The organism is Salinicola aestuarinus (genome assembly GCF_003206645.1).
Classification (GTDB): Bacteria; Pseudomonadota; Gammaproteobacteria; order Pseudomonadales; family Halomonadaceae; genus Salinicola; species Salinicola aestuarinus.
Genome location: NZ_PZJP01000017.1, coordinates 57,672 through 288,357, shown reverse-complemented (window position 1 = coordinate 288,357; position 230,686 = coordinate 57,672). Strand labels below are relative to the sequence as shown.

The following is a 230,686-nucleotide window of genomic DNA, read 5'->3' as shown; positions in this document are numbered from 1 at the left end:
GGTTGGCGGACCCGGCGCTGAAAACAGCCGCCGAAGCACGAATTGACGCCGGACGCGGCGCCGGGCAGGCGTGGTTCGAAGCGCTCGAGAGCGAGATCATGCGCCTCGAGGAGTCCCAAAGCGCCGTGCTGGCGGGGCGCGCCGCCGATCTTCGCGACCTGCAGCGTCACGTCATGCAGGAGCTGGCGATCGAGGGAGAGGGAGTCGATGACGATGTCACCGGCGCGATCGTCGTCGCCCGCGAGCTCACGCCCTCCGAATTCGTTGCCATCGCCGAGCGTATCGCCGGACTCTGCCTGGCGGCTGGCGGGACGACCTCCCACGTGGCGATTCTGGCGCGCGCCCGCGGCGTGCCGTGCGTGGTGGCGCTGGGCGAGTCACTGATGACCCTCGAGGCGGACGAGGTGTGCCTCGATGCGGATCGGGCCACGCTCGAATGGGCGCCCGATGCCGAGCGCCTGGCGGCATTCCGTGCCGAGCGCGAGCGCCGCGCCGGGGCCGAGCGCGAGGCAAGGGCGAATGCCGACGCGCCGGCGGTGACTCGGGATGGTCGCCACGTGCACGTGCTCGCCAACGTCGGTTCGGCGGATGAGGCTGTCACTGCCGCCGACGCCGGCGCCGAGGGGGTCGGGCTGATGCGCAGCGAATTTCTGTTTCTCGCCGGTGACGAGGCGCCGAGCCAGCAGGCGCAGCGTGAGGTGTATGCGCGCACGCTCGAGGCGCTCGGCGGCCAGCCGGTCACGGTGCGGCTCTTGGATATCGGTGCCGACAAGCAGTTGAGTTACCTCACGCTGCCGCAGGTACCCAATCCCGCGCTCGGCGAGCGTGGCGTCCGGCTGTGGCAGACGCTGCCGACACTGTTCGACGCCCAGCTCGATGCGCTGCTCGAGGCCGCCGAGGCGGGCGCCCGGGATGCCGACGGTGTCCCGGCCCTGCGCTTGATGGTGCCCATGGTGAGTGACGTCACCGAGCTGCATTTCGTTCGCCAGCGGATGGCGTCGCGCGCCGCACGCCTGGGGATCACCCGGCTGCCGCTGCTGGGCGCGATGGTGGAGGTGCCGAGTGCCGCGCTCTGTGCCGACAGCCTGGCGCGAGAAGCGGATTTTCTCTCCATTGGCACCAATGACCTTACACAGTACGCGCTGGCGATGGACCGGGAGGCAACGGCGCTCGCGGCGCGCTGCGACGTTCTGCATCCCGGCGTTTTGAAGCTGATCGAACTCTGCGTACAGGGGGCCGCGGGACACTGTCCGGTGGGGGTCTGCGGCGCGGCGGCAGGGGATCTCACGGCCGCCGCCGTGCTGGTCGCGCTTGGCGTCGATGAGCTGTCGGTGGAGCCCGCGCGTGTCGCCAGCGTGAAGGCCGAGCTGCGCAAGCTCGATGCAGCTGGCCTGCGCGAGGCCCTGCCGTCGCTGATGGCACACGACGATGCCGCAGGAGTGCGGGCGGCGATGGCCGCGCTGGCGTCACAATCGACTGCTACTCCATAACAAGAATCAGGAGTTTTCCATGATCAAGACCTTCGGTTCCCGACTGATGGGCGGGCTGCAGAAGTTAGGGCGCTCGCTGATGTTGCCGATCGCGGTGTTACCGGTAGCCGGTTTACTACTGCGCCTGGGGCAGCCTGACCTGCTGGACATCGCCTTCATCGCCAATGCCGGCAACGCCATCTTTGCGAATCTGGCGCTGATCTTCGCCATCGGTGTGGCGGTGGGCTTCGCCGACGATGACAACGGCGCCGCCGGCATGGCCGGGGTGGTGGGCTATCTGGTGCTCAACGGCGTGCTCGAGACGCTCAACCCCGAGATCAACATGGGGGTGCTGTCGGGCATCATCATCGGTAGCGTGGCGGGGCTGCTCTACAACCGTTACAAAGCGATCAAACTGCCGGATTATCTCGCCTTCTTTGGCGGTCGACGCTTCATTCCCATCGCCACCGGCCTGGCCGCGGTCGCGCTCGGCGGGCTCTTCGGCATCATCTGGCCGCCAATCCAGCACGGCATCGACCAGCTCGGGCAGTGGCTGATCGATGCCGGCAATCTGGGGCTCTTCGTCTATGGGGTGCTCAACCGCGTGCTGATCGTCACCGGCCTGCACCATGTGCTCAACAGCTTTATCTGGTTCGTGTTTGGCACTTTCGACGGCGCCACCGGCGATCTCAACCGCTTCTTCGCCGGCGATCCCAGCGCCGGCAGCTTCATGGCGGGCTTCTTCCCGGTGATGATGTTCGGGCTGCCGGCGGCGGCGCTGGCGATGTATCACGCTGCGCCGAGGTCGCGCCGGGCGCAGGTCGGCGGCTTGCTGCTGTCGCTGGCGCTGACGGCGTTTCTGACCGGCGTGACGGAGCCGATCGAGTTCTCGTTCATGTTTCTCGCCCCCGCGCTCTATGCGCTACATGCAGTGCTCACCGGTGTGTCGATGGCGGTCATGAATGTTCTGGACGTCAAGCTCGGTTTCACCTTCTCCGCCGGGGCGTTCGACTATGCGCTCTCCTACGGTCTCTCGACCAACGGCTGGCTGATGATTCCCGTGGGGCTGGTCTACTTTGCCCTCTATTACGTCGTCTTCCGCTGGGCGATTTTGCGCTTTGACCTGCCCACACCCGGGCGCGAGCCGGAGACCGCGGCGAGCGTGGCGGCGCCGAAGGCACAAGGGGACGCTCGTGGCGGTGCCTTCGTGACGGCACTCGGCGGGGCGCGCAATCTGGTCAGCGTGGGCGCCTGCACCACGCGGCTGCGACTGGTCCTGCATGATGATCAGCAAATCGACGAGCCGGCGCTCAAGGCGCTAGGCGCCCGCGGCGTGCTGCATCTGAGTGGCGGCGGGCTGCAGGTGATCCTCGGCCCCATCGCTGACGGCGTGGCGGATGAGATCCGCGTCAGCGTGCGGGAGCACGGACAGACCCTGGGGCGCGCAGCGCCGGCGACCAGCGATGCGGCACTCGAGACGGCAAGGCTTGATGACGCCTCGGCAACAGCCTGGCTTGCGGCGCTCGGCGGCCGGGACAATCTTCGCGAGGTCTCGGCCGCTGCCACCACGCGCCTGCGTCTCTCGCTCGTAGATCCGAGTCAGCTCGACGAAAGCACGCTCGAATCCCTGGGCACCCTGGGCGTCCAGCGCTTCGATGATGGCCTGGTGCATCTGGTCGTCGGGCGACAGGCGGTGGCGATTGCGCAGTCGATTGCGACATTCTCGCCGCACTCCTGAGGGCGAGAGCGGGTCCCGCCACCATCAGGCAGGGGAAATCGAGAAGGGGAGGCCGCTTGCCGCTGGGCAAGCGGCCTTTTTCATGACGCGCTCGCCGTCTTCGGGGCCGCCGGGGTGCCCTGATGCAATAGTCCAATAGTGACCGACTGACGCGAAAAGCTCGCTACGCTGAAGCCGAAGTCGAACGAGGAAAGGTGGGATGTCTTAACCCGTTTTTTTCAGGAAAAAGGGTGATAACGATGACTACGCCAAGCGTCAATTCGGATCAGCACGACAGTCAGTACAACGTGTTCGTGGTGGGGTTGAATGATGTCAACCGAGCTCGGCTGGCACGGCTCAGAGGGGCGGAGCGTTGCAATTTTTTAGGGGTGATCGACCCTGCCGAGGTCTACGACACCGAGATATTTCCGATCGAGGACATGGTCGAGCGAGCGGGCGAGACGCTGGAGGCCTTCGGCGACCACATCGACGCCATCGTCGGTTACATGGATTTCCCCGTCTCGACGATGCTGCCGCTGCTTTGCGAGCGCTTTCATACCCGCACCACCAGTCTCGAGAGCCTGCTCAAGTGTGAGCACAAGTACTGGAGCCGGTTGGTTCAGCGCGAGGTCGTTGGCAACTACATCCCGCGCTTCACCGCCTTCGATCCTTTCGATGACGAGGCGCTGACGGCGATCGGTCAGGCCGGGCTCTACTTCCCCTTCTTCATCAAGCCGATCAAGTCCTCCGGCTCGCGACTCGGATTTCGTATCGACAGACCGGAGGATTTCACCTCTGCCATCGCCCAGCTGCGCGAGCAGATCGGGTCGATCTCCGAGCCGTTCAATTTCATTCTCGACCGTGCCCAGGTCCCCGATGAAGTGCGCGCCGTCGACGGGGGGTTCTGCATGGCCGAGGAGATCATTGGCGGGTGGCAGTGCACCGTTGAGGGCTACGTTCACGAAGGGCGGGTCGAGCCCTACGGTATCGTCGACTCGCTGCGCTATCCCCATGTGCTCAGCTTTCTCTGCTATCACTACCCCTCGAAGCTGCCAGAACGTATCCAGGCCAAGATGCGCGAGTTGACGACCGCTGTGCTCGAGCACATCGGCTATGACAACGCTGCCTTCAACGTCGAGTTCTTCTGGGACGAGGTGCAGAACCGCATCTGGCTGCTGGAGATCAATACCCGGATCTCCCAGTCCCATTGCGATATCTTCGAGAAGGTCGACGGCGTCAGCCACCAGCAGGTCACCGTCGACCTGGCGCTCGGTCGCTCCCCCGATATGCCCCACCGCGAGGGCAAGTTCCCCGTGGCGGGTAAGTTCTTCTATCGCGTGTTCTTCGGTGACGCCGTGGTCAGCCGGGTGCCGAGCGAGGAAGAGCTGGCGACGCTTTGCCACGAGTTCCCCGGCACGGTGATCGATCTGCAGGTCACGGCCGGTCAGCGTCTCTCCACCCTCACCGAACAGGACAGCTACAGCTACGCGCTCGCCTACGTCTGGATGGGCGCGGCAGACAGCGAGGCATTGGAGGCGAACTACCGGCAGCTCGCCGAGCGGCTCCAGTTTGAATTCACTCATGTGGCGGGCTGACAACGCGCCGCGGCAGTTTCAGGGAACAAGGCATGCAGATCATCGACGATTTTCCCCATCCGGTGCTCGAGGAGGAGACCTGGATCGAACTGGCTGAGGGTATTCGACTGGCGGCGCGCATTCGGCGGCCGGCGGCGGGCCCACCGGTTCCCGCCATTCTCGAATACCTGCCGTATCGCAAGCGTGACCTCACCGCCCAGCGCGATGCCGGCATGCATCACTACTGGGCCGGGCATGGCTACGCTGGCGTGCGGGTGGATATTCGGGGGACCGGCGAGTCCGATGGCGTACTCGAGGACGAGTATCTGCAGAGCGAACTCGACGATGGGGTGGCAATCATCGAGTGGCTGGCGCGCCAGAGCTGGTGCGACGGGAGCGTCGGCATGGTGGGGATCTCCTGGGGGGGCTTCAACGGATTACAGGTCGCGGCACTGCAGCCGCCGGCGCTCAAGGCGGTCATTACCCTGTGTTCGACCGATGATCGCTACGCCGACGATGTCCACCACATGGGCGGGTGTCTGCTGGTGGACAATCTGTCCTGGGCATCGACCATGCTCGACGGTAACGCCTGTCCACCGGACCCCGCTCTGGTGGGAGATCGCTGGCGGGAGATGTGGCACGAGCGGTTGGCAGGGAGCGGCCTGTGGCTCGAGAAGTGGTTGCAGCACCAGCGCCGTGACGACTACTGGAAACACGGTTCGGTGTGTGAGGACTTCAGCGCCATTCGCTGTCCGGTCTATGCGATCAGCGGATGGGCGGACGGCTACTGCAACGCGGTCTTCCGTCTACTGGCCGGTCTCTCGTCGCCCTGCAAGGGGCTGGTGGGACCGTGGTCACACAAGTATCCGCATCTGGGCGTGCCGGGGCCGGCGATCGGCTTTCTGCAGGAATCCTTGCGCTGGTGGGACTACTGGCTCAAGGGAATCGACACCGGGATCATGGATGAGCCGGCGCTGCGGGTCTGGATGCAGGAGTCCGCGCCGCCGTCGACTCGCTATGACGAGCGTCCCGGTCGTTGGGTAGCGGAACCCACCTGGCCCTCGCCGAACATCGACACGCAGCATTTCCGGCTGACCCCGGGACACGACCTGGTGCCCGACGACGACAGTGCGCCGCCGCCGGTCGATCGGGCGCTGACGTTACGCTCGCCGCTCTCGGTTGGCCTGCACTCCGGCAAGTGGTGCTCCTACAACGCACCGCCGGACCTGCCCCACGACCAGCGCGAGGAGGATGGCGGCGCGATAATCTTTCAGACAGCGGCACTGGAGACGCCGCTGGAGATCTGTGGCCAACCCTATCTGGAACTGTCGCTCTCCGCCGATCAGCCGGTGGCGATGGTCGCGGTGCGGCTGATCGACATTCACCCCGACGACAAGGCGACTCGCGTCTCCTGGGGGCTGCTGAACCTCACTCATCGCAACGGCCACGAACATCCCGAGCCGCTAAAACCCGGTGAAACGTACCAGGTTCGCGTGGCCCTCAAACATATTGCCCAGCAGTTCCCCGCCGGTCACGCCATCCGCGTATCGGTCTCGACCAGCTATTGGCCGCTGGCGTGGCCGGCGCCGGTGCCGGTTCGCCTGACCTTTCATCCGGCAGCCTGCCGGCTGCATCTGCCGGTGCGAGCCCCTCGGCCGGCGGAAGAGGCTGCACTCCCCGCGTTTGGACCGCCGCAGGCGGCGCCTCCGCTGGCCACCACGGTGCTCGAAACCTCCCGGGAGGCATGGCGCGCGATCCGCGATCTGGCGTCACATATCAACACGCTGGAGGTGATCAACGATGAGGGGCGATACCGCCTGGAGGAGATCGATCTCGAGATCGCCGCACGGGTGACCGAACGCTATAGCTATGCCTACGGCGATTACGACAGCCTCGAGGGCACGACACTCTGGGAACGAGAGTTTCGCCGCGGTGACTGGCACGTGCGCATCGTCAGTCATACCCGGCTGACGTCGACCAGCGAGGCGTTTCGTATCCAGGCGACGCTGGATGCCTGGGAAGGGGAGAGCTGGGTCTATTCGCAGAGCTGGGACGAGCATGTGCCGCGAGACCTGGTGTAAGCACAGGGGGTGACGCCGGGCGGGGCACCGGCGTGGACCGATGCCTGGCCGAACCCGGGGAGAGGCCGAGCAGCGGCGCCTCGATCCGACCGCCATCTATCGCCGTCGAGGCGAGGATGGCCTAAGGTCTAGGATCTATCGCCATCAGTGCCCGGCAAAGGGGCGCCAGTCGTGCCATCGACGTAGCGCCCCTTTTCAGCGCTGGCCTCATTACCGACCCTGGAGCGCCCATGCGCCAGCATTTGATCGTTAGCGACCTCGACAGCACGCTGCTCAACGCCGAGCACCGTATCGATGATCTCACGCGCGAGACTCTGCGTAAGCTCTCGGCGCAAGGCCATGTGATCGCGCTTGCCTCGGGGCGCCACTACCGCGATATCGCCCTGTTTCGTCGCCGCCTCGAGATCCCCGCCTGGCTCATCAGCAGCAACGGGGCATACGTTCACGACCCGGAGGATAACCTCGTCAGCGAGGCGCTGGTACCGCCCACTCAGGCCGAGGCGCTCACGGCGCTACCGCGCCCCAGGGACGTGCGGCTCAATCTCTACACGCGGGAACGCTGGCTGATCGACGCCGAGGCGCCGGCGCTGCTGAAGCTCCATGCCACGACAGGATTCACCTACGAGGTCGCAGATCTCGCGGCGGCCGCCGTCGGTGAGCCGGTGAGCAAGGTGCTCTATATCGGCGAGCCGTCAGCGCTGGCACCGATCGAGCAAACCCTGCGTGAGCGCTTCGCCGAGTCGCTGCACGTCACCTACTCTGCCGCGGACTCGCTGGAGATCATGGGGCAGGGCGTCAACAAGGCGATGGCACTGACACGGGTGCTCGCCGCACTCGACATGGAGCCAACGCAGACGCTCGCCTTCGGCGATAACTTCAATGACGTCGAGATGCTGACGCTGTCGGGCCACGCCTTCGTCGTCGACAACGCGCACCCACGGGTGATCGATCAGCTGCCCCAGGCGACACGTATCGGCGCGCACAATGAGCTGGGTGTGGCGCGCGCACTGAGAGCGTTTTTCGACCTTGACTGACATCAGTGCGAGGCCACTCCAACGGCCCGGCGGTCCTCAGGGCCGCCGAGCTTCGCTACTCCTGCTTCGAGCCGTCTTCGAGCCGGCGCAGCTGATGCCACACTTCGCGGCGTAGATCGGCCAGACGCGGACGCTCCTCCGGCTCGAAGGCGATGGGGCGGGTCATGGCGATGGCACGCAGACCCAGCCGTGCCGTCAGCAAGCCGGCCCCCAGTCCCTGTCCGGCCCGCGCCGATAGTTTGCCGGCCACGTTCATCGAGAGCAGATCCATGCCGGCATCGGTCGCCATCTCGCTGGCGCCCGCGAACGCCATGTTGCGCAGCACGTCGCGAAAGAGACGCAGCCGGCTGGCGTAGCCGAGCTGAAGTCCGTAGAGCGCGGCAATGCGGTCGAGCATCGCGATGTTCCGCCACGCCATCAGTGACATGTCGATGAGCGTGAGCGGGCTGATGGCGACCATGACCGCCGTTTCTCCTGACATTCGGGTCACCAGACGCCGCGCCGCCCGGTCGCGGGGGTGCAACAGATGGTGGGCGACAAGCTCACGAGTCTCGTGGGCGCTGTGATGCGGTTGGTGGGCCTGAACGAAAGACTGCCAGTGAGGATGCGATGTCGACAGTTCCATCTGGCTTCGCAGTGCACCGGCGAGGGCCATCGGATCATGCGCCGATGTGTCAGCCTCGGGCTGCATCCACTCCTCGTCCAGGCGTGCGCGCAGCCGTGCATGACGTCGCAGCTTGCGTAGCCGCCAGAGTTCCGCCACCAGCGCCTTGCCGCCGAGGCCGAGCAGCAGTATGCCCACCAGGCTCCAGGCGCCGGCGAGCCAGTCGCCGCCGAGCGCGGCGGCGTAGAGTGTGTCCATGGCCTGAACGAGCCCCAGCCCGAGTGTGGAGGCAAGCACCACGAAAAGCCCCCAGCGGCGCTTGCGCGGTGGCGCAAGGGCGGCATCCAGTGCTGGCGTCACGGGCGCTTCAGTGTCGCTCAGCGGCTCGGACTCCTGTGCCGGCAGATAGGTCCGGGCGCTTTCCAGGCGCTCTGCGACATCCGGGCTAGGGTCGTCCAGCCGGTAGTGGCGGCCGGGTCTAGGGTCGCTCATCGCAATTTGTCTCCCAGGAGCCACTCGAGCGCGGCGTCCATGCGAATGTGGGGCAGGGCACTGGCGCCATCGCTGGACGGCGGCCTGAAGCCGGTGAAAGTAAACCCTTGGCGTTGCCAGAAATCCGGCGAGGGAAGCGTTCGCGGAACGTCGCCGGGATAAATCAGCAGCGGCTGATCGTCGAGACCGTGGCCGCGCAGTACCGGCTGGCGTCGGCCCTCCTCTTCGATCTCCCGCGCTTCGGTGGCGCGAATGGCGGCCAGTGACAGGGCGCGCACGGGTACGTCGGCGTAGCGCAGATCCTTGATCGGCTCGGCGAGCAGCGCTTCGAGCAGCGTGACGAGGTTGGCGTGCTGATCCGGTGTCACGTGATCCGCCTTGGTGGCGGCAATCGCGAGGCGGTCGATTCGCGGCGAAAAGAGCCGATTGAGCAGGCTGCGTTTGCCGTAGTCGAAGCTTCGCATCAGCGTTGACAGTGCCAGCGACAGATCCTCGAAGCGCTCGGCGCCCGCATTCAGCGCGCCCAGCACATCCACCAGCACGATCTGCCGATCGAAGCGGCGAAAGTGCTCGCGATAGAACGGTTTGACCACGTGCTGCTGGTAGTAGCGAAAGCGTCTGGCAAGCGTCTGGTAGAGACTCGTCGACGGTAGCGAGTCGAGCGTGGCGCGGTCGCTCTCCTTGACGCCAGGTAGCGGGAAGAACTGCAGCACCGGCGCGCCCTGAAGATCGCCCGGCAGCAGAAAACGTCCCGGCTGCAGGTGCGAGAACCCGGCTTCGCGCGCCTGGCGAAGTGACTCGGCATAGCGCTCGGCCAGCGAGGCGAGCTCTGACTCGTCGACGATGTCGTCGGGTGTGAAGCGGGCCACGGCCTCCTGCCACTCCCGCGCGTAGCGCTGACGCTCTGGCCCCATCTGCTGCAGCTGCGACACGCTCCAGCTAAGAAAGTCGTGCTCGAGCAGTGGCAGATCGAGCAACCATTCGCCGGGGTAATCGATGAGATCGAGGGTGAGCGTGGCGGTATCGCCGAGCAGGCCGTGCGCACGCCGGGTGCGGTAGCGAAGCGTCAGGCGCAGTTCGCTGATGCCTCGGGTCGGCTCGGGCCAGCGCGGCGGTGTGGTGGCCAGCGAACTCACGGCTTCATCGAAGGGAAATCGCGGAATTCCGAGATCCGGCTGCGACATCCGCTGGGCGCCCAGCAGCCGCTCCTCGCGGGCGGCCTTGAGCAGGTCGAGCCGGGCATCGATCCCGGCATGACGCAGCTGATTGACCAGCGAGGTGAGAAAGGCCGTCTTGCCGGCGCGGGACAGCCCGGTCACGGCGAGGCGGAGCTGACGATCGCGGCCGCGGTCGATCAGATTCTGAATTTCCTGCGTCAAAGCTCGGCGCCTGGCCAATGTCTCGCGTCCTTGATCATGGGGTTACCCGCAATGTGCGGGCAAAAGCGAACCGAGACAAGGCTCGGGCAGAGACGAGAACGCCCCGCGAGGGCGGGGCGTTCTGGCTGCAGGGTGCGGCGCTTCTCGCCGCCGTCAGCGATCAGCCGGCGAAGGCGAAATAGATCGCGAACACCAGCACGAGCAGCACGATGCCGACGGGCATAGCCCCTTTCCAAGGCGTGAGGTCGACGGCTTTGACATCCTCGTGCACCCAGGCTTCGCGACGTGGGGAGATCTTGCCGATCAGCAGCATGCCGAGCACCAGCAGTACGAAGACGCCGGCGACGAAGTGGTACTGGTTGGTGACGTCGAGGATGGCGTTGAAAGGCGGCACGAAGTAGCCCAGCGCGATCAGTGCGATACCCCCGACGAGGCCGAAGATGGCCGCGCTTTCCGGCACTCGCTTGGTCAGCAGGCCGACGATCACCACCGCCAGAATCGGGATGAAGTAGATCGCGTTCATGGTCTGCAGGTAGTCGAACAGACTGTCCTGGCCTGCCAGAAGCGGCGCGATCGCCATTGAGGCAATGGCCATGATCCAGCCGAACACCTTGCCGACCTTGACCACCTGCTGCTCGCTGGCGTCCTTGCGGAAGACACCCTTGTAGATGCCGAGACTGAACAGCGTCGTGGTGCTGTTCAGCGCCGAGTTGAATGACGACAGGATCGCGCCGACCATCACCGCAGCGAAAAAGCCGGTGAGCCAGGGCGGCAGCAGATTGAAGACCAGATGACCGTAGGCCTGGTCGGGAGAGATGCCGTCGCCGGCGTAGAGCTGGTAGGCAATGATGCCGGGAAGCACGAGGTAGAGCGGGCCAAGCAGCTTGAAGAAACCGGTCAGCAGAACCCCTTTCTGGCCTTCGGAGAGACTCTTGGCCGCGAACGTCCGCTGGATGATCTGCTGGTTGGTCGACCAGTAGAACAGGTTGATCAGGAAGACGCCGGTGAACAGCGTCGGCCATGGCACCTGCTGATCCGGACCGCCGAGCGAGTTCATGCGCTCCGGCTGCGCTTGCTGGATCGCCTGCCAGCCGGCAGCGATGCCGTTGTGGTCACCCACGGCATCGAGACCCAGATAGACGATGACAAAGCCGCCGATGAGCAGGCCCGCCGCGTTGATGGTGTCGGAGACGGCAACGGTTCGCAGGCCGCCGAACAGCGCGTAGACGGCGCCGATGAGGCCGACGCCCCACACAGTGAGCCAGAGCAGCGTCGTGCTGGACTGAATACCGGTGAGAACCGGCAGGTCGAGCATGCCCTGCAGGCCGACAGCGCCGGAATAGAGAATGATCGGAAGCAGGATGACAGCGTAGGCGGCCAGAAAGATCACATTACAGATGAGCTGAGTGGTCGGACCGAAACGCGCCTGCAGCAGTTGAGGCACGGTGGCGATGCCGCTTCTGAGAAAGCGCGGCAGGAAGAACAGCGCCAACAGCACCAGCGCGACCACGGCGACGACTTCCCAAGCCATGACGCTCAAGCCATCGGCGAAGGCGGACCCATTGAGGCCGACCATCTGCTCCGTCGAGAGATTGGTCATCAGCAGCGACCCGGCGATCAGCGGAAAACTGAGGCTGCGCCCGGCAAGAAAGTAACCCTGGGTATTGCTGAGGTCGTCGCGATGAGTGATACGCCATGTGATCAGGGCGACCAATCCCGTGAAAAAGAGAAACGAGATCAGAGTCCAAGCATGCATGAGTGTGTCCTTGTGGAATGCATCCCAGTGGCAGCGTGAAGAACCCGTTGGCCGGGTCTCTTCGCCGCGTCGCCACGTTACCGGCGGTAGTGTTAGTCAACTAACGACAAATCGCCATCCTCCATTTGTCTGACATAGCTTATCGAATGTGTAGGCGTTTGTGTTCCTCTGCCATCGCCGTGAAGGGCGCGCCGATGATCGCCGGTGCCGCGGCGCTGACACGCAGCCAGACGAATGACCTGGGCTTAAAGGCGCGATGGCTTAAGCGCAGTCGGGTGCCAGGCTGGCGGCGCTAGCGCTCGCAAAAGCTGGAAAGGGGCCGCTGCGACAGGGTGACGGACTGGATCAGGCGGCGTGGGGGCAATGAAACACCGGGTGTCGGGGCGGCAGAGAGGGGGTTAGAACGTTAGTTCTTCTATTCGTCGTATTAGTGGTTTTTTTCGACTTTCCTGGCGGATTGTTCCTGCGCACGGTTTAAGAGCGCACTCGACCGGCGGCGGGCAATGACAATCCTTCACGTACGGGGGTAGCTCAAAATCGATGGATGCGCCATCATTCGCCGCCATTATAAGGGGCCGTTCGGTCGATGCGGATAGCGACGCTAGCCACATTAGCCATGTCGTACCGAATGTCGCGAGTCCGTCTTTGATCGTTATCGGACTGGGTAAGGGCTGTAACGCAGGCTTACCTCACTGCCGATACCGCGTGTGCTAGACTGCCGCACTGCGGGGCACGGAGGCTTCGTTATCTCGTCACATCCGTCACGAATCGCGACGTCGTCACCGTTCGGCGCCAGCCTGAGTTGCCTGCTTGCCGGGCGCGATTTGCCGTGTCTTAAACGGCAGCAGCTTCGAACGTTTTGAACTTGTCGATCGCATCGTGCGCGTCGGCAGTGGCCAAGATAGTCATGACAGGAGTATGAGTGTGAGTGAATCGAACCGGCAAAGTGACCTCGGAAGGCGTAAGTCGCTGTTACCGATAGCTGCCCTGGCGGGTCTGCTGCTCGGTAGCGTGGCACAGGATGTGCTGGCCTTCGGTTTCGAAGACGTGGCTGAGAAAGCGCAGGCATTGGCCGAGCAGGGGTATAGCGAGCCTGAGCGCAATCTGCCCGACGCGCTGCGCAACCTGGATTTCGGTGAGTATGACCAGATTCAGTTCAAGCGAGATCGCGACGTCTGGAGCGGTGACGATGTCCCGTTCACGCTGAGCTTCTTTCACGAAGGTATGCACTACGACAGTGCCATCGACCTTCATAGCATCGACGAGCAGGGCAATGTTCGCGATTTCGCTTTCAACTCGAATGACTATACCTACGGCGACCTGGAGCTCTCCGACGAGATCAAGAATGATGACGATCTCGGTATCGCCGGCTTCAAGATCAATTACGACCTGAATGACGGCGAGAGCAAGGACGAGACGATGGTCTTCCTCGGCGCCAGCTACTTCCGTGTGGTCGGCGAAAATCAGGTCTACGGCGTCTCCGGGCGTGGCCTGGCCGTCGACACCGGCCTGACCTCCGGCGAGGAGTTTCCGAGGTTCCGTGAGTTCTGGGTGGTGAAGCCGACTCAGAGCAGCCAGTATCTCACCGTCTTCGCGCTGCTTGACTCCGCCAGCGTCACCGGCGCCTACCGTTTTGTGCTCCGCCCCGGGAGCGATACCGTTGTCGACGTCAAGTCGCGGCTCTTCCTGCGTCGCCCGATCGAGAAGCTGGGTATTGCGCCGCTGACCAGCATGTATCTCTACGGCTCGGCGCAGCCGTCGTCCGAGATCAACTATCGGCCGGCGATCCATGACTCCGACGGCCTGCTGATCAGCGATTCCCAGAATGGCTGGATCTGGCGTCCGCTCTCCAACCCGGCCAAGCTCATGATCAATGAGCAGGCGACACCGGGACTTCGCGGTTTCGGACTCATGCAGCGCGGTCACGCTTTTGATGACTATCAGGATATCGACAACCGCTACGACCTGCGTCCGAGTGCCTGGGTCGAGCCGCAGAACGAGTGGGGCGCGGGCAAGGTCGAGCTGATTCAGATTCCGACGCCCAACGAGACCAATGACAACATCGTCTCGATGTGGCTTCCCGAGACGGCGCCAAACCCGGAGACGCCTGTCGACTTCGATTACCGCTTCACCGTCACCAAGAACGAGAGTCGCTATGCGGACCCCTCGCTTGGCTGGGTCGAGCAGACGCGCCGCTCGCAGGGTGAAGTGATGAAGGACAATCTGGTCCGCGAAGCCGACGGCACGACCGCCTTCGTCGTGGACTTCCAGGGGCCGTCGCTGGCCGGGCTCGATGCTGACGCCAACGTCTCCGTCCAAGCGAGCGTCGGCGACAACGGCGAGCTGGTCTCAACCCGCGCCGTACCGAATCCCGCGACGGGTGGCTGGCGTCTGTTCGTCAAGATCAAGCGCAGCGACAACAACGCGCCGCTGGATATCCGTGCGCACCTCAGCAAGGACAATAAGCGCCTGACCGAAACCTGGTACTACAGGCTCCCCGCGAATGGCTGAGATGAAATCGCCGCAGTCGGGTGCCGCCGATCTCTATCTCGAGCGGCTGGCACTCGAGGCGCAGGATCGAGAAGAGCGGCGTCGGCTGCTGGCGAGCGATCTCGACGTCAACGACATGGCTTCACTGCATGCCGCCCTCGGCGGGCATGAGGTGGATCCTGAAGACCCCGCCGCCCAGTCCGTCGGTCGGCGCCTGGCGCTGGCTTACGCCGAGCCGCCGCTGGCGCCCCCGGAAGTGCTAACGACCGATGAGCAGGGCATCACGCGACTGCAGACGGCGCCGGCGATGAAGCGGACGGCGCTCGCCCCTGAGGCGTGGTCGACCAATCCGTTCGTGCGCGGTGGTCAGCGGTTCAAGAGCTGGATGGGAAGAGGGTTTCGGCGGCGCCAGCGAGAGTCGCGGCCGACGCCCCGGTGGCAGTGGGTGGCGTCGATGCGTCGTTGGGTGCTGCTGGTGCTGATCTTCGGTCAGAGCATCCTGGCGGCCAACCAGATGCGAACCGTGCTGCCAGGCCAGGGCCAGCAGTGGCTCGAGCTGACCATCCTCGGCCTGTTCGTGCTGCTTTTCGCCTGGGTCTCGGCCGGATTCTGGACCGCGCTCATGGGCTTTTTCCAGTTGCTGCGGGGTCAGGACCGCTACGCGATCGACTCTGACGTCGGCGACGAGCCGATTGACGAGGAGGCGCGTACCGCGCTGCTGGTGCCGATCTGCAACGAGGATGTGTCACGCGTCTTTGCCGGTGTCCGCGCGACCCTCGAGTCGTTGCGAGAGAGCGGCAACGGCCAGCATTTCGACGTCTTCATCCTCAGCGATACCTTCGATCCCGATATCGCCATCGAGGAAACGCACGCCTGGCTTGCGCTGTGTCGTGACCTCGACGCGTTCGGTCAGGTGTTCTATCGCCGACGTCAGCGGCGCGTGAAGCGCAAGAGCGGCAACCTGGACGACTTCTCCCGTCGATGGGGCGCGCTGTATCGCTACATGCTGGTGCTCGACGCTGACAGTGTGATGAGTGGGGCCTGCCTGACGCGTCTGGTGCAGATGATGGAGGCTCACCCGGACGCGGGCATCGTACAGACCGCTCCGCGGGCCTCGGGGCGTCTCAATCTCTACGCCCGCATGCAGCAGTTCGCCACGCGAGTCTACGGGCCGCTGTTCACGGCAGGCCTTCACTTCTGGCAGCTCGGTGAGTCTCACTACTGGGGGCACAACGCCATCATTCGTGTCGCGCCCTTCATGCAGCACTGCATGTTGGCCCCTTTACCCGGCAAGGGGTCGATGTCGGGAGAGATTCTTTCCCACGACTTCGTCGAGGCCGCCTTGATGCGTCGTGCCGGCTGGGGGGTCTGGATCGCCTACGAACTCGACGGTAGCTATGAGGAGATGCCGCCCAATCTGCTCGACGAGCTGAACCGGGATCGCCGCTGGTGCCACGGCAATCTGATGAACTTTCGTCTGTTTCTGTCCAAAGGGATTCACCCGGTACACCGCGCGGTGTTCCTTACCGGCCTGATGTCCTATATCTCGGCGCCGCTATGGTTTCTCTTTCTGGTGCTGTCGACGGCGTTGCTGGCAGTCCATACCCTGAGTACGCCCAACTACTTCCCCGAGCCCGGCATGATGTTCCCGGTCTGGCCGCAGTGGGATCCCTCGCTGGCGCTGGGACTGTTCGGCGCGACGGCGACGCTGCTCTTCCTGCCCAAGGTGCTCAGCGTGATCCTGATCTGGATCCAGGGGAGCCGGCAGTTCGGCGGGCCCTTCAAGCTGCTGGTCAGCATGGTGCTGGAGTCCCTCTTTTCGATGGCCCTGGCCCCGGTGCGGATGCTCTTTCATACCCGGTTCGTGCTGACCTCCGTGATGGGCTGGGCGATTCAGTGGCGTTCGCCGTCACGTGAAAACAGCGATACCACCTGGGGCGATGCGATTCGCAATCACTGGGGGCAGGCGCTCCTGGGCGCGGTCTGGGCGGTGGGTGTCTATCTGATGGAGCCGACGTTCCTCTGGTGGATGTCGCCAATCGTTGGCGCGATGATGCTCTCGATTCCGGTGTCGGCGCTGTCGAGCCGCGTGTCGCTGGGCAGCGCCTGCCTGAGAGCGCGTCTCTTCCGGATCCCCGAGGAGTCGCATCCGCCGCGTGTGCTGCGGCGAATGGTGCGTCATCTCGGGCGCATGAATGCCGCGGCGCCCGCGCCGAGCTTCGTTCAGGTCGTGATGGACCCGGTGTCGAACGCGCTGTCGGCAGCACTCGGTATCTCCCGGCATGGGAATTCGGCACCGCTGAAACGGCGCCGAGCGGAGCGCGTCGACGCGGCGGTCTACCAGGGGCCGGCGGCCATGGGCAATCTGGAGCGGCTGGCATTCCTGGACGACCCGGTCATGATGTCGCAACTCCATTTTCGGGCCTGGAATGATCCCAAGGCTCACGCCAGCTGGCACGATTACGGTTTGCCGGCGCGGGAGTCGCTGCGAGTGCCGAGTTTCTAGCGCTAGCCCCGGCTTGCTGCATGAGCCGGGCTTGCGGGCAAATTGGCCAAGGATGACTACGCTTAGAAGGGTAAACGCAGCTTGCCAAGCAGGGTAAGTTCCCGATGAGAATCAAGGAGTGAATCGATGGGCTTTATTCTATGGCTGATTATCGGCGGCATCGCCGGCTGGATCGCAGGCAAAGTGATGCGCGGGGGCGGCTTCGGCATCCTCGGTAACATCGTGGCGGGCATCGTGGGTGCGGTGCTTGGCGGGCTGCTGTTCAGTCTGCTGGGTCTCTCGTCCAACGGCTTCATCGGCTCGCTGGTCGTCGCGACGGTCGGCGCTATCCTGCTGCTCTGGATCGTGTCGAAGGTGAAAAAGGCCTGAAAGGGCGCCGTTTCGTTCACGATGTCGCCTAAAGGAGCCGCGCGCGAGCGCGGCTCCTTTGTTTGCGATTGGCACGGGTTTCAGCGCGACCGAATCGGGTACACTAGCGCTCCTTTCGTTGGCGAGAGATTTACGGAATGTCTGGTACGGCGTCCGCCGGAAGCAAGGAGCGATTCATAGGACTCGAGTGGTTGCGGTTTCTGCTCGGCCTCTACATCGTCATCTTCCATACCCTGCACAGCTATCCCTCCATTAGTGCCTGGTCGCACTACGTGACTGATATCGGTTTCTTCTCGACCAGTGCGTTCTTCGTGCTTTCTGGATTCCTGCTGACGCATGTCTATCTGGATGAGCAGCACCGAATGCGCGAGCCGGCCAAGAGCTTCTGGCTGAAACGCTTCTCCAATCTCTACCCGATCCACATTGGTGCGCTACTGCTGGCCATGGGTGTCTCGGCACTGGTGGGGTATTTGATGATCGCTCCGGGTGACGGCGATATTTCGCTGCGCTTCGTGGTGTACGACGTCAACAATGACATCGGTCAGACGGACTGGAAGAGTCTGAACCACACGATGAGCCCGCTGGAAACCGGGATCAATCTGCTTTTGAATTTCACGCTGCTTCACGCCTGGAATCCCCTCTACCTGACATTCAATCCGCCGTCATGGTCGATTTCGGCGCTATTCTTCTTTTATCTGACGTTTCCGTGGCTGGCCCCGCGTCTGCGACGCCTGCAGAAGCCGCGGCGTGCGATCCTGCTGCTCAATCTTTTGTATCTCGTGCCTCCGCTGATTGTCATCGCAACGACCAATTACGGTGTGCCGGAGACGGGTATCCTGCATCGGAATCCGCTCATTCGTTTGCCGGAGTTCGCCGCCGGCATTCTTCTCTACACGTTCTACGCCAGACGCCGTGACCAGCAGCGGCAGCTAACGACCGGCCAGTGCCTCGGCGCCCTCGCGGGTATCGCGTTAAGCGTGGCCGCGGCGCTCTATCTGCTGGGACGTGGCCACGCCTGGTACTACCTGCTTCACAACGGACTTCTGCTCCCGGCTCAGCTCGTGCTGATCTATCTGGCCGCGCAGTGGGGCGAGCCACGCAGTGAGCGGGTGAGGCGCTGGGCGGCTCGTCTCGGTGGGGCGTCGCTTCCCATGTTTGCCCTTCACGTACCGCTGTTTGCGGTCTTCTCCCGCGTCGAAAGGGTGCTCTCCGGCGATCCGTCGCTTTGCAGCTCGGACTTCTCCGCCTGCCTGGGAGCTGCCGGCGAGCTCCATCTCTGGCTCTATCCGGTCTTTCTGGTGATGACCGTTGCCCTCTGCGTGGTGTTCCAGGAGCGTTTCGTGGTGCGGGTGCGCCGCTTCCTGCTGGAGCGCCTGCTGCAGCGGTCTCCGCGCTCCCATACCGACAAACTCGCGCAACGCTCACCGCGTTAGCCAGTGGCTTGCCCCGTCGGCTACCGCGGGGCTTTGAGGTATACTAGCCCGTCGCGTCGGCGGGCTTTATCGCGCCGCTGGACGTCGTCATTCGGTTCATGAGGTTTTTCTTGCACGACATCCTTCTCCAGTGGTGGGCGCAACAGCTGAAGCTCTGCGGCTGGCCGTCCGTTGCCGATCCCCGAGACGGGCTATCCGTCGAAGCCGTTTCGAGCCGACTGGCCGAGCTGCGTATCGGAGACGCCGATGAATTTGCCTGGCGCCTTTGGGAGAGTGTCTCCGACCGCCGCGAACCGGCACTGTCGAATCTGCTGGCGCTAGAACTTCTCGCCCTGGGAGTGGCGGCCGGGTGGATCGACGGGTCCATCGCGGACCGCTGGTTCGTGCGTGTCGCGCATAACATCGTCAGCGACACCCCCACGTTGAGCGCGTGGTGCCGCCAGTTGAATCGCTTGGGTGACGCTGAGCTCGATCGCCTCATCGGTGAGATGCTTCGCGATGAGCGTCAGGGTAAAGGTCCGCGCTGGGAGCGGGTCTCCCAGCGGCTTGACGCTCATGCACCGGTTATACGCTTGCCCTGGGCGGACGATCTTTGGCGTGCCAGGGCGGTGGTCGCGCCGGTGTTGGCGTGGCCGTTAACGAGGCATGACGGTGAGCGTCAGGCGTTTCGTCAGCGGTTGAAGGTCGAAGACGCTGTCACCAGTCGGGCCAAACTGCTCGAGACGATCGAGTGGCTGACCGTACAGGGGGACCGTTACGGCTGGGAGATGGACGGCTGGCGGCTGCAGCGCGAAGGCGCGAAAAATGCCGAGGCGTGGCTCGCGTCGCTCGGCGAGCAGTGCGACTACGGGGCGACGTTGTTGGCGTTCGTGGATCGCGGTGAGCCCCTGGAGTGGGCAGCGTGGGATTGGCTACGGATGCTGGATCAGGCGTGGCTGGGGTACGGTGCGGGCTGGCTTTCTCAGGAAGAAGCCGAAAGCATCGCGGCGCGTGCCGTTGACCTCCTGCAGTCTCGCTATGCCGACTGGCAAGACGTGGCACGAGCGTATCAGCGGGGTCGCAGTCTCAGCGAAGGGCGCGATCTGCTTGGCGGGTTCGAGCGGGAGTGGCAGCTATTGCTGCAGTCGGAGGACAGTCCGTGGAGCCTGGGGCTGCACGAGACGCTCGACGAAGAGCGTCGCGAGCGCTCGCGCCTGGATCTTCAGGCCTATCATGCCGCGCCCGATGCGTGGGTGCTGGCGATCGCCAGCGTTCGTGAGCCCGAACTCGCCGCGCGCCAGCATCTGCAGCAGCCGGTCGACGCCGCCCGCCGGCGTGACGCGGAACACTACCTGTCTCATGTGCTCGGGCTCGCCGCCGACGAAGGGATTGCCGGGCTATCACGATTCTGGATGCCGGCACAGTCTCACCATCTCAATCAGCTGGCGGCGGACGCCCGCCATGGCGCCGCGTCGCTGAAAGGGCGAGCCCGCTCACGGCTGTCAGCCTGTGCCGACCATGCGGCGACGATTGTCATGGCAGAAAAGTACGCCTTCTATCTGGTGATGGCGTCCGACAGCGGCCGCTATGCGTTGGTCGATATCCAGTCGCTGGCGGCGTCTCTGGCGCATGTGCTGGGAAGCTTCTACGCGGATGTGCCGACCATGCTCGCTGCCTGGGCGGCATGGAGTCCGCTTTTGAACGAAGAGGAGTCGGCGGAAGCGAGCGCACTGCACGACGATCTGGCCTGGCACCGGCATGACCCCGGTTCGCGTTTTCACTGGCTCGGCGCGAGCGGCGTAAGCGGGTGGCGCGAGCCGGGGCCGCGACCGCAGTTGGCGAGGTTTACGGCGCTGTCACTCGCGGGGCCGTTGAACGAAGCCGCGTGGCGGATGCCTCAGTATGCCGGCGAGGAGGAGCGGCGGTCGCTGCGTGACTGGGTCGAGCAGCAGTATGCCTTCCAGAACGCCAAGGACCTGCTCGAATTCCTCGATTTTCTTCTCGAGGCGGGCGATCGTCAGGAGTACGAAATCAATTACGCGCCCTATACCCTCAATCCGGGGCGCCTTGATTCCGAAATCGCCATGCTCGAGACCGGTGATTGCGGTGATGAAGAGAAGGTACATCTTGCCCGCCTTCGTCGCGTTCGCGACAACGCCTGCCAGTGTAATGACGAGGACATGACCGCGTGGGATATCGCCCAGCTGGTCGACCTGGGCACGACCGGGCGAGAGCTGGGCTGGGTCGACGACGCTCAGCTACATGGCTACCTGGACGCGGCGTTGCGTCTGGCGCGTGCGCGATATGCCAGCTGGCAAGCCTACGCGGAGGGGCTTTACAGCGGTTTCGGATTCTTCATGGACGACACACCGGAGCGCGACGCGTTTCTCAACAGTTTCCGCGAAGCATTGAATGCCTGGCTTGTCGCTGATCCGCTGCTGGCAGGGCCATGGGCCAGTCTGGATTTCAGCAGCACCGGCGGGCGGTGGACGCCAATGCACGTCGATGTGTTGATCGGCGAACCGCGGCGCGTTCACTGAGTTTTTGTGCGGCGGGGTCGTCAAGACCGATTTAATGACATATGATCCGGCGTGTGCTACGCGCCGTCTTCGACGGGGCGTCACGTGATTGTGAATCACTCTCCCTAGAACAACGATCGATGATTCGAGCCGAATGCAGGCCGCTCTGGCGGTGACACACTGAATTCGAGTGTCACCACCACAGCGACTCAATTTGTTCGGCGAGAAAGGCTTTTCGTGCCTTGCTCGCCGCTGAAACAGGGCGTCAGCGCCGGCTCGCAGTTCAATGAGGTTGCGCTGAATGTTGAAATGTATGGCCATGGGGCTGGTAGTCGGCTTGACCTTGACGGGCTGCTCGACCTCACCCCAAGAACAACGCGTTAACGCACAGTATTCGCTTCCCCTTGTCTCTCAGCAGACCCCGTCGGCGTCGACGACCGCTTCGAATTCACGGCGATCGGCGCCAGGTTCGGCTCGCGACTATGTGCCGACACAGGTATCGCCTGCGATTATTCGTGATGCGTTGCTCGACGAGCACGAGCGCTGGATGGGCACGCCCTATACGCTCGGCGGCACGTCACGTCGTGGTGTCGACTGTTCCTCGCTGATGCAGCATGTGTTCACCGAGGCGTTCTCGGTGGATCTGCCGCGAACGACGGAAGAGCAGGTCCAGGAGGGGGATTGGGTTTCTCGTACCGATCTCAAAGCCGGCGATCTGGTCTTTTTCCAGCCGCCCGGGCCCTACAATCATGTGGGGGTCTACGTGGGTGACGGCTACTTCCTGCATGCTTCCTCATCGAAGGGCGTCAAGCTCTCGCGCCTCGATAACGTTTACTGGGGACGTTACTACTGGCAGGCGCGCCGACCGATGGAAAGAACGCAGCTGGCGCTTCGTGTCGCGCTATCCAACGAAGGTTGAGTGCGGGGAAGACTCGGGTGGCATAAGCGACGGTCAGCAATAAAAAAGGGCAGCCATTGGCTGCCCTTTTCGGTTTCGCACCGATGCACGGGGCATCGGGCTCGAACGCGGTTTCAGTGCTCGTGACCGCCTTCACCATGGACATGGCCATGGGAAACTTCTTCTTCAGTGGCTTCACGGACTTCAGTGATTTCCACGTCGAAGTTGAGCTTTTCGCCGGCCAGCGGATGGTTGCCGTCGACAGTGACAGTGTCACCCTCGACCTTGGTCACCGTGACCATCAGCGGGCCTTCCTGGGTTTGCGCCTGAAACTGCATGCCCGGCTGGACTTCATCGACGCCCTGGAAGGCATCACGCGGCACTTCCTGGACCAGTGCCGGCTGAACTTCGCCGTAGCCTTCGGTCGGCTCGACGGCAACCTGAAGCTTGTCGCCGCTGTTGCAGCCTTCGAGCTCTTTCTCGAGACCCGGGATGATGTTGCCGGAACCGTGGAGGTAGGTCAGCGGATCGCGTCCTTCCGAACTATCCAGCACTTCGCCCGAGTCGTTGGTGAGTTTGTAGTGGAACGCAACTACGGAATTCTGTGCAATCTGCATCTGACGACCTTCATATTTGAGCATGTTATCCCATTTTAACGTGCCATCTGGAATCTGTCAGGTGCGCGCGCCAACGGGGCTCGCCGACAGTTGCGCCGGTCATGGCCGGTGAGTACCCTTCAGATCAGACAAGACACAGTGACCGTTAGGGTGAGGAGAGCCGTATGACCATTGTGGTGGTTTGGCTGATCGTGTTCGGCGTGGTGCTGGCGCTGGCGCTCAAGAGCTGGGAGGGGATGCTGGGACGAGTGGTCACGCGTTGGCTACCGGCATCGCTAAGAAGCGGTGATGATCAGGACCGCTGGGTGGTAGCGGTGGCGCTGGCGGTGCTTGCCGCTACCTTCATCGTTGCGCCCATCTCCATGATTCTGACGCTGATCCTGATCGCACTGCTGGTCTGGCTTGGCGTCAAAGTGGGCCCGTGGATCATGAAGAAGGTCAAGCTGCACTGAGCCTGTTGCCGGCCTATGGCCGTACCGAAATATGACAGTCCAACGCCGACGGGCNNGCGCCCGTCGGCGTTTTCGTCGGGCCTTGCATAGCGAGGGTGATAGCCGGCGCGGGGACTACAGCCAGGTAGAGAGCGTCAACGAACCAAAGCGGTCGGCGGTCTCTTGGCCGTCGAACTCATGAGTTCGCCAAAGCGCACTGTAGGTGATCTGCCAGCGATTCCAGGAGAGGGCGAGACCCGCTTGCACATCGCCGACCCAGTGGCGTCGATCGACGGATTGACTGTCCTCGAAACTGTTGCCGTCGAGCAGCAGGTTCTGGAACATGCGGCGGCCTTCGAGATTGGCGAAGAGATACCAGTTGAAGCCGCTGTGATTGTCGAAAAAGACTCGGCTGCCATTAGAGGGCGCGACGGCAGGAATGCCGAAGCTGTTGTCGAGGCCTTGGCCTAGTCGCGCGCCTAGCCCCGCCGCAACGTAGGTATAGAGGTTGCCTGCGGCAAAACCCGCTGACGGCCCATATTCCGCTTCCAGATTGTCGAGGCGACCCTTTTTCCACCATGCCTTGCGATAGGCAACATTGAGGAAGGGCTCGTTGTGCAACTGGTTATGCCAGCCCTCGGGCTCCTCACTGTCGACGAGGTGATGAAAGTTCTTCTGCACGAACTCGCCCCCGGCACCAGGACCGATCAGGCCGGCATCGAGGTAGACACCGCTGGTATGCCGCCAGTCGTTTAACTGCTCGTCACTGAAAAGCGTCATGCCGGCGTAAAGAACGCCGGCATAGGGGCGGTCGTCTTCAATGGGTTCGGACACGTCGATGTCTTCCGGCGTATAGATCTGCTGGCCGAAGCGGTAGGAGGTCGCGGTCAGTGAATCACGGCTCCAGCCGGGGACGAGGTCGGCCACGGCGCGCGTCCAGTGATCCTGCGCGGGCTCGAACGTCCAGTCGGCTTCGAAGCCATTGGTGTAGTGACCATCACCGCCGCTGGCGAAGATATCGTTGTCGGTTTTGAGCGTGAGGATACCGTCGGCATTAGCGCTGCCGGCGAGAAGTACCAGTGTGAGTCCAAGCCCCGCACGCGATACTGTCAGTCTTGCGCCCGGTAGGCCGAGTTCCTGCATCATTGTGCAACATTCCCTGTCATGATGATTATCAGCCAACATACGATAGCGTATGTAAACTCGCGGCAACAGTCGCAATCGCTACTCGGCTAACGAAAAACGGCGCCCGAAGGCGCCGTTCTCTATCGCTGTCGTCTCGCGACATCGATCTCGTCATGCTTAGTAGGGCGCGACGCTCACGCTTGAACCGCTGGCGATCAGACGGACACGCTGGCCCACCTGCCAGTTACGGTCGGCTTTCTGCACGACCACAACGTTCTGACCGCTGTCCTGACGAATCTCGAGTTCGTAGCCGTCAACGCGATCGGTCGCCTGCTCAACCTTGCTACCCGCGATCGTTCCGCCGATGGCGCCGGCCGCGGTCGCGATGGTCTTGCCCGAGCCACCGCCGACCTGATTGCCCAGCAGGCCGCCGATCACAGCGCCGCCCAGGCTGCCCAGGATGCCCTGGCCTTCACCGCCCTGAATCTGCACGGGACGAACTGACTGGATGGTACCGTAGGTCACGGTCTGCGCGGTCTCGGCCTGATTGCCGCGGTAAACGTCACCGGAGTAGGTAGAGGTGTTGGTGCAACCCGCCAGGGCCAGAAAGCTCATGGCCAGTGCAGGTAGGAGAAGTCGTTTCATGTCGAGAATCCTTTTGACAGCGCGGTGGCTTAACACGGAAATAGTAGAACAGTGTTTCGTAATGCGTCCAGTCTTTGCATCGGCTTACCGCCCGCTTTCCCGTGTTTGCCGTCTGGACGCGAGTTCGAGGCGCGGTACGCTCGACTGCCAGTGTAGAAGGCCACTTACCTGTCTGCCCGCGTCCAGCTGACGCCATGACCCAACGGCGGCGTCAGTCTTCGTCTCCATCGTCCCAGCTCAAGCTGCCGCGATTGACCAGCGTTGCCAGGATGCTCGCCGCGTTCGGGACATCGAGTAACGAGGCGTCGAGGCGTGCCTCATCACACAGTGCTCGCGCGAGAGCTGGATCACACGCCAGCGTGTCGCCGTCACTGAACAGTGTGACCTGGGACTCGTCGAGTTGCCGCCAGGCGAAGCGGGAGCCCAGTGAACGATGCAGTTCGCCGCCGCCCTCGAGCATCGTTCGGACTGCTTCCGGCGTCGTTTCCGTCTCAGCCGCCGCGAGCTGGTCGAGGTACTTGGGCTGGGTCATGGCCCGTCCGAACCATTGGGCGATCTGCTCGGGTCGATCAATGGCGTCGAGCAGCAGTCTGCGAACCCGCTCGACGGCGGAATCGTCGAGCTCGCCCGGGTGCGTCGGCGATGTCAGGTCGGCGTCACCATAGCGGCGCGTCTCGCCCAGCTGCTCACCGACATAGTCCGCGAAGGCCGTCACGATCTCGTCCGCCGAGGGGGCGCGGAAGCCGATCGAATAGGTCAGGCAGTCGTCGGAGGCGCTGACGCCGTGATGGGCGACACCCGGTGGCAGATAGAGCATGTCGCCGGGTTCGAGCACCCAGTCCTGATCCGCCTCGACGGTAAAGTTCTCGAGAATGCGCAGATCGATGCCCGGAATGAGCCGAGCCGAGTCACCGGGGCTGCCACCCAGCTGCCAATGCCGGCGACCGCTTGCCTGCAGCAGGAAGACGTCGTACTGATCCACGTGCGGGCCGACACTGCCACCGGTGGGGGCGTAACTGACCATGATGTCATCGAGACGCCAGCGCGGTAGGAAATCGAAGGACTCGAGCAGCTCGGCGACTTCGGGGACATAGTGATCAACAGCCTGCACCAGCAATGACCACCCGCTTTGCGGCAGACGGGCGAAGGTGGCCTCGTCGAACGGGCCGTGACTCACCTGCCACGCCTTGTCGGGCCCCTGTGCTTCGACCAGACGGGATTCGATGCCCTCTTCGCAGGCGAGGCCGGCGAGGTCGTCCGGCTCGAGCGGCGAGACGAAATCGGGGAAGGCGCCGCGAATCAGCAGCGGCGTTTTTTGCCAGTGCTGGCTCAGGAACTGCTCGGCCGAGAGGCCAGCCAGCAGCGAGCGCGGCGTATTGGCGGACGTCATGATGTTCTCCTCAGGCCCGCCGACCCCAAAATGGGCGTCGGCGGACGCATGCTCGATGCGTTGGGCCGTTACAGGGCCTTGGCTTGCGCCGCGGCGTTACCGGTGTAGGTCGCTGGGGTGAGTGCCTTCAGCTCGTCCTTGACGTTATCGGGCAGCGCCAGGGTGTCGATGAAGGCGGCAAAGCCAGCCTGATCGATGCGCTTGCCTCGAGTCAGCGTCTTGAGCTTCTCGTAGGGCTTTTCGATCCCGTACCGGCGCATTACGGTCTGGATCGGCTCGGCCAGGACTTCCCAGCTCTGGTCGAGATCGTCGTCGAGACGCATGGGATTCGCCTCCAGCTTGCCGATACCCTTGAGCGCCGCCTCGTAGGCGATCAGGCCGTAGGCAAGACCGACGCCGAGATTGCGGAGCACGGTCGAGTCGGTCAGATCGCGCTGCCAGCGAGAGACCGGCAGCTTGCGAGCGAGATGATCGAGCAGAGCGTTGGCGAGGCCCAGGTTGCCCTCGGAGTTCTCGAAGTCGATCGGATTGACCTTGTGCGGCATGGTCGAAGAACCAATTTCCCCTTCGACCGTGCGCTGCTTGAAGTAGCCCAGCGAAATATAGCCCCAGACGTCGCGGTCGAAGTCGATCAGGATCGTGTTGAACCGGCTGATCGCATCGAACAGCTCCGCGACGTAGTCGTGGGGTTCGATCTGCGTGGTGTAGGGGTTGAAGGTCAGTCCCAGCGACTCGACAAAGGTTCGAGCGTTGTCAGCCCAGTCGATCTCGGGATAGGTGGTCAGGTGGGCGTTGTAGTTACCCACGGCGCCGTTGATCTTGCCCATTAGCTCGACCGATTCGATCTGCTTGAGCTGTCGTGCCAGACGATAGGCGACGTTGGCCATCTCCTTGCCCAGTGTGGTCGGGCTGGCGGTCTGGCCGTGGGTGCGCGACAGCATCGGCTGCTCGGCATGGGCGTGGGCGAGCTCGGCAATCGCTGCGTGGACGCCTTTCATCGTCGGCAGCAGCGCGCTCAGGCCATCGCGCATCATCAGCGCGTAGGAGAGGTTGTTGATGTCTTCGCTGGTGCAGGCGAAGTGGACGAACTCGGTGATCGCGTGAAGCTCTGCCTGTTCGGCGATCGCTTCCTTGATGAAGTACTCGACGGCCTTGACATCGTGATTGGTCGTGCGCTCGATCGTCTTGATGCGCGCCGCGTCCTCCAGCGAGAACTCGGCAACCAAGCGGTCAAGGAACGCCTGCGCCTCGGCCGATAGCGCCGGGACTTCCGTAATGCCGGGGTGGGCGGCCAGCTGCTCGAGCCAGCGTACTTCGACGGTGACGCGGGCGCGAATCAGGCCGAATTCGCTGAAGTGTTCGCGTAGCGGCTCGGCCTTGGCGGCGTAGCGGCCGTCGACGGGGGAGAGGGCGGTCAGCGCGGAGAGTTCGATCATCGTGGGGTCCCGGAACGTCTTGCGCGAGCGATGGCTCGCGCCTTGGCAGAGAAAGGTGTCAGCTCGTCGACGCCCGCGTTCAGCGGGCGTCCAGGTCGCGCAGGGCGCGCTTGATCGCCCCGCGCTGCAGTATTAGTCGCCAGCGGCGTCCGCCCTGCTGGTGCCAGAGCAGGGCGAAGCGCACGCCGCTGAGCAGCGCCGTACGGATCCGCTCCGGCATCATGCGGCTCTGCAGCAGGCTCGGCTCGCCCTGAACCACGATGCGGTAGCGAAACGTCGACAGGGTCTCCTGGTAGAGCTCGCCCAGGCTGGCAATGACATTTTCGTGCGTGTCGCCGAAATGCTCGCTCTGGCCCTGCACGCGTTTGAGCCGTTCGCCCACGCTCTGCATCATGTCGGTGTTCTGGCGCAGCTTCTGCATCAGCAACACCATCGAAAAGCCGTAACGCATCACCTCCGGCTGCGGCTGCTGGCGCGACATCACCTGGGTCAGCGTGTCGATTCCCAGCCGCAGATTGTTGTGGTGACCGCCGTAGACGGCCTCGAAGGAGGGCGGGTCCGTCTCGAGTGTGGCGCGCAGCAGTGTGGTCCAGGCGCGCTCATCGCACTGGCCGGTACGGGCGAGCTGGTCGACGATCGCCGCCGCCTGGAAGACACCCGCCAGGGCGATGGACTGACGCGTCGTAGCGTCGTTGGGGACACTCTGAATGGGTGTGGTGCTCATGCCGTTTGCGAACTCCCGCTCAGCGGCGTCTCGGTGGCGGCCGCGAGGGTGATGGTGTCACGAATCACGGCGCCACCGAGACAGACATCGTCGGCGTAGAGCACCAGCGACTGGCCCGGGGTCACGGCGCGCTGCGGATCGTCAAAACGTACCGTTAGACCGCCATCGTCCTGCACTTCGATCTGGCAGGGCACATCCTGCTGGCGGTAGCGGGTCTTGGCCCGCAGTCGGCGTTCGGTCGGGGCCCTGCCGGATACCCAGCTCGCTTTCTCGCAGTAGACCGTCTCGCTGTAGAGCAGCGGGTGTTCACCCTGGGCGACGATCAGCACGTTGCGCGCGAGATCCTTGGCAGCGACGAACCAGGGGTCCTCGCTGTGATCCTTGAGCCCTCCGATACCCAGTCCGCGGCGCTGGCCCAGGGTGTAGTACATCAAGCCCATGTGCTCGCCGATCTCCTCGCCGTCCGGCGTCTCGATTCGTCCGGGCTGGGCCGGCAGGTACTGCTTGAGGAAGTCGCTGAAGCGGCGTTCACCGATGAAACAGATGCCGGTGGAATCCTTCTTGCGCGCCGTCGCCAGACCCTGGCGCTCGGCGATCGCACGCACCTCGGGTTTGTCGAGTTCGCCGACGGGAAAGAGCGTGCGCGCGATGGCCTCGCCCGGCACGGCGTGCAGGAAGTAGCTCTGATCCTTGTTGGCATCGAGCCCCTTGAGCAGCTGCGCTTGCCCGCTTGCGTCTAGCCGTCGACGCACGTAGTGCCCGGTAGCGATCAAGTCGGCCCCGAGCATTTCTGCATAGTCGAGAAAGACTTTGAACTTGATCTCGCGATTGCAGAGGATGTCGGGGTTGGGCGTGCGTCCGGCCTGATATTCGGCGAGGAAGTGCTCAAAGACGTTGTCCCAGTACTCGGCGGCGAAGTTCGCCGTGTGCAGCTTGATGTTCAGCGTGTCGGCAACGGCTTCGGCATCGGCCAGGTCGGCCATTGCCGTGCAGTACTCGGTGCCGTCGTCCTCGTCCCAGTTCTTCATGAACAGGCCCTCGACGCGATAGCCCTGCTCGAGCAGCAGCAGGGCCGTCACGGAGGAGTCGACGCCGCCGGACATGCCGACGATCACTTTAGGCGCCTCGGTTGGCGAAGCGGCCTCGGGAGAAGCGTTAACGAGCGTCATGGCGATTCTCTGCAGATAGAAGACGCGCCGACCGTGCTGGAAGGCCCGCGGGCGCGTAACGCCTGAATAAATGACCGGCGATTATAGCCGAAACGCCAGGGCGGCATCGAGTCCAGCGCGGTGTCCGGTGCCCGCGCCGGGTTCAGCGGTCTCGGATCACACCGAGCGGATAGTGGCGCCCATCGCGGGCGTCGCGCAGGCGCTGCATCACCACCGGGCTTCGCAGGCGGTTCGCCCGGTCGAGGTCGTCGACCTCATCGAAGGTCAGCCAGTGTGCCGCACGGATGCCGCTGTCGAGCGGGTTGCCCAGGTGCGCGAGCGCCAGCCCGATGAAGCCGTGGCTGTGGAAGACGATACCCTCTGGGGTGCGATGCACGTAGAGCCCGAGATAGTCAGTGATCGCCACCTGCCAGGCGGACTCCTCGCGGGTTTCGCGCTCGGCGGCCGCGGTCAGTCGCTCACCGCGCTCTAAGTGGCCGGCGGGCTGGTTGAAAAGACTGAATGGCCCACCGCGGTCCTCTTCCACCATGAGGTAGCGGCCGGCGCGTTCGACGACGACGGCAACGGTCACCCGAGGTGTCCAGCGATCCATGGCATCTCTCTCCTGTAACGGGCCGACGTCGTGGCGAAGACCCGGGCAAGGCGTCGGCGAGGCTTTCGATCATACTCCCTTGAGGCGCGTCCAGCAGGCATCGGCGACGCCCGCGAGGGGCTTCAACGACGGCGTTGCCGTGGGGGCGGACGGCGACCGCTCCGGGGTCGCCTCGGCGTCTCTTTCGGCATGTTGAGCACTTCGGAACGCCAGGCGCCGGCTGTCAGTCCCTCCAATGTCCACGGGCCAATGGCGGTCCGGATGAGCCTCAGTGTCGGATGGCCGACATGCGCTGTGATCCGGCGCACCTGACGGTTGCGCCCTTCGCGCAGTTCGATCTCGAGCCAGGTTGTCGGGATGCTCTCGCGTCGGCGCACGGGCGGGTCGCGGGGTGGCGGCTCTGGGCCGGTGAGTCGCCTGACACGGGCGGGTCGTGTGGGGCCGTCGTTGAGCGTGACACCCTGGCGTAGCGCGGCGAGTGCCGCAGCGGTCGGGTCGCCTTCTACCTGGACCCAGTAGGTTTTGGCGAGCTTGTGTCGTGGGTCGCTGATGCGATGGATCATGGCGCCGTCGTCCGTCAGCAACAGCAGCCCTTCGGAGTCGTAGTCCAGTCGGCCGGCGGCGTAGACGTCGGGGACGTCGAGGTAGTCGGCGAGCGTCTGGCGCCCTTGGGTATCGGTGAATTGACACAGCACCCGATAGGGCTTGTTCAAAAGGTAGAGTCGACTCATGAGAGGCGTCGGGAAAGCAAGAGGGTCATGGCGTGTGATGTCTGTCGGCTAGGCAGCGTCGTTGGGGGTCGGGAACCGGTTGAGATGCATCCATGGGTCCGCCGCGGGCGTAACCCTCGAGACAGGGGAGGCCGGCTTTCGCGGAGACGGGGCGCAGGATACTGCCTGAGAGGGTAAAATGATGCCTGCACTGGCGAAACGTGTACGCCGAACTATTTTTAACCGAGGCTTGCATCGCGATCACCCCGACCGCATCTTCGGGACTAGCGAGTCGATAAACGCCATCGCCACCCCGTTGCAACCGTTGTCGGCAGGTCCGAGTCGATCGATGTGTTCGCGTCGATGTATTCAGGAACTCATCCCCAATGTCTGAGATCGTAATCAACACGCTGTCCGGTCTGTGTACCGAGGCGACGCGACTGGGCATGACGCGCCCGCCCGAACCGGGGCAAGACCAGCAGGGTGACGTCGCCGAGCAGGCGGCGGATCCTCAGCTGGCGCCACCGCCCATGTACAAGGTCGTGCTCTACAACGATGACTACACCCCGATGGAGTTCGTCGTCGAGGTGTTGCAGGAATTTTTCGCCATGGACAGTGAAAAGGCCGTCCAGATCATGCTGGCCGTTCATACCCAGGGCAAAGCGACCTGCGGGATTTTTTCCCGGGACGTGGCGGAAACGAAGTGCCATCTCGTCAACGAATACGCCAAAGAGTGCGAGCATCCGCTGATGTGCGATGTGGATGCCGCTGACTAATACGACGATTGGGCCGCGCGCTGCCGATGCGCCGGGGTTGCCAATCCGTGAATTGTGCCCGATTGTGAAAGTGCCGACCGACGCCTTCAAAGGCTAAAAGGGGACTGCCATGTTGAGTAAAGAACTTGAACTCACCCTGAACACGGCCTTCACCGTGGCGCGCTCCAAGCGACACGAGTTCATGACCGTGGAGCACCTGCTGCTGGCGCTGCTCGATAACGCCTCAGCAGCCGATGTGCTCACTGCCTGCGGAGCGAATCTGGACAAACTGCGCGCCGACCTGCAGGACTTCATCAATTCCACGACGCCCCTGATTCCCGACGATCATGAAGATCGCGAGACCCAGCCGACGCTGGGCTTCCAGCGCGTGCTTCAGCGCGCCGTGTTTCATGTCCAGTCCTCCGGCAAGAGCGAGGTGACCGGCGCGAACGTGTTGGTTGCCATCTTCTCCGAGCAGGAGAGTCAGGCCGTCTATTTTCTCAAGCAGCAGAGCGTGGCACGGGTCGATGCCGTCAACTATATCGCCCACGGCATCTCCAAGGTTGCCGGTCATGGCCAGGCTCAGCAGCCTTCTCAGGAATCCGACGAGGGGGAAGAGGCCGGCGGCGAGAACGGCCAGAGCCCGCTGACCAATTACGCGACGAATCTCAACGAGCAGGCTCGGCTCGGCAAGATCGATCCCCTCATCGGGCGGGATCACGAGCTGGAGAGGGTGGTTCAGATTCTCGCGCGGCGTCGCAAGAACAACCCGCTGCTGGTGGGTGAGGCCGGTGTCGGCAAAACCGCCATCGCCGAGGGGCTCGCCAAGCGCATCGTCGAAGAGGACGTGCCCGACGTCATCGCCGATGCCGTGGTCTACTCCCTCGATATGGGCGCGCTGCTGGCGGGGACCAAGTACCGCGGCGACTTCGAGAAGCGCCTCAAGGGGTTGCTGGCAGAGCTGCGCAAGCAGGAGAACTCGGTACTGTTCATCGATGAGATTCATACCGTCATCGGGGCCGGAGCGGCATCCGGCGGCGTGATGGATGCGTCCAATCTGCTCAAGCCGCTGCTCTCCTCCGGTGAGCTGCGCTGCATCGGCTCCACGACCTTCCAGGAGTTTCGTGGCATCTTCGAAAAGGACCGGGCGCTGGCCCGTCGATTCCAGAAGGTCGACGTGCCGGAGCCGACCGTGGAAGACACCATCCGGATTCTCAAAGGGCTGCGCGGCCGCTTCGAAGAGCACCATCAGTTGAAGTACACCGACGGCGCCCTGGAGAGCGCGGCGCGGCTTGCCGATCGCTATATCAACGACCGCCATCTGCCGGACAAGGCGATCGATGTTATCGATGAAGCCGGTGCCCATCAGCGACTGCTGCCGCCGGAGGCGCGCATTTCGACCATTGGTACCGACCAGGTCGAAGCGGTGGTTGCCTCCATCGCGCGGATTCCGCCGAAGAGTGTGTCGAGCTCGGATCGCAAGCTGCTCTCCAATCTCGAGCGTGACCTCAAGATGCTGGTCTTCGGTCAGGACGAGGCGATCTCCAGTCTCTCGGCCGCGATCAAGCTGTCGCGGGCTGGCCTCAAGTCCCCGGACAAGCCGGTGGGTAGCTTCCTGTTCGCCGGCCCGACCGGTGTCGGCAAGACCGAGGTTGCCCGTCAGCTCTCCCATCTCATGGGGATCGAGTTGGTTCGCTTTGATATGTCGGAGTACATGGAGCGGCACACGGTATCTCGCCTGATCGGGGCGCCCCCGGGCTACGTCGGGTACGACCAGGGCGGCCTGCTGACAGAGGCGATCAACAAGCAGCCGCACTGCGTTCTGCTGCTCGACGAGATCGAGAAAGCGCACCCGGAGGTCTTCAACCTGCTGCTGCAGGTCATGGATCATGGCCGTCTCACCGACAACAACGGGCGCGAGGCAGACTTCCGCCATGTCATCGTGATCATGACGTCCAACGCCGGGGCCGAGCAGATCTCGCGACGCTCCATCGGCTTCCAGACGCAAGACCACTCCACGGACGGCATGGAAGTCATTCGCCGTACCTTCACACCGGAGTTCCGTAACCGTCTCGACGGCATCATTCAGTTCCACGGTCTGGAGCCGGCGGTGGTGCGCAACGTGGTCGACAAGTTCCTCGTCGAGCTTCAGGCGCAGCTGGACGAGAAGCGGGTGCAGCTGGATGTCGACGAAGAGGCGCGTGCCTGGCTGGCGGAGCAGGGCTACGATCCGGAGATGGGGGCACGGCCGATGGCGCGCGTGATCCAGGAGAAGCTGAAAAAGCCGATGGCGGAAATGATCCTGTTCGGCGAGCTAGCCGACAAGGGAGGGATCGTTCACGTCAGAGTCGAAAACGACGAACTGCAGTTGGAAACCGAAGCGGCAGAAGTGGCCTGATCGACGTCGGGCCGCTCCACGCGGTCGCCGTCAACGACAACGCCTCGCCATGGCAACATGGCGAGGCGTTTTCGATTCTGGCCTGGAGCAAAGCGGTCATTGCCGGGAAGCGTGAGCGCTTGAGATCTGGCGGGGATCGGTCGGGGCGGTCTCAGCGAGAGCGGTAGACGATACGGCCCTTGGACAGGTCATAAGGTGTCAGTTCGACCTTGACCTTGTCGCCGGTCAGAATGCGGATGTAGTTCTTACGCATTTTGCCGGAGATATGTGCAGTCACGACGTGGCCGTTTTCCAGCTCAACGCGGAACATGGTGTTGGGCAGCGTGTCGACGACCACGCCCTCCATTTCGATATGATCTTCTCGTGCCATATAGGCGATCCCTCTTCGAGTTTGGGTGTGGGCCAAGGCCGGCATTCAACGCAGACTGCCGCGAACGGCGCCGATGCCATCCACGGTCACTGGTGAGCGAGCCCGGCTAGGACCCCTGAAGTGCGCGATATTATGGGCTATCTCGTCGCGGAAGGCAAAATCGGCGACTCGGTCACTCGGATAAAGCGGAGGGCACTAGCTGTTGCCAGCGGCCGCCGTCGAGATATTCGAGCGGCTGGTAGTCCTGCTTGTAGCGCATTTTCTGGCACTGTTGAATCCAGTAGCCCAGATAGACGTGGGGTAGGTCGCGCTCGCGGGCCAGCTCGATCTGCTTGAGCACGGCGAATACGCCCAGGGAGCGCCGTTCGAAGATCGGGTCGGGATCAAAGAAGGTGTAGATTGCCGAGAGGCCGTGCTCCAGCCAGTCTGTTGCTGCCACGGCCATCAGGTGCTCGCCGAGTCGAAATTCGATCAGACTGGCAAACGCTCGGGGTCGAGCCAGAAACTGGCAGTACTGATCCCGGCTCGGTGGGTACATGTCGCCATCCGTGTGTCGTGCCGAGATGTAGCGCGCATAAAGGGCGTAGTGCTCATCACGGAATTCAGCGGATAGGACGCGCACGTCAAGATCGGCATTGCGGTTGACGAGCTTGCGCTGGGTTCTCGTGGCCGCGAAATTCCGCACGGGGATGCGTACCGAGATACAGGCGCGACACCCCTCGCAGTGCGGCCGATAGAGATTTCCCCCGCTGCGACGGAAGCCGAGCAGCGTCAGCGCCTCGTAAATTTCAGCGGAGGGTGGCGCCTGCGGATCGAGAAACAGTGTGGTGGCCTCTCGGCCCGGAAGGTAGCTGCAGGGGTGCGGTACCGTCAGGAAGAATCGTAGGTCTCTGGCATCGCGCTGAGCTCGCGGACCGCGGGGCTGATCCTGATTGGTATCGCTCGCTGTCACCGAGGTCGTCGGTTCGTTGTGTCGAGGACGCTGTGCGTCATCGTCCTGCGCGCCGTCTCGGCTCATGGGGTCTCCCTCGGCCACACCGGGGCTGGATGGACCATGTTGACACACTGTTCAAGGTAGCCGATGAACGTCTGCCGGGCGATGTCGCGGGCGCCGAGACTTGCCAGGTGCGGCGTGTGCATCTGGCAATCGATCAGCGAGAAGCCGTGGTCGTCGAGATGCTGGGCCAGGTGTACCAGGGCGATCTTCGACGCGTCCGGGCGGCGGCTGAACATCGACTCGCCGAAGAAAATCCCCCCCAACGCTAGACCGTAAAGGCCGCCCACGAGCGTTTCCTGATCCCATACCTCAACGCTATGGGCGTGCCCCAGCCTATGCAGATCACAGTAAGCCCCGTGCATGGCGTCGTCGATCCAGGTGCCTTCCTCCTGCTCGCGCACGGCAGCACAGGCGGTGATGACGGCCTCGAAATCGCGATCGAAGGTGACCGTAAAGCCCGCGTTGCGAAGTCGTTTGGCGAGGCTTCTTCGCACCCGTATCTCTCGCGGAAATAGCACCGTTCGTGGGTCGGGAGACCACCAGAGTACCGGCTGATCGTCGGCGTACCAGGGGAATATTCCGTGACTGTAGGCACAAAGCAGCCACTCTGGTGTCAGTTCGCCACCCGCGGCGAGCAGGCCGTTAGGCTCGGAAAGTGCCGAGTCAATGGTCGGAAAGCGAACCGGGTGTGAGGGCAGCCAGGGCAACATGAATGCATCCCGTCAAAGGCAAATTCCCAGCATAGCAACTCGCGACTCGCGGTGTGCATCTCTCCCTTGTCTGTCGTTTCGCTTGCCGTGTGGTTCGATTAAAGACTGGATGGCGATCGGCCGATAAGCGCCACGTCAACCACAACAAGAGAAAGAACAATGTCTATCCGAGAGCGCTTCCAAGGCGCCGGCATTGGAACCAAGTTGGCACTCGTCGTGGGTGTCCTTCAGGTCCTCGTGCTTTTGGGACTGGCTTTTGCGATGGCTCAGTCCAGCGCCAGACAGCTTCGCGAATCCGCTGAACACGAGCTGGAAACGCAGCAAGCGGCAATTCAGGACATGGTGTCCCTGTTCGATTACAGCCTCGGCCAGCAGGCCGATCGCTACGAAGGGCTTTTCAGCGATTTGTATTCCGGCCGGTATAGTCTGTTGCCCGAAGAGCGCGTGCAGGTGGCCGGGCGAGATACCCCCATGCTGCGTGACGGTCTCGAAACGCTCAACGACAATACCTACAAGCTCGACCGCTTCACGGAACAGACAAAGACCGTGGCGACGATATTCGCTCGTGACGGTGATGACTTCGTGCGGGTTTCGACGTCGCTTAAGAATCAGGCGGGTGAACGCGTGATGGGGACGCTCCTCGATCGAGGCGCCAAGAGTTATGCTGCGCTCACCGATCGGAAGGCCTATGTTGGCTTGAGTCGACTGTTCGGCAGCTACTACATCACGAAATATCGTCCGATTACCGACGCGGACGGTGTGCTCGTTGGGGCCTTTTTTGTCGGCGTTCCCATCGATGACGAGATGGCTCAGGTTCAGGACCGGATTCGTGGCGTGGGCATCGGCGACAGCGGCTATACCATGCTGGTCAAGTCGGGAGGGGACAATAAAGGCGAAGTGCTGGCGGGTGGCCCTTACGAGGGTGAGAACCTGCTCGAAGGGCCGACAGCTGCGAGTTTCGCCCCACTGTTCAAGGGCGAGCAGGGCCGGCTCGAGTATGCGGCAGCCAACGGTGACCGACGTCTGATCGAGTTCGCCAGCTACCCCGACTGGCAGTGGCTCATCGCCGGCGCGGTCTCCCTCGATGAGATTGAGGCGGGCGTGATGGCTGCGCGCAACCGCTTTCTGCTCATCTCGCTGGTCCTCGCCGTGGTGCTCAGTGGCGTCATCTACTTCATCTTCAAGCGGTTGGTAACGCGACCGATGAATCGTGCGCTGGATTTGGCGAACGCGCTGTCCGAGGGGGACCTCTCCCAGCGGATCGAGACAGGTCGTCGCGACGAGATTGGCAAGCTGATGCTGGCGATGAACGGCATCGGTGACGGACTCGAGCGGATCGTGTACCAGGTTCGTTCGGTCATTGGCGAGACCGAGGGTCATGCCCGGGAGTTGACCGCGGGCAACGCCGATCTTGCCGAGCGCACCGAGTCCCAGGCAGCCAGTCTCGAGGAGACCGCCGCGAGTACCGAGCAGCTCAACGCGACGGTGCGTCAGAACGCCGAACGCGCCCGGCAGAGCGATGGTCAGGCCAGTCAGACCGCCAAGGCAGCCGAGGAGGCGCGATCAACGGTCGACGCCACCGTCGAAGCGATGTCGCGGATCAACGATATGGCCAGACAGATTGCCGATGTGGTCGGCGTGATCGATAGCATCGCCTTTCAGACCAACCTGCTGGCACTGAACGCCTCCGTCGAGGCCGCCCGCGCCGGTGAGCAGGGGCGCGGTTTCGCCGTGGTGGCGCATGAAGTGCGCAATCTTGCCGAGCGGTGTGCCGGCTCCGCCCAGGAGATCAAAGGCCTCGTGACGCGCACGGCCAGCGAGGTGGAGAACGGCAACCTTCGGGCTGCCGAAGCGGGCGAGCGGGTGGGCCAGATCGTGACCCAGGTGCAGGGCATCAGTACGCTCCTCTCCGAGATTCGCATGGCCTCCGAGGAGCAGTCCCACGGTATCGATCAGATCAACGTCGCCGTGTCCCAGATCGATGAGACCACCCAGAGCAATGCCGCGCTGGTCCGCCAGTCGAGCCAGGCGATGCAGCGACTCGACGAACAGACACAGCGTCTGAGTCAGACGGTCGCCGTATTCCGCCTGCGTGAGGGCGTCGAGGCCGAGCCCTTAGCGGTAACGGCGCCGAGAATCGGGGGCAGGGCGGCCGCTTCTCCATCGACTCGCAAGCTTGAGCCGGCGCTCGAGGACTGACCTCGGTTAACGACACTCAGCCCCGCTTGGCAGGGCCAGCGTGCCCCCTGTGATGTCGGCCCGCCCCCCGGTATGATGGCGGGTCGAAGAGGATGGCCCGCCGCCGGTGGGCCAGACATTGATCGCCGCGTAGCCGTGTGGAATGGAAAGCCATCGGTTCGTGGCAGTCGATTGGGCCATACCACGCCCGAGCGCGCCGAGGGGGTTGACCGTTTGAGTGCCAAGAGTCCGGCCAAGAAGAGCCGTCGTTCATCCGTACAGGCCAAGGAGCAGGCGCGGCGTGTCATCATGCAACTGCAGGGTGTCACTCGCGAGGGCGTCGTCATCGCGCTTCTCGCTGTCTGTGTTTTCCTGCTGCTGGCACTGTTCAGCTACAGCCCGGTCGATCCCGGCTGGTCCCACAGCGGCCCCGATCAATCCGTCTCCAACTGGATGGGGCGAATCGGGGCCTGGCTGTCAGATGTTCTCTACTCGCTGTTCGGGGCGAGCGCCCTCTGGTGGCCAGGTATGTTCGGTCTTGGTGCCTGGCGCATCATGCGCCAGCACCAGGTTCAGATCGCCTGGGATCCCGTAGCGCTTGCCGTGCATTCGGGCGGGCTGATGCTCCTGCTGATGAGCACCACGACGCTCGGCGATCTGCACTTCTACAATCCTGCCAGCGACCTGCCCAATCAGGCCGGGGGCATTCTCGGTAAAGGCATTGCCGCCGCGCTCAGCGCGGTAGCCGGTGTGCACGGTGCGACACTGATCGCCATTGCCGCCTTCCTGTCCGGCTTTACCCTATTTACCAGCATGTCGTGGCTCACCGTCATGGATGAGCTCGGCCGCTCCATGAATCGGCTCTTTCACTGGTCGCGTACCCAGCTTGCGACCAAGCGCGACCAGCGCCGAGCAGAGCGCGAAGCGGCCGCCGTCGACAGGCATCGTGTCGACGAAGGCACCGCCGATCATTGTGACCCTGAGCAAGCGGATACCGAGGCTCCGCGCGCTCGCTGGTGGTCACGCTTTTTACCGGGGAACCGGGCGCCCGATCTCGAGCAGTGGGAGGGGCAAGCGCCCCGACGCGAGCCGGGCCTCGACGGTGACGCGGACGAAACTGCCGAGGAAGTGTCTGCCTGGCGCCACGATGATCGTACCGACATCCCCTGGGACGTACCTGCGAAGACGCCATCCGCCAAGCGGCCGGAGGCGGCCTATGCCAGCCGTCAGCAGCGCGACGAAGCCCGCGAGCCGACGCTGGGCAATCTCTCTGGCGAGCCCGCATCTCGCGACGGCGTAGGTGCTGGTGGGGCTCAGGACGCCGCCGGCTCCCCCACGGCGAATCGTGGGGTCGATGCGCCGAGGCCTTTTCATCCGCAATCGTCCTCGGCCACCGCCGAGCCCGAAACGATGCGAGCGAGCGAGCGCCGCGAACCGCAGCCGGCAACGCACGAGGGGTCAGACCGCTCACTGTCAGCCGAGCGTGACGCGGGAGAGCGTGACGCGGGTGAGCGTGACGCGGGTGAGCGAAAGGCGGGTGAGGCTGACGAGGGAGAGCGAGATGCCTTTCGCGCCGACGTCACGCGGCGGCGCATTCCGGATGCGTTTCAGTCGTCGAGTGACGCTGAGCCCGCCGATGACCGCGCGGCTCACGTCGCAGAAGTGAGTCGCGGTGACATGCCGTCGGAGACGGCAGCGCCCTGGCAGATTCGCGCCGAGCGTGACGATGTCGAGGAGACTCGATACCGGTCTTCCCCGGTCGAACCGGAGAAAGAGCGCGCCGACGACCGCCGCCCGGCCGGCGTTGGGCCTCGCGTGTCGCGTGAAGAGCCCTTCTTGGGTGACGGCGATCGCCCCTCGGAGAGGTCAGCCGGTGACACCGACACCGAACGACTCTCGCGGCGGGAGCCCGCAGCCGACTGGCAGCCGGCGTCCACGCCGTCACACGACAGCGAGCACGACGCGCCCGAGCCGCGGTTCGATTCGTCACCCGATAGGGCGGCGGGCGATAGCGCAGGAACCCCGGCCGACGCCGAGTCAACGACGAGCCCGTCCCGGTACGCCGAAGACGCGTCGCTGACGGATCATCCGCCGACTATCCGCTGGGACGATGCGGAAATCGTCGAACCTGCTCGATCGGCGGCGAGCGCGGCCGGTGCGGCAGCGGCATCATCTGTGGGATCAAGGCGCGAGCCGATGCTGGGCTCTGAGGCGCCGTCATTCGCGTCGCATGACGAGGCGCCCGACGAGTCCGAACTCTCACGCCGCGGTCCCGAGCCCGCGTTCGTTGACAGTGGCCTCGTCGCCGGTCGTGCCGAGCCGTCATTCGGCGAGCGGACACTGCCGCCGACGCCCGAGCCGGCGGCCGAGGCCCGCCGTGAGCATGAGAGCCCTGCGCCCCGAGACGACGGCGATGCAGTCTCTGGCGTCGAGGGGCCCCAGTCCCCCGCCGCCGAGCCCTTGGTCGGATCGCGGCAAGCCGACGTTGCGGCGCGCGTTGAGGCGTCACCCATGCCCGAGCCCTCGATCGCGAGCGCGTCACAGGCTCGGGCGGCGGCCGAGGATCAGCCCACGCTCTGGACCGTCGAGCATCTACAGAGTCAGCGTCCAGTGATGGACGACCTGCCGGAGCCGAGCGGCGAGCTGCCCTCGGTGCGCCTGACCACGCCCGCCGATCCCGAGCAGCCCAACTACACGCCCGAACAGCTCTCCGATATGGCCGAGCTGCTCGAGATGCGTCTGCGCGAATACGGGGTCAAGGCCGAGGTCGTCGACACCTGGCCGGGCCCGGTCATCACGCGCTTCGAAATTAAACCGGCGGCCGGGGTCAAGGTCTCCAAGATCAGCAATCTGGCCAAGGATCTGGCGCGCTCGCTGATGGTGAAGAGCGTGCGTGTGGTCGAGATTATTCCCGGCAAGCCGACTGTCGGTATCGAGATTCCCAATCCCAATCGGGCGATGATCCGAATCCGTCAGGTTCTCGAGTCCAGCGTCTATCAGGACGCCGACTCGCCGGTCACCCTGGCGCTGGGGCAGGACATCGGCGGCAAGCCGGTGGTGGCCAATCTCAACAAGATGCCGCACCTGCTGGTGGCCGGCACGACGGGCTCGGGCAAGTCGGTGGGTATCAACACCATGCTGGTGTCGATGCTGCTCAAGGCGACGCCCGACGAAGTCCGTATGATCATGGTCGACCCCAAGATGCTCGAGCTGTCGGTCTACGACGGCATTCCGCATCTGTTGGCGCCGGTCGTCACTGACATGAAAGAGGCGGCCAACGCGCTGCGCTGGTGTGTCGCCGAGATGGAGCGACGCTACAAGCTGATGGCGGCGATGGGCGTACGTAACCTCGCGGGTTTCAATGCCAAGCTCGATGAAGCCGAACGCCACGGGGCTCAGGTCCAGGACCCGCTATGGGAGCCGCAGCCGTGGGAGATGCATGAGCAGCCGCCGACGCTGACAAAGCTGCCCTACATCGTGGTGGTGATCGACGAGTTCGCCGACATGTTCATGATCGTCGGCAAGAAGGTCGAAGAGCTCATCGCTCGTCTGGCGCAGAAAGCCCGAGCGGCGGGTATCCACCTGATTCTCGCGACCCAGCGGCCCTCGGTCGACGTCGTCACCGGCCTGATCAAGGCCAATATTCCGACGCGGATGGCGTTCCAGGTCTCTTCCAAGATCGACTCCCGCACCATTCTCGACCAGGGCGGTGCGGAGAACCTGCTGGGCCACGGCGATATGCTCTATCTGCCTTCCGGCGCCGGCATGCCGCAGCGCGTTCATGGCGCCTTTGTCGACGACGATGAGGTTCATCGTATCGTCGAGGACTGGAAGCGCCGCGGCGAGCCCGAGTACATCGAGGAGATCCTCTCCGGCGGCGTCTCGGCGGATGCCCTGGCGGGGCTGGAGGCCGACGGAAGCAGCGACGGCGACGATGCCGAGCAGGATGCGCTCTACGACGAGGCGGTGCAGTTCGTGACCGAGTCGCGCCGCGCGTCGATCTCTGCCGTGCAGCGTCGCTTCAAGATCGGCTACAACCGCGCCGCGCGTCTGGTCGAAGCGATGGAGCAGGCCGGCGTGGTTTCCTCGATGGGCAACAATGGCTCACGTGAGGTTCTCGCCCCCCCGCCCGTTGGCAACTAAGTGGGACGACGACGGTCGTCGGGTTAAACCCGGCGGCCGTTTTGCTGTCCAACGATGACGACGTGTAACGACCAGGCGGGATGTCTGGCGTTCGACGCATGGGATCACCACAAGGAAGAGATAGGCGGATGATGAAAAAACTCGCAACGCTCGGCGCCATTGCGCTCGCCCCGTTGGCCGCAGTCTCGACGGCGCAAGCCGATCCGGCCTCCGCTGATCGATTGACCCAACTGCTCGAGCCGCTGGAGAGCTACTCCGCTGACTTCGAACAGCAGATCCTGGACGCCTCCGGTTCGAGCCTGCAGGACACCAGCGGCCACATGTGGCTGTCTCGTCCAGGCCATTTTCGCTGGGCGGTGAATGAGCCCTATCGCCAGCTGGTCATCTCCGACGGCCGCGAAGTGACGCTCTATGACCCCGATCTCGAGCAGGTCACCATCCAGCCGCTGGACGAGCGAGTGACTCATACCCCCGCGTTGCTGCTGTCGGGTAGCGCCTCGGAGCTCTCGCAGAACTACGAGGTGTCACGCCAGCAGCAGGGCGCCAGCGAAACCTTCACCCTCGAACCCAAGGCGAACGATACGCTGTTCGAGCAGTTGAAGCTTACGTTCTTCAGCGAGTCCCTCGATACGCTGCAGATGACCGACAGTACCGGCCAACGCACGGCAATCGACTTCGACAACGCGGAAACCAACGTCGATATCGACCCGGCGCAGTTCCAGTTCGAGATTCCCGAGGGGGCCGACGTGATTCGCGAGCAGGCCCCCGCCGCGCCGTAAGCGGTTCCCAATCCGACGCCGCCTGACGCTTGCCGAACCCCGCCCTATGGCGGGGTTCGGCGTTTCAAAGGGTGAGGTTGTTCGGCGTTGACGACCGAAGCCGGTATCACGTCGCGCCGTCGGCCTGGCGGTCCAGCTCTTCACGCCACGCCTTGATCTCGCGGAAGCGTTTCTCCTGACCGAATTCGCTGGGTTCGAAGAACGCGGTTCTGGGAAGCTCGGCCGGCCAGCAGTCGTGTCGGCTGCCGGCAGGGTAGCCTTCGGGCTCGGCATGAGCGTAGCGATATCCCTCACCGTAGCCGAGCGACGCCATGAGTGTCGTCGGGGCGTTGCGCAGGTACACCGGCACTTCGAGATCGGGATGCTCTGCCGCGAACGCCTTGGCCCGACTCCAGGCCTGATCGATACGGTTGCTCTTGGGCGCCGTGGCGAGGTGGATCGCCGCGTGGGCGATGGCGCGCTGCCCTTCGTAATCGCCCAGGCGCAGATAGGCATCCCAGGCGGCAATCACCAACGGCAGCGCACGCGGGTCGGCATTGCCGACGTCCTCGGAGGCGATCGCCGCCAGGCGTCTGACGATGTCCAGCGGATCGCCGCCGCCGCTGATGAACTGCGCAATGTAGAGCAGGGCGGCGTCGGTTCGCGAAGAACGAATCGACTTGTGAATGGCGGAGAGCAGGTCGTAGTAGTGCTCCCCCTGCTTATCGAATGCCGCGCCCTGATGGCCGATCACCTCGGCCACGGCGTCACGCTCCAGTCGCTCGCCATCGCCGTCACTGATGGCAAAGTCACAGGCGGTTTCCAAAAGCCCCAGCGCCCGTCGGGCATCCCCCGAAGCGGCCCGTGCGAGAATCGAGAGGGCCTCCTCGCTGGCGTGAATGCGGCGTTTACCGAGGCCGTGGGTCTCGTCCGCCAGGGCGCGCTTGAGTACTGTCGTCAGCTCCCATTCGTCGAGCGACTTCAGCACGTAGACCCGCGCTCGCGAGAGCAGCGCCGAGTTGACCTCGAACGACGGGTTTTCGGTCGTCGCGCCGATCAGCGTGAGCAGCCCGGATTCCACGTGGGGCAGCAGGGCGTCCTGCTGGCTCTTGTTGAGGCGATGGATCTCGTCGAGAAACAGCAACGTCTGGCGCTCACGAGAGAGCGCCTCGCGGGCGCGTTCGACCACCGCGCGAATCTCCTTCACCCCCGCCATGACGGCCGAGAGCTGTTCGAGGCGGGTCCCCGACGTCTCGGCGAGAATTTCCGCCAGCGTCGTCTTGCCGACGCCGGGCGGCCCCCAGAGAATCATCGAGCGGACGCTGGCGGTTTCCGCCATGCGTCGCAGCGGTTTGTCAGGGCCGACCAGCGCCTGCTGGCCGATGTACTCCTCGAGGCGTCGCGGGCGCATGCGGAAGGCGAGCGGAGCGGTGTCGTTCGAGGTTGCGGCGAAAAGATCCATGGGTATCTTCCAGGCGAGCTGTCGGCGGTAAAGCGAGTACATTTCGCTACAGCCAATGAGACATTAGACGTAGGGCGTTTGGCGAAAAACCCGCTAGGGTATGAAATTCTAGCGGCTGACCCGAGGCGCGCCCAATGCCTGTCAGGTGTCATAGGCGTCGGCGGGGCAAACTACCCAGTCTCGCGGCACCGACTAAACTAGGCCGAGGGGTGGAAGTAGTTATCGCGCGCTGCGCGACCCCCGCGACGATGCCCGCTGGCATCGCCACTGCACGGACAGGAGAATCCCATGCCCATGCTCACCCAACTGCGCCAGGATCATGCCAACATGGCACGCCTGCTGCACGTGCTTCAGTTGAAGTACAAGACGCTGGCTGACGGCGATCGCCCGAACTTTCGCCTGATTCGGGAAGTCGTGGACTACATACTCGACTACATGAACGGCTTCACCGTGCCGCTTGAGCGGATCTGCAGCGATCAGCTCGCCGGCAAGGCCCCGGAAGCCGAGTCACTCAGTGAACGTCTGACCCAGGATTATCAGCATCTCCACGAGCAGCTCATGCGACTATCCCAGGACATCGACATGATTCTGATGGACGGGGTGATGCCGATGGACAAGTTCGCCGAGGATCTCAAAAGCTATCTTGGCTCACATCGCGCCTACCTTCGTGCCGAGCGCGAGAAGCTCTTCCCGCTGATTCGCGAGCATTTCGACGAGGACGACCTGAAGAAACTGGCCAGCGAAATGCCCGAGAATGCCGAATCCGAGTTGGCCCGTCTGCAGGAAGCCTATCCCGAACTCTACACCGAGTTTCGCGACGCCCCGTCGCCCCTGAGCTCCTGACAGTTCATTCACGGAGGCGGTCGGCGTCGACCGTCTCCGTTCCGCGACCGGTAGCCCGGTTGCCGGCGTCTGATGTTATCGCTTCCCGATTTTCCCGCGCGCTGCGCGCTGTCGCCTGATTCGTCCCGAGACGGTGGGTGGCCGCGACGACTTGTGATCGCCCCTGCGCCGCTGTGAGGCTTTGCGTAGAATGGACGCCGTTCAGCGCGAGGAGAGAGCATGGATCGGCTGCAGGCAATGCAGATTTTTCGCACCGTGGTCGAGGCGGGGAGCCTGGCCGGCGGCGCGCGTCGACTGGGCGTGTCCAATGCCATGGTCAGCAAGCAGATCGCTCGGCTCGAGCAGGCCCTTGGCGTGCGCCTGCTGGTGCGTACCACCCGGCGTCTTCAGCTGACCGCCGAGGGTGAGCACTATCTCACGGCGGGCGGGCGGTTACTGGATGAATGGCAGGAGCTCGAGGCAGGGCTTGGCGAGCGTCGCGGCGAAATTCGCGGGCGCCTGCGTCTTTCCGCGCCGATGGATTTCGGCGTTCGCGCACTGATGGGGGCGCTGCAGGCCTTCGAGCAGGCCCATCCGGCGGTGACTTTGGACCTGGTGCTGGAGGACCGTCACGTCGATCCCCAGGCGGAGGATTTCGATCTGGTCGTGCGTATCGGCGAGCGCAAGGATTCGAGCCTGATCGCGCGGCCGTTGATGCAGATGCCCGTCCATGTCTACGCCTCCCCCGATTACCTGCGTCGCCACGGGACGCCGCAGCACCCCTACGAGCTCAAGCAGCACCGCTGCTTCACCTACACGCTGTCGCCGCAGGGGTCGCACTGGGGGTTTCTCATCGACGGCCGAGTCGAGCGGCTGCGTCTGCCGATGACGCTGGCGTGCAACAACGGCCGTGCGCTGATCGAAGCCGCGGTGCTCGGCATGGGGCTGACGCGGGAGCCTGAATTTCTCGGCGAGCCCGAGGTGGCGGCAGGGCGGCTGGTGCGGCTGCTCGAAGCGTTCGAACTGCCGCCGCTGGAGGTTCACCTGCTCTACGCGGAACGCGCCTACATGCCGGCGAGGCTGCGGGCGCTGATCGACTCGCTGCTGAGCTATTTCGATAGTGCCGGGGCCGCTTCCCTGGCCGGCCCGGCGCATGCGCGCACGCTCGGGGTGACGGGTGATCCTCAGCCATGATGCGCCAGCCGGATGCCCTGATTTTCGACTCCGGTGTCGGCGGACTGTCGATCCACGCCGAGATTCGCCGCAGCCAGCCGCAGCGGACGCTCGACTACGTCTGCGACAACGCGGCACTGCCCTACGGCACCAAGCCGGCCGACTGGCTCACCCAGCGAATCGTGTCGGTCTGTCTTGCGGCCTGTGAACGTCTTCGGCCCCGCGCGTTGGTGATTGCCTGCAACACGGCAAGCACGTTGGCGCTCGGCCCCCTGCGTGAGGCCTTGAGGATTCCCGTCATCGGCACCGTGCCGGCGATCAAGACGGCGGCAGCGGTCAGCCGCTCGCGCTGCATCGGGCTGCTCGCCACCAGCGCCACTCTCGAGCGGGGTTATATCGATCGGCTCATTGCCGGTTTCGCCAGCGACTGCCGCGTGCTGCGCGTGGCCGCGGACTCACTGGTGCTGGAAGCCGAGCGGCGCCTCGCCGGGGAAGCGGCGAGCCAGCAGACGCTGGTCGAGGCGCTGGCACCGTTGCGTGAGGCGAGCGAACTCGACGCCGTCGTGCTCGGCTGCACCCACTTTCCCCTGCTTCGCCAGGCGCTGGCGGCAGAACTGCCATGGGGAGTGCGCTGGATCGACTCCGGCGCCGCCATCGCAAGGCGGCTCGCTGCCGTCCTCGATAGTGACGAGCCGCCCGGCGCCTCGGCGACTGCCAGATCCGGCTGTAGCCTGGCTACCTGGCCGGAGGCGCCAGAGCTTGCGAGGGTGCTGGCCCGGTTCGGTCTCGCCGCCCCCGAGCGGCTAGAAGCGGCGCCGGCGGTCTTGCAGCACCCATCATGGAATTCGTTATCCGTTTCCGCATCACCGATTGTCCAAGGAGAATAGCGTGGTCATCACCACCATCGACCCGTCGCGCTACGCGGCTCAGCTCGACGCCAAGCGCCAGCGGATCGAAGCGCAGTTTGCGGCCTTCGAGCCCCCAGAGCTCGAAGTCTTCGCCTCACCCGCTGCGCACTACCGTATGCGGGCCGAATTTCGCCTCTGGCATGAGGGCGACGATCTTTTCTATGCCATGTTCGAGCCCGACCACGAGGCGCCGCGCCATCGTGGCAAGGTCGCCCAGCGCATCGTGCGACTCGACACCTTTCCCGTTGCCAGCGAACGCATCAACGCCCTGATGCCGGCGCTGCTCGATGCCATTCGTGATGACCCGCTGATGCGGTACAAGCTCTTCCAGGTCGAGTTCCTCACCACGCTGAGCGGCGAGGCCCTGGTGACGCTGATCTATCACAAAGCGCTCGACGAGGCCTGGGAGGCGCGCGCTCGCGAGCTGCAGGAGACGCTCGGGGTGTCGCTGATCGGTCGCTCGCGCAAGCAGCGCCTGGTCCTCGCCCGCGATCACGTGTGGGAGCGACTCGAGGTCGACGGTCGCGAGTTCGTCTACCAGCAGGTCGAGAACAGCTTCACCCAGCCGAACGCCGAGATCTGCCGCGCCATGCTCGGCTGGGCGCGAGACGTGACCCGCGATAGCGAGGGGGATCTGGTCGAGCTCTACTGTGGCAATGGCAACTTCACCATCGCCCTTGCCGAGAACTTCAGGCGCGTCGTGGCCACCGAGATTTCGCGGACCTCAGTGGCCTCCGCTCAGGCGAACATCGAGGCCAATGGGCTCGACAACGTGCACGTCGCGCGGATGTCGGCGGAGGAGTTCACCCAGGCGCTCAGCGGCGAGAAGAGTGGTCGTCGAGTGGCCGCGATGGGACTCGATACGTGTGATTTCTCCACCGTGCTGGTGGACCCGCCGAGGGCGGGGCTCGACCGCGAGAGCTGCGAGCCGCTGATGCAGTACGAACGTATCGTCTATATTTCCTGCAACCCGGATACGCTGGCGCGCAATCTGGCGCAGCTTGGCGAGACGCATCGCATCCAACGCATGGCGCTGTTTGACCAGTTCCCCTGGACCGACCACTGTGAGTGCGGGGTGCTGCTGGAACGCCGGCCCACGAACTGAACTTGTCAATCGCCATCGCTACCGAACGAAGGCGGCGGCGATGCAGAACCGACATGCGCCATGACGAAGCCATTAGTTGGGTGTGGCGCTAGGCAGCGCTGGCGTAATCTTCGCGCAGGCGAGTCGCGACCCGGCGGGCAGATGTCTTGTCCGGGCGCGGCTCGCCAATAATCTGGTGGCCGCTTTTTCTGACGGCCGGTGTCAGCCGAGGTGATAGATGCAACATGTCGCGATCGAGGAAAAAACGGAATTTCTTGAGCAGCTACGGGAGAAGCTGGCTCAGCGGCTGCCCGAGGAGAAGGTCAATCGAATAGCCGCGTTCGCCAGGGACCTCTATGCGACGGCGCCCTTCGACGAGGCCGCAGAGCGTCAGCTCGAGGATATTTACGGCGCGACGCTGGCCGCCTGGCACTTCATGCGCACTTTCGACCCCAACGAGGCCAAGGTGCGCATCTTCAATCCCAACTTCGAAGAGCACGGCTGGCAGTCGCCTCATACCGTCGTGGCGGTACTTCATGAAGACATGCCGTTTCTGGTCGACTCCGTGCGCATGGAGCTCAACCGCCGCGGCCTGACCCTGCACGCGATTCATAATGCGGTGCTGGCGGTGGAGCGCGACGCGCGTCATCACGTTGAGCGTATCACCGGCATCCGCGCCAGCGACGCGCCGGAGGCACGCGAGTCGATCATTCTGATCGAGGTCGACCGGCATACCGATCAGACCATGCTTGGCGAACTCGAGCAGAGTCTGCACGAAGTGCTGCGGGACGTGCGCATCGCCGTGACGGATTTCGATCCGATGCGCGAGCGCATGCGGGGGGTTATCGCGGAACTGCGTGAGCGCTCGACGCCGGCAGTGCCGGCAGCGGACCAGGAAGAGACCATTGCTTTCCTGGAATGGCTGCTCGACGAGCATTTCACCTATCTTGGCTATGTCGAGAGCCGCTATGTCGGCGAGGGGGGCGCGGCCCGGCGCGAGAGCGTAGAAGACAGCGAGCTGGGTGTGCTCAAGCTCGACGCGCCGCGCTATACCGAATCGGTGGCGTTCGAGGCCGACGAAGCCGCCGGCACCCAGCCTGCGCTGCTGCGCTTTGCCAAGAGCGCCTGGCATGCCCGGGTTCACCGTCCCACCTATCCCGACCACATTGCAGTGGTGCGCTACGACAGCAACGGCAAGGCAGTCGGTGAGTGGCGCTTCTTCGGGCTCTTCACCTCACTGGTCTATAACGAATCGCCGCGTAGCGTGCCGGTGCTGCGGCGCAAGGTCGAGGCGGTGATTGACATCGCCGGCGTCAACCCGAAGGGCCACAACGGCAAGCTGCTGCTGCAGATTCTCGAGGTGCACCCGCGCGACGATCTGTTCCAGAGCACCACCGACGAGCTGGCGGAGACGGCCTTCGGGATTCTCAATATCCGTGAACGTCGTCGCGTGCGGTTGTTCGTGCGCACGGACCGCGCCGGGCAGTTCTACTCCTGCCTGGTGTTCGTCCCGCGTGACATCTTCTCCACCGATCTCCGTCTGCGCATTCAGGATCTGCTCTGCCAGGAGCTCGACGCCACCTTCGCCGACTTCAATCCGTATCTCTCGGAGTCGGTGCTGGCGAGAATCCAGTTCACGCTGCGCTTCAAGGGGGATGCCCCGGTCGCGTTCGATTGCCGCGCCCTGGAGAAAAAGGTCATCGGGCTGACGCGCAACTGGCGCGAGGATCTGCATGGGGCGTTGATCGAGACGCTGGGCGAAGAGGCGGGCAACCGTCAGCTCCAGGTTTTCCGCGATGCCTTCCCCGGTGGCTATCGCGATGACTTTTCGGCGCGCACCGGGGCGAACGATATTCGTTACCTGCAGGCGCTCGATGAAGGCGCGCCGATCGGCGTTAGCCTCTACCACATGGCCGAGCGGTCGGCGGGCAGCGTCAACCTCAAGCTCTACCATCTCGAGACACCGATTCCGCTCTCCGACATGCTGCCGGTGCTCGAGAACCTGGGCCTGCGCGTGATCAGCGAGCGCCCCTATCGCATCGCCACTGACGGCCAGGCGTACTGGATCCACGACTTCACCTTCGAGTATCGCGGGACCGAAGAGGTCGATCTTGGCGAGATGCGCGACAACTTCATCGACGCTTTCACCCGTATCTGGGTCGCCGACGCCGAGAACGACGTCTACAACCGGCTGATCATCGGCGCTGGCCTTGACTGGCGTCAGGTGGCGGTACTGCGTGCGTACGCCCGTTACCTCAAGCAGCTACGCATCGGTCTATCGCAGGTCTACATTGCCAATACCCTGGCGACCTATACCGACATCACCCGCGGCCTCATCGAGCTGTTCGAGCAGCGTTTCGTCCCACAGGCCCCGGCCGATCGCGATGCGGCGTGTGACAAGATCATCGAATCGCTCAACGGTCAGCTCGACAAGGTTGCAAGCCTCAATGACGACCTGCTGCTGCGCCGCTACGTCGACCTGATTCAGGCGACCGTGCGCACCAATTTCTTCCAGCCGCAGGCCGACGGCAGCCCCAAGGCGTATATCTCGTTCAAGCTCGAGCCCAGCAAGGTGCCGGGCATGCCCAAGCCGCGGCCGATGTTCGAGGTGTTCGTCTACTCGCCGCGCATGGAGGGCGTGCATCTGCGTGGCGGCAAGGTCGCTCGCGGTGGCCTGCGCTGGTCGGACCGCAACGAGGACTTCCGTACTGAAATCCTGGGGCTGATGAAGGCGCAGCAGGTGAAGAACTCGGTCATTGTCCCGGTGGGGGCGAAGGGCGGCTTCATCTGCAAGCGCATGCCGGAGACTGCGGACCGGGATGCCATCCAGGCCGAAGGCATCGAGTGCTACCGCATCCTGATTCGCGGGCTGCTGGATATCAGCGATAACCTCGACGGCACCACCGTCGTCGCGCCGCAGTCCGTGGTGCGCCACGATCCGGACGACCCCTACCTGGTGGTGGCGGCGGACAAGGGCACGGCGACCTTCTCGGACTACGCCAACGCCATTTCGATCGAGTATGGCTTCTGGTTGCGCGATGCCTTCGCCTCCGGCGGCGCTCAGGGCTATGACCACAAGGGCATGGCGATCACGGCTCGCGGTGCCTGGGAGTCGGTGAAGCGTCACTTCCGTGAGATGGGCATCAATACCCAGAAGGACGAATTCACGGTGCTGGGGATCGGCGACATGGCCGGCGACGTCTTCGGCAACGGGATGCTCCTCTCCGACAAGATTCGTCTGCTGGGGGCCTTCAACCATCGCCACATCTTCGTCGACCCGACCCCCGACGCCGCGGCCTCGTTCACCGAGCGCCAGCGACTCTTCGAACAGCCGCGCTCGAGCTGGTCGGACTATGACGAGAGCGTGATCTCGGAGGGCGGCGGTATCTTCGAGCGCAGTGCCAAGTCGATCGCGATCTCGCCGGCGATGAAAGAGGTCTTCGGCATCCAGGCCGACAAGCTCGCGCCCAACGATCTGATCAACGCGATGCTCAAGTCGAGGATCGATCTGCTCTGGAACGGCGGCATCGGTACTTACGTCAAGGCCTCCACCGAGAGTCATGTCGACGTCGGCGACAAGGCCAACGACGGACTGCGAATCGATGGCCGCGAGCTGCAGTGCCGAGTGGTCGGCGAGGGCGGTAACCTGGGTCTGACCCAACGCGGCCGAATGGAAGCCGCCGCCCGCGGCGTGCGGGTGAATACCGACTTCATCGACAACGCCGGCGGGGTCAACTGCTCGGATCACGAGGTCAACATCAAGATCCTGCTCGACGATATCGTCCAGCGTGGCGACATGACCGAGAAACAGCGCAATGAGCTGCTCGGCGAGATGACCGACGAGGTCGGGGATCTGGTGGTGCGCGACAACTATCGCCAGACTCAGGCGCTGTCGCTGGCCGAGCTGCAGTCGCAGGAAGGGTTGGGGCCGTATCGACGTTTCATCAACGAGCTCGAAGCGGCCGGCAGCCTCGACCGTGAACTCGAGTTCCTCCCCAGCGACGAACAGTTGATCGAGCGCAGCAACAACGAGGGCGGGCTGACAATGCCTGAACTCAGCGTGTTGATCTCTTACGCCAAGAGCACGCTGAAGAGCGACCTGATCGCCGCCGAGCTGCCTGACGATCCGCAGCTTCAGCAGCATGTGACGCGCGCCTTCCCGGGGACGCTTGCGGAGCGCTACCCGCAGGATCTCTACCAGCACCGGCTCAAGCAGGAGATCGTGGCGACCCAGTTGGCCAACAACCTGGTCGATCACATGGGGGTGACTTTCATTCGACAGCTGCGCGACTCCACGGGCGCCAGTCGAGTGGAGATCGCCCAGGCCTACGTCATCGCCCGCGACAGCTTCGGCCTTGAGCGCCTTTGGGAGCGGATCGAGGCGCTGGACTACAAGGTCGACAGCCAGGTCCAGTACCGCATGATGCTCGACCTGATGCGGCTGCTGCGACGTGCGACGCGCTGGTTCATCCGCCATCGCGGCTCGCTCAGCATCAAGGAGTGCGTCGATCAGTTCGGCCCGCAGCTCGTCCAGATTCAGGAGGACGTCGGCAATCGTCTCCAGGGTGACGAGCGCGAGGCCTGGATCGAGCGACGCGACGCGCTGATCGAAGCCGGCGTGCCGCAGGCGACCGCCGCCGTGGTGGCCGCCGCCCCGAGCCTGTATGCCGGACTCGGCATCATTCAGGCAGCCAGAGCCAGCGGCGAGAAGCTCCAGCGCGTTGCCGAGGTGTACTACACCGTGGGTGAGCGTCTGGACCTGCCGTGGATGATGCAGCAGCTCAACGGTCTCGAGGTGCGAGACGGCTGGCAGGCGCAGGCGCGGGAAACGTTCCGTGACGATCTGGATCGCCAGCAGCTGGCGCTGACGGTCAAGGTGCTCGGCATGTCCGAGGCACCGCGAGAGGTCGAGAAGCGGGTCGAGCGCTGGGAACAGCAGAATGCCGTGCTGTTCGAGCGGTGGAACGCGCTGCTGGCGGAGATCAATACCGGCACCCAGGTGAGCTTCGCCCTGGCCGCCGTGGCGATCCGGGAGCTGGTCGATCTTGCCGAAAGCGAGAGTGACGGATAAGGTTGCCCGAGCCCGACGAGGCGATCGCGCCTCGTCAATGCGGCGCGGCGATCCTGCCGTGCCCCTTTTGACCGACGCGTGCCGTTGCCTGAACAGGTGCCGGCACGCGTCCTCGTTACGCGGGAAGCGACGCGATCGTCGCGAACGTAGAGAGGCCCCATGAAGCAGCGCGTATTCACTACTCTCGTCCTGAGCTTGACCCTTGCCGGTATCGGCTCGCAGGCGAACGCCCAGAGCGAAGCACTCAAGGACGCTCAGGAAGCCGCCAGTCAGGTCGACCTCACTCAGTTCTTCAAATCGAGCAATGACGCTCGTAGCCAAAGTTTCTTTTTTGGCGGCATGTATCAGCATCCGTTCACCGTCGACACCGCGGGCCGCTATCGCTTCTCCAGCTCGACCATGCCGGGTGAGTCGGAGGACTACAAAATTCGCGCCACGCTGGTCGATGGCAACGGTAACGTGGTCGCCAAGGACAGCGGTATGGGCTACTCCGGCGGGCTGGTGATGGAGGAGTCGCTGGAGCCGGGTAGCTACACCATTCAAGTGTCGGGGCAGAAATTCGGCACGACCAAGACCGGTGGCAACAGCTATAACATCAATGTCGCTCAGCTCGACGCCGAAGGCCGTGTGCTCGACGCCGACGAGAGCAGCGTCGATGACGGTGGCGGCATCATGTTTGGCGGCGCGTCGCCTTCCGGTCGAACGACGGCCTTCGTCGATGAAAACGATCAGGTCGCGACGCTGAGCGCTCCCGGTCGTGGCGGTGACGAAGCGGCCACCGCCGGCAGTGGCCGGATGATGGCCGAGGATGGTGATGCCACGCATGCACCGTCCAACACCGGTGTGTCGGCCAAGCCGCCAGCAACACCCGATACGCAGGCGGCGGCGATCGACGAGCCGCTCGCCGAGAAGGCCGTCGAATCGGCATCCGGTTCGGGCTCGCGCGAAGAGCCGGCGATGCCCGACGGTTTTGACGAGATCGTTGCCGATATCCTGATTCGCGAGGAGGGCGTCGTGCTGAGCTTCAACGTGGCCGAGGCGGGCACGGTATCGGTGACCAGTTCGACCTTCCCGGGTAACGAAGGCACCTATCGTCTGCAGGCACGGATCCTCGACGACAGCGGTGAGGTCGTCGCCAGCGATGAGGGCTCGATGGCTCTGGGCGATTTCGATATCGAAACCGTACTTCCGTCAGGCCAGTATCAGGTCTGGGTGAAGGGCCAGCGTTTCGGCTCGGCGATGAATGGCGCCAACAACTACACCCTGCGTGTCCAGCAGCTCAATACGCAGTAACCCGCCAGACGTTCCGCACGCGTGACATCGACCCGGCACCCCAGGTGCCGGGTCTTTTCGTTGGCGCAGCGGTGACGCCGACTCGTCCGCGGGTGAGCCGTTGAGGTATACTCCTACGCCGCTGATCCCCAATGGTCCGGACTGCCGGTCGTATTGCCCTCCCACCGTCGCCGACGAGAAATTCTCATGTACCCCGTCGCTCGCTCCCTGCTGTTTCGTCTCGACCCCGAGACCGCCCATCGCCTGACGCTTACCGGCCTCGACGCCGCGCACCGGCTGCGCCTCGCCGGTCGGTTCGGCGGGCGGTTCGAGAGCGGGGCGCCGGTAGAGACGATGGGGCTGTCGTTTGCCAATCGCGTCGGTCTGGCGGCGGGGCTCGACAAGAACGCCGACCATCTCGATGCGCTGGGTGCACTCGGCTTCGGCTTCGTCGAGGTCGGCACGGTCACGCCCAAGGCGCAGCAGGGCAATCCGCGGCCGCGGCTTTTTCGGCTGACCGGGCCGCAGGCGATCATCAATCGGATGGGATTCAACAATGCCGGTGTCGATCATCTGGTCGCCAACGTGCGTCGAAGTCGCTATGCCGGTGTCATCGGGATCAATATCGGCAAGAACCTCACGACGCCGGTGGAGCGAGCGGTCGATGACTACGTCACCTGTCTGCAGCGGGCACACGCGGCCGCGCACTACATCACCGTCAACGTCTCGTCGCCGAATACCCCGGGGCTCCGGAGTCTACAGTTCGGCGAGCATCTGGATTCGCTGCTCGGTGCGCTCAAACAGGAGGCGACCCGGCTCGACGCTGCCAATGGTCGGCGTGTCCCGCTGGCAGTGAAAATCGCCCCGGACATGAGCCGGGACGAGATCGGCCTGGTCGCCGCCGCGCTGAAGGCCAACGCCATCGATGGCGTGATCGCCACCAACACGACCATCGCGCGGGAGAACGTCGTGGGCACGCCGCATGCGCATGAGGCCGGTGGGCTCTCGGGAGCGCCGCTGTTTGCCACTTCCACGGCGGTGGTCAGAGAGCTTCGCCGGCTGCTGCCTGACATGCCGATCATCGGTGCGGGCGGTATCGACAGCGGCGTTCGTGCCAGTGAGAAGTGTCAGGCCGGCGCGGACCTGGTCCAGCTCTACACCGGGTTCATCTATCGGGGACCGGAGCTGGTGGGCGAATGTGTCGAAGCGACTCGCCGAACCGACGACTTCGATAGCGCTGCGCTCTGATCGCGAACGGTCGCTAAGGCCACGGCTTTTCGTTGATGCCAACGATCGCCAGGTCGGGCCGCGTCGCTGGTAACGAAAAGGCCCGCCGATGTGGCGGGCCTCGATAGGGCACGAGCGGTGACGTAGCGTCTCGTGCCACTGCTGGATTCGATGACGTTGTGAACGATGTCGAAAACGGTGTCAGGTCATGACCGCGGGATTTTTATGAATCCCGGAGACCCCCGTCATCCCAGACCACTGATCGCCGCGGCCTTCGCGCCAGCCGCTCATCCAGTTTTCGCGCAGATTGATCTCCTGGCTAGGGCAATCGTCGCGTGAGCGACCGGCCACCCCCGCTTTATAGCCGTGCAGATATGCCCGCTGATTGCGATCACGTTTCTGTCGTTTCATCGTATGGCCTCTTGTCAAAACCACTACATCTGCGTTGGGACAGCACGACCCACAGTACGCCCGGGGGCATCGACAAGTGGGCCGTCCGCGGAACGTCCGGACAAGCATCACGCATGCGTTTTACCGTAGCTACGAGTGTTAGCTTTAGCCGAAACGATAACCAGTGTCGATAGGCGGTTTGGCATAACGCCGATCCAAATTTGTACTCATAGGAATATGACCGTCCGACGACGGTCCGATGACGCCATCATGAAAGACGATAACTCGCTGTTGAGTCTCTATATCACCTGTCCGTGGAGCGTCGAGGCGCTGCTGGCAGACGAGGTCACCGAACTGGGGGCACAGATACAAAAAATTACGGTCGCCGGTGTGCACGTCACCGCGGACCGGGCCACGGCGTATCGGATCTGTCTCTGGTCGCGCCTGGCCAATCGCGTCGTCATGACGCTCGGCCGCATCGCGGGTTGTGACGAGCCTCCGGCAATCGTCGAGGCGGTCAGAGGGCTCGATTGGGCCGGTCTGCTGCATGACGACCAGACCCTTGCGGTCGATTTCCACGGTCACTCCGCCGCTATCCGTCACACGCGGTTCGGTGCCCAGGTGGTCAAGGACGGCGTGGTCGAGGCGATGCAGCTGGCCGGGCGAAAGCGCCCCTCGGTGGCGCCCAAGGACGCCGACGTTCGGGTCTATGCGCATCTGCACCGTGGGCAGCTGTTGGTAGGGATCGACCTGGTGGGGGCGAGCCTGCACCAGCGTGGCTATCGGCGCGATGCCGGCCACGCCCCGCTGAAGGAAAATCTGGCCGCAGCACTACTGGTGCGCGCCGATTGGCCCGAGCGGGCGAAGCGCGGTGAATCTCTCGTCGACCCGATGTGCGGTGCCGGAACGCTGTTGATCGAGGCGGCGATGATGGCCACCGACACCGCGCCCCAGCTCGCTCGCGAGCAGTTCGGCTTCGAGCGCCTGGGCGACTTCGACGCCGAGTGCTGGCGTGAGCTTGCGCAGGAGGCCCGGGCGCGGGCGTCGCTCGGTCGTCGGCGCATCACGGCTCGCCTGTTTGGCTTCGATCAAAGCCCGCAGGCCATCGCCGCGGCGCGCAGCAACGCCATGCGTGCGGGGATCCCGGCACTGATCGATTTCGAGGGCGGCTCGGTGCAGGCGCTGGCGCGACCGCCCGAGGCCGCCGACGTCGGGCTTGTGGTCACCAATCCCCCCTACGGCGAACGCCTCGGCGAGCTGCCGGAACTGGTGGCGCTCTACGGCAAGCTCGGCGAGCGTCTGAAACGTGAGTTCGGCGGGTGGACGCTGGCGCTGTTTACCGGCAATCCGGATCTCGGTCATCGCCTGGGGCTGCGCGCCCACCGTCAGTACGCATTCAAGAACGGGCCGCTGGACTGCAAGCTGCTGCTTGCCGACGTTGCCGCGCGGGCGGCAACCGCGCAAACCGAGCCTGCGACGGCGGACGTCGCCGAGCCATCGATCGCCGAGAATCAGACCGCATCGGCCGGCACTGCCTCGACCGCCGATCCCGGCGAGGCGCTGAGTGAGGGCGCGCGGATGTTCGCCAACCGTCTTCAGAAGAACCGCAAGCGGCTCGCCAAATGGTTGAAGCGTTCCGGAGAATCCTGCTATCGACTGTATGACGCTGACATGCCGGAGTACGCTCTGGCGATCGATGTCTATGGTCATCAGATCCATGTTCAGGAGTACGCAGCGCCGAAATCGGTCGACGCGAGCCGTGCCCAGCGACGGTTGCTCGACGCGCTGAGTGCGATTCCGGTGGTGCTCGACGTACGCCCCGAGCAGATCCACTACAAGCAGCGCGAGCGCCAGAGCGGCAAGGCGCAGTATGAAAAGCAGGGCGATAGCCACCAGCGGTTCGTGGTTAAAGAGGGGGCCGCGTCGCTGTGGGTCAATCTGGTCGACTACCTCGATACCGGGCTCTTTCTCGACCATCGGCCAGTGCGGCGAATGCTGGGTGAAAAAGCCAGCGGCAAGCGCTTTCTCAATCTGTTCTGCTACACCGGTACGGCGACGGTTCATGCGGCCCTTGGCGGCGCGACCGAGAGCGTCAGCGTCGATCTATCGAATACCTATCTGGAGTGGGCGCGGGACAATTTCACACTCAATCAGCTGGCGCCGAGCCGACACCGGGTGGTGCGCGACGACTGTTTCCGCTGGTTGGAAACCGCGAGTGCTACCTTCGATCTGATCTTTCTCGATCCGCCGACCTTCTCCAACTCCAAGAAGATGGATGGCACCCTCGACGTGCAGCGCGACCATGCTCGGTTGATCGAGCTTGCGATGGCGCGGCTGGCGCCGGGGGGAGAGCTGATCTTCTCTAACAATCAGCAGCGCTTTCGCCTCGATCCGGCGCTCGAGGCGGCATTCGAGGTCGAGGAGATTACTCGGCAAACCTTCGATCCCGACTTCACGCGGCGCACCAACCTTCATCACTGCTTCCGGTTGACGCATCGCGTGTGAGGCATCGTGGCCAAGGCGTCTTCCTCAAGGCGTCTTGCTCAAGGCGCCATGCTCGAAGCGGGAGCGCAGGCCGCCACGGTCGGGTACCGGGGCGAGGTACTCGCCCCGGGTCAGTCGAGCAATGAAAGTTGCGCCATGGCACGTCGGCCTTCCGGGCTCTCGTCCTCGGCTTCGAGTACCTTTCGCAGTCCACGCGCGAGCTGGATATGAGCGAGATTGTCCAGCCAGAGCTGGGCCTGGTCGTAGCTGTCGGCGACGGCGTGTTTGAGCCCACCGTACTGTGTGCCGATCTGCCCCCAGGCTCGGCTGAAGATCCAGTCGCCGAACATGTCCTGATGCAGATGGACGAGCACGTAGTCATGCTCACTTTCCCAACGAACGATCACGCGAACTCCTGCTGTGGTGGGCCCCGCGGCTTGTTCACGCCGGGTGGCCGGCCTAAGATGGCTGCGCCGAGTCGACTCGCCCGGCGCTGGTGTCTCTGCGCCATTGTAAAGCACGCGGTGAATAAATCGACGCGCTCGGGCGGTGCGGGCGACGGTCAGTCACTATTCGAGGAAGAGAGGTTTCATGCGCATCCTGGTGGATGAAAACGTGCCGCTGGCCGAGGAGTTCTTCGGCGAGCTCGGCGAAGTGGTGCGGCAAGCCGGTCGCGATATGACGCTGGAGAGCGTGCGCGACGCGGACGTACTGATCGTCCGCTCGGTGACGCCAGTGACGGCCGAGATGGTCGAGGGCTCGGCGATCAAGTTCGTCGGCACTTGCACCATCGGCACCGATCACATCGACCTGGATGCCCTGCGCCAGCGCGGCATTGGCTTTTCCAGCGCGCCAGGCAGCAACGCCGACTCGGTGGTGGACTATGTGTTGTCGAGTCTGCTGCTGCTGGCCGAAGAGGAGGGGGTGTCGCTGGCAGGCAAGACGGTGGGCATCATCGGGGCCGGCGAGGTCGGCGGCCGACTGGCCACGCGCCTTGACGATCTCGACGTGACCTGTCTGATCTGCGATCCGCCTCGAGCCGAGCAGGAAGGGCGTGACGATTTTCTCGATCTGGATACGCTGATCGAGCGCGCCGACATCCTATCGCTGCACACGCCACTCATCGAAGCGGGCGAGCACGCGACCCGCCACCTGATGGACCGCCGTCGTATCGACGCGCTCAAGCCGGGTACCGTGCTGATCAGTGCCGGCCGAGGTGACTGTCTGGATGGCGAGGCGCTACGGGAACGCCTCGCCCGCGCCCAGGATCTGCGCACGGTCATCGACGTCTGGGAGCACGAGCCTGCCATCGACGAAGCGCTCTACGACCTGGTGGACATCCCCACGCCGCACATTGCTGGCTATAGCGTGGATGGCAAGATGCGCGGCACTGAAATGGTCTACCAGGCGGCCATGCGCCACTTCGGGCTGCCGGCCCGGCGCAAGCTGGGACAGCTGAGGCCGGACCCCTGGCTGAGCAAGATCGTTCTGCACGGCTGGACGCCGCCGTTGGAGGCGCTCTCGCTCTGCGCCCGCGCCTGCTACGACGTGCGCCGTGATGTCCTTGCCTTCGACCGCTATCGTCGGCGTCTCGGCATGGCGGAGGGGTTCGACACCTATCGACGCGAGTATCCGGCACGTCGGGAATTTCAGACCCTGCGTGTCGAGCTCAAGAAGAACAAGGGCAAGCTTCGCGACGCGCTCGAAGGCGTCGGGTTCAGCGTCAAACTGAAGTAGGCCGGATGCGCGGCCGGCGCTCGTTATCGTGAACGGCGCCGGTCAGATTCCGGCCCCCACCTTACCGCCAGTCTAACCCAGGCTCCGCGCGAACGGCGTCCGCTCGACGGCCGGCGTTGGACCCGGCGATAGCTAGCGTCAGGCGCTTTCGGCGTCACTGACCGCGTCCTCCTGTTTGACCACGCGGTGACCGTCCTCGTTGCTGCCGAGTTTCCAGTAGCTCGAAATATACATGGCGCGCTTGTCGACACCTCGGTCGTCGATGAGATGTCGGCGCAGCTTGCGCATGGCGGAAAACTCGCAGGCGACCCAGATACCTGGCTTGCCGGCTGGCCAGTCGAGCGCTCTGACCGCGTTCAGCAACAGGTCGCTGTCGCTGCCGGGATGAGGGTTGATCCGGTAGTCGAGCGCGATGCCTTCGGGCAGATCGAGCGTCTGCCTGTCCGCGTCGCTCGCCACTTCAATGATGACGTGACCCACGGCATGGGCCGGCAGCCGTTCGAGGTTGGCACTGATCGCCGGTAGTGACGTCATGTCGCCGACCAGCAGGTTCCAGTCGGCGTCTTCCGGCAGGCGCTTCACCGGGCCAGGGCCGGCGACGAGGATCTCGTCGCCCGGTTGGGCCTCGGCGGCCCAGCTCGCCGCAGGGCCGCTGTCATCGTGTAGCACGAAGTCGACATCGATCTGGTCGTCGCGCTGGTCGCGGACGGTATAGGTACGCATGCGGTCACGCGCTTCGCCCTCGGTCGGGAAAACGAGCTTGATGTGCGCGCTCGGCTGGTCGGCGGGGAAGTCTCGCATGCCTTCGCCGCCGAGGGTGAGGCGCAGCATGTGCGGTGTCAGCTGTTGCCGTGCGATGACGGTGAAAGGTCGCGGTGGCGTCTTGGCCATGAGGGGCTCCAGGTCAGTCGAGGTTGTGGATCATGCGCTGGCTCAGGCGGGCGAACGCGTCGATGTCCGTTTGATCGAGGTCGGCAGCGAGTCTGGCGTGCACCTGGCGTTCGCCCTCGTCGATGCGCGATAACAAGGCCTGGCCGTCGGCAGAGAGCGCCAGGATCTGGCGTCGCCCGTCATCGGGATCGGGTTGCTTGACGACGCTGCCGGTTTCGATCAGTTCGCGAAGCAGGCGGGTGATCTGCGCCTTGTCGCGCTGCAGATAGTCGGCGACCTCCCGCGCCGAGGTCGGGGCGAGCGCGCGGATCGATTTCAGCGCGCGAATCTGCGCGACCGTCAGCGCCAGCGACTGCCCGTCGTAGGCGCGTCTCAGCGCGCGGCGGTAGGCGTGCAGTAGATGATGGAGCGTCTCTCCCGCGGGGGCTTGCGGCATGGGTGACTCATAAGGTTGATAATATCAACCAATTAAAGGCGTTTTAGGCCGCAAATGTCAACCATTCGCATATGCATGAGGGGCTCGTTGGCGCCGTCGCCGCCGTCTGGCGGCGGTGGGTCCTCGGCGCTTGTCGGGCCGCTGCCGTCAGCGAGAGAAAGCAGAAAGGCAGGGCGAGGGGCTCGAGCGGATGCGCTACAGCGAGACCGCCCGGCCGATAAACTGGATGGGGCCGGTAGGTCGGTCCAGCGGTGAGCCGCCATCATTTTCCAGGGTCAGTTCGAAGAGCTGGTTTTCTTGGAGCGGCGGCAGCTCGTCGAGCGTCAGACGCCGTGGCCCACTCGCATCGACCAGACCCAGCGACACCGGTCCACTCCAGTCGTCGGCCTTGGTCCAGAACTGCAGCGTCTTGCCGGCGGGAACCTGAAAATCCTCGAGGGGGATCAGCTCGATGTCGCGCTGCGACGCGGCTTGGATCATCCAGCCGGCCTGGGTGTGCTGTGGCGTCGAAAGCACGACCAGATAGCGCGGACCGGTGTCGCTCTGCAACGGTATCGCCAGGGCCAGTCCTAGCGCTGCGACGACACTGGCCAGGCTGACGCCGCGCCAAAGGGGCAGGTTCTGCCACAGCGCAGACCACCACGGCGTGGCGTTGTCATCGTTGCTGGCCTGGGGGCGCTCGGCGACTCGGCTGTCGGCGTCGGTGCCCTCGCGGAGGGTGCGTTCGGAGACGCTGCGATCGATCCGGGCCCACAGCGCCGGCGGCGGCGTGACGGGGTCGACCATGCTGGTATAGGGCGTGAGCCGCGATTCCCAGCGCGCGATGGCATCTCGCAAGACCGGTTCGCGCGGCAGGCGCTGCTCCAGCGAGCGGCGCGCTTCGTCGTCGAGCGTGCCAAGCACATACTCGCCGGCGAGGTCATCGAGTGCCTCGGGACTAGGGGTAGGTTGTGAGCTGTCGGTCATGAGAGGCACTCGCGCAGCGTATGAAGACTGCGCTTTATCCAGGCTTTGACGGTACCCAGTGGACGGTCGAGCCGCTCGGCGATCTCCGAGTGGCTGTAGCCGTCGACGTAGGCGTGAAACAGACAGTTGCGGCGCTCTGGCCCCAGCGCTCTGAGGCAGCGGTCGAGATCGCCGCGTCCCTGCCAATCGAAGCTGTCCTCGATCTCGGCGCTTGCCGCGAGCGAGCGTTCCGCATCGAGCTTTTCGGCGGTGACGTCGTCCACCGTCACTTCTCGATACTGGCGACGAACGTGATTCAAGGCGAGATGGCGGGCAACGCTGAACATCCAGGTCTTGCCCGAGCCTCTCTCGGCATCGAAGGTGTGCGATTTGGTCCAGATATTGACGAAGGCATCGTGAATGATGTCTTCGGCGACGGCGCGGTCGCTGACGATACGCTGCACCACGCCCAGTAGACGGGCTCCCTCCAGGCGGTAGAGTGCCTGTAGTGCACCCTGGTCCCCCTTGGCGCAGGCCATCAGTAGTTGGCCGTGATCTTCGTTCGGATTGTTATGCGTCACTCGAGCGTCCCTTGCTTCGAGCCCCCTGACGGGGCTTACGAGTGACAGTCTACGAAAAGCGGGCCCGCCGTGGCGAGCCCGCATCCCTGCGACCTGTTTTTTGGGTGACTAGCTGGCTTTGTAGAAGTTGTAGTCTGCCTGATATTCGACGATCTCGGTGTCGTCTTCGTTATCGGCACTGCATTCCATGTCGGGGGCGACGCCACCCTGAGTGTTGAGGCGTTGGACGTAGGTAACGTCGGTCATGTGGCCTTCGCCCTCGGCCGGATTGGCCTCGACGAGCTGCAGCGGAATATTGCCATCGCCGCCCGGCGCCGTGCCGATCTGTGTGCCGGTAATCTTGGAGCCATCGCTGGATTCCCAGGTTGCCGGGGGCCCGTAGTAGCTGCCGACCTGATTGCCGTCGGTGTCGTTGAGCTTGGCGTCGGGGCCTTTAAAGACCCAGGCATAGTCGCCGTCCTTCATCTCGCAGGCGTAGGTAATCTCACCCACACCAACCGTTTCCATGGCGATCTCGTTGCCTTCCGGGACCTGGACTTCCTCGGGCGTCATGTCGGCAAGCGCGCCCAGGCTCAGTCCGCTGAACAGGGCGGCGGTGACCGTGACGCTGGCTAGTTTCCGGGTTGTCATTGGTACTCTCCTGGCATGAAGTCGTTGACTGCAAAAAGGAGCAAGGCCTATCGCCTTGCCCTTGGATTAGTGATGACGACACTCAACGGATGCAGGAGATGACAACTTTTTTTCGCTGATTCGCTCGGTCTTCAAGAAGCGGCATCGCGAGCCGGCGCCTGGCGGCGGCCAGCCCGGTCGCCCAGCCCTGCCAGTAGGCGAGTGCACAGCGGGTAGAGCGCCAGTGCCAGCGCGATGCCCACCAGCGGTGGTAGCCAGGGGGATAGCCAGGCACCGAAGGTCGCCAGCGCGTAGGTGGCGAGTCCCGGTAGATGAAAGCGTGGCAATGCGGTATCGGCGAGTTTGGGATAGCGGGCGCGACGAGCAAAAAAGAAGTCCGCGATGATGACGCCGCCCAGCGGGGGGATGCAGGTGCCGAGCGCGATCAGGAACGGCACCAGCATGGCGTCCATTCCCGCCAGCGCCAGCAGCGTCCCGATCGCCGCGCCGGCCAGCGTGACGCGTCCCCGGCGTCGTGTGCGCAGCAGGTTGCAGCCGGCCGCGGCGAAGTTATAGATCGTATTGTCCTGGGTCGTCCACAGATTGAGAAACAGCATCACGAGACCGACAGCGGCCAGCCCCTGCAGTGCCAGCACCTCGACGACGTCCGGCGCGCCATAGACGAAGGCGCCAACCGCGCCGACCAGAATCATCAGGCCATTCCCGACGAAAAATGCCGCCAGGGTGGCGATCACGGCCTGGCGTGGGGTCCGAGCGAATCGACTCCAGTTGCTTGCCTGCGTGGCACCGGAGACGAAGGTTCCGAAAATCAAAGTGATGCCTGCCGCCCAACCCAGGCTGTGGTCGGGTGTCAGCGTCTCCAGGCCCTGCCAGCCGCCGCCGTCGCTCCAGGCGATGATCATGCTGGTGGCGATCAGGACCACCATCGCCGGCACGGCGAGGTGAGATAGCAGGGCCAACCCGCGGTAGCCCACGACAGCCGTCAGGCAGAAGCCAAACCCGAAAAGCACCATGAGCGGCGCAGCCCAGCCGGCCGACAGGCCCAGGGTTGAGACCAGCACCTTGGCGATCGTCGCCACGCCCCAGGCGTACCAGCCGATCTGAGTGATCCCCAGCAGCAAATCGGAGAGGGCGCTGCCACGGGTGCCGAGCGCGAAACGGGCCATGAGGGCGGTGCTCAGGCCCGAGCGTGCCGCCAAAAAGGCGATCACTGCGGCGTAGGCGCCGAGCAGCAGGTTGCCCAGGACGATGAGCGTGAGAAGCTCGGACAGCGGAAAGGCGCCGCCAAGCTGGCCGCCGGCGAACATGGTCGCGGTGAAGAAGGTGAAGCCGAGCAGGAGCATCACGAGTGAGGCAAAGGGTTTGCGCGCCGTCGCTGGCACTTCACTCAAGGGGTAGTCGGTATCGGGAGTAGGGGATGTCATGGGGCATGCCTCGGGGTGATGATCCCTTTACCATGCAAAGAGCATGCCGTAGCGCGGCATGGTCGTCCGGCCCGCGATGTCGCGGGTCAATGACGACGCGCGAGTGAGTCGGCGCACCCAAGTGGTGCGAAGCAGTGACGTGACTGCCGAAAAAGATGTGCTACGCACCAAAGAGGTGCGTCTGGGCTCGGCGGGGTCGCCGCCGAGCCAGGCGGTCAATCGCGGTAGGCGGACTCTTTGAGTGCGCGGATGCGCTCGTCGAGCGGCGGGTGGCTGGCAAACAGTTTTTCCATCACCTTGCGGGTCTGGCCGGTAGTGATGGCGAAAGCGGTCAAGGAGTCCGGCATTTGATCGGGCTGGCTGGTTTCTGCCTTGAGACGAGAGAGCGCGTTGATCATCGCGCCGGAGCCGGCAAACTTCGCGCCGGCAGCGTCGGCGCGATACTCGCGAAAACGCGAGAACCAGGCAACGATGATCGAGGCGACCATCCCGAAGACGATTTCGGCGACGATCACCACGGCGAAGTAACCCATGAAGCCCAGCCCGCCGCCGCTATCACGTCCCCGCAGGAAGCTGTCCACCAGCTGTGCGACAACGCGGGCGAAGAACATCACAAAGGTGTTGAGTACGCCCTGGATCAGCGCCAGCGTGACCATGTCGCCGTTGGCGACGTGGCCGATTTCATGGGCGAGCACGGCACGAACTTCCTCCGGCCGCATGCGCTCCAGAAGGCCTTGCGAGACAGCGACCAGCGCATCGTTCTTATTCCAGCCGGTGGCGAAGGCATTGGACTGCTGCGCCGGGAAAATGGCCACTTCCGGCGTCTTGATTCCGGCCTGTTGGGCGAGTTCGCGCACCGTCTCGACGAGCCACTGCTCGTTCGAGTTGCTCGGCTGCTCGATGACGCGAGCCTTGGTGCTCATCTTCGCCATCCATTTGGAGATGAATAGCGAGACCAGCGAGCCGGCCATGCCGAAGACGAAACAGAAGATCAGCAGGCTGTTCATGTTCAGCCCGTTGGCGTTCAGGTAGGGCTCGACGCCAAGCAGGCGCAGCGTGATGCTCGCAACGAGCACTACCGCCAGGTTGGTTGCCAGAAACAGGATGATTCGCATCATCGGTCGTTACCCTCAGTCGTAGTGGGCCCCGCGCGGTGGCGCGGATGCAGTGTTCGGCCAGCGATTGATATGGGGGTTGTCGGCGACGAATTCATCGCTGATGGAAGCGTTAGATACGATTTCCGGCCTGGGGTTTCAAGCACCTGAGACGATCCCGTGTCACTCGAACCGCAGCCCACGCCGGCCCGCGGCGTGGGCCTCTCGAATTCACTGGCGATAGCGGGAGAGGAAGCGGGCGAAGCGGTCAATGGCATCGCCGAGCTGGTCCGCCCAGGGCAGCGTCACGATGCGAACGTGGTCCGTGCCCGGCCAGTTGAAGGCGCTGCCCTGAACCAGAAGAATGCGCTCCTGCAGCAAAAGATCGAGCACCATCTGGGCATCGTCGTGAATCGGGTACCTCTCCGGGTCGAGCCGCGGGAAGGCGTAGAGCGCGCCCTTGGGCTTGACGCAGGAGACGCCAGGAATCGCGTTGAGTTTCTCGTGGACCACGTCGCGCTGCGCCAGCAGACGGCCGCCGGGCAGGATCAGGTCGTTGATCGACTGATAGCCGCCGAGTGCGGTCTGGATCGCGTGCTGTGCCGGTACGTTGGCGCACAGGCGCATCGAGGCGAGCATGTTGAGGCCCTGAATGAAGTCTTCGGCGTTGTGCTTGCCGAGCCCCCCCGAGAGGATCATCCAGCCTGAGCGAAAGCCGGCGCAGCGGTAGCTCTTGGAGAGGCCGTTCATGGTCACCACGAGCTGGTCGTCGCTGGCCAGTGCGCCGGTGGAGACGTGCTCGGTGCCGTCATAGAGAATCTTGTCGTAGATCTCGTCGGAGAAGACCACCAGGCCGTGCTGGCGCGCGATGGCGAGGATCTCCTTGACCACTGCCGGCGGGTAGACCGCGCCGGTAGGGTTGTTGGGATTGATCAGCACGATCGCCCGAGTGCGCGAGGTGATCTTGTCGCGGATGTCGGCGATGTCCGGGGACCAGTCGGCGGCTTCGTCACACATGTAGTGCACCGGATGGCCGCCGGAAAGGTTCGCCGCAGCGGTCCAGAGCGGATAGTCCGGCGCGGGGATCAGCACCTCGTCGCCGTCGTTGAGGAGTGCCTGCATCGCCATGACGATGAGCTCGGAGACGCCGTTGCCGACGAAGATGTCCTCGACCCCGACGCCCGGGATGCCCTTGCGCTGGCACTCCTGCATGATCGCCTTGCGCGCGGAATAGAGCCCCTTGGAGTCGCAATAGCCCTGGGCGGTCGGCAGGTTGCGCATCACGTCCTGAAGTATCTCTTCGGGCGCTTCGAAGCCGAAGGGCGCGGGGTTGCCGATGTTCAGTTTGAGGATGCGGTGGCCTTCGTCCTCGAGGCGTTTGGCGTGCTCGAGAACGGGCCCGCGAATGTCATAGCAGACGTTGTCGAGCTTGTGCGATTTCCGAATGGGGCTGTTCATCGTGATTCCATGTGCGCACGGCGATTGAGAGTGCCGGGTGAGTCGTGTTCGGGCGCGACGCAACGCGCCGGGGCCAGCATAGCGCAGCGACGCGGGGGACAAAATCGTGAGGTGAGGAGCCATCGTTCACGCGGATGGCGTTGCCGTCTCCTCCTCGGGCGGCGCTGCCGGCGGCGGGGGAGGAATGTCCGAGGGTAGTTCCAGCGTCACGCGACCGAGCTTGCCATCTCGAAGCTCGTGTAGCAGAACTTCCGCGCCCCGGTGCAGATTGACCACGCCGCCGGCCTTGAGACCGCCACGTTTGCGCGCGATCTCGGTGAGGATGGCGTGTCCGTCGAAACCGGCGCTGGCCTGAAGATCGACCAGCAGGGGGCCATCGGCATCGACCGACTCGGCGTCCGCCCGTGGAGCGTAGGGTGGCAGGTCGCCGAGCTTGTAGCGCTCCCGCAGCGCCTGTGGGTAGCGCTTGGCGAGTTCCGCTGCGCAGACGATGGCGACATCGACGTATTCGATGGCGGTGTCGCGAATCGCGCCGCTGGCGGCGAGGCGGTGAGCGCTCGCCTGATCCTCTATCTTGGGCCAGAGAACGCCCGGCGTATCGGTGAGGGCGACGCGCCCATCGATACGAATCTTCTGCTGCCGCTTGGTCACGGCGGGCTCGTTGCCGGTCTTGGCGATCTTGCGCTTGGCCAGCCCGTTGATCAGCGTCGACTTACCCACATTGGGAATGCCCATCACCATCACGCGAACGTCGCGATCGGCGCGCACCTGGCCGGCGAGCTCATGGCAAAGCGCAGGGATTGGCTTGAGTTCCCGACCTTGCGTGGTGGTGACCGCGATGGCACGGCTGTCCAGCTGGGCGTCGAAATGGTCGACCCACGCCTGCGTCGCGTCAGGGTCGGCGAGGTCGGCACGGGAGAGAATCTTGAGCACCGGCTTGTGCTCGGTGAGTTCGGCGAGCATCGGATTGCCGCTGGAGTAGGGCAGTCGAGCGTCGAGGACTTCGATCACGACGTCGATCTCGGGCAGCGCCTCGCGAATCTCTCGCCGCGCCTTGTTCATATGTCCGGGGTACCAGCCGAGCATGGGTCTCTCCTGCATCATCCTGGGAAGCTGGCGTCGGGGCGGACCTCGCCCCACCAAAAAGGGCCGCCATTCTAGCAGAATGGCGGCCCTTGTAGCCCGCGCCGACCGTTGTCGTCGAGCGGCGTGGCACCGCTCGACGAGTCAGAACAGAACGCATCCGTGCAGGCTGGGTAGAGAGTGCTTTGGTGAGAGCATGCCCCCGCCAGGCAGTGCGCTAGATAGTCACTGCTCTGGACGGGCAGTGTTCTGGTCAAAAAAGCGTGCGCGTTTCAGCGTGCTAGTTGCGCGGCGTCGTATCGCGCTGTCGCTTACTCTCCCGCGTGGAAGGTAAGGGACACGGAGTTGATGCAGTAGCGCTGGCCGGTGGTCTCGGTTGGACCGTCAGGGAACACGTGCCCAAGGTGCGCGTCGCAGCGCCGGCAGGTCACCTCGATGCGCCGCATGCCATGACTGTTGTCGCTATGCTCTTCGACCGACGCTGCGGCCAGCGGACGGTCGAAACTTGGCCAGCCGCAGTGTGCCTCGAACTTATGCTCGTTCTCGAACAGGGGGGCGCCGCAGCAGATGCAGTGATAGATACCCTGCACGGGTTCGACCTGATAGTCGCCGGTGAACGGCCGTTCGGTCCCTTTCTCTCGAGTCACGTGATACTGCTCTGGCGTGAGCTGCTCGCGCCATTCGGCTTCGCTCTTCTGGATCTTGCTCATCGTTGGTCTCCTGGCCTGCGTGGTCTCGCCCGCCACGGTACCTGGCCCGTCGGGCTCGGTCTCTTCATTACAGGCTAGTTTGTGTTGGGTGACCAGCGCCTGTGCGTTGCGACGCTTGCTGTGTGTCAGCCAGACCTGCTCCCTGGGAGAGGGGCGGGTGAGTCGCTCGGATCATGCGCTGCGCCAGACGGATAGGTCTGGGTGAAAATCGGTTGAATCAATGGCTTGACACTTAAAAAGGCGCTGAGTAATATACGCGCCACCTCGACGGAGACGAGACATCACGTCCCATTCGTCTAGTGGTCCAGGACACCGCCCTTTCACGGCGGTAACAGGGGTTCGAACCCCCTATGGGACGCCACTCGACTCCTGGTAGGTTCGTTGAAATTTATCAAGTTTCAGCGGTTGGAATGCGGGAATAGCTCAGTGGTAGAGCATCGCCTTGCCAAGGCGAGGGTCGGGAGTTCGAATCTCCTTTCCCGCTCCAGTTCGAAAGATGGAATCGGCGCTGCCGATCGCCTGCGTCCCATTCGTCTAGTGGTCCAGGACACCGCCCTTTCACGGCGGTAACAGGGGTTCGAACCCCCTATGGGACGCCACTTCGATGATCAACTGATCATCCGCCGAACATCTCTTCGGCATGACAAGCGGGAATAGCTCAGTGGTAGAGCATCGCCTTGCCAAGGCGAGGGTCGGGAGTTCGAATCTCCTTTCCCGCTCCAGTTTGAAAGATGGCGATGCGCCCGCATCGGCATGGTGGTAGCCGAAACGCCTCAGCTGTTTCGGTCCTTGCGTCCCATTCGTCTAGTGGTCCAGGACACCGCCCTTTCACGGCGGTAACAGGGGTTCGAACCCCCTATGGGACGCCACTTCCGTTTATCTCGCGTTAGACCTTCCGGTTGATTCGTCGCTGTTTTGCCCATCCACGGCGCGACGACAACGTTGTCAATTCGTCTGCTCACTATTGATTCGCGAAGAATCGACCCCATGTCGGCGGAGACGTCAACTCGTGACTCCGCACTTCAATCAGTCAATTCACAAGGACACCCTGATGGCAGAACCTGCACTGTCCATCCGCGGGCTGACCAAAGTCTACGGTAATGGTTTCGAAGCGCTGAAAGGCGTGGATCTCGATGTCGAGCAGGGCGACTTCTTCGCGCTGCTCGGGCCCAACGGCGCCGGCAAGTCCACCACGCTCGGTATTGTCTGCTCGCTGGTTCAGAAGACGGCGGGGCAGGTGAAGATCTTCGGCATCGATATCGACAAGGATTTCGCCAAGGCGAAGTACCATCTCGGTGTCGTACCTCAGGAGTTCAATTTCAGTCAGTTCGAGAAGGTCGAGGACATCATCCTGACCCAGGCGGGCTACTACGGCATGTCGATGAAAGAGGCCAAGCCGAGAAGCGACCGGCTGCTCAAGGACCTGGGCCTCTGGGACAAGCGGGGAGGTGCCGCACGAATGCTGTCCGGCGGCATGAAGCGCCGACTGATGATCGCGCGCGCGCTCATCCACCGCCCCAAGCTGCTGATCCTCGACGAACCGACGGCCGGCGTCGACATCGAGTTGCGACGCAGCATGTGGGAGTACATGCGCCGGATCAATCGGGAGGAGGGGACGTCGATCATCCTCACCACGCACTATCTCGAAGAGGCCGAGAGCCTTTGCCGTAACATCGCGATCATCAATCGTGGTGAGATCGTCAAGAACACGTCCATGCGTGAACTGTTGACCGAACTGGACACCGAAGCATTCCTGCTGGATCTCGAAGCGCCGATAGAGACGCTGCCGGCGCTCGATGGCTTTGAGCTCGAGCGTGTCGATGCCCAGCAGCTTGCCTTGTCGGTGCGCAAGGGGACCAGTCTCAACGACGCCTTCGAGCAGCTCTCTGCCCAGGGCATCAAGGTGCTGTCGATGCGCAACCGCTCCAACCGTCTGGAAGAGCTTTTCGTCAACATGACCTCTGAGCCTGACACTGCCTCTGATATCGACTCGGCCACTTCCACGTCGGCGAAGGAGACGGCATCGTGAATCATCGACAGCTACTGATTTCCCTCTGGACCATGGTGGTCAAAGAGATTCGGCGTTTCATGCGCATCTGGCCGCAGACGCTGGTGCCGCCGTCCATCACCATGACGATGTACTTCATCATCTTCGGCAATCTGATCGGTTCCCGGGTCGGCGAGATGCACGGCATCTCCTACATGTCATATATCGTGCCCGGGCTGATCATGATGTCGGTGATCACCAACAGCTATTCCAACGTGGCCTCGTCGTTCTTTTCCAACAAGTTTCAGCGCAGTGTCGAAGAGATGATGGTCTCGCCGATGCCCAACTGGGTGATTCTCGGCGGCTTCGTCATCGGCGGTGCGGCGCGTGGCCTCGGCGTTGGTCTCATCGTGACCCTGGTCTCGTTCTTTTTTACTGACTTCAGTCTGCACCATCCGCTGCTGACGCTGAGCGTGGTGATCATGACGGCGCTGCTGTTCTCCATCGCGGGCTTCATCAATGCGCTATTGGCGAAGAAGTTCGACGATATCTCGATCATCCCGATCTTTGTGCTGACTCCGCTCACCTACCTCGGCGGTGTCTTCTACTCGATCGATCTGCTGCCCGATTTCTGGCAGAGCATCGCGATGGCGAATCCGATCCTGTATATGGTCAACGCTTTCCGCTACGGCATCCTCGGCATCTCCGACATTCCTGTGGCCGGCGCTCTGGTCGCGATCGCTGCGTTCATTGTGGTGTTCTGGAGCCTGGCGCTGTGGATGCTCAATCGAGGCAAGGGGATTCGCTCGTGAGCGCTGAGCGTCCCGATACGTTGACCGATGCGCCACTCGGTCGTGAATCGGCCTACCCGGAGCGCTACGATGCCAGCCTGCTGTTCCCCATCGAGCGTGCCGCCAATCGCGCGCCGCTGGGGATCACCGAGAGCGCGCTACCGTTTGTGGGCGGTGACGAGTGGTGGGCCTTCGAGCTCTCCTGGCTCAACCCGCGCGGCAAGCCGGTAGTCGCCGTGGCACGATTTCGGCTGCCGGCGGACTCCCCGTGTCTGATCGAATCGAAGTCCTGGAAGCTCTATCTCAACAGTTTCAATCAGACCACCTTCAGCGACCGTGACAGCGTGGTCGGCACGCTGCGACGCGATCTGACGGCCATCGCAGGGGCCGAGGTCAGCGTCGAGCTCTTCTCGCCGGACGCGTCCGAGTTGGCCCCGGCACCCTTGCCCGGGGAGAGTCTCGACGCGCTTGAGGTCGATATCGATCGCTACGCGCCGGCGCCGGACCTGCTCGTCTGCGACGAGGCGAGGGTGGTCGAGCAGACACTGCATTCCCATCTGCTCAAATCCAATTGCCCCGTCACCGGTCAGCCGGACTGGGGGAGTGTCGTCATTCAGTACCGGGGGCCACGGATCGATCCTGCCTCGCTCTTGCGTTATATCGTCTCCTACCGACAGCACCAGGATTTTCACGAGCACTGTGTCGAGCACCTGTTCGTGGATCTCATGGCACGCTGTCGTCCCGAGCGACTGATGGTAATGGCACGTTACGTCCGTCGCGGTGGTCTCGACATCAATCCCTGGCGGGCAACCCCTGGCTGGTCACCTACGCTGCCACCGCGTCTACTGCGCCAGTGAATCGTATGACCCCAGGTGAGCCGATAGCGGTTCAGGGGCAAAGGGTTGCGAAGGAGTCGAACATGGATGCTTTGGAACTGCTTCATCAGCGTCGCTCGATGGGTAAGCTCGAGGGGCCTGCGCCCTCGGCAGATCAGCTCGATGCGCTCTACCGCGCCGCGCTTCGCGCGCCGGACCACAAGGAGATGAGGCCTTACCGCTTCATCGAATTCAGCGGCACCGGAATCGACCGGTTGGGTGAAATCTTCGCGGAATCGGATCGGCAGACGGATCCCGAGATCAGCGAGAAGCATCTTGCCGCGGCGCGCAAGAAGCCCAAGCGCGCACCGTTGATCATCGCGGTGATCGCCCACATCACGCCGGACAACAAAAAAGTCCCGCCGGTGGAGCAAATCATCACGGCGGGCTGTGCTGCCCACGCCATGCTCTACGCCGCCTTCGCGCAGGGGTTGGGCGCGATGTGGCGTACCGGCACCTACGCCCATGATCGAGGGGTATGGCAGGCGCTGGGGCTCGGTGAGCATGAGCAGCTGCTGGGTTATCTCTATCTGGGCCATCCGGCGGGAAAACTGCGTGAGGCGCCCAGGGAGGCTCACGAGAAGTTCGTCGAGCGCTGGGATGGTGAAGAGAAAGGACGCTGATTCAAAAAATGTCTTGCGATCACGGGTTTAGCTCGATATTATGTGCGCCGTTCTGAACGAGGCGTCACGCACGCCGAGATCGGGATGACAATGCGGAGGGGTGTCCGAGTGGTCGAAGGAGCACGCCTGGAAAGTGTGTAAGTCGAAAGGCTTCGAGGGTTCGAATCCCTCCCCCTCCGCCACGTATTCTGAATCAGCCGGCTCTTGTAGCCGGCTTTTTCGTGTCTGAAGGTAAGGTTTGGTGTGGGGCGGCCACCCCTCTCGGTTCGCGCCGACGCTGCAGCAACTCCTACGGAATGACCAGTCATTTCAGTCTGTCGCGGCGCGTCCGAGCGCTGATAATGGCGTGGGGACACCCCCTGCGTACTTCCCCGGCCTCCGGGCCGGGGTTTTTTTTGCCGTTGCCTTCGTCATTTCGCCAGTTAGCCATCAGCGCGGGTGGGGTTGTCGACTGCTGACGCCTTGCCTGAAATCTCCCTCCCGATCGGGGCATGCCGCGCGATAGTCTGCGTGCCTTGCGCCGCCTGTCACGATCATCGATGCCATCAGCGAGTGTCTCGCTGACGGCGTATCCGTCGCCTTCGCCACAGCAAGCTTCCCGGCGCCAATAGCGCGAGCAGCGCACAGGCCACTGCGGGGGAGAGGACATCGAGTATCGAGTCGGGCGACCAGTGATGAAAGAGACCGGAGAGAACACCGACGTGGTTGGGTCCGCCACCGGCGTATTCGTGCTGAGCGATCTCACGGCCGAGAAAGATCGCGACGATCAGCGAGCCGGCGACCCAGCGCCCGACCAGCGGCCACAGCAGGCACTGAACCCCGAGCGCGATGACGATGTGTTCCAAGTGTGAGGCGTTCATTCAGCACCGATCGGCAGCAGAGCCAGTGAGGACGTGCCTCAGAAGGGGAGTTGCGTCTGCCATCCATTGCCAAAGCGAGTGCGCAACGTCGGGGTATATGGTCAATATCCTACAGCAAGAGACGGTTATGACCTCTAGTGGCTGCGGCCTCGACCTTTTATTCTCCTTGTTCGTTGTAGATCCTTGATTCCCCGAGCTTCGTGCCGGGGAATTTTTTCTGTCACTGCGGTCGCTGGGTCGGTCAGTCGCGTTCTCACGGCACGAGATCGAACCCTGGGTCTCGATCGGTCTCGCCTCTCTACACCCGGGTATTTGCCAAATCGTGGTGTCGGGCTTTACCATGCCTGCGGCTCAGCGGGTGTAGCTCAATGGTAGAGCAGAAGCTTCCCAAGCTTAAGACGAGGGTTCGATTCCCTTCACCCGCTCCAATGACGTGTTGAGACGAGTCCAAACACGCTTGCCAAATCCCTGCTAGACCTCACCACGCCTGCCTTACCCTATCCAGACTCGTTCGAACAGAGTTAGCGATAACAACGCCCGTTCTGTACGGCCCATTGTATGGGGCAATTTCAGCCATACACGCAGCCATCACGAAGCGCGACCCTATCAAGCGCCGCGAAGGCGGGTGCTCGAGGACCTGACTTCCCAGCGAGCAGCATCCCGTTTTCTTAAGGATTATTAGCAATTGGGCGGCCTCAGACTTGATATCTGACGCCTGCGTACCAAGATTAGAAATGTGACGCAGGGGCGCCGTGGAGAACTGGACCGGCGCGTTTCACTGAGTAGTGACGAAGGACGTGACACATGAGCAGTGCAAAAACTCGCAACATCAAGGACGCCAAAACCGCCGCGGGTAGCCTCTACCCGACCCGGATCGACATTCCCGAGGATCAGCGCGCCAAGATCGTTGCGCTGATGAACGAGCGCCTGGCAGAAACGATCGATCTCTCCCTGGCCATCAAGCAGGCACACTGGAACCTCAAAGGGCTGCAGTTCATTGGCGTTCACGAAATGCTCGACGGTTTCCGCACGGCCGTCGATGCCCACGTCGACGAAATTGCTGAACGTCTGGTCCAGCTCGGCGGCACGGCTCACGGTACGGCTCAGGATGTGGTCAACGCCACCAGCCTGAAAGCCTATCCGAGCGACATCCACCAGGTTCAGGATCATTTCAAGGCGCTGGCGGATCATTACGGCGGCGTCGCCAACGCCGTGCGCAAGTCCATTAGTGAGACTGACGAGCTCGGCGATGAAGACACCTCGGATCTCCTGACGGGAGTCTCCCGAACCCTGGACAGCAACCTGTGGTTTATCGAAGCGCATCTCCAGGAGTAATGCTTGTCTAGCGTCAGGTGAGAAGTACGGCGGCGATTTTCTCGTCGCCGTTTTTTTGTGTCCGCCTTTTCATCGTCTGCCAGTTGCGCCTTCCGTGCAGACGTTGTCACCCGTGTAAGGCCAGCCGCACCCTCCCAGAGTCGAGTCTGCTGATGATCAAGACCTTGGCGCTATTCCTCGCCACTGCGGTAGCCGAAATCCTAGGCTGCTATCTCCCGTATCTCTGGCTGAAACAGGGAAAATCGGCCTGGCTGCTGGTGCCCGCGGCCGCCAGTCTTGCGTTATTCGTCTGGTTGTTGACGTTGCACCCCTCACCTGCCGGTCGCGTCTATGCCGCCTACGGGGGGGTGTACGTCGTCGTGGCTATCGTCTGGCTTTGGGTTTTCGACGGGGTGACCCCCTCTATTTGGGATCTTGTCGGGGCGTCCGTCGCACTCACCGGTATGGCGGTCATCGTGTTGGCGCCTGGCCAGTGAGCGCACCGAAGCCGTCGTATCACAAATTCACCGCGCTCTGGCCGCTAACTTCGCCTCGGGTCATCCTTCTGGGCGAGAGAGGGCGGCACCACCCCTTGGGCGTCTAGCAGGCGGTTCTGTCAGCGTGATGTCGCCAACTGAGTAGCGCATGGCGGGTATTGATCGGGATCACGCGAATATTCTTCTGCCTCTCGAGCTGCTTTAGCATAGCTGTCCAGTCATCCGCCGATTCGAGACGGGTTCGCGCAATGACTAGCTGCCGACGGTGCTCATGGCTTGCCTGAAGGATCTGCGCGTCGACCCTGTGGCTCAGGCGCTGATAGGGGGAGGGAAAAGAGAGGATCATCATTGCTCCGCGAGCCAGGTGGCAACTCTACTGTTCATGCATACAGTATGCGCGTCGTCGAGGGCGTCGCGCAATCCGTTCCGTTGCCGGGAGTTGACGCCGACCCGGCGGACGAACGAGATATCGCGTCATGTAGCGCGATGGTTCTGGCCCAGGTTCCAGGGGGGAAAGCGTGAAAGCGTCGGGAGAGGGGCGTTCGAGTTGCCGTCGCGGGTGCCGAAGCCTCAGCGCTTCGGCGGTTTATTCGGGTTCCTCGAGGCACGATGCCGTTGAACACCCTCGTAAGCGCGTTTGGCCGTCTGCTTGGCCTTCTCCCGGTTTTCCGGTTTGCGAAACCAATTGGCAATGGCGGCGCCAAGAATCTTCTTCATGATGGCTTCTCCGTGAGGTGCGATGAGCGGGCGTGTCGATGGCGGACGTAGAATAGGGATCGTGCGCGGCCGTCTCGGCGCGAGATATCGATTGCGAACATCAGTCGACACTACCGATCGGGGAGTCATCGTCCCCATTGAGCCTCTCAGCCTCCATCTCCGCTTCTTCCTCGAAGGCATGACGCGACTGGATCCAGCGATCGTCGGGCACCTCGTCGTGGCGTTCGTCCACCACGAGCCATTCCGGCGCCTGCTGAGAGGCATTGATTGTGGAGTGCCGTACAACGTATTGGCTCATGATCGCATTCCGAAGGGACTGTGAGACAAGCGTAGCCACTGACGGGGCTTTCCTCGAACTCAGTCGACGCGTCGATCGCGAGCCGACAGCCTGGCGAGCGACACCCTCATCGCAACGGGGCCCAGTGGGCCCCGAATGACACGATGGTCGACGCCAACCTGTGCGCTTTCGACTCGCGTTACTGCGCTTTCAGCGACTCTCCCGCCTGCACGCTCTGGCCTTCGGCATTGAGCTCGTCGAGTGCCTCGGCATTGGCAATCTGGGTCATTTCTCCAGTCTCGGCTTCGATCGCGTCGAGTGAGGCATTGGTCGCCTCGCTGTGACCGGTGTTGTCGCCGTCAATCATCGAGCCATCGGCGGTGATCCCTGAGCCAGCAGTCAGGGGCTCACTGGTCGCGTCGTAGGCTTCCTGCATGGCCGTACTCTGGGCGAAGGCGCTGCCCGCGAAACCCAGAAAGAGTGTCGCTACGGATGCTGCAAAGATCTGTTTTTTCATCTTGATATCCCCGTTACGCGTTAGCGTCTGAAGTTTATGTAACCGTTTAGTAAATTAGCTGAGAATCCAAATTTAAATGAGGTTTTTTTGGCGGAGCTGGATCTTTGGGCAACGAGTCAGGAGTAATGGGCATGAAAAGCCCTTTGCTGAACGATCAGACCATTGGTGAAAGCGGGCAGGGTCGCTCCATCACGCCGGGAGAGGGCATTGAAATCGTCGTGATTTGGCGCCATATAGAGTGTAATCGCGTTTTCACGCGATTCGCCGAACGTTGGAGGTCAGTGCGATGAACGCTAGAGACTATCTCGCCAAGCAGGGCATCCCGCTCGATAGGGACGAAGCCAAACCACAGTCGCTCGAAGAGAAAGCGTGGGCGCGGGCGCAGGAAGCGGCCAAACATGGCCCACGGAGTGGCACACCGCATGACTGGGAAGACTGGGAGCGGCACCACGATGCGCTTGCCGGCAATTCCGACTCCCTTGTGACCAAGAAACGGCAGCGCCACGACGACGACGCGCAAACGTCTTGAATTCAAGCGATTTTCGGCGCCTCGCACCATTCGCGTCTATGCTGTTCGGGGCTCAGGTTCAGATCGAAATCAATTCGGGGTGAGCGCGGGCCACTGACCCGCGACATCACGATGACAAGGCAGCGCAAAGGATTGTTCTTCCCGCGGTGTCAAATAAAGCAATGGAGGCTACATGGACATCATCCGCATCATTTTTGCCGTTATCCTGCCGCCGGTTGGCGTGTTCCTGCAGGTCGGCCTCGGCCTGCAGTTCTGGATCAACATTCTGCTGACGCTGCTGGGCTACATCCCCGGTATCATCCACGCGATCTGGATTATCGCACGGCGCTGAGCCGATGCAGATGAATGAACGGCTTCCCTCGGGAAGCCGTTTTTCATTCGGCGGCTCCAAGCGTCAGGGCAAGATACTCCCGCGTCGGCGGGGGCATCGACTCGGCGCGTCGTCAGGACGACTGGCGACCGCCGCCCCGCGCGGCACGACCGTGATAGCGATAGTGCAGATACTCGTCCTTCCGGGGACCGCAGATGCGCCAGTGAAGATCGAACCCGCCGTCTCCTAGCAGAATCCGAGCGCTGTAAGCATCGGCTGCGCACTGGTGGACGGCCTCGCTGGTCAATCGGTATTCGCCGTCGGCAACCAGGTCAAAAAGTACGACCGCGGCGTCGGCGCCTCGACGCTCGTGAGAGAGCGTGATGCGATGCTGCCCGATCCGCCAGCGGTAGACGTTGCGCATCGCGACGGGGCGAGACTGCCCCGCGAGCAAGAAGCTGCCCGTTTCGACGAAGTGGATTTCGTCTTCTTGGCGTGATGCGGTGACGGCCCCATGGCCGTCACCCATCCACCCGGTTTTCGAACACTGGCCGGGTGTGGCCGAAAATTCGAAGGCCTCGATGCTGGTCAGCGTCTCGCTTAGACGTATAATGGCAGTCAACTTCTATAATCCTGGTATGTTAACAGCGTATGGTTTATCTCACCGGCGTGACGTTGCTTTGGGCGTTCTCCTACAGCCTGATCGGAGTCTATCTTTCCGGGCAGGTCGACAGCTACTTTGCAGTACTGATGCGTATCGCCTTGGCAGGACTGGTCTTCTTACCGTTGCTTCGACCGCGCTCGATTTCGTGGCGGGCTCGTCTCGGACTGATGGGAATTGGTGCGATCCAGCTCGGCATCATGTATCTCTTTTTCTATCAGTCTTTTCTGTTGCTGAGCGTGCCGGAGGTGCTGCTATTCACGATCTTCACGCCGGTCTACATCACGCTGATCGACGACAGCATTGCCAGACGGTTCTCGCCGCGCTACCTGGGCGTGGCTGTGCTCGCCGTGACCGGAGCGGCGGTGATCCGCTACGACGGCATCACCGCTGACTTCTGGCTCGGTTTTCTGGTCGTTCAAGGTGCCAACATCGCCTTCGCTTTCGGCCAGGTGGGCTATCGCCATCTCTCCACGCGTCTGCCTGGCGACATCGCGCATCGCCATCTCTTCGGCTGGTTCTATCTCGGCGCCCTCTGCGTGGCGCTGCCGGCGTTCTGGCTGCTGGGCGACGCCACCCAGTTACCGACCCAGGCGATACAGTGGGTCGTTCTGGCCTGGCTCGGTATCGTGGCATCGGGGCTCGGTTACTTTCTCTGGAACACGGGGGCTTGCCGCGTTGACGCCGGCACGCTCGCCGTCATGAACAATGTGCTCATCCCGGCCGGTCTGCTGGTCAATCTGGTGATCTGGAATCGAGATGCCGATCTGGTGCGCCTGGCGCTGGGGGCAATGATTCTCGGCGCCTCGCTCTGGCTCAACGCGCGCTGGGCGCGTCGCCGGAAGACAACCCACCTCGAGCCGATAGATGCCGGGGCGTCAGCGGCATCATCAACGGCCACCCGTTCTTGACGACAAACAGACGGGCACTGGCTCCGTCCGGCAGGGTCAGGCGGCAGTGCAGCGGTGAGCCATGGTCCGCGAAGTGTGTCGCCAATTGTTTCTCGAACGTGTCGAACTTGAGTCGAGGCTCGGACTGGATCGCAAGCCAGTGGGGTTTTTCCAGGATCGCGATCTGCACGGTCGCCGGCAGAGCAGCGGCCAGCTCTGGCCAGTCGCTCTGGTGACACCATAGCCCCTGCATCACCGTCTCATCGCTCCCCTCGGGCAGGGGTAATCGACGGTTCCACGGATGATAGAGGCAGCCTGGCATGATGATGTGCTGACGTAGTGAAGGAGCAGGACGGGGGGGCACGGGCGAGCTGAATGCTTGGCCGAGCGTTGCCAGATGGGCGCGTGCGGGATCCGAGTGACCCATGGGTAGCTGATGGTGCAGCAGCCGGTGTGTCTTGATCGCCAGCGAATCGAAACTGCCGATACCGATCCACCGTCCGCGATCACGCCGATCACCGGGCCCGTGATCCAGGCCCAGAAAGAACTTGATCGCAAGCTCCGCGTGGTGAATCGCCGGCGGTGCCGATGCCGTGTGACTGAGGCGGGGCGCGAAGAGCAGGTCGAGCTCGCCGCGTGTCTGCGAGCCTTCTCTCAGCACAACGTTGTGAGCGAGCAGACGCGTCCGAGGGGCGTGGCTCAGGATCCACTGCCATAGCGCTTCGTGGTAGAGCCCGAGTCGAGCGCTTCCCCGCGCGCCGAGCCGCGCTTGAAACGCACTCTCCATGACCTCCTGCGCGACCAGCCAGGCCCGTCGTACCCCGTCATCGGCCAGCCCCAGTGTCTCGAGTGTCGGCTTGCCGGCGACGCCGTTATCGAGCGCCGGCGCCGAGCACATCAGCGTGGCCGGCACGGTCATGTCGGGGGCGTGGAGCAGCCACGCGATGTCACGAACCCAGGGACGATGGAGCGCCTCGAGGTCCTGATTCAGGGCGTCGGACTCTTGCCGGAACAGGCCGAGCGGCGCGGGCAGCTCGCCGGCACGGGCGGCGTCAGCCGGGGAGGCGATAGAAGCGGAACTCCTGCGTCTGCGTGGTCATTGGCAGTTCGGAGAACCAGCCTGGAGAGATACTGCGATCGTGGAAGAAGAGAGCCCCCCGAGTGTGGTCCGGCAGGGTGCCGTTTAGCGCCTGACGCGCGACATCCAGCGCGAGGGCGTACTCGTCGAGTTCCGATGCGTCGTCCGGTCGGCCGTCGCACCACCACGAGAACTGGCAATGACCGCTTTCCGACCCCTGTTGAACCACGTCGCAGAGCGTCGAGGGGAAGAGCGTATTGCTCAGACGGTTCATGATGACGTTCGCCACCGCCTCCATCTCTTCCCGGTTGGTGCCCTTGGCTTCCCAGTAGACCGAGCGAGCCAGGCACGAGATGGCGTCCTCGAGCGGCGCGGCGCCGTTCGGGTCGACGGCGAGCACGCCCGTCAGCGTCAGCCGGGCATCGGCTTTGGCGGGCGTGACCTCCTCGGCGTCAGCGACACGCTGCTCCAGCGCGTTCGCTTTCTCCAGCGCGATCTCAGCGGCGTCGTCGGCGTGGGCGCTCGGTAGCGATACGGTCACCAGTAGCGCCGTCAGCAGCGAGTGGGCCCAGCGCTTTCGCGGGCGACGGATCGGCGAGGTTCTGCGCGCAACGACCATTCAGGCATCTGCGCCCAGTGTCTGGATCACGTCGAACCCTTCGAACCTGGGCGGCCCGAGATAGAGCCCCTCGCGACGGCTCTGTCCCGCGTTGGCGTGGGCGGCGCGAAACGCCTCCGAATGCGTCCAGGCCTCGAAATCCTCGCGTGAGCGCCAGATCGTGTGCGAGGCATAGAGAACGTGATCCTCCTCCTCCGGGCCGCGCAGCATGTGGAACTCCACGAAGCCCGGCAGGCCCTGCAGGTGGCTCTCGCGCTCAAGCCAGATGGCTTCGAACTCGTCGGTGCGATCTGGGGTGACTCGAAACCGATTCATTGCGATGAACATCTCAAGGCTCCTGAAGGGTGGCACTGCCACCGCGCGCCTACGTCAGTGAAGCTGGTGACGGCGTGACATTCGAGCCGCTAACGCGGTCGGCGTGACGCTATCGGCAGCCGGCAAAGCCTTTAACGTAGCACGCTGCAGCGAATCGATCTCCCGACTCGCCTAAAGGGGGAGTGACCGACAGCGATCGGATCGGCTGCGACGCGCTAGTCGCGGGCGATCGAGGGCCAGTCGTATTGACGTATACCCGGCGCGATGGGCTAATTCGCCCAAACTGATATTGCGAACGGCTTCCATGGACATCCCGCATCAACGACTGGTCTATTTTCGTGTGACGATCGAATCGGGCTCTCTGCGCAAGGCGGCGGCAAGACTGGATATCGCCCCGTCGGCGGTCAGCCGGCAGATCGCTCTGCTGGAGAGCGCCTTTGGCGCGAGTCTTCTCGAGCGCACGTCGCGCGGGATCCGGCCGACCCCGACCGGCGAGATGGTGCTCGAGTACTGCCACCGCCGAGGCGCTCTGGACGATGACTTCATCGCGCGTCTGGAAGCGCACCAGCGTCTGGAGACGGGCACGATCTCGCTGGTGGTGGGCGAGGGCTTCATCAATGACCTGATCGACGCGCCGCTCAAGGCGTTTGCCGAACGCTACCGGGGCATCCGCCTGGATATCGAGCAGGCCGGCACCGATGAGATCATCGACTCCGTCGTCGAGGATCGCGCGCATATCGGCCTCATGTTCCATGAGCGGGTGCATCCTCAGGTCCGGTTCTGGGCCTCCAGCGGCCAGCCGTTGATGGCGGTTCTGCCGGTCGGGCATGAGCTTGCGGCATCCTCTACGCCGCTCACTCTCACCGCTATCAGCGAGACGCCGATGGCGCTGTGGAAGGTGGGGCATGGCGTGAGGCGACTCGTCGACGACGCTTTCGAGCAGATCGGCCTGCACCCCCAGATCGCCGTGGAGACCAACTCGATGGCGGTACTCCGGCGGGCCGTGGTCGCCGGGATGGGCATGACGCTACTTCCGCAATTCGCCGTCGCCCAGGAGGTGGCGGCGGGCAGCGTGGTGGCCCGCCCGGTGGTCTGTGAGTCGTTTCAGAACTCCCAGGCGCACATGATCACCCGGGTCGGACGGCGCCAGCCACAGGCGAGTCTCAAGCTTCTGCGTCATCTGAGCGGCTGGATGCAGGCTTTCCGCCATGCCGCTAAATGAGTCCGCCTTCGCCGTGCGGTTGGACAGCGGATTCACCGCTGCTCGAAGCGCAGCAGTGGACCGATGGCCCCCGGGGGAATGTCCGCCTGATGCTCGCTGAGGCGCACGTAGGGAATCTCATGGGTCTTCCAGTGAGCGACGGCGGCGTCCAGGTCCCGGCAGGTTAGGGTCAACGCCACGGCGCGGGGTGGCTCCGCCTCGACACCCTCTAGCACCGGGAACCGTGCTGCCAGCGTGTCGGCATTCAGCAGGTGGCAGTCGCCCTTGAGGGTATGCACCGTCCAGCCATCGCCGTCCCGACGCACCGCACGGTCGCCGTGAATCTTTCGAAAGTGGTTCGCGTCGTAGCCGGGGTCGTCGCTGACGTACCAGATATCGGCGATCGAGGTCGCCGTATTGGCGTGAGATTCCTGGGTGGGATCGATGCGAAACAGCGCCGGGCGCAGCTGCTGGCAGAGGAACTGGGTCAGGAAGGGACGTTCGGCGTCATGGAAGATATCCAGCGCCACGCTGACCTCTTCTTCACCCTGGTCCGGCCGGCGGGCGAGCCGCCGAAAGACGATCGGCCGGTTCTCGGCGAAGCCGCGAGCCGCGGCCAGTGCGTGATCGCGCTGGATGCTGTCGCTATCGAGCGCCACCAGGGCAATGCCGTCGCCGAGGCGGCTCAATCGCCCCTCGATCAAACGGCCGAACTGGAAGCCGTTATCGTCCTGATAGTCGAGACATTCGGGGCGGGCGATGCCGGTCAGCTCGATGAAGTTGTTGCTGAACAGCAGCAGGTGGTTGTCAGTGCCCCACGGGTGCCGATGGCGTGGGGTAACGCTGAATCCCAGCGCGCGGGCCATGTCGGTCGCGCGCTGGAGATCGTTGACGGCCAGCAGAGGATGATCGATGCCGAAGCTCATGAGAGGTCACGCCGGTGTCTTCATCCTCTGTAGTGTATGCGCAAATGCGTCGAGCGTCAGAGTCGGGCCGGCCGCTGACGTCCGCGCTCACCTCGGCGCTTCATTGCCTGGGGCAGAAGCGGTGCACCGAGGCGACCGACGAGGTCGGCGGTCAGGCCTTCCCGTCGCCGTAGCCCATGGCGACACTGGCCTCCGGCGCGGTCTCGACCCAGACGCTCTGGGCGACGGTGTACTCGCGTAAGCCGTCGAGGCCACTGGAGCGGCCGAACCCGCTGTCGCGAAAGCCGCCGAAGGGCGACATCACGTTGATCGCCTTGTAGCTGTTGATCCAGACGGTACCGGCACGCAGCTGGCCGGCGACACGGTGGGCCCGTGCCGGGTCCTGTGTCCACACGGCGCCGGCGAGCCCGAAGCGGGTCGCGTTGGCGAGGCGAATGGCATCGGCCTCGTCATCGAACGGCAGGGCGACCACTACCGGACCGAACACCTCCTCGCAGGCAATCTCCATCGAGGCGTCGACATCGGCAATGACCGTGGGCGCGAGATAGTAGCCGTCGGCGTCCGCCGGCAGGTTGTCCGGCCGCTTGCCACCGGTGACGATGCGTGCGCCAGCGTCGCGGGCGCGCTGGATCATCTGGGTGACCCGCTCGAACTGCTGCGCATTCTGCAGCGGGCCCATCTGTGTCGTCTCTTCACCGGGCAGACCGACGGCGATCTGGCTGGCGGCGCGGCCGACACGTTCGACCACGGCGTCGAACAGATCGCGCTGAATCAGCAGGCGAGAACCGGCGACACAGCTCTGGCCGGCGGCAGCAAAAATCGCTGCCTGAGCACCGGCGACGGCGTCATCGAGCTTGGCATCGCCGAAGACGATGTTGGCGGATTTGCCGCCGAGTTCCAGCACACTCGGAACCAGGCGTCGGGCACCGGCCTCGGCGATCAGCCGGCCGCTCTCCGGCGAACCGACGAAGACCAGCTTGCTGATGCCGTCGTGCCCGGTCAGCGCCGCGCCGGTGGTCGGCCCCAGGCCGTTGACGATGTTGATCAAGCCCTTCGGCAGGCCGCCGCCCTCGAGCAGGCGGGCGATCACCACCGATGAAAACGGCGTCAGCTCCGAGGGCTTGAGGACAACACCGTTCCCCGCGGCAATCGCCGGTGCCAGCTGCCAGGCACAGGTGAACATCGGTGCGTTCCAGGGCGTGATCTGGCCGACGACGCCGAAGGGCACGTGTCGAACGTAGTTCAGGTGCGACGTGGGGACCGGGATGACGTCGCCGTGCTGCTTGTCGCACCAGCCGGCGTAGTACTCGAACATCTCGCGTACCTTGCCGACTTCGCCGCGACAGTCGCGAATCGGTTTGCCGGCGACCACGCTCTCGAGCTGTGCGAGCGCTTCCTCGTGGCCCTCCAGTCGACGGACGGCGGCGTTCATGCGCCGTCCCCGCTCGCTGGCGGTCAACGCCATCCACTCGGTCTGGGCTTGGGTGGCGGCCTCGACGGCGCGCTCCACCCGCTCGGCGCCGGCATCGCGGTAGCTCACCAGCGCCTCGCCAGTGGCGGGGTTGGTCAGCTCGATGGCGTCACCCTGGCCCGCCATCAGCTCGCCGCCAATCCAGTTGGAACACGGCGTGTCGCCCGTTTCCAGCGACAGGCCGAACTGGGTGAGAAGACGCTGCAGACTCTGCTGTGCCTGAGTGCTCAATGCGTTCATGCGGAAGTCTCCTCGTCGTTGGCGCGGGAAAGCGCGAAATCGATGTTGGCCTGCGCCAGAATCGACGATGTGATGTGGTTGAAGTCATCGGCATCCGCCGGCTTTTCGCGATCGGCGTGCCAGTCGCTGACGACCTGCTCCAGCAGACCGAGATTCAGCCCCAGCCCCTCGGCGGCATCGCGTGCCAGACGAAGATCCTTGCGCATCAGGCCGCTGGTGAAGCCCGAGTCGAATCGGCCCGACAGGATCCACTCCGGGAAGTTGACCTCGCTGATGGCGCTGCGGCCTGAGCCACTATTCAATCCGGAGAGACAGGCCGCGGGATCGACCCCCGCCTTGGCGGCGAGTGTGACGGCTTCGGCCGTCGCGATCAGGTTGGTGGCGCAGAGATAGTTGTTGGCCAGCTTGACCACATGGCCGCTGCCGGGCCCGCCGACGTGGGTGCGTTTGGCGGAAAGCGCTTCCAGCATCGGCGCGGCACGCGCCAACGTGGCGACCTCGCCACCGAGAAGCATCCCGAGCTTGCCCAGCGCCGCGCCCTTGGGACCACCGCTGACCGGGGCGTCCAGCCACTCGAGGCCGGCATCGATCACCTTCGCGGCGAGCTCGCGGCTCACCGTCGGGTCGCTGGTGGACGTGTCGACGATGATGCTGCCCCTGGGGGCGGAGTCGAGCAGTCCCGGTGAGCGCTCGATCACCTCGCGCACGTGGTCGGCGGTCGGCAGCGAGAGCAGGTAGATGTCGGCCGCGGGGAGTGCGTCCGGGGCAGCGGTCGTCACTCCCTGCTCGGTGAGACGGGTGCGAGCGACCTCGAAGACGTCGCTGCCGACGACCTCGAAACCGGCGCGGTCGAGGGTGACGGCCATGTTACCGCCCATCTGACCCAGACCGATGACGATGATTTTCATATCACTCTCCTGATGCATCATGGCTATAGAGACGTCGATGAAGCCGGGCTTCAGGCACTCAGCAGCTGGCGCGTCAGTGCCTGCCAGTACGCAACGCCGAAAGGCGCGATGGCATCGTTGAAGTCATAAGCGGGGTTGTGAAGCGCCGCGCTGTCGCCATTGCCCAGCCAGACATAGGCGCCGGGGCACTGCTCGAGCATGAAGGCGAAATCCTCCGAGCCCATGCTCGGCGCGAGATCGCGATGCACCCGGTCGATGGCCGGCAGGGCTTCGAGCACTTCGGCGCAGCGAGCGGCGTGAACCGGGCTGTTGATCGTCGCCGGGTAGCGTGTCTGATAGTCGAACTCGGCTTTCAGCCCGTGGAAGCCGGCGGTGGCGTCGATCGCATCGCGAAAGCGCTGCTCAAGCCTTGCCTTGAGGTCGGCATCGAAGGTGCGCACCGTCCCGCGCAGCTCCACCGTCTCCGGCAGCACGTTGTAGGCATCGCCCGCGTGGAACTGGGTGACGCTGAGGACCGCGGACTCATGCGGGGGCGTCTCTCGGCTGACGAGTCCCTGAAGCTGGTTGACCAGCTGGCAGGCGGCCAGCACCACGTCAGTGCCCAGGTGTGGCATGGCGGCATGGCAGCCGCGCCCGGTCAATCTGAGGGTGAAGACATCGAAGGAGGCCATCACCGCGCCGTCGTGAACGGCGGCTTCACCGACGGCGAGTCCCGGCCAGTTGTGCAGGCCGTAGACTGCCTCCATGGGAAACCGCTCGAATAGGCCCTCTTCGACCATCACCCGGCCGCCGCCTTCACTCTCTTCGGCAGGCTGGAAGATGAGGTGGACGGTGCCGGCGAAGTCGGGATCACGGGCCAGTGCGCAGGCCGCACCCAGCAGCATGGTGGTGTGGCCGTCGTGGCCACAGGCGTGCATCCGGCCCGGGGTCGTCGAGCGGTAGTCGACGTCATTGAGTTCGTCGATCGGCAGGGCGTCGATGTCGGCGCGCAGGCCGATGCTCCGGCCCGCGCCATGCCGTCCGTTGATGGTCGCGACCACGCCGGTGCCGCCGCCGAGGCCCGCGACGTAGTCAATGTCGTGCTCATCCAGGATCTCGACGATACGCGCACTGGTGCGGTGCTCCTCGAAGGCGATCTCTGGGTGGCGGTGAAAGTCGCGGCGCCAATCGGTGAGGGTGGTCGGGTCGGGGTAGACGGACGATGTTGTCACGGTGCCTCCTGATTTGAGCCCCCTCTGGCGACAGTGGCGCGCGGGAGGGGAACGCACCGGCGTGGGCCGGTGCGCAGTCATTGAAGCTTGATGTCGGGTTCGGCGTTACAGCAGCAGCTGGGCCACGGCGGCGGAGCCGATGTAGGTGCCGGTGAAGACCAGTAGGGAGACCACGATGAGCTTCCAGCCGGTCTGCCGGAACATGGTGAATTCGCGCTGACTCAGGGCCAGGCCGGCATAGGCGAGCACGGGCGTCACGATCGCCAGGAAATTGACCGCCGCCAGCTGCTCGACCATCCACTCGCTACCGGGGAAGAAGGGGAGCGTCATCACGATGCTGATCAGCGATACCCAGGCGACACCCGGTAGATAGAACGGGGCGACTCGCGTGACCACCAGACCGAGCAGGGTCATGACGTAGAGGATCAGCATCCCCGGCAGGGCATCGATCAGTGAGGCGCCATTGATCGTGTTGACGATCCAGCCCACGGCGCAGGCGGCAGCCAATACGGCGGCGGTCTTGCCGAGGTTCGTCTCGGGTCGCTCCTCGGCGGTCAGCTCGGCCTCCTCGTGGGTCGCCGTCTCCTCGCTTGCCGTGCTTTTCGGCCCCGCGCTGTCGGGCTTCGCACGGCCGCTCAGCCGACGGTAAAGCCACTCGGCGACGGGCAGTGCGATGAACAGCGAGACGTACAGGCCGGTGGCATAGGTCAGCAAGTTGCTCGCACCGGAGAAGGCCAGCAGGTCGTCGGCCAGATCCGGTACCGCACCGGCGAGCGCCCCTGAGCAGGCAGCGACCATGCTGCCGCTGCCCACGCCGCAGGCCATGGCCAGTGCGCGCGGGTCGAACCAGCCAAGAGAGGCGAGATAGCCTGCCATCAGGGCAAACCAGAGGGTGCCGAACATGGTGCCGACGACATAGACACCCATGACGCCGACGCCCTCCGGCCCCTTGAGACCGTACTTGTCGGAGATGATCGCGATGTTGGGTTCCCGTGCGATCGAGTACGTGGCGCCGATCGCTTCACGTCCCATCTTGAGGACGACCACCGCGACGGGCAGGGCGATCAACATGGTGCCGAGGTTACCCAGCTCCTGGAGGACCAGGGCCGGGCCCGCGCTGATGATCTGATCGATGGCCGGGCCGATCGTCGAACCGAAGCGGGCGATGAAGGGCATGATCGAGATCAGAATGAGCGGGGTGGCCGCCTGGCTGATGCGTTCCGGCAGGAAGCGTTGGGTGCCGGCGAACAGGTGCGGATTGAGGAGTACACCGAGAATGAAGGCATAGAACAGCGGCAGTAGCAGCAGCGTGCCGGGGCCGAGAGGGATCTTGAGAATGCCGATCGCTTCGCTGATGAGCGAGACGACGACCACTAGCAGGTGCAGACGCCAGTCGAGCAGATGAGAGAGTTTCATCGGACAGGACCTCTTTATTGTTGGTGGAGAGGTAATCTGACGAGTATCGGGAGAGAGTGCGGTCGAATAAAAGGCGGCGGGTGTTCTATTAATTGGAGCGCTGACAGGCACCGCGCAACTGAGAAGCAAACGGGGTGGGCCTTTAGGCCCACCCCGATGCTGTCCTGCCTGGCTTTGTCGAAATGCCTAGTCGTCGTCTTCCGGCAGGGCGTAGACCACCAGTTGATCCCCGACCTGTTCCTTGAGGATGGTGTTACCACCGGAAACGAATGCCACGTACTGGCGGCCCTCGTACTCGAAGACCGACGGGTTCGCCACGACGGGTGCCATGGTCTGGTCGGACCATAGCTCTTCGCCACTCTCCAGCGAGAAGGCACGTACCTTGGCATCCATCGAGGCGCCGATGAAGACCACGCCGCCGGCGGTTACCGCGGCGCCACCGATGGTCGGTGAACCCCAGCGTTCCGGCATGAAGAAGCCGTACTGCTGGGAGGCGCCGACCGGCCTGCGCCACTTGATGTCACCGGTGTGCATGTCGATCGCGACGAGTTCACCGAACGGCGGCTCCCAGCACGGCATGCCGAGCCAGTTGCTCGCGACTTCCAGACGCATGCCGTAGGGCGCACCCTCCTGGGGAGCGAAACCGCTCTCGTTGCCGGAGCCACTGTTGGCTTCTTCATAGTCTTCGCGGTTGTAGAGCTTGAGCGTCTGGACGATGTGGGACACGTTGACGATCGCCGTCTGGCTTTCGGGATCGAACGCCACGCCCCCCCACTGCACGCCACCGGCGCTGTCGGGAAACGTCAGTGTGCCTTCCCCTTGAGTCGTCGGCGGGGTGTACATGCCTTCGTACCAGAGGTCATCCCACAGCGCCGAGCACTGCCCACCGCCAACGATGTCAGCCAGCGCCCAGATTTCGGGCTTCTCGGCCTGGTCGAGCAGGGGCGCCGGCTTGGTCGGGAACGGCTGGGTCGGCGCGTAGTACTCGCCCTCGACGCTGCCGTCGCCCCCTGGGACCGCACGCTCTTCGATCGGCCAGACGTCTTCGCCGTTCAGCCGATTGACCACGAACAGAAAGCCCATCTTCGTCGCCTGGACCAGGGCCGGTACTTCCTCGCCGTCGACGGTGATGTCCATCAGCGTGGGAGCGGCGTTGATGTCGTAATCCCAGATGTCGTGGTGAACCCATTGACGTGACCAGACCACCTCACCGGTCTCGACGTCGAGGGCAGTGGTGGACGTCCCCAGCGGCACTTCTTCCTTGCGATTGCCACCCCAGTAGTTGGGCGACGGCGACGAGACCGGCAGGTAGATCAGGCCGTTCTCTTCGTCGGCCGACATGTGCGTCCAGACGTTGGCCGTACCGCTCCGCTCGCGAATCCCCTCCGGAATGGCCTCGAAGGTCCACTCGCGTTCACCGGTGCGAGCATTGATGGAGAAGACGGTTCCCGGCGGCGCTTCCTCATAGGCCCAGTCCTTGCCGGCCCAGCCGAAGATCACGTGATCGCCCACGATGGTCGGGGGCTGAAGTAGCGACAGCGGATACTTGGCGTTGATGGTGTTCCAAGCATCGACATTGAGTACGCCATTGTCGGCGAACGACGGGCACAGCTCACCGCTGTCGGCGTCGAGTGCGAAGAGCTGGGCGTCCATGGTGCCCATGTAGACGATCTTCTGGCACGACTCGCCTTCGACGGGGTCGTCGGCTTCCCAGTAGGCGACACCGCGGTTCTTGAGCACCGGCTGGGTCAGCGCTTCCTTGGTGGACTGGGTGTCGAAGCTCCACTTTTCTTCGCCGGTCGCCGGGTTGTAGGCAATCAGCCGGTAGAAAGGCGTACCGATATAGAGCGTGTCGTTGGCGAAAACCGGTGTCGAGGACCACACGGTCGCCGGTAGATCACCGGAGCCGTCTGCCAGGTCGCCGGTGTGCGCTTCCCAGACCTTTTCCAGTTCGTCAACGTTATCGACATTGATCTGGTCGAGCGGGCTGTATTTCTGCGCGTTGAGCTGACCATGGAAACTGGTCCAGTCGGTGCTGTTCGGTACCAGTGGAATCGGCGTTTCGCGGCGGCTGGCGATCGATGCCTCGTCGGGCGTCGAGTCATTGGTGCTCGCCGCGTCGTCAGCCGCGGCATCGCTCTGAGCGTCGGTTGTCATGTCTTGCTCGGCGCCCATCGATTCGGTCTGCTGGGCGGCATCGCCGGCGGGTTCTTCCTGGGCGAAGACCATCCCGGGGGTCAGGCAGAGCGCGAGCGCGGCGGCGGTGCCGAGGCGCTGCGCGCCGGGAGTCGGTATCGGCATGATGAGTTCCTTATGAGTGCGCAGGGCGATGCGAGGGGGTCGGACGATTCATGTCGATGATGAGTCCGATCAAGCCGACGACCATGGCGACGGTGATCCACCACTGGTGAAGCAGCAGGGCGGCGAAACCGGTACCCGCCAGCCCGAGAAGAATCACAACGCGGCAGACGACCCGCCCGCCGCGGCCTTTCGCGGCAACGAGTAATAGGGCCAGCAGGGCCAGCAGCAGGCAGGCCAGCGTGACGACGAGCGCCCCCAGCGATCCGTTGACGCCCGTCAGGGGCGTTAAATAGGCGTAGAGCGCGATGGCGAAGCCGACGAGCGAAGCGACGAACAAGACGATCGCTCCCAAACGGCTCGATTGGGTTTTCATGGCCTTGTGATCTCCTTGAAAGAAAGCGGTTCTGAGGCGTTGTGTAGCGGCAGCCGATGCCCAGCGCCGACAGCGTAGCCAACGCCATCGATGACGGGCGGCCGGAAGTCGGCACGCCGCGAACGGACTCTGCTGCTCATAAAAAAGCGTAGGTGACTATCATCATTTCGCCTAACCGCTACCGCACTGAATCCCTGTCGCCGCCGGTTTGCCGCGTCCGGGTGCAGCGCCCATAATCAGCCGTTGTCACGCGGCCAGAGAGTCTTTGCATGGATGCCTTCAATACCGTTGGCCTGATCGGCCGGCTGGGAAGTGATAAAGCGGTGGAGACGCTCACGCGCGTGGTGAGGTTTCTTGAACAGCGCGGCCTGGCGGTGGTCATCGAGGATCGCACCGCCGCTCTGATGGGCGAGCACGGTTATCTCGAGGCCAAGCGCAAGGAGCTCGGCACGCTCTGTGATCTGGTGGTGGTGGTCGGCGGCGATGGCAGCTTGCTGGGAGCGGCCCGCACGCTCTGCCACAGTGCCACGCCGGTGCTCGGCATCAACCGGGGGCGGCTCGGTTTTCTCACCGATATCGCACCTGACGAAGTGGAGCAGAAGGTGGGCGAAGTGCTTGATGGCGAGTACGACTCCGAGCGGCGCTTTCTGCTCGACGCTGAACTCTATCGCGGGGATCGTTTGATCGGCTCGGGCACCGGGCTCAACGACGTGGTGGTGCACCCCGGCAAGGCCGCGCGAATGATCGAGTTCGAGCTCTTCATCGATGACCGGTTCGTCTACTCGCAGCGATCCGACGGTCTGATCATGTCGACGCCGACCGGCTCCACCGCCTACGCACTCTCCGGCGGGGGCCCCATCGTTCATCCGGGGCTGGAGGCGATCACCCTGGTGCCGATCTTCCCCCACACGCTCTCGAGCCGACCCATCGTCATCGACGCGGCCAGCGAGATTCGCGTACAGATCGGCGACATCAATCAGGCTTACCCTCACGTGAGCTGCGACGGCCAGACTCGAGTGGTCTGCAAGCCCGGCGACGTGCTCATCGTTCGCCGCAAGGCGCAGCGGCTGACACTGATCCACCCGCGCGGGCACAGCTTCTTCGAGGCCTGTCGTTCCAAGCTCGGCTGGAGCAGCAGGCTAGGGGACTGACATGACCATATGCGGGGGGCTCGACGGGTACGACCTCATCGGTGATGTCCACGGCTGTGGCCGCACGCTGGCCGCGCTCCTTGGCAGGCTCGGCTACGTGGAGCATGAGGGTATCTACCGTCATCCCCGGCGAAAGGTCATCTTCCTAGGCGATCTCATCGATCGCGGACCGAGCATTCGGCTGGCGGTATCGATTGCCCGCCGGATGGTCGAGGCCGGTGAAGCGCACATCGTCATGGGTAACCATGAGTACAACGCCATCGCCAACGCCGAGCGACCCGCGGGGTCGCCACCCAGCCGTATCATGCGGCGCACTCACGAGCAGTTTCGCGATCATCCCCGAGAGTGGGCAGCGGTCCTGGACTGGTTCCGACAACTACCGCTGTGTCTGGAGCGGGATGGGCTCCGCGTCGTTCACGCCTGCTGGGACGAGGCGCTGATCGACGCCTTTCTGGCGCGCTGCCCCGACGGCCGAATCGACCGGGCATTCCTGATTGAGGCTCGCGAGCGGGGGAGCTTTGCTCATCGCGTGCTCGACGTGCTTACTCGAGGCGTTCAACTGCCACTGCCCGATGGCATGAGCGTCCGCTCGGCAAACGGCGTGACCCGCAGGGCCTTCAGGACCCATTTCTGGTGTCGCAATCCTCGCACCTACGGCGACGTCGTCTTTCAGCCCGACGCGCTGCCGGGCACGCTGGAGGGCCGACTGCTCGGTGCGCAAGAGCGCAAGCGTCTGGTCTGGTATCCCGAGAGCGCGCCTCCGCTGTTTGTCGGCCACTACTGGTGTCGCGGTGTGCCGGCGCTGGTTCGCGCCAATATTGCCTGCCTGGATTACAGCGCCATCGATGCGGGGCGACTGGTCGCCTATCGCTGGTCAGGAGAAACCGAACTCACAGCCGACCGGTTCGTCTGGGCCCGTGTCGACGCGCGAATGATTGCCACCGGTGGCGCTTAGCCGGCCTGACAGACGCGAAAGAAGAGGGTGGCTAACTGCCTGATTTCCGGGATCCTTGAGATTTGCCCAGCAAAAAGCCCGATTTTTTTGCCGCGTGACGGAACTCTGCAAGCGTCGCACCCTCTGAGTAAGTGTTCCCTTGAAAGACCCTTGCTCTTATCCGGCGGCCCCCCCGCCGGATTTTCTTTTCTGACGTCCGGTCCCTGTCCTGGTTCGTCATCGGCCGCCCGGCCGCTGCTGATACTCGGTGCCGTTCGCGCTCGTTGTCAGCGGCGCTTCCCAATCGTATGCGTTTGCCTGCGTCCTGTCGGTTGCCTCCACGGCTTGCCATGGGGGCCGCGGGGTGAAAGCCTCTCGGGTGCGGCCGGCGCGACGTCGTGGGCCGCTCATGTAGAATGTTCGCCCCAGCCGGGGCGGTGATCGCATTGCCGCCCAGCCGTTATCGGGTCAATGGATCGTCATGACTATGTACAAGCTTATTGGCGTGCCGAGCGATATCGACACGCACCTCCTGCGCCAGGCGCTCTGGGCACACCGTATCGGGCATCGCGTCACACAGCAGGACGATCAGCAGATCGTGTGGCTGGCGGATCCCGGTCAGCGCGACGCGGCGGCCAGGCTGATCGAACTGTGGCATCGGGGCGAGCTTGAGAGCAGCGCACCCGCCAAGCCGGCGCGAGGGAAGAGCGTGACCGGTCACGCCTTCGCCCAGGCACCCCTGACCGCATCGCTGATCGTTCTCTGCGCGCTGATCTTCTTTGCCATGGGCACTTTCGACCATGCCATCGTTCGGGCGCTCAGTATCGTGCCGCTGGAAGTGGTGGGGGACCGGGTCATGGCGGGTGATCTCGGGCATACCTTCGCCAGTGGCCAGCTGTGGCGGTTGGTGACACCGGCCCTGCTCCACTTTGGCTGGATGCACATCGTCTTCAATATGCTGTGGCTATGGTATTTCGGCCGCCAGATCGAGGCGATTCAGGGTTGGCGCTGGCTGGCGCCGATCGTGCTGGTTGCCGCCGTCGGCTCCAATCTCGCGCAGTACGCGACCGGTACGGTGCTCTTCGGCGGCATGTCCGGCGTCGACTATGCCCTGCTGGGCTACGTCTGGCTGCTGTCGCGGCTGCGGCCCGGTAGCGGCTATTTCGTGCCGCAGATGCTGGTGGTCTTCATGCTGATCTGGATGGTCTTCACGATGACGGACATGGCGGGCGCGGTCGGCTTCGGCAACGTTGCCAACGAGGCGCATCTGGGCGGCCTGCTGGTGGGGCTGGTGGTCGGCGGCATTGCCAGTCGATTCGTCGGCGGCCGCCGGACCTGACGTCTCGCCCCAAGCGCCGTTAGCCAAGGCGTGAGAGACGAGGGCGGCCCGTGCGCGCCCGGCCGGCAACGATCGCCGGGCGATCGAGCGTCGTGGCGTCCAGGTCGACGACTGTCGGTCAACCACATCAGCGCGCTGGGATGAGATCGCAAAGCTGAGATCGCAAAACTGAGATCGTAGCGATGGGATCGCAGAGATAGGATCGTAGAGAGGGGCGTCTGATCGCCCGCCCAAGAGGAGAGTGGTAATGAACGACAAGAGTTTCGATCAGATGGTCGCGCAGATGACCGCCGAAATGTACGCGAGTTTCAAGCAGGCGATCCAGCTGCGCAAATGGCCGGATGGGCGCCGGCTGAGTGCCGAGCAGACCGAGCTCTGCCTGGAAGCGGTGATCAAGTATGAAGTGATCCACGACGTGCCGGCCGCGGATCGGGTGGGATATCTCGAGCGGAACGAGTGCGCCTCCGGCGACGCGTCGTCCGCGGATGAAGCTGCCATCAAATGGATCAATTGAGCCACCCATGGCGGATCTGATCTCGTCTGACAGCGCCGCGGCGATCGGTGGCTCGCTGCGCAAGCTGGATATTCGGTTACCGGATGCCGGGGTGGCGGACTACCGCCTGCAGGCGGGTGATACGACACTGGCACTCAACGATCGGCTCGGCGAGCGGCTGCGCCTTCGCTACGTCGGCGAGATCCACTGCATCCACTGCGGGCGCAAGACGCGCAAGAGCTTTGCTCAGGGCCACTGCTACCCGTGCTTCAGTACGCTGGCGCAGTGTGATCTTTGCATCGTGCGCCCGGAGACCTGCCACTATTTCCAGGGCACCTGCCGAGATCCCGAGTGGGGCGAACGGCACTGCTTTCGCCCGCACATCGTCTATCTGGCCAACGCCTCGGGTCTCAAGGTCGGCATCACCCGGGGCACCAATACGCCGGGGCGCTGGCTCGATCAGGGCGCGATACAGGCACTGCCGATTTTCGAGGTGGCGACGCGCCAGCAGTCCGGTCTGGTGGAGACGCTGTTCAAGTCGCACGTCTCCGACCGCACCAACTGGCGGGCGATGCTCAAGCACGCCGTGACGCCGCTGGACCTGCAGGCCGAGCGCGACCGCCTCGTCAGTGCCGTCGGCGATGAGCTGGAAGTGCTGCAGGCACGCTTCGGCGCCGAGGCGATACAGCCACTGGCGGCACCTGCGGTGTCGATCGATTATCCCTCGCTCGGCTGGCCGAGCAAGATCGTCTCGTTCAATTTCGACAAGACGCCGTTCGTCGAAGGCACGCTGATGGCGCTCAAGGGCCAGTATCTGATCCTCGATACGGGGGTGATCAATCTTCGCAAGTTCGCCGGGTATCGGGTCGAGGTCGACGCGGCCTAGCGCCTTCTTATCCCTTTCACGGCTCGCGAGCGGCCGGTGTGGCTGCCAGAGAAGATGCCGGCGCCGCCAACGGGCGGGTGTCGCCGCGTCCCGGCGCCAGCTGGCGCTCCATGCGCTGGAGAAAAACCCGCATCACGCGGGTGTAAAGCGCCTCCTTGAGCACCACATCCTCGACGCCGGCGTCCAGATTGGGGTTGTCGTTGACCTCGATCACCACCACGCGTTCGCCGATCTGCTTGAGGTCCACGCCGTAGAGACCGTTGCCGATGAGCCGGGTGGCGCGTAGTGCCGCCTTGACGACCGCGGCCGGAACGTCGGCGGGATCATGGGTCGTGAAGCCGCCGCTGCGGGTCTTGCCGCTCGAATGATCGTAGATCTGCCAGTGACCCCGGGCCATGAAGTAGCGGCTGGCGAAGAGCACTTCGCCGTCGAGGACGCCGATACGCCAGTCGAAGTCGGTGGGCAGCCACTCCTGCAGCAGCAGCAGCGCGGAGGATTCGAACAGCTTGGGGGCCTCGGCCTCGAGCTCCTCGCGCGAGCGAATCTTGACCACGCCCTGGGAAAAGGCGCCATCCGGTATCTTGAGCACCAGCGGATAGTCGAGAGTGGCGAGCCGTTCGTCGAGGTGTTCCATGTCGCGGCGGTGCAGCAACTGGCCTCGCGGCGCCGGTATCTTGTGAGAGCCCAGCAGGGCGTGCAGATAGATCTTGTTGGTGCAGCGCAGGATCGACTGGGGGTCGTCGATGACCACGAGCCCCTCGTGTTCCGCCTGCTTCGCCATGCGGTAGGTGTGGTGATCGAGCCGCGTGGTCTCGCGGATGAACAGTGCGTCGAACTCCGCCAGACGTCCCGCATCCCGATGGGTGATCAGACTGACGTCGATCCCGAGACGGCGGCCGGCACGGATAAAGTGGCGCAGCGCGATCTTGTTGCTGGGTGCCAGCCTCTCCTCCGGGTCGACCAGAATCGCCAGATCGAAGCGGTAGCGTCGCCGCGCCCGCGGCGTGCGCCAGACCTTGGTCGAGTGCCGGTTGAGCGCGGCGGCGAACAGGTCCTGCTCGTCGTCGGCCAGTGCACTCAAGCCCTGCGGTGAGAGAGCGGTCAGTCGCCAGGCGCCGTCGCGCTTGGTGAGCGTCGCCTCCAGAATCGGATGCGGCAAGCGCTCGAACAGGCGGCGGGCGAGCTTCGCCAGTAGCGGTTCGCGGCACTCGCCGAAGATGACCCGAAACGTCTGGGGCTCGACGGCGAGCGCGCGGCGGCGATCGAGCTCCTGCAGCAGTGGCTCGATCGCCGCCAGCTGCAGGTCGATCAGCGTCTGGCGCGACAGCTGGTTGAGAATCTCGACGCTCGGCAGGACGCGCTGACGACGGGCCTCCGCCAGCAGCGACACGTAGTAACCGGTTTCGAGATAGTCGAGATCGCCGCAGAGGTTGATGACGTGGGTCGCTTCCTCTGGCGCGGCGGCACCGTCGAGCGCGAGAAAGTCTTCGGCGGTGATGAGGTCGTCCGAGGGGTAGTAGGGCGTCCAGTCGGACAGCCGGTCGACCACGATGCGCAGACGAGACATGTTGCGGTGACTCCTTTCGGGTAAGAACGACCTCGGTCAGGCCGACGAGACTAGGCGCAAGAATGCGACGACTCATGAGGAGCGACAAGCGGCCATCTGCGTGAAATAATTTCATCCCGCTTCGGGGCGGGCCCAGGAGACCATCAAGGCCCGTCGCGCTCGGCCATTCATCCCGTCAATCGCCGTGCGAACTGGCCCGACCCCGGTGCCACCGTGTCATCGATCAACCCAGCGAGTCCCTCATGCGCTTTACCTTGCGACAAGGCCAGCCCACCGATCGCGATGCGCTTCTCGCGCTGGAAGCGCGCGCCTTCGAAGGCGATCGTTTCAATCGGCGCCAGCTTGGCCACCTGTTGACGCGGGCCAATGCCGCCACGCTCGTCGCGGTCGACGCCGACGACGCGGTCATCGGCTACGCCACGCTGCTGTTTCGTCGCAACAGTGGCACGGCGCGGCTCTATTCGTTCTGCGTCGATCCCGAGCGTCGCGGCCTGGGCCTGGGGCGGCGTCTGCTCGACGCGATCGAGCAAGTCGCAGTGGCGCGTGATGCACAGCGCGTGCTGCTGGAGGTGCGCGCCGACAACCGCGTCGCCATGCGGCTCTATCGCCACACCGGATACGTCGCCCACCGCTGGCTCGACGACTACTACGAAGACGGCTGCGCGGCCTGGCGCATGGACAAGTCACTCGACAGTGATGCGCCGACCGAGCCCGTCACCGAATCCTGATACAGCACCCGCGCATCGGCGCGGGCGACCGGAGAACTGCAATGCCCTCTTTCGACATCGTTTCCGAATTCGACCGCCACGAGGCGACCAATGCCGTCGACCAGGCCAACCGCGAGATTCAGACCCGCTTTGACTTCCGCGGCGTCGATGCCAGCTTCGCGCTCGAAGGCGATACCGTCTCGCTCGAGGCGGACGCCGAGTTTCAGCTCCAGCAGATGCTGGACGTCCTGCGCGCCAAGCTGATCGGCCGCGGTATCGATGCGCGCTGCATGGAGATCGAAGACGCCCAGACCGCTGGCGTGAAGGCGCGCCAGCAGGTCAATCTCAAGCAGGGGCTGGAGCAGGCCGATGCCAAGGCGATCGTCAAGCAGCTCAAGGATGCCAAGCTCAAGGTGCAGGCGGCGATTCAGGGGGACAAGGTCCGCGTCAGCGGCAAGAAGCGCGATGACCTGCAGCAGGCGATCGCGCTGTTGAAGGGAGAGACCGGACCGGATCTGGCGCTGCAGTACAATAATTTTCGCGACTGATTGGCATTCTGGTCACCCCGGCGGCGTGCTAGCCGGCGCGAGAGGCGAGCAGCGCATCGCTGCCAAGCGCCAGCATGCTGAGATTGCCATACATGAAGCTTTCGTGAAGCGTCGTCAGCGGCGCGCCGGCCATGGCCCCGACACTCATCATGAGCGGCAGGAAGTGTTCCGGCGTGGGGTGGGTATGCCGCGCTCTGGGGGCCGTCTGCTCCCACTGCGCGAGCGTCTGGCGGTCACCGTGGGCAGCGACGTCGATGACCCAGTCGTGAAAGGCTTTTGCCCACGCATCCGGCGCGTCGTGTCGGGCGTGGCGGTCGCCCAGATTGTGGGTCGCCGCCCCCGAGCCGATCAGCATCATTTCGTGGGTGTCGACCCAGCGCCCGAGGGCGTCGGCGATGTCGAGGCGGCTGGCATTGTCGAGCTGCATGGGCACGCTGACCGGTATCAGCGGTACGTCCGCCTCGGGCCAGAGCAGCGACAGCGGCGACCAGATACCGTGATCCAGCGGTCTGTCGGGGTCGATGTGGGCGTCGATCCCGTCGGCGGCCAGGTCGTTTGCCAGCTCGCGAGCAAGGGCCGGCAGGCCCGGCGCTGGATACTGCAGCGCGTAGAGCGCGTCGGGGAAACCGTGGAAGTCGTGCCAGGTCCGCGGCTGTGGCGCAACGCCTAGCGTCAGTCCGGCAGTCTCGAAGTGCGCCGAGATCACCAGCGCGCCGCGCGGTTTGGGCAGGCGCTGCCCCAGCGCCTGGAGAAAATCTCGAGCGGGGTGATCGCTCAGCGTGAGATCGGGCGACCCGTGTGAGAGGTAGAGCACCTTGCTTTGTGGGGTCTCGCGTTGTGTCGTCTGGCGTTGTGGGGTCTCGCGTTGTGTCATGTTGCACTCCATCGGTCGGGCAATGGGCACAAGTCTACGCCTGGCCGTGCGCGGCACTAGCGGGCATCTGGCGAATGGACCTTTTCCCGATGGGCGTTAATCTTCCGGGGTTTCGGGGTCTCTCGCACGTCGCTGTGACAGGTCTGGCGCCGGCCCGATTGGAGCGCACGCCTCACGGTGGTTTACACTCTTTGAATGAACCGCGAGACGCGATTGGGCGGGGCGGTGTACCGGTTAAGGGAGGTCGGCATGCGTAATGCCATTTACGTCACACTGGCGGCCATCAGCTTTGCCCTGGGGTTCATCGGCCTGTTCCTGCCGATCATGCCGACGACCTGCTTCATGCTGGCGGCGGTCTGGCTCGCCTCGCGTGGCTCGCCTCGGTTTGCCAGCTGGATTCGTAACCACCCGCGCTTCGGTCCGCCGATCCAGGCCTGGGAGCGCGAACGTGCCATCCCCAAGCACGCGAAGATCATGGCGGTCGGCATGCTGACCGTCTCCTGCCTGATCATCGCCTTGACCGTTTCCATTCTGGCACTGAAGCTTGCGCTGATTGCCGGACTGTCGCTGCTGGCGGTGTGGATCGTGACCCGGCCACTGCCCAGCCTGCGCTGTCCCGTGCGCGAGCTCTGGCCCGAGGAGTCCTCTGCCGAGCGCCGCTGACGGTCGCTAGGCCTGAAGCAGCCCCCCCTTTCCATGGCCTCGGGCGCAAGCCGCGTGCGCCAATCTTTCGATGCTGCCCGACACCCTGGCCTTCACCGCTGAATGGCGCCGGTACCGTCACCCCTGAGCTCGAGATGAAGGTCCTCGACGGCTTCGGTGGCTGAGGCAGACAGGGTGTCAGCGCACGCCGGTTCGATATCGATCCCGTCAGCCGGGTAGAATGGCGAGTGTACTCGGCTCCGGCACCCCCTTTGCCGGGCTCGACTCTCATCCCACAAGGAGCGTCTTCATGTCGGCAATGCAAGCGACCTACCTCGAGAACTATCGGCCGCCGGCCTTTCGTGTGACTCACACCGAGCTCACGTTTGACCTTCACCCCTCGGCGACTCGGGTCAAGGCGCGACTGCGCATGGAGCGCCATCCCGATGCCGCTGTCGACGCTCCGCTGGAACTCGACGGTGATGGCTTGCGTCTGATCGACATTGCCATCGACGGGCAGACGCTGGCGCCAGGCGAGTACGTCACGAGTGACAGCGGCCTCAGCGTCGCGAGCGCACCGGCGCAGTTCCAACTCGATACCGAAGTCGAAATCGCTCCGGACGCCAATACCGCTCTCGAAGGGCTCTATCGCTCCAACGGCATGTTCTGCACGCAGTGCGAGCCGGAAGGGTTCCGACGCATTACCTTTTATCCCGACCGTCCGGACGTGATGGCGACGTTCTCCACCACGGTGATCGGCGATGCCGAGTCGCTGCCGGTGCTGCTCTCCAACGGGAACCCGGTGGAGCGGGGGGAGCTTCCCAATGGGCGCCACTTCGTCACCTGGGAAGATCCGCATCCCAAGCCGAGCTATCTGTTTGCGCTGGTCGCCGGTTCTCTGGAGAAGGTCGAGGACCACTACACCACGACGAGCGGGCGGGAAGTGCTGCTGCAGATCTGGGTCGAGGCGGAGAACCTGGACAAGACCGAGCACGCGATGGCGTCGCTGAAGCGCTCGATGGCTTGGGACGAGCAGACCTATGGCCGCGAATATGACCTCGACCGCTTCATGATCGTCGCCGTCAACGACTTCAACATGGGGGCGATGGAGAACAAAGGGCTCAACATCTTTAATTCGTCGGCGGTGCTGACGCACCCTCAGACCGCCACCGACGCTGCGTTCCAGCGCGTCGAGGGAATCGTCGCGCACGAGTATTTCCACAACTGGTCGGGTAACCGGGTGACCTGCCGCGACTGGTTCCAGCTGTCGCTGAAAGAGGGCTTCACGGTCTTTCGCGACCAGACCTTCTCGGCGGACGTGAACTCGGCCCCGGTCAAGCGCATCGAGGACGTGTCGTTCTTTCGCACGGCGCAGTTTGCCGAGGATGCCGGTCCGACGGCGCATCCCATCCGTCCTGACCACTACATCGAGATCTCCAACTTCTACACCCTGACCATTTACGAGAAGGGGGCGGAAGTCGTGCGCATGCTGCGTCATCTGCTCGGCTGGGAGGATTTCCGTCGCGGCAGCGACCTCTACTTCTCGCGCTTTGATGGTCAGGCCGTGACCATCGAAGATTTCGTCGACTGCATGGCGGAGGTCTCAGGGCTCGATCTGACGCAGTTCATGCGCTGGTACGCCCAGGCGGGGACGCCGGAAATCGACGCCCACGGCGAATACGACTACGCCACGGGCGAGTACCGGCTGCGCCTGGCCCAGCGCACACCGGCCACACCGGGGCAGAGCGAGAAGTTGGCGCTCCACATTCCGGTACGGCTGGGACTGGTCGGCACCAAGTCCGGCCACGACCTCACACTCAAACTTCAGGGTGAGGATGGCGAGCGTGAAACGCTCGGCAAGGATGCGGTGATCCACTTGCGCGACGCCGAGCAGACGTTCGTGTTCAGCGATGTCGAAGAGGCCCCGGTGCCGTCACTATTGCGCGGTTTTTCCGCGCCGGTGAAGCTTCGCTATCCGTACTCCCGCGAGGAGCTTGCGTTCCTGCTGACTCACGACAGTGATGGCTTCAACCGCTGGGATGCGGGCCAGCGACTGACCCTGCTGGCCCTCGACGACCTGATTGCTGCGCATCGCAATGGCGTCGAGAAGGTGATGGATGCGCGACTCGTCGATGCCTACCGCAGCCTGCTCAGCGAGCCCACCGACGACAAGGCCGTGCTGGCGGAAATGCTGACACTGCCGTCGGAGGCTTATATCGCTGAGCAGCAGCCGGTGGTCGACGTGGACGCGATCCACGCCGCCCGCGAGTTCGTGCGGCAATCACTGGCGTGGCAGCTGCGTGACTCGTTCCTCAAGGTCTATCGCGACAATCAGAGCGATGAAACCTATGCGCCGAGCCCGGAGCAGATCGCGCAGCGCAAGCTCAAGAATACAGCGCTTGCCTACCTGATGAGCATTGCCGACGATGAGGCGACGGCGCTTGCCGAGACCCAGTTCGAGCAGGGCGGCAACATGACCGACGTTCGCGCCGCGCTGACGCTGCTGGCGCACAGCGACCGGACGGAGCTTGCCGAGCCGGCGCTCAAGCGCTTCGGCGAGAAGTGGGCGCACGACCCGCTGGTCATGGATCAGTGGTTCTCGATCCAGGTCACCCGCCCGCAGGCGGACGTGCTCGAGCGCGTGCGGTTTCTGATGCAGCATCCCTTGTTCTCGCTGAAAAACCCCAACAAGGTGCGCGCGCTGATCGGTGCCTTTGCCCAGAACCGGGTCAACTTTCACCGGCTCGATGGCGCTGGCTACAAGCTGCTGGCCGATGTGGTGATCGAGCTCAACCGGCTCAATCCGGAAATCGCCGCGCGTATCATCACGCCGCTGACCCGCTGGCAGCGCTTCGACGAACAGCGTCAGGCGTTGATGAAGGCGGAGCTGGAGCGCATTCGTGCTGAAGATCTCTCGCCCAATGTCTACGAGATGGTCGAGCGGGCCCTGGCAGATGCCTGATAATCCCGCATCCTAGTCGTGCCGATCGAAGCCGCTCACCTCGAGCGGCTTCGTCACGTTAATGACGGCGAGTCACGCATCGGAGGATGCGATGAAGTCATCGAACGCTCATTTCTTCACGTCGTTGCTGATCTCGCGCCTCTCGGATCAGATGTTGCTATTTCTGGTCCCGCTGGTGATCTATCAGCTGACCGGCAGTGTCGCCTGGTCCGGTCTGGCGTTCTTTTTCGAGACCTTGCCGCGTTTTCTGGCGTTTCCCGTCTGCGGTCAGCTTTGCGATCGGTATCGCAACGATTGGCTACTCAGGTTGAGTCAACGCTGGCGCCTGGCAGCGTGCGTGGCCGCTATTCTGGGATATCTGGCGCTACCCGACGTAGCGTGGTTGATCGGGCTGGCAGCGTCGGTCGGCGTGTTGTCGACCCAGGGCGTCATGGCACGAGAAATGCTATTGGTGCAGGCCTTCGGTGCGGCTCGCTACGAGCGACTCATCTCGCAGGCGCAACTGTTCGATCAGGCGGGAACGGTACTGGGCCCGCTGGTGGCGGCGTCGCTGCTGGCGCGACTCGAGTGGGAGACCGTGGTAGTGGTGATCGCGCTCGGGTTCGCGGCGAGCGATCTCGCCGTCTGGCGTTGGCAGCGCGTGGTCAGGCCAGTGCTGCCGGTGCCACGCGCTAACGCCGCCAACGGGTATCGGGCGCTGCGGATCGCGGCTCGTCATCTCCGTGCGAGCCCCGCGCTGCCGGCATCGATCGGACTGGCAATGGCCGTCAATCTGCTGCTGGGGACGCTGCTGGCGACGGCGCCCGCCGTCGTGACAGGCGTTCAGGACCACGGCGAGGTCTACTATGGCATGTTGCAGGCGGGCGGTGCGCTGGCCACGGTCGGGGTGTTGCTGTTCACCGCAAGGTCGCTGATACCGCCGGACCGGTTGGGGCTGGTGGCCTACGTGGCGATGGCGTTGGGCGGTCTGATGGCGAGCGTGACGACGCTCTCGTCTCTCTATGCGCTCGGCTTTTTGCTGGTGATGGGTTTCGACAAGATGTTCAGTGTGTCGATTCGCAGCCTGCGCCGGCGGGTCATCCCGGCGGACGATTTCGGCAAGACGACCGGGCTGGTAATGATGCTCAACAACCTGACCCAGCCGCTGGGCGGGTTGATCGTCAGCGCGACGGCGGGGGGCATGGCGACCGGTTCGATCCTGCTGGCGGTCGCTCTCGTCATGGTCGTTGCCGGTGGGTTCATCGTCTGGGGTTGGCGAGCCCACTTGCTGCCCTCGCTGACTGGCCGTTGACAAGGGCCGCCATTGGCGGCCCGTCGGACAACAAGGAAGGCGCCTCCCGTGGCGGTTTCCGTCGGCGATGAGGCGGCAACGGCCGGTCGATGTGAAAAGGCCGCCGGGGCAAACCTCAGGTGAGGCTTTGGCTCAGCGCATCCACGGCGACCAGCGCATCGGCGATCTCCTCGGCGGTCAGGGTCGGGTCGAGATTCTTCAGCGTGTCGCCATCGCTATTGGCGAGTTTTCCGATGCGAACCAGCCGGTCGCGTTCGACCGTCTCGAGATGCATCTCGGCAAGCGTCGTCGGCATGCCGATGGCGCGATAGAAGCGCACGTAACGGGCGATCTCGGTGTCCGATCGCTGTTCCAGCACCATCTGCGTGAGCGTGCCGTAGGCGACCTTCTCGCCGTGGGTGAGATGGTGGATGTCACCGTCGATCGCGGTAAACCCGTTGTGAATGGCGTGGGCGCCGGCGAGTCCGGCGTTCTCGAATCCCAGGCCGGAAAGCAACGTATTGGCCTCCACCACGGCTTCCACGGCGGGTGTGACGACCTGGCGCTTGACCGCTTCGCAGGCGCTCAGCCCCCAGGTTAGCAGCGTTGTCTCGCAGGCTTCGGCAATCGCCATGCCGGCGATGGTCGGCGCGCCGCCGACCATCGATTCGGCGTGAGAGCGTTTGACCGCCTGTGCCTCGACGAAGGTGGCGAGGCCATCGGCGATACCGGAGGCAAACAGTCTGATCGGTGCCCGGGCGCAGACGAGCGTATCGACCAGCACCAGGTCAGGGTTGCGCTTGTAGAAGCGGTAGCTCTCGAAGACGCCGGCATCGGTATAGATGACCGAGAGCGCACTGCACGGCGCATCGGTGGAGGCGATCGTCGGCACGATCACCACGGGCTGATCGAGTTCGTCGGCGACTGCCTTGGCGGTGTCCAGAGTCTTGCCGCCGCCGAGGCCGATGACCAGCCGTGATCCCGCCTCCCGGGCCTGATCGGCCAGCCGCTGGATCTCGTTGTTGGAGGACTCCCCGTTGAAAAGCGCCTGGTGATAGCGAATGCCGGCGCTATCCATCGTCCGGCTCGTGCGATCGCCGATCAGCTTCCAGACTCGATCGTCGGCGATCAGAAAGGCGCTGTCGCCGAGTTCAGCCACCTGAGGACCGAGCTGGTCGAGTACGCCCGCCCCCTGAACGTATTTGCGCGGTGAGGCGTAGATGAACTGGCTCATGGTGACACTCCTTGTGAGAGGGGAGGACTTCACTATGAAGGGCAACCGCCGGCGACAGCCATCGATTCGGATGCGACGTTTCGACGCCGGTGGCCGGTCCGGCCAAGCGTTCTGCCAGGGGAAGCGATGAAAAAAGCCCGACGCGAGGGCGTCGGGCCTTGGCTATTTTCCAGATCGGGCGTAGGCGAGATCAGCCGTGATGCACGTACATCGTCTTGCTCTTCACATAGGCTTCGAGCCCGTACTTGCCGTCCTCGCCGCCGAGACCGCTGTTGCGATAGCCCTTGTGGAAACCCTGAACCGACTCGCCGCCGCCGCGATTGACGTAGATTTCGCCGAAGTCGAGCTCTCGCGTCAGCGCCATCAACTGTTTCACGTTCTGCGTGAAGACGTAGGCGGAAAGCCCATACTCCGAGGCATTGGCGTAGGTCATCGCCTGCTCGAAGCTCTCGACTTTCATGATCGGTGCCACCGGGCCGAAGATCTCTTCCTTCATGATGTCCATGTCGTTATCGACACCGGTGAGTATCGTCGGGGCATAGAAGTTGCCCTCATCGTACTCGCCGCCGGTCAGGCGGTGGCCACCGGTCAGCAGCTCTGCTCCCTGCTGCTGCGCGTGCTGGACCATGTCGTGGATCTTGTCGAGCTCGTCGGCGTTGATCTTTGGCCCCATGTCGACGTCTTCGTCGGTGAGCGGATTGCCGACCTTGAGGGCCTCGACACGCTGCTTGAAGCGTTCCAGGAACTGATCATAGATACCGGCCTGGACGTACATGCGCTCGTTGCAGGTGCAGATCTGGCCGCAATTGTTGAAGCGAGAGGTGATCGCCGCATCGACGGCCGGGTCGAGGTCGGCGTCGTCCATGACGATGAACGGTGCCTTGCCGCCGAGCTCGAGGCGCACGATCTTCAGGTGCTCGGCGGCGGCCTTGTTGATCTCGCGGCCACCGCGCACGCTACCGGTCATCGAAATCAGCTGCGTGATGGGGCTCTGGATCAAATGATTGCCGACATCCCGCCCGCGGCCATTGACCAGGTTGATCACCCCCTTGGGGATCCCGGCTTGACGTGCCAGCTCGACGATTTCGAGAGCGGTGAGCGGCGTCTCCTCGGAGGGCTTGAGCACAATGGTGTTGCCCGCGGCGAGCGCCGGGCCGAGCTTGCGGCCGATCAGCGCCGCCGGAAAATTCCACGCGGTGATGCCAACGACCACACCGTGGGGCACCTTCTGGATCCAGATCTGCTCGTCCAGGTCGTCGGCAGGGATGATGTCGCCCTCGAGACGGCGAGTGTTCTCCGCGGCGAAACGGATCAGGTCGCAGCACATGCCGACATCGGCGTCGGACTCTCCGAGCGGTTTGCCCTGCTCGGTAGTGATCAAGCGCGCCAGTCGGTCGCGGTTTTCCTGAATCAGATCCACCAGTTTGTAGAGATGGTTCGCACGCTCGACGGCTGTCTTGCGCGACCACGCGGGAAATGCGGCCTGCGCGGCGTTCAAGGCGCGGTCGGCCAGCGCCTCGTCGGCAAGAGAGACTCGCGCGATGGTGTCGCCGGTCGCAGGGTTGTGTATGTCCAGAGGTTCACCGCCGCCGGTTGTCCATTCACCGTCGATGAACTGGTTATAGAGATCGACGCCGTCCTGTTGGGATTTCATCGATGCAGCCATGGGTGGCCTCCTTGCTGTCGCGTCCCCTTGAGTCAGCGCTCAGGGGGCGGGTGATGCTCGCCGATCGGGCCGGCACTGCCTCGATCGGCGATTCATGGGGTTACAAAAATGGTAGACGCGCGCCACTCTCGCAAGTCGTGAGGCCAATGCCGATGGTAGGGGGCCTGTCGTCGGGGAAAGGTAAGCGGTTCGTCGCGGCGGAGGCAGTGTGAGCGCGGGCGCCAGCCGATGGTGCGCGCGGCGCGTGAGTCGGCGTGTGGAAGCGCGAGTGCCGAGGCAGTGATCGTACCAAGGCAGCGATGGAACTCAGGCAGCGATAATCCCGAAGGAGGAGGGGCGCTGTATCGAGCGCGGGGCTAGCGAATCAGCCAGCTCAGCACCAGCAGGCCGAGAAGCAGGCCGATGACACCGCCAATGATGCCGCCGCGAAACAGCGAACGAATGCCGTTGATCAGTAGCAGCACCCCGATGACCAGCACTGCGATGCTGAAGAGGGAGTCACTGATTCCGAGGGCCCCGGTGAGGCCATCGACGAAGCCGTCCATCGATTCCCATAGCCCCCCGAAAAGGCCATTGAGGGCTTCGACGATCGTGCGGATCACATTGCCGATGGCTTCGCCGAGCCAGTTGAAAAAGTCAGTCATCGTTTGCGTTCCTGTCGCTTGTTAGCAATCGCTAGGGTTGGCCGCCCTGCATCCTGCGGGCGGTTGTCGTGTCTGGCGCGATCAGCGGCGCGGGCTGTCCCATCGCCTCCCGAACCACTAAAGAGGAGCGGCATGCTGCTGATCCCGCAGCCACTGGATCTCCTCGGCCCAGATAGCGGGGTCGACGGTTTCGAGTATCAGAGGGATGTCATCGGTACGCGCGTCCTGCATCAGCGCGGTAAAGCCCGGGAGACCGATATTGCCCTGGCCGAGGCTGTGATGGCGATCGACGCGGCTGGCGAGGGCGCTCTTGGCGTCGTTGAGATGCATGCCGCGAAGAAAGCGCCGGCCCACCACCGCATCGAACGCATCGAGCATCGCCACCGCATCGTCGCCGGTTCGCAGATCATAACCTGCCGCGAAGGCATGGCAGGTATCGATACAGGCACCGACGCGGTCCTTGTTCTCCACCTGCTCGATGATTTCCGCGAGCTGCTCGAAGCGAAAGCCGAGGTTCGAGCCCTGTCCGGCGGTATTCTCGATGACGGCGACCACGGAATGGGTGGCGGCGTGCGTTTCATTGATCGACTCGGCGATCCTCGCTAGACAGTCGCTTTCGCTGATCTTGCGAAGGTGGCTTCCCGGGTGGAAGTTGAGCAGCTCCAGCCCGAGCTGCTCGCAGCGCTGACACTCATCGAGAAATGCCGCACGGGATTTCTCGAGTCCCTCGCGTTCGGGGTGGCCAAGATTGATCAGGTAGCTGTCGTGGGGAAGGATCTGTCCCGGGCCAAATCCCTGTTCTCGGCAGGCCGCCTTGAACGCGGCGATGGTGGTCTCGTCCAGAGGTTTGGCACGCCATTGGCGCTGATTCTTGGTGAACAGGGCAAAGGCGTTGGCACCGATCTCGACGGCTCGGCCGATGGCTTGGTCGACGCCACCTGCCGCGCTGACATGCGCTCCGATGGTTTTCATCTCACGATCCGCTAGTAATGGCGGCGCTCAGTCTAGCAGGCGGTGAACGCTGTCGTCGTGACGCGGCGCCCTCCGTCAAGGCTCAAGGGGCGGCGTTCACGAGCCGATAGTTAATTAAGATAAGAGGGGGCCACTCTCTGCCGGCTCTCTGTCTCACGATAATGCGGCCACCCGTCGCCACCCTGCCCCGAGAGGACAATCATGTATTCGCGCGTCTCCCGACGCGAGTTGCTGGGCGACATTTACCGCCGAGCCAACCGCGTGATGCAGTGTCTACTGGGACTGCTGCTGCTCATCTCCCTGGCGATGGCATCGATCCACGGCTTCTGGGGCGCGGCGCTGGTCATCGGTCTGCCGGCGACGCTGGTCCCCATGATGTTGATGCGCTGGCAGCCGACGCATCTTTTGACTCGGCTGATGGTCGCCGTGGGGCTCATGCTTCACGCGGGGTTACAGATCCATCTCCTGCTGGGGATGATCGAGGGCCATTTCGTCATCTTCGTGCTGCTCTCGGCGCTGCTGGCCTACCGGGACTGGCGACCGTTGGTGGCTGCCGCCGCCACCATCAGCGTGCATCATCTTCTCTTCTGCTACCTCCAGAGTCAGGGTCTCGGCATCTATGTCATGCCGGACTCCCACATGCATGCGTACCTGCCGATGGTGCTTATCCACGCGGCCTATGTGGTTGCCCAGACAGCGATTCTCTCATTGCTTGCCAAGCAGATAGAACGCGATGCCATCAGTGGGCAGGAGTTGGCGCGCTTGAGTACGCACATCGGGCGCCGCAAGGGGACGTTCGATCTGGGCTTTGACGATGCGCCGATGCGAAGCCGAGTGGGTGACGGCTTCAAACGCACCATGCAGGCAGTGCGCGCGACGCTCGGACGGGTGGGGACGACCCTGCATGAGGTAACGGCGGTGGCCCAAACCCTGCGGCAGGGCAACGATGAGCTCGCCTGTCGTAACCGCCGCCAGGAGGCAGCGCTGGAACGTACGCAGCAAAAGCTCGAGACGCTTGTCCGCTCCGTTCACGACAACAGCGAACGCTCGGGGCAGGCTAACGCCCTGGCCGCGGAGTCGGGCCAGGTCGCCGAGGACGGCGAAGCGCTTACCGCGTCACTCACTGACGCGATGCAGCGACTCGAGGAGGGGTCCCGGCGGGTCGCGGAGATTACCGACTTGATCGACAGTATCGCGTTCCAGACCAATATCCTGGCGCTGAATGCCTCGGTCGAGGCTGCTCGGGCGGGGGAGAGCGGACGTGGCTTTGCCGTGGTGGCCAGTGAAGTACAGGCGCTGGCGGCGCGCAGTGCCAGCGCATCCCGCGATATTCGAGAGCAGACTGAAATATCGCAACGTCAGATCGTCGAAGGGGCCGGCAGAGCTGGCGACGTTGCCCGGAATATGGCAGAGACGCTTGCCAGAGCCCGCACGCTGGCGGCCCTCATCGATCAGATCAGCCTGGCCAGCCGGGAGCAGGCGACCGATCTGGGAGCCGTCAGCGATGACATCGCGGATATTGGCCAGGGCACTCAGCAAAACGGTTCGCTGGCCGAGCGGGTGTCACAGGCGTCGGAAAAGCTGCAGCAGCAGGCACTTTCGCTACAGTCCGGTCTTGCGACATTCGAGCTCGGTGACCAGTCGATGCCCGACCCGCAAGTCCAGAGGGCGTCGCTAGACGGTCACACGCCGCGAGACGAACGCCGTCTGGGTGCTGCATGATGACGGGGCATCTATTGAGTCCTTCCGGGGTGAACCCTCGGGGTAAAGTCGGCGAGCGCCTCTGCCGATACTTCCAGAGCGGGATTGAACACGTTTGATCTCTGTTTTCCCACTCAGGAGTCCGCCATGGATACCGCTGTGAACGCTGTGGTCAGCAATGCGCTGGCGATGCAAAGTTTCAACCAAGGGCAGGAAGCGCAGAACAACCTGCTGAAACAGGCGCTAGACGGCAAAGAGGCGCATATGGATCAGCTGTTGTCGTCCGTCGAGATGCAGCCTTCGCTGGCATCGTCCGGTTCAGTGGGCACGCAGATCAACACCTTCGCTTGATCCCACCGCTCCCGCGGGCGCACCGCCCGTCGGGGGCATTTCCCCTCAATCAGTCTTGACCCCATTCCCCTTGGTCAGTCTCGACCCCGGGCTATCTGGCGAGTGGCCATGCGCCTCTCTGCGCTCTTTCATAACGATGGCACGGGTTTTTCGACAGTCCACTTCGCCGACAAATCATCGTGTCGCGTCATGGCGAAACCTGCGGGTCAGCTAAAGGGGGCGTTGGTACGACCGACTCGTTGTTGAAGGCGCTCAGCCAATACTGAAAACGGAGTGACTTCTCTTCCCAAAGTCGTCCGTCCCGGATTGACGCTCTGTCACGGTTCGCTTTAAATCAAAGTGTCGCTGAGTCACTGGGCTACGATCGACGGTATTCATCGTTGGTGCCCTGTTTTAAACCCCTCAAAGGTTGGCCCTCTCACCGATGGGGAGTGATAGTGATGATTCGACGATGGCCGCTATCGCGGGAAAAATCCGGCGAAACGCGCTTTTAAACGCTTCAGGGAGACCGATGAAATTCCAGCGCCCGATGTCACGAGGTCTCGTCAATACCGCGAATCATCGCGGTATGCGAGTTCGTGTGTGGGTGCGCGCTGGGAATTGAATCGACAACTTGGCCGCGACACGCTTCGCGGCCGATATCGGAAACTTCCTTTCTCATTATCTGCTGCAATGCCTGTCCGGCCTCCTTAATAACGGAGATCGGTATCATGAGAGTCAACACACTCTTTGCACGGCTTGCGACAGGGGTTAAATCTCGCCGAATGGGTCGAGATAATCACATGCCCGTTTCCCAACTTAATGACTATTGGCTTCGAGATATCGGTCTGCGCCGAGAAGCACATGGGGTCGTTTCCCGCTTCGGCACCGAGTTTCAATCTGCGCTCGACAAAAACGATGAAGGTCGTGCAGCGAGAAACCTGGAGGTCGTGACGGCTCCGGCGGCGGCGCGCCAATCCGCGATACGGTGTCCACGCTGTGGAGCCGTCGTGACTTAGCCGGGCCCCGGCCACAGGAAGTGGTCGGGGCTTTTTCGTTCAAGTGAAGGCTGGAGAGATTGGGGTGGCGAAAGTGGGACGTGTCCGTAGGGCGTCGTCGTCAAACGGATCGGGTCAGTACCCTGGGCCAGGTTTCGATTTTGCCGGCAGGTCATTTTTGTATCGAGCGATCGTCTCGTGCGCCGCCTGGCAGAACATCGAGACGTCGATACCCACGGCAATGAAATCGAAACCCCATTCGGCGTAGCGTCTGGCATCGGCTTCCGCCGGGGCGAGAATGCCGGCGCGCTTGCCGGCGCCATGCGTGGCTCGCAGCACGCGGCGAATCATCGCTTGAACGTCGGGGTGGCTGGGATTGCCGACATGACCCGCATCGGTCGAGAGATCCATCGGGCCGACAAATACGGCGTCCACCCCGGGGGTCGCGGCGATCGCCTCGGCATTCTCCACACCGTTGCGCGATTCGATCTGAGGGATCAGACAGAGTGCCTCGTGGGCGTGAGCCATATAGTCGGTCACGCTGTCCCAGCGTGTCGCGCGAGTGAGACCTCCGCCCACACCACGGATACCCTGCGGCGGATAGCGGGTCGCCGCGACGAGGCGAGCGGCCTGTTCGGCGTTATCCACCATCGGGATCATCAAGGTCTGGGCGCCGATGTCGAGCAGCCGCTTGATCAGCGCGGGATCCTGGCTGACGGCACGTACTACCGGGGCGCAGGGGTAGGGCGCGACGGCTTGAAGCTGTGCCAGGATGCTCTGCACCGTATTCGGCGCGTGCTCCCCATCGATGAGCAGCCAGTCGAAGCCTGTCGTCGCGAGAATTTCCGTGGCGTAGCCGGTGGCGAAGCCGGCCCAGCAGCCGTATCGAGTCTCGCCGTCCAGCGAGGCGGTGAAAAGATTGGCGGGAAGTTGCACGAATGAAATCCTCGATGGCAGAGCGTTGCGCCCGGCGGGATCGCCACGCCGGGCCGGCACCGCTGACCGGGTTAACGGGCGAGATTCATCTCGCCCATGATGTTGCCGAACTTGGCGTCGTCTTCGGCCATCAAGGCGGCGAAGTCGTCGGCATCTCGCCATACGACACCGTAGCCCTGTTTCGCCATGAATGCCTGATAGTCATCGCTGTCGTAGGCCGTTTTTAGCGCGTCCTGCAGTGTCGCGACGACTTCGTCCTCCATGCCCTGAGGGCCGACGATGCCGCGCCACGCGCCGAGCGTGAAATCGCTGCCGATCTGCTCCTGCAGTGTCGCGACGTCGGGAAAGTTCTCGAGTCGTTCGGGGGTCATGACGCCAAGACTGCGGATTTTGCCGGCATCGATCATCGCCCGCGCCTCCGGCAGTGACGATGCCACCAGATCGACGCTACCCGAGGCGAGCTCGGTCATCGCCGGCGCCGAGCCCTGGCTGGGAATCCAGGTGATCTTGCCGGCCTCGATGCCCTGATCCATCAGCAGGCCATTCAGGGCCACGTGCCAGATGCCACCGAGGCCGGTGCCGGACGCGGTGTAGGTGCCCGGCGGCTCGCTTCGCACAGCCTCGAGAAACGCCTCCATGCCGTCGTAGTCGGCGTCGTTCTCGACCGAGAGGCTGGCGGAGTCGAAATTGATCTGCGCGATCGGCGTGAAGTCCTCGTAGGTTAGGTCGGTCAGGCCCTGCCAGTGCATCATCGCGACTTCCACCGTCGCCAGGCCAAGGGTGTAACCGTCGGGTCGGGCGTTGGCGATGGCGGTGTGGCCGACCACGCCGCTGCCGCCGGTGCGGTTGACGACGTTGATCGTCTGTCCGAGCTCGGCCTCGAGTGACGAGGCGATGATGCGGGCCGTGGCATCGGTGCCGCCACCGGCCGACCAGGGCACGATCAGCGTAATCGGTTTTTCCGGATAGTCGGCCCAGGCCGGGAGGGGCAGGCTGCAGGTGGCGAGCAACAGAAGCGTAGGCAGGCGTTTGATCAGCATCGGGGCACGACCTCGAGGGCAGAGCTGGCGCCGTTCGGCAGCGATCGTCGCCAGTGGAGTGGACAAGCCTCTTCTCTCTTAACAACTGCCGGGATTCGCCACAATTGCGCCATCGTCTAACGTGCCCCGCTACCGGGTGGATTGTGTCGGCACCGGCCGGTGTTCGAACACCCGCCGGAGCACAAAGCTGGTGTGCGCGCCCGTCACGCCCTCGATTCGGTTGATGACATGGAGTAGTAGGTGCTGGTAATCGTCCATGTCCCGCACCAGAATCTTGAGCTGAAAGTCTGCGGCCTGCCCGGTAATGATCAGGCACTCGACGATGGCGGGGATATCGCGAACCTGACGTTCGAAATTGTCGAACCTCTCTGCCGTGTGCAGATCCATTGAGATGTGCAGCAAGGCCATCAGGTCGTAGCCCAGCGGGCGAGAGTCGACCACGGCGCGGTAGCCGAGTATCAGTCCGTTGTCCTCAAGCGCCTTGACGCGACGAAGACAAGGCGAGGGCGAGAGGCCGATACGCTCGGCGAGTGCCTGGTTACTGATGCGGCCATCGCGCTGGACGATATCGAGGATGGCGCGATCGAAACGATCGAGTGTTAGCGGCTGCGGGGCGGGCATAAGCAGTCTCTGCCTGAGCAAATGGGTTCGGCGACATTTTATGCCAACTAACGCGCTTGGCGAGCCGAATTCGCAAGATACTATCGCCGCCGAGCCGATATACTGAACCCACTGCCACAAGCAGCCCGGCGTCGTCAGCGCTACCCCGCTGGCCGCGCCCTTGCTTCGCCGCCATAAGCCGGCGCTGGAATCGAATCCTCAATACTCAGGAATTTTTGCCATGTCTGCCTTCGATCATCGCAAGTACCGTCCGGCACCCCGCGTTCCCGCTTTCGACCGCCAGTGGCCGGATCGTGATCTCGATCACGCGCCCATCTGGGTCAGCGAAGACCTGCGCGACGGTAATCAGGCGCTACTCGAACCGATGAGCGTCGAGCAGAAAAAGCGTTTTTGGCATCAGATCGTCAAGGTCGGTATCAAGGAGGTCATGGTCGGCTTCCCCTCGGCCAGCCAGCCGGATTTCGATTTCGTGCGCTGGCTGATCGAGGAAGAGCAGATTCCCGACGACGTGACCATTGCGGTCCTGGTGCAGTGCCGCGAGCATCTCATCGGAAAGACCTTCGAAGCTCTGGTCGGCGCCAAGCGCGCCATCGTGCATCTCTACAACTCGACCTCCACCACGCAGCGCGAACGCGTGTTCGAGATGGACCGGGGCGGCATCATCGATATCGCCGTGCAGGGGGCGACCTGGGTCAAGACCTACGCCGAGCGATATCCGGACGTTGAGTGGCGCTTCGAGTACACGCCGGAAAGCTTCTCCAGCACCGAGATCGATTTCTCGCTGGCGATCTGCGAGGCCGTCATGGACGTGTGGCAGCCCACGCCGACGCAGAAATGCATTCTCAACCTGCCGACGACGGTCGAGGTCGCGGGGCCTCACCACCATGCCGATCAGATCGAGTATTTCTGTCAGAACATCAGTCGTCGGGACAGCGTGATCATCTCCGTTCACACGCACAACGACCGGGGGGGCGCAGCAGCCTCCGCCGAGCTTGCACTGCTGGCCGGCGCCGAGCGGGTCGAGGGCACACTGCTGGGTAACGGCGAACGCACCGGCAACATGGATATCGTCACGCTGGCGATGAACCTCTACAGCCAGGGCATCGATCCGGCACTCGATCTCTCCAACCCCGACGAGATCATTCAGGTTGTGCAGGAGTGCACCGGTATCGCCATGCACCCGCGGCATCCCTGGGTCGGCGAGATGGTCTACACCGCCTTCTCCGGCAGCCACCAGGATGCGATCCGCAAGTCGCTCAAGAAACAGCAGCCCGACGAGCCGTGGCAGGTGGCTTACCTGCCGATCGACCCGCGAGACATCGGCCGTGATTATCAGGCGGTGATTCGTGTCAACAGCCAGTCAGGGAAGGGGGGCATGGCGTTCCTGCTCGAGCGGGATTACGGCATCAGTCTGCCGCGCTGGATGATGCTGGCACTGGCGCCCTACGTTCAGCAGGAGAGTGAAAAGCGAGCCAGCGAGATTTCCAGTGAGATCGTGCGCCAGGTGATGTTCGATAACTTCCAGCGTGAGGCACCGCTGTCGCTGGCGGACTACCGCATTTCGAAAGGCCGGGAAGAGGGGATCGAGGTCACGCTGTGGCAGGGCACCGAGACGCTGCGGCTGTCGGGAAGTGGCAACGGCGCGATGTCCTCTTTCACCGACGCCTGGCAAAAGCACTCCGGCATGAGTGTCGGCATTGTCGACTACAGCGAACATTCGCTCGGCGGCGACAGCGAAGCCAACGCGATCGCCTTCGTCCAGCTCAACGTCGCCGGCCAGCGCATCTGCGCGGTCGCCGAGGACAGCGACACGGTCAGCGCTTCCCTGAAAGCGGTGATTTCGGGCATCAACCTGGCCAACGCGCAGACGGCAAGCACGATGCGGGAGCTCGAAACGAGCGAGTAACGCGTGACGCATCGAGTCGACTGTCAACCGGGAGGCAGAGCCCGGCAGAGGTCAGTCAGCCTCGATGATCAAGCAACGACACCAACACGGCGCCTTCGGGCGCCGTGTTGCGTTACAGGCTTGCTGCGGGTTTCAGAACGCCGCCAACGCAATGACAGCGGTGATGATTGGCTAGGGGTAACTGCCTGGCAGTAACACCCGCAGATCGGTCGTCAGCGGCAGCTCGAAGCTGGTGGCGCCCAGGATGGATCGATCATCGATCCGAACGAGTCGTGCGTTGACGAACAGACGGTCCTGCGCCTGGGCGTAAGTGCCGACGAGAACCGAACTGGCATCGTAATCCTGTCCCAGCCGCTGGACGTTGCGTGACAGGATCAGCTCGCCGGTATTCTCCTCGATATAGAGGCTGTCGCGCAGTTTGACCTCGATGACGTGCAGGTCAGAAGTGACCAGACGCGAGACGAACATTTCGCTCACCGTCCGCCCCAGCGTGGAGGATTGCTCGAGACGGTCGACGTCAACGAACGTTGTGGCGACGATTGGCGTCAGGTCATCGCTATGGCCGTGGATGTTGTCGATCAACGCTGCCGCGGCGACGTCGACGCGCTCCAGGGTGGTCGGTGGCGGCTGGCGGCTGGTCGACTCCAGCATCGAGCAGCCGGCCAGGGCCAGCATCAGCAGCAGCAGCGGCGCGACTCGTCGACCGGCGGTCAAAACGGACATGGCGGAACTCTCTATTCGGGCTTTTACCATTGTGACGACACGCCTAGACGCCCCCGGCGATCATCCTGACCGTACTGATCACTGTCGCCGGGGTTGATGTAATAAAGGTTGGACGACGAGTAGAGCAACGTCTGATATTCGTCTGCCTGGACCGTGATAATCACCTCTCGGTTGCTCTCCGAGGTCCAGCTACCGCTGAAGAGATCGACCAGTCCGGCGGCCGGGATCAAACCCAGCGCCGGCTCTGACCAGTGATTGAAGGGAACGGTCGCGACCGCGATCCCGGCTGCCAGCGTGGTCAGTGCGCCCTGGGGCGGACGAATCGGCTGACGATCTCGGTGCGTGACGACCTGGACATCGAACGTCACCGCAATGGCGGCATCGGCGGTCGTGCGCACGACGGCGCCTTGCCTGACCAGCTCGCTGGTCAGCAGTGAGCGAAAACCTTGCGCGAAAGCGGTCTCGGTTTCCGGCGGCTGAATGTAGAGCGCGCGCTGACGAAGCTGGCGGTCGGCGATGATGGCCTTGGCCTCATGCCGGGCTAGCACCTCCCAGTGGTGGGCGGCCTGCATGCGCTGCTGCGTGGTCGCTGGATAGGTTGTCGCCAGCGGCGCCTGGGAGGTGTTGATGCCGAAGCAGCCGCCCAGCAGCGGCAGGCCGCAAAGCAGTGCCCAAGTTTTCAATGACATGTCTAATGAGGTCCCGTCCGATCATCGGTGCATCTTTATATTCTTGGCCATCGGGGGTTATCGGCTGGCGCCTCCTTGGCTTGAGCACGATGTGCACGCGCTGGCTCTCCCGACGACGCGGACAAGGTGTCGAGTCGGTGCCGGAGTGAGGTGTCAGGCCCAGGGGCAGGGCGAGTTTTGCGTCGATCAGGAATCGCGGGCGCGCAGACGGTCAGTCTCGGTGGGCGACGATCGATAACGACACGGCGCCCCGAGAGGCGCCGTGTCGCGTCGGATAACGCCGGGTTGTCAGCTGTCGCTGCGGATCTGCGCGTGGCTGATCAGAGCGAAGATGAAGGTGCCTCCAACGACATTGCCGGCCAGTGTCGGCAGCCCGAATCGAAACAAGTAGTCCCCCCAGCTCGCCTGCCCCGAGAAAACCATGTAGAGAACTTCGGTAGAGCCAACGATGATGTGGGTGAACTCGCCGATGGCCACGAGGTAGGTGACGATCAAAATCACCCAGATCTTGGCGTGGCCGGCGGAGGGCAGTAACCAGACCATGGTCGCGATCATCCAGCCGGCGATGATGCCCTTGGCAAACATCTCGGTGGGCGTATTCTCGAGCACGTGCTCGCCGAGCGTGATGAAGGCTTCGTGCGTCGGCGTCGAGAAGATCGGCAGGGCGAGGATCGCCCAGGCGGAGATCGCCACGCCGACGAGGTTGCCGATCAGTACCACACCCCAGAGGCGCAGAAGCTGCATCAGTCGAATGACACGCGGGCGGCTCATGACCGGGATCACCGCCGTGACCGTGTTTTCGGTGAACAGCTGCTGGCGGGCCATGATCACGACCAGAAATCCCACCGTATAGCCCAGCGACTCGACGAGGAAGCCGATATCGCTGTCCGGCAGGTGCGCATGCAGGATGCCCTTGGCCAACATCGAAAAGCTCATCGATAGACCGGCTGCCATGGCCGACCAGAAAAGCGCTGAGATCGTACGCTCCAGCTCCTTCTCACCCTCCTCGCGAATCGATTTGTGGACGGCGGCGGCGTGGGAGGGGAGCTCTCCCTCGTCGTGCTTGAGGTCGTGTTCGTCCTGGTCCTGGTTTGGGTCTTTCACCCGGCTGGGTGGCGTAAGATTGTCGACTGGTGACAAGTGAGCTTCCTTATTCTGACCAAAGTCCGTTGAGTGGCAGTGCCATTGTCGGGGCAGACCGGTGACGACGATGCTGGCGATCAACGACGGTTGCTCGCTAGGCTCATCTGGCGGCCTTGGACATACGGCTTGGGTGCGGTCGAATGCGACATCCGGGGTGGCAGGATCGAGTCATCACCCACTGGTGACGAGCGACGGATGACGCTAACTATGCTGAACATAGACTGAATATTAGTCACTTGATAGGGAATGGAGATGCCGGATGAGTGGGAAGTCATGTTGCTGCATCTCGGGCTGGCCTGGGGAGCCGGCAGCCTGATCGGGCTTGAACGCACCTTTCATGGTCGGCCTGCGGGTTTCCGGACGCACGCGCTGGTCTGCATCTCCTCGGCGCTATTGATGATGGTCACGGTCTATCAGTGGCAGTGGCTGGGCACTGACGTGCCGGAAACGACGATCCGTACGGATCCGACGCGCATGGCTCAGGGGATCATGACGGGTATCGGCTTTCTCGGCGCCGGTGTGATCTTCAAGGAGGGGCTTACCGTTCGTGGACTGACCACGGCGGCGTCGATCTGGATTACCTCGGCGCTCGGCATTCTCTACGGCATCGGGTTTCTCTTTCCGGCAGGGGTCGCCACGATCGCCACGCTGCTGACGCTATCGCTGTTCCGGCTGATCGAGAGGCGGATTCCCGCGCGCCTCTTTGCGCGTTGCACGCTGCGTTTCGCCGAGAAGGAGGCCATGGCGGAACCCGAGATTCATGCGCTGATGCGATCTCAGGGTTTCCACGTCGACAACATGAGCTACCGCGCCCGCGACAGTGGCCAACTCTTTGAGTACATCCTCATCATGCGCACCCATGATCGGGCCTATCTGGCATCGCTGGCCGTTGCGTTGAGAGCCTTGCCAGCCTTGCGTGAGTTTCAGCTCACACCGATGAGTGAATGATGTCGACAACGCTTGTCATCGCGGTATCAGGCGCTAGAGTGGGCGCTTCCCACAGGGTCCTCGAGGTTGTGATGCAGGTCGGAAAACGCCCGCCATTCTGGATATTGATGGGGGCGATCATGCTTTCGCCGCTTGCCATCGACATCTATCTGCCCGCCTTGACCGCCATGGCGCGTGAGTTCGAGCGCCCCTTTGCGGCGCTGCAGATCACGATCACCCTGTTTCTCCTGAGCGTGGGGCTCGGGCAGATACTGGTCGGCCCGCTGGCCGATCGCTACGGGCGGCGACCGGTGCTGCTCTCGGGCGCTCTGCTCTACTTCGCCGGGGCGCTGACCGGGCTTCTGGCGCCGAGCATCGAGGTGCTCTACCTCGCCCGCGTGCTGCAGGGGTTTGGCGCTTGCGCCGCGATCACCGTCGCGTTCGCCGCCATCCGCGACAGCTACTCGCCGGAGCAGGGCGCAAGGCTCTACAGCTATCTCAACGGGTCGCTGACGTTGATTCCCTCGGTGGCGCCGATTCTTGGCGGCGCGTTGACGGTCGCGTTCGGCTGGCGGAGCAATTTTGCCTTCATGATGGGATTCGCGGCGCTGCTGGCCCTCGGGGCGTGGCGAGTCTTTACCGAGACGCGGCCAATGGATACACCCATTCAGCCGCGGCTCTACCAGTGGCGCCGCTACCGGCCGGTGCTGTTCAACTCGGGCTTTCTCTACCATGCGATCATGGTCAGCGCGATGATGGCGGCGATTCTGGTCTATGTGTCGGCGGCACCGGTGATCGTCATGGACCGGCTCGGCCACCCCGAGTGGGTGTTCAGTCTCTGGTTCGGGGCCAATGCCCTGGTCAGCACCGTCGCGTTCTTCATCGTGCCCCGGCTCATGGCACGTTGGGGGCGTGAACGGACCATTCGTCGGGGGTTACTGGTCGTCAGCGCTGGCGGTGGGCTCATCGCGCTGCTCTACTTCACGCTGCCGCTCTCGGTTGTCGTCTTCATGGCGCCGGTCGCACTACTTTCCGTGGGCTTTTCGATGGTGCTGGGCGCGGCGGCGAGCCTGGCGCTCGAGCCATTCGCGGACCGGGCCGGCACAGCAGCCGCGCTGCTTGGCGCGGTTCAGCTCGGCGGTGGGGCGACCGTCGCAACGTTGATGTTGGCTACGCCGCTACCGCCACAGCTGGCCCTGACCCTGATCTGTACGGGCGGGGGGCTGTGGCTCTGGAGGTTGAGAGCGCGCTACCAGGGCGAGATTCGCTCTCATTGAGCCGGCGGGCCGGTAGCTTGGCAGACGTGGGTCGTCTCAAGGCGATGCGCCTGCCGCCTGAGTCGGCGACGCCCCTGGACTAGACTGGAGGTCGCTGAGTCGCGACGCCGGGTTCAGTCACGAAAACGCAGCGATGGAACCCATCGTTGGCCCGAGACAGGGCACAGCTCCAGAAAGGAAGCGATCGATATGGCCAATCATGGCAAGGAAAGCACCTGGTTGATACTCAACGGGAAATCGGCCCAGCAGCCTGAGATTCGGCAGGCGGTCGACGCGCTGCGCGAGGCGGGCCACGAGCTGACCGTCCGGGTGACCTGGGAAGGGGGGGATGGCCTCTGGCTGGTCGAGGAAGCGGTGAAGATGGGGGCCAAGCGAGTCATCGCCGGTGGTGGTGATGGTTCCATCAATGAAGTCGGTGCCGGCATCATGCGCCTGCCACCCGAGAAGCGGCCCGACATGGCCATCCTGCCACTGGGCAGCGCAAACGACTTCGCCAACGGGCTGCGACTGCCGATGGAGCCTTATCCCGCTCTCGAACTCGCGGTGACCGGTCAGGCGCGGGCCATCGATGTCGGCATGCTCGACGACGAGCCCTTCGTCAACGTCGCCTCCGGCGGATTCGGCGCGGAGATCACGACCTCTACCCCGGTGGCGCTCAAACGCCTGCTCGGCGGCGGCGCGTATTCGTTGATGGGCATGCTCAAGGCATGGAACTACCAGCCTTATGAAGGCCATATCCGGTGGCCGGAAGGCGAGGCGCGGGTGCCTCTTTTCATGCTGGCGATCGGCAATGGCTGTCAGGCAGGCGGTGGCCAGCGATTGGCGCCGTTGGCGAAACTCGACGACGGGTTGCTGGAGCTGCTTTTCGTGCGCCACTTCAACTCGCTCGGCGAGCTCAAACAGATCATCGACGAGCTGGAGAACCTGCCCGAGGACGGCGAGTTCGTGCGCTATCTTCGCGTGCCGTGGGTCGAGTTCGAAAGTGATGGCGCCTTCCCGCTCAACCTCGATGGCGAACCTCGTCGGTTTCGGCACTTTCGGGCGTCGCTTGACCACAATGCGTTATCGCTGGTCGCGCCCGCTGACTGCGAGCTCTTCAACCGCATCTAACGACAAGTTTGTTCAAACGGAGGAATCAGATGGATCCATTCATGCAGGCAGCGATCGACGAAGCGACCGCTGGGCTCGACGAGGGCGGCGTTCCCATCGGTTCGGTGCTGGTGCATCGCGGCGAGATCATCGGGCGGGGACATAATCGGCGTCAGCAGCAGTCCAGCGCGATCTTGCACGGCGAGATGGATGCACTGGAGCGTGCCGGCCGGCAACCGGCTTCGGTCTATCGCGAGTCGGTGCTCTATACGACACTCTCGCCCTGTTCGATGTGCAGCGGGGCGATTCTGCTCTATGGCATTCCAAAGGTCGTGGTCGGGGAAAACCAGACGTTCATGGGAGAGGAAGCCCACCTGCGCGCGCGCGGCGTCGAAGTGGAAGTGCTCGATGACCCAACGTGCCAGGGGCTGATGGCGAGCTTTATCGAGGCCCACCCCGATGTCTGGAACGAAGACATCGGCGAGCCCTGAACGGCTCTCGCCGGTGCGCTGCGTCACTGCGGTGAGCGTCTGACGAGCAGGCAATAAAAAGCCCACCGCAAGGGTGGGCTTCGCTCAAGGGCGTATGGCGTTTAGCCGTTGACCTTGATGTTTGCGGCCTGAAGGCCTTTTTTGCCCTGAGTGACGTCGAAGGAAACCTTCTGTCCGTCCTGGAGGGTTTTGAAGCCTTCCGCCTGAATTTCGGAGAAGTGCGCGAACAGATCATCACCGCCGTCGTCCGGAGAGATGAAGCCGTAGCCTTTAGTGTCGTTGAACCATTTGACAGTGCCAGTTGCCATTGTCGATTTCCTTAACTTGCCTATTGATGTAGCTGGGCGATTCCGGAGAAAAGCCCGAATTGCGCGGTCAGGCGAGGAAGGGAATGCGCAAGAGAAGTTCGACAAGATCGACTACCAGCTAACGCTATTCTACCTGCAAACCTACGCAGCGATGCTGCATGTGACGCTCGGAGCAGGTCAAGCCATGTGGACCTGACGTTGCAGCGTGCGTCTCTGCATCTCGCTCTGAAACCTTAGATGGAAAATCGAGCGACGTCTACAGGCCGGAAGCCGCTTTTTTTCGGGGGGATCGCGACGCCGAGTATGGTTTTATTCACCCTTTCCGAGAAGATGGGCGTTATCTGAGAAAACCATCCCTTCGGGGCGCGAGGCAGCGTTTTACACCGCCGAGTCGACCGATATCGGTAAACGTTACCGCCGGGCGTCGCTTGCGTAGAATACTCGCTTGCGACGAGCCGCCCGTCGGCGCCGGCGCCCCCCCATCGACTAACGACAGCTCAGGAGCTCGGCGTGACGCATCAGGAAGTCGTCATCAACGACACTCACAGCAAGATCATAGGCTACATACTCTGGGTGTTCGGCTTCACCGGCGCCCACCGTTTCTACTATGGTAAACCCGTGACCGGCACCATCTGGTTTTTGACCCTGGGCCTGTTCGGCATCGGCTGGCTGATCGATCTGTTCTTGATCCCCGCGATGGATCGCCAGGCGGACCTTCGCTTCCGCGCCGGGTCGACCAGCTACACGCTGGCCTGGGTATTGCTCACGTTCCTCGGTGTATTCGGTGTTCATCGCCTGTATATGGGCAAGTGGGTCACCGGCATCATCTATCTCTTCACCGGCGGGCTTTTTCTGGTCGGCGTCCTCTATGACTTCTGGACCCTCAACGACCAGATCTCATTGAAGCACGCGCGGCGCGGTCTCTAGCCGGCCGGATGACTCGTCACACGGAGGTGACACTTGTCCGATAAGTTGAATCTGACCGACATTCTCGAAACGCTGGATGAGCGCGTCGAGGATGACACCATTACCCTTGGCGACATCGTCGAGACCTTCGATTCACGCGGCTTCGGCCCGGTGTTTCTGCTGCCGGCGTTGATCGCGGCGTTGCCTACCGGTGGCGTCCCGGGCGTGCCGAGTCTCTGTGGCATCTTCATCGCGTTGATGGCGATCCAGCTGGTGTTGGGCCGGCGAAGCCCCTGGTTGCCCAGGATGCTCAGCGAACGCGGCATCAGCCATGACCGCTGGCATCGAGTCACCGAACGCATCAAGCCGTGGACGCGGCGCGTCGACAAACTGCTCAAGCCGCGCCTGGAGTGGTTGATGGGCGAGGTGGCTCAGCGCCTGCTCGCGCTGCTGCTGGTGGTCCTGGGGCTCGGCATGATTCCGCTCGAGCTCCTGCCGTTCGCGGCAGCCATTCCGGCGCTCGCCATCGTCAGTATGGCGCTGGGGCTGACGGCGGGTGATGGCCTGCTGATGCTGATCGGTCTGCTGGTGACGCTGAGTGGGGCGGCCGGGCTCGCTTTCGGAGTGCTGTAGGGCGCGATGGTCGATGGGCCGGTAATCCTGCCCTGACGGTGAGACGCCACGCTGAGAGCATCAGCGTGGCATCGTCGTTTCGGCACCTGGCTTCGACCGGGGGCCGTGCCGTGCGGGATCAGTTTCTGGCGATGAGCGTTGCGTCGTAACGGCCCTGGCGTTCGGTCGGCGAAAGCATGGCGACGCCCTGGGTATCACCCTGTTTGGCCAGGCTCTCGAAGATCACGCGATAGGCCAATACCGCCTGCACGTAGTCGCGGGTTTCCCGAAACGGGATGCTTTCGACGAAACGGTCGAACTCGCTCGGGGCGCTTTTCAGCCAGCGGTCGACGCGGCCGGGCCCGGCATTATAGGCCGCTGTGGCGGCGATACGATTGCCACGGTAGCGCTCGAGCATCGACTGGATGTAGTGACTGCCCAGTTGAATGTTGAGCTGCGGGTCGAACAGCGCCGACGTCGCCGGCGCGCTGATGCCGAGGTCTCTGGCGACGTGATTGGCGGTACCCGGCATCAGTTGCATCAGACCGCGGGCGCCGACCGGCGACATCGCCTCGGGATTGAAGGCACTCTCACGTCGGGCGATACCCATCAGCAGATAGGGGTCGACCTGATTGTGATCACCCCACTGCAGGAAGGCGTCGCGGTAGGCGGCCGGGAAGCGCCACGGCAGGGCATCCCACTGCTTGGCGGCAATCGTCGTCTGCACGGCCATGGCGTACCAACCCTGGCGAATGGCGTAATCCGCCAGAGCCTCGGCTTGCTCCTCGCTGTCCCGGGCCGCTGCGGTGTACCACTCGCTGCGCGCAAGACCTTCTTCGCCGATACGCATCAGCGCTTCGGTGCGCTTCACCACGGGCAGCATCGAGGTCAGCTCCTGCTGCAGCGTGCTCACTTGGGTGTTGGCCATCTGCAGGTGATAGGGCTCTCCCAAACGGTCGGCGGCGGCGAAGCCGAAAAAGTTGCGCGCTTCGGCGGCGATAGCATAAGCCTGTTGGGCCCTTGCATCGTCACCCATCGCCTCACGGGCACGGCCAAGCCAGTACTGCCAGTGGGCATCCTGACGGGCCTCCGGCGTCAACGTCTCGACCCAGCGCACCACGGTCGGCCAGTGCCCTTCGGTGACGGCGTTACGGATCCGCAGCTCGATGAGATCCGTATCCGCCAGTCGTGGCAGCGTCTCGTCCACCCAGCCCTGATTGTTGTTCACGTCACGAACCATCGAGTAAAAGGCGAGGTCGTGCTCGATCTCGTTGCGTCGCTCCGCTGTCAGATTCACGTGCGGCGCCATCTTGCGCCACGCCTCCAGTGCGGCCTCGGTGTCCGCTCGGGTAAATGCGTGAAACGTCGCCGCGATCAAGGCGCCGCTGGCCTGGCCATCGGGGCCGAGTGTCAGCGGAATATCAGTGACGCCGGCGTAGTTGCCGTGAACGCGTTCGTAGCTGGCGATGGCCGGCTGCCAGCTCGATGGCAGCTGATCCTGCAGATAGCTGACGAGTCGACCCTGACCGCTCTGCCAGGCCAGCATCATCCGCGCCCAGGTATCCTCGTCGGTCAGAACACCACGGCGGCTGAGCGTCCCGAACAGCGTATCGCAGGCGTCGGGCTGCGAGCTGCCCACGTGCCAGAGTGCGTCGCCGCCTTCGGCGGCCCGGCCCGGGTCGCGCTCGAGCAGGGCGGTGTAGTAGTAGCACTGGCGTATCGTCCCCGACGGCTCGCCATCGCTGATCGCGAGGAGGTCGTCGAAGCGACCGAGCTGGCCGAAACGCGTCTGCGCGGTGCCGCGCATCCAGATCGCGAGCGGGGAGTCCCCGTAGCGCACGATAAAATCGTTGACCTCGTCAGCCGACGCTGAAGACAGCCGGGCTTTCAACCGGTGATACTCGACGTAGCCGGCGAGCACGTGGTTCTGGATCGCGCCTTGATCGATATCACCAAAGCGGTGATCGCGGGCCGCGTCCAGCGCGCGCTTCATGACGCGATCCTCTTGGGTGGCGCCAGTCGTTGCCGCCTGTAGCGTCAGACTCACGCCACAGGCAGTCAGACTCAAGGCACCGGCAAGGCACCAGCGCAACCAGCGTTGACGCGTGAACATCGGGGGCATGGCTCTACTCTCTATCGTCGTCTTCAGTCGTCGTCTTTATCGGCCAGCGCTGCACTCAAGCGGCGATACGCCATCGGTTCTCGATACGCCATCTATTCTAGTAGTCACTGCGGCCATCTCGGGCTCATGCCCATCCGCTGGCGACCCAGCGACTTTCGTTCCCGGCACTCTCCGGGCTCGATTCGGTGCGCAGGGAGTGGGGAGGCACCCAGTGTGGCATCTTCGCAGCGAGATGGAATCTTGTCGCTGTCGTCTCCCTATCTCGACTATCTTGCGGCGATGATGCGTTGAGCGTTACCACCACTGGAGTTACCTATCATGAATCCCTTGCGTCTGTTCTCGCAGTTCTCGCGACTCAAGCAGCGCGGCGGCGCGCTGGCCCGGATCGGCCGTGCCTTTCGGATCTTCGGGCCGATGACCGTCGATGTCGTCAAGGGCCGCTATCGTCCCGTCCCCTGGTCGGCGTTCGCCTGGATGGCACTCGCGCTCGTCTACTTGGTCTCGCCGTTCGATCTGATCCCCGACTTCCTGATGATCATCGGCGTCATCGACGACATCTTCATCGTCGGCTGGCTGCTCACCCGTGTCGACCGGGCGTTGGCGGGTTATCGCCGCTGGAAGGGCATCGAGGTCGACTTCGAGGAAGACTCGGACGGCGCCAAGTGACTGTCCTCGACGCTGTCGTCGTCATTGCCTTTCCTCCCGGTGTGGCTGGCCATCTCACCGCCGCTCGGGGCGGGAGTGGCGATTGGGGGCGCCGGCAGCCAGCGAGGAACTCGGCACGGCGGCGCCCTAGCGACGGTTGAAATCCATCGGCCCAGCCCCATATCCCTTGTCGTCTTCATTTCGTTCAAGCTTTATTTCGAAATCGCGTCAAGAGGCCCGTCAATGACTACCGCCACCCATCAAGAAGAAACGCTCGGCTTCCAGACAGAGGTCAAGCAGCTGTTGCATCTGATGATTCACTCCCTGTACTCCAACCGGGAGATTTTTCTACGCGAGTTGATCTCCAACTCGGCGGATGCCTGCGACAAGCTGCGCTACGAAGCGTTGGAAAACGACGCCCTCTACGGTAGTGATGCCGAGCTCCGCGTCGAGATCGAGCACGATGCCGAGGCCGGCACGGTGACGGTTCGCGATACCGGTATCGGTATGAGCCGCGAGGAAGTGATCCAGAACCTGGGTACCATCGCCAAGAGTGGGACTTCGGAGTTCCTCAAGCAGCTTTCCGGCGAGAAGCAGAAAGACGCCAAGCTCATTGGTCAGTTCGGTGTCGGTTTCTACTCGGGCTTCATCGTTGCCGACGAGATGGTCGTCCGTACCCGGCGCGCTGACGCCGAGCAGGGTGTTGAGTGGCGCTCCAAGGGCGAGGGTGAGTTCACGATCGGGGAGATCGACCGTCCTGAGCGCGGCACCGAGATCGTCCTGCACCTGAAAGAGGATGCCAAGGAGTTCGCCGACGACTTTCGCCTCAAGAATCTGGTTCGCAAATACTCCGATCACATCGATGTGCCGGTGCGCATGCCCAAGGTCGAAAAGGCCCAGGATGACGAGGGCAACGAGATCGAAGGCAGCGAGACCGTTAGCTGGGAGACCGTCAACGAAGCGACTGCGCTCTGGGTACGCCCGAAAGCGGAGATCAGCGACGACGAGTACAAGACGTTCTACAAGCACATCTCCCACGACTTCAATGATCCGCTCACGTGGAGCCACAACAAGGTCGAGGGCAAGCTCGAGTACACCAGCCTGCTGTATCTGCCGGCTCAGGCTCCGTTCGATCTCTATCAGCGCGACGGTGTCCGCGGCCTGAAGCTCTACGTTCAGCGCGTCTTCATCATGGACGACGCCGAGGCGTTCCTGCCGCTCTACCTGCGCTTCGTGAAGGGCGTGCTCGACTCCAAGGATCTGCCGCTCAACGTCTCCCGCGAGCTGCTGCAGAAGTCACCGCAGGTCGATTCGATGAAGTCCGCGCTGACCAAGCGTGCACTCGACATGCTCAAGAAGCTGGCCAAGGACAAGGACGCCTACCAGACGTTCTGGAACACCTTCGGCAGCGTGCTCAAGGAAGGCCCGGCGGAAGACTACGCCAACCGTGACAAGATCGCCGAGCTGCTGCGTTTCTCCACGACGCATACCGACAGCACGACTCAGGATCAGTCGCTGGCCGACTACGTGTCGCGCATGAAGGACGGTCAGCAGAAGATCTACTACATCGTCGCTGACAGCTTCAATGCCGCGAGCCATAGCCCGCACCTCGAGATCTTCCGCAAGAAGGGGATCGAAGTGGTGTTGCTGCATGATCGCATCGACGAGTGGCTCATGAGCCATCTCACCGAGTTCGATGGCAAGTCGCTGGCCGACGTCGCCAAGGGCGACCTCGATCTCGACGATATGGCCGACGAGCAGGAGAAACAGGCGCAGGAAGAGACCGCGAAAGCCAAGGAAGATCTGGTCAAGCGCGTCAAGCAGGCGCTGGGTGAGGACGTTCAGGAAGTGCGGGTGACGCATCGGCTGACCGATTCGCCGGCCTGCGTGGTGCTGCCCGAGCATGAGATGGGCTTCCAGATGCGCCGCCTGATGGAAGCCGCAGGTCAGGAGCTGCCGGAAGTGAAGCCCATTCTCGAGCTCAACCCGGAGCACGCGCTGGTTAGCCGGCTCGAGCAGACCGATAGCGGCAGCTTCGACGACCTGGCACGTATTCTGCTCGACCAGGCAGTGATTGCCGAAGGCGGCCATCTCGATGACCCGGCAGCCTACGTCAAGCGGCTGAACACGCTACTCAGCGTGTAAATGCTCGCCGTCCCCCCCGAGCGGCCATCACGTCGGCTCGATCACCGGCCGGTCCCCTGGGGCCGGCCGGTTCGTTTTATAAGGGCGAACGCTTGCACGGTTTTTCCTCAAGTGCCGCCGCGTTCGCTGTTAACCTGCTGCCACTATGGCAAAGAGGGAGCGGAAATGTCGCGATCCTCCGTTAAGTTCTCACTGATTCGTGGAAGTGCCGAACGTCTTTCGGGGCGACGCGCGAGCGGCTCACCTCGCCTCGCTGACCGTGGCCGGCAACTGGCATTGGCTCTGGGGCTGGCAGTGGCCCTCGGTAGTGTGTCGTTTCCCGCGCTGGCAGAAGCCGGGTCGCCCGCGGAAACCGCCCCGGTACTGAACGGAGAGGTTCAGCTTCCGGCACTCGACCCGGTCGATACACTGCCGGACCTGCGCGACGTCAAAGCCGGCCCCAAGCGCAAGGCCGCCTTTCTCGAGCTGATGGTGCCCTTGGTGCAGGCCGAGAACGCGCGTATCCAGGCAGATCGGAACTGGCTGGTCGGCATCGCGACCCGGGTGAACCCGCTGCGGCATGACGAGAAGCGCCGGCTGGCGACGCTCTGCAACGACTACGGCGTCGACTATGATGGCGGCGCGGTGCCCCGCGAACTGCTCGCGCGGGTGAATACCGTGCCGCTGGAGATGGTCGTCATTCAGTCCGTGGAAGAGTCCGGCTGGGGCACGTCGCGCATCGCGCGCCAGAGCAATAACGTCTTTGGCATGCGCTGTTTCAGCGACGGCTGTGGCATCGCCCAGCAGGGCACGTCGCGGCGCTTTCAGGTCTTCGACACGGTTCGAGACGGCGTGCGCGCCTACCTGCACAACCTCAACACGCACCGGGCCTACGCCCAGTTACGCCGCGAGCGCAACCGGCTGGCGCTGCAGGGCAAGTCGATCTCTGCCGAGCGCCTGATCGATACCCTGCACAATTACTCCACGTCGCCGGACTATCAGAGTCAGCTACTCGGCCTGTTGCGAACCAATGGTGATCTCATTCGTCGCCATGGTGTCGAAAGCGGCCAGGCGCCTGCGTTCTCTCATCGCCCGGTCTGACATGCCGAGATACAGCAAGCGGTGACTTTTCGACTCCTCGCCGGTTTACGTTAGACTCAAAGTCTTTCACGCACGCCGAGGAGATCGCCATGGCTCGTGACTCATCTTTCGAGTCGTTGACCTTCGACAACGTCTGGTCCCGCTTTCCCGATGACTTCTTCGCTCGCGTTGCGCCCACCGCCCGAGTGGACACCCAGTTGCTCGATGTCAGCCCCACCGGTGCCCGCGCCCTCGGTCTCGAGGCTGACGCGCTCGGTGGCGAGACCCTGACCGCGCTGCTTAGCGGCGAACGGCTCCTGCCCGGGATGGACCCGCTGGCGCAAAAGTACACCGGGCATCAGTTCGGCACCTACAACCCGGCACTCGGCGACGGCCGCGGACTGCTGCTGGGCGAGGCGATCACCCCCAACGGCCCGATGGATCTGCACCTCAAGGGCGCGGGTCAGACCCCTTACTCCCGCTTCGGCGACGGCCGAGCAGTGCTGCGCTCGTCGATTCGCGAGTATCTCGCCGGCGAGGCGATGGCGGGGCTGAAAATTCCCACCACGCTGGCCCTGGCGGTGGCGGTCAATGGCGAGAAAGTGATGCGCGAGCGGGTCGAGCCAGGCGCCACACTGCTGCGTCTGGCCCAGAGTCACGTTCGCTTTGGCCACTTCGAGTGGCTCTATCAGCAGCAGCGCACCGAGGATCTGGAGTGCCTGCTTCGGCATGTCATCGACCGCCACCGTCCCGACCTGGCTCAGCACGAGGCGCCGTTCGAGTCGATGTTCCAGGACGTGGTGACGCGGACAGCCGAGCTGATCGCTCGCTGGCAGGCTTACGGCTTCGTGCACGCCGTGATGAATACCGACAACATGTCGATACTCGGGCTGACGCTCGACTACGGTCCCTACGCCTTCATGGACCGCTTCGAACGCGATCTCACGCCGAATCACACCGACGCTACCGGACGCTACGCCTTCGATCAGCAGCCGGGGGTCGCCTTGTGGAACCTCAGCGTGCTCGGTCAGTCGCTGACGCCATTGATTGCCACCGAGCGACTGCGCGAGATTCTCGACACCTACGAGCCAACACTGCAGTCCGCCTACGCGATCCTGATGCGCGGCCGCCTGGGGCTAGAGACCGCTCAGGACGATGACGGTGAGTTGATCGATAGCTGGCTCTCGCTGCTCGAGACGTCGCGCGCGGATTTTCATCGCAGCTTCCGTGCCTTGAGCGATCAGGATGTCGCCGGTGGTGTGTCGCTGACAGAAGAGATTCCACACGCCGACCGCGATGCCTGGCTTGACCGCTACCGTGAGCGGCTCGCGTCGGAGAATCGGAGCGACACCGAGCGCCTGGCGGCCATGCGTCGCGTCAATCCGCTCTACGTGCTGCGCACGCACCTCGCCCAGCAGGTGATCGAATCCGCGGCTGAAGGGGATGCCGGGCCGCTGCGCACCTTTCGCACCCTACTGGCATCGCCCTTCGAGGCGCGGCCCGGTATGGAGGTCTGGGCCGAGGCGCCGGCAGCCAGCGCGCCACCCGTGGTGCTCTCCTGCTCATCGTGAGTCGCGAAACGCCGCGCGTCGCGGCTGGCGCTTCCTGCGATCGCGCGAACCTGAGTCGCCCGGGCCGCAAGGCGAGGGCGTGAAGGGCGTGCCTCGCTCTGCTGCGCGGATGACGCGGCATTGAAAGGAGCGGGGAAAAATCGAGCGATAAGCTTTACGTTATGCCGATGATAACCGGACCGAGAGGTTCGGTTATTTCGTTTATGGTCAGTAGGTTAGAGGCATTATGATGCATAACCGCTGGCTTATGCTGATCATAAAATATTGATCAGGTTGGTTTTTCTCCCTGTCGCTTGATCCTCGACTGCGCTTTCCTAAAGATTGCTCCCACTAACCCCGACGTTGACACGACACGGGCCAACACGCCCGTCGGTCCGAGAGGTTCCCCTGTCCCGATAGGTCATCGCGGGCCGATGGACACTCGGAACGTCGGTTACGAGCTACAGGAGCCCAAGGGCATGACGCAACGCGAGCGATTATTAGCAGGAACAGGCGGGTCGGAGCCATCGGCGATGACGGTGCCCGCCGGTCGATTCAAGGAGGCGGCAGCATGAAGATCGGCGCACCCAAGGAGCTTGCCCGGGGAGAGGCACGCGTCGCGATGACGCCAGAGAGTGCCAGCCAGATTCAAAAGCTCGGGCACGAATGTTCAGTGGAGCAGGGCGCCGGCGCGCTCGCTGGCTTCACGGATGACGCCTACCGTCAGGCAGGCGTTACCGTGGTCGAAGACGCCGAGACGTTGTGGTCACACGCCGACGTGGTGATCAAGGTGCGTGAGCCGGTCGACGAAGAGATCAGCCGTCTACGCACGGGACAGACGCTGATCGCTTTTTTCTGGCCGGCGCAGAATGAAGCGCGCCTCGAGGCATGCCGCGCCACGGGTGCCACCGTTCTCGCCATGGACATGGTGCCGCGTATCTCTCGCGCTCAGAAGATGGATGCGCTCTCGAGCACCGCCAACATTGCCGGCTATCGCGCGGTGATCGAGGCGGGGAATCAGTTCGGCCGCTTCTTCACCGGCCAGGTGACGGCCGCCGGCAAGGTGCCCCCCGCCAAGGTGCTGGTGATCGGTGCCGGAGTGGCGGGGCTGGCGGCGATCGGCACGGCCACCAGCCTCGGTGCGGTCGTGCGCGCCTTCGACGTGCGCCCGGAGGTCGCCGAACAGATCGAGTCGATGGGGGCAGAGTTTCTGTTTCTCGATTTCGAGGAGAGCCAGGATGGTGCCGGGAGTGGCGGCTATGCCTCGCCGTCGAGCCCGGAGTTCCGGGAGAAGCAGTTAGCGCTCTTCCGAGAGCAGGCCGCGGAGGTCGATATCGTCATCACCACGGCGCTCATCCCGGGGCGGCCGGCGCCGAAGCTCTGGCTCGACGATATGGTCGCCGCGATGAAACCCGGCTCGGTCATCGTCGATCTTGCGGCTGAGCGGGGCGGTAACTGCGACGCTACGGTGATGGACGAGCGCATCGTCACCGACAATGGTGTCGTCGTCGTGGGCTATACCGACTTTCCCTCGCGCATGGCGACCCAGGCATCGCTGCTCTACGCCACCAATGTTCGCCACCTGTTGAGTGATCTCACGCCGGAGAAGGATGGGCAGCTCGTTCACGACATGGAGGACGATGTGATCCGCGGGGTGACCGTGGTTCGCGAGTCGGCAGTGACCTTTCCGCCACCGCCCCCCAAGGTGAAAGCGATTGGCGCGGCCAAACCCAAGGAACGCGTCAAGGCGCCGACGCCAGAGGAGAAGCGTGCCGCGGAGCACTCGAGCTTCGTCGCCCAAACCCGGCGGCAGGTGGGTCTGCTCGGCGCCGGCGCAGTGACCATGTGGCTGCTCGGCATGGTGGCGCCGGCGTCGTTCATGCAGCACTTCATTGTCTTCATACTGGCCTGCTTCATCGGCTTTCAGGTGATCTGGAGCGTGAGCCATTCGCTGCACACCCCACTGATGGCGGTCACCAACGCGATCTCGGGGATCGTCATCCTGGGCGCGGTTCTTCAGATCGGTTCGGGTAGCGGGCTGGTGGTGCTGCTTGCGGGCATCTCGGTGCTCATTGCGTCGATCAATATCGTGGGTGGCTTCCTGGTCACTCGTCGCATGCTCGCCATGTTCCAGAAGTCCTGATCCGCGGAGAATCGAGATGTTGCAACATGAGTTCGTTTCCGCCGCGGCGATCGCGGCCAGTGTGCTGTTCATTCTGTCGTTGGGAGGCTTGAGCAATCAGGAAAAAGCCAAACGAGCGGTCTGGTATGGCATTGCCGGCATGGGCATCGCCGTGGTGTCGACCATACTCGGCCCCCATATCGGTGGCTTCGGCTGGCTGATTCCGATGATGCTGGTCGGCGGGGCGGTTGGCGCCTGGCTGGCACGGCGCGTTGAAATGACCGAGATGCCGCAGCTGGTGGCGGCGCTGCATAGCTTTGTCGGCCTGGCGGCAGTCTTCATCGGCTGGAACGCCGAGATGGAGCGGGCCCGCGTGGTGGGCCTGCAGAGCGCCGGGGTCGTGAGAGACGATCTCTCCGCCTTCGCCGCGACGCTGGCAACCAAGACACCGCTGGAGCTGACGTTCCTGCAGGTCGAGGTGGTGCTGGGCGTGTTCATCGGTGCGGTGACCTTTACCGGTTCGGTGGTCGCGTTCGCCAAGCTGGCCGGCAAGATCGGGGGCAAGCCGCACAAGCTTCCCGGGGGGCATGCGCTCAACGCTGGGGCAGCATTGGCCTGCCTGCTCCTCGCCATCGCCTATTTCAACGGCGCCGGCATGTGGGCGCTGGTGCTGCTGGCGCTGCTGGCATTCTTCATCGGCTGGCACCTGATCATGGGCATCGGCGGGGCGGACATGCCGGTGGTGGTCTCCATGCTCAACAGCTACTCCGGCTGGGCGGCAGCGGCGATCGGTTTCACGCTCTCCAACGACCTGCTGATCGTGACCGGCGCGCTGGTCGGCTCCTCCGGGGCGATTCTCTCCTACATCATGTGCAAGGCGATGAACCGTCAGTTCGTCAGCGTGATTCTCGGCGGCTTTGGGGCGACCCAGAGTGTTGCGGCGGAGATCGAGGGCGAGCAGGTGGCCATCGACACCAATGGGGTGGCCAGTGCGCTCAACGACGCCGACAGCGTGATCATCGTTCCCGGTTACGGCATGGCGGTGGCGCAGGCGCAGAGTGCGGTGAGTGACTTGGTCCGCAAGCTTCGCGACGCCGGCAAGACCGTGCGCTTCGGCATTCATCCGGTCGCCGGGCGGTTGCCTGGGCACATGAACGTACTGCTCGCCGAAGCGCGTGTCCCCTACGACATCGTGTTGGAAATGGACGAGATCAACGACGATTTCGCCAGCACGGACGTGGTGATCGTTATTGGCTCCAATGACATCGTCAATCCCGCGGCGCAGGAAGATCCGGGCAGCCCGATCGCCGGTATGCCGGTGCTCAAGGTGTGGGAGTCCAAGCAGGTGGTGGTCTGCAAGCGTGGTCAGGGAACCGGCTATTCCGGGATCGAGAACCCGCTGTTCTTCAAGGAGAACACGCGGATGCTCTACGGGGATGCCAAATCCAGCATCGACGCTCTGGTGCCGATGCTCGATTGATTCGGCGCCGGCCACACCGGGCCTCCTGAAGCGCACACCCCGATGCCCAAGGCATCGGGGTGTTTCTCGTTTCGGGCTTGAATGACGATGTCCATGAGCGATGGGGCTCGACGATGTCCACGGGTGGTGTTGACCGACGATGCCTACGGACGATGTTTCGCTACAATGGGCATACCCTTCACTGCGCGTAGGTAGACAATGTCAGAGCAAGGTTCGCAGGATCGCATCGACAGCGCGATGCAAGTTGCCGTCCTCGGCGGCGGGAGTTTCGGCACCGCCATTGCCAGTATCGCCGCGGATAACGGTGCCACTGTGCGCCAGTGGCTGCGCGACGAGGCGCTGGTCGACCAGATCAACCGGGAGCATCGCAACGGGCGTTACCTTCCGGACTATCCGATCAACGAGAGCGTCGTTGCTTCGACGGATCTGGCCGCGACGATCGATGGCGCGGCGGTCGTCTTCATTGCCATACCCTCCAAGGCGTTTCGCGACGTACTGCGTCAGGCGCGCGGCCACCTGCGTCCCGAGCAGATACTCGTGAGCACCACCAAGGGCATTCAGGCTGAAGGCTTCAAGCTGATGAGCCAGCTGATCGAGGAGGAGACCGGCTCTTCTCACATCGGCGTGCTCTCGGGGCCGAATCTGGCCGCGGAGATTGCCCAGAAGCAGCTGACGGCCACCGTCATCGCCAGTGACGATGCGGTGACGCGGGCCTACGTGCAGGCGGCGCTCGGCTGTCGCTATTTCCGCGTGTACGCGGGTAACGATCGCTATGGCGCCGAGCTCGGCGGTTCGCTGAAGAACATCTATGCCATCGCCTCGGGAATGGCCGCGGCGCTCGGGATGGGAGAAAACACTCGCGCCATGCTCATGACCCGGGCGCTGGCGGAGATGGGGCGCTTTGCCGAAGCCCTCGGCGCCAACCCGATGACCTTTCTGGGCCTTTCCGGCGTCGGCGATCTGATCGTGACCTGCTCATCCGAACTCTCACGCAACTATCGCATCGGCTACGCCCTGGGTGAGGGGCGCGACCTGGATCAGGCGATCGACGCATTGGGGCAGGTCGCCGAGGGGGTGAACACGGTCAAGCTGGTCTGCGAGAAAGCCCGCGAAGAGGGCATCTACATGCCGCTGGCGCAGGGCCTCAATCAGGTCATGTTCGAGAACGTGCCGGTGCGTGACATGGCCAAGGCACTGATGGAGAGCGAGCAGAGCAGTGACGTCGAGTTCATGCTCTCCCGCGAGGCGGTCTCCGAGGCGCATCGACTGGGACCGGAGGCGTGATGAGACATCTGGCGATCGTTCGCCATGGCGAGGCGGGCTTTGGCTCGCCCGACCCCGAACGCCAGCTGACGCCCACCGGGCAGGATGAGGCTGGCAGCGCTGCGACCTGGCTCGCCGAATGTCCCGAGCTTGCCGGGGCGCAGGTGTGGGCGAGCCCGTTTCATCGCGCCCAGCAGACGGCGAGCGTCATCGCCGCAAGGCTCGGCGCAACCGTCGAGACGGTCGATGGGCTGACGCCGGAAGACGACCCGCAGGCGTTGATCGAGCGGCTGCTGACTGACGAACCGACGCAGGCCGTGATCCTGATCAGTCATATGCCGTTTGTGGGTGAGCTCACCGCGCAGCTGGTCGAGGGACGGGCGAGCGGTGTCACGTTTCCCACCGCTGGCATTGCGCTGCTCGACGCCGAGGTATGGGCGGCGGGCTGTGCCACGCTGCAGGCGTTCGTGGGGCCGCCGCACGTCAGCTCGACGGGATGACTCACCGTTTTGAGTGACGATAACGACAAACCTCGTGCCAAGCGCTCGAGCGGTAGCGCGAGACTCACCGACGTGGCGCGCGTGGCCGGGGTGGCGCCGATGACGGTCTCCCGGGCGCTCAATCGGCCGGAGCTGGTGACCGATAGCACGCGCCGGAAAGTGCAGCAGGCGGTTCTCGAGACGGGCTACGTGCCCAATCGGGTTGCCGGTGCGCTGGCGACCAGCCGCAGCGGGCTGGTGGCGTTGCTCGTGCCGACGGTCGCCCACGCGCTCTTTGCCGAGGTCGTGCAGGCGGTGATGGGTGAGCTCGCACCGCGGGGCTATCAGGTCATGCTGGGCCTCGTCGGCTACACGCCGGCGCAGGAAGAGGTGGTCATCGAGACCGTGCTCAGCCGCCGCCCCGATGCCATCGTGCTGACCGGGTGTCGGCATTCGCCGCTCACCCGCGAGCGCCTGCAGCGAGCGCAGGTGCCGCTGGTCGAGATCTGGGACATGAGCGACGACCCGCTCGACATGCTGATCGGCTTCTCTCATCACGCGGTGGGTCTCGCGGTGGCCGCGCATCTGCTGGAGCGCGGGTGCCGCCGGTTCGGGATCATCACCGCGGATGACGCCCGTGCCGCCCGGCGTGTCGAGGGCTTTTTGGAAGGTATCGACAAGGTGGCCGGCAGCGCCTGTCTCGTTCGCGAGGTGGGCACGCCGTCGAGCATGCCCTGGGGGCGGGAGAAGGGCGCCGAGCTGTTGGACACGGGCTCGATCGACGCCATTGTCTGCAGTTCCGACATTCTCGCTCTCGGCGTGATCGCGGAAGCTCAGAGTCGCGGACTCGCGATCCCCGACGAACTGGCGATCATGGGATTCGGCGACAGTAGCTATGCCGGGGCGAGCCATCCTGCGCTCAGTACGGTCCGCATCGACGGCGCGTCTATCGGTCGTGCCGCCGCGACCCATCTGCTGAGGCGCCTTGATCAGAGCGTTTTCTCCCGCTCCGGGGAGGTCCTCGACGTCGGCTTCACGCTGATCGATCGGGATACCACCTGAACCCGATTGCTACAGGTCGGGGCTCTAGTCCTTTGGTCGTAATTACGCTATCGATGCTTTGTCGGACAACTGGCTGGGGCTAGTATCGCCATTCAGACGCTACTGCCAGCCGCCAAATGATAGCGCAATCATTTTGTTGATCGTTCGCTTTGCAGGCTTTCGCAAGCGCGCGCTCGAGACCGACGAGGTAACTCATGAACAACGATGCCATTAGTTGGATTCGCTTCTCCCACGTGCTGCTCCCGCTGGCCACACCCATCAGCGATGCCAAGGTGCTGACCGGTCGTCAGAAGCCGATGACGGAGGTCTCGTTCCTGTTTACCGAGATCGAGACCCGGGATGGCCACAAGGGCATCGGTTTCAGTTACTCCAAGCGCGCCGGCGGCTATGCGCAATACGCTCACGCCTGCGAGATTGCCCCGGCGATCCTGGGTGAAGACCCCAATGACACTGCCAAGCTCTGGCAGAAACTGGTGTGGGCCGGCGCCTCGGTGGGCCGCAGTGGTGTGTCCACCCAGGCGATCGCCTCGGTCGACGTCGGTCTCTGGGATCTCAAGGCCAAGCGCGCGGGTCTGCCCCTGGCCAAGTTGATCGGCGCCCATCGCGATTCGGTCCAGTGCTACAACACCTCCGGCGGTTTCCTGCATACCCCGATCGAAGAGGTGAAGGAGAACGCCAGTCGATCGCTGGACAATGGCATCAAAGGGGTGAAGATCAAGGTTGGCCAACCGGATATGAAGGTCGATCTGCAGCGCGTGGATGCCGTGCGTAAACACCTCGGCGACGACGTGCCGTTGATGATCGATGCCAACCAGCAGTGGGACCGCGCGACCGCGCTTCGCTTCGGTCGGGCCATGGAACCTTACAACCTCGTCTGGATCGAGGAGCCGCTGGACGCCTATGACGCGGAAGGGCATGCGGCGCTCGCGAGTGCGCTCGATACGCCAATCGCCACGGGCGAGATGCTGGCAAGCGTCGGCGAGCACATGGAACTGATCAAGCACCGTAGCGCCGATATCATCCAGCCGGATGCGCCGCGCATCGGCGGTATTACCCAATTCCTGAAGCTCGCCGCGGCGGCGGACGCCGCCGGGCTACAGTTGGCACCGCACTTCGCCATGGAGATTCACCTCCACCTGGCCGCGGCTTACCCCTCAGAGCCTTGGGTCGAGCACTTCGACTGGTTGGAGCCACTATTCAACGAGCGCCTGGAAACCCGGGACGGCCGCATGCTAGTGCCGGACCGTCCGGGCCTCGGCATCACCCTGACCGAACAGGCGCGTCGATGGACCGTCAATTCGGCTGAGTTCGGCCAGCGCGGCTGACACCGACGCCCACACCGCACCCGATACGCTTCTCATTCGATCGAGGACTTTGCCATGAGCTTCCCGAAAGTCACCAAGATGACCGTCATGCCGGTGGCCGGCTACGACAGCTTTCTACTCAACCTGAGCGGCGGGCACGCCCCCTGGTTCATCCGCTGCCTACTGATTCTGGAAGACGATGCCGGCAATCAGGGCGTCGGCGAGATTCCCTCCAGCGAGGGCATCATCAAGGGGCTGGAGCAGTGCCGCTCGCTGGTCGAGGGCGCGCCGGTCAATGAAGTGAAGCAGACGCTCAATCGCTCGCGTCTGCTATTGGCCAGCAATGGCCGCGAAGAGCGGGGGCGCCAGACGTTCGACCTGCGCGTCGCCGTCCATGTGCTCACGGCGATCGAATCCGCGCTCTTTGATCTCTACGGTCAGGCGCTGGGGCAGCCGGTGGCCGATCTGCTCGGCCGCTATGGCCGTCAGCGTGACGAAGTCGAAGCGCTGGGCTATCTCTTCCTGCTGGGCGACCCGGAGAAGACCGACCTGCCGTACCCGAAAGCCGAGAATCCGGTCGACGCCTGGGATGAGGTGCGTCGACGCGAGGCGCTGACGCCAGACGCCGTCGCCAACCTGGCTAAGGCCGCCTACGACCGCTACGGCTTCAAGGACTTCAAGCTCAAGGGCGGCGTGCTGCGAGGGGAGGAGGAAGCGGACTGCATTCGTGCGCTACACGAGGCGTTCCCCGAGGCGCGCCTGACGCTCGATCCCAACGGCGCCTGGAAGCTCGACGAGGCGGTCCGGGTGCTCGATCCGATCAAGCACATCCTCAGCTACGCCGAGGACCCCTGTGGTCAGGAAGAGAGCTGGTCGGGTCGCGAGACCATGGCCGAGTTCAAGAAGCGCACCGGCCTCAAGACCGCCACCAACATGATCGCCACCGACTTCAAGCAGTTGCAGTATGCGGTTGCGCTCAACGCGGTCGACATTCCCCTGGCGGATTGCCACTTCTGGACCATGCAGGGGGCGGTCATGGTGGGTGAGCTGTGTGACGAGTGGGGCATGACCTGGGGTTCGCACTCCAATAACCACTTCGATGTCTCGCTGGCGATGATGACCCATGTGGCTGCCGCCTGCCCGGGTGAGATCACCGCCATTGATACGCACTGGATCTGGCAAGACGGCCAGCACCTCACCGAGCAGCCGTATCAGATTCGTGACGGCAAGATCAGCGTGCCCAAGGCACCGGGTCTCGGGATCAAGCTGAACATGGCTGAGGTCGAAAAGGCCCACGCGCTCTACAAGTCGCTTGATGTGCGCAGCCGTAACGATGCCATGGCGATGCAGTATCTGGTCGATGGCTGGTCCTTCGATCCCAAGCGACCCGCGCTGGTGCGCTGAGCCAGCAACCGGATCCACGCCGTACCGCTACGCCGCGTCTTCGACGATCGAAGACGCGGCGTTTTGGTGTCATGGAGACTTAGGATTCTCCGCCTCCTGCTGAAGAGTCCTGCCTGCCTTATCAGACCAATGTCGACTTCAAAAACCTCCCTGATCCGGTAGTTTGTATGATGTAAGACATAACCAGCGACGGAGCGGGCAATGAAGATGAAAAAATCGACAATCATTGGTGCATTGATCGTTAGCGCGGTGCCATTCATTTCCATGAGTCCGGCCTTCGCCGACTTCCCGGACGGCGACATCGATTTCATCGCTCCGGCCTCCGTGGGTGGCGGCTCAGATTATCTCATTCGCTCTCTCCAGCCGGCTCTGGAGGAGAATCTCGACGTCAGCGTCGTGCCGCGGTACCTCGCGGGCGGTGGGGGCGCTATTGGGTTCATGAAAGCGGCCAATTCGAGGCCCGATGGTCAGACGGTCGTCGCCATCGATAACAAGATATTCACGCAGCAGGGGCTGGGTAATGTGCCCCTCAAGTACACGGATTTCGACTATCTTGCCAGCCTTTACTCTGTCCCTTATGTCCTGGCGCTCAGCAGCGATCTGGAGATCGATGATCTGGAATCATTCCTCGCGGATGAGAATAACCAGGACTTGCGAATCGCCTACGCCGGTACGGGTTCGTCGACCAATATCATGGCCATTCTGATCTCTCAGAAACTCGGCGTGGACTACCAGAAGGTTTCTTATCCCGGTGCGCCGGAAGCGGTAGCCGCGGTCATGGGGGGGCACATCGACGGCATGGTCATGGACCCCATGGATCTGCGCGGGGCGCTCGAGTCGGGAGACGTGACGCCGATTCTGGTGACCTCTGGCGAGCGCAGCGATGCGCTACCCGACGTGCCGACGATGAAAGAGAAAGGCTACGACGTCGACATCAGCAACTGGCGGGGTGTTGCCGCGCCGGCCGGGCTGGATGAAGACACCAAGGCGCGCTGGGTCGAAGCGCTTCGCGTGGCCTCGGAAGACCCGCGATTCGTCAAACGTATCGAAGATCTCGGGCTCGAGGTCAATTTCCAGGCGGGACCCTCCTTCGACGAGTACGTCGAGAATCTCTCCGAGTCAGTCATCCCCGTCGCCGAGTCGGTCGCCAACGATAGCTGAGTGTAGGAGGTTGAGATGTCCAGCTATTCCCAAGAGATGATTTTCAGTTTTTTGTTGGTGGTTTTGAGCCTGGCTCTTGGCGCGATGGCGACGCAGATAGGCGGAGGCGCGAATGGCTCTATCGCACCGTCGACGTTCCCGAGTGTCATCGCTTTTGTCATGGCTGGACTCTCGCTGATCAATGCATTGAAGTGTGGCTGGTGCCTGGTGAAAGAGCGGGAATCTCCGCACGCTAGAATTGAAGGTGTCGCGGCTCTCGGGGTGATCGGTTTTCTCGTGATTGCCACGTTATATGTCGTCGGTATCGCGTTCGTAGGCTTCGAGATTTCAACGCTCGCTTTTCTGTTCGTCACGACGCTCTATTTGCAACTGTTGCGAGTCCATAGCCGGCAACGTTTGACGGCCAAAAAGGTCATGACCGGCCTGGTCTTTGCGGTCGTCGCTTCGCTTTCGATCTATCTCGTTTTCGTCGAGTTCCTGAGCGTCAGATTCTGAGAAGGAGGTAAGCCATGCAGACGCTCATCGAAGCCTTTGCGCAATTTGGTCCGCTATCGCTAATCGCCATTCTGGTCGGCACGTTTTTGGGCATCATACTGGGGGCGCTGCCCGGGTTATCGGCGGCAATGGCGATTGCGCTGCTGCTTCCGCTGACTTATGGCCTGGATACGATGTCGGGTATCGGGCTGTTGCTCGGTGCGTTCTGCGGTGCGGTGGCGGGCGGCTCCGTCCCCGCCATTCTGCTCAACATGCCCGGTACCCCCGGCTCCATCGCCACCACGTTCGATGCTTATCCCATGGCTCGCGCCGGGCAGGCGGGCAAAGCGCTGGGGCTCTCTGTCGCCGCCTCCGCGCTGGGCGGTCTCATCAGTGCCGTCATTCTGATTCTCGTTTCGCCGTTGATTGCGGCCGTCGCGCTCAAGTTCGGTCCGGCGGAGTACTTCTCGCTTAGCGTGCTGGGATTGATGATCATCGTGTCCGTCTCCGGCAACTCCGTGATCAAGGGGTTGATCGTCGGGCTCTGCGGCATGCTGATTTCGACCGTCGGGGCCGATCAGGTGACCGGCGTGCTGCGGTTGACGTTTGGGGAGATGTCGCTGCTGACCGGTGTCAATCTGCTGGCGGTCATCGTGGGCATCTTTGCGGTGTCGCAGCTTTTGATCGACGTCGAGAAGATGCGCTCGCCCAAGCCCGACATGGAGAATACACAGAGCCTGGAGCGGGCCTTCCCGAGGGTTCGAGAAGTCCTGTCGCGTTATCGGCTGTTGCTCTCCTCGTCGCTGATCGGCGTGGGTGTCGGCGCCGTCCCCGGTGCTGGGGGGAGCGTCGCCTCACTGCTCGCCTACGATCAGGCGAAACGCTTTTCCAAGAACGCCAAGGATTTCGGAACTGGGTCGCCCGACGGCGTCGTGGCCTCGGAGTCGGCGAACAACGCGATGGTCGGCGGAGCGCTCATTCCCATGCTGACGCTGGGCATACCGGGCGAGGGCGCCACGGCGGTTCTTGTCGGCGGGTTGATGATCCAGGGAATCCAGCCGGGACCGACGCTTTTCGATACGCAGCCTGCGCTCATCTACGGCATCTTTGCGGCTTTCCTGCTGGCGAACGTCGCGATGTTCTTCATCCAGTGGTTAGGCATTCGACTGTTCGTCAATATTCTGAAAATTCCGCAGACCTATCTGATTCCGCTGATCTTCGTGTTCTGCGCGGTGGGTGTCTACAGCATCAACAGCGATCTGTTCGACGTTTATCTCATGCTGGGGATCGGTGTCATGGGGTACCTCTTCTCGCGGTTCGGCTTCGGTGTCGCCCCCGTGGTGATCGGACTCATTCTCGGCGGCGTGGCGGAAACCAATCTGCGTCGGGGACTACAGACGTTCGGGGGGAGCTGGGAGCCGTTCGTGACGCGTCCCATCAGCCTGGGACTGCTGATGCTCGCGCTCGTCTTCCTCGCCTATTCGCTGAAAAGTGTCTGGAAGAAGAGCTAGCGAAGGAGGTGCGGCGAGAGCGTCCCGGACGTCAGCTGCCGCGTCAAAGGGCGCGGGTGGCGCTCTGCCTCTGCCCTGGGCCGCAGGGAAGGGGCCGGGCGCCGCTGACAGCGGGGTCGTTGCCGCCGGGGTAGCGGCAAAATCGCGTCGAAACGCTGTCGACTTACATTTTGTTTCCTTAGACTGTGAGTCCTCGATGATCGGGAACTCATCATGCGTCCGCTTGGCCTTCCGGCTTTTCTCGCTTTGCTTCTGATTCCAGGCCTTTTCATCGCGATTGGGCTGCCGTATACGCTCGGCCCGGATTCACCGGCCTCGTCGCCGATGGGCTGGCAGTATCGTTGGGGAGATTCAGCGGTCGATGAGGAGGGGGTCCCGCTCTGGCTGACGCAAGACTCGCCCGATTGGCATGACATCGCTTTTCCCGCCAACCCGCCCGGTCGTGAAGGCCGGGAAAAGGTCTGGTTTCGTACCACACTGCCTGCTGGAGAGTGGGTCGACCCAATCCTCTACATCACCAGTATCGATCTCGTGGCCCAGATCTATCTGGATGAGCAGCGGATCTACCAGCACGGTGACTTCGATGGCACCGGCGCGATCCGATTCGTTGGCTGGCCGTGGCATATGGTCTCATTGCCCCAGGATGCCGCCGGCCATCGGTTATCGATCCGAGTGTTCTCCAACTACTCCAGTATCGGGTTGTGGGGCGAGGTGGGGGTGATGGAGCGCGGCGAGGCCCTGCAACGCATCATTCAGCGCTCGGCCTGGGATATCGCGGTGAGTGCGTTGGCGCTAGCGCTGGCGTTATTCGCGGCCATTTTTGCGGTCACCGGTGTCGAGCGCCGGGGGTTCGGTGCCATTGCCCTTTTCGCCGGCGCCTCCGGACTCATGCTGCTCGCCGAGGTGCCCGCCAGACAGCTGATCGTCAGCCATGCGATGGCCTGGGAGTGGCTGCGCGCCCTCAGTTATTACGTGTTGCCGGTGGCCGTCGGGCTGATTCTGGCGCATTGGCTGGAGGGCAGGGCAAAGCGATGGATGACGGCGTTCTGGGCGTTGCACCTGGTCTACATTCTGTCCGTTGTGGGGCTTGTGCAGGCCGGGCTGGTCAGCTTGTGTTTCACGTTCCCGGTCTTCGATTCTCTGTTGATGGTATCGCTGCCAATCATGGTGGTGCTGGCGCTGCGCCAATGGCGGCGCCTGGATCGCGCCCAGCGTACGATCGTCTTCAGCTTCGCCGCCTTCGCGCCGCTGCTACTCGTCGATATTCTGGTGGCTCACTCTTTTCTTCCCTGGCAGCCGATTCCCCTGAGCTACGGGGCGCTCGCCTTCTCTCTTGCCTGTGTCGCCATATCCCTTCGGCACTACCACCAGGTTCATCGTCAGCTGGCGCAATCCCACGAGACGCTGGAACAGGAAGTGGCCTCTCGAACAGAGATGCTTGCCCAGTTGGTCGAGGAGCTGGAAGGCCTTTCCTACCGAGACGCCTTGACGGGAATTCATAATCGACGGCATTTCGACCGCGTGTTCGAGACCACGTGTCTTGTAACGACTGCCAGCAACGCGAGCCTCTCGCTATTGATTCTGGACATCGATCATTTCAAACGCGTCAACGATGTCTTCGGTCACGACGCCGGCGATGCGGTGCTCATCGAAGTCGCAACCCTGTTGCGTGCGCACTTTCGGGATAATGAAGTGGTCTGCCGGTTCGGCGGGGAAGAGTTCGTGGTGCTCATGCCCAATGCCGTCTCGGGGGAGGCGAAGGCCAAACTGGATGACCTCTTGCCCAGGCTGGCTTCGATGACAATGAGAGATCGGGGGCGGACGCTGGGCCGTATCACGCTATCGGGGGGAATTGCTTCCTGCCCGGAGCATTCACTCGATCCGGGGGAATTGTTGAATCTGGCGGATCAGGCGCTGTATCGAGCGAAGCGCCAGGGACGCAACCAGAGTGTCATCGCCACAACGAGCGAGTGCGACGTACTGGATCACCCAGCCACATAGAATCGGTCCTCAGGTGGCTCGAGATCAGAAGATCGGGAACGGACGGTCAGCTTAGAAAGGCTTGGCATTGATGTCGTGAAAAGTCGGCAAAATGATCGATTGTGACGGTAGCGGTGCCTGCCAAAGTCTAATGGGGCCCAAGTATGATGTATGGCAACCTTGCTCGCGATAACAAGCAAGCGTCCTCAAACATCAAGGAGCGCCATATGTTCAAGGTTTCCAATGTCGGCAAGAACACCGGCAGACATGCATCCGCCGCTCGCTGGGTCACCTTCGCCGCCGCTGGGGTGTTGCTGGGTAGCAGCCTGGGAGCGCAGGCCGATACCTGGCGCGGTTGGAACGTGCATCCCGACGGTTACCCCAATTCCCTGGCGCTCAAGTCCTTTGCCGACGAAGTCGCCGACAAGACGGACGGGCGCGTCGAGCCTCGGGTCTACAACAATGCCGTACTCGGCGATCAGCCCGATGCCATTGATCAGACTCGCAATGGCGCGCTGGATTTCGGCAACTTCAACATGGGCCCGATGGGTCCGATCGTGCCGGAAACGGACGTGCTTTCGCTGCCATTTCTTTTCAATGGCGTCGATCAGATGTATCGCGTGATGGATGGCGAGATCGGCCAGCGGTTTGCCGACGCCCTGGCAGAGAAGAACCTGGTCGTTCTCTCCTGGTTCGGCTCCGGCGCCCGCAGCTTCTATGACACCGATCACCCGATCAAGACGCCGGATGACGTGCAGGGTCTGAAGCTGCGTGTCATGAATAACGACCTCTACGTGCAGATGGTCGATGCGCTCGGCGGCAACGCCACGCCGATGTCCTACGGCGAAGTCTTCCAGTCGCTCAAGACCGGTGTCATCGATGGCGCCGAGAACAACTTTCCCTCCTTCGAGTCGAGCAATCACTACGAGGTGGCGAAGTACTTCTCCGAGACCGAGCACCTGATCATCCCCGAGTGTCTGTGCGTCGCCTCATCCAGCTGGGATGCGCTCTCCGAAGAGGATCAGACGATCGTGCGCGCCGCTGCCCAGAATGCCGCCGATGAGCAGCGCCAGCTATGGGATGAGCGCGTCGAGGAGAGCCGCAACGTGGTCGAGGCGTCAGGCGTCGAGATCAACACCATCGACGACAAGCAGGCATTTCAGGATCGCATGGAGCCGATATACCAGGCATTCATCGACGAGCATCCGGAGATGGAAAGTCTCATCGACGATATCCGCAACACCCCCTGAGACTGATTCGACCGGCCCTTGGTGGGCCGGTCGACCCTTCACCGTTCATCGCAGGAATGCAACGTGAACAACAGTACCGATTCGACGGTCACCGGCACCCGCTTGGACGGGCTGCTGGATTGGCTGGCCCGCGCCTGTCTGATCGTGGCCGGGGTGCTACTCGTTTTTCTGATTCTATCGTTCGGCTGGCTGGTCTTCGGTCGCTACATCCTCAATGACACACCCACCTGGATCGAGCAGTCATCCCTGTTGATCGTGGTTTACATCACGTGTCTGGGGACGGCGGCCGGCGTGCGGTTCAACTCCCACCTGAGTATCGACTTTCTGCGTGAAGGCGCGCCGCCGGCGCTGCGGGCGGTCATGCACGCGCTGTCCGACGCCTTCGTGCTGGGGTTCGGCGCCATCATGGCGTGGCAGGGCTGGCTGATGATGATGAACAACGCCGGCCGGCCGATCCCGATGATCGGGCTCTCCGAGAGCTGGCGTGCCGCGCCACTGGTCGTCTGCGGCGTCCTGCTGGTGGTCTTCACGCTAGCCAGCGCCTTGCAACGCCTGACCGCCGGTCAGCGCACCACCGCGACTCGACGTACGGAGAGCTGATCATGGGTCTTGCCATACTATTCGGCGTCTTTTTGCTGGGGCTGATCGTGGGGGCGCCGATCGCCTTTGCCGTCGGCCTGGCGGCGATCGTCACCTTTCTCTACGAGGGGCTGCCGCTCTTCGTCGGCTTTCAGCGCATCGTCTCCGGTATCTCGGTGTTCTCGCTGCTGGCGATTCCCTTTTTCATCTTCGCCGGCGAGCTGATGCTCCACGGCGGTATCTCCCGGCGTCTGGTGAAGTTCGCCTCCGCGGCGGTCGGGCGGGTTCGGGGCGGCCTCGGGATGGTCAACGTCTTCTCGTCGATGCTTTTCGGCGGTATCTCCGGCTCGGCCGTGGCCGACACCTCGGCACTCGGTTCGATCCTGATCCCCGTCATGAAGGAGAAAGGCTATGACACGGACTACGCCGTCAATGTGACGGTGACATCTTCGATCGCCGGTGTCGTGATCCCGCCGAGCCACAACATGATCCTCTACGCGGTGGCCGCCGGTGGCGGCATCTCGGTGACCCAGCTGTTCGTGGCCGGCATCGTGCCCGGTGTCCTGATGTGCCTGTCTCTGGCCCTGGCCGCCTATCTCGTCGCGGTCAAGCGCGGCTACGGCGGCGAAGCGTTTCCGGGCTGGGAAGCCCTGGTGATCAGCTTCTTCGCCTCGCTGCCGGGGCTGCTGACCGCCGTGATCATCGTTGGCGGCGTGCTCTCCGGCATTCTTACCGTGACCGAGTCAGGCGCATTCGGCGCGATCTACGCCATCGTCATCACTGGCCTGGTGTATCGCGAACTGCGCTGGGAACCGTTCAAGAAGGCGGTCTATCAGTCGGTCAAGACGACGGCGCTGGTCATGATTCTGGTCGGCTGCGCCTCGGCATTCTCTTATCTGTTGGCGCTCTACAACGTCCCCGAGCTGCTGGTGAACGGACTGACCTCCATCTCCGATAACCCCATCGTCGTGCTGCTGATGCTCAATCTGCTGCTTCTGGGACTGGGGATGATCATGGACATGGCGCCGCTGATTCTGATCTGTACGCCGATCTTCCTGCCGGTGGCCCAGCAGTTCGGCATGGATCCGACCCAGTTCGGCATCATGATGATGATGAACCTGGGTATCGGACTCTGCACGCCGCCCGTCGGGGGCTGTCTGTTTGTGGGGAGTGCCATCGGCGGGATCAAGATCGAGCAAACGGTGAAGACGATCTGGCCTTTCTATATCGCGCTATTTGCGGTGCTGATGCTGGTCACCTACGTGCCGGCGGTGTCGCTCGCGCTACCCAACTGGTTAGGGTAATGCAAACCGTTTCGTTCTCGACTTGGGTTTCACTTCCACGACAACACATTCAAAGGAGCAGGCAATGCTGAATCGACTTCTGGTCACCGGAGCGGCGGGGGGCGTGGGTCGCGCCATTCGGCCGCATCTTTCCCATCTGGCGCGACAGGTGCGGCTGTCCGATATCAGCGAAATCGGTGACGCGGCGGCGCATGAGGAGATCGTCTCTTGCGAGCTCTCCGACGCGTCCGCGGTGCGGCGTCTGGTCGCCGGATGTGACGGGGTACTGCATCTCGGCGGCATCTCGGTCGAGAAGCCCTGGGAGGGGATTCTCCAGGCCAATATCATCGGTGCCTACAATCTTTACGAAGCCGTGCGTCACGAGGGCAAACCCCGCGTGATCTTCGCCAGTTCCAATCACACCATCGGCTATCACCCGCGGACCACGCGTATCGACACGCAGGTGCCTCGCCGGCCGGACTCGCTCTACGGCGTGTCCAAATGCTTCGGGGAAGATCTGGCGAGCCTCTATCACGACAAGTTCGGAGTCGAGACCCTGAGCGTGCGCATCGGGTCCTGTTTTCCGAAGCCGCAGGACACCCGGATGCTGGCAACCTGGCTGGGTCTCGAGGATTTCGTCGCGCTCCTGGTGCGCGCCTTTCAGGCCCCCAAGCTCGGCTACACCGTGATCTACGGTGTCTCGGACAATGACGAGACGTGGTGGGACAACCGCCACGCCGAGTTTCTCGGCTGGCGGCCGACGCAGAGTTCCGCGCCATGGCGCGAAGAGGTCGAAGCCGCGGCGGGGCCGCTCGATCCCAACGACCCCGAGGTCGTCTTTCAGGGCGGAAAATTCACGGCGATAGGCCATCCCGACGACAGCTAATGCTGCACGTGGCGACCAAGCTGTTAGGCTTGGCCGCCTCATGTCACATCACGATGTCGCCCGGCCGCCGGTCGGCCGAAACAGGACATCGCCAGCGAGGTAGTCGAGACGATGGAGCCGATTCAGGCATGGAGCGTAAAGCGCATTTCAATGCAGGAGAGTCTGTCGCGGCAGATTGCCCAGCAGCTCGAGGGATTGATTACCCAGGGCAAGATCGCCGTCGGTGACAAGCTGCCCACCGAGAGTCAGCTCTGCGAGATGTTTGGCGTGAGCCGAACCGCGGTGCGCGAGGCGATCGCCCATCTCAAGTCGATGGGCCTGGTGGAAACGCGTCGCGGCATCGGCACGCGCGTGCTGCGTGCAGAGCCGGAGGGGCAGTTCCCTGCCCGGCGGATCAGTGCAACGACGGTAGAAGACATCCTGCATGTGCTGGAGCTGCGCCTGACGCTCGATGCTCAGGCCGCCGCCCTGGCGGCGACGCGACACACACCCACTGACGTCGATGCGCTTCAGGCCGCCCACCGGGCCTTTCTCGCTGCCTGCAGCGGTGACAGTCAGGCGCGCCATGAGGATTACGTTTTCCATCGGGCGATCGTCAACGCCACTCATAATCCGTTCTTCGTGGCGCTCTACGATCAGCTCCACGAGGGGGCGATTCCGCGTACCAAGCTGCTCGCCGTCGAACTCGACACCGCCGCCGTCGATGCCTATCTCGCCCGCGTCGCCCGGGAGCACGCCGAGATTCTCGACGCGATCATCGCGGGGGAGAGCCAGGCTGCCCACGACAGCATGTATCGCCATCTCAAACGGGCCTACGACAATTACGCGGGATACCAGTAGCCGAGTCCCGCCACCAGCCCCGCCGTCGAACCGCCTGCAATCCATGACTAGCGGGCTTTAGCGGCGGCACAGGTCAGTCAGCTAAAACCGAACCATTTCAGCGTGATCATGCCGAGGCTCAGTGTGAGCATCGAGCCGAAAGTCGTGATCACGATGATGTTGGCGGCGAGTTTGTCGTTGGCGTGAAAGGCCTTGGCCATGACGAAACTCGCTGCCGCCCCGGGGGAGCCGAGGAACAGTAGCAGCACGCCGAGCCCCGGACCGCGAATGCCAACCGCCAGTGCCCCGAGCACGCCGAAAAGCGGTACCCATACCAGCTTCCAGAGACTCGCATCGAGTGCGATCGTGCTGCTGCGCTTGAAGGCCGACACCGATAGGGTGCCGCCAATGCAGATAAGCCCGAGCGGCAGCGACATCGCGCCGAGGTAGCCGCCGGACGTCCTCAGCCAGCCCGGCAGATCGATATCGAAGAACGCCACCGGTATCGCGAACACCACGCTGAGAATCAGCGGATTCTTGGCCAGATTGCTCAGTAGCGAACGCATGTCGGTCGCGGCCCGTTCGCTATAGATCGACAATACGATGACCGAGAGGATGTTGTAGATCACGATGACCGCGCCGGCGAAGATGCCGCCGACCGACAGGCCATAATCCCCAAACTGACTGGCAGCCAGCGCCAGTCCCACGATGCCGTTGTTGGCGCGAAACGCCCCCTGCGTAAAAATACCGCGCTCGACGAACGGGTGCCGCCAGGCCGCCCAGCCCCAGGCGAGAAAGAAGCTGAGTACGGTGTAGCCGAGAAAGTAGCCGATCAGCGTGGGCTGCAGTGCGCGATCGAGATCGGCGTTGACGATACTCAGAAACAGCAGTGCCGGCATCGTCACCTTGAACACCAGCATCGAGGCGGTGGTGATGAAGTGGGAATCGATCCAGCCGATGCGTTTCAAACCGAGCCCGAGAAAGACCATCAGGAAGACGGGCAGGGTGATTTCGAGGGTATGCGTGAAAGCGGCGAGCAGCCCCATAAATCAGTCTGCCCCCACGAACCAGAAGCCGACGGCGAGTGCGGCAATGAGCACGGCCCAGAAGAGACGGTTTCGCAGGCGTGTGTCGCGGTGGGAACCTTGGCGGGGCACGGTACAATCCTTGAATCAGCGAACGAATGGATACCCCCGGCCCCCCGTGGTGTGGCGAGACGACAGGCGTCTTGCAGAAACCGGGGGCGGTGGGTATTCGACGAAAGGCGACAGTTTACGGGAATCTGCCAACCGATGCGTCCATCTCTGGTCTTCGCCCACGCCAACGGCTTCACCGGGGCGAGCTATCGCACGCTGCTGGATCCGCTGGCCGAGCGCTTCTCGCTCTATCCGCTGGATTGCCTCGCGCACGACCCCGCCTTCCCGGTCGATCGCAACTGGTCGTCGCTCTGTGATGAGTATCTCGACCAGACACAAGGCATCCCCGCGCCGTTCATCGGCGTCGGTCACTCCATGGGTGGCGTGCTCTCGATCATGGCGGCAGTGCGGGCGCCGTCCCGGTTCCGCGCCGTCGTCGCACTCGACCCGCCGCTGCTGCTCGGGCGTGACGCGCTGGCGCTCAAGCTCGCCAAGTTGACCGGCTTTGCCGACCGCATGACGCCGGCGCGAAAAGCCCTGCGGCGCCGCGACCAGTGGCCGAGCGGCGAGGTGATGAGTCGCTCGCTGCGCCAGCGCGCCCTCTTTCGGGACTTCACCGATGAGGCGATGGCGGACTATGTCGCCGGCGCCACCGAACCGGCGTCCGCGGGGGCCGTGAGGCTGCGCTTCAGGCCGCGAGCCGAAGCGGCGGTGTTCCGCCATCTCCCGGATCATCTCGGTGGCGTGCTCAAGCGCCTCGAGGTGCCGTTGATCGTGCTCGCCGGTGATCGCTCGGCGCTTCTCACGCCGCCAAGGCGTCGCGCGCTCTCGCGCCTCGGGGTGACCGTCCACGAGGTGCCCGGTGGCCACATGTTTCCTTTCGAGCATCCCGAGGCCACCCGCGCGGGGATTGTCGATGCGCTCGCCTCGCTCGAGGCGCTTTCCCATGTCGGCTGAGGCGCTATCGCTGAACGGGGGGCGCCATGCGGCGCTCTGCTGGGGACGGCGTGATGCGCCGATCTGGCTGGCGCTTCACGGCTGGCTCGACAATGCCGCGAGCTTCACGCGGGTCGCCCCGCTATTGGTCCGGGAGCTTGATATTCGACTGGTCGCGGTGGATCTGCCGGGTCATGGCCATTCCGCAGCGCGGGGAGAGGGGGCGGACTATCCGATGCTGGGCTATCTGCCGGACGTGGTCGACGTTCTCGATGCGCTCGCCCTTGAGTCGGTGACGCTGCTGGGGCACTCGCTCGGTGCGAGCATCGCCACCCAACTGGCGGCCGCGCTACCGGAGCGGGTCGAGCGCCTGGTGCTGATCGACGGTTTGATCGGCACCACCGTCGAGGTCGAAGAGGGCATGGACCAGTTGCGCCTGGCGCTGCAGTCGCGCCGGCGCGTCCGTGCCGAGAGTCGCGGGTTCGACAGCGTCGAGGCGGCCGTCGCGGCCAGGGTAAGCGGGGGGGTAACGCGGCTGGACGAAGCGTCGGCGCGTCCCATCGTCGAGCGTAATCTCGCCCGAGATGCCAATGGCCGTTTCCAGTGGCGCACCGATCGCCGCCTGACCTGGCCGTCGCTGTCGCGACTCACGCCGGCACAGGCGCTGCACACGGTCGAGCGGGTGGTGGCGCCGGCCCTGTTGGTGCAGGCGACCCAGGGGGTGCTGGCGGGACAAGCGCTCGCCGCGACAGCGCGTCAGCGCATGCCACAGCTCACCCGTCGCGTTCTAGCGGGCGGTCATCACCTGCATCTGGAGCGGCTGCAGGTTGCGGCCGTCGCGGCAGAGATCGTCGCCTGGACCCGACGCCAGATGGCGGCTGCCGGCTGACAGTGAGCGAAAGCCGTCGGCGAGGGCTTGCGGGAATCGCAGTCGGTGCGGAGCGAACCGTGCGGGGGTGGATGAATGCGGAGCGTCAGAGCGTGTCGCAATCAGCGCTCGTCACGGTCGTCGCGCGTGCGCAGCAGGACGTAGACCGCGCCCGTGCCGCCGTCGACGTCACTGGCCGAGCAGAACGCCAGCACTCGGGACCAGTGCTTGAGCCAGGCGTTGACGTGGCTCTTGATCACCGGATAGTCGACGCCGCTGGCGCGGGTGCCCCGGGCCTTGCCGTGAACCACCAGTACGCAGCGTGCGCGGGTGGCGAGGGCGTCATCGATGAACGCCTCCAGCTCGAGCCGGGCTTCGTCGATGGTGTAGCCGTGGAGATCGAGACCGCCTTCCCAGCCGATCTGGCCGCGCTTGAGCTTGGCGAAGGTCCGCGCGGGCAGATCGGGAATCGCAAATTCGAGTCGCTGATGCGGCGTGACCGCCTCGACACCGCCATCGGAGAGCTGCGAGCGGGCGGCCGTCGTGGCCTGCGTCGCCGCCGCCCGGCGCGCCGCGGCGCCGGGCGGCGTCTTGCGGGGACGGCCGACGTTGGCGCGGTTGGTTTTCAGCTTGCGCACGCCGGCGGCTTCCAGCGCCTGACGAAAGGCGTTGTGGTCGTCATCGTCATCGGGAAACTGGGTCATCGCGGCCTGCCTCTATACCTGCCGAGTGGATTGCTGAAAGCGTCGGGTTGCGCCGAGGGCCGTGTGCCATGGGCGACCCAAGGCGGGCATTGTGATCTCGAAGGCGCCTAGGGTAATCGGTTCCGGGCGGATTTGCCTTGTCAGTGTCACCGCGGGGAGGGCGCAAGCGTCTCCCGGTGCCATGTAGCGCAACATGCAGGTACAATCGGGCTCCGTTTTTCGCCCCACGAGCCTTTTCCCATGTCTTCGATGCCGTCGAGCCTTGCGCTCAGCGACGATGCCCTCGCCACCGACCTGATCAGCATTCGCGACTGCCTGCGCTGGTCCACCAGTGAATTTCACGCGCACCGACTGCATTTCGGTCACGGCACCGACAGTGCCTGGGACGAGTCGGTCGCGCTGGTCCTCGGCGCGCTGCATCTCCCGTGGGACGTCGATCCGGCGGTGCTCGATGCTCGCTTGCTGGCCTCCGAACGCCAGCGCATCGTCGGGCTGGTGCGTCAACGCGTCGAATCGCGCCTGCCGCTGCCGTATCTGCTGGGCGAGTCGTTCTTTGCCGGCTTCCCCTTCGAAGTCGACGAGCGTGTGCTGATCCCGCGCTCGCCCATCGCGGAGCTGATCGAGCAGGGCTTCGCGCCCTGGTTCGAGATGCCGCCGGCGCGGGTGCTCGACCTCTGCACGGGCTCGGGGTGTATCGGCATTGCCACCGCCCTCTACCTGCCGACCGCCGAGGTGGATCTGGTCGACCTGAGCGTGGACGCGCTGGATGTTGCCAAGGCCAATATCGTGCGTCACGACGTGGGGCGCCGGGTGCGGGCCGTCGCTTCCGATCTCTTCGATGGGGTGGCGGGTCAGCGCTACGACCTGATCGTCAGCAATCCGCCCTACGTCGACGCGCGGGATCTCTCCGCGATGCCGGCGGAGTATCGCCACGAACCGGACCTGGCGCTCGGGGCCGGTCGCGACGGCCTGGACATCGTGCGACGCATCCTGCGCGAGGCGCGAACCTACCTCAACGATGGCGGCGTACTGATCGTCGAAGTCGGCAACTCCCAGCGTCATCTCGAGGCCGCCTTTCCCGAGGTCGAATTTCTATGGCTCGAGTTCGAGCGCGGCGGCGAGGGGGTTTTTGCCCTCTCCGCCGAGGCGCTGGACGCGCATGCCGACACCTTTGCCGCCGAGCCGGTCTGAGACCGTCGGCACTCGTCACGCACTCATTCGACGCATCGAACGGCCAGCGTCAGCGGGCCGACCGTCACCCCCCATCATCGAGGATCGCGCATGTCCGGCAATACCTTCGGCAAGCTGTTCACCGTCACGACGTTCGGTGAGAGTCACGGCCCCGCGCTTGGCGCCATCGTCGACGGCTGCCCGCCGGGGCTAGTGCTCGATGAGTCGATGCTGCAGCGAGATCTCGATCGCCGTCGCCCCGGGTCATCGCGGCACACCACCCAGCGCCGCGAGCCGGATGCCGTGCGCATTCTCTCGGGTGTCTTCGAGGGGAAAACCACCGGAACACCGATCGGGCTGATGATCGAGAATACCGATCAGCGCTCCAAGGACTATTCGAAGATCAAGGATCAGTTCCGCCCGGCGCATGCAGACTATACCTATCACCACAAATACGGCGTTCGTGACTATCGCGGCGGGGGCCGCTCGAGCGCCCGCGAAACGGCGATGCGGGTTGCCGCGGGCGCCATCGCCAAGGCGTGGCTGGCCACCCGGGGCGTCAGCGTTCGCGGCTACATGAGCCAGCTCGGCCCCCTCGAGATCGACTTCAAGAGCTGGGAGGGCGTCGACGACAACCCCTTCTTCTGCCCGGACCCGGAGAGGTTGCCGGCGCTCGAAGCCTACATGGATCAGCTACGCCGCGACCAGGACAGCGTCGGCGCCAGGATCACGGTCGTCGCCGAGGGCGTGCCGGTGGGGCTTGGCGAGCCAGTGTTCGACCGCCTCGATGCGGATCTGGCGCATGGCCTGATGGGGATCAACGCGGTCAAGGGAGTAGAGATCGGCGACGGCTTCGCGACGGTCTCGCAGCGCGGCAGCGAGCATCGCGACGAGATGACGCCGGAAGGCTTTCTCTCCAACCACGCCGGGGGGGTGCTCGGCGGGCTCTCCAGCGGCCAGCCGATCGTTGCCCATCTGGCGCTCAAGCCGACCTCGAGCATTACCCAGCCCGGGCGCTCCATCGATGTCGACGGCCATGCGACGGAAGTCGTCACCAAGGGCCGCCATGACCCCTGCGTCGGGATTCGCGCTACGCCCATCGCCGAGGCGATGATGGCGCTGACGCTGATGGATCACTGGCTGCGTCACCGCGGCCAGAACGCCGACGTTCACGTCGATACGCCTCAGCTCGGTCAGCGTTGAGGCGGCCCGACGTCTCTACTGTCATGACGAAAGGCCCCGAGAGGGGCCTTTCGTCGTTAGGGGGCGCGGAGAACGGCACCGGCGACGAGAGTAGGGTCAATCGAGCGACAGACGGGCCGTCTCCAGCTCGGCGATCATCGCGCGACCGGCATTGGAAAGCGTGCGTTCGGTGTGAACCAGATAGCCCAGTCGGCGAACGATCGCCGGGTGTGCCACCTCGAGCGCCACGATCTCGCCATCGATCATGCGCTGGGGCAGCACGCTCCAGCCGAGCCCGATGCTCGCCATCATCTTGAGCGTCTCCAGATAGTTGGTCGATAGCGCCACCTCGACGGCGAGCCCCGCCCGGGTGAAGGCGTCGACGACGATATCCCGGGTGAACGTCAGCGGCCCGGGCAGGACTGCCGGGTAGTCGACCAGGTCGGCAAGCGAAAGCGAACCGCGCCCGGCGAGCGGGTGCTCAGGGGCGCAGACGAAGCGGAGCTGGTCGACCCATATGGGAATCGACTCCACCTGCGGGTTCGGCTGCGGCGCAAGCGTCACCACGGCCAGCTCGATCTCCCCGGAGAGCACGCCATGATAGGCCTGCTCGGAGTCCAGAAAGCGCAGGTTGAGCTCAACGTCCGGGTAGGCCTGAGTGAACGCCTTGAGCACCGGGGGCAGTCGATGCAGCCCGACGTGGTGACTGGTGGCCAGCGTCAGACTGCCGCGCACCTCGCCGCTCAAGTTGGTGAGCTGGCGCCGGCTGTCCTCGACCAGCTGCAGAATCTGCCGCGCCCGGGGTAGCAGTAGCCGGCCCGCCTCGGTGAGCCCGACGCGGCGGTTGATCCGATCGAAGAGCTTGGCGCCGGTCTGCGACTCCAGCGTGGCGATACGCTTGCTGATGGCGGGCTGGGTGAGATGAAGCTGCTCACCGGCGAGCGAAAACGAGTGCAGGTCCGCCACCGCGATAAAGGCCTGAAGGCTCTGCGTATCCATGAAGGCTCCCGTGGTGGTGCGAGCGGTCGCGACAGGCGAGGGTGACTGTCGCCGACATTCCTTTAAGGAATTCAAAGCATGATAAAGATGAATTGTCTTTATGCGAACGAAAACCGTAAGGTGGCATCACGATCCCGGGCGCGGCAGCGCCGGATGCGGGAGGCGGCGCCGTGCCGCCTTCCCCGGATAACCAGGTCGACGACGCCGCGCAGACGGCGAGCGACGGAGGAGAGAACCGATGGCAGCCCAGACACTTTACGACAAGCTGTGGACGCAGCATTTGGTGACCAGCCGCGACGACGGCTCGGCGCTGATCTATATCGATCGCCACCTGCTGCACGAAGTCACCTCGCCGCAGGCCTTTGAGGGGCTGCGTCTGGCGGGACGCAAGCCGTGGCGGCGTGATGCCAACCTGGCGACGCCGGACCACAACGTGCCGACCACGCGCAAGGAGCGCTCGGCGGGCAATGCCGGCATCCTCGACGACGTCTCGCGGATTCAGGTCGAGACCTTGGACGCGAACTGCGAAAGCTTCGATATCGAAGAGTTTCGCATCAACGACGAGCGGCAGGGCATCGTCCACGTGGTCGGGCCGGAGCAGGGCGCGACGCTGCCCGGGATGACCGTCGTCTGTGGCGACTCCCACACCGCCACCCACGGCGCCTTCGCCGCGCTCTCGCACGGTATCGGCACCTCCGAGGTCGAGCACGTGCTGGCGACCCAGTGCCTGATCGCGCAGAAAATGAAGAACATGCAGGTGCGAGTGGAGGGTGAGCTCGGCCTCGGCGTCACGGCCAAGGACATCGTGCTGGCGGTGATCGGTCGCATCGGCACCGCCGGCGGTACCGGCTATGCCATCGAGTTCGCCGGCAGCGCGATTCGCGAGCTCTCCATGGAAGGGCGCATGACCATCTGCAACATGGCGATCGAGGCCGGCGCTCGTGTCGGTCTGGTCGCGGTGGACGACAACACGATCGAGTATCTGCGCGGTCGCCCTTACGCGCCGAGCGCCGAGCAGTGGCCGGCAGCGGTCGACGCGTGGCGCGAGCTGGTCTCCGACGCTGACGCTCCCTTCGACAAGGTGGTCGAGCTCGACGCCGCGGAGATCGAACCGCAGGTGACCTGGGGCACCAGCCCGGAGATGGTGGTCAACGTCTCGGCCAACGTGCCGGATCCGGCCGCTGCCGAGGACGAGACTGTCGGCCGCGGCATGACTCGCGCGCTCGACTACATGGGCCTCGAGGCCGGGCAGAAGATCACCGACATCCGCCTCGACAAGATCTTCATCGGCTCCTGCACCAACTCGCGCATCGAGGATCTGCGCGAAGCGGCCAAGGTCGCCCAGGGTCGCAAGATCGCAGCCAATATCCAGCTTGCGATGGTGGTGCCGGGCTCGGGACTGGTGAAGCGTCTCGCCGAGGCCGAGGGGCTCGACAAGATCTTTACCGAAGCCGGCTTCGAGTGGCGCGAGCCCGGCTGCTCGATGTGTCTGGCGATGAACGCAGACAAGCTGGGCGCCGGCGAGCGCTGCGCCTCCACGTCGAATCGCAACTTCGAGGGCCGTCAGGGTTACGGCGGGCGCACGCACCTGGTGAGCCCGGCGATGGCCGCGGCGGCAGCGATCGAAGGGCACTTCGTTGACGTGCGTGACTACGACTACGCCCCGACCGATGCGCTGAGCGCCTGAGGAGAAGCACCATGAAAAAGTTCGAACGCCTGCAGGGGCTCGTTGCGCCGTTGGATCGTGCCAACGTCGATACCGACCTGATCATTCCCAAGCAGTTTTTGAAATCGATCAAGCGTACCGGCTTCGGCCCGAACCTGTTCGACGAGCTCCGCTATCTCGACGAAGGCTATCCGGGCCAGGATGCATCGCAGCGACCGCTCAATCCGGAGTTCGTGCTCAACCGCCCGCGCTACCAGGGTGCCGAGGTGCTGCTGGCGCGGCGTAACTTCGGCTGCGGTAGCTCCCGCGAGCACGCTCCCTGGGCGCTGGATGACTTCGGCTTCCGCGTGGTCATCGCCCCGAGCTTTGCCGACATCTTCTACAACAACTCGTTCAAGAACGGCATCCTGCTGATTCCCATGGCGGAAGAGACCGTCGAACGGCTGTTCCAGGCAACCGAGGCCCACGAGGGATACCGGCTGGATATCGATCTTGCCAAGCAGCGCGTTATCACCCCGAGCGGTGAAGAGATTCCGTTCGACGTCGATCCCTTTCGCAAGCACTGCCTGCTTGAGGGGCTCGACGACATCGGCCTGACGCTGGAGCAGGGCGGGGCTATCGCCGAGTTCGAATCGCGCCACCGCGCCGCGCAGCCCTGGCTGTTTCGAGATGTCTGAGGCCCCGGCGAAGAACGATCACGGTGCGGTGGTCGAGCGCCAGTTCGGCGCTCAGGCGAGTGCCTACCTCAGCAGCAGCGTGCACGCCCAGGGACAGGAGTTCGCGCAGCTGCGGGAACGGGTCGGCGCGATCGCCGAGGCGCGCGTGCTGGATCTTGGCTGTGGTGCCGGTCACGTCAGTTTCCAGGTGGCCGAGCTGGCTCAGCATGTCGTCGCCTACGATCTGTCACCGCGGATGCTCGAGGTGGTGGCCGGCGCCGCTGCCGAACGGGGCCTGGACGCGATTGAAACCGTGCAGGGCGTTGCCGAGTCGCTGCCGTTCGCGGACAACAGCTTTGACGTGGTGTGCAGCCGCTTCTCCGCGCATCACTGGCGTGACGTCGGGCTGGCGCTGCGTGAGGTGCGACGCGTCCTGAAGCCGGGCGGGCTGGCCGCATTCATTGACGTGACGGCGTCGGAACAGCCGCTTTTCGATAGCTTTCTGCAAAGCGTCGAGATGCTCCGCGACACCAGCCATGTGCGCGACTACACCCCCAGCGAGTGGGCACAGATGGTTGGCGAAGCCGGGCTGGTGATGACCGCCAGTTCGCGACAGCGTCTTCGCCTGGATTTCGGCACTTGGATTGCCCGCATGCGCACGCCGGACGTGATGCGCGACGCGATTCTCCATTTACAGCGTCAGGTCGGTCAGGAGGTGCGCGACGCCTTCGAGATCGCCGACGACGGCTCCTTCACGACCGATATGCTGGTGTTGTGGGCGACCAAAGAACACGCTTGAGGAAAATGCATGAGCAAGAAGATTCTGGTGCTGCCGGGTGACGGTATCGGTCCGGAGATCACCACCGAAGCGGTCAAGATTTTGAACGCCTGCCGCGATGCGGGGCTCGACGTCGAGCTCGAGCAGGCGCTGGTCGGCGGGGCGGGCTATGACGCCGAGGGCGATCCGCTGCCGGCCGCCACGCTCGACAAGGCAAGGAACGCCGATGCGATTCTGCTTGGTGCCGTCGGCGGGCCACAGTGGGACACGCTGGAGGATCTTTCCAAGCGCCCGGAAAAGGGGCTGCTGGGGCTGCGCAAGAATCTGAACCTGTTCGCCAACCTGCGACCGGCGTTGCTCTATCCGCAGCTCGCCGAGGCGTCGACGCTGAAGCCGGAGGTGGTTTCCGGGCTCGACATCATGATCGTGCGCGAGTTGACCGGCGGCATTTACTTCGGCCAGCCCCGTGGCATCGAAGAACGCGACGGCGAACGCGTCGGCTACAACACCTATGTCTACTCGGAGTCGGAGATCGAGCGTATCGGCCGCGTCGCCTTCGAAATGGCGCAGAAACGTGGCGGCAAGCTCTGCTCGGTGGACAAGGCCAACGTGCTCGAGGTCACTATCCTCTGGCGTGAGGTGATGAACCGTCTGGCGCCGGAGTATCCGGATGTCGAGCTGTCGCACATGTACGTCGATAACGCCGCCATGCAGCTGGTTCGCGCGCCCAAGCAGTTCGACGTGGTGGTGACCGGGAACATGTTCGGCGACATCCTCTCCGACGCCGCGGCCATGCTCACCGGCTCCATCGGCATGCTGCCGTCGGCGTCGCTCAACGAGCACCAGCAGGGCATGTACGAGCCGTGTCACGGCAGCGCGCCGGATATCGCGGGCCAGGGCCTGGCCAACCCGCTGGCGACGATACTGTCTGTGGCGATGATGCTGCGCTATTCGCTGGGCCAGGCCGAGCTTGCCGCACGCATCGAGCGCGCCGTGGGACAGGTGCTCGACGACGGTCTGCGCACGGCGGACATCGCCTACCCCGGGACGCGCCAGGTTTCGACCCGCGAGATGGGTGATGCCGTGCTGGCGGCCTTTCTCGAGGCGTGAGCCGAGGTCGTAGCCGAGGTACGCTAGACTCACATCGGCGGCCGCCTGCGGCGGCCTCGAACCCTATTCAATTTCAACGTATCGCGGGGTAGTTCAACGATGCTGAAAGTCGGATTCGTCGGTTGGCGCGGAATGGTCGGTTCCGTGCTGATGCAGCGCATGCTGGATGACAACGATTTCGCCGGGATCGAGCCGGTCTTCTTCTCCACCTCCCAGACCGGCCAGCCCGGTCCGGACATCGGGGTCGAAGTGCCGCCGCTCAAGGACGCCAACGATATCGATCAGCTGCGGGCGATGGACGTCATCCTCAGCTGTCAGGGCGGAGACTACACCGGCGCGGTCTATCAGAATCTGCGGAAAGCCGGCTGGCAGGGCTACTGGATCGATGCGGCGAGCACTCTGCGCATGGCCGACGACGCGACCATCGTGCTCGACCCGGTCAACCGTGGGGTCATCGACGCCCAGCTCGACCGCGGCGCCAAAACCTTCGTTGGCGGCAACTGCACCGTCAGTCTGATGCTGATGGGACTGGGCGGTCTGTTCGAGGCGAACATGGTCGAGTGGATGACCTCCATGACCTATCAGGCCGCCTCCGGCTCCGGTGCCAAGCACATGCGTGAGCTGCTCAACCAGATGGGCGCGCTCCATGCCTCGGTGGCCGGCGATCTGGCCACGCCCTCGAGTGCGATTCTGGATATCGACCGCGACGTCACGGCCAACATGCGTGGCGGTGATTTTCCGGTCGACAACTTCGGAGCGCCGCTGGCCGGTAGCCTGCTGCCGTGGATCGACAAGGCAATGGAGAACGGCCAGAGCAAGGAAGAGTGGAAAGGCGGTGTCGAGACCAACAAGATTCTCGCCACCGGCGACAGCCCCATTCCCATCGACGGCCTTTGCGTGCGTATCGGCGCGATGCGCTCGCACAGTCAGGCGTTCACCATCAAGCTGAAGCAGGATGTGCCGCTTGACGAGATCGAAGACCGTCTGGCGCGTCACAACCCCTGGGTCAAGGTCGTGCCCAACACCCCCGAGGCGACGCTACGGCAGCTGACCCCGTCGGCGGTCAGCGGCACCATGGACGTGCCGGTAGGGCGGCTGCGCAAGCTGGCGATGGGCGGGGAGTACCTGACGGCCTTCAGCGTCGGCGACCAGCTGCTCTGGGGGGCGGCAGAGCCGCTCAAACGCATGCTCGGTATCCTTCGCGAACGCGTCTGACTCAAGGCCTGACGTGTTGTCATTCGAGGCCCCGGGGATCCCTTCCCGGGGCCTTTTGCGGTCGGGCCGTCAAGTTTGCCCTGTCCGCCGCCGATGAACGTATCGATTCGCTGAACGTAGTTACCCATTCCGACGTTCACTCCATCGTCACGTTCACGAGGCTTCGATGCGCCACCGGCTCTCTCTCCCACTCGGCGTGTGGCTTTTCGCGCTGACGCCACTCGTGCATGCCCTGGGGCTTGCCGAGCCCACCGACACTTCCGCGCTCAATCGCCCGCTCCATGTCGTGCTGCCGCTGACCGATAGCGACGCTGTGTCGATGGCTGACATCAGTGTCCGCGTCGCCGATGCCGACGCCTATCGCCGTGCCGGGCTGGTGCCGACAGCGCTGAGCGACACGCTGGCCGCACAGGTCGAGTCGGTAGGCGGTCGCCCCTCCATCGTGCTCGACAGTCCGCGGCGAGTTCGCGACCCTTTCGTCGACCTGCTGCTGGTGATCACCTGGCCCCAGGGACAGTGGCAGCGGCAGGTATCGCTGCTGTTCGACCCCGTCGACTACGCCCAGGCCCCCCCGCTTCTGGAGAACGCTGGTGAATCGGTGGGTCGCGACTCGACCCCGCCGCCAACCGGCCAGTCCGAGTCCTTGCGTGCTGGCGCGGCATCGCCCGCGGTCACGCGGCCGCGCAGCGGGCGTGAGCGCCGCTGGCCCACCTCGCTGCGCGTGCGCCCCGGGAGTACGTTATCGAGCCTTGCGGAGACGCTGGGCGAGCAGGGCGTGGCGCGGCGCTCGGCAATGCTCGCACTCTATCGTGCCAATCCCTCGGCGTTCGTTGCCGGCGACAGGGACCGGCTACGCGCCGGGGTGACGCTCAGCGTCCCTGCGAAGTCAGCTGTCGCGGCGATCTACATGTCACAAGCGCTCGGTGACTGGGCCGAGGCCTCGAATGGCGAAGCCTCGAAGCCGGCCGTTGAGGAAGCACTTGACGACACCCAGGGGAGCGACGTGTCGCTGGCGGCACTACGTCAGCGCGTCGCAGCGCTGGACGCCCAAGCGGCGCGCCAGCGGGAGACGATCGCCGCGCTGACGGCCGAACGCGATCGGCTACAGGCACGCGTCGGCCACGCTGGCGAGGCAGGCTTGGTGGGGCAAGCGCTCGCGGCGGTGCCGATCGCCGAGTCCGTTGTCCTGGGGCACTCGGCAGGGTCATCGCCGCCTGATACCGGTGGGGCGTCGATGCCGGCCGGCAAGGGCGGAAACGACATCGAGGCATCGCCCGAGGGTCAGTCGGGCATGGCGACGGATGCGTCGCCGGCTTCAGACGGCGTCGTCGATTCGGTCGGCGATGCCGTGGGCGATGTCGTGGGTGATGACCCATCGCTGAGTCATGGCGTCGCGCCGGACGTTGCGGCCAGCGACACGCCATCGTCGGCGGCGGCGTCGCCAGCGATGGGCTTGCTCGTCGAACAGGGGCGGTGGTTGGCCGCCGCGCTCCTGCTGCCGCTGTTCTATGTCGCCTGGCGACGCCGTCAGCGTCGGCATCGTGTCAGCGAGCCGGCGGCGGCGTCCGTCGAGGTGCCATCGGCGGCCGACAGGGGCGGTTCGCGAGACGAGACGAGGGAGGCCGATAGCGCCTCGATCAGCCAGGCGGACATCTTCATCGCCTATGGCCGCTATGCCGAGGCGCGGGAGTGGTTGCAGCCGCGACTCGCCACGCAGGAAGACGCCAAGCAGCGTTTGGCGTTGATTCGGGTCCATGGCGAGCTCAGAGAGATGGAGGCGATGGAGCAGGCATTTCGCGAGCTGCCGGATGACGCGCCTCGGGCCCAGCGCCAGCAGGCGCAGTCGCTGGTCGATCACTATCGGGCACGCTACGTCGATGAGAGCTGGGCAGAGGCCACGGCCGGCGAGGTGTCGAGTGAGCCCACGCCGGAGGCCGCCAGCTCCCCGACCGCTACCGGTGACGCCGCGATGGCTTCTGCTGCCGGCTCCGTGACGGCCAGCGAAGCAGTGGACTCGCTGTTCGAGTCGGCTGCCGGCGCTGACGCGAGCGGCCGTGACGTGCCCCGAGCTGACATGGCCGTCGATGACGCCGCGCCCGATCGGATCGATGCCGAACGATATCCCAACGACGGGGTTTCGGTGACGAGCGACGCGGGCGAAGTCTCGTCATTCAGTGCCCTCTCTGCCAGTGTGGCTGCGGCCGTCGGCCCCCTGCCAAGGCAAGCGGTGGCGCCTGATGCGCCGGTTCGCGGTCGACCGTCGACCACCATCGAGTATGTGCCGCCGCCGCTTGAGCGCGAACCCCACACTGATCTCGTGCCGGACGATGACTCGACTGGCGCTGGCGGAATCCGCCTGCCCACGGTGTCGTTCCCGTCGCTCTCCAGCGGGTCTACCGCCGCCGGCACCCAGGCTCACGCCCCGCTCGGCTGCCAGGACGAATCGGCGCCGCAGCAGACGCCGGGGGCCAGCAGTCACGCGCCGCAGTCCGGCTCGGGCGCCGGGGAGTTGGCATCGAGTGACCGTGGCCACCCTTTAGCGGCCTCCGGGGCGCTAAAGGGTGGAACGATCCCCGCCGAGTGGGAGGTAGAGGAGGTGGAATTCGAGCGGCCGCATCGGGATAATAGCCGCCTCTAACGATTTCCCCGACGCAAGTCTCGACTCCACGCAGGTTCCGATGGCGTTTTTTACTCGGCAGGATGACAACCGGCCACTCAGCGGTAGGCTGGCCATGGGGATCGAGTACGACGGTACTCGCTACTGCGGCTGGCAGCGCCTGAGCCACGCCGACTCCGTGCAGGGCGCGCTGGAAAAGGCGCTGTCCACCATCGCCGCGACGCCGGTTCGCGTGTTCTGCAGCGGACGCACCGATAGTGGCGTCCATGCGACGCGTCAGATCGTCCACTTCGATGCGCCGGTCGCGCGCACGCAGAAAGCGTGGGTCTTTGGTACCAACGCCAAACTTCCCCGCGATATCGCCATTCGCTGGCTCAAGCCCGTGTCGGATGAATTCCACTCGCGCTTCTCCGCGCTGGCGCGTCGCTATCGCTATGTCATCATCAACCAGCCGACGCGGCCAGTGCTCGAGCGCCACAACGTGACCTGGTGCCGAGATCCGCTGGACGCCGAGCGCATGCACCGCGCTGCCCAGGTGCTGGTCGGCGAGCATGATTTCTCGAGCTACCGCGCGGCCGGCTGTCAGTCGAACACGCCCATTCGTCATCTCCACTTCATCGAGGTGCGCCGCCATGGTCCCCTGGTGGTGATCGATGTGCAGGCCAACGCCTTTCTTCACCACATGATACGCAACATCGCCGGCGTGCTGATGGCCGTCGGGCGCGGCAGTGAAAGCGAGTCCTACCCGGCGAAACTCCTGGCGCTGCGCGACCGTACGCTGGGCAACGTCACCGCGCCAGCCAGTGGACTGCACTTCGTCGATGTGCGCTTCGACGAGCGTTTCGCGCTGCCGGAAGAGCCCCTCGGGCCGCAGATGCTGGCATTTCTGGGTGACTGGACCGGTGATCGGGATGTCATTCCAGACACTCTGCTGATGCGCCGGCGTCGAGTGTGGCCGCGCTGGATCGACGCCGATGGGAACGTCGTCGATCACAATCCCAACGTCCCGCTCGAGAAGGCGACACCATGAGCCGCGTGCGCATCAAGATCTGTGGGATGACGCGAACCTGTGATGTCACCGCGGCGGTCGATGCCGGTGCCGACGCGCTCGGGTTCGTGCTCTGGGCCGGTAGCGCGCGGGCGATCTCTGCCGACACGCTGGGCGAGCTGGCCGCTGTTGCCAGCCCCTTCGTCACGCGGGTGGGGCTATTCGTCGACCCGACGGCTGCCGAGGTCGAGGCCGCACGGGATCACCTCGATCTTCTGCAGTTCCACGGCGACGAATCGCCCGAGTTCTGTGCCGGATTCGGCCGGCCCTGGATCAAGGCGCTACGGATGCGCGAGGGTATCGACCTGCCCCGCGCCGCCGAGCGCTACGCCGGTGCCGGGGCGCTGCTGCTGGACGCTTTTCGCCCGGGGGTGCCGGGGGGGACGGGGGAAACCTTCGACTGGGCGCGCATTCCCGGCGATCTGGCAAAACCTGTTATTCTGGCGGGAGGTCTGACACCCGACAACGTCGCCGAGGCCGTCGCGCAGGTTCAGCCCTATGCCGTCGACGTTTCCGGCGGCGTCGAGGGGCAGTCCCAAGTGACCGACGGTCGCCGTGGCATCAAGGATCCCGCCGCCGTCCGCGCTTTCTGCGAGCAGGTGCGCGTTGCCAACGCCAAGCGCTCGCCGCACCACTTAACGACACCATGAGAGGCCTTACGTGAGCCGATTCTTCGATCTGACGCAGCTGCCGGACGCTCGCGGCCATTTTGGCGCCTACGGCGGCCGCTTCGTCTCCGAGACGCTGAGCTTTGCCCTCGAGGAACTCGAGTCCATCTACGCCGAGCTCAAGAACGATCCCGCCTTCCAGGCAGAGTTTGACCGTGACCTCACGCACTACGTGGGTCGCCCGTCGCCGCTCTATCATGCCGAGCGCTGGTCGCGTGACATCGGCGGGGCGCAGATCTGGCTCAAGCGTGAGGATCTCAACCACACCGGCGCCCACAAGGTGAACAACACCATCGGCCAGGCGCTGCTGGCGAAGAAGGCCGGCAAGCCGCGGGTCATCGCCGAGACCGGCGCCGGCCAGCACGGGGTGGCGACCGCCACCGTGGCGGCGCGACTGGGGCTCGAATGCGAGGTCTACATGGGCGCCGAAGACGTGCAGCGTCAGAAGCTCAACGTCTATCGGATGCGCCTGCTTGGCGCCAAGGTCGTGCCGGTCGAGTCCGGCTCGCGCACGCTCAAGGACGCCATGAACGAAGCGCTGCGTGACTGGGTCACCAACGTCGACAACACCTTCTACATCATTGGCACCGTGGCCGGGCCGCATCCCTATCCGATGATCGTCCGCGACTTCAGCGCGGTGGTCGGGCGCGAGGCGCGCCGCCAGTCGCTGGAGCAGATCGGCCGGCTGCCGGATGCCCTGGTCGCCTGCGTCGGCGGTGGCTCCAATGCGATGGGCCTGTTCTACCCGTTCGTCCAGGACGACGAGGTTCGCATGGTGGGCGTCGAAGCGGGCGGCGAGGGTCTGGCCAGCGGCCGCCACGCGGCACCGTTGACCGCCAACGCCCCGCGCGGCGTGCTTCATGGCAACCGCACCTATCTCATGTCCGACGAGGGCGGTCAGATCGCCGATACCCACTCCGTCTCGGCAGGCCTCGACTACCCCGGTGTGGGCCCGGAGCATGCGCTGTGGAAAGACGTCGGTCGCGTCGACTACGTCGCTGCCAATGACGACGAAGTCCTGGCGGCATTCCGCGAACTGACCTGCGTCGAAGGCATCATGCCGGCGCTGGAAACCGCCCACGCGCTGGCGCACGCCAAGAAGATGGCCGCCGAGATGCGCACCGATCAGCACATCATCGTCAATCTCTCCGGTCGCGGCGACAAGGACATTCACACCGTCGCCCAGATCGACGGCATCGAATTTTGAATCAGGGGCCGACATGAACAGCAGTGACACCAATCGCATCGATCGGCGTTTTGCCGCGCTCAAGTCCCAGGGGCGCACGGCACTGATTCCCTTTATCACGGCCGGTGACCCGGGGCCGACCCATACCGTCGGCTTCATGCACGCCTGCGTCGAGGCGGGCGCGGATCTGATCGAACTCGGGGTGCCGTTCTCCGATCCGATGGCTGACGGCCCGGTGATCCAGAAAGCGTGCGAGCGAGCGCTGGTCCACGGCACCCGGCTGACTCACGTGCTCGAAATGGTCGCCGAGTTTCGCCAGCAGGATACCGAGACACCGGTGGTGCTGATGGGCTATCTCAACCCGGTCGAGCGTATGGGGTACGCCAATTTCGCGCGTCAGGCCAAGGCGAGCGGCGTCGACGGTTTTCTCGCCGTCGATATGCCCCCGGAGGAGATCGACGACAACGCCGCGCTTTTCGCCGAGCAGGGATTGCAGTCGATCTTTCTGCTGGCCCCGACCACGTCCGAGGCGCGGGCACGCTCGATCTGCCATCACGGCCAGGGCTATCTCTATTACGTGTCGCTCAAGGGCGTGACCGGCGCCGCGACGCTCGACGCCGATGCGGTCGGCGAGCAGCTCGCCAGGCTGCGGGAGCTGACCACGCTGCCGCTCTGTGTCGGCTTCGGTATTCGCGATGGCGAAAGCGCCGCCGCCGTTGGCAGGTTCGCGGACGGCGTGATCGTGGGCAGCGCACTGGTTGGCCGCATTGCCGAGCGTGCCGAGTCACCGGAGACTATCCCCGAGGCACTCAAGGCGATCCTGAGCGAGATGCGACAGGCGATGGATCGCAACGCCAAGGCCTGATCCCCGAAGGCGGCTTTGGTATCATCGCCTCCTTCACGCGTGACGGGGGCGGCATCATCCCCCGCGTCGCGCGCTTTTTTTTCGTAACCACGTCCTAGATAACCATGGGGAAGCGTTTTTGACATGAGCTGGCTAGACAAGATCGTCCCGTCGATGAGCCGTACCCAGCGTAACGACCGTCGTGCCAGCGTGCCCGATGGCCTCTGGCGCAAGTGTCCGAGTTGTGAAGCGGTTCTCTATCTTCCCGAGCTCGAGAAGCATCAGAACGTCTGCCCCAAGTGCGAACATCACCTGCGGCTGACGGCGCGCAAGCGTCTCAACTGGTTCCTCGACGCCGAAGGGCGCGAGGAGATCGACGCTGACCTTCAGCCAACCGATCGCCTCAAGTTTCGTGACTCCAAGAAGTACAAGGATCGTCTCGCCGCGGCGCAGAAATCGACCGACGAGAACGATGCCCTCATCAGCATGCGCGGCACGCTCGACGGTCTGCCGGTCATTGCCGTCGCCTTCGAGTTTTCCTTCATGGGCGGCTCCATGGGTGCCATCGTCGGCGAGAAGTTCGTGCGCGCGGCAACGCTCGCCCGGGAGGAGGGAATTCCGCTGATCTGCTTTGCCGCTTCCGGCGGGGCGCGCATGCAGGAAGCGCTCTTCTCGCTGATGCAGATGGCCAAGACGTCGGCGGCGCTCGAGAAGTTGAAGCAGGCGGGCATTCCCTATATCTCCGTACTCACCGATCCGGTGTTCGGCGGGGTCTCCGCGTCGCTCGCGATGCTCGGCGACCTCAATGTGGCCGAGCCCAATGCACTGATCGGTTTCGCCGGCCCCCGCGTCATCGAACAGACGGTGCGCGAGACACTGCCGGAAGGGTTCCAGCGCAGCGAGTTTCTGCTCGAGCACGGTACGGTCGACATGATCATCGCACGTCCCGAAATGCGCGAGCGTCTGGGTCGCGTGCTGCGTCAGCTGACGCATCAGCCGGCGATCGGCAAGCCGGATGAGTCGGACTACTCACCGTTGGGTGACGATTCCGAGCTCAGCGCGACGACGCGCTGAGTTGTCGCGGCGGAATGTGTCGAATGACCCAAGATGACAGCCAGACTGTGACGCTCGACGACTGGCTCCTGCGGCTCGAGCGCCAGCATCCGGTCGCCATCGACATGGGGCTCGAGCGGGTTGCCCGTGTCGCCGAGCGGCTGGGCCTGAGTGCCTCGGCCCTGGGCGGCCGGGTGGTCACCGTCGCGGGCACCAACGGCAAGGGCTCGACGGTCGCGATGATCGAACGTCTGGCTCGCGCTCACGGCCTGTCGACCGCGGCGTACACCTCGCCCCATCTGATCCGTTACAACGAGCGGCTGAGCGTCGACGGCGAGCCGGTAGACGACGCTACGCTCATCGATGGCTTCGAACAGGTCGAGGCGGCGCGGCTCAGCGACGACCCGATCAGTCTCAGCTACTTCGAGGCGGGTACGCTCGCCGCCATGGTGGGGATGGCAAAGCGGCAGCCGGACATCGCAATCCTCGAGGTCGGCCTGGGTGGACGACTCGATGCGGTCAACGTCGTCGATGCCGATGTCGCGGTGATCACCACCATCGCCCACGACCACGCCGATTTCCTGGGCAGTGATCTCGACGGTATCGGCCGCGAGAAGGCGGGCATTCTGCGTCCCGGCCGCCCGGCGGTTCTGGGGTCGCGCGCGCTGCCGGTAAGTATCGGTGAGCGGCTCTCGTCGCTGGGCTGTCCGAGCTACTGGCTGGGGCAGGCTTTCGATCACCGTTCGGCGGTCGGCAACCACGGGCGCTGGCACTGGCACGGCGCCAGCCAGAAGGGCCCGGAAATGACCGGCCATGAACTTGAGACTCTGCCCGACCCGGGGCTGCCGCTGGATAATGCGGCGGCCGCGCTGCAGGCGCTGGTGCTCTGCGGCGTCGAACTTGAGGCGAGCGCGGTTCGCACCGCCTTCGAGACGGTCTCGCTGACGGGCCGGCTACAGTGGCACGGGCGCTGGTGCCTCGATGTGGCGCACAATCAACACGCGGCGAGCTATGTGGCCGAGCGGCTTGCCTCTCGGCCCCGTCCGTCGCGCCGCATCGGTTTGATCGGTGTGCTGGCGGACAAGGACGCCGAGGCGTTAGTGACAGCGCTGAAGCCGGTCGTGGATACCTGGGTGGCTGTGGGGCTCGCCGGGCCGCGCGGTAGAAGCGGGGCGGCGCTCGCGGATTGCCTGGAGCGTCAGGGCCTCGCCCTCGATGCGATATGCGATTCGCCCGCGGCCGGCGTCGCGTGGCTGGCCCCGCGGCTCTCGGCAGATGACGAGGTGCTGGTCTGTGGGTCGTTTTACACCGTCGGCGAGGCGCTCGCCGCGCTCGATGATGCAAATGAATGAATGGCATGCGGCGTCCGCCGCCGAGCATGGCTCGATCAAGGAGGTTGTATGAAGTACGGATGGCGTGAACGGATCATCGGTGCAGTCATTCTCGTCGCGCTCGGCGCGCTCTTTCTTCCCATGCTGTTCGATGAGCCGGCACCGCGTGAGCAGGAGCCGGAGCCGGTCATGGTGATCGAACAGCCGGTCGACGGCGGCGAAGCCCGTCAACGGATTATCGAATCGCCCCAGCCGCCGGCATCGGTCGCGACCGGCCAGTCCGGCCAGCCGAACACCGCGGTGCCTGAACCTGACACGTCCGGCCAGCTCAGCGGGGGTAACGGGGGCTTCGGCCAGTCCAGTGACGGCGATGACGTCGCTTCCGACGACGGCCAGAGCGGCTCGTCGGCCACGCAGCCGCGTACCGACCCGATCGCCGAGATCGCCGAATCCGAAACGTCGTCGAGCGCACCCGCCGAGAGTGCCCCGGCTGCCAGCGAGGACTCGGCGCCGGCCGAGAGTGGCTCGCGCACGCCGGCGACCCCCGACGGTGGCTGGGTGGTCCAGGTCGGCAGCTTTGGCCAGGCCGGCAACGCCGAACGGCTGACGGCCGATCTCAAGTCGCAGGGCTTTCCCGCCTATTCGCAGCCGCGGGACAACGACCTGACCACGGTTTATGTCGGTCCCTACGGCTCGTCCGATGCGGGCGAGTCGGCGCGCGGCGAGCTCAAGCAGGCGGCCAATATTCAGGGACTCCTGATTCGCAATCCGGGTAACTGATGCCTCTGACGTGGCTGGATTACGCCTTCCTGCTGGCATTGACGATCTCCATGCTGGCAGGCTTTTTGCGTGGCCTGGTGCGAGAGGCGCTGGGCCTCGGCGCCTGGATCGCCGCGCTGCTGGCAGCGCGCGTGTTCGCCCAGCCGATCGGCGATCTGCTGGAGCCTTACATCGACCACCCGGATGTCCGGCTGGTGCTGGGGTTCATCATTGTCATCCTGGTCGTCGTCATTGCTTGTGGCGTGGTCATCCGCGTGCTGACCGCGGCGATCGAGTGGGTCGGCCTGGGCTTCTTCAACCGGCTGGCGGGGGCGGCGTTCGGCCTTGCCCGTGGCGCGGCGATTCTGGTCATCGCCACGGTGGTCATCGGTCTCACGCCACTGTCGCAGATTCAGGCGTGGCGAGACGCCCAGCTACGCCCCTCCTTCGAGTCGCTGCGGGACTGGGCGGTGGTTCAGCTTCAGAGCTGGGACGTCGACCCGTCGCGGGCGCAAGAGGCAATGCGGCAATTGCCGCTGGGGATTCCCGGCGGCCCAACATCTTCATACCAGCGGGAGGAGGAGGCGGCGTCCGAGCCCCCGAACTCCCGACCGGCCCCTTGAGCGGGTGCAACAAGCGAGGTAAGGCGGAATGTGCGGTATCGTAGGCCTCATGGCCAATGAAGCGGTCAATCAGTCGATCTATGACGCGCTGACGGTTTTGCAACACCGCGGACAGGACGCCGCCGGCATGATGACCTGGGACGATGGTCGCTTTCTGTTGCGCAAGAACAACGGCCTGGTGCGCGATGTATTCCATACACGCCACATGAAACGGCTGACGGGCGGGCTCGGCATCGGTCACGTTCGCTACCCGACCGCGGGGACGGCCAGCGAAGCCGAGTCGCAACCGTTCTATGTGAACTCCCCCTACGGCATCACGCTGGCCCACAACGGCAATCTGACCAACTCCGACCAGCTCAAGCAGGAGCTCTTCTCCTCGGATCTGCGTCACATCAACACAAGCTCGGACTCCGAAGTGCTGCTCAATGTCTTCGCCCACGAGCTGGGCAAGCAGGGGCACACCCTAACGCCTGAAGATATCTTCGATGCCGTACGCCGGGTCCATCGGCGCTGCCGCGGCGGCTACGCGGCGGTGGCTATCATCAACGGATTTGGACTGGTGGCGTTTCGCGATCCGCACGGCATTCGCCCCGTGGTCTACGGCACGCGCGACGAAGGGGCCACGCCAGACGTGATGATCGCCTCCGAATCGGTCGCTCTCGACGTCGGTGGTTTCGAACTCGAGCGCGATCTGGCCCCGGGTGAAGCGATCTTCGTCGATATGGACAAGACCGTGCACACCCAGCAGTGCGTCGATCAACCGCGACTCACACCGTGCATCTTCGAGCATGTCTATCTGGCGCGTCCGGACTCGATGCTCGACGGTGCCTACGTCTACGGCACGCGGATGCAGATGGGCCGCAAGCTCGGTGATCGCATTCAGCGCGAGTGGCCGGATCACGACATCGACGTGGTCATTCCGATTCCCGACACCTCACGGACCACAGCGCTCGAGCTTGCCCAGCATATCGGCGTCACGTTCCGTGAAGGCTTCATGAAGAACCGCTACATCGGCCGGACCTTCATCATGCCTGGGCAGACGCAGCGCAAGAAGTCGGTGCGGCAGAAGCTCAACGCCATCGCCAGCGAGTTCGCCGGCAAGAACGTGATGCTGGTGGACGACTCCATCGTGCGTGGCACGACTTGCAGTCAGATCATCCAGATGGCGCGGGATGCCGGCGCCAACAAGGTCTACTTTGCGTCTGCCGCACCGGCGGTGCGCTACCCCAACGTCTACGGCATCGACATGCCGGTGGCGAGCGAGCTGGTGGCGCACGGTCGTAGCGACGCCGAGGTGGGCGAGCTGATTGGCGCGGACCGCCTGATCTATCAGGATCTCGAGGATCTCAAGGCTGCCTGTCGCGAGGTCAATCCGGCGCTGGACGACTTCGACTGCTCCGTGTTCGATGGCAGCTATGTCACCGGCGACGTCGACGACGCCTATCTCGCGGCGTTGGAAGCGGCGCGCAACGATGCCGCCAAGTCGGAGAGTGACAGCCTTAACGCCGTCGTCGATCTGCATAACGACAGCGAAGACGACTGAGCCGAAATGACCCAGCCGCGGCCGCCAGGCCGGTTGCCGCGGACAAGGAGTGCAGAGATGACACACGATCCCTCTCAGGACGAGCCCTTCGACGAGTCGACGCTGGCCCTCGAGACGCTGGCGCTGCGGGCAGGCCACGAGCGCACCCATGAACAGGAGCATGGCGAGCCTATCTTTCCGACCTCGAGCTTTGTCTACGGAAGTGCCGCCGAGGCAGCGCGCAAGTTCAAGGGCGAGGAGCCGGGCAACGTCTACTCGCGTTTTACCAACCCCACGGTGCGCAACTTCGAGAAACGTCTGGCGGTGATGGAGGGTGGCGAGCGCTGTGTGGCCACCAGCTCCGGCATGGCAGCGATACTTTCTACGGTGCTGGCGCTGCTCGAAGCCGGTGATGAGGTGGTCGTCTCGCGTTCGGTTTTCGGCTCGACCGTCGCGCTGTTCGACAAGTACCTCTCCAAGTTCGGGATCACGCCGCGTTATGTCGAGCTCGACGATCTGCAGGCGTGGGAGGCGGCGATCACCGCGAAGACTCGGCTGCTGTTTGCCGAGACGCCGTCGAATCCGCTCAATGGTCTGGTCGATATTCAGGCGCTGGCCGAGCTCGCCCATCGCCACGGTGCCTGGTTGGCGATCGACAACTGCTTTTTGACCCCCGCGCTGCAGCGCCCCCTCGCGCTGGGGGCGGATCTGGTGATCCACTCGGCGACCAAGTATCTCGATGGGCAGGGGCGGGCGATCGGCGGGGCCGTCGTTGGCCGTGACGCCGAACTCGAGAAGCTCTATGGCGTCGTTCGGACCTGCGGCCCTTGCATGAGCCCGTTCAACGCCTGGATCTTTCTCAAGGGTCTGGAGACGCTCGACCTGCGCATGCAGGCCCACAGCCGCAACGCGAAAGCGCTGGCGCAGTGGCTCGAAGCGCAGCCGGCGGTAGCGCGAGTGCACTACTCGGGGCTCGAAAGCCACCCGCAGCATGCACTGGCCAAGCGTCAGCAGCGCGACTTCGGTGCGGTGATGGGCGTCGAGATCAAGGGCGGACAACCCGCCGCGTGGCACGTGATCGACAGCACCCGCGTCCTGTCGATCACCGGCAACCTGGGTGACGTCAAGACCACCATCACGCATCCCGCGACCACCACCCACGGGCGTCTCAGCGACGCTCAGCGCGCCGATGCCGGCATCAGCGAAGGGCTGGTGCGTATTGCCGTCGGACTCGAGGCGCTCGAAGATCTCAAGGCGGACCTGCAACGCGGCCTGAGCACGCTGTAGCGAGCTCGGGCAGCGCGGCGCACTCTGGCATCGCCATACTGGACAGCCAACGTTGTTCCAAAACCCGCCCTCGGCGGGTTTTTTCGTTCCTGCCGGGGCCGTAGCCCGCAAGGCGCGGCCCAATATGTCGTCGCGGTCACTAATCCTGGGTCGTTAGGCCGCGATTGTTTCCCTATCGTGAATGATTGAGTGACGCGCGTCGCGCTAGTGATCGCCGACAGAGCCCGTATGCTAGACGTCACGAGCCGACAGAGAAGACGCCATGTGGAGCAACTCCAAAAACGGATGGGGACGTATCAGCATCGGCGTGCATTGGCTGAGTGCGCTGACTGTCTTCGGTCTCTTCGCGCTGGGGTGGTGGATGACCGGTCTTGGCTACTATGACGCCTGGTACAAGATGGCGCCGTGGTGGCATAAATCGATCGGTATCGTACTGCTCGCCCTGAGCCTCTTTCGCGTGGCCTGGCGTGTCCTGCAGCCAACCCCCGCGGCTCACGGCAGCTCAAGGAAGCGGCTGGCGGCGCATCTGGGGCACGGCCTGATCTATCTGACACTGTTCGTCGTGATGGTCTCGGGATATCTGATCTCGACCGCCGAAGGTGAAGGAATCAGCGTCTTTGGCCTGTTCGCGGTGCCGGCGCTGGTGACCGGCTTGCCACACCAGGCGGTCATCGCCGGCGACATTCACTGGTACGCCGCCTGGTCGCTGGTCGTGCTCGCCGTGGGGCACGGGCTAGCGGCACTGAAGCATCACTTCGTCGACCGCACCGATACCCTCACGCGAATGCTGACGACGCGCCCGTCCAGGCGCCACTGAAATCGAACGCGCGGCGAAGAAGAACCCCGCCGCGCGGACTGCAACGCTCGTGACACCGTCATTCAAGGAGTAAGACCATGTTGAAGAAAACCGCTCTCGCCGCGTTGATTGCTGCGCTGCCGCTCTCCGTGGTGCAGGCCGCCGACTACCAGGTCGACGCAGAGGGCCAGCACGCCTTCGTTCAGTTCAAGATCAGCCACCTCGGCTACTCCTACATCCTGGGAGATTTCAAACAGTTCGACGGCAGCTTCAGCTACGACCCGGAGGCGCCGGAAGACGCCAGCGTCAACATGACGGTCGACGTGGATAGCCTCGACACCCACCACGCCGAGCGCAACAAGCATCTGCTGAGTGGCGATTTTCTGAACGCTAGCGAGTACCCACAGGCGACGTTCGAGTCCACCAGCTTCGCGATCGACGAGGACGGTGAAGAGGGCGAAATGACCGGTGACCTGACACTGCACGGCGTCACCCGCTCGGTCACCTTCGATGTCGATCACATCGGCGGCGGTGATGATCCCTGGGGCGGCTACCGTCAGGGCTTCGAAGCGGAAACCACGCTCGATCTCGCCGACTTCGATATCGACATGAGCGACTTCCCCGACGCGATGCACAGCGTTGATCTCTACGTCGTACTGGAAGGTATCCGACAGTAACGGCTAGCCGACATCAGTGCCATCACCCGGCGCTGTCGACCTGCGATCCCGGCTCAAGGCCGGGATCGTCGTTTGAATGGTGGGAGAAGCCTAGGCCGGCGAGACGTAACCTGAGGCGAGCGCCTCGTCCCGGCACGGTTCCCCGAGGGTGAGGCTCAACCTCCGCCGCGGAAGTGATCCACCTCGGCGCGATCTCGTCGGTGCTTGAGTCGACGCACCCAGCGGCCGCGGCACCATAGCCTGCCGCGCCAAGCGATGTCGCGCAGGTCCCCCAGGTTGAGCGCCTGCCAGCGGGCGCTGGCAGGCGAGCGGGGGGCGTCGGGAGCGCCGTCGGCCAGCGCGTTTTGCAGCCGGTCAATGAGCAGTGCCGCGCGTTCCCGGGCCGGCAGCGGGAGCGCCTCGTCGGAATCGTCGCCGGTAACGAGGCGATCATGAACCGCCGGGTCGCGCGGCGACGCCCGTTCGCCGAAAGACGGCTCGTCCCCGGTTGGCGTGAGGGTCTGAGGGGCGTGACGGTGAGAATCAACGACCAGCAGGCGATCGGCGGCAACCCAGCTGCCATCGTCGAGCACCAGTTGGCCGTCTTCATAACGCGTGACGTTGGCGACCAGCTCGAGCTGCAGGCCACGCTGGTCGAGCCGACGCGCCAGCCAGCGATTGGCGCGGTCGCACGCGCCGGGCAGCGCCCGACGGTGGGTCTCGATCAGTGCCACCGGCAGGCGGCGACCGTAGCGCTCCCCCAGGGCAAGCAGATTGGCGGCGTACTCGACGCCGGGGGGGCCACCGCCGAGGACGACGACGTTGGGTAGCGTCGCCTCGGCGTCGGCGAGGTGTGTTTCCAGCACCTGCCGCAGACCCCAGAGCGACTCGACGCGGGTATCGTGGACGGCCTGAGCCGTGTAGAAACCCGGCACGGTCTGGGGGTCGACCCTTGCCGGTCGATCCAGCGACAGCCAGTCGTAGTCGAGCTGGCTCCCGTCATCGAGGGTGAGTCGATGCCCCTCGAGATCGATTCGCGTCACCTCGGCGCGACGAAACTCACCCCCATGGCGTTCGATATGCGCCGGATCGAGCAGTACGTCGTTGCGTTGCCACTCACCGCCCAGCATCCCGCCGAGCCAATCGGGGAAGGCAAACGGCTCACGCGTGACCAGGGTGACGCGGGCGCCGGCACGCGTCAGCCGGGCGCACTGGGCTGCCACGTAGAAGTGGGTCGCGCCGCTGCCGACGAGTACCACGTGTGCGTGGTGGGGCGAGCGGGGCGTCGTCGAGGGCGAGGCGTCGTAAGCCTTTGGCATGCCGAGATCCGGGCGAGAATTCACGCTGAAGTCTAGCATGGGGGGAGAGCGCCGCCCGTCGCCCACCCGGGTTGCGCGTTTCATCGTCATCAACAGGCCATCGAAGAGGAGTCAGTCATGCGTGATCACATTCTGCCCCAGCCGGGTTTGGGGACCTATCGTCTCAAGGAACAGGCGGTGATCGATTCCGTCACGTCAGCGCTGGAACTCGGCTACCGCCATCTCGACAGCGCCAAGATGTACGGCAACGAGACCGCCGTGGGCAAGGCGATCCAGCAGAGCGGTCTCGACCGCAGCGAACTCTTCCTCACCACCAAGATCTGGTGGGACCAGCTGGAGCCGGAGGCGCTGACCGCAAGCGTCGAGCAGAGCCTCGAGAATTTCGGCGTCGAGTGGCTCGATCTCGTCTTGATTCACTGGCCGTCGCCGGATGCGCAGGTGCCGATGGCGGACTATCTCGAGGCGCTGGCCCAGTGTCGCCGGCGCGGGTTGACCCGTCATATCGGCGTCTCTAACTTCACCATCGCGCAGATCGACGAAGCCTTGGCGCTACCGGGCGGTGATCAGATCATCACCAACCAGATCGAGGTACATCCGTTTCTCGCCAACCGTCAGCTGGTCGAGCACTGTCAGGCCAAAGGCATCGAGGTTACCGCCTACATGCCGTTGGCGGTGGGGCGCGTCATGGAAGACGCCACGCTCAAGCGTATTGCCGACGCGCATGACGCCACACCCGCGCAGATTGCGCTCGCCTGGATCGTCGCGCGTGACATCATCGTGATTCCCTCGTCGACGAAAGCCGAGCATCAGAAGGCCAATCTCGCGGCCCTCGACATTCGCCTCAGCGATGAGGAGATGCGGGAGATCGATGGCCTCGATCGCGGCGAGCGCGTTGCCAACCCGGATTTCGCCCCCGTCTGGGATCAGTAGAACGAGTCGCGGCGATGTGAGGGTGTCAGGGAATGTTTGTCTCAAGCCTCGGTCCAATGCTCGACCGATCTTGGAGAAGCTGCATGACTAACCCCAATGCCTTTCGTCTAATGCTCTGCGCGCTGGGCCTGACCCTGGTGCTGCCCGTCAGTGCCCAGGAGGCGCCCGACAATCCGGATTCCGGCCTCCAGGTGCACGAGAGCGACGGTGAAGTCGAGGCGCCGGCCAACGCCTCTCAGGTCGATCACGACTCTATCGAGCGCGCCGGTGGCGTGGGTCGGGAGAACGCCGGTTTTACCGACGGCGGTGCGCAGACGCCGGTCGATCAGCGGCCCAACGCTCTGAGCTTCGATCAGCTCGATGTCGACGGTGACGGCGTCATTGATGAGCAGGAGGCGCTCAGCGCCGAACAGGAGACGCTCTTTCGCCAGCTCAACGATGACCAGGCCGGCGGCGTGACGCGAGAGCGCTTCGAGCAGGCGGTGGGGTCGCAGACGCTCACGCCCTGAGCACCAGCCTGCCGGTCGACCCGCAAGCGTCACCAACCGATAGACGAAAAAAGCCCCGCCAAGGCGGGGCTTTCGTGGCCGGGCGTGCCGGCATGCGTCACGCGGGCTTAGTCGACGACGGCGGCGATCGCCTTGGCGACATAGGGCAGGTTCTCGCCGGTGAAGCCGGCCACGTTGGCGCGTCCGGAGCCGACCATGTAGATGCTGTACTCCTCGCGCAGGCGTTTGACCTGAGCGGTCGTGAGACCGGTGTAGGAGAACATGCCGCGCTGCTGGGCGACGTGGGCGAAACGCTGATCCAGGCCGTAGGGCTTGAGCGACTCGACCAGATCGGTACGCAGGCCGTTGATGCGTGCGCACATCTCGGTGAGCTCTGCGCGCCAGACGCTGGCGAGCTCCGCCGACTCGAGGATCTCTGTGACCACGGCAGCACCGTGAGAGGGCGGATTGGAGTAGTTCTCCCTCGCGACGATCGCCATCTGCGAGCGTACGTTCTCCATCTGCTCGGCGTTCCTGGCGATCACCATCAGCCCGCCGGTACGCTCGCGATAAAGACCGAAGTTCTTCGAGCAGGAGCTGGTGATCAGCACCTCGTCGAGGTTCTCCGCCATCAGGCGTACGCCAAATGCATCGGGTTCGAGGCCGTCGCCAAAGCCCTGATAGGCGAAGTCGACCAGCGGCAGCAGCCCGCGTGACTTGACCACTTCCAGTACCTGGTGCCACTGATCCTGGTTCAGGTCGAAGCCGGAGGGGTTGTGACAGCAGGCGTGAAGCAGGACCACGTCCCCTTCAGGGATCGTCTTCAGCGTTGCCAGCATGCCGTCGAAGTCGAGCTGGTTGTCGGCGCTGACATACGGATAGCGGTGCATCGCGATACCCGCCGCTTCGAAGATCCCCAGATGGTTCGGCCACGTCGGGTCGGAGAGCCACAGGCTCTTGCCCGGTAGATTGGACTTGATGAAGTCCGCGGCCAGGCGAAGGGCGCCGGTGCCGCCCGGCGCCTGGGTCACGCTGACGCGGTTGGCAGCGATGACCGCAGAGCCGGTGCCGAGCACCAGATCGGCGACGACGCGACCGTAGCGCGGATCGCCATGGGAGCCGATATAGCTCTTGGTCGCTTCGGTCTCGAGAAGGTGCGCTTCCGCCTGCTTCACCGCCTGCATGATCGGGGTATGACCGTTGACGTCACGATAGACGCCGACGCCGAGGTCGACCTTCTGCGGGTTGGGGTCCTGATTGTAGGCCTCGATCAGGCCGAGGATGGCGTCTCCGGGGACGCGCTCGATCTTCTCAAACATGGGGTTCCTTAACCTGGCTCGCCGAGGCTGACCGGGGCTCTCGCGACTTCACTCGGGCGCGAGGGCCTCGTCGGTTCGGGCGGCCATGATGAAATCGTTGGCGTGGAGTCCTCGAATACGGTGCGTCCACCAGCTTACCGTCGTTCGTCCCCACTCGGTGAGGATCGCCGGGTGATGGCCCTGCGATTCGGCAAGCTCTCCGACGGTGAGTGTGAAGGCCAGGGCCTTCGCGAAGTCGGGGAAAGCGAACGTTCGCTCCAGACGCATGATGCCATCGCGCTCGACGATCCGCCACTTGGGCAGCTCGGCGGCAAGGTGCGCGATCTCGGCGTCGTCGAGTGCGGATGCGTCGCCGCGGCACGGGGTACAGGGACGTTGCGCGAGAGATGTCATGACGGTCTCCGAGGGGAGGTTGGCGGTCACGCGGGTGGGCGAGGCTCAAGTGCGCTCACGCGAAGCCCACCACCTCATGGGGCACGTAGGGCGCTTCCAGCGTGGCGATCTCGTCGTCGCTCAGCGTGAGCTCGAGCGCAGCGAGTGCCTCGTCGAGATGGCGCATCTTGCTGGCACCGACGATAGGCGCGGTGATGCCCGGTTTCTGCAGCAGCCACGCCAGCGCGACCTGCGCCGACGAAGCGCCCCGAGCCGCGGCGACGCCGTGGAGCGCATCGATCACCGGCGCGTCGCGCTCGTCCCCGAGTTTCCAGTTGCGCATCTGCGCGTCGCTCTTCGCCCGCGTGGTGCTGCCTTCCTCGCCCACCGGCTTGCTGCCGGCCAGGATGCCGCGCGCGAGTGGACTCCAGGGGATCACACCGACGCCCTGGTCACGGCACTGGGGAATCATCTCTCGCTCCTCTTCTCGATAGATCAGGTTGACCATCGGCTGCATCGTGGAAAAGGGCGTCCATCCGTGGCTCCGGGCCACGTGTTGCGCTTTGGCAAACTGCCAGGCGTACATGCTGGAGGCGCCCAGGTAGCGCGCCTTGCCGGCTTTCACGACCTCATGGAGCGCTTCCATCGTCTCTTCGATCGGCGTGTCGTAATCCCAGCGGTGGGTCTGATAAAGGTCCACGTAGTCCATCCCCAGACGCGACAGCGAGGCGTCGATGGCGTGATGGATGTGCTTGCGTGAGAGGCCGCGCTCGTTGGGCGACTTCGCGCCGGTGGGGTTATAGACCTTGGTCGCCACGACGACCGCTTCGCGGCGGGCGAAATCGTTGAGGGCGCGGCCGACGACCTCTTCAGAGGCGCCGTCGGAGTACATGTCGGCGGTGTCGAAGAAGTTGATCCCCGCCTCCAGTGCACGCTGGATGAACGGCCGGCTCTGTGGCTCGTCGAGTACCCAGTCTCGCCACTCGGGCGACCCGTAGGTCATGGTGCCGAGACAGAGTGGTGACACCTTGAGTCCGGTGTGGCCGAGGCGACGATATTGCATGGTTCACTCCCGATGACAGAGGGTAGAGAGGCACTCTCACCATAGCAGTCACCCGGCGGCTGAACGGAAACGGCTCACCATGACCCGGAGCGGTAACCTTGGCATAATGCGCGGCTTCGAAAAGCGCCTCTCGAGCTCGGCGAGGTGTGCGGCAACCGCCGACACCAAAACCCGCCTCGGGGCGCTTCCGCGTTTTTCCGTCGTCTTCCGGAGCCGCCATGACCGCCTGGAACAAGCTGCTCACCGCAACGACCCGGCTGCTCGACCTGCACGACAGCGCCCATGAGCCAGGATCGCCGTTCGTTCAGGTCACGCAGGAGCAGCGTCGCGGCCTGCGCGATGGCTACTGGCTGGACCTGGGGTGTCTGCTGCTCGACTATCTGCTGGAGGTGGATTTTGCCACCAACAGCGCGTTCGTCACGCAGCGTCGCTGCCTCGCCCAGCTTCGCGGCGACTATCCCGACCTCCCCGCCGATGATCTCAGTTTCGTCGTCAACCTGCTCGCGACGCCCAGCGAAGTGCACTATCGCGAGCGAGACGCCGCGCTGGATGACGACATGTCCGAGACCTCGTCCACCGCGCGAGGCGGACGCAGTACCAAGCGTACCGCGCTGATCGAAAAACAGGGTCAGACCGGGCAGGTGCGACTGACCCCCAGCGGCCGTCAGGCAGTGACGCTGGCGAGCCAGGTCGAGGATCTTCTCTACTCCGAATACGACGCCGCCAAGGTCGTCGCCGCGCTCTCCCGCGGCGACTACGCCCGCGTGCCCGATATCACCCAGCAGATCCTGATGGCCATCCGCGCACTGACCCAGGAGCTACGCCGGGTGCGCGAGAACCCGACCCATGAGGGCAAGCTCGCCGCGCTGCTCGATAACGAGCGCCACTACCATAATGCCCTGAGCACCATTCAGAGCACGCTGCTCAGTGCCCGTGCCCAGATGTCGACACCGACGCTGATCGATCACTTCGAGCAGTGGGCGGAGCGACAAACGGACGAGGAGTGGGATCTGCGCATGCTCTCCGGTGCCATCGGCCGGGTGCTCAACGCCATCGAGAACCTGTCGCGTCGACTCTCCGAGCTGCTGTCGGATATCGCCGAGGGGCGCATCCAGTCGATGGGCGTGATCGACTTCGCCGGGCTCGCCCATCAGCTGCTGGTCGCGCCGCCGCCGGCGCGGCTGCAGGAGGCGGTGGTGGCGCGGATGATGCCGCTGACGCCCGATATCAGTCTGCCGCGCACCGAAACGCTGGCGCCGCTGGTCGAGACCCGGCGCGCCGAACGCAGCGGTGCCGCGCTGGTGTTTGACGAGGCCCGTGACCGGCCCGCCGCCGATCCGCTGCTGGCGCGGTTTCTGCGCGCCCGCGGGCCGTCGCTGCGAAAGCGTGTGGACCGTGCGCCGATGTCTCTGCCCGATGCCATCGCCGAAGGCTGGCACCACTTCGACGCCCAGGACTGCCTGGCGCAGCTGCTGAATACCTTCGTCGATACCCAGCTGCTCGGCGACGCGCTGAGTGTGGGGATCGACGAGACTCCCTTTGCAATCGAACTTCCCGACGGCCGCCGGATCGAAGGCGCCGTTACCCCATCGCTGCGACGACAGGCGGCAGCGACGGTCGAGACACAGGACGTTGACTCATGAACATGATGGAAATGGGCGAAGTCGTCGCCTACCTGCTGCGCTATCGCACCGCCGAGCGCGTGCCCAGCGGCGGGCGCAAGCGCCGGGCGGCACGGGAGGGGCAACTCTCCGAGCGCGATGTCTGCGCGCTGATCGACGACGCCCAGGAGGCCGAGCGCGAAGCGCTGCGCGATTTTCTTGCCGGCCAGGGGCTGCGCCTCAAGGCCTTCGAGGCCGGTGACTATCCCGGTATCGCGCCCGGATCGCGGTTCTTCGCCCTGTTGCCGGACCCCGAGCTCGAGCAGCCGCCGCTGTTCACTCGCGAGCCGGTGTTCGAGGCGCTCAAGCTGCGCCAGGAGAGTCGCAACGAGCTGGCGCTCTGGTATCTACAGCTGTGGTTGCTGCTGCATACGTTGATCTATACCCGACTCAACCGCGCTCTCTCCGACGTCAGCCGCTACCAGGAAGCGACCTTCGTGACTCGCGAGCTGGTCGATCTGGTGCGCAACCAGCTGGAGACACTGCGTGGCCTCGGCGACCGCGCCCCCGAGAACAGCCGGGTGCTGCTCGACGAACGCGGCGAGGATATCCCGCGCCGCGTGCGTGCCTTCATCGATCTGCTCGGCCGCGCCGGTCATCTCGACACGGTGCGTGATGCCGGAGACGAGGAAGTTTGGCAACAGACGCTGCTCGGCGCGCTGGAAGCCGAGCAGATCGGCGTCCATCACCTGACCCATCTGATCGAACTCACCTCCGGCGAGCACGATGAGGCGGCCGACAACGCCGCCGTGACTGCCTCGAACGGGCAGCAGGACACGCCGCCCGAAGACGGCGCGTCACGCTCCGAGACGCCCGCGCAGGATGGGGCAGAGGGGATGTCAGAGGGCGCGCCGACCGACTCGGCGACGACCGACGCCGGTGAGTCGACGCCAGGGCCGTCGGACACGTCGACGGAACCGACATCCGCAGAGACGTCGCTCGATGAAGACAGCACGTCGAGCGAGATGCAGGACGAGGGAGAAGCGCGGCGATGAGCGTCATCAACCGAATCGAAATCGCCAACCTGCTCAACAAGCACGGCGACATTGCCTCCCCCTGGGAGGCAAAAATGCGCCATCTGCTGCTCGATCTGCGCGGTCAGTCCAGCGCCATCAGCATGGAAAATGGCTTCGGCAAGACCACGCTGGCGGAAGCGCTGATCGGCATGCTCTCCCGTGATCGTCAGCTGCTGACCCGGACCCGGCGCAAGTGCTCGCCGTCGAAGGTCAACGGCGAGAGCCGCAGCTGGACGCATCTGCGAGTCGAGTTCCGCGCGCGTACCGACGCCGCCCAGGAGGACATGCTCGCCGCTGCCGGTGACGAGGTGGCTGGCGAGACCTTCGTCTTCGGCATGTATGGCTACAGCGACGGTAGCGGGCTGGTTTTCTACCACTATGCCGGCAAGCTTGCTGACGTGCCGGTGCATCACGTCACCCGCGACGGCAAGCTCGCCCTTTACGCCAACGCCGATGTCCAGAGCGGGATGCGCGAAAAGGGCGTGACTCGGGCCCACAATCGCGAAGAGTGGCTCGAAGCGGTCGGCGCGCATATCTCCCGGCGGGAGCTTGCCCAGCTTGCGGCGTTCCAGAAGGAGGGGGGCGCCGACAAGAGTCAGATCTTCAACGCCATCCGCCCGCGGGCCGGGGAGAAGGCGGATCAGGCGTTCTTCTATGAGGTCCTCGCGCCGCAGATCCTCTCCGGGGCGACCCGCGGCGAGACGGACGAGGAAGAGGAGCTGATCGAAGATGTCATCCTCAACTCCGGCACGCGCATTACCGAACTGCGCCACCGTCTGGCGGAGGCGGAGAGTGACCAGCAGCGCGCCGGTGACAAGGTCGCGCGACTGAGCACCTTGAATGACGAGGGCGAGAGTCTGCTCGCGTCGCGCGGGGCGCTGGCGGCCCTCGATGCCTCGCTGCTCGACGCCGAACGGTTGCTCGGCGGACGGGCGCTGGCGCCAATGGCCGGTCTACCGGGCGATACCGAGTCATCACGCGATACGCACAGCGCCGCCGCGAGTGATGCGAGCGGGCTAGCGTGGGCGCCCGGCGACACCGAGCGGCCGCGGGTCTCCACCTGGTTGCTGGCGACGCTCAGCGGCCAGCGCGAGCGCAACGTGCGCCAGGCCCTCTCCGAGCGGGGCGCGCGCGTCGATACCCACCGTCGCTTGGTGCACCTGCCGACGGCGAACTGGGTCGGTGCCCGCGATCTGGGTCACGTCGCCTTCGAACAGGCGCGCGCGTGGCTCGCCGACAGCCACGCCTTTGCCGACGACTCCGCGCGTTACCGCGCGCTGGGGCGGCTCGATGACGCCGCCGAGGCGCTCGAGGGGCTCGATGGCAACCGCTTCCGCGAGGAGGTGATCGCCGATCGCGAGTATCGCCGCTCGCTGAAGCTCGATGCGGAGGCGCTCGACGAAGAGATCGAACGCCTCGAGCACGAGCGCGAGCAGCTGGAGTCCCGGCAGCGCGACTTCATCGACAACCAGAGTGTCTACACCCAGGCGCTTGGCGAGGGGCTGTTCACGGAAGCCGAACTCGAGACCCCGGAGTCGACCCGAGCGCGTGCGACCGCCGAGCTCGACGCGGCCCGGCGTGCCCACGCGGACCATCTCGGGCGAATGGGTGAGTTCAAACAGCCCGCCGAAGCGTTCGAGGCGTTCTCGCACGAGTATCCCGACACCACGCCGGCGGCACTGCTGGCAGAAAAGCAGGAACGCTTCGAGACACTCGGCCAGCAGCTCGCCGAGTGGGACGACGAGGCGCAGACGCTGCAAGGCCAGCTGGCGAGCGTGCGCGAAGCGCTCCAGCGCCATCGTGAGCGGCGCCAGCGACTGGAAGGCGAGCTCGCGCCGCTGACGGCCGGGCGCGAGGCGTGGCAACAGTTCGCCGAAGGCTGGCCGGAGCGCTCGCCGGTCGGCTTCTGGCGCGAGCAGCAGAACGCGTTGACGACCCTCGAGCAAACGCTCTCCCAGTCCCAGCGCGAGCGTGACGATATCGATGCCGAACTCGCCCGGCTTGCGCCGCTGGAGGACGCCCCGGCCCGCTTCCGTGAGTTTCACGGCGATGCGTCGCCGGTTCATCTTCGCGACACCCTCTACCGCGAGTCCCGCGAGCATCAGGACCACCTGCGTGACATCGAGCAGCAGCGCGAGCGGCTCGTTGAACTGACCACTGCGCTGACGACGTTTCGCGATCTCGGCGTCGACGCGCCCGATAGCTGGCTACAGGATGCCAAGACGCGTTACCCGCGCCTGCTGCGCGAGCGCGAGGCACTGGTGGAGGCGGTCGAGTCTCGCCAGGGCTATCTCGAGAGCCTCGCGGGTGATCCGCTAGCCCGACTCGAGGCCGAGACGCAGGCGCAGCGTCTGCTCGAGGCCGAATCGATCGCCTTCACCTCGCTGCACGCGGTGCTCTCCGCTTTCGATGCCGACAGCCAGCGCCGCGGCGAATGGCTCGCTCAGGCCGCGGGTCAGTTGTTCGCGCCGGTGGTCGAGGGCGAGGCCGTGGCGGCGCAGGCGGCGCAGTGTCTGATCGACGCCGGCTGCGGCGTGCCGGTCATCGAGGCGGGTCGGCTTTCGGCCGCGCTCTCCCGCGGGGAGGCGCCGCTCGGGGCGGTGCAGGGCGTAGAGACGCTGGCGGTGAAGGCCGCGCTCGACCCTGCGCATCTCACCGCGCTGCGGGACGAGACCCAGCGGCGGCTGGATATCGACCGGGAGCGTGCTGCCGCCCTGGAAGAGGAGCTGGCGCGACTCGATCCCCACGGCGAGCGTTTCGCCCTCGCGCTGCGGGCCAGCGAGGCGATCGAGCAGCAGGCCGAGAAACAGGTTGCGGCACTCGAGGCCGAGCGGGATCGCGTTGCCACTGCGCTCGAGGCGCTGTCACCGCGGCTCGCCGAGCCGGCGTTGAAGGCGATCGATGACTACCAGCGGTATCTCGAGGTGGGCGGCGATCAGGCGCTGAAGACCGCTCGCGCCCGCCGCGCCACGCTGGCGTCCCAGCTCGAGGAATGGCAGACCCAGCGCGATACGGCCGCTGACGCGCTCGAACGTCACGGTGATCTCTGGCTGGCGGCCGAGCGCTTCGCCGCCGCCGGCGGTATCGAGCGTCTGACGGCCATCGACGAGGAGATCGCGAGCCTCGCCGAAGAGAGTGCGGAGCTGGACGAGCGCGCCGCGGAGATCGAGCTGGCCAGCGAGACCCTGACCGCGCGTCGGGAAGAGTATCGCGGGCAGATGAACGCGCTTTTCGCCGACGGCGAGCGCGCCCGCCTGCAGCAACTGAGCGAGTTCGTCGAGGCGGGCGGCCCCGAATTCATGCGTGATGCCCTGACGCGGGAGGCGACGCTCCAGACCGCGGTGAGCGAAGCCGGGCGGCGCGCCGATTTCGATTTCGACCGCATCCGCGCCTATCTGCAGGTCCGCGACGAGAAGGGTGGCAAGCGCACCCTGGAGCGTGATCTGGGCCGTTTGAAACAATCCCTGCGCGACGCGCGCGAGCGGCGCAAGGCCAACGCCGGCGAGCAGGGCGATGTCGACACCCGGCTGGCGCGCCATCAGCAGGCACTGGACCGGGTCGATCAGCTGGCCGTGGCCTGGCTCGAGGTGCTGCGCCAACTCCCCGACGGATGGGCGACGCGCAGCGTGCCCGACATCGACGCGCCCTGGCCGCAGGATCACGACGGAGCGGCGCGCTTCGATGCCGCGCTGGTGAGCTGGCAGCGCTGGCTCACCGCGCCCCTCACCGAGGCAGAGGCGTCCGACGACAGCGAACGGTTCGATATCGAGGCCTTCGAGACCTGTCAGCAAACCCTGCTGGAGGGGCTCAGCGGGCTCAATCTCGGCGAACGCGCGCGGAATCGTGACCGTCAGGCGAAAGACGTGGCCGCCCGCGAGAAAGCCCTCGGCGATTCGCTGGAAGCCGCCAGTGCCAGCCGGCTCTTCAACGACACCGAGCGCGCCCGCCTGGGAACGCTCGAGGGAGTGAGCCAGGAGACGCTGGATTCGCTCCGCGGCCTGCATCGTCAGCTATCGAGTCAGCTCGAGGAGCACCGCGGTCGCGTCTCGCGTCTGCACGCCTCCCGCGAGCAGATCGAGGACACTCTGGTCGAGCGACTGAGTTCGATCATCATCGACGCTGCAGGCAATCTCGGCGTGCTCAAGCGCGTCGCCGCGCGTGCCAGCGAAGGCGGGGCCTACTTCGAGGTCAAGGCGGAGCTGATCGCCGATGACGCCGTGCGGGAGCTCATCCAGCAGCTACTCGGCGATATCGATGCCCACCTCGCGGTGCAGCAGCGACGTCTCGAACAGTCCGGCGAGCCGGCCAAGGGCAAGCGGGGCGACGACGAGCTGGCGCGACAGATTCGCCGTCGGATCTATCGCGGGCTCTTCCGCGAGGTGGTCATCCGGCTACGGCACGATGCCATTCGTCCCCACGGGCGACTCTTTTCGCTCAACGAGGACATGTCGGAAGGTCAGCGTGAGGCCGTATCGCTGATGTGGCTGGTGAAACTCTCCGAATTCGCCATCGAGCGCGAACTGCGCGAGCTGCCGAGTCAGCACCGGCGCAGTGCCCGTGCCAGCCGCGAGAGCGTCATCCTCCTCGACGGGCTTTTCTCCAAGCTCTCCCACCGCCGACTGATTCAGGACTCGCTGGAGTCGCTGCGCAATACCCGCGGCCGCTTCCAGATGATCGGACTGATCCACAATCCGAACTACGAAAACGATCCGAGCATCTTCCCCACGTATCTGGTCGGCAGTGTCATCGGCGGCCAGCAGGGGCAGGGCGGACACGTGATGGTGCGCGAGGGTCGATTGGTCAGCCCCGAAGAGACCGGGCGTGGCAGTGGCGAGGCGAGCCTTTTCGGCATTCACGTCACCCCGGCGCCGGTGGAGTAGCGTTCCCGCCTGCGGTGAATGGCCAAGGGTAACCGCTCAAGGGCTCGCTTCGGCGGGCCCTTGAGCGCCGGGTCATGGACTTTTGATGAGCGCCGAGCGCCGCGAGTCGGCCGGGCAGCGGTTTCGATCAACGGGGCGTGTGGTAGCGGCTGTCAAGGGCACTGAAGACGATCATGAGTTGAATATGGGGTGAAAAAGGCGCCGCGTGGGTGTCCGGCGGCGGGCGTTGTCGAAGTGCTAGTCTGACAACGTGGCCATCACCGATAGCGAGGAAGAGATCATGCACGTCATTGTGGATCTATGTGTCGTACCGCTGGGTGTCGGCGTGTCGGTGTCGGCGTACGTCACCGAGTGCCAGCGCGTGATCGAGGCGTCGGGCCTGGATTACGCCATGCACGCCTACGGCACCAATATCGAGGGGCCATGGGACGAAGTGATGGCGGTGGTCAAGGCGTGTCACGAGCGGGTGCATGAGCAAGGGGCGCCGCGGATTACCACCACACTCAAGATGGGCACCCGAACGGATCGGGAGCAGCGCATGGCAGACAAGGTCACTAGCGTCGAGGCGCATCTGGCACGTTGAGACGAGCCCGAAGCGCCAGGGCGAGGCCGGAAACGACGACGCCCCGCCACGGTAGCGCGTGGCGGGGCGTCATTGCAGCGCCGAAGGCGGCGTCACGGCTCAGCGGCAGCGAATCGTCCAGGTCGCCTTGTAACCGTCGCCTTCCTGCGTGGCCGCCTGGAGCTCGGTGTCCTCGTTGACGGTCGCCCCCTCCAACTGCTCGTTGACGCCGGCACGCTTCAGGCCGTCATCGTTCGGACCCATCATGCGCTGCTCGACGATCACGAACTCCTCGCGATCCTGCTCTTCGCACTGCTCCAGTGAGCGTTCCTTCGCGTTTTCGATGGCGCCATCCCGGTCGTCACCCAGACCGGTGATCACGTAGTCGCTGGCGTCTTTCTCCATCGAGCTGCTGTCGCTGGCACAGCCGGCGAGCGCAGTGAGTGCGAGTGCACCGGTAAGCGCCAGCCAGAGCGGACGTCGGCGTTGATCGATCATGGGGCAATCTCCCTGTCAGCAAATGATGGTCGGCCTGGGCATCATTGCCGGCCAACGCTGAGTGGGAGTCTAGAACCTGACGCTGATTTCGCAAGCTGCCGCCGACGTTGAAAAAAGTCGCGTGAGTGCGACAGCTGTCCGAGGTTCAGGCAGCGTCGGTCGGCATCAGCCAGCCGTCGCTGGCGCTCAGCAGATGCGCCGTCAGCGCCTCCAGCAGCTCGCCTCCGTGACGCCAGTAGTGCCAGTAGAGCGGCACATCGATCGGCTGCTGCGGATCGAGATCGATCAGCCTGCCGGATTCGAGCGCCTCGCGGGCCTGACCCTCGGGAATCAGTGCGTAGCCGATGCCGGCGAGGGTCATGTGCAGGACGCCCTCCGACGACGGGCAGAGGTGGTGGGGAAACGGCTCACGGAAGCCGCGGACGTCCATGTAGCGCTGGTGCAGTCGGTCGTCGGCGCCGTAGAGCACCGCGGGCGCGGTTCCCAGACTGCGCTCGGTGATGCCGTCGCCGAAGTACTGCTCGGTGAAGCCGGGGGTCGCCACCAGGCGGTAACGCATCGCCCCCAGCGCGCGTGCCCGGCCGCCCTGCACCGGACGGGCGGTGGCGCAGATACAGCCGGCGACCTCACCGTCACGCATGCGCCGCAACGCGATCTCCTGATCGTCGACGACCAGATCGAGTAGCACCCCACGACGATGACAGAAGTCACCCATGGTCGGCGCCCACCAGGTGGCCAGGCTGTCCGCGTTGATGGCGAGGCGCAGGCGCTGAGTCCCCTCGCCGAGGGCTGGGATCTTGTCCAGCAGGTCGTGTTCGAGCAGGCGCACCTGCTGCGCGTGATTGAGCAGCCGCTGCCCCAATGGTGTGGGAAGCAGGCGCGGCGTACGGACGACTACCGGCTGCCCGAGCCGGGCTTCCAGCAGCTTGATACGCTGAGAAACGGCAGACTGCGTCAGGTTGAGCTGCTGGGCGCCGCGCTCGAATCCGCCCTGGTCGACAATGGCCGCGAGCGCTTCGAGTAGCTTGTAGTCGAGCATCGAAATCTCTAATGAGCGATTAGGAAAATTGCTTTCTCTAATGAAGCGTAGCACGGCACTTTAAGGATGCATTGGATCGAGATCATTGAACGCCTTGAAGGAACGACCGGTATGGCGCTATCCAGTCTGCAGGGTTTCGGCGTCGGCCTTGGGCTGATCGTCGCCATCGGCGCCCAGAACGCCTTTGTGCTTCGCGAGGGGCTGCGAGGCGAACACGGCTGGCGAGTGGCGAGCGTTTGTGTGGTGTGCGATGCCGCACTCATTGTTGCCGGCGTCGGCGGGCTGGCACCGCTGCTTCAGTCGAGCTCGCTGGCGGTCGAGCTGGCCCGATGGGGCGGTGCCGCTTGGCTGCTGTGGCAGGCGGCAAGCGCTCTGCGGCGTGCGCGGCAGCCCAGCGTGCTCGCCATTCAGACGGGCGCGCGCAGTGCCGGGCGTGCGGTTGCTGCCACCCTCGCCATCACACTGCTCAACCCGCACGTCTATCTCGATACCGTCGTGATGCTCGGGGCGATCGGAGCCCAGCAGACCCGACCGTGGGCCTTCGCCGCGGGTGCGGTGGCGGCATCCGTGTGCTGGTTCTATACGCTGGTCGCTGCGGCCGGGTGGCTCGCGCCTCGGCTTCGCGATCCGCGCTGGTGGCAGGGAATCGACCTTCTGGTCGCCGTCGTGCTGACGCTGGTGGCGCTGCGGCTGATCCTGATGCCGCTTTGAACGGGTGCCTCAGCCGATTTGAATCTCTCCCTTGGCGTAGCGCACGCCACGGTGCTGCCGCGTCGCCAGGAAATAACCCACCGACAGCGGGCCGACGCGGCCGAGCAGCATGGTGATCCCCAGCAGCAGTTGGCCGGGGAGCGAAAGATCGCTGGTGATTCCTCGGGACAGCCCCACGGTGCCGAAGGCGGAAACCGTCTCGAAGGCGAGGTCTAGAAACGCCTCGTCGCGTTCGGTGATGGTCAGACCGAACAGCGCCAGAAACACCAGCAGCACGCCGGCCAGCGCCACGGTGATCGCCTTGATCACGGTCTCCTGCGGAATCGCGCGGCCGAAGGCGGTGGGATGCTCGGTCGAGCGGTAGAACGCGCGGGCGGTCAGCAGCAACACCACAAAGGTGGTGATCTTGATACCGCTGGCGGTCGAGCTCGAGCCGGCGCCGATGAACATCAGAAGCATGGTCAAGAGCGTCGTCGGGTCGGTCAGCGCCGAGGTGTCCAGCGTGTTGAACCCCGCCGTGCGCGGTGTCACGGCCTGGAACCAGGCGGCCTGCAGTCGGTCCGACATGTGCGCCATGCCGCCGAGGGTGTCCGGGTTGTGCCACTCGAGCGCGAGCAGCAGCGCCATCGCGACCCCGTTGAGCCAAAAGGTGGCAAGCAGCACGACCTTGGTCTGCATCATCAGCCGCGACCAGCGCCGCCGCCGGTAGAGGTCGTTGACAATCATGAAGCCCAGACCGCCGACGATGAACAGCGCACTGACGGTGATGTTGATCAGCGGATCGTCCACTTCGGCCATCAGGCTGTTGGCGAACGTCGAAAAGCCTGCGTTGTTGAACGCCGACACGGCGTGGAACAGGGCGTGCCAGAGTCCCGCCTTGACCCCAAATTCGGGAATCCACTGCAGTGCCATCAACAGCGTGCCGAGGCTCTCGACGATCAGCGCGAAGGCCATCACCAGTTTGACCAGATGGCGAACATCGCTGAAGGCGATCTCGCCGAGCGCTTCGCGCACCAGGTTCTGCTGATTCAGCGGCAGACGCACGCCGAGCAGCAGTACGGTCAGGGCGGCAAAGGTCATGAAACCGAGCCCACCGATCTGGATCAGGACCATGATGACGAGCTGGCCGACGAAGGTCAGGTCCTGTCCCACGTCGATCACCGACAGCCCCGTGACCGTGACGGCGGAGGTGGCGGTGAACAATGCCTCGTGCCAGGCAAGCGGGCGGGTGGCGCTCCCCGGCAGCCACAGCGCCAGCGCGCCGAGTGCGCACAGCAGGCTAAAGCCGATGAGCAAGAGTTCCGGCGGTGAGAGTCGGATGACGCTACCGTGAGGGGCGCGGCGCAGCGGCCGTCTGAAGCGCTGCCAGCGTCTCATGAGAGACCGCGGCACCGACACACGGATAGGGAGTCGGTCGCCTGGCGCGCCGCAGGCCGATCAACGCGCCTCATAGCTGCCTGCCGATTTCGCGCAGGGCTTCCAGATCGCCCATCAGTACCAGGTTGTCGCCGGCCTCCAGCGCGGTGTCGTCCTGCGGGTTGTGAATGACCCTGTCGCCCCGCTTGATGGCGACCAGCGTCAGCGCCTCCTGGTCGATTGCCAGCTTCGACACGCTGGCGCACTGGCCGACCAGACGTTCGGTGGTCTCGATCTCGACGATGAACTGCCGCTCGCCCAGGCGAATGAAGTCGACCATGGCGTGGTAGTTGAGACTCTCGGCCACGCGGATGCCGACATCGTACTCCGGGTAGATGACATGATCCGCACCGAGTCGCTTGAGCAGCTTGAAGTGCGCATCGCTGTGCGCCTTGGCCCACACTTCCTTCGCCCCGAGCTCCTTGACGTGCAGCGTACAGATCACGCTGGATTCCAGATCGCCGTCGACGTCGATCACCACGGCGTCGTAGGCATCGAGGGAGAGCTCCTCCAGCGCTTTTTCATCGGTGAGCTCGGCGATGACCGCGTGATCGAGCACGCTGGAGAGCGCATTGACCCGCGTCTCGTCGTGATCCACGCCCAGTACCTGATTACCGTGTCGCTTGAGCTCACGGGCGACCGTGGTGCCGAAGTAGCCCAGCCCGAGGATGGCGAATTGCCGAGACATCGGAAACTCCTGACCGGTTGGCCCGCGCGCGGGCAGATGACGTCGCCAAGCTTTGCATAACCCGTGCATTCTCACCAATGCCCGGGGCGGCACTGTCCTGTGCGCAAGCCATCCGTGCCCGGGCGTTGCGGTCGCGGTCGCCACCCGCGGGGGACGAAGGTACAATCCCGGCCCGACGCGCCCACGGTCGATCCTTTCGCGGAAAGGGCGCGTTGCAGTCACCCTGCGGCTTCACGCCGCCCCATGCAGGTTTTCGCGTCGCGAGCGCACCTCGCGACACGGACGCCTATCGGTTCCGATCCGGTGCCGCCGCGCCGGTGTTGAGTGTCAGAGGCAACATGACCGCATCCGCTAGACCCCAAACCCTTTGGCTTGGCCGCTGGGGCTTCGTTCTCGCTGCGACCGGCTCCTCCGTCGGTCTCGGCAATATCTGGAAATTCCCCTATATGACCGGCGAGTACGGCGGCGGCGCCTTCGTGCTGGTCTATCTGTTATGCATCGCGCTTATCGGTGTGCCGATCATGATGGCGGAGATCGCCGTAGGCCGGCGGGGCCGCGCCAACCCGGTGGAAGCCGTGCGACAGGTCGCGCGGGAGTCGGGCCGCAGCCGCCTGTGGTCGGGCCTCGGCTGGATGTCGATGATCTGCGGTTTCATGATCCTGTCGTTCTACGTCGTGGTGGCGGGGTGGTCGATCTCGTATCTGTGGAAATCCGTCAGCGGCGGACTCCACGCTGACTCGGTCGCCGGCATGGCAGCGATCTTCAAGGCCAATAACGCCAACCCCTGGAATCTCGGCTTCTGGAGCACCCTGGTGACGATCGTGACCATGCTGATCGTCGGCAAGGGCGTGCAGGCGGGGATCGAGCGAAGCGTGCGCTGGATGATGCCGGGGCTGGTGATCATGCTGGCGCTGATGATCGTCTACGCCATCGTCAGTGCCGACTTCGAGGCGGGTTTCCATTTCCTTTTCGCCTTCAACCTCGACAACCTGACCGGTGAGGCGGTACTGGCGGCCATGGGACATGCGTTCTTCACGCTGTCGCTTGCGGCCGGCGCGATCATCGCCTACGGCGCTTATCTCCCGGCGAATCAGTCGATTGTGCGCACCACGCTCACCGTCGCCATCTGCGACACACTGGTCGCCTTGATGGCCGGGCTGGCGATCTTTCCGGTCATCTTTGCCAATGGCATGGACCCTGACTCCGGCCCCGGACTGATCTTCATGAGTCTGCCGCTGGCGTTCCAGGCCATGCCCTTCGGTGGCGTGATGGCGGCGGTGTTCTTCCTCATGCTGACGGTGGCAGCGCTGACTTCGTCGATATCGATGATCGAGGCGACAGTGGCCTGGCTCAATCAGAGCCACGGGCTGAGCCGTCGGCGCGCTTCCTGGGGCGTGGGCATCGTGCTGTGGCTGGTCAGCACGCTGGCGATGCTCTCTTTCAACGTGGGCGCCGACTGGACGCTGGCCGGCAAGCACTTCTTCGACTGGCTCGACTTTTTGACATCGCGGCTGATGATGCCGCTGGGTGGGCTCGGCATGGCGATCCTGACGGGCTTCTTCCTGCGTCGCCATATCGTGCGTGAGGAACTCGCCATGCCGACCTGGCTCTTCGCGCTGTGGCAGTTCGCGCTGCGCTACGTCTGCCCGATTGCCATCGTTCTGGTCTTTCTCGATGCGCTCGGCTGGTTGGGCTCCGGTCTCGACTGGCGTTGGCTGGCGGGTATGTTGGTCGTGGGACTGCTGGTAGAACTCGGTCTGCGCGCGCGCGCGTCCATCCGAGACAGGGCGCCCGTGCGCTGAGAGAGATCGGACGTCGCAACAACGCTCCTATGAGCGCAAGGAACGAGCGCGGGCGGCCCCATGGGCCGCCCGCGCTGTTTCGATCGTCTGCCGGGTTGGCCCGTCAGTCGTCGATCTCCCAGGTCACGTTCACGCCCGCTTCGATGGAGATCTCGCCGCTTCGATACGCCGGGGTCGCACTATCGTTCATTTTCGCGCTGTGCATCACCATCGGCTGATAGCGTGGAGCGGTCGTCTCCTCGACGCTTACGACATCGCCGAGCTCGACGCCGAGCGTGGTCGCCATTAGCTGCGCCTTATCGCGGGCGCGCTCGAGCGCCTTCTGGAGCGCTTCGTCATCGGCGTCATCGCTTGTCTGGAGGCCGTAGCTGACGCCGTCGAGGGAGTCGACGCCGGCTGCCGTCAGGGCATCGAGGACCTGGGGCAGACGATCGAGTTGATCCAGTGTCAGCGACACCGGGCGTTCGACCTGAGTCCGAACCTGGGCGGGGTCGCCCTCGTTGCCGCCGGACTGGATGATGTCGGGGCGGACGCTGAGGGACCCGGCACGGATCTTCGCCGCCGGCACACCGGCATCCTCGAGAGTCCGAATCAACGCGTCGACGCGGGACTCGAGCCGCGCGCGCGCGTCCCCCACCGCTTCGCTGTCGCCGCTCGGGGCCTCGCCCTGAGGGCGAGTCGGCGTGCGCTCCCAGAGTCGCGCATTCAGCGTGGCGGTGTCGGGGGCCTTCTCCAGTGTGGCACTGGCCTGGACACGAATCTGTGGTGGCGTCGGTTCAGCCAGCGCAGGGGCGCTCATCACAATGCTGGAGAGCAGGGCCGCGGAAGCCGTCAGGACGGCGAACCGGGGGAGCGGGCGTTGGCTAGCGGGCGTCTTGGCGTGCGGGGATGTCATGGCGAATCCTTTCAGTGGAGACAGGCAGCGTCTCGTCAGCCGGGGCGTGAAAAGTCCTCTCGAGCGCGGCGTCCGCTGCAAGCGCGCGTCGGCCTGGTGGCGCGAGCGTCGGCAAGGCGGTGTTGGCCAGCGCATCGAGCCCCCATGCTATGCTCGCGGCTTGTATCTCCCCAAGCATTCGAGTGCCAGATGCGTGATCTTTCCCCAATGCCAGGGCGATATCGTCCGGCGCTGACGCTTGTCCTGGCCCTCTGCCTGGGCGCTGCCGCGACCGCTACCTCTGCCGAAGCGACGATGTCGGCGTCGGACAGTGGGCCGCGCACTGGCCCTCGCGACACCCCCTCGAGTGATGGCGCGGCGTCGGCGCGCTATCGCGTCGTCGACGATAGTGGCGACACCGTGACGCTTGCGCATCCCGCGCGGCGCATCGTTGCGCTATCACCCCATCTGGTTGAGATCGCCTACGCCGCCGGCGCGGGATCGGCACTGGTCGGGACCGTGGAGGGAAGCGATGCCCCGGCCGCGGCGCAGTCGTTGCCGCGGGTTGGCAGCTATCGCGGTATCTCGGTGGAGGCGATCGTCGCGCTTGAACCGGATCTCATCCTTGCCTGGGGCAGCGGCACGCCCCCAGAGACGCTGGAGAAGCTCGAATCGCTGGGCATGGCGGTCTACCGCAGCGAGCCCAGGGCACTCGACGATATCGCCGCCACGATTGCCGCGGTCGGGCGGCTAAGCGGGCATGCGACGGCAGGGCGCCGCGCCGCCGACGCGTTCGAGCGGGGCCTTGCCGAGACCGAGCAGACGCTCGACCCCGCGCCGCGGGTCTTCTATCAGCTCGGCCACGAGCCGTTGACTACCCTCGCCAAGGGGCAGATCGTCACGCAGGTGATTCGCCATTGTGGGGGCGAGCCACTCTTCGATGATTCGCCGGTGATAGTGCCGCAGATCGATCGCGAGTCGCTGGTGCTGGCGGCGCCGCAGGTCATTCTCGCCGCCGGGAAGAGCGATGACTGGAAAGCGCAGTGGCAGGGCCAGGAAGCGGTGCCGGCGGTGCGTGACGGCAATCTCTATACGCTCTCGCCGGATGCCATCAGTCGTCCCGGGCCACGCATGCTCGACGCGGTAGACGAGGTCTGCCAGGCGTTGAGCGGCGCGGCCGCAAAGGGCACTGACTAGTCGTCGACGCCGTCTAGCCGTCGGCACGGCTTAGAGGTCGGTACGGCTTGGACGTCGCTATGGCTTAGTCGCTATGGCTTAGAAGTCGATACCGCGCCGCGCCTGAATCCCCGAGTCGAAGGCGTGCTTGACGACATCCATCTCGGTGACGGTGTCCGCCATATCGATGAGCGTGCGGTGGGCATTGCGCCCGGTAACGATCACGCTCTGCTCGGGCGGGCGCGCGTTGAGGGTGTCGACGACCTCGTCGATGTCGAGATAGCCGAACTTCAGCATGTAGGTGATCTCGTCGAGGACCACCAGATAGACGGTGGGATCGGCGAGCAATCGCTTGGCGTCCTCCCACACCTCGGCGCAGGCGGCGGTGTCGCTCTCCCGGTTCTGGGTCTCCCAGGTAAAGCCGGTCGCCATGACATGGACTGTCAGGTTGGCGTCGTCGACCAGCCGCTCGCGCTCGCCACACTCCCACAGTCCCTTGATGAACTGAATGACGCCCACCCGATAGCCGTAGCCCAGCGCGCGCGTGACGGTACCCCAGGCGGCAGTGGTCTTGCCTTTGCCGTTGCCGGTGAAGACCAGCAGCAGACCGCGCTGCTCGCTGGCGGCGGCGACCTTGTCGTCGACGTGGCTTTTGAGTTTCTGCATCGCGCGCTGGTGACGGGCGTTTCTGTCACTGGGGTTGCTGTCTTTCGTTGCGTCGTCGCTCACGCTGGGCTCCGCTGATTCGTTGACAAAAGTGAGGTTCGAGCAGGCCGCTCTAAGTGCTACGCGTTGGGCTGGGGGTAGCCGAGTGCGCCGGCAAGGCTGAAGGCGTTGGCTGCGACCCAACTGGCATCGATAGGCCCCCAGTCGCGAACGACGTAGCGGCCGATATGGTGACGTTCGCCCTGTGTCTGCTCGAAGACACAGACGATGTCCAGCTCCGCCAGCGCGCTCAGGGTGTCCTGGGCGGTGCGCCGCGGCATGCCCGTGGCCTCCACGATGGCGGGGACGCTCACGGCTCGCTCACTGGCGATGAGGTGCGCCACATAGAGCCGACGATAGAAGCTGGTGCGGGTCTTGCTGAGAGTCATGGGGCACTCGTTAGGAGGTTTGTCGTCATCCTACGGGAAGCGGCTAATCCACACGAGCGTTCGCCAGCGGGTGAGCGTTCGACAGCGGGTGAGCGTTCGACAGCGGGTGAGCGTTCGACAGCGGGTGAGCCGCCCGATGGAGACAAGCGTCACGGGATTGTGACCCGAGGCGTGGCAGGAAAGGTCAACGCGCGATGGAGGCTGCCTTGTGTACACCACGGTTGGGTGTTTTCAGTCAAAAAGCGAAGTTCACTGAAGATTACCGATCAGTTTCGTAATTAAATGTTATCGTACAGCGTTGAAGTGTCATTTCGTATCGACTTGGCGTGTTATCTCATCTCCAATAAATAGGGCTCGTTCAGCGTCAGCTCTCTGACGCCGGTGCATGGCGCCATTGTTCGAGGCCGTGCCGAGTTTCCAACTGGAGACGAGGCATCATGAAAACTTCGTCTTGTTAAAGGAAAGAGAATGACATCAACCGTGTACCGCACGGCCGGCGCCGTCGTCACTGTCACCGTAGGCATTCTTCTGGGATGGACGGCCGCCTATCAGTTACCCGGTAGCGAAAAAGCCGCCGAGAATGGTTCGTCATCGGAGCCGCTGGCGATCGGTGACGCGATGAAGGGCGAGTTGACCTCCGCCAGTCAGGTCAATGCCAAGGACGGCAGCCGATACGTGCGAATCCCGGTCCAGCTCGAGGCTGACACCTTCGTGCAGTTCGAGCTCGACGGCTCGCTCGGCGGCACCCTGAGTCTGCTCGACAGCGATAATCAGTGGCTGGCTTCGTCATCCAATGTGGCTACGACTTCCAATCTCGCCAGCAATGGCGGAACGGTCAGCGTCGGCGCCGATATCGACAAGGCCGGCACCTACTGGCTGGCCGTCAGTGGCATCGATAGCGACAGCTATGGCCCCTTCGAGGTCGAGAGCCGTACGATCGACGTACGTAACGACGGCGACCTGGCCACCGACGAAGACGTCAAGGGCTTCATCACCGACGATCCCAACACCTATACGCTGAATGTCGAGGAAGCCGGGCTGTATCGCTTCACCATGCGCAGTGACGTGGTGGACTCCTATCTGCATCTCACCGGTCAGGGCGTCGACGCCAGCGATGACGATTCCGGCGACGGAACCACCGGTCTGGATGCCCAGTTGAGCGCCTACCTCGAGCCCGGCGACTATCAGCTCGAGGCGAGCGCCTACGGGACCGTGAAGAACGGTATGTACTCGCTGGTCGCCGAGCCGCAGCCGCTGCCGACAGGCGATACCCTTCGCAACGACGGAGAGATCACAAGCGGTGACGAGCTGACCGGCTACATGAGCGGCGGGGAGCGCGAGTACACGCTGAACGTCGATGAGCCTGGCAGCTACACGATCGACATGGGCGCCGACGATCTCGACTCTTTCCTCGACTTGACGGGGCCGGACGTTGACCTCAGCGACGACGACAGCGGCGGTGGTTACGATGCGCGCATCCAGACTGTTCTGCAGCCGGGTACGTACACCATTCACGCGTCGAGCTATGACGACGGCAAGACCGGCCTGTTTACCCTCGGGGTCACGTCCTCGGAAACCACCGTGCTGTCCGCTGATGAGCGTCGTCTTGAAGGTGCCGGGCAGCTCGAGGACATGCTGATGCCGAACGCCGACACCGACTACGCCTGGCATGTCGACGAGGCCGGTCACTATGCCGTGACCATGCGCTCCAGTGATCTGGATGCATTCCTGATGCTCTCGGGCGGCGCCGGTGTCGATCTCTCCGACGACGACAGCGGCGGCGGCTATGATGCGCGCATCGAGACCGACCTGGCGCCGGGTGATTACACCATCAACGCCAGCGCCTACGGCGACGGTTCGGGCAACTTCGAGCTGCAGACCGAAAAGCTCGACTGATCCGCTAAAGCGCCGCTGTACCCTGACAACGCCTCGCAGNNGCGAGGCGTTGTCGTTTCTACCAAGGCGTTGGGGTTTCTTGCGAGGCGTTGGGGTTTCTTGCGAGGCGTCGGCGCATGGCGGGGCGAACGGCGGCGTGCGAAGCGATCGCGCCCGGCATCCCTCGTCGCTGGCTTTACGTGTCCTCTTCAGGCGAAGAGATCCGGCTGGCGGCGGGGTGGACAAAAGCCTGCGGTCTCCAGGCCCATGTCGGCGCGGCGGCCGAGTCCGAGCTTTCGCGCGCTGCGCGCGAAGCGCTGACCGATCATGTCGACGAACAATCCCTCGCCATGCATCCGCTGGCCAAAGCGGCTGTCGTTGGTGGCGCCGCCTCGGGACTGGCGGATCAAACTCATTACCTTGCCGGCCCGCTCGGGATAGTGCGCCTCGAGCCACGCTTCGAACATCGGCGAGACCTCCCGCGGCAGGCGCAGCAGCGTCCAGCTCGCGCTCGCCGCGCCCGCCTCGGCGGCGCGAGTGAGGATCGACTCGATCTCGCGGTCGTTGATCGCGGGAATCACCGGTGCGACCAGTACGCCCACGGGAATTCCCGCCTCATGCAACTCGCGAACCACCCGGAGCCGCGCCGCCGGAGAGGCAGTACGCGGCTCCAGCGTGCGCTTCAGGTCGTTGTCGAGCGTGGTGAGACTGACAAACACACGGACCAGACGGTGCCGCGCCATCTCGGCGAGCAGCGTGGTGTCACGCAGGATCAGCGCGCTTTTGGTCACCAGGGTCACCGGGTGACGGCACTCGAGCAGCAGTTCGAGCAGCGAGCGGGTGCTGGCGTAGTCCGCCTCGATAGGCTGGTAGGCGTCGGTATTGCCCGAGAGATTGATCGGGCGGCAGACGTAGCCCGGTCGGCATAACTCCTCACGCAGGCGCTCGACCATGCCGGTCTTGGCGATCAGGCGCGTCTCGAAGTCGAGTCCCGGCGAGTAGTCCCAGTAGGCGTGGCTGGGACGGGCGTAGCAGTAGATGCAGCCGTGTTCGCAGCCGCGGTAGGGGTTGAGCGAACGGTCGAATCCGAGATCCGGTGACTGGTTCCAGGAGAGCGCGCTCTTCGGCGCCTCTTCGATTACCTGAGTGTCGATGCGCTCGGCGGCCTGCTCCCACCACCAGCCGTCTGACTCAGACTCGACACGGCTCGCCTGGAAGCGGTTGTCCGGGTTATAGGTCGCACCGCGCCCTTTGCGCGACTGGGGTTCGGCCGTCATGGATCGCGTCTCCTGGTATGACGCTCACTGTCAGTGGGCGAAGCGTGGGCAGGGACAGCCCTCAGGGAGAGAGCGTCGGTGTCGGCTTACATAGACTGTCCAAATATACAGTATTCGATGTCTGCCTGCCCGACCTTAAGCGTTTTCTCATGTGGGGGTATGAGCGACATCATGCCCGATGTCGCTGCCGTGGCTGTCGACTCTCAGCTTTTGCCGTGACGGCCATTTTCGTATGGGCGTCGGGCGATGAACTGCGTATACCTGTTGTCCGCTGAGCCTCGCTGACGGCTGTCGTCGGGGCGTCATGGGTTCCTGTTCGTCGGCCCGACGGTCGATGTGAGAGAGGCAGTGATGCAAGTGATCGAAGTCGCCGCACAGTGGTACGGGGAAGAGGCCAGTACACCCGGGCCTGTCGAGTATGTGGAGTTCGAATCGCCTTACTGTGAAGCCTACGACGAGCGGGTCATCGCGCCGGCAACGGATGCCGATTTCCAGAGCGCCTATTTCAGTCGTGTCGCAGCCAGTGCCGACGGCCTCTGGTCCCGCCGCGTGGCCCGAGTCCGCGACGCGCTGGTCTTCGGCCAGGCCTGCGTGATCTATCTTCCCCGGTCGAAAGGCTATCTCGCTGGTCACGGGATCAACTGGTCGCCGGCGCGGCTGACGCAAGCGGTGCGCGACAACCGGCTCGAGCGCCCAGAGGACTTCACCGTGCTGGAGGAGGCGATCCTGCTTCACGGCCCCGGTATCCACGTCTACGGGCACTGGATTCTCGACTATGTGTCGAGACTGTTGAGTATTCGGCGTCTTGAGCAGAAGACCGGCGCGCGGCGGGATATTCTGATCAAGAACATGCCCGGATGGGCACTCGCATTCATCGAGGCGGCAGGACTAGGCAATCGCGTGGTGCGCTACGACAAGTCGGACTATGTGATGGTCAAATCGCTGTGGGTGCCGGTGATCGGCAAGAATGGACTGACGCTCTGTACGCACCAGCTTCGCGAAAGCTTCGGGTTTCTGCGTGAGTGCCACGCCGAGGGGGTACCGCAAGACGGTCCGCGTCCCCGCAAGCTTGTGCTCCTGCGTCGCCACTCGCCGCGTGTGAAGAATCAGGAAGAGATCGAGACGTTCTTCACGCGGCGCGGATTTTCGCCGTTCTACCCGGAGGATCACTCGCTGGCCGAACAGATTGCCTATTTCGAAACCGCCCGGTTTATTGCGGGGGAGGATGGCTCGGCGTTGCACAACGTCGGCTTCTGCCGGGCGGGCGCACGGGTGCTGATCTGGTCCCGCGGCCCGCGCAACAACTTCTGGCATGCCTCGGTCGCCATGGCCGCCGAGGCTCAGATCACTTACCTGAAAACGGCCGGCAACGACCGCGACTATCACTTCGACCTCGACGCCTGTGCCGAGGCTATCGAGGCGTTTCTGGCCCCGTCTGTCGAGGAGAAGCGCGACACCGACGCCAAACGCCCCGATGTGCTGCGCGAATCGCCAGGCCTGTTGTAGCCGTCAGTCCGCCAGACCCTGACGTATCTCGGGCACGAATGACCGGCGGTGCCCCAGCGAGGCACCGCCGACGCGGTGTTGCCATTCGCCACCTTATCGGCAGCGACGTTTCAGTAGGTCAGCCTGACGCCCGCTTCGAAGTAGCGTCCCTGGGTGTTGTAGCCGTCGACGAGCTGGTAATCACGATCGAAGGCGTTATCCAGTTTGGCCAGCAGGGTCACCGCGGGCGTCACGCTCCAGGAACCGCGCAGATCCACCACGCCGTAGCCGGCGGTATGCGTCTGGCCGGGGGAGGCGACCTTAACGTCGCGGCGATCGCCCGCACTTCTCAGCGTGGCCCCGAGGTCGTAGGCGGCAAACGCGTAATCGGCATCCAGCCGGCCGTAGGTCCGCGCCCGGCGCAGCAGACGCTGGTCGGCCGCGCGATCCTCCGGGTTCTGGTGCGTCAGCGAGGCGTCGAGGCTCAGACCGCCGGACTGCCAGCCAGTCGTGAGCTCGACCCCGCGAATGCGGGCGCGGTCGACGTTGATCGGCGCGAAATTCGGACCGGTATAGCTGATCAGGTCGTCGATGTGGGTGTCGAACGCCGTCAAGCCAAGATGCCAGCGCTCGGCATTCAACCGCCAGAAGACTTCCGTGGTCTCCGACTCTTCGGCATCGAGGTCCGGGTTGTTGCCGTAGGGACCGTAAAGCTCGAGGAAACTCGGTGCCTTGAACGCGGTGGCGTAACTCGCTCCGACCTGCTGACGCGTGGTCAGGTCGAAAGCATAGGCAACGTTGCCGGTCGTGGCATCGCCAAAGCGCTGATCGTCGTCGTAGCGCGCCCCGGCGGAGAGGGCATGACGCCCGTAGCGTTGATGCGTATTGGCATAGAGGCCGTAGTTCTCCCGCGCGTCTCGCGGGTAGCTGCTGGCGCCGTCGGTCAGCGCTTCGTGGCGATAGTCGACGCCCAGTGCGGCGCCGCCAGCGTCGAGCTGGAAACGGTGGGCAATGCCGAAGTCGTCGCGCCGGGTGGCGGTTCGGCCGGTGCTATCGCCATCGACGATTTGGCGCCGCGACTCTCGCGATTGTCCGGCGGTGACGACCATGTCCCAGGTCTCGGACAGGTGGCTGGTGAGGGCGGCGTTGGCGAGAAGCTGCTCGCCCTTGCCGCGGCAGTCGTCGGAGCCGGAACAGTCGTCGTAGTCGTAGCGAGTTTTCGAGCGCAGCAGGGAGACATCGAGATCGGCCGCCTCGCCGAAGGCGTGGGAGAGCGATAGCTGGCCGGTGTTCTGCGCGAAACCATCATCGTCGCTGCCGTCGTCTCGCGCGGAGAACCCGTCGCTTTTGTCATGGTCGATCAGCGCCGAGAAACGCGTGTCGCCCTGGACCGAGGAGAACCAGCCGGTCTGCTGCTGGTGACTCTCTTCGCCCGCCCGCAGTTCGAGCGTTGCGTGCTGGCCGGGATCAGTGGCGTGGCGTGTGAAAACGTTGATCACGCCGCCGATGGCGTCGGCGCCGTAGGCCGAGGCGCGTGGGCCGCGCACGATCTCGATGCGCTCGATGGCGGCGACCGGGAGGAACTCCCAGTTGATTGAGCCGTCGGTGGGCGAGGCGATGCGCTGACCGTCGACCAGCACCAGCGTGTGATTGGAGTTGGTGCCGCGCATGAAGAGACTGGTGGTATTGCCGCGTCCGCCGTTGCGAGCGAGCTCGATGCCGGCGCGCCCCTGGAGCAGTTCGACCAGGCTCGAAGCCTGGCTACGCTCGATGTCGGCGCGCTCGATGACGGACGTGCTTGCAAGCACCTCTGTCTGTGTCTGGACGAGACGGTTGGCCGTGACCTGAATGTCATCGAGACGTTGCTGCGCAGCGACGGCGCCGCTGGCGGTGGCGATCGTCACCGCCAGCGTGCCGACGAGGGCAGGGCGCGCGGGCGCGATGCGGGCGCGGCGAGTGTCGTGATACGTCATGTTTGCGGTGATCCCCAGGCGCGATGGGTAGCCTTTCGAGATGTAGTGGCTACCTCTGAGCGAAATCGCGATGGGAGGACGCTGTGACACGCACGTCGCTCGGCACCGAGCGTGCGCGGGCCGAACCGGGCGGCAGGTTAGCGCGCACCGGTGCATTACGACGACGCTTGAGCGTCGTCGTGCCGAGAGACGTGTCGCCACTGGATGAGGCCCTCCGCACCAGCCAGTGTAGAGAGCGACGCCGGTCTCCGGACTCTCGCGTGACGGGCGTCGTCGGAAGCGATGCCTCCTCGGATTGGCCGTCGGCACTGGCGCCTTCCCATGTCCCGGTACGTTCCCTTGAATACCGTTTCACAGTGGCCGGATGCGATCCTTGCCGGTGCCTGCGCGATTACCGTTGCGGGGGCAGTACGGGGTTTTCACCCGTTTCCCGAACACGTCGCTCTCGACGCGCCGGATTGTCGCAGCTTCCCTATAAAAGGCAAACGCCGGGGCGACGCGGGACAACCGCCGGTTCCCCTTCTCCCGCGGGGGGGGGGCGGGGCCCGGGGTCAAGGCGTCAGTTCAAGGCGTGAGTTCAGGGCGTCGTCGCGCCGCGGGGGTTCTGCAGCACGATCTCGACCCGGCGGTTGCGCGAGCGGCCTGCCACGGTGTCGTTATCCGCCAAGGGTTCGACGTCGGCGTAGCCGGTGGCCCGCAGCCGATCGGCGGGAACGCCGGCCTGGCGTAGCGCCCTGACCACCGCCGAGGCGCGCGCCGCCGAGAGCTCCCAGTTGGAAGGGAAGCGATCCGTGGAGATCGGTACGCTGTCGGTATGCCCCTCCACCGAGATGGTGCCGTCGAACTGCTCCACTAGCGGAAGCAGCCGCTCGACGAGCTGCTGACCGTTGCCGCTGACGGCGACGGCGCTGCTGTCGAACAACAGATGATCCTCGATGCGCAGGTTGTAGCCGCGGGGGATCGCCGTGACCTCGACGCCATCGATTCGCGGAAGCTCGGCCGCGGGGGGGGCGATCTCGAACAGGGGAACCGAGTAGGCCAGCCGAGCGGGCTCTGGCGCAGGCGCGACGATGGGGCTAGCCGACGACGCTCGGGGCGCGTAGAAGCCGACATCAGTGGCGACGGGCGCCGGGGCCAGGCGTTTGGGGGGGCGATAGAACGCCAACGGCAATTGGCCCGCCTTCGACGCGGCGGGTCTTGCGCTCGTCGACTCTTGCGCCGGCGCTCGCGCGGGCAGCGCTGGCGGAAACGCGGGGGGCGCGGTGACCAGCGCCACCGCCACGGGCAGTCGAGGCGCGTCCGAGAACAGCGATGGCTCGGTTGCCGCGGGGCGCCCGGCATACAGCGCGAGCATCAGCACGAAGAAGGTGATGAGCAACATCAGCAGGTCGAGATAGCTCATCAGCCACGAGTCACTCTCCGCGCTCTGGTCGAGAACGTCGAAGAGCGGCTCGTCGAGCAGCGCGTCGCCAAGGGGGCCGCGGGGTGTCGGGGTCGCGAGCGCGCTCATGCCGGGCGCGACGTCTCTGGCGTCTCGGGCGTTTCCGGCGTCGCCGTCGCCGGGCTGTCACGCATTTCGTCGCGATACTCGGCGCGGTAGGTGCCGAGCGCCTCTTCGATGAAGGCGGGCAGGCGGCGTTTGCTGACCATGGTCACGCCCTCGAGCAGCAGCGTCATGGCGATCAGGCGCGCCTCGGTGCGGCGCTCGAGTTTCACCGCCACCGGCTTGAACGCCAGATTGGCGAGCAGAATGCCGTAGAAGGTCGACATCAAAGCGACCGCGAGGCGCGGGCCGATGATCGCGATATCGCCGGCCTGGATGACCTCCAGCATGTTGATCAGCCCCACCAGCGTGCCGAGCATGCCGAAGGCGGGCGCGTACACCGCCATGGTGCGCAGGATCTGCGCGTCGGCCCGCTCGCGGGTCTTGAGCCGCATCATCCGCCAGCGCAGCATCTCGCGGATCTCTTCTTCGCGGCTGTTGGCGATCACCATCTGCATGCCGGTGCGCAGAAACGGGTTGGTGGTGCTGGCGAGCACGCTCTCGACGGCGCGAATGTTGCCGCGGTTCCAGTGGCGGGCCATCTCGATGAGCTGATCCAGGTCGGCGTCGAGTTCGCGCTGGGCCGTTTCGCGGCGAAACACCACGTGGACCTGATGGGCGAGTCGTCGCAGTTCCTCCAGCGGGTAGCTGATGAAGCTGGCGGCGAGGGTGCCGGTGACGACGATCGCCAGCCCCGGCAGATTGAGAAAGCTGCCCGGGGCGTGGGCTGAGAAGAGCACGACGGTCGCCAGCAGAAGGGCGCTGGTGATCACGCCGATAAGCGTCGAGGGATTCATGAACGGCTCGCTGCGTGGGAGACGGTAACGGCTAGCCATGGTAATGGCAGGCGGGGCGAGCCAAAGAGGCTATTTGGCGACGGTTGTGGGCGCTATTCGCGGTCTTTGGCCGTAGGGGCCCTGGCGGCGTGGACGACGAATCGGGTGGGATCGTCGCTGATCACGCCGTCGACCCCCCAATCCCAGAGCTTGTCGAAGGGGCCAGGGTCATTGGCGGTATAGCAGAAGAGTTTGACGGCCTCGTCGACGATCTCGTGGGCGCGCTTCACTTTCAACTTGCGCCAGTCCAGATGAAGGCTATAAGCCGAAAGGCGCTCGGTTTCTCGCCACCATAGCTTGGGCGCCTTGTCGTCGAGCACGCCGAGACGCAGACGATCGGCGTCGGGCTCGAGCGCGCGGGCGGCGGTCAGCGCGTGACGATCGAAGGAGGAGACGATAAGCCGCTCGGGAGGAAGCGCCTCGAGCACCGGCGGCAGCGCGGTGCGCGCAAGCTCGATGGGGTTACGACCGCGGCACACCTTGAGTTCGAGATTGAGCCCCATGTCGAGTTCGACGATCAGCGCGAGCATCTGCTCGAGCGTCGCCATTCGCTCGCCGCGAAACGCTTCGCTGAACCATGCGCCGACGTCGAGCTGGGCGGCACGCGGCGCATCCAGGTTCAGCAACTTGCCGCGGCCGTCGGAGCAGCGTTTGAGACCGGCGTCGTGCCACAGGACCGGTGTGGCGTCGCCCAGTAGCTGCACGTCGAGTTCGACCCAGTCGCAGCCCGCCGCGTGTGCGGCGCGCACTGCGGCGAGGGTGTTCTCCGGCGCCTGCGCCGAGAGGCCCCGGTGAGCGATATAGCGCGGCGCACCATTGCGGGAGGGGGCATCGGGTGAAGAAGCACTCTGACTCATGCGTCGACGATCTCCGGCGAGCGATAACGATGATGCGAGCTCTGGTCGAAGACAGGCGCCGCGCACATCAGACAATGGATGGAGCCGCTTCGCGGCCAGCGTCTGACCTTCGTCCACCCGAGGCGTGGCGTCAAGGCGAAGGGGTGTCGTTAGCGCCGCTGGCGACGCGCGCGTCGTTGAGCCAGCGGTTCGCCATGAACACACGACGAAGTCTAGCCACTGAAGGTTGCCGTGCAGTGACATTCGCCGCGGGCGTCATCCGGGGGCAGCGGCGGCTGTGCTACCCTGCGCGCCTTTGCCAACGCCTTCCCGCCGCGTCCGACAGCGCGATCGTCGGGGAGGCGATCCGAGACCGATGAAGCGGAGAGTTCGATGAAAGTCGTGCATGTGAAAGACCCCGACAGTCGCGAGGCGTGCCTGGCACAGCTTTGTGCCGACGTCTACGGCCAGGACGCGGGCCTGACGCCCCTGGTTACCTTTGCGGGTACGCTCGGCGTGCTGTTCGAGCAGCAGGCGGCGCGGCTGTTCGCGCTGACCGGTGACGAGGGCCAGACGCTGGCGATGGCGCTGCTCTCTTCCGATCTGGACGGTAAAACCATGGAGCTGGCGATGCTCTCCACGCCTCAGGGTGATGGCGTCCAGACCCACGGCCGGGAGCTGGTCAAACAGCTCGCCGCCAAGGCACCGCTCCGGGTTCTGGCTCAGGACGAAGCCGGAGAGGCGTTTTTCAAGAGCGCCAAGATCGAACGCTGGATCGACGCCGAGGGGGGCACCCGGGTCGGACTCGGACCCTGCCATCCCGAGCCCGCTAACGGTGCGCTGCCGAAAATGGTACGTTTTGACGGCGACGGGATCGTGAAGACCTTCAAGCAGCAGCCGGAGACTTTCGAGACCTACAAAACGCGTTTTCTCGAAGCGCTGGAGCGCTACCCCCGCATCACGCTGTGACGCGGGCAGCGTGTCGAGGGTGGCCCTCGGGTTGACCCGGTGCGCGGAAGGCGCTTCGATGAACAGTGTTCACTTGCCGGGTGGCATGCGTGTCCCCCTCTTCGCGGCAGGGTCAATCAACAATAGGAGCAGTCCATGGCCAAGCGTATCCAGTTCTCCCGCACCGGCGGGCCGGAAGTCCTCGAGATCGTCGACGTCGAGCCGGCCGCGCCCGGGCCCGGGGAGGTTCGCGTCCGGAACCACGCCATCGGGCTCAACTTCATCGATATCTACTTTCGCACCGGGCTCTATCCGGCGCCGTCGATGCCATCGGGGCTCGGCACCGAAGGGGCGGGTGTGATCGATGCCCTGGGTGAGGGCGTCGATCATCTCAAAGTGGGCGATCGCGTGGCCTACGCGCAGGGCCCGTTGGGTTCCTACACCGAACTGCACGTGCTGCCGAGTGACAAGGTGATCAAGCTGCCCGAAGAGATCGATTTCGAGGCTGCCGCCGCGGTGATGCTCAAGGGGCTGACCGTACAGTATCTGCTGCGTCAGACGTTTCCGCTGGAAGGGGGCGAGACGATCCTGTTCCATGCCGCCGCCGGCGGTGTCGGCTCGATCGCCTGCCAGTGGGCCAACGCGCTCGGCGTCAAGGTGATCGCGACCGTCGGGTCATCGGAGAAGGCCGAGATCGCCAAGCGCAACGGTGCCTGGGCGACGATCAACTACCGCCAAGAGAACGTGGTCGAGCGGGTTCGCGAACTCACCGACGGTGCCATGGTGCCGGTGGTCTACGACTCGGTAGGCAAGGACACTTGGGAGATTTCGCTCGACTGTCTCGCCCCGCGGGGTCTCATGGTGAGTTTCGGCAATGCCTCCGGCGCGGTCGAGGGCATCGACGTCGGGATTCTCAACAGGAAAGGGTCGCTGTATCTGACGCGCCCCAGCCTCAATGGCTACGCTGACACTCGCGAGCGTTTCGAGGAGATGTGCCTGGACCTGTTCGACATGCTGGAGAGCGGCAAGGTGCGCGTCGACGTTGCCCAGCGATTCTCGCTCGAGGACGCGGGCAAGGCGCAGGAGACGCTCGCGTCCCGCGGAACCACAGGGTCGACCGTTCTCATTCCCTGAGTTGCGGACGCTTCCCTTGTGAAGCCGCGCCCTGAGGCGGGGGGATCATCCGCCTCAGGGACGCGGGCAATTGATCCAGGCTAGCCAGGCCGGCGTCGCGACTTCGCGGCGCCGGCTTTTTCGATGCCGCTCGGGGAATATCGAGCCGCGTCGGTCAGCGATCTCAACGCGGCGGGAGAAGCGGCATGCAGGAGGCGTACGCGGTATTCGCGATACTCGCGCTCACCTTGGTGGGTTTCGTCTGGGGACGGTTTCGTTACGATCTGGTGGCGATGGCGGCGCTGCTGGCGAGCGTGCTGCTTGGCGTCGTACCGGCTGACGAGGCGTTTGCCGGCTTCGGCCACCCGGCGGTGATTACGGTTGCCGCGGTGCTGGTGCTGAGTCGCGGCTTCGAGCATGCCGGTCTGGTCGACTGGATCGCCGAGAAGACGCTGGCGGCGGGCAGTAATCCTCTCTGGCAAATGGCCGTGCTCACCGCCACGGTCATCGTGCTCTCGGCGGTCATGAACAACGTCGGTGCGCTGGCGCTCCTGCTGCCGGTGGCGGTGCGGGTGGCGCGCGAGCACGACACCTCACCGTCGATGTTGCTGATGCCGCTGGCGTTCGGCTCGCTGCTCGGCGGGCTGATCACACTGATCGGCACGCCGCCCAATATCATCATCAGCGCGTTTCGCGCGAGCCAGGGCGACGGGCCGTTTCGCATGTTCGACTTTGCGCCTGTCGGTGGGCTGGTGGCGCTCGCCGGCTTGGCCTTCATGCTGCTGATCGGCTGGCGCTTCATCCCTTACCGCAAGGGGCAGTCCTCGGCGGACGCGCTATTCGAGACCTCGGCGTACCTGAGCGAGCTCACGGTCGGTGAGGAGGCGAAGGCGATCGGTTGGACACTGCGTCAGGTGCGTGAGGTGTGCAGCGAACCGGTGCCCGTTCTCGCCGTGCTCCGCGGCGATACCCAGCACCCCGGTCACCGTTTCTACGGCACGCTGCAGGCCGGTGATGTCCTGCTGCTGGAGGCGAGTACCGATGATCTGCAGCAGCTCGAGGACAAAGCGGGGCTGACCCTGGGCGGGGCCGAGCCAGAGGCCGCGGCAGGGGACGACAACGCCACCACCGACCGTGCCGTCGAGACCGTGGAGGCCGCGTCGGGACGGTCGAAACCCGAACTCGATGCCGAGGACCTGCAGCTGGTCGAAGCCGTGGTGCGAGCGGACTCGATACTGATCAACCGGACCGTTGCCCAACTGCGTCTGCTCAATCAGCACGGGCTCCATCTGGTGGCGGTCTCCCGCGACGGCGCGCGGCTGAAACAGCGGCTGCGCGAGGTGCGCTTCAAGACCGGCGACGTGTTGCTGCTCCAGGGGGATGAAGGCGGTCTCGGCGAGAGTCTCGCCGAGCTTGGCTGTCTGCCGCTCGCTAGCCGCAAACTGGCCCTGGGACGGCCACGTCAGCTACTGCTGGCGCTGAGTGTCTTCGCCCTCGCTATCGGCGCGATGCTGTTCGACCTGCTGCCGGCGGCGGTCGCCCTATCACTCGCTGCGCTTGTGACGCTGGCGCTGGGCGTGCTGCCGCTACGCGAGGGGTATGACGCGATCGAGGGGCCGGTGATCGTGCTGCTGGCGGCGATGCTGCCGGTAGGACAGGCGCTGGATACCAGCGGCGGTGCCGCGATGATCGCCGATGCCATGCTCACGTTCGGCAGCGGCTGGCCACCGATACTCACGCTCTGCGCACTGTTCGTGTTGACCCTGCTGCTCTCCAACGTGGTCAACAACGCCGCGGCTGCGCTGCTCATGGCGCCCATCGCGGCGAGCCTCGCCAACGGCTTCTCGCTGTCGCTGGATCCATTTCTGATGGCCGTCGCCGTGAGCGCCTCCAGTGCCTTCCTGACGCCGATCGGCCACCAGTCCAACACCCTGGTGATGGGCCCCGGTGGCTATCGGTTTCGCGACTACTGGAAGCTTGGGCTACCACTGTCGGCTGTCGTCATGGCGGTGGCAATTCCTTCGATTTTGCTTTTTTGGCCGCTTTCCTGACGCGTTCATCGGTTATCATGCGCCGATCGCCTCGACGACGACCGTGTTCGGTCGGCCTAGGGCCCGCCTTGGATCCACGCGACGCCATGATCATGGACAACCACACCGTTTCATCGACGACCCTGTCGCCGCGCCGCAGAGGGGCGGCATTACTCGCCGGGCTCTGCGCGGCGCTGATACTCGCCGGCTGCGTCACGACCTCAACGCCGCATGAACGCTCGGGTTCCCCGGCCCCGGGTGCCACGGCCCCGGCCAAGCCCACCACCAAGTCGGTTCCCAAACGCAAGACGTCGGGCCCGGTGGTGGACGAGGCGCCAAGCCCGATCGCGCCTGTCGAAAGCCCGGTGGCCGATCAGCGCCGCCGGGTTGGCGAGGCAACCTACTACGCCAGCGACTTTCAGGGCCGGCCTACCGCCAGCGGAGAGCCCTACGACGGCCAGGCGATGACGGCGGCCCACAAGACGCTGCCGTTCGGCACCCGGGTTCGCGTCACGCTCCTGGATTCCGGTGACACCGCCGTGGTGAGGATCAACGACCGCGGGCCTTTTGTGCCCGGCCGGATCATCGATGTCTCCGAGCGCGCCGCAGAACAGCTCGGGCTGGTCGATGCGGGTACGGCCGAAGTCCGGCTGCAGGTACTCGAGTAGACCCCGGAAGCGCCTCGAGAGAGCCAAATCGAAAGAGGTGAATGAAGACGCCCCGTCTACCAAAGGTGAACGGGGCGTCGTCGTTGGTCTTGCCGTTGTGGTCTGTGGTGAACCTGACCGTTGTGGTGAGGGCTGAGATGTGTCGTGAGGCTGAGACGGGCGACGGGGGCGCCAGCGCTTGGCCGGCGCCCCGAACGAGTGGGTGTCAGGCGTCCCTGCTATCGTCGCGGTGGGTGCCGCTATCGGTCTCCGTTGCGGTCTCCGATGTGCGGGTCGAGCGCGCGGGCTGAGGGCCTGCAGCGTTCTGCTCGGCCGGCTCGCTGAGCATCGTCGAGGCACCGTGACGGTCGGTAGCGTCTCGAGCAGGCGCTTTCTCGTTGCTCGCAGGGCGCAGGGCGAAGGCGTCGAAGTCGAAATCGTCGACCGTCAGCATCTCCAGCACCTCGGCTTCGTGGGCGCGCATGAAGGCTGCATCCTCTTCACTGAGCAGGCCGGACTCCTGTGCGGCATCGATCCACTGCTCCGGGTGCAACGCCACTTCCGGCAGCTCCTTCTTCACGCGCGCCTTGCCCAGCGTGCGGTAGATTGCCTCGGCGCGTTCGGCATTGGCGAGCAGGGCGTCGTAGCGAACCATCGGGTTTTCCTGCTGGCCCGCTTCCCAGGTGTTCCAGGTGTTGCGGGTCAGCTTGTGACGCAGGGCGCTGTCGGTCGAGATGGCGCGCGCGATTTCGCGGGTCAGCCGGTCCTGCGGCTTGTGCCAGCGCCGGCCGAGGGGCATCGTCACCACCGACAGCGTGTTGGCCAGCGCGCGATTGGGCAGGTTGTCGAAAAGATCGATCATCGCCTGTTCGGCACGGTTGAGCAGCATCCGGCAGCTGTAGTGGAAAAGAGCAGCCTCACCGTCGACGCGATCGGTCTCGCGCCAGTGCTTGAGCACCATCGACAGCAGGTAGAGGTTGGAGAGCACGTCGCCCAGGCGAGCGGAGATCATCTCGCGCTGCTTCAGCTTGGAGCCGAGGCTCGCCATCGCGGCATCGGCGCAGAGGCCGAACGCCGAGGAGAGTCGCGCGGCATCCTTGGCATAGGGCGCGGCGGTGGCGTCGAACGGTACGTCGGCCCTGCCGATGCCGAATGCTTCGGTGAAGGCGCGGGCGGCGTTGCCGAAGATCAGCCCGATGTGGCGGAAGAAGAGGCCATCGAAGGCGTTGGCGTCGTTACTGTCCTTCGCCGCCAGTTCGTCGAGCACGTAAGGATGGCAGCGGATCGCGCCCTGACCGAAGATCATCAGGTTGCGGGTCATGATGTTGGCGCCCTCGACGGTGATCGACACCGGCGTGGCGCTGAAGCCGATCCCCAGATAGTTGCGCGGTCCGAGCGTCACGGTACGGCCGCCGTGGACGTCCATGGCGTCGGTCATGATCTCGCGCTGGAATTCGGTCAACTGACTTTTCAGGATCGCCGACGGCACCGCCGGCTTGACGCCGTGGTCGATGGTGTTGGCGGTCTGCATCACGGCCGCCTGCGAGATGTAGGACTTGGCGGCGATGCGCGCCAGCGGCTCCTGCACCCCCTCCATGTCGGCGATGGCGAGGTTGAACTGGCGACGAATGCGGGCGAAGCCGCCGGTCCAGCCGGTGGCGTAGCGCCCGGTGCCGGCCGCGCCTGAGGGCAGGGTGATGCAACGACCCACGGAGAGACACTCGACCAGCATGCGCCAGCCCTGGCCCGCCATCTCCAGCCCGCCGATCAGGTAATCCAGCGGAATGAAGACCTCATCGCCCTTGATCGGACCGTTCATGAACGGGCTGCCGATGGGATGGTGGCGCCGGCCGATCTGCATGCCCTGGGTGTCACGCGGAATCAGCGCACAGCTGATGCCGATGTCACTCTCGCCGCGTTCGAGCAGGTTGTCAGGGTCGAACATGCGAAACGCCAGCCCGACGACGGTGGCGATAGGGGCGAGGGTGATCCAGCGCTTCTCGAAGGTGAGCTTCAGCCCCAGCACTTCCCGGCCCTCGAACGTGCCGCGACAGACGATGCCGACATCGGGAATGGAGGTGGCATCACTGCCGGCGCGGGGACCGGTCAGCGCAAAGCACGGGATCTCCCGGCCGTCTGCCAAGCGCGGCAGGTAGTGGTTCTTCTGCTCGTCAGTGCCGTATTTCAGCAGCAGCTCGCCCGGGCCTAGCGAGTTGGGTACGCCGACGGTACTCATCAGCGTCTCGTTGAAGGAGAGCTTCTGCAGCACCGCGGACTGCGCCTTGGCCGAGAACTCGAGGCCACCGTAGGCCTTGGGGATGATCATCCCGAAGAAGCGTTCCTTCTTCAGGTAGTCCCACAGCGCCTCGGGCATGTCGGCGCGTTCGCGAGCAATCTCCCAGGCATTGCACATGCCGGCGGCGACCGAGCACTGATGGTCGACGAACGCTTGTTCTTCCTCGGTCAGGCCGGGGTTGTCGAACGCGATCAGCTTGTGCCAGTCGGGACGACCGCTGAAGAGCTCGCCGTCCCAGGCGACGGTGCCGGCATCCAGCGCCACGCGCTCGGTCTCGGAGACCTTCGGCGCGACCTTCTTGAACATGGCGAACAGTTTGGGCGAGAGCCACAGCCGACGGATCGGCTTGAGACCGCAGACGGCAACGCCGATGGCAGCGATCAGCAGCAGCACGCCGATGACCTCGGCATCCAGGACGAGACCGAGCAGGCCGAGAACGGCAAGCACGCCCAGGGCGGGCGCCGCACCCGCCTCTCGGCGCATGACGACGAGACAGCCGACGATGGCGGCAACCAGAAGCAGCAGTGTGATCATGGCGAACTCCGGAGAGGAAACGACAATTCAGACGAGCGTTTGAATTTGACTTTCAGACTAGCGGAATGCGTGTCGAGTGACTAGCGGGCATGGCCTCATCCTTTGGGCTAGTCGGGAAGCCGGTTTCAGGCGATGGGCAAAGCGGCGGGAGTGCAGAAAGACGTCAGAGGAGAGCGACGTCAGAGGAGCCACTCACCGGCCGCGGCGAAAACGCCGGGGCCGGGAAGGGGAATAGTGAGACGGTTCAGCACCAGGGGCTTGCAGGCGCTGAACCGCTCAGACGCTGGGCTGGGTCTCGGCCAGGCGACGCGGCCGCAACCGGCGGTGCAGACGGTCCAGGTAGAGATAGACCACCGGGGTGGTGTAGAGGGTCAGAATCTGACTGACGATCAGTCCCCCAATGATGGTGATTCCCAGCGGGGCGCGCAACGCGGCGTTCTCGTCGGTGCCGAGCAGCAGCGGCATTGCCCCGAGCAGCGCGGCAAGGGTGGTCATCATGATCGGTCGAAAGCGCACCAGCGCGGCATGGCGGATCGCCTCCAGAGGCGCCATGTCGTGGTCGCGTTCGCAGATCACCGCGAAGTCCACCAGCATGATGGCGTTCTTCTTCACCACCCCGATGAGCAGGATGATGCCGATCAGCGCGATCAGTGTGAATGGCGTATCCAGTGCCATCAGCGCCAGCAGCGCACCGACGCCGGCGGACGGGAGCGTCGAGAGAATCGTCAGCGGGTGGATATAACTCTCGTAGAGCACACCCAGCACCAGATAGACGGTGACCAGCGCGGCCAGAATCAGCCAGGGCATGGCCTCGACGCCACTCTGGAACTGCCCGGCGCTGCCCTCGAAGTCGACCTGGACGTCGGTCGGCAGGCGCAGATCGTCGACGGCGTCACGGATTCGCGCGGTCGCCTCACCGAGCGAGACGCCGTCCTCCAGGTTGAAGGAGACCGTGGAGGCGGCGAACTGCCCCTGGTGATTGACGCTGACCGGCAGCGTCGAGCGCTCGATATGGCTGAACGCCGAGATCGGCACCATCTCGTCGTCACGACCGCTGACGTAGAGCTCGGTGATTGCCTCTGGGGTCTGCCGGTAGGGCGCGGCGACCTCCATCACGACATAGCGCTGCTCGTCGGCCTCATACAGGCTCACCACCGGGCTCTGGGCGAAGGCGCTGCCGAGCGTGGAGTCGATAGTGTTCATCTCGACGCCTAGCCGGGAGGCCGTGTCGCGATCCACCACCAGCTTCACCGCCTGTCCCTCGCCACGGCTGTCGCTGTCGATACCGGTAATACCGTCGACGCTCTCCATCGCTTCGGCCACGCGTTGCGACCACTCGTCGAGCAGCGCAAGGCTGTCGCTTTTCAGCGTGATTTCGTATTCGGAGCCACTGCTCGAGCGGCCACCGACGCGGATATCCTGCAGCGGAAACATGTAGGTGTTGACCCCGACCAGATCGCCGAGGCTGGCCATCAGCCGGTTGCCGATCGTCTGGGTCGAGCCGCTACGATCGGGCTTGAGCGTAATGAACAGGGTCGCCGACGAGCCGCCGCGTCCCGGGCCACCACTGCCCATGAAACCCAGCACGCTGTTGACGGCCGGATCGGCAGTGAGTCGTTCGCGCACCTGGCGCAGCTTGTCGGACGCGGCATCGAATGACATTCCCTGATCGACGCGCATCGTGCCAAGAAGTCGCCCGGTGTCCTGATCGGGCACGAAGCCCTTGTCTACGGCCGTATACAGATAGCCGTTGAGCACGATCACCGCGAGCAGCGAGAGCAGCGTCAGGCGGCGATGCTTGAGGGCGATGTCCAGTGTCACCGCGTACGCCTTGACGAAACCGCGGCCGATCTTGGTCAGGCCGCGTTCCCAGGCCGGCTCGCGCTCGCGGTGAGCCTGCGGCTTGAGCCAGCGGGCGCAGAGCATCGGCGTCAGCGTCAGTGACACCAGCAGCGAGACCATGATCGCCAGCGACAGCGTCACGGCGAATTCGTGGAAGAGTCGACCGACGAAGCCGCCGAGCAGTAGCAGCGGGATGAACACGGCCACCAGCGACACGCTCATGGCGGTGACGGTGAATCCCACTTCCTTGGCGCCGAGGAGTGCGGCGGGAAAGGGCTTCATGCCCGCCTCGATATGGCGGGCGATGTTCTCCACCACCACGATGGCGTCGTCGACCAGAAAGCCGATGGAGACGATCAGCGCCATCAGCGACAGCGTATCCAGCGAAAAATCTAACACCCACATCATTGCGAAGGTGCCGACCAGCGAGACCGGGATCGCCACGCTCGGAATGATCGTCGCCCGCGCATTGCGCAGGAACAGAAACACCACCAGCACCACCAGGACGATCGCCAGGATCAGCGTGAGCTGGGTCTCATGGAGCGAGGCGCGAATCCCCGGCGCGCGGTCGAGTTCGACGCTGAGCGTCGCCTTGGCCGGCAGCAGGCTGCGAATCTCGTCGAGTCGTTCGCGCACGCCGGCGATGGTCTCGATGATATTGGCGCCGCTGGTAGGGCTGACGACCAGCAGCACCGCCGGCAGATGGTTCTGAAAGCCGACGTTGTAGCGATCCTCGACGCCATCGGTGACTTCGGCGACGTCGCTGAGGCGCAGCAGCGACCCGTCATCGTCGCGAGCGATCACGACCTGACTGTAGTCACTCGCCTCGAGCAGTTGGGAGTCGGTGTCGACCTCCCAGCGATGTTCGATGTTCTGCACGAAACCGGTCGGCGACTGCGTGGTCGCGGCCCGCAGGGCGCCCGCGACGCCATCCAGGGTGATGCCGGCATGGTTGAGCCGGCGTGGATCGAGAGCGACGCGAATCGCCGGCGACGAACTGCCGCCGACACCGACGTCGCCGACCCCCTGCACCTGCGCGATGGGCGGGGCGATCTGGCGGTCGGCGAGGCGATAGAGCTCGCTGGTGGGCAGCGTGTCTGACGTGAGCGAGAGGATCAGTACCGGGGCCGACGCTGGATTGAGCTTGCGATAGCGCGGTCGGCTGGTCATGGCGCTGGGCAAGAGAGGCTGGGCATCGTTGATTGCCGCCTGGACCTCCTGGGCGGCAACGTCGATGTTCTTGTCGAGATCGAACTGCACCACGATGCTGCTGGCACTGTCGCTGCTCGATGAGGTCATCTGGCTGATGCCGGGAATTCGGCCCAGCGAGCGCTCCAGCGGCGTTGCCACGTTCGACGCCATTGTCTCCGGGTTGGCCCCGGCGAGACTCGCGGTGACCATGATGGTGGGGAAGGAGACGTTGGGCAGCGGCGCCACCGGCAGGCGATCGTAGGCCAGTGTCCCCAGCAGCAGGATCGCCATCGCCAGCAGAAGGGTGGCGACCGGGCGGCGGATGAAAGGGGCGGAGACATTCACGGCCGGGCCCCTCCCTGCTCGCCACCGCGGTCGCCCTCGGGGTCCGACTCGAGCCGTGGCGCGTCATCCTGCGTGCGGCCAAGACGCGTCGCCAGACGGTCGAAGAACAGATAGATCACCGGCGTGGTGAACAGCGTAAGCAACTGGCTCAGCACCAGCCCGCCGACCATCGCCATGCCCAGCGGCACGCGCAGTTCGGCGCCGTAGCCGCTGGCGAACATCAGCGGTAGCGCGCCGAGCAGTGCGGCGAAGGTGGTCATCATGATCGGACGAAAACGCAACAGCGCCGCACTGTGGATGGCCTGGACCGCATTCATCCCGCGCTCGCGCTGCGCCTCGAGGGCGAAGTCGATCATCATGATGGCGTTCTTCTTGACGATACCGATCAGCAGAATGATGCCGATGACCGCCACGAGTCCCAGCGAGTTGCCGCTCAGATTGAGCGCCAGCAGTGCGCCGATCGCCGCCGAGGGCAGCGTCGAGAGGATGGTCAGCGGATGAACGTAGCTCTCGTAGAGCACGCCGAGGACGATGTACATGGTGACGACCGCGGCCAGGATCAGCCAGAGCGTGTCGCTGGTGGAGTCGGTGTAGGCCAGCGCCGCGCCGCGATACGCCAGACGGGTCTGATCGCTTAGCGTCTCGCTCGCGGCGCTGTCCACCGCGTCGAACGCTTGTGACAGCGAATGGCCATCCGCCACCGCGAACGACATCAGCGCCGACGGGAACTGGTTCTGACGCTGGAGCGAGAGCGGCGTCTGGCGCTCTTCGAGCGTCACCAGGCTCGAGAGCGGCACCATGGCGTCGTTGTCGCCCTCGACGTAGAGCCGGGCGAGCGCGTCGGGTCCGCTGCTATCCGCGGCGTTGGCCGCGAGCACCACCCGGTACTGGCTCGCCTGCGTGAAGATGGTCGAAATCAGGCGCTGGCCGAACGCATCGTAGAGCGCATCGTCAATGTCGGCGACGCTGACGCCGAGCCGTCCCGCGCGGGCGCGATCGATGGTGATCGCCAGCTTGCGGCCGTCGTTCTGCACGTCGCTTGCCACGCTGGCGATGGCCGGTGACTGTCGCAATCGTGCCAGCAGGCGCTCGACGTCGCCGTTGAGGACGTCGCGATCCCCCTGGGTGAGAGCGAGCTGGTACGGATAGCGGCTGATGGTGTCCTCGAGGGTCAGATCCTGAACCGGCGACAGAGCCAGCGTGAGGCCGGGAATCTCCGCGTCGGCCTGGCGCAGGCGAGCGAGCACCGTATCCAGATCGTCGCGCTCGCCGAGCGGGGCGAGATTGATCGACACACGGCCCCCATTGAGCGTGGTGTTGGTGCCGTCGATGCCCACGCTGGAGGAGAGACTCGCGACCGCCGGGTCGTCGAGCAGCGTGTCGACCAGACGTTGCTGACGCGCCGACATCGCCTCGAAAGACGTCGACTGGGTCGCGGTGGTGATGCCGCGGATCACGCCGGTGTCCTGCACCGGGAAGAGCCCCTTCGGGGTGGCGACGAACAGCAGCGCCGTCACCGCGAGCGAGCCCGCCGCGACCAGCAGCGTCAGCGTCTGATGGCGAAGCACCCAGTCGAGCGCGCGCTCATAGCCACGGGTGACGCGGCCGAAGAGCCCCCGACGGTTGCGTACCATCGCCTCGTCATCGCTTTCGCCGACCGCGTCCGGGCGATGCTTGAGCCAGCGCGCGCAGAGCATCGGCGTCAGCGTCAGCGAGACGAATGCCGAGATCAGAATCGAGATCGCCAGGGTCAGCGCGAACTCGCGGAACAGCACGCCCACGACGCCGCTCATGAAGACCAGCGGAATCAGCACCGCGAGCAGCGAGACGGTCAGCGAGACAATGGTGAAAGCGATCTGGCGCGAGCCCTTGAGCGCGGCCGCCAGGGGTTTTTCCCCTTTCTCGACGTAGCGGGTGATGTTCTCCAGCACCACGATGGCATCGTCGATGACGAAACCGGTGGCGATGGTCAGGGCCATGAGGGTGAGGTTGTTGAGGCTGAAGCCTGCCAGGTGCATGGCGCCGAAGGTACCGACCAGCGAGAGCGGCACGGCCAGGCTGGGGATCAGCGTCGCCGGTAGGTTGCGCAGAAACAGGAACGTCACCATGACCACCAGCGAGATCGCCAGCAGCAGCTCGAACTGAACGTCCTTGACCGCGGCGCGAATCGTCGTGGTGCGGTCGGTGAGCATGTCGACGTCCACGGACGCCGGCAGCGTGTTTTCGAGACCCGGCAGCGCCTGCTTGATCGCATCGGCAACGCCCACCACGTTGGCGCCGGGCTGACGCAGCACATCGACCAGGATCGCGCCGCGCCGGTTGGCCCAAGCGGCCAGGTAGGCGTTCTCGGCGCCGTCCTCGACGTTTGCCACATCGGAAAGCCGCAGTACGCTGTCGTCGTCAGACTCGAGAATCAGGTCGCGATAGCCCTCGGCGGTGAGCAGCTGGTCGTTGGCGTCGATGGTGTAGGTGCGATAGGGGCCGTAGATCGTGCCCTTGGCCTGATTGACGTTGGCGGCGTCGACGGCGCTGCGCACCGCTGCCATGTCGAGACCGTGGGCCGCGAGCTTGCGTGAGTCCACCGTGATTCGGACGGCCGGCTCCTGCCCGCCGGCCAGCTTGACCTGACCCACGCCGCTGATCTGGGCGATACGCTGCGCCATGCGCGTATCAACGAGATCGTAGACGTCGGTGAGCGGCAGCGTGTCGGAGCTGACCGCCAGCGTCACGATGGGCGTATCCGCCGGGTTGACCTTGGAGTAGCTGGGCGGACGCGGCAGATCGTCGGGGAGCAGCGTCTCGGCCTGATTGAGTGCCGCCTGCACCTCCTGCTCCGCCACCCCCAGGTCCGCGTTCAGCGAGAAACGCAGCGTGATCAGCGAGGCGCCACCGGTGCTGGTCGAACTCATGTCCTCGAGCCCGGAGATCTCGCCGAGCTGATCCTCCAGCGGGGCGGTGACGTGAGAGAGCATTACGTCCGGCCCGGCGCCGGGGTAGAGCGTGGTCACCTGGATGGTGGGGAAGTCGACCTCCGGCAGTGAGGAGATCGGTAGCAGGCGATAGGCCAGGGCGCCGGCGATAAGAATCGCCAGCATGATCAGCGAGGTGGCGACCGGCCGCAGGATGAAGAGGCGAGACGGATTCATGAGGTGCTGGCGTCTTTGCCGGTGCTGGCTGCGGCGCTGTCGGATTGTCCGCTGCGCGTTTCGGCGTCATCTGGCGTGGCGCTGCCGGTGTCAGCTTCCTCGCCCGGCAGGGCGTCGCTGATCACCCGCACCTTGGCGCCGTCGCGCAGGTTGTCAACGCCATCGATGACCACTCGCTCACCCGGCTCCACGTCGCCGCGAATCGCGCTCTGATGATTCTGATTGGCGACGAGTTGGACACTGCGCTGGCTGACGCTGTCGTCGGCGTTGACGACATAGACATAGTTGCCGTCCTGACCGGTCTGCACCGCCGGCTCCGGGACGATGAGCTGATCGCGCAGGATCTGTGACACCAGGCTGACGTCGACATAGGCGTTGGGATAGAGCGCGCCATCGGGGTTGTCGAGCGTTGCGCGCATTCGCAGCGTCCCGGTGGTGCTGTTGATGTTGCTGTCGACGCTGGTGAGCTCGCCGGTATAGGTGCCACCACTGCCGGTCGTCACGCTGACGGCAGGATGGTCGCCCTCGGCCAGGCGCGTGCGCAGGGTGTCGACGTAGCGGCTCGGCAGCGAAAAGATCACCGAGATCGGATCGAGCTGGGTGATGGTGACGATCGGGTCGTCATTGCCGAGCTGGACGATGTTGCCGGCGTCGACATTGCGGATGCCGACGACGCCGGTAATGGGGGCAGTGATCCGGGTGTAGTCGAGCTGGACATTGGCGCTATCGAGGCTCGCCTGATCGCTGGCCACCGTGCCCTCATACTGACGGACCAGTTGGCGCTGCTGCTCGAGCTCCTGCCGCGACACGTAGTTGGTGTCGATCAGCTTGTTGTAACGCGCGAGATCCTCTTTCGCCGAGGCGAGCTGAGCCTGATCCTGGGAGAGCTGGCCCTGCGCCTGGGCCCGCTGGGCTTCGTAGTCGCGGGGATCGATCCGCGCGAGCACCTGACCTTTCTCGACCCTCTGACCTTCCTCGAAGGAGACGTCGGTGAGCTCGCCCTCCACCCGGGGTCTGACCTCCACACTGGCAAGCGCGCGAACCGTACCCAGCGCCGTCAGTCGAATCGGCAGGTCGCGGCGGCTGGCGGCGACGGCGGCGACCGCCGATGCCGGGCGAGCGTTTGCCGCCGCATCGGCCGGCTCCGGCGAGGCATCCGCCCCATCGTCGAGCAGGAAGCGGTAGGCGACGACCGCCACGATGACGAGTGCGACGGCAGTCAGCGCCCAGCGCAGCAGGCGGCGGGAGCGAGTGGAAGAAGATGAAGACATAGACGAACTCGGTCCTTGAAGGTCACGGCGGTAGAAAGTCGGCGATCAATAGCGTGCGATGTCAGTGCCCGGAGACGGCGCGGATGACACGCGACTCATGCTAGACAGATTCGCAGTCTAACGGAACGGCGTTCGCTAAATGCGCAAGGAGTACGCAATCGAACGGTGAGGCGATGCCGGAGATCCCGCGGGGAGACAGGCGCATCAGCGGAGCGGAAGAACAGCGCGGACGTCATTTGCGGGGAGCGGAGTATCGTTGGGTGTGCCGCTGTCGGTGTGAAGGGAGAAGGATCGACACTCGCGGGCGAAGACGCTGTCTCGCCCGCGATGCAGAATTCACCGGATATCGATACCGTCTTAGCGGTTTGCGGCGGCTTTTTGTGGCGCCTGGCGCGCCGGCGCGCCGTTGGCGACATAATACGCCGTCGTCGACGGCGGCAGGGGGTCGAGACCTCGGACGCAGTCGGCGAGCTTCTCGGCGATCATGATCGTGGTGGCATTGAGGTTGCCGGTCACGATCTGCGGCATGATCGAGGCGTCGATCACCCGCAGGGCACTGACGCCGTGAACGCGACCTTCCTCATCCACTACCGCATCCTCGCCGTGGCCCATGCGACAGGTGCCGCAGGGGTGATAGGCGGTCTCGGCGTGCTGACGGACGAAGGCGTCGAGTTCTTCATCCGTCTGCACGTCCGGTCCCGGTGAGATCTCGCGGCCACGGTAGGCATCCATCGCCGGCTGCTCGATGATCTCCCGCGTAATACGGATCGCGGCACGAAACTCTTCCCAATCGCGGGCATGCGACATGTAGTTGAAGAGGATGCTCGGCGCACTTCTCGGGTCACGGTCGGTGAGGTGCACCCGGCCGCGACTCATCGACCGCATCGACCCCACGTGGGCCTGAAAGCCGTGAGCCTGAACCGCGCTCTTGCCGTTGTAGCTGATCGCGATGGGCAGGAAGTGATACTGGATGTTGGGCCAGCGCTCTTCGTCGTTGGTCCGGATGAAGCCGCCGGCCTCGAACTGGTTGCTGGCACCAATTCCCTTACCTGCGAACATCCACTCCGCGCCGATCTTCGGCTGATTGTGCAGCTTCAACGCGGGGTAGAGCGACACCGGTTCCTTGCACTCGTACTGTATGTACATCTCCAGGTGGTCTTGAAGGTTTTCGCCCACCCCCTTGAGATCGTGCACCACGGGCACGCCGTGCTTGTCGAGCAGGGCCGGGTCACCGATACCGGAGCGCTGCAGGATCTGCGGCGATGCGATGGCGCCCCCGCAGAGCAGGACCTCGCGCCGCGCCAGTGCCTGCTTCGGCTGCGACTTTTCCAGATAGCTCACCCCGACGGCACGCTTCTCTTCGAACAGGATACGATCGGTCGTCGCATGGGTGACGATCGTCAGATTCTCGCGCTGCTTGGCGATGTCCAGGTAGCCCCGAGCGGTAGAGGAGCGGCGCCCGTTCTGCGTGGTGGTACGGTCCATCGGACCGAACCCTTCCTGCTGGTAGCCGTTGAGATCGTCGGTGCGCGGATAGCCTGCCTGGACGCCAGCTTCGATGAAGGCGTGATAGAGCGGGTTGTTGCCCGCCTTCGGCGTGGCGACGCTGAGCGGCCCCTCGCTGCCGTGGAAATCATTAGGCCCGATATCGCGGGTTTCCGCTCTCCTGTAGTAGGGCAGGCATGCCAGGTAATTCCAGTTTTCCAGTCCTGGCGCTTGCGCCCAGTAGTCCAGATCCATGGCGTTGCCGCGGATGTAGCACATGCCGTTGATCAATGAAGAGCCGCCGAGCCCCTTGCCGCGACCGCACTCCATGCGGCGGTCGTCCATGTAGGGTTCAGGGTCGGTCTCGAAGGCCCAGTTGTAACGCTTGCCCTGAAGCGGGTAGGCCAGCGCTGCCGGCATCTGGGTGCGAAAGTCCACCCGGTAGTCGGGGCCGCCCGCTTCCAGCAGCAGCACCGAGACGCTTGGGTCCTCGGTCAGCCGGGTCGCGAGGACGTTGCCCGCGGAGCCGGCGCCGATGATGATGTAGTCGAATTCACGAGCCTGATCCATGCGCTTGCCCCTGGTTAAGCAGAAAGAGAGTCGAGCCGAGAGGTCGCTCGGACGAATGACGTGCCCGAACGAGTGAAGCGCGAATCGTCAGAAAACCGACTCGAACGGCCCCATCTCGATCTGTACCGACTTCGTTTGCGTGTAGTGAGAGAGCGTCTCCATCCCGTTCTCGCGACCAATACCGGACTGCTTGTAGCCACCGACTGGCATTTCGGCGGGGGAGTCGCCCCAGGTGTTGATCCAGCAGATACCGGCTTCGAGCTGATGGACCACGCGGTGGGCGCGATTGAGCCCTTCGGTGAACAGCCCGGCGGCCAGGCCATA

At 64.3% G+C, this 230,686-nt stretch carries 194 protein-coding genes, 7 tRNA genes, 2 pseudogenes and 1 riboswitch (2 of these 204 only partly in view); of the genes and pseudogenes, 120 read left to right on the top strand and 83 right to left on the bottom strand.

Annotation, left to right across the window (positions count from 1 at the left end; translation table 11 throughout):
- From ptsP to DOM41_RS16640, 5 genes are all read left to right on the top strand, one after another.
- Window positions 1-1,490, top strand: partial view of a phosphoenolpyruvate--protein phosphotransferase gene (ptsP, locus tag DOM41_RS16660; protein ID WP_110687959.1) — the 3' portion only. Its footprint begins 1,069 nt before the window's first position; only the last 1,490 of its 2,559 coding nucleotides appear in the window; its start codon lies off the left edge, out of view; the stop codon is at window positions 1,488-1,490.
- Between the two features lie 19 nt (window positions 1,491-1,509).
- Window positions 1,510-3,207, top strand: coding sequence for an N-acetylglucosamine-specific PTS transporter subunit IIBC (gene nagE, locus DOM41_RS16655; protein WP_110687958.1), 1,698 nt, complete (start codon window positions 1,510-1,512; stop codon window positions 3,205-3,207).
- A 239-nt stretch (window positions 3,208-3,446) separates the two neighbouring features.
- Complete coding sequence (locus DOM41_RS16650) at window positions 3,447-4,781, top strand: ATP-grasp domain-containing protein (RefSeq protein ID WP_110687957.1); 1,335 nt, start codon at window positions 3,447-3,449, stop codon at window positions 4,779-4,781.
- 32 nt (window positions 4,782-4,813) lie between these two features.
- Window positions 4,814-6,841, top strand: a complete 2,028-nt coding sequence (locus DOM41_RS16645) for a CocE/NonD family hydrolase (RefSeq protein WP_110687956.1) — start codon at window positions 4,814-4,816, stop codon at window positions 6,839-6,841.
- A 230-nt stretch (window positions 6,842-7,071) separates the two neighbouring features.
- Window positions 7,072-7,875 carry an HAD family hydrolase gene (locus DOM41_RS16640; protein WP_110687955.1) on the top strand — a complete coding sequence of 268 codons (804 nt, stop codon included), beginning with the start codon at window positions 7,072-7,074 and terminating at the stop codon, window positions 7,873-7,875.
- Window positions 7,876-7,930: 55 nt separating this feature from the next.
- Here the strand turns inward: DOM41_RS16640 and DOM41_RS16635 are convergent, their stop codons facing one another.
- The 3 genes from DOM41_RS16635 to DOM41_RS16625 all read right to left on the bottom strand — a co-directional run bounded on the left by DOM41_RS16635 (window position 7,931) and on the right by DOM41_RS16625 (window position 12,106).
- Window positions 7,931-8,971, bottom strand: coding sequence for a YcjF family protein (locus tag DOM41_RS16635; RefSeq protein ID WP_110687954.1), 1,041 nt, complete (start codon window positions 8,969-8,971; stop codon window positions 7,931-7,933).
- Window positions 8,968-10,350, bottom strand: coding sequence for a YcjX family GTP-binding protein (locus DOM41_RS16630; protein WP_245391890.1), 1,383 nt, complete (start codon window positions 10,348-10,350; stop codon window positions 8,968-8,970). Before DOM41_RS16630 ends, DOM41_RS16635 begins: the two co-directional genes overlap by 4 nt.
- Window positions 10,351-10,510: 160 nt before the next feature.
- Complete coding sequence (locus DOM41_RS16625) at window positions 10,511-12,106, bottom strand: solute:sodium symporter family transporter (protein ID WP_110687952.1); 1,596 nt, start codon at window positions 12,104-12,106, stop codon at window positions 10,511-10,513.
- Window positions 12,107-13,030: 924 nt separating this feature from the next.
- Between DOM41_RS16625 and DOM41_RS16620 the strand changes: the two genes are divergently transcribed.
- The 6 genes from DOM41_RS16620 (at window position 13,031) to DOM41_RS16595 (ending at window position 22,321) form a co-directional block, all read left to right on the top strand.
- Window positions 13,031-14,617 (top strand): glucan biosynthesis protein G, encoded by a 1,587-nt coding sequence (locus tag DOM41_RS16620; protein WP_245391889.1) that lies wholly within the window; start codon window positions 13,031-13,033, stop codon window positions 14,615-14,617.
- Window positions 14,610-17,102: a glucans biosynthesis glucosyltransferase MdoH gene (mdoH, locus tag DOM41_RS16615; RefSeq protein WP_110687950.1), complete on the top strand. Its 2,493-nt coding sequence runs from the start codon at window positions 14,610-14,612 to the stop codon at window positions 17,100-17,102. Before DOM41_RS16620 ends, mdoH begins: the two co-directional genes overlap by 8 nt.
- A 126-nt stretch (window positions 17,103-17,228) precedes the next feature.
- The gene (locus DOM41_RS16610; RefSeq protein ID WP_110687949.1) at window positions 17,229-17,471 is read left to right on the top strand and encodes a GlsB/YeaQ/YmgE family stress response membrane protein; all 243 of its coding nucleotides are present in this window, start codon (window positions 17,229-17,231) and stop codon (window positions 17,469-17,471) included.
- Window positions 17,472-17,608: 137 nt separating this feature from the next.
- Window positions 17,609-18,904, top strand: coding sequence for an acyltransferase family protein (locus DOM41_RS16605; protein ID WP_110687948.1), 1,296 nt, complete (start codon window positions 17,609-17,611; stop codon window positions 18,902-18,904).
- A 110-nt stretch (window positions 18,905-19,014) separates the two neighbouring features.
- On the top strand, window positions 19,015-21,423 hold the full coding sequence (locus DOM41_RS16600) for a DUF1266 domain-containing protein (RefSeq protein ID WP_245391888.1): 2,409 nt from the start codon (window positions 19,015-19,017) through the stop codon (window positions 21,421-21,423).
- Between the two features lie 463 nt (window positions 21,424-21,886).
- Window positions 21,887-22,321, top strand: coding sequence for a C40 family peptidase (locus DOM41_RS16595; protein WP_342588161.1), 435 nt, complete (start codon window positions 21,887-21,889; stop codon window positions 22,319-22,321).
- A 113-nt stretch (window positions 22,322-22,434) separates the two neighbouring features.
- On the opposite strand, the gene slyD is transcribed toward DOM41_RS16595, so the two are convergent.
- Window positions 22,435-22,917 (bottom strand): peptidylprolyl isomerase, encoded by a 483-nt coding sequence (gene slyD / locus DOM41_RS16590; protein ID WP_110688060.1) that lies wholly within the window; start codon window positions 22,915-22,917, stop codon window positions 22,435-22,437.
- 164 nt (window positions 22,918-23,081) lie between these two features.
- On the opposite strand from slyD, the gene DOM41_RS16585 reads away from it, so the two are divergent.
- Window positions 23,082-23,369, top strand: coding sequence for a hypothetical protein (locus tag DOM41_RS16585; protein WP_110687945.1), 288 nt, complete (start codon window positions 23,082-23,084; stop codon window positions 23,367-23,369).
- A gap of 114 nt (window positions 23,370-23,483) precedes the next feature.
- Here DOM41_RS16585 and DOM41_RS16580 read toward each other — a convergent pair whose 3' ends face one another.
- The 8 genes from DOM41_RS16580 to DOM41_RS16545 all read right to left on the bottom strand — a co-directional run bounded on the left by DOM41_RS16580 (window position 23,484) and on the right by DOM41_RS16545 (window position 31,160).
- On the bottom strand, window positions 23,484-24,494 hold the full coding sequence (locus DOM41_RS16580; protein ID WP_223161008.1) for a lipid A deacylase LpxR family protein: 1,011 nt from the start codon (window positions 24,492-24,494) through the stop codon (window positions 23,484-23,486).
- A 156-nt stretch (window positions 24,495-24,650) separates the two neighbouring features.
- Window positions 24,651-25,118, bottom strand: a complete 468-nt coding sequence (locus tag DOM41_RS16575; RefSeq protein ID WP_110687944.1) for an outer membrane lipoprotein — start codon at window positions 25,116-25,118, stop codon at window positions 24,651-24,653.
- Window positions 25,119-25,329: 211 nt separating this feature from the next.
- Window positions 25,330-26,508, bottom strand: a complete 1,179-nt coding sequence (locus DOM41_RS16570; RefSeq protein ID WP_110687943.1) for a cupin domain-containing protein — start codon at window positions 26,506-26,508, stop codon at window positions 25,330-25,332.
- A gap of 68 nt (window positions 26,509-26,576) precedes the next feature.
- Entirely contained in the window at window positions 26,577-27,941 is a 1,365-nt protein-coding gene (purB, locus tag DOM41_RS16565; RefSeq protein ID WP_110688058.1) for an adenylosuccinate lyase, read from the bottom strand.
- A gap of 82 nt (window positions 27,942-28,023) precedes the next feature.
- Window positions 28,024-28,668, bottom strand: a complete 645-nt coding sequence (hflD, locus tag DOM41_RS16560; protein WP_110687942.1) for a high frequency lysogenization protein HflD — start codon at window positions 28,666-28,668, stop codon at window positions 28,024-28,026.
- The gene (gene mnmA / locus DOM41_RS16555) at window positions 28,665-29,837 is read right to left on the bottom strand and encodes a tRNA 2-thiouridine(34) synthase MnmA (protein WP_110687941.1); all 1,173 of its coding nucleotides are present in this window, start codon (window positions 29,835-29,837) and stop codon (window positions 28,665-28,667) included. Before mnmA ends, hflD begins: the two co-directional genes overlap by 4 nt.
- Before the next feature lie 142 nt (window positions 29,838-29,979).
- Window positions 29,980-30,429 carry an NUDIX domain-containing protein gene (locus DOM41_RS16550; RefSeq protein ID WP_110687940.1) on the bottom strand — a complete coding sequence of 150 codons (450 nt, stop codon included), beginning with the start codon at window positions 30,427-30,429 and terminating at the stop codon, window positions 29,980-29,982.
- A 122-nt stretch (window positions 30,430-30,551) separates the two neighbouring features.
- Window positions 30,552-31,160, bottom strand: a complete 609-nt coding sequence (locus DOM41_RS16545) for a pseudouridine synthase (RefSeq protein ID WP_110687939.1) — start codon at window positions 31,158-31,160, stop codon at window positions 30,552-30,554.
- A 425-nt stretch (window positions 31,161-31,585) separates the two neighbouring features.
- On the opposite strand from DOM41_RS16545, the gene clpS reads away from it, so the two are divergent.
- Together clpS and clpA are read left to right on the top strand one after the other, a co-directional pair.
- Entirely contained in the window at window positions 31,586-31,915 is a 330-nt protein-coding gene (gene clpS / locus DOM41_RS16540) for an ATP-dependent Clp protease adapter ClpS (protein ID WP_110688057.1), read from the top strand.
- A 109-nt stretch (window positions 31,916-32,024) separates the two neighbouring features.
- Entirely contained in the window at window positions 32,025-34,292 is a 2,268-nt protein-coding gene (clpA, locus tag DOM41_RS16535) for an ATP-dependent Clp protease ATP-binding subunit ClpA (RefSeq protein WP_110687938.1), read from the top strand.
- A gap of 151 nt (window positions 34,293-34,443) precedes the next feature.
- On the opposite strand, the gene infA is transcribed toward clpA, so the two are convergent.
- The 3 genes from infA to aat all read right to left on the bottom strand — a co-directional run bounded on the left by infA (window position 34,444) and on the right by aat (window position 36,369).
- Complete coding sequence (gene infA / locus DOM41_RS16530) at window positions 34,444-34,662, bottom strand: translation initiation factor IF-1 (protein WP_013332816.1); 219 nt, start codon at window positions 34,660-34,662, stop codon at window positions 34,444-34,446.
- 172 nt (window positions 34,663-34,834) lie between these two features.
- Complete coding sequence (locus DOM41_RS16525; protein ID WP_110687937.1) at window positions 34,835-35,680, bottom strand: arginyltransferase; 846 nt, start codon at window positions 35,678-35,680, stop codon at window positions 34,835-34,837.
- Window positions 35,677-36,369 (bottom strand): leucyl/phenylalanyl-tRNA--protein transferase, encoded by a 693-nt coding sequence (aat, locus tag DOM41_RS16520; RefSeq protein ID WP_110687936.1) that lies wholly within the window; start codon window positions 36,367-36,369, stop codon window positions 35,677-35,679. Before aat ends, DOM41_RS16525 begins: the two co-directional genes overlap by 4 nt.
- Window positions 36,370-36,528: 159 nt before the next feature.
- Between aat and DOM41_RS16515 the strand changes: the two genes are divergently transcribed.
- From DOM41_RS16515 to lolA, 4 genes and pseudogenes are all read left to right on the top strand, one after another.
- Window positions 36,529-38,568, top strand: a complete 2,040-nt coding sequence (locus DOM41_RS16515) for a methyl-accepting chemotaxis protein (RefSeq protein WP_110687935.1) — start codon at window positions 36,529-36,531, stop codon at window positions 38,566-38,568.
- Window positions 38,569-38,640: 72 nt separating this feature from the next.
- A pseudogene (locus DOM41_RS17990) lies at window positions 38,641-39,381 on the top strand (DNA translocase FtsK 4TM domain-containing protein); the annotation flags it as partial.
- Window positions 39,382-41,115: 1,734 nt separating this feature from the next.
- Window positions 41,116-42,690, top strand: a pseudogene (locus DOM41_RS17985) (DNA translocase FtsK); the annotation flags it as partial.
- A 128-nt stretch (window positions 42,691-42,818) separates the two neighbouring features.
- On the top strand, window positions 42,819-43,469 hold the full coding sequence (lolA, locus tag DOM41_RS16500) for an outer membrane lipoprotein periplasmic chaperone LolA (protein WP_425353274.1): 651 nt from the start codon (window positions 42,819-42,821) through the stop codon (window positions 43,467-43,469).
- 106 nt (window positions 43,470-43,575) lie between these two features.
- On the opposite strand, the gene DOM41_RS16495 is transcribed toward lolA, so the two are convergent.
- The gene (locus DOM41_RS16495; RefSeq protein WP_110687934.1) at window positions 43,576-44,910 is read right to left on the bottom strand and encodes a replication-associated recombination protein A; all 1,335 of its coding nucleotides are present in this window, start codon (window positions 44,908-44,910) and stop codon (window positions 43,576-43,578) included.
- Window positions 44,911-45,204: 294 nt separating this feature from the next.
- Between DOM41_RS16495 and DOM41_RS16490 the strand changes: the two genes are divergently transcribed.
- From DOM41_RS16490 to DOM41_RS16460, 7 genes are all read left to right on the top strand, one after another.
- Window positions 45,205-45,753 (top strand): hemerythrin domain-containing protein, encoded by a 549-nt coding sequence (locus tag DOM41_RS16490; RefSeq protein ID WP_110688055.1) that lies wholly within the window; start codon window positions 45,205-45,207, stop codon window positions 45,751-45,753.
- Window positions 45,754-45,972: 219 nt separating this feature from the next.
- Window positions 45,973-46,926, top strand: a complete 954-nt coding sequence (locus DOM41_RS16485) for a LysR family transcriptional regulator (RefSeq protein ID WP_110687933.1) — start codon at window positions 45,973-45,975, stop codon at window positions 46,924-46,926.
- On the top strand, window positions 46,923-47,792 hold the full coding sequence (gene murI, locus DOM41_RS16480; RefSeq protein WP_342588160.1) for a glutamate racemase: 870 nt from the start codon (window positions 46,923-46,925) through the stop codon (window positions 47,790-47,792). Before DOM41_RS16485 ends, murI begins: the two co-directional genes overlap by 4 nt.
- A gap of 1 nt (window position 47,793) precedes the next feature.
- Complete coding sequence (gene trmA, locus DOM41_RS16475; protein ID WP_110687932.1) at window positions 47,794-48,918, top strand: tRNA (uridine(54)-C5)-methyltransferase TrmA; 1,125 nt, start codon at window positions 47,794-47,796, stop codon at window positions 48,916-48,918.
- A 217-nt stretch (window positions 48,919-49,135) separates the two neighbouring features.
- Window positions 49,136-53,968 (top strand): NAD-glutamate dehydrogenase, encoded by a 4,833-nt coding sequence (locus DOM41_RS16470; RefSeq protein ID WP_110687931.1) that lies wholly within the window; start codon window positions 49,136-49,138, stop codon window positions 53,966-53,968.
- Between the two features lie 159 nt (window positions 53,969-54,127).
- The gene (locus tag DOM41_RS16465; RefSeq protein ID WP_110687930.1) at window positions 54,128-55,261 is read left to right on the top strand and encodes a hypothetical protein; all 1,134 of its coding nucleotides are present in this window, start codon (window positions 54,128-54,130) and stop codon (window positions 55,259-55,261) included.
- A 186-nt stretch (window positions 55,262-55,447) separates the two neighbouring features.
- Entirely contained in the window at window positions 55,448-56,488 is a 1,041-nt protein-coding gene (locus DOM41_RS16460) for a quinone-dependent dihydroorotate dehydrogenase (RefSeq protein ID WP_110687929.1), read from the top strand.
- Window positions 56,489-56,668: 180 nt separating this feature from the next.
- Here DOM41_RS16460 and rmf read toward each other — a convergent pair whose 3' ends face one another.
- Window positions 56,669-56,878: a ribosome modulation factor gene (gene rmf / locus DOM41_RS16455; RefSeq protein ID WP_110687928.1), complete on the bottom strand. Its 210-nt coding sequence runs from the start codon at window positions 56,876-56,878 to the stop codon at window positions 56,669-56,671.
- Window positions 56,879-57,127: 249 nt separating this feature from the next.
- On the opposite strand from rmf, the gene rlmKL reads away from it, so the two are divergent.
- Window positions 57,128-59,362 (top strand): bifunctional 23S rRNA (guanine(2069)-N(7))-methyltransferase RlmK/23S rRNA (guanine(2445)-N(2))-methyltransferase RlmL, encoded by a 2,235-nt coding sequence (gene rlmKL / locus DOM41_RS16450; RefSeq protein WP_110688053.1) that lies wholly within the window; start codon window positions 57,128-57,130, stop codon window positions 59,360-59,362.
- A 110-nt stretch (window positions 59,363-59,472) separates the two neighbouring features.
- Here rlmKL and DOM41_RS16445 read toward each other — a convergent pair whose 3' ends face one another.
- A complete protein-coding gene (locus DOM41_RS16445; protein ID WP_110687927.1) occupies window positions 59,473-59,748 on the bottom strand; it encodes a hypothetical protein in 276 nt (91 codons plus the stop codon).
- A gap of 184 nt (window positions 59,749-59,932) precedes the next feature.
- Between DOM41_RS16445 and pdxB the strand changes: the two genes are divergently transcribed.
- Window positions 59,933-61,078 (top strand): 4-phosphoerythronate dehydrogenase PdxB, encoded by a 1,146-nt coding sequence (gene pdxB, locus DOM41_RS16440; protein ID WP_110687926.1) that lies wholly within the window; start codon window positions 59,933-59,935, stop codon window positions 61,076-61,078.
- A 138-nt stretch (window positions 61,079-61,216) separates the two neighbouring features.
- Here pdxB and DOM41_RS16435 read toward each other — a convergent pair whose 3' ends face one another.
- From DOM41_RS16435 to msrB, 10 genes are all read right to left on the bottom strand, one after another.
- A complete protein-coding gene (locus DOM41_RS16435; protein WP_110687925.1) occupies window positions 61,217-61,969 on the bottom strand; it encodes a siderophore-interacting protein in 753 nt (250 codons plus the stop codon).
- 13 nt (window positions 61,970-61,982) lie between these two features.
- Window positions 61,983-62,405: a MarR family winged helix-turn-helix transcriptional regulator gene (locus DOM41_RS16430; RefSeq protein ID WP_110687924.1), complete on the bottom strand. Its 423-nt coding sequence runs from the start codon at window positions 62,403-62,405 to the stop codon at window positions 61,983-61,985.
- Window positions 62,406-62,600: 195 nt separating this feature from the next.
- The gene (locus tag DOM41_RS16425) at window positions 62,601-63,371 is read right to left on the bottom strand and encodes an anti-sigma factor (protein ID WP_110687923.1); all 771 of its coding nucleotides are present in this window, start codon (window positions 63,369-63,371) and stop codon (window positions 62,601-62,603) included.
- A complete protein-coding gene (locus DOM41_RS16420) occupies window positions 63,368-63,931 on the bottom strand; it encodes a sigma-70 family RNA polymerase sigma factor (RefSeq protein WP_245391887.1) in 564 nt (187 codons plus the stop codon). The genes DOM41_RS16425 and DOM41_RS16420 overlap by 4 nt, the downstream gene beginning before the upstream one ends.
- Before the next feature lie 108 nt (window positions 63,932-64,039).
- On the bottom strand, window positions 64,040-64,561 hold the full coding sequence (locus DOM41_RS16415) for a DUF3455 domain-containing protein (protein WP_110687922.1): 522 nt from the start codon (window positions 64,559-64,561) through the stop codon (window positions 64,040-64,042).
- A 131-nt stretch (window positions 64,562-64,692) separates the two neighbouring features.
- The gene (gene codB, locus DOM41_RS16410) at window positions 64,693-65,985 is read right to left on the bottom strand and encodes a cytosine permease (protein ID WP_110687921.1); all 1,293 of its coding nucleotides are present in this window, start codon (window positions 65,983-65,985) and stop codon (window positions 64,693-64,695) included.
- Between the two features lie 215 nt (window positions 65,986-66,200).
- Complete coding sequence (htpX, locus tag DOM41_RS16405; protein ID WP_110687920.1) at window positions 66,201-67,103, bottom strand: protease HtpX; 903 nt, start codon at window positions 67,101-67,103, stop codon at window positions 66,201-66,203.
- A gap of 207 nt (window positions 67,104-67,310) precedes the next feature.
- A complete protein-coding gene (locus tag DOM41_RS16400) occupies window positions 67,311-68,537 on the bottom strand; it encodes a pyridoxal phosphate-dependent aminotransferase (RefSeq protein ID WP_110687919.1) in 1,227 nt (408 codons plus the stop codon).
- 126 nt (window positions 68,538-68,663) lie between these two features.
- Window positions 68,664-69,623 (bottom strand): ribosome biogenesis GTPase YlqF, encoded by a 960-nt coding sequence (gene ylqF, locus DOM41_RS16395; RefSeq protein ID WP_110687918.1) that lies wholly within the window; start codon window positions 69,621-69,623, stop codon window positions 68,664-68,666.
- A 308-nt stretch (window positions 69,624-69,931) separates the two neighbouring features.
- Complete coding sequence (msrB, locus tag DOM41_RS16390) at window positions 69,932-70,330, bottom strand: peptide-methionine (R)-S-oxide reductase MsrB (RefSeq protein ID WP_110687917.1); 399 nt, start codon at window positions 70,328-70,330, stop codon at window positions 69,932-69,934.
- 285 nt (window positions 70,331-70,615) lie between these two features.
- Between msrB and DOM41_RS16385 the strand changes: the two genes are divergently transcribed.
- The 10 genes from DOM41_RS16385 to DOM41_RS16340 all read left to right on the top strand — a co-directional run bounded on the left by DOM41_RS16385 (window position 70,616) and on the right by DOM41_RS16340 (window position 74,788).
- A tRNA-Glu gene (locus tag DOM41_RS16385) sits at window positions 70,616-70,691 on the top strand.
- Between the two features lie 51 nt (window positions 70,692-70,742).
- Window positions 70,743-70,817 (top strand) — tRNA-Gly (locus tag DOM41_RS16380).
- Between the two features lie 36 nt (window positions 70,818-70,853).
- Window positions 70,854-70,929: transfer RNA gene (locus DOM41_RS16375), tRNA-Glu, on the top strand.
- 48 nt (window positions 70,930-70,977) lie between these two features.
- Window positions 70,978-71,052: transfer RNA gene (locus DOM41_RS16370), tRNA-Gly, on the top strand.
- A gap of 71 nt (window positions 71,053-71,123) precedes the next feature.
- Window positions 71,124-71,199 (top strand) — tRNA-Glu (locus tag DOM41_RS16365).
- 182 nt (window positions 71,200-71,381) lie between these two features.
- Window positions 71,382-72,359, top strand: coding sequence for an ABC transporter ATP-binding protein (locus DOM41_RS16360; protein ID WP_110687916.1), 978 nt, complete (start codon window positions 71,382-71,384; stop codon window positions 72,357-72,359).
- Window positions 72,356-73,129 carry an ABC transporter permease gene (locus tag DOM41_RS16355; RefSeq protein WP_110687915.1) on the top strand — a complete coding sequence of 258 codons (774 nt, stop codon included), beginning with the start codon at window positions 72,356-72,358 and terminating at the stop codon, window positions 73,127-73,129. The genes DOM41_RS16360 and DOM41_RS16355 overlap by 4 nt, the downstream gene beginning before the upstream one ends.
- A complete protein-coding gene (gene queF / locus DOM41_RS16350; protein WP_110687914.1) occupies window positions 73,126-73,965 on the top strand; it encodes an NADPH-dependent 7-cyano-7-deazaguanine reductase QueF in 840 nt (279 codons plus the stop codon). The genes DOM41_RS16355 and queF overlap by 4 nt, the downstream gene beginning before the upstream one ends.
- 62 nt (window positions 73,966-74,027) lie before the next feature.
- Window positions 74,028-74,606, top strand: coding sequence for a nitroreductase family protein (locus tag DOM41_RS16345; protein WP_110687913.1), 579 nt, complete (start codon window positions 74,028-74,030; stop codon window positions 74,604-74,606).
- 94 nt (window positions 74,607-74,700) lie between these two features.
- Window positions 74,701-74,788: transfer RNA gene (locus DOM41_RS16340), tRNA-Ser, on the top strand.
- Window positions 74,789-75,151: 363 nt separating this feature from the next.
- On the opposite strand, the gene DOM41_RS16335 is transcribed toward DOM41_RS16340, so the two are convergent.
- On the bottom strand, window positions 75,152-75,451 hold the full coding sequence (locus tag DOM41_RS16335; protein WP_245391886.1) for a hypothetical protein: 300 nt from the start codon (window positions 75,449-75,451) through the stop codon (window positions 75,152-75,154).
- Between the two features lie 369 nt (window positions 75,452-75,820).
- Here DOM41_RS16335 and DOM41_RS16330 point away from each other — a divergent pair.
- The 3 genes from DOM41_RS16330 to DOM41_RS16320 all read left to right on the top strand — a co-directional run bounded on the left by DOM41_RS16330 (window position 75,821) and on the right by DOM41_RS16320 (window position 77,277).
- Window positions 75,821-75,894: transfer RNA gene (locus tag DOM41_RS16330), tRNA-Gly, on the top strand.
- Between the two features lie 376 nt (window positions 75,895-76,270).
- Entirely contained in the window at window positions 76,271-76,801 is a 531-nt protein-coding gene (gene dps, locus DOM41_RS16325; protein WP_110687911.1) for a DNA starvation/stationary phase protection protein Dps, read from the top strand.
- Window positions 76,802-76,953: 152 nt separating this feature from the next.
- Window positions 76,954-77,277, top strand: coding sequence for a YnfA family protein (locus tag DOM41_RS16320; RefSeq protein ID WP_110687910.1), 324 nt, complete (start codon window positions 76,954-76,956; stop codon window positions 77,275-77,277).
- A 103-nt stretch (window positions 77,278-77,380) separates the two neighbouring features.
- Here DOM41_RS16320 and DOM41_RS17980 read toward each other — a convergent pair whose 3' ends face one another.
- From DOM41_RS17980 to DOM41_RS16305, 4 genes are all read right to left on the bottom strand, one after another.
- Window positions 77,381-77,623: a DUF1654 domain-containing protein gene (locus DOM41_RS17980; protein WP_157956967.1), complete on the bottom strand. Its 243-nt coding sequence runs from the start codon at window positions 77,621-77,623 to the stop codon at window positions 77,381-77,383.
- A gap of 224 nt (window positions 77,624-77,847) precedes the next feature.
- Window positions 77,848-77,994: a hypothetical protein gene (locus tag DOM41_RS17645; protein ID WP_188112423.1), complete on the bottom strand. Its 147-nt coding sequence runs from the start codon at window positions 77,992-77,994 to the stop codon at window positions 77,848-77,850.
- Window positions 77,995-78,094: 100 nt separating this feature from the next.
- Complete coding sequence (locus DOM41_RS16310; RefSeq protein WP_110687908.1) at window positions 78,095-78,292, bottom strand: hypothetical protein; 198 nt, start codon at window positions 78,290-78,292, stop codon at window positions 78,095-78,097.
- A 178-nt stretch (window positions 78,293-78,470) separates the two neighbouring features.
- Window positions 78,471-78,788, bottom strand: coding sequence for a hypothetical protein (locus tag DOM41_RS16305; RefSeq protein WP_110687907.1), 318 nt, complete (start codon window positions 78,786-78,788; stop codon window positions 78,471-78,473).
- Between the two features lie 286 nt (window positions 78,789-79,074).
- Here DOM41_RS16305 and DOM41_RS16300 point away from each other — a divergent pair, with 286 nt between their 5' ends.
- Both DOM41_RS16300 and DOM41_RS16295 read left to right on the top strand, forming a co-directional pair.
- Window positions 79,075-79,317 carry a hypothetical protein gene (locus DOM41_RS16300; RefSeq protein WP_110687906.1) on the top strand — a complete coding sequence of 81 codons (243 nt, stop codon included), beginning with the start codon at window positions 79,075-79,077 and terminating at the stop codon, window positions 79,315-79,317.
- 172 nt (window positions 79,318-79,489) lie between these two features.
- Window positions 79,490-79,648 carry a YqaE/Pmp3 family membrane protein gene (locus tag DOM41_RS16295; RefSeq protein ID WP_110687905.1) on the top strand — a complete coding sequence of 53 codons (159 nt, stop codon included), beginning with the start codon at window positions 79,490-79,492 and terminating at the stop codon, window positions 79,646-79,648.
- 112 nt (window positions 79,649-79,760) lie between these two features.
- Here the strand turns inward: DOM41_RS16295 and DOM41_RS16290 are convergent, their stop codons facing one another.
- The gene (locus DOM41_RS16290; RefSeq protein WP_110687904.1) at window positions 79,761-80,249 is read right to left on the bottom strand and encodes a DUF6314 family protein; all 489 of its coding nucleotides are present in this window, start codon (window positions 80,247-80,249) and stop codon (window positions 79,761-79,763) included.
- Between the two features lie 29 nt (window positions 80,250-80,278).
- On the opposite strand from DOM41_RS16290, the gene DOM41_RS16285 reads away from it, so the two are divergent.
- Window positions 80,279-81,199: a DMT family transporter gene (locus DOM41_RS16285; RefSeq protein ID WP_245391885.1), complete on the top strand. Its 921-nt coding sequence runs from the start codon at window positions 80,279-80,281 to the stop codon at window positions 81,197-81,199.
- Here DOM41_RS16285 and DOM41_RS16280 read toward each other — a convergent pair.
- From DOM41_RS16280 to hmuQ, 3 genes are all read right to left on the bottom strand, one after another.
- A complete protein-coding gene (locus tag DOM41_RS16280) occupies window positions 81,105-82,124 on the bottom strand; it encodes a DUF1853 family protein (protein ID WP_280951238.1) in 1,020 nt (339 codons plus the stop codon). The two genes, DOM41_RS16285 and DOM41_RS16280, sit on opposite strands and share 95 nt — an antisense overlap.
- Window positions 82,125-82,230: 106 nt before the next feature.
- The gene (locus DOM41_RS16275) at window positions 82,231-82,875 is read right to left on the bottom strand and encodes a cell wall hydrolase (RefSeq protein WP_110687902.1); all 645 of its coding nucleotides are present in this window, start codon (window positions 82,873-82,875) and stop codon (window positions 82,231-82,233) included.
- Entirely contained in the window at window positions 82,876-83,202 is a 327-nt protein-coding gene (gene hmuQ / locus DOM41_RS16270; protein WP_110687901.1) for a heme-degrading protein HmuQ, read from the bottom strand.
- A gap of 292 nt (window positions 83,203-83,494) precedes the next feature.
- On the opposite strand from hmuQ, the gene DOM41_RS16265 reads away from it, so the two are divergent.
- Window positions 83,495-84,412 (top strand): LysR family transcriptional regulator, encoded by a 918-nt coding sequence (locus tag DOM41_RS16265; protein WP_110687900.1) that lies wholly within the window; start codon window positions 83,495-83,497, stop codon window positions 84,410-84,412.
- A 32-nt stretch (window positions 84,413-84,444) separates the two neighbouring features.
- Here DOM41_RS16265 and DOM41_RS16260 read toward each other — a convergent pair whose 3' ends face one another.
- The 7 genes from DOM41_RS16260 to DOM41_RS16230 all read right to left on the bottom strand — a co-directional run bounded on the left by DOM41_RS16260 (window position 84,445) and on the right by DOM41_RS16230 (window position 93,237).
- Complete coding sequence (locus tag DOM41_RS16260) at window positions 84,445-85,317, bottom strand: VOC family protein (protein ID WP_110687899.1); 873 nt, start codon at window positions 85,315-85,317, stop codon at window positions 84,445-84,447.
- A 151-nt stretch (window positions 85,318-85,468) separates the two neighbouring features.
- Window positions 85,469-87,028, bottom strand: coding sequence for an aldehyde dehydrogenase family protein (locus tag DOM41_RS16255; protein WP_110687898.1), 1,560 nt, complete (start codon window positions 87,026-87,028; stop codon window positions 85,469-85,471).
- Window positions 87,025-87,954 (bottom strand): NAD(P)-dependent oxidoreductase, encoded by a 930-nt coding sequence (locus tag DOM41_RS16250; protein ID WP_280951237.1) that lies wholly within the window; start codon window positions 87,952-87,954, stop codon window positions 87,025-87,027. Before DOM41_RS16250 ends, DOM41_RS16255 begins: the two co-directional genes overlap by 4 nt.
- Window positions 87,955-87,986: 32 nt before the next feature.
- Window positions 87,987-89,147, bottom strand: a complete 1,161-nt coding sequence (locus tag DOM41_RS16245) for a M20 aminoacylase family protein (protein ID WP_245391883.1) — start codon at window positions 89,145-89,147, stop codon at window positions 87,987-87,989.
- Between the two features lie 105 nt (window positions 89,148-89,252).
- Window positions 89,253-90,563 carry a DUF3100 domain-containing protein gene (locus DOM41_RS16240; RefSeq protein WP_110687895.1) on the bottom strand — a complete coding sequence of 437 codons (1,311 nt, stop codon included), beginning with the start codon at window positions 90,561-90,563 and terminating at the stop codon, window positions 89,253-89,255.
- A gap of 186 nt (window positions 90,564-90,749) precedes the next feature.
- Window positions 90,750-92,864 (bottom strand): pyrroloquinoline quinone-dependent dehydrogenase, encoded by a 2,115-nt coding sequence (locus DOM41_RS16235; protein ID WP_245391882.1) that lies wholly within the window; start codon window positions 92,862-92,864, stop codon window positions 90,750-90,752.
- Window positions 92,865-92,874: 10 nt separating this feature from the next.
- Window positions 92,875-93,237 carry a hypothetical protein gene (locus tag DOM41_RS16230; RefSeq protein WP_110687894.1) on the bottom strand — a complete coding sequence of 121 codons (363 nt, stop codon included), beginning with the start codon at window positions 93,235-93,237 and terminating at the stop codon, window positions 92,875-92,877.
- A 269-nt stretch (window positions 93,238-93,506) separates the two neighbouring features.
- On the opposite strand from DOM41_RS16230, the gene DOM41_RS16225 reads away from it, so the two are divergent.
- From DOM41_RS16225 to DOM41_RS16205, 5 genes are all read left to right on the top strand, one after another.
- Window positions 93,507-94,388 (top strand): NAD(+) kinase, encoded by an 882-nt coding sequence (locus tag DOM41_RS16225; RefSeq protein ID WP_110687893.1) that lies wholly within the window; start codon window positions 93,507-93,509, stop codon window positions 94,386-94,388.
- 1 nt (window position 94,389) lies between these two features.
- The gene (locus DOM41_RS16220; RefSeq protein ID WP_110687892.1) at window positions 94,390-95,343 is read left to right on the top strand and encodes a metallophosphoesterase; all 954 of its coding nucleotides are present in this window, start codon (window positions 94,390-94,392) and stop codon (window positions 95,341-95,343) included.
- Between the two features lie 460 nt (window positions 95,344-95,803).
- Window positions 95,804-96,661: a rhomboid family intramembrane serine protease gene (locus DOM41_RS16215; RefSeq protein WP_425353273.1), complete on the top strand. Its 858-nt coding sequence runs from the start codon at window positions 95,804-95,806 to the stop codon at window positions 96,659-96,661.
- Window positions 96,662-96,908: 247 nt separating this feature from the next.
- Window positions 96,909-97,175 carry a YeaC family protein gene (locus DOM41_RS16210; protein WP_110687890.1) on the top strand — a complete coding sequence of 89 codons (267 nt, stop codon included), beginning with the start codon at window positions 96,909-96,911 and terminating at the stop codon, window positions 97,173-97,175.
- A gap of 7 nt (window positions 97,176-97,182) precedes the next feature.
- A complete protein-coding gene (locus DOM41_RS16205) occupies window positions 97,183-98,040 on the top strand; it encodes a DUF2797 domain-containing protein (RefSeq protein WP_110687889.1) in 858 nt (285 codons plus the stop codon).
- A 16-nt stretch (window positions 98,041-98,056) separates the two neighbouring features.
- On the opposite strand, the gene DOM41_RS16200 is transcribed toward DOM41_RS16205, so the two are convergent.
- Window positions 98,057-99,607 (bottom strand): RimK family protein, encoded by a 1,551-nt coding sequence (locus DOM41_RS16200; protein WP_110687888.1) that lies wholly within the window; start codon window positions 99,605-99,607, stop codon window positions 98,057-98,059.
- Window positions 99,608-99,849: 242 nt separating this feature from the next.
- Here DOM41_RS16200 and DOM41_RS16195 point away from each other — a divergent pair, with 242 nt between their 5' ends.
- Together DOM41_RS16195 and DOM41_RS16190 are read left to right on the top strand one after the other, a co-directional pair.
- Window positions 99,850-100,335, top strand: coding sequence for a GNAT family N-acetyltransferase (locus DOM41_RS16195; protein WP_110687887.1), 486 nt, complete (start codon window positions 99,850-99,852; stop codon window positions 100,333-100,335).
- Window positions 100,336-100,376: 41 nt separating this feature from the next.
- Window positions 100,377-100,862, top strand: a complete 486-nt coding sequence (locus DOM41_RS16190) for a YajQ family cyclic di-GMP-binding protein (protein ID WP_110687886.1) — start codon at window positions 100,377-100,379, stop codon at window positions 100,860-100,862.
- Between the two features lie 28 nt (window positions 100,863-100,890).
- Here DOM41_RS16190 and DOM41_RS16185 read toward each other — a convergent pair whose 3' ends face one another.
- Entirely contained in the window at window positions 100,891-101,736 is an 846-nt protein-coding gene (locus DOM41_RS16185; protein WP_157956966.1) for a DODA-type extradiol aromatic ring-opening family dioxygenase, read from the bottom strand.
- 249 nt (window positions 101,737-101,985) lie between these two features.
- Between DOM41_RS16185 and DOM41_RS16180 the strand changes: the two genes are divergently transcribed.
- The 3 genes from DOM41_RS16180 (at window position 101,986) to DOM41_RS16170 (ending at window position 106,631) form a co-directional block, all read left to right on the top strand.
- Complete coding sequence (locus DOM41_RS16180) at window positions 101,986-102,399, top strand: YbaN family protein (RefSeq protein WP_110687884.1); 414 nt, start codon at window positions 101,986-101,988, stop codon at window positions 102,397-102,399.
- A 289-nt stretch (window positions 102,400-102,688) separates the two neighbouring features.
- Entirely contained in the window at window positions 102,689-105,340 is a 2,652-nt protein-coding gene (gene pepN, locus DOM41_RS16175) for an aminopeptidase N (RefSeq protein WP_110687883.1), read from the top strand.
- Window positions 105,341-105,431: 91 nt separating this feature from the next.
- Window positions 105,432-106,631, top strand: a complete 1,200-nt coding sequence (locus DOM41_RS16170; RefSeq protein WP_157956965.1) for an MFS transporter — start codon at window positions 105,432-105,434, stop codon at window positions 106,629-106,631.
- Between the two features lie 115 nt (window positions 106,632-106,746).
- Here DOM41_RS16170 and DOM41_RS16165 read toward each other — a convergent pair whose 3' ends face one another.
- The 4 genes from DOM41_RS16165 to nfo all read right to left on the bottom strand — a co-directional run bounded on the left by DOM41_RS16165 (window position 106,747) and on the right by nfo (window position 111,126).
- Window positions 106,747-107,844 (bottom strand): glycerol dehydrogenase, encoded by a 1,098-nt coding sequence (locus tag DOM41_RS16165; RefSeq protein ID WP_110687881.1) that lies wholly within the window; start codon window positions 107,842-107,844, stop codon window positions 106,747-106,749.
- A gap of 190 nt (window positions 107,845-108,034) precedes the next feature.
- Entirely contained in the window at window positions 108,035-109,510 is a 1,476-nt protein-coding gene (gene aldA, locus DOM41_RS16160) for an aldehyde dehydrogenase (RefSeq protein WP_245391881.1), read from the bottom strand.
- A 356-nt stretch (window positions 109,511-109,866) separates the two neighbouring features.
- A complete protein-coding gene (locus DOM41_RS16155; RefSeq protein WP_110687880.1) occupies window positions 109,867-110,154 on the bottom strand; it encodes a hypothetical protein in 288 nt (95 codons plus the stop codon).
- Window positions 110,155-110,271: 117 nt separating this feature from the next.
- On the bottom strand, window positions 110,272-111,126 hold the full coding sequence (nfo, locus tag DOM41_RS16150; protein ID WP_110687879.1) for a deoxyribonuclease IV: 855 nt from the start codon (window positions 111,124-111,126) through the stop codon (window positions 110,272-110,274).
- A 201-nt stretch (window positions 111,127-111,327) separates the two neighbouring features.
- On the opposite strand from nfo, the gene DOM41_RS16145 reads away from it, so the two are divergent.
- Together DOM41_RS16145 and DOM41_RS16140 are read left to right on the top strand one after the other, a co-directional pair.
- On the top strand, window positions 111,328-112,848 hold the full coding sequence (locus DOM41_RS16145; RefSeq protein WP_110687878.1) for a methyl-accepting chemotaxis protein: 1,521 nt from the start codon (window positions 111,328-111,330) through the stop codon (window positions 112,846-112,848).
- Between the two features lie 126 nt (window positions 112,849-112,974).
- Window positions 112,975-113,178, top strand: a complete 204-nt coding sequence (locus DOM41_RS16140) for a hypothetical protein (RefSeq protein ID WP_110687877.1) — start codon at window positions 112,975-112,977, stop codon at window positions 113,176-113,178.
- A gap of 1,112 nt (window positions 113,179-114,290) precedes the next feature.
- Here the strand turns inward: DOM41_RS16140 and DOM41_RS16130 are convergent.
- From DOM41_RS16130 to DOM41_RS16120, 3 genes are all read right to left on the bottom strand, one after another.
- Window positions 114,291-115,091 carry an HpcH/HpaI aldolase family protein gene (locus DOM41_RS16130; protein ID WP_110687875.1) on the bottom strand — a complete coding sequence of 267 codons (801 nt, stop codon included), beginning with the start codon at window positions 115,089-115,091 and terminating at the stop codon, window positions 114,291-114,293.
- Window positions 115,092-115,162: 71 nt separating this feature from the next.
- Window positions 115,163-116,131 (bottom strand): tripartite tricarboxylate transporter substrate binding protein, encoded by a 969-nt coding sequence (locus DOM41_RS16125; protein ID WP_110687874.1) that lies wholly within the window; start codon window positions 116,129-116,131, stop codon window positions 115,163-115,165.
- A 129-nt stretch (window positions 116,132-116,260) separates the two neighbouring features.
- Window positions 116,261-116,752, bottom strand: a complete 492-nt coding sequence (locus DOM41_RS16120; protein ID WP_110687873.1) for an Lrp/AsnC family transcriptional regulator — start codon at window positions 116,750-116,752, stop codon at window positions 116,261-116,263.
- A 220-nt stretch (window positions 116,753-116,972) separates the two neighbouring features.
- On the opposite strand from DOM41_RS16120, the gene DOM41_RS16115 reads away from it, so the two are divergent.
- Complete coding sequence (locus DOM41_RS16115) at window positions 116,973-118,658, top strand: 2-isopropylmalate synthase (protein WP_110687872.1); 1,686 nt, start codon at window positions 116,973-116,975, stop codon at window positions 118,656-118,658.
- Window positions 118,659-118,829: 171 nt separating this feature from the next.
- Here DOM41_RS16115 and DOM41_RS16110 read toward each other — a convergent pair whose 3' ends face one another.
- From DOM41_RS16110 to DOM41_RS16100, 3 genes are all read right to left on the bottom strand, one after another.
- Window positions 118,830-119,381: a FlgO family outer membrane protein gene (locus DOM41_RS16110; protein WP_110687871.1), complete on the bottom strand. Its 552-nt coding sequence runs from the start codon at window positions 119,379-119,381 to the stop codon at window positions 118,830-118,832.
- Between the two features lie 23 nt (window positions 119,382-119,404).
- The gene (locus DOM41_RS16105) at window positions 119,405-120,070 is read right to left on the bottom strand and encodes a PIN domain-containing protein (protein ID WP_110687870.1); all 666 of its coding nucleotides are present in this window, start codon (window positions 120,068-120,070) and stop codon (window positions 119,405-119,407) included.
- A 288-nt stretch (window positions 120,071-120,358) separates the two neighbouring features.
- On the bottom strand, window positions 120,359-121,210 hold the full coding sequence (locus tag DOM41_RS16100; protein ID WP_110687869.1) for a formate/nitrite transporter family protein: 852 nt from the start codon (window positions 121,208-121,210) through the stop codon (window positions 120,359-120,361).
- A 255-nt stretch (window positions 121,211-121,465) separates the two neighbouring features.
- Between DOM41_RS16100 and DOM41_RS16095 the strand changes: the two genes are divergently transcribed.
- The 4 genes from DOM41_RS16095 to DOM41_RS16080 all read left to right on the top strand — a co-directional run bounded on the left by DOM41_RS16095 (window position 121,466) and on the right by DOM41_RS16080 (window position 124,997).
- Window positions 121,466-122,161, top strand: coding sequence for an MgtC/SapB family protein (locus DOM41_RS16095; RefSeq protein ID WP_110688049.1), 696 nt, complete (start codon window positions 121,466-121,468; stop codon window positions 122,159-122,161).
- Window positions 122,162-122,232: 71 nt separating this feature from the next.
- Window positions 122,233-123,417 (top strand): multidrug effflux MFS transporter, encoded by a 1,185-nt coding sequence (locus DOM41_RS16090; RefSeq protein ID WP_223161007.1) that lies wholly within the window; start codon window positions 122,233-122,235, stop codon window positions 123,415-123,417.
- Between the two features lie 189 nt (window positions 123,418-123,606).
- Window positions 123,607-124,527, top strand: a complete 921-nt coding sequence (yegS, locus tag DOM41_RS16085) for a lipid kinase YegS (RefSeq protein ID WP_110687867.1) — start codon at window positions 123,607-123,609, stop codon at window positions 124,525-124,527.
- 29 nt (window positions 124,528-124,556) lie between these two features.
- Window positions 124,557-124,997 carry a nucleoside deaminase gene (locus tag DOM41_RS16080; RefSeq protein ID WP_110687866.1) on the top strand — a complete coding sequence of 147 codons (441 nt, stop codon included), beginning with the start codon at window positions 124,557-124,559 and terminating at the stop codon, window positions 124,995-124,997.
- A 101-nt stretch (window positions 124,998-125,098) separates the two neighbouring features.
- Here the strand turns inward: DOM41_RS16080 and DOM41_RS16075 are convergent, their stop codons facing one another.
- Complete coding sequence (locus tag DOM41_RS16075; RefSeq protein WP_110687865.1) at window positions 125,099-125,305, bottom strand: cold-shock protein; 207 nt, start codon at window positions 125,303-125,305, stop codon at window positions 125,099-125,101.
- 510 nt (window positions 125,306-125,815) lie between these two features.
- Between DOM41_RS16075 and DOM41_RS16070 the strand changes: the two genes are divergently transcribed.
- A complete protein-coding gene (locus tag DOM41_RS16070; RefSeq protein WP_110687864.1) occupies window positions 125,816-126,232 on the top strand; it encodes an NINE protein in 417 nt (138 codons plus the stop codon).
- Window positions 126,233-126,265: 33 nt separating this feature from the next.
- The gene (locus DOM41_RS16065) at window positions 126,266-126,844 is read left to right on the top strand and encodes an exopolysaccharide biosynthesis protein (protein ID WP_110687863.1); all 579 of its coding nucleotides are present in this window, start codon (window positions 126,266-126,268) and stop codon (window positions 126,842-126,844) included.
- Window positions 126,845-126,962: 118 nt separating this feature from the next.
- Here DOM41_RS16065 and DOM41_RS16060 read toward each other — a convergent pair whose 3' ends face one another.
- Window positions 126,963-128,945 (bottom strand): transglycosylase SLT domain-containing protein, encoded by a 1,983-nt coding sequence (locus DOM41_RS16060; RefSeq protein ID WP_245391880.1) that lies wholly within the window; start codon window positions 128,943-128,945, stop codon window positions 126,963-126,965.
- Between the two features lie 318 nt (window positions 128,946-129,263).
- Between DOM41_RS16060 and DOM41_RS16055 the strand changes: the two genes are divergently transcribed.
- From DOM41_RS16055 to DOM41_RS15960, 20 genes are all read left to right on the top strand, one after another.
- Window positions 129,264-129,611: a YkvA family protein gene (locus DOM41_RS16055; RefSeq protein ID WP_110687862.1), complete on the top strand. Its 348-nt coding sequence runs from the start codon at window positions 129,264-129,266 to the stop codon at window positions 129,609-129,611.
- 222 nt (window positions 129,612-129,833) lie between these two features.
- Entirely contained in the window at window positions 129,834-131,735 is a 1,902-nt protein-coding gene (htpG, locus tag DOM41_RS16050) for a molecular chaperone HtpG (RefSeq protein ID WP_110687861.1), read from the top strand.
- 165 nt (window positions 131,736-131,900) lie between these two features.
- Window positions 131,901-132,815, top strand: coding sequence for a glucosaminidase domain-containing protein (locus DOM41_RS16045; RefSeq protein WP_157956964.1), 915 nt, complete (start codon window positions 131,901-131,903; stop codon window positions 132,813-132,815).
- A gap of 89 nt (window positions 132,816-132,904) precedes the next feature.
- Window positions 132,905-134,365: a protein adenylyltransferase SelO gene (locus DOM41_RS16040; RefSeq protein ID WP_110687859.1), complete on the top strand. Its 1,461-nt coding sequence runs from the start codon at window positions 132,905-132,907 to the stop codon at window positions 134,363-134,365.
- A 550-nt stretch (window positions 134,366-134,915) separates the two neighbouring features.
- Window positions 134,916-136,487: a Re/Si-specific NAD(P)(+) transhydrogenase subunit alpha gene (locus DOM41_RS16035; protein ID WP_110687858.1), complete on the top strand. Its 1,572-nt coding sequence runs from the start codon at window positions 134,916-134,918 to the stop codon at window positions 136,485-136,487.
- A 16-nt stretch (window positions 136,488-136,503) separates the two neighbouring features.
- Entirely contained in the window at window positions 136,504-137,946 is a 1,443-nt protein-coding gene (locus tag DOM41_RS16030) for an NAD(P)(+) transhydrogenase (Re/Si-specific) subunit beta (protein WP_110687857.1), read from the top strand.
- A gap of 237 nt (window positions 137,947-138,183) precedes the next feature.
- The gene (locus DOM41_RS16025; RefSeq protein ID WP_110687856.1) at window positions 138,184-139,230 is read left to right on the top strand and encodes an NAD(P)H-dependent glycerol-3-phosphate dehydrogenase; all 1,047 of its coding nucleotides are present in this window, start codon (window positions 138,184-138,186) and stop codon (window positions 139,228-139,230) included.
- Window positions 139,230-139,709 (top strand): phosphohistidine phosphatase SixA, encoded by a 480-nt coding sequence (gene sixA, locus DOM41_RS16020; RefSeq protein WP_110687855.1) that lies wholly within the window; start codon window positions 139,230-139,232, stop codon window positions 139,707-139,709. The genes DOM41_RS16025 and sixA overlap by 1 nt, the downstream gene beginning before the upstream one ends.
- Window positions 139,710-139,718: 9 nt before the next feature.
- Window positions 139,719-140,750, top strand: a complete 1,032-nt coding sequence (locus tag DOM41_RS16015; protein WP_223161006.1) for a LacI family DNA-binding transcriptional regulator — start codon at window positions 139,719-139,721, stop codon at window positions 140,748-140,750.
- Window positions 140,751-140,944: 194 nt separating this feature from the next.
- On the top strand, window positions 140,945-142,075 hold the full coding sequence (locus tag DOM41_RS16010) for an L-talarate/galactarate dehydratase (protein WP_110687854.1): 1,131 nt from the start codon (window positions 140,945-140,947) through the stop codon (window positions 142,073-142,075).
- A 54-nt stretch (window positions 142,076-142,129) separates the two neighbouring features.
- Window positions 142,130-143,458, top strand: coding sequence for an enolase C-terminal domain-like protein (locus DOM41_RS16005; RefSeq protein WP_110687853.1), 1,329 nt, complete (start codon window positions 142,130-142,132; stop codon window positions 143,456-143,458).
- Between the two features lie 207 nt (window positions 143,459-143,665).
- Window positions 143,666-144,619, top strand: a complete 954-nt coding sequence (locus DOM41_RS16000) for a tripartite tricarboxylate transporter substrate binding protein (protein ID WP_157956963.1) — start codon at window positions 143,666-143,668, stop codon at window positions 144,617-144,619.
- 15 nt (window positions 144,620-144,634) lie between these two features.
- On the top strand, window positions 144,635-145,114 hold the full coding sequence (locus DOM41_RS15995) for a tripartite tricarboxylate transporter TctB family protein (protein WP_110687851.1): 480 nt from the start codon (window positions 144,635-144,637) through the stop codon (window positions 145,112-145,114).
- 14 nt (window positions 145,115-145,128) lie between these two features.
- Window positions 145,129-146,604 (top strand): tripartite tricarboxylate transporter permease, encoded by a 1,476-nt coding sequence (locus tag DOM41_RS15990; RefSeq protein WP_110687850.1) that lies wholly within the window; start codon window positions 145,129-145,131, stop codon window positions 146,602-146,604.
- Between the two features lie 213 nt (window positions 146,605-146,817).
- Window positions 146,818-148,605: a sensor domain-containing diguanylate cyclase gene (locus DOM41_RS15985; RefSeq protein ID WP_110687849.1), complete on the top strand. Its 1,788-nt coding sequence runs from the start codon at window positions 146,818-146,820 to the stop codon at window positions 148,603-148,605.
- 206 nt (window positions 148,606-148,811) lie between these two features.
- Complete coding sequence (locus DOM41_RS15980; protein WP_110687848.1) at window positions 148,812-149,834, top strand: TRAP transporter substrate-binding protein; 1,023 nt, start codon at window positions 148,812-148,814, stop codon at window positions 149,832-149,834.
- 63 nt (window positions 149,835-149,897) lie between these two features.
- Window positions 149,898-150,434, top strand: coding sequence for a TRAP transporter small permease (locus tag DOM41_RS15975; RefSeq protein ID WP_110687847.1), 537 nt, complete (start codon window positions 149,898-149,900; stop codon window positions 150,432-150,434).
- 2 nt (window positions 150,435-150,436) lie between these two features.
- A complete protein-coding gene (locus DOM41_RS15970) occupies window positions 150,437-151,717 on the top strand; it encodes a TRAP transporter large permease (RefSeq protein ID WP_110687846.1) in 1,281 nt (426 codons plus the stop codon).
- 64 nt (window positions 151,718-151,781) lie between these two features.
- Window positions 151,782-152,582, top strand: a complete 801-nt coding sequence (locus tag DOM41_RS15965; protein ID WP_110687845.1) for an NAD-dependent epimerase/dehydratase family protein — start codon at window positions 151,782-151,784, stop codon at window positions 152,580-152,582.
- 150 nt (window positions 152,583-152,732) lie between these two features.
- A complete protein-coding gene (locus tag DOM41_RS15960; RefSeq protein ID WP_245391879.1) occupies window positions 152,733-153,422 on the top strand; it encodes a FadR/GntR family transcriptional regulator in 690 nt (229 codons plus the stop codon).
- A gap of 77 nt (window positions 153,423-153,499) precedes the next feature.
- Here the strand turns inward: DOM41_RS15960 and DOM41_RS15955 are convergent, their stop codons facing one another.
- On the bottom strand, window positions 153,500-154,447 hold the full coding sequence (locus DOM41_RS15955) for an AEC family transporter (RefSeq protein ID WP_110687843.1): 948 nt from the start codon (window positions 154,445-154,447) through the stop codon (window positions 153,500-153,502).
- A 246-nt stretch (window positions 154,448-154,693) separates the two neighbouring features.
- Here DOM41_RS15955 and DOM41_RS15950 point away from each other — a divergent pair, with 246 nt between their 5' ends.
- Window positions 154,694-155,494: an alpha/beta fold hydrolase gene (locus tag DOM41_RS15950; RefSeq protein ID WP_110687842.1), complete on the top strand. Its 801-nt coding sequence runs from the start codon at window positions 154,694-154,696 to the stop codon at window positions 155,492-155,494.
- Window positions 155,484-156,362 (top strand): alpha/beta fold hydrolase, encoded by an 879-nt coding sequence (locus tag DOM41_RS15945; protein ID WP_110687841.1) that lies wholly within the window; start codon window positions 155,484-155,486, stop codon window positions 156,360-156,362. The genes DOM41_RS15950 and DOM41_RS15945 overlap by 11 nt, the downstream gene beginning before the upstream one ends.
- Before the next feature lie 101 nt (window positions 156,363-156,463).
- On the opposite strand, the gene DOM41_RS15940 is transcribed toward DOM41_RS15945, so the two are convergent.
- Window positions 156,464-157,045, bottom strand: coding sequence for a Smr/MutS family protein (locus tag DOM41_RS15940; RefSeq protein ID WP_110687840.1), 582 nt, complete (start codon window positions 157,043-157,045; stop codon window positions 156,464-156,466).
- A gap of 240 nt (window positions 157,046-157,285) precedes the next feature.
- Here DOM41_RS15940 and prmB point away from each other — a divergent pair, with 240 nt between their 5' ends.
- Window positions 157,286-158,236, top strand: coding sequence for a 50S ribosomal protein L3 N(5)-glutamine methyltransferase (gene prmB, locus DOM41_RS15935; RefSeq protein WP_110687839.1), 951 nt, complete (start codon window positions 157,286-157,288; stop codon window positions 158,234-158,236).
- A 90-nt stretch (window positions 158,237-158,326) separates the two neighbouring features.
- A complete protein-coding gene (gene aroC / locus DOM41_RS15930) occupies window positions 158,327-159,418 on the top strand; it encodes a chorismate synthase (RefSeq protein ID WP_110687838.1) in 1,092 nt (363 codons plus the stop codon).
- Between the two features lie 96 nt (window positions 159,419-159,514).
- Here aroC and DOM41_RS15925 read toward each other — a convergent pair whose 3' ends face one another.
- Window positions 159,515-160,396 (bottom strand): LysR family transcriptional regulator, encoded by an 882-nt coding sequence (locus tag DOM41_RS15925; protein WP_110687837.1) that lies wholly within the window; start codon window positions 160,394-160,396, stop codon window positions 159,515-159,517.
- Between the two features lie 238 nt (window positions 160,397-160,634).
- On the opposite strand from DOM41_RS15925, the gene leuC reads away from it, so the two are divergent.
- The 18 genes from leuC (at window position 160,635) to DOM41_RS15835 (ending at window position 180,232) form a co-directional block, all read left to right on the top strand.
- A complete protein-coding gene (gene leuC, locus DOM41_RS15920; RefSeq protein WP_110687836.1) occupies window positions 160,635-162,083 on the top strand; it encodes a 3-isopropylmalate dehydratase large subunit in 1,449 nt (482 codons plus the stop codon).
- Window positions 162,084-162,094: 11 nt separating this feature from the next.
- On the top strand, window positions 162,095-162,739 hold the full coding sequence (leuD, locus tag DOM41_RS15915) for a 3-isopropylmalate dehydratase small subunit (protein ID WP_110687835.1): 645 nt from the start codon (window positions 162,095-162,097) through the stop codon (window positions 162,737-162,739).
- Window positions 162,732-163,517, top strand: coding sequence for a class I SAM-dependent methyltransferase (locus DOM41_RS15910; RefSeq protein WP_110687834.1), 786 nt, complete (start codon window positions 162,732-162,734; stop codon window positions 163,515-163,517). Before leuD ends, DOM41_RS15910 begins: the two co-directional genes overlap by 8 nt.
- Before the next feature lie 9 nt (window positions 163,518-163,526).
- Window positions 163,527-164,606 (top strand): 3-isopropylmalate dehydrogenase, encoded by a 1,080-nt coding sequence (leuB, locus tag DOM41_RS15905; RefSeq protein ID WP_110687833.1) that lies wholly within the window; start codon window positions 163,527-163,529, stop codon window positions 164,604-164,606.
- Between the two features lie 99 nt (window positions 164,607-164,705).
- Entirely contained in the window at window positions 164,706-165,821 is a 1,116-nt protein-coding gene (asd, locus tag DOM41_RS15900) for an aspartate-semialdehyde dehydrogenase (protein ID WP_110687832.1), read from the top strand.
- 166 nt (window positions 165,822-165,987) lie between these two features.
- Window positions 165,988-168,459, top strand: a complete 2,472-nt coding sequence (locus DOM41_RS15895; RefSeq protein WP_110687831.1) for a type IV pilus assembly protein FimV — start codon at window positions 165,988-165,990, stop codon at window positions 168,457-168,459.
- Window positions 168,460-168,499: 40 nt separating this feature from the next.
- Window positions 168,500-169,468 (top strand): tRNA pseudouridine(38-40) synthase TruA, encoded by a 969-nt coding sequence (gene truA / locus DOM41_RS15890; protein WP_110687830.1) that lies wholly within the window; start codon window positions 168,500-168,502, stop codon window positions 169,466-169,468.
- Entirely contained in the window at window positions 169,465-170,136 is a 672-nt protein-coding gene (locus tag DOM41_RS15885; protein WP_110687829.1) for a phosphoribosylanthranilate isomerase, read from the top strand. Before truA ends, DOM41_RS15885 begins: the two co-directional genes overlap by 4 nt.
- Before the next feature lie 10 nt (window positions 170,137-170,146).
- Window positions 170,147-171,361 carry a tryptophan synthase subunit beta gene (gene trpB / locus DOM41_RS15880; protein ID WP_110687828.1) on the top strand — a complete coding sequence of 405 codons (1,215 nt, stop codon included), beginning with the start codon at window positions 170,147-170,149 and terminating at the stop codon, window positions 171,359-171,361.
- Window positions 171,362-171,374: 13 nt separating this feature from the next.
- Window positions 171,375-172,205: a tryptophan synthase subunit alpha gene (gene trpA, locus DOM41_RS15875; RefSeq protein ID WP_110687827.1), complete on the top strand. Its 831-nt coding sequence runs from the start codon at window positions 171,375-171,377 to the stop codon at window positions 172,203-172,205.
- A 123-nt stretch (window positions 172,206-172,328) separates the two neighbouring features.
- Window positions 172,329-173,258: an acetyl-CoA carboxylase, carboxyltransferase subunit beta gene (gene accD / locus DOM41_RS15870; protein ID WP_110687826.1), complete on the top strand. Its 930-nt coding sequence runs from the start codon at window positions 172,329-172,331 to the stop codon at window positions 173,256-173,258.
- Between the two features lie 23 nt (window positions 173,259-173,281).
- Window positions 173,282-174,589 (top strand): bifunctional folylpolyglutamate synthase/dihydrofolate synthase, encoded by a 1,308-nt coding sequence (locus DOM41_RS15865; protein WP_110687825.1) that lies wholly within the window; start codon window positions 173,282-173,284, stop codon window positions 174,587-174,589.
- Window positions 174,590-174,637: 48 nt separating this feature from the next.
- Window positions 174,638-175,348 (top strand): SPOR domain-containing protein, encoded by a 711-nt coding sequence (locus tag DOM41_RS15860; protein ID WP_110687824.1) that lies wholly within the window; start codon window positions 174,638-174,640, stop codon window positions 175,346-175,348.
- Window positions 175,348-175,950 carry a CvpA family protein gene (locus tag DOM41_RS15855; protein WP_110687823.1) on the top strand — a complete coding sequence of 201 codons (603 nt, stop codon included), beginning with the start codon at window positions 175,348-175,350 and terminating at the stop codon, window positions 175,948-175,950. The genes DOM41_RS15860 and DOM41_RS15855 overlap by 1 nt, the downstream gene beginning before the upstream one ends.
- A gap of 28 nt (window positions 175,951-175,978) precedes the next feature.
- Entirely contained in the window at window positions 175,979-177,493 is a 1,515-nt protein-coding gene (purF, locus tag DOM41_RS15850; RefSeq protein WP_110687822.1) for an amidophosphoribosyltransferase, read from the top strand.
- Between the two features lie 57 nt (window positions 177,494-177,550).
- Complete coding sequence (locus tag DOM41_RS15845) at window positions 177,551-178,759, top strand: O-succinylhomoserine sulfhydrylase (RefSeq protein WP_110687821.1); 1,209 nt, start codon at window positions 177,551-177,553, stop codon at window positions 178,757-178,759.
- Between the two features lie 262 nt (window positions 178,760-179,021).
- Window positions 179,022-179,576 carry a cytochrome b gene (locus tag DOM41_RS15840; protein WP_110687820.1) on the top strand — a complete coding sequence of 185 codons (555 nt, stop codon included), beginning with the start codon at window positions 179,022-179,024 and terminating at the stop codon, window positions 179,574-179,576.
- Window positions 179,577-179,653: 77 nt separating this feature from the next.
- The gene (locus DOM41_RS15835; RefSeq protein WP_110687819.1) at window positions 179,654-180,232 is read left to right on the top strand and encodes a YceI family protein; all 579 of its coding nucleotides are present in this window, start codon (window positions 179,654-179,656) and stop codon (window positions 180,230-180,232) included.
- Window positions 180,233-180,387: 155 nt separating this feature from the next.
- Here DOM41_RS15835 and DOM41_RS15830 read toward each other — a convergent pair whose 3' ends face one another.
- On the bottom strand, window positions 180,388-181,530 hold the full coding sequence (locus DOM41_RS15830) for an NAD(P)/FAD-dependent oxidoreductase (protein WP_157956962.1): 1,143 nt from the start codon (window positions 181,528-181,530) through the stop codon (window positions 180,388-180,390).
- 117 nt (window positions 181,531-181,647) lie between these two features.
- Between DOM41_RS15830 and dkgB the strand changes: the two genes are divergently transcribed.
- The gene (gene dkgB, locus DOM41_RS15825) at window positions 181,648-182,460 is read left to right on the top strand and encodes a 2,5-didehydrogluconate reductase DkgB (protein ID WP_110687817.1); all 813 of its coding nucleotides are present in this window, start codon (window positions 181,648-181,650) and stop codon (window positions 182,458-182,460) included.
- 83 nt (window positions 182,461-182,543) lie between these two features.
- Entirely contained in the window at window positions 182,544-182,969 is a 426-nt protein-coding gene (locus tag DOM41_RS15820) for an EF-hand domain-containing protein (RefSeq protein WP_157956961.1), read from the top strand.
- Between the two features lie 107 nt (window positions 182,970-183,076).
- Here DOM41_RS15820 and DOM41_RS15815 read toward each other — a convergent pair whose 3' ends face one another.
- From DOM41_RS15815 to DOM41_RS15805, 3 genes are read right to left on the bottom strand one after another with little or no spacing between them, the layout of a single operon-like run.
- Window positions 183,077-184,267 carry an amino acid aminotransferase gene (locus tag DOM41_RS15815; protein WP_110687815.1) on the bottom strand — a complete coding sequence of 397 codons (1,191 nt, stop codon included), beginning with the start codon at window positions 184,265-184,267 and terminating at the stop codon, window positions 183,077-183,079.
- Between the two features lie 48 nt (window positions 184,268-184,315).
- Window positions 184,316-184,660, bottom strand: coding sequence for a 4a-hydroxytetrahydrobiopterin dehydratase (locus DOM41_RS15810; RefSeq protein WP_110687814.1), 345 nt, complete (start codon window positions 184,658-184,660; stop codon window positions 184,316-184,318).
- Between the two features lie 55 nt (window positions 184,661-184,715).
- Complete coding sequence (locus DOM41_RS15805; RefSeq protein ID WP_110687813.1) at window positions 184,716-185,702, bottom strand: aldo/keto reductase; 987 nt, start codon at window positions 185,700-185,702, stop codon at window positions 184,716-184,718.
- Window positions 185,703-185,920: 218 nt separating this feature from the next.
- On the opposite strand from DOM41_RS15805, the gene DOM41_RS15800 reads away from it, so the two are divergent.
- The 4 genes from DOM41_RS15800 (at window position 185,921) to DOM41_RS15785 (ending at window position 193,842) form a co-directional block, all read left to right on the top strand.
- Window positions 185,921-187,345: a hypothetical protein gene (locus tag DOM41_RS15800; RefSeq protein WP_110687812.1), complete on the top strand. Its 1,425-nt coding sequence runs from the start codon at window positions 185,921-185,923 to the stop codon at window positions 187,343-187,345.
- Entirely contained in the window at window positions 187,342-188,358 is a 1,017-nt protein-coding gene (locus DOM41_RS15795) for a hypothetical protein (RefSeq protein ID WP_245391878.1), read from the top strand. Before DOM41_RS15800 ends, DOM41_RS15795 begins: the two co-directional genes overlap by 4 nt.
- A complete protein-coding gene (locus tag DOM41_RS15790; protein WP_110687811.1) occupies window positions 188,355-193,259 on the top strand; it encodes a coiled-coil domain-containing protein in 4,905 nt (1,634 codons plus the stop codon). The genes DOM41_RS15795 and DOM41_RS15790 overlap by 4 nt, the downstream gene beginning before the upstream one ends.
- Window positions 193,260-193,539: 280 nt before the next feature.
- Window positions 193,540-193,842, top strand: a complete 303-nt coding sequence (locus tag DOM41_RS15785; RefSeq protein ID WP_110688046.1) for an MTH1187 family thiamine-binding protein — start codon at window positions 193,540-193,542, stop codon at window positions 193,840-193,842.
- A 99-nt stretch (window positions 193,843-193,941) separates the two neighbouring features.
- On the opposite strand, the gene DOM41_RS15780 is transcribed toward DOM41_RS15785, so the two are convergent.
- Both DOM41_RS15780 and DOM41_RS15775 read right to left on the bottom strand, forming a co-directional pair.
- On the bottom strand, window positions 193,942-194,319 hold the full coding sequence (locus DOM41_RS15780) for a hypothetical protein (RefSeq protein WP_110687810.1): 378 nt from the start codon (window positions 194,317-194,319) through the stop codon (window positions 193,942-193,944).
- Window positions 194,320-194,464: 145 nt separating this feature from the next.
- Window positions 194,465-195,358, bottom strand: a complete 894-nt coding sequence (locus tag DOM41_RS15775) for a LysR family transcriptional regulator ArgP (RefSeq protein ID WP_110687809.1) — start codon at window positions 195,356-195,358, stop codon at window positions 194,465-194,467.
- 111 nt (window positions 195,359-195,469) lie between these two features.
- Between DOM41_RS15775 and DOM41_RS15770 the strand changes: the two genes are divergently transcribed.
- Window positions 195,470-196,069 (top strand): LysE/ArgO family amino acid transporter, encoded by a 600-nt coding sequence (locus tag DOM41_RS15770; protein ID WP_110687808.1) that lies wholly within the window; start codon window positions 195,470-195,472, stop codon window positions 196,067-196,069.
- Between the two features lie 9 nt (window positions 196,070-196,078).
- Here the strand turns inward: DOM41_RS15770 and DOM41_RS15765 are convergent, their stop codons facing one another.
- Together DOM41_RS15765 and DOM41_RS15760 are read right to left on the bottom strand one after the other, a co-directional pair.
- The gene (locus DOM41_RS15765) at window positions 196,079-197,446 is read right to left on the bottom strand and encodes a TrkH family potassium uptake protein (protein WP_110687807.1); all 1,368 of its coding nucleotides are present in this window, start codon (window positions 197,444-197,446) and stop codon (window positions 196,079-196,081) included.
- 70 nt (window positions 197,447-197,516) lie between these two features.
- Window positions 197,517-198,173 (bottom strand): potassium channel family protein, encoded by a 657-nt coding sequence (locus DOM41_RS15760; RefSeq protein WP_188112422.1) that lies wholly within the window; start codon window positions 198,171-198,173, stop codon window positions 197,517-197,519.
- 338 nt (window positions 198,174-198,511) lie between these two features.
- Here DOM41_RS15760 and DOM41_RS15755 point away from each other — a divergent pair, with 338 nt between their 5' ends.
- Window positions 198,512-199,975, top strand: a complete 1,464-nt coding sequence (locus DOM41_RS15755) for a sodium-dependent transporter (RefSeq protein WP_110688045.1) — start codon at window positions 198,512-198,514, stop codon at window positions 199,973-199,975.
- Window positions 199,976-200,078: 103 nt separating this feature from the next.
- On the opposite strand, the gene DOM41_RS15750 is transcribed toward DOM41_RS15755, so the two are convergent.
- Window positions 200,079-200,870 carry an SIMPL domain-containing protein gene (locus DOM41_RS15750; protein ID WP_110687805.1) on the bottom strand — a complete coding sequence of 264 codons (792 nt, stop codon included), beginning with the start codon at window positions 200,868-200,870 and terminating at the stop codon, window positions 200,079-200,081.
- 189 nt (window positions 200,871-201,059) lie between these two features.
- Between DOM41_RS15750 and DOM41_RS15745 the strand changes: the two genes are divergently transcribed.
- Complete coding sequence (locus DOM41_RS15745) at window positions 201,060-202,046, top strand: cobalamin-binding protein (RefSeq protein WP_157956960.1); 987 nt, start codon at window positions 201,060-201,062, stop codon at window positions 202,044-202,046.
- A gap of 78 nt (window positions 202,047-202,124) precedes the next feature.
- On the opposite strand, the gene cobO is transcribed toward DOM41_RS15745, so the two are convergent.
- Together cobO and DOM41_RS15735 are read right to left on the bottom strand one after the other, a co-directional pair.
- Window positions 202,125-202,754, bottom strand: coding sequence for a cob(I)yrinic acid a,c-diamide adenosyltransferase (cobO, locus tag DOM41_RS15740; protein WP_280951234.1), 630 nt, complete (start codon window positions 202,752-202,754; stop codon window positions 202,125-202,127).
- 56 nt (window positions 202,755-202,810) lie between these two features.
- A complete protein-coding gene (locus DOM41_RS15735) occupies window positions 202,811-203,119 on the bottom strand; it encodes a winged helix-turn-helix domain-containing protein (protein ID WP_110687803.1) in 309 nt (102 codons plus the stop codon).
- A 468-nt stretch (window positions 203,120-203,587) separates the two neighbouring features.
- Between DOM41_RS15735 and DOM41_RS15730 the strand changes: the two genes are divergently transcribed.
- Entirely contained in the window at window positions 203,588-205,015 is a 1,428-nt protein-coding gene (locus DOM41_RS15730) for a hypothetical protein (protein ID WP_110687802.1), read from the top strand.
- Window positions 205,016-205,203: 188 nt separating this feature from the next.
- Here DOM41_RS15730 and DOM41_RS15725 read toward each other — a convergent pair whose 3' ends face one another.
- Window positions 205,204-206,271, bottom strand: a complete 1,068-nt coding sequence (locus tag DOM41_RS15725; protein WP_110687801.1) for a PA0069 family radical SAM protein — start codon at window positions 206,269-206,271, stop codon at window positions 205,204-205,206.
- 351 nt (window positions 206,272-206,622) lie between these two features.
- Here DOM41_RS15725 and DOM41_RS15720 point away from each other — a divergent pair, with 351 nt between their 5' ends.
- Window positions 206,623-207,777, top strand: a complete 1,155-nt coding sequence (locus tag DOM41_RS15720) for a glycosyltransferase family 61 protein (protein ID WP_110687800.1) — start codon at window positions 206,623-206,625, stop codon at window positions 207,775-207,777.
- A 110-nt stretch (window positions 207,778-207,887) separates the two neighbouring features.
- On the opposite strand, the gene DOM41_RS15715 is transcribed toward DOM41_RS15720, so the two are convergent.
- The 4 genes from DOM41_RS15715 to DOM41_RS15700 form a co-directional block, all read right to left on the bottom strand.
- Window positions 207,888-209,729 carry a TonB-dependent receptor domain-containing protein gene (locus tag DOM41_RS15715; RefSeq protein ID WP_188112421.1) on the bottom strand — a complete coding sequence of 614 codons (1,842 nt, stop codon included), beginning with the start codon at window positions 209,727-209,729 and terminating at the stop codon, window positions 207,888-207,890.
- A 222-nt stretch (window positions 209,730-209,951) separates the two neighbouring features.
- Window positions 209,952-210,186: riboswitch (cobalamin riboswitch) on the bottom strand.
- 120 nt (window positions 210,187-210,306) lie between these two features.
- Window positions 210,307-211,239 (bottom strand): OmpA family protein, encoded by a 933-nt coding sequence (locus DOM41_RS15710; RefSeq protein WP_223161005.1) that lies wholly within the window; start codon window positions 211,237-211,239, stop codon window positions 210,307-210,309.
- Window positions 211,236-212,069, bottom strand: coding sequence for a motility protein A (locus DOM41_RS15705; protein WP_110687798.1), 834 nt, complete (start codon window positions 212,067-212,069; stop codon window positions 211,236-211,238). The genes DOM41_RS15710 and DOM41_RS15705 overlap by 4 nt, the downstream gene beginning before the upstream one ends.
- 92 nt (window positions 212,070-212,161) lie before the next feature.
- The gene (locus tag DOM41_RS15700) at window positions 212,162-212,965 is read right to left on the bottom strand and encodes a glycerophosphodiester phosphodiesterase family protein (protein WP_110687797.1); all 804 of its coding nucleotides are present in this window, start codon (window positions 212,963-212,965) and stop codon (window positions 212,162-212,164) included.
- Between the two features lie 372 nt (window positions 212,966-213,337).
- Between DOM41_RS15700 and DOM41_RS15695 the strand changes: the two genes are divergently transcribed.
- From DOM41_RS15695 to DOM41_RS15680, 4 genes are all read left to right on the top strand, one after another.
- Complete coding sequence (locus tag DOM41_RS15695) at window positions 213,338-213,913, top strand: hypothetical protein (protein WP_110687796.1); 576 nt, start codon at window positions 213,338-213,340, stop codon at window positions 213,911-213,913.
- A 135-nt stretch (window positions 213,914-214,048) separates the two neighbouring features.
- Window positions 214,049-215,026: an NADPH:quinone reductase gene (locus tag DOM41_RS15690; protein WP_110687795.1), complete on the top strand. Its 978-nt coding sequence runs from the start codon at window positions 214,049-214,051 to the stop codon at window positions 215,024-215,026.
- A 185-nt stretch (window positions 215,027-215,211) separates the two neighbouring features.
- On the top strand, window positions 215,212-217,056 hold the full coding sequence (locus tag DOM41_RS15685) for an SLC13 family permease (RefSeq protein WP_110687794.1): 1,845 nt from the start codon (window positions 215,212-215,214) through the stop codon (window positions 217,054-217,056).
- An 86-nt stretch (window positions 217,057-217,142) separates the two neighbouring features.
- The gene (locus DOM41_RS15680) at window positions 217,143-217,703 is read left to right on the top strand and encodes a septal ring lytic transglycosylase RlpA family protein (RefSeq protein WP_245391877.1); all 561 of its coding nucleotides are present in this window, start codon (window positions 217,143-217,145) and stop codon (window positions 217,701-217,703) included.
- Window positions 217,704-217,908: 205 nt separating this feature from the next.
- Here the strand turns inward: DOM41_RS15680 and DOM41_RS15675 are convergent, their stop codons facing one another.
- The 6 genes from DOM41_RS15675 to betB all read right to left on the bottom strand — a co-directional run.
- The gene (locus DOM41_RS15675; RefSeq protein WP_110687793.1) at window positions 217,909-220,512 is read right to left on the bottom strand and encodes an acyl-CoA dehydrogenase; all 2,604 of its coding nucleotides are present in this window, start codon (window positions 220,510-220,512) and stop codon (window positions 217,909-217,911) included.
- Window positions 220,513-220,788: 276 nt separating this feature from the next.
- Window positions 220,789-223,890: an efflux RND transporter permease subunit gene (locus tag DOM41_RS15670; RefSeq protein WP_110687792.1), complete on the bottom strand. Its 3,102-nt coding sequence runs from the start codon at window positions 223,888-223,890 to the stop codon at window positions 220,789-220,791.
- Entirely contained in the window at window positions 223,887-227,036 is a 3,150-nt protein-coding gene (locus DOM41_RS15665; RefSeq protein ID WP_110687791.1) for an efflux RND transporter permease subunit, read from the bottom strand. Before DOM41_RS15665 ends, DOM41_RS15670 begins: the two co-directional genes overlap by 4 nt.
- Window positions 227,033-228,307 carry an efflux RND transporter periplasmic adaptor subunit gene (locus DOM41_RS15660; protein ID WP_110687790.1) on the bottom strand — a complete coding sequence of 425 codons (1,275 nt, stop codon included), beginning with the start codon at window positions 228,305-228,307 and terminating at the stop codon, window positions 227,033-227,035. The genes DOM41_RS15665 and DOM41_RS15660 overlap by 4 nt, the downstream gene beginning before the upstream one ends.
- Before the next feature lie 357 nt (window positions 228,308-228,664).
- Window positions 228,665-230,362, bottom strand: a complete 1,698-nt coding sequence (gene betA, locus DOM41_RS15655) for a choline dehydrogenase (RefSeq protein ID WP_110687789.1) — start codon at window positions 230,360-230,362, stop codon at window positions 228,665-228,667.
- Between the two features lie 87 nt (window positions 230,363-230,449).
- Window positions 230,450-230,686, bottom strand: partial view of a betaine-aldehyde dehydrogenase gene (betB, locus tag DOM41_RS15650; protein WP_110687788.1) — the 3' end only. Its footprint extends 1,233 nt past the window's final position; only the last 237 of its 1,470 coding nucleotides appear in the window; the start codon falls outside the window, past its right edge; the stop codon is at window positions 230,450-230,452.

Excerpts from the sequence above, each read along its gene's own strand:
- DOM41_RS16060 (WP_245391880.1), bottom strand. The coding sequence starts at position 128,945 with ATGCCCCCGATGTTCACGCGTCAACGCTGGTTGCGCTGGTGCCTTGCC.
- DOM41_RS16525 (WP_110687937.1), bottom strand. The coding sequence starts at position 35,680 with ATGAGCCGAGACGGCGCGCAGGACGATGACGCACAGCGTCCTCGACAC.
- DOM41_RS16215 (WP_425353273.1), top strand. The coding sequence starts at position 95,804 with ATGACTATGTACAAGCTTATTGGCGTGCCGAGCGATATCGACACGCAC.
- rlmKL (WP_110688053.1), top strand. The coding sequence starts at position 57,128 with ATGAAAGACGATAACTCGCTGTTGAGTCTCTATATCACCTGTCCGTGG.
- leuD (WP_110687835.1), top strand. The coding sequence starts at position 162,095 with ATGAAAAAGTTCGAACGCCTGCAGGGGCTCGTTGCGCCGTTGGATCGT.
- DOM41_RS16055 (WP_110687862.1), top strand. The coding sequence starts at position 129,264 with ATGAATCCCTTGCGTCTGTTCTCGCAGTTCTCGCGACTCAAGCAGCGC.
- pepN (WP_110687883.1), top strand. The coding sequence starts at position 102,689 with ATGTCGGCAATGCAAGCGACCTACCTCGAGAACTATCGGCCGCCGGCC.
- DOM41_RS16465 (WP_110687930.1), top strand. The coding sequence starts at position 54,128 with ATGAAGCAGCGCGTATTCACTACTCTCGTCCTGAGCTTGACCCTTGCC.
- DOM41_RS16495 (WP_110687934.1), bottom strand. The coding sequence starts at position 44,910 with ATGGATCTTTTCGCCGCAACCTCGAACGACACCGCTCCGCTCGCCTTC.
- DOM41_RS16035 (WP_110687858.1), top strand. The coding sequence starts at position 134,916 with ATGAAGATCGGCGCACCCAAGGAGCTTGCCCGGGGAGAGGCACGCGTC.
- DOM41_RS16585 (WP_110687945.1), top strand. The coding sequence starts at position 23,082 with ATGACCATTGTGGTGGTTTGGCTGATCGTGTTCGGCGTGGTGCTGGCG.
- DOM41_RS15750 (WP_110687805.1), bottom strand. The coding sequence starts at position 200,870 with ATGACATCCCCGCACGCCAAGACGCCCGCTAGCCAACGCCCGCTCCCC.
- DOM41_RS15775 (WP_110687809.1), bottom strand. The coding sequence starts at position 195,358 with ATGCTCGACTACAAGCTACTCGAAGCGCTCGCGGCCATTGTCGACCAG.
- DOM41_RS15960 (WP_245391879.1), top strand. The coding sequence starts at position 152,733 with ATGCAGGAGAGTCTGTCGCGGCAGATTGCCCAGCAGCTCGAGGGATTG.
- DOM41_RS15780 (WP_110687810.1), bottom strand. The coding sequence starts at position 194,319 with ATGATCGATCAACGCCGACGTCCGCTCTGGCTGGCGCTTACCGGTGCA.
- DOM41_RS15845 (WP_110687821.1), top strand. The coding sequence starts at position 177,551 with ATGACACACGATCCCTCTCAGGACGAGCCCTTCGACGAGTCGACGCTG.
- DOM41_RS16260 (WP_110687899.1), bottom strand. The coding sequence starts at position 85,317 with ATGAGCTTCGGCATCGATCATCCTCTGCTGGCCGTCAACGATCTCCAG.
- DOM41_RS16415 (WP_110687922.1), bottom strand. The coding sequence starts at position 64,561 with ATGACAACCCGGAAACTAGCCAGCGTCACGGTCACCGCCGCCCTGTTC.
- DOM41_RS16435 (WP_110687925.1), bottom strand. The coding sequence starts at position 61,969 with ATGGCCAAGACGCCACCGCGACCTTTCACCGTCATCGCACGGCAACAG.
- htpX (WP_110687920.1), bottom strand. The coding sequence starts at position 67,103 with ATGATGCGAATCATCCTGTTTCTGGCAACCAACCTGGCGGTAGTGCTC.
- DOM41_RS16570 (WP_110687943.1), bottom strand. The coding sequence starts at position 26,508 with ATGACGTCCGCCAATACGCCGCGCTCGCTGCTGGCTGGCCTCTCGGCC.
- DOM41_RS16645 (WP_110687956.1), top strand. The coding sequence starts at position 4,814 with ATGCAGATCATCGACGATTTTCCCCATCCGGTGCTCGAGGAGGAGACC.
- DOM41_RS16515 (WP_110687935.1), top strand. The coding sequence starts at position 36,529 with ATGTCTATCCGAGAGCGCTTCCAAGGCGCCGGCATTGGAACCAAGTTG.
- DOM41_RS15795 (WP_245391878.1), top strand. The coding sequence starts at position 187,342 with ATGAACATGATGGAAATGGGCGAAGTCGTCGCCTACCTGCTGCGCTAT.
- DOM41_RS16185 (WP_157956966.1), bottom strand. The coding sequence starts at position 101,736 with ATGACACAACGCGAGACCCCACAACGCCAGACGACACAACGCGAGACC.
- DOM41_RS16255 (WP_110687898.1), bottom strand. The coding sequence starts at position 87,028 with ATGAACGCATTGAGCACTCAGGCACAGCAGAGTCTGCAGCGTCTTCTC.
- DOM41_RS16640 (WP_110687955.1), top strand. The coding sequence starts at position 7,072 with ATGCGCCAGCATTTGATCGTTAGCGACCTCGACAGCACGCTGCTCAAC.
- aroC (WP_110687838.1), top strand. The coding sequence starts at position 158,327 with ATGTCCGGCAATACCTTCGGCAAGCTGTTCACCGTCACGACGTTCGGT.
- DOM41_RS16210 (WP_110687890.1), top strand. The coding sequence starts at position 96,909 with ATGAACGACAAGAGTTTCGATCAGATGGTCGCGCAGATGACCGCCGAA.
- ylqF (WP_110687918.1), bottom strand. The coding sequence starts at position 69,623 with ATGCTCGGCTGGTACCCCGGACATATGAACAAGGCGCGGCGAGAGATT.
- aldA (WP_245391881.1), bottom strand. The coding sequence starts at position 109,510 with ATGGCTGCATCGATGAAATCCCAACAGGACGGCGTCGATCTCTATAAC.
- DOM41_RS16320 (WP_110687910.1), top strand. The coding sequence starts at position 76,954 with ATGATCAAGACCTTGGCGCTATTCCTCGCCACTGCGGTAGCCGAAATC.
- purF (WP_110687822.1), top strand. The coding sequence starts at position 175,979 with ATGTGCGGTATCGTAGGCCTCATGGCCAATGAAGCGGTCAATCAGTCG.
- DOM41_RS16075 (WP_110687865.1), bottom strand. The coding sequence starts at position 125,305 with ATGGCAACTGGCACTGTCAAATGGTTCAACGACACTAAAGGCTACGGC.
- hflD (WP_110687942.1), bottom strand. The coding sequence starts at position 28,668 with ATGAGCACCACACCCATTCAGAGTGTCCCCAACGACGCTACGACGCGT.
- DOM41_RS15790 (WP_110687811.1), top strand. The coding sequence starts at position 188,355 with ATGAGCGTCATCAACCGAATCGAAATCGCCAACCTGCTCAACAAGCAC.
- DOM41_RS15690 (WP_110687795.1), top strand. The coding sequence starts at position 214,049 with ATGGCCAAGCGTATCCAGTTCTCCCGCACCGGCGGGCCGGAAGTCCTC.
- DOM41_RS15860 (WP_110687824.1), top strand. The coding sequence starts at position 174,638 with ATGAAGTACGGATGGCGTGAACGGATCATCGGTGCAGTCATTCTCGTC.
- DOM41_RS16470 (WP_110687931.1), top strand. The coding sequence starts at position 49,136 with ATGCAACATGTCGCGATCGAGGAAAAAACGGAATTTCTTGAGCAGCTA.
- DOM41_RS15855 (WP_110687823.1), top strand. The coding sequence starts at position 175,348 with ATGCCTCTGACGTGGCTGGATTACGCCTTCCTGCTGGCATTGACGATC.
- mnmA (WP_110687941.1), bottom strand. The coding sequence starts at position 29,837 with ATGACGCTCGTTAACGCTTCTCCCGAGGCCGCTTCGCCAACCGAGGCG.
- DOM41_RS16490 (WP_110688055.1), top strand. The coding sequence starts at position 45,205 with ATGCTCACCCAACTGCGCCAGGATCATGCCAACATGGCACGCCTGCTG.
- DOM41_RS15660 (WP_110687790.1), bottom strand. The coding sequence starts at position 228,307 with ATGTCTTCATCTTCTTCCACTCGCTCCCGCCGCCTGCTGCGCTGGGCG.
- DOM41_RS15800 (WP_110687812.1), top strand. The coding sequence starts at position 185,921 with ATGACCGCCTGGAACAAGCTGCTCACCGCAACGACCCGGCTGCTCGAC.
- DOM41_RS16230 (WP_110687894.1), bottom strand. The coding sequence starts at position 93,237 with ATGAAAACCCAATCGAGCCGTTTGGGAGCGATCGTCTTGTTCGTCGCT.
- DOM41_RS16005 (WP_110687853.1), top strand. The coding sequence starts at position 142,130 with ATGAGCTTCCCGAAAGTCACCAAGATGACCGTCATGCCGGTGGCCGGC.
- DOM41_RS15995 (WP_110687851.1), top strand. The coding sequence starts at position 144,635 with ATGTCCAGCTATTCCCAAGAGATGATTTTCAGTTTTTTGTTGGTGGTT.
- DOM41_RS16155 (WP_110687880.1), bottom strand. The coding sequence starts at position 110,154 with ATGACTGACTTTTTCAACTGGCTCGGCGAAGCCATCGGCAATGTGATC.
- DOM41_RS16610 (WP_110687949.1), top strand. The coding sequence starts at position 17,229 with ATGGGCTTTATTCTATGGCTGATTATCGGCGGCATCGCCGGCTGGATC.
- DOM41_RS16205 (WP_110687889.1), top strand. The coding sequence starts at position 97,183 with ATGGCGGATCTGATCTCGTCTGACAGCGCCGCGGCGATCGGTGGCTCG.
- DOM41_RS16030 (WP_110687857.1), top strand. The coding sequence starts at position 136,504 with ATGTTGCAACATGAGTTCGTTTCCGCCGCGGCGATCGCGGCCAGTGTG.
- asd (WP_110687832.1), top strand. The coding sequence starts at position 164,706 with ATGCTGAAAGTCGGATTCGTCGGTTGGCGCGGAATGGTCGGTTCCGTG.
- DOM41_RS16095 (WP_110688049.1), top strand. The coding sequence starts at position 121,466 with ATGCCGGATGAGTGGGAAGTCATGTTGCTGCATCTCGGGCTGGCCTGG.
- DOM41_RS15685 (WP_110687794.1), top strand. The coding sequence starts at position 215,212 with ATGCAGGAGGCGTACGCGGTATTCGCGATACTCGCGCTCACCTTGGTG.
- DOM41_RS16300 (WP_110687906.1), top strand. The coding sequence starts at position 79,075 with ATGAACGCTAGAGACTATCTCGCCAAGCAGGGCATCCCGCTCGATAGG.
- DOM41_RS15985 (WP_110687849.1), top strand. The coding sequence starts at position 146,818 with ATGCGTCCGCTTGGCCTTCCGGCTTTTCTCGCTTTGCTTCTGATTCCA.
- DOM41_RS16310 (WP_110687908.1), bottom strand. The coding sequence starts at position 78,292 with ATGAGCCAATACGTTGTACGGCACTCCACAATCAATGCCTCTCAGCAG.
- DOM41_RS16080 (WP_110687866.1), top strand. The coding sequence starts at position 124,557 with ATGGATCCATTCATGCAGGCAGCGATCGACGAAGCGACCGCTGGGCTC.
- DOM41_RS16650 (WP_110687957.1), top strand. The coding sequence starts at position 3,447 with ATGACTACGCCAAGCGTCAATTCGGATCAGCACGACAGTCAGTACAAC.
- DOM41_RS16090 (WP_223161007.1), top strand. The coding sequence starts at position 122,233 with ATGCAGGTCGGAAAACGCCCGCCATTCTGGATATTGATGGGGGCGATC.
- prmB (WP_110687839.1), top strand. The coding sequence starts at position 157,286 with ATGTCTTCGATGCCGTCGAGCCTTGCGCTCAGCGACGATGCCCTCGCC.
- clpS (WP_110688057.1), top strand. The coding sequence starts at position 31,586 with ATGACGCGCCCGCCCGAACCGGGGCAAGACCAGCAGGGTGACGTCGCC.
- DOM41_RS15730 (WP_110687802.1), top strand. The coding sequence starts at position 203,588 with ATGACATCAACCGTGTACCGCACGGCCGGCGCCGTCGTCACTGTCACC.
- DOM41_RS16115 (WP_110687872.1), top strand. The coding sequence starts at position 116,973 with ATGTCTGCCTTCGATCATCGCAAGTACCGTCCGGCACCCCGCGTTCCC.
- DOM41_RS15980 (WP_110687848.1), top strand. The coding sequence starts at position 148,812 with ATGTTCAAGGTTTCCAATGTCGGCAAGAACACCGGCAGACATGCATCC.
- DOM41_RS15830 (WP_157956962.1), bottom strand. The coding sequence starts at position 181,530 with ATGCCAAAGGCTTACGACGCCTCGCCCTCGACGACGCCCCGCTCGCCC.
- DOM41_RS16295 (WP_110687905.1), top strand. The coding sequence starts at position 79,490 with ATGGACATCATCCGCATCATTTTTGCCGTTATCCTGCCGCCGGTTGGC.
- DOM41_RS16605 (WP_110687948.1), top strand. The coding sequence starts at position 17,609 with ATGTCTGGTACGGCGTCCGCCGGAAGCAAGGAGCGATTCATAGGACTC.
- DOM41_RS17980 (WP_157956967.1), bottom strand. The coding sequence starts at position 77,623 with ATGATCCTCTCTTTTCCCTCCCCCTATCAGCGCCTGAGCCACAGGGTC.
- DOM41_RS16250 (WP_280951237.1), bottom strand. The coding sequence starts at position 87,954 with ATGCATCAGGAGAGTGATATGAAAATCATCGTCATCGGTCTGGGTCAG.
- DOM41_RS15885 (WP_110687829.1), top strand. The coding sequence starts at position 169,465 with ATGAGCCGCGTGCGCATCAAGATCTGTGGGATGACGCGAACCTGTGAT.
- accD (WP_110687826.1), top strand. The coding sequence starts at position 172,329 with ATGAGCTGGCTAGACAAGATCGTCCCGTCGATGAGCCGTACCCAGCGT.
- DOM41_RS16235 (WP_245391882.1), bottom strand. The coding sequence starts at position 92,864 with ATGCCGATACCGACTCCCGGCGCGCAGCGCCTCGGCACCGCCGCCGCG.
- DOM41_RS15770 (WP_110687808.1), top strand. The coding sequence starts at position 195,470 with ATGGCGCTATCCAGTCTGCAGGGTTTCGGCGTCGGCCTTGGGCTGATC.
- rmf (WP_110687928.1), bottom strand. The coding sequence starts at position 56,878 with ATGAAACGACAGAAACGTGATCGCAATCAGCGGGCATATCTGCACGGC.
- infA (WP_013332816.1), bottom strand. The coding sequence starts at position 34,662 with ATGGCACGAGAAGATCATATCGAAATGGAGGGCGTGGTCGTCGACACG.
- DOM41_RS16195 (WP_110687887.1), top strand. The coding sequence starts at position 99,850 with ATGCGCTTTACCTTGCGACAAGGCCAGCCCACCGATCGCGATGCGCTT.
- DOM41_RS16430 (WP_110687924.1), bottom strand. The coding sequence starts at position 62,405 with ATGCCGCAAGCCCCCGCGGGAGAGACGCTCCATCATCTACTGCACGCC.
- DOM41_RS16485 (WP_110687933.1), top strand. The coding sequence starts at position 45,973 with ATGGATCGGCTGCAGGCAATGCAGATTTTTCGCACCGTGGTCGAGGCG.
- betA (WP_110687789.1), bottom strand. The coding sequence starts at position 230,362 with ATGGATCAGGCTCGTGAATTCGACTACATCATCATCGGCGCCGGCTCC.
- DOM41_RS16140 (WP_110687877.1), top strand. The coding sequence starts at position 112,975 with ATGGATACCGCTGTGAACGCTGTGGTCAGCAATGCGCTGGCGATGCAA.
- nfo (WP_110687879.1), bottom strand. The coding sequence starts at position 111,126 with ATGAAAACCATCGGAGCGCATGTCAGCGCGGCAGGTGGCGTCGACCAA.
- pdxB (WP_110687926.1), top strand. The coding sequence starts at position 59,933 with ATGCGCATCCTGGTGGATGAAAACGTGCCGCTGGCCGAGGAGTTCTTC.
- trpA (WP_110687827.1), top strand. The coding sequence starts at position 171,375 with ATGAACAGCAGTGACACCAATCGCATCGATCGGCGTTTTGCCGCGCTC.
- DOM41_RS16345 (WP_110687913.1), top strand. The coding sequence starts at position 74,028 with ATGGATGCTTTGGAACTGCTTCATCAGCGTCGCTCGATGGGTAAGCTC.
- DOM41_RS16145 (WP_110687878.1), top strand. The coding sequence starts at position 111,328 with ATGTATTCGCGCGTCTCCCGACGCGAGTTGCTGGGCGACATTTACCGC.
- DOM41_RS16110 (WP_110687871.1), bottom strand. The coding sequence starts at position 119,381 with ATGTCCGTTTTGACCGCCGGTCGACGAGTCGCGCCGCTGCTGCTGCTG.
- DOM41_RS16125 (WP_110687874.1), bottom strand. The coding sequence starts at position 116,131 with ATGCTGATCAAACGCCTGCCTACGCTTCTGTTGCTCGCCACCTGCAGC.
- DOM41_RS16550 (WP_110687940.1), bottom strand. The coding sequence starts at position 30,429 with ATGGATCGCTGGACACCTCGGGTGACCGTTGCCGTCGTCGTCGAACGC.
- DOM41_RS16425 (WP_110687923.1), bottom strand. The coding sequence starts at position 63,371 with ATGACCGACAGCTCACAACCTACCCCTAGTCCCGAGGCACTCGATGAC.
- DOM41_RS15970 (WP_110687846.1), top strand. The coding sequence starts at position 150,437 with ATGGGTCTTGCCATACTATTCGGCGTCTTTTTGCTGGGGCTGATCGTG.
- aat (WP_110687936.1), bottom strand. The coding sequence starts at position 36,369 with ATGTTGCCCTGGCTGCCCTCACACCCGGTTCGCTTTCCGACCATTGAC.
- DOM41_RS15910 (WP_110687834.1), top strand. The coding sequence starts at position 162,732 with ATGTCTGAGGCCCCGGCGAAGAACGATCACGGTGCGGTGGTCGAGCGC.
- DOM41_RS15665 (WP_110687791.1), bottom strand. The coding sequence starts at position 227,036 with ATGAATCCGTCTCGCCTCTTCATCCTGCGGCCGGTCGCCACCTCGCTG.
- msrB (WP_110687917.1), bottom strand. The coding sequence starts at position 70,330 with ATGAGCAAGATCCAGAAGAGCGAAGCCGAATGGCGCGAGCAGCTCACG.
- DOM41_RS15815 (WP_110687815.1), bottom strand. The coding sequence starts at position 184,267 with ATGTTTGAGAAGATCGAGCGCGTCCCCGGAGACGCCATCCTCGGCCTG.
- DOM41_RS16025 (WP_110687856.1), top strand. The coding sequence starts at position 138,184 with ATGCAAGTTGCCGTCCTCGGCGGCGGGAGTTTCGGCACCGCCATTGCC.
- DOM41_RS15755 (WP_110688045.1), top strand. The coding sequence starts at position 198,512 with ATGACCGCATCCGCTAGACCCCAAACCCTTTGGCTTGGCCGCTGGGGC.
- DOM41_RS15955 (WP_110687843.1), bottom strand. The coding sequence starts at position 154,447 with ATGGGGCTGCTCGCCGCTTTCACGCATACCCTCGAAATCACCCTGCCC.
- DOM41_RS15715 (WP_188112421.1), bottom strand. The coding sequence starts at position 209,729 with ATGACGTATCACGACACTCGCCGCGCCCGCATCGCGCCCGCGCGCCCT.
- DOM41_RS16360 (WP_110687916.1), top strand. The coding sequence starts at position 71,382 with ATGGCAGAACCTGCACTGTCCATCCGCGGGCTGACCAAAGTCTACGGT.
- DOM41_RS15895 (WP_110687831.1), top strand. The coding sequence starts at position 165,988 with ATGCGCCACCGGCTCTCTCTCCCACTCGGCGTGTGGCTTTTCGCGCTG.
- clpA (WP_110687938.1), top strand. The coding sequence starts at position 32,025 with ATGTTGAGTAAAGAACTTGAACTCACCCTGAACACGGCCTTCACCGTG.
- DOM41_RS15940 (WP_110687840.1), bottom strand. The coding sequence starts at position 157,045 with ATGACCCAGTTTCCCGATGACGATGACGACCACAACGCCTTTCGTCAG.
- murI (WP_342588160.1), top strand. The coding sequence starts at position 46,923 with ATGATGCGCCAGCCGGATGCCCTGATTTTCGACTCCGGTGTCGGCGGA.
- slyD (WP_110688060.1), bottom strand. The coding sequence starts at position 22,917 with ATGCAGATTGCACAGAATTCCGTAGTTGCGTTCCACTACAAACTCACC.
- DOM41_RS16575 (WP_110687944.1), bottom strand. The coding sequence starts at position 25,118 with ATGAAACGACTTCTCCTACCTGCACTGGCCATGAGCTTTCTGGCCCTG.
- DOM41_RS16305 (WP_110687907.1), bottom strand. The coding sequence starts at position 78,788 with ATGAAAAAACAGATCTTTGCAGCATCCGTAGCGACACTCTTTCTGGGT.
- DOM41_RS15725 (WP_110687801.1), bottom strand. The coding sequence starts at position 206,271 with ATGACGGCCGAACCCCAGTCGCGCAAAGGGCGCGGTGCGACCTATAAC.
- yegS (WP_110687867.1), top strand. The coding sequence starts at position 123,607 with ATGGCCAATCATGGCAAGGAAAGCACCTGGTTGATACTCAACGGGAAA.
- DOM41_RS16225 (WP_110687893.1), top strand. The coding sequence starts at position 93,507 with ATGGATGCCTTCAATACCGTTGGCCTGATCGGCCGGCTGGGAAGTGAT.
- DOM41_RS16240 (WP_110687895.1), bottom strand. The coding sequence starts at position 90,563 with ATGAAACTCTCTCATCTGCTCGACTGGCGTCTGCACCTGCTAGTGGTC.
- DOM41_RS15990 (WP_110687850.1), top strand. The coding sequence starts at position 145,129 with ATGCAGACGCTCATCGAAGCCTTTGCGCAATTTGGTCCGCTATCGCTA.
- DOM41_RS16180 (WP_110687884.1), top strand. The coding sequence starts at position 101,986 with ATGCGTAATGCCATTTACGTCACACTGGCGGCCATCAGCTTTGCCCTG.
- DOM41_RS15965 (WP_110687845.1), top strand. The coding sequence starts at position 151,782 with ATGCTGAATCGACTTCTGGTCACCGGAGCGGCGGGGGGCGTGGGTCGC.
- htpG (WP_110687861.1), top strand. The coding sequence starts at position 129,834 with ATGACTACCGCCACCCATCAAGAAGAAACGCTCGGCTTCCAGACAGAG.
- nagE (WP_110687958.1), top strand. The coding sequence starts at position 1,510 with ATGATCAAGACCTTCGGTTCCCGACTGATGGGCGGGCTGCAGAAGTTA.
- lolA (WP_425353274.1), top strand. The coding sequence starts at position 42,819 with ATGATGAAAAAACTCGCAACGCTCGGCGCCATTGCGCTCGCCCCGTTG.
- DOM41_RS15680 (WP_245391877.1), top strand. The coding sequence starts at position 217,143 with ATGATCATGGACAACCACACCGTTTCATCGACGACCCTGTCGCCGCGC.
- DOM41_RS16010 (WP_110687854.1), top strand. The coding sequence starts at position 140,945 with ATGAACAACGATGCCATTAGTTGGATTCGCTTCTCCCACGTGCTGCTC.
- DOM41_RS16170 (WP_157956965.1), top strand. The coding sequence starts at position 105,432 with ATGAAGTCATCGAACGCTCATTTCTTCACGTCGTTGCTGATCTCGCGC.
- DOM41_RS15840 (WP_110687820.1), top strand. The coding sequence starts at position 179,022 with ATGTGGAGCAACTCCAAAAACGGATGGGGACGTATCAGCATCGGCGTG.
- DOM41_RS15950 (WP_110687842.1), top strand. The coding sequence starts at position 154,694 with ATGCGTCCATCTCTGGTCTTCGCCCACGCCAACGGCTTCACCGGGGCG.
- DOM41_RS16000 (WP_157956963.1), top strand. The coding sequence starts at position 143,666 with ATGAAAAAATCGACAATCATTGGTGCATTGATCGTTAGCGCGGTGCCA.
- DOM41_RS15765 (WP_110687807.1), bottom strand. The coding sequence starts at position 197,446 with ATGAGACGCTGGCAGCGCTTCAGACGGCCGCTGCGCCGCGCCCCTCAC.
- codB (WP_110687921.1), bottom strand. The coding sequence starts at position 65,985 with ATGACATCCCCTACTCCCGATACCGACTACCCCTTGAGTGAAGTGCCA.
- leuB (WP_110687833.1), top strand. The coding sequence starts at position 163,527 with ATGAGCAAGAAGATTCTGGTGCTGCCGGGTGACGGTATCGGTCCGGAG.
- DOM41_RS15945 (WP_110687841.1), top strand. The coding sequence starts at position 155,484 with ATGTCGGCTGAGGCGCTATCGCTGAACGGGGGGCGCCATGCGGCGCTC.
- DOM41_RS15700 (WP_110687797.1), bottom strand. The coding sequence starts at position 212,965 with ATGAGTCAGAGTGCTTCTTCACCCGATGCCCCCTCCCGCAATGGTGCG.
- DOM41_RS15785 (WP_110688046.1), top strand. The coding sequence starts at position 193,540 with ATGCACGTCATTGTGGATCTATGTGTCGTACCGCTGGGTGTCGGCGTG.
- DOM41_RS15865 (WP_110687825.1), top strand. The coding sequence starts at position 173,282 with ATGACCCAAGATGACAGCCAGACTGTGACGCTCGACGACTGGCTCCTG.
- DOM41_RS15820 (WP_157956961.1), top strand. The coding sequence starts at position 182,544 with ATGACTAACCCCAATGCCTTTCGTCTAATGCTCTGCGCGCTGGGCCTG.
- DOM41_RS16635 (WP_110687954.1), bottom strand. The coding sequence starts at position 8,971 with ATGAGCGACCCTAGACCCGGCCGCCACTACCGGCTGGACGACCCTAGC.
- DOM41_RS16120 (WP_110687873.1), bottom strand. The coding sequence starts at position 116,752 with ATGCCCGCCCCGCAGCCGCTAACACTCGATCGTTTCGATCGCGCCATC.
- mdoH (WP_110687950.1), top strand. The coding sequence starts at position 14,610 with ATGGCTGAGATGAAATCGCCGCAGTCGGGTGCCGCCGATCTCTATCTC.
- DOM41_RS15925 (WP_110687837.1), bottom strand. The coding sequence starts at position 160,396 with ATGGATACGCAGAGCCTTCAGGCCTTTATCGCGGTGGCGGACCTGCAC.
- DOM41_RS16625 (WP_110687952.1), bottom strand. The coding sequence starts at position 12,106 with ATGCATGCTTGGACTCTGATCTCGTTTCTCTTTTTCACGGGATTGGTC.
- DOM41_RS15745 (WP_157956960.1), top strand. The coding sequence starts at position 201,060 with ATGCGTGATCTTTCCCCAATGCCAGGGCGATATCGTCCGGCGCTGACG.
- truA (WP_110687830.1), top strand. The coding sequence starts at position 168,500 with ATGGCGTTTTTTACTCGGCAGGATGACAACCGGCCACTCAGCGGTAGG.
- DOM41_RS15705 (WP_110687798.1), bottom strand. The coding sequence starts at position 212,069 with ATGAATCCCTCGACGCTTATCGGCGTGATCACCAGCGCCCTTCTGCTG.
- DOM41_RS15835 (WP_110687819.1), top strand. The coding sequence starts at position 179,654 with ATGTTGAAGAAAACCGCTCTCGCCGCGTTGATTGCTGCGCTGCCGCTC.
- DOM41_RS16285 (WP_245391885.1), top strand. The coding sequence starts at position 80,279 with ATGGTTTATCTCACCGGCGTGACGTTGCTTTGGGCGTTCTCCTACAGC.
- DOM41_RS16580 (WP_223161008.1), bottom strand. The coding sequence starts at position 24,494 with ATGATGCAGGAACTCGGCCTACCGGGCGCAAGACTGACAGTATCGCGT.
- DOM41_RS16165 (WP_110687881.1), bottom strand. The coding sequence starts at position 107,844 with ATGAGCCAGTTCATCTACGCCTCACCGCGCAAATACGTTCAGGGGGCG.
- DOM41_RS16045 (WP_157956964.1), top strand. The coding sequence starts at position 131,901 with ATGTCGCGATCCTCCGTTAAGTTCTCACTGATTCGTGGAAGTGCCGAA.
- DOM41_RS15695 (WP_110687796.1), top strand. The coding sequence starts at position 213,338 with ATGAAAGTCGTGCATGTGAAAGACCCCGACAGTCGCGAGGCGTGCCTG.
- hmuQ (WP_110687901.1), bottom strand. The coding sequence starts at position 83,202 with ATGTTCATCGCAATGAATCGGTTTCGAGTCACCCCAGATCGCACCGAC.
- DOM41_RS15675 (WP_110687793.1), bottom strand. The coding sequence starts at position 220,512 with ATGATCACACTGCTGCTTCTGGTTGCCGCCATCGTCGGCTGTCTCGTC.
- DOM41_RS16105 (WP_110687870.1), bottom strand. The coding sequence starts at position 120,070 with ATGTCATTGAAAACTTGGGCACTGCTTTGCGGCCTGCCGCTGCTGGGC.
- leuC (WP_110687836.1), top strand. The coding sequence starts at position 160,635 with ATGGCAGCCCAGACACTTTACGACAAGCTGTGGACGCAGCATTTGGTG.
- DOM41_RS16190 (WP_110687886.1), top strand. The coding sequence starts at position 100,377 with ATGCCCTCTTTCGACATCGTTTCCGAATTCGACCGCCACGAGGCGACC.
- dkgB (WP_110687817.1), top strand. The coding sequence starts at position 181,648 with ATGCGTGATCACATTCTGCCCCAGCCGGGTTTGGGGACCTATCGTCTC.
- DOM41_RS17645 (WP_188112423.1), bottom strand. The coding sequence starts at position 77,994 with ATGAAGAAGATTCTTGGCGCCGCCATTGCCAATTGGTTTCGCAAACCG.
- DOM41_RS15735 (WP_110687803.1), bottom strand. The coding sequence starts at position 203,119 with ATGACTCTCAGCAAGACCCGCACCAGCTTCTATCGTCGGCTCTATGTG.
- DOM41_RS16545 (WP_110687939.1), bottom strand. The coding sequence starts at position 31,160 with ATGAGTCGACTCTACCTTTTGAACAAGCCCTATCGGGTGCTGTGTCAA.
- sixA (WP_110687855.1), top strand. The coding sequence starts at position 139,230 with ATGAGACATCTGGCGATCGTTCGCCATGGCGAGGCGGGCTTTGGCTCG.
- DOM41_RS16460 (WP_110687929.1), top strand. The coding sequence starts at position 55,448 with ATGTACCCCGTCGCTCGCTCCCTGCTGTTTCGTCTCGACCCCGAGACC.
- dps (WP_110687911.1), top strand. The coding sequence starts at position 76,271 with ATGAGCAGTGCAAAAACTCGCAACATCAAGGACGCCAAAACCGCCGCG.
- DOM41_RS15710 (WP_223161005.1), bottom strand. The coding sequence starts at position 211,239 with ATGAGCGCGCTCGCGACCCCGACACCCCGCGGCCCCCTTGGCGACGCG.
- DOM41_RS15805 (WP_110687813.1), bottom strand. The coding sequence starts at position 185,702 with ATGCAATATCGTCGCCTCGGCCACACCGGACTCAAGGTGTCACCACTC.
- DOM41_RS16200 (WP_110687888.1), bottom strand. The coding sequence starts at position 99,607 with ATGTCTCGTCTGCGCATCGTGGTCGACCGGCTGTCCGACTGGACGCCC.
- DOM41_RS16040 (WP_110687859.1), top strand. The coding sequence starts at position 132,905 with ATGGCTCGTGACTCATCTTTCGAGTCGTTGACCTTCGACAACGTCTGG.
- DOM41_RS15810 (WP_110687814.1), bottom strand. The coding sequence starts at position 184,660 with ATGACATCTCTCGCGCAACGTCCCTGTACCCCGTGCCGCGGCGACGCA.
- DOM41_RS16400 (WP_110687919.1), bottom strand. The coding sequence starts at position 68,537 with ATGAACAGCCCCATTCGGAAATCGCACAAGCTCGACAACGTCTGCTAT.
- DOM41_RS16265 (WP_110687900.1), top strand. The coding sequence starts at position 83,495 with ATGGACATCCCGCATCAACGACTGGTCTATTTTCGTGTGACGATCGAA.
- DOM41_RS15760 (WP_188112422.1), bottom strand. The coding sequence starts at position 198,173 with ATGTCTCGGCAATTCGCCATCCTCGGGCTGGGCTACTTCGGCACCACG.
- DOM41_RS16275 (WP_110687902.1), bottom strand. The coding sequence starts at position 82,875 with ATGGTCGTTGCGCGCAGAACCTCGCCGATCCGTCGCCCGCGAAAGCGC.
- DOM41_RS16220 (WP_110687892.1), top strand. The coding sequence starts at position 94,390 with ATGACCATATGCGGGGGGCTCGACGGGTACGACCTCATCGGTGATGTC.
- DOM41_RS15720 (WP_110687800.1), top strand. The coding sequence starts at position 206,623 with ATGCAAGTGATCGAAGTCGCCGCACAGTGGTACGGGGAAGAGGCCAGT.